The 230,686-nt window shown below is 31.1% G+C and carries 169 protein-coding genes and 4 tRNA genes (1 of these 173 only partly in view); 82 read left to right on the top strand and 91 right to left on the bottom strand.

Annotated elements, in window-relative coordinates; all coding sequences use genetic code 11:
• Nucleotides 1–43 precede the first annotated feature (43 nt).
• The 10 genes from V9L04_RS10270 to V9L04_RS10315 all read right to left on the bottom strand — a co-directional run bounded on the left by V9L04_RS10270 (nt 44) and on the right by V9L04_RS10315 (nt 10,011).
• The gene (locus V9L04_RS10270; protein ID WP_338794001.1) at nt 44–787 is read right to left on the bottom strand and encodes a hypothetical protein; all 744 of its coding nucleotides are present in this window, start codon (nt 785–787) and stop codon (nt 44–46) included.
• A gap of 149 nt (nt 788–936) precedes the next feature.
• Complete coding sequence (locus V9L04_RS10275; RefSeq protein ID WP_338794002.1) at nt 937–1,704, bottom strand: L,D-transpeptidase family protein; 768 nt, start codon at nt 1,702–1,704, stop codon at nt 937–939.
• A 96-nt stretch (nt 1,705–1,800) separates the two neighbouring features.
• A complete protein-coding gene (locus tag V9L04_RS10280; RefSeq protein ID WP_338794003.1) occupies nt 1,801–5,859 on the bottom strand; it encodes a response regulator in 4,059 nt (1,352 codons plus the stop codon).
• Between the two features lie 239 nt (nt 5,860–6,098).
• Entirely contained in the window at nt 6,099–6,557 is a 459-nt protein-coding gene (locus tag V9L04_RS10285; RefSeq protein WP_338794004.1) for a hypothetical protein, read from the bottom strand.
• A gap of 13 nt (nt 6,558–6,570) precedes the next feature.
• Nucleotides 6,571–6,960 (bottom strand): hypothetical protein, encoded by a 390-nt coding sequence (locus tag V9L04_RS10290; RefSeq protein ID WP_338794005.1) that lies wholly within the window; start codon nt 6,958–6,960, stop codon nt 6,571–6,573.
• A gap of 35 nt (nt 6,961–6,995) precedes the next feature.
• Nucleotides 6,996–7,676: a hypothetical protein gene (locus V9L04_RS10295; protein WP_338794006.1), complete on the bottom strand. Its 681-nt coding sequence runs from the start codon at nt 7,674–7,676 to the stop codon at nt 6,996–6,998.
• 125 nt (nt 7,677–7,801) lie between these two features.
• Nucleotides 7,802–8,260 carry a GNAT family N-acetyltransferase gene (locus V9L04_RS10300; protein WP_338794007.1) on the bottom strand — a complete coding sequence of 153 codons (459 nt, stop codon included), beginning with the start codon at nt 8,258–8,260 and terminating at the stop codon, nt 7,802–7,804.
• Nucleotides 8,261–8,454: 194 nt separating this feature from the next.
• Nucleotides 8,455–9,087 (bottom strand): nitroreductase family protein, encoded by a 633-nt coding sequence (locus V9L04_RS10305; protein ID WP_338794008.1) that lies wholly within the window; start codon nt 9,085–9,087, stop codon nt 8,455–8,457.
• 49 nt (nt 9,088–9,136) lie between these two features.
• The gene (locus tag V9L04_RS10310; RefSeq protein WP_338794009.1) at nt 9,137–9,586 is read right to left on the bottom strand and encodes a MarR family transcriptional regulator; all 450 of its coding nucleotides are present in this window, start codon (nt 9,584–9,586) and stop codon (nt 9,137–9,139) included.
• Nucleotides 9,586–10,011 carry a hypothetical protein gene (locus V9L04_RS10315; RefSeq protein WP_338794011.1) on the bottom strand — a complete coding sequence of 142 codons (426 nt, stop codon included), beginning with the start codon at nt 10,009–10,011 and terminating at the stop codon, nt 9,586–9,588. Before V9L04_RS10315 ends, V9L04_RS10310 begins: the two co-directional genes overlap by 1 nt.
• Nucleotides 10,012–10,634: 623 nt before the next feature.
• Here V9L04_RS10315 and V9L04_RS10320 point away from each other — a divergent pair.
• The 9 genes from V9L04_RS10320 to V9L04_RS10360 all read left to right on the top strand — a co-directional run bounded on the left by V9L04_RS10320 (nt 10,635) and on the right by V9L04_RS10360 (nt 20,009).
• Nucleotides 10,635–11,276 (top strand): Ezrin/radixin/moesin family protein, encoded by a 642-nt coding sequence (locus V9L04_RS10320; protein WP_338794012.1) that lies wholly within the window; start codon nt 10,635–10,637, stop codon nt 11,274–11,276.
• A gap of 101 nt (nt 11,277–11,377) precedes the next feature.
• Nucleotides 11,378–11,459 (top strand) — tRNA-Leu (locus V9L04_RS10325).
• Nucleotides 11,460–11,534: 75 nt separating this feature from the next.
• On the top strand, nt 11,535–12,164 hold the full coding sequence (locus V9L04_RS10330; RefSeq protein WP_338794014.1) for a hypothetical protein: 630 nt from the start codon (nt 11,535–11,537) through the stop codon (nt 12,162–12,164).
• 166 nt (nt 12,165–12,330) lie between these two features.
• Complete coding sequence (locus V9L04_RS10335) at nt 12,331–15,315, top strand: DEAD/DEAH box helicase (protein ID WP_338794016.1); 2,985 nt, start codon at nt 12,331–12,333, stop codon at nt 15,313–15,315.
• A 156-nt stretch (nt 15,316–15,471) separates the two neighbouring features.
• Nucleotides 15,472–15,780 carry a hypothetical protein gene (locus V9L04_RS10340; RefSeq protein ID WP_338794017.1) on the top strand — a complete coding sequence of 103 codons (309 nt, stop codon included), beginning with the start codon at nt 15,472–15,474 and terminating at the stop codon, nt 15,778–15,780.
• Nucleotides 15,781–15,993: 213 nt separating this feature from the next.
• A complete protein-coding gene (locus V9L04_RS10345; protein WP_338794018.1) occupies nt 15,994–17,001 on the top strand; it encodes a polyprenyl synthetase family protein in 1,008 nt (335 codons plus the stop codon).
• A 124-nt stretch (nt 17,002–17,125) separates the two neighbouring features.
• Entirely contained in the window at nt 17,126–17,347 is a 222-nt protein-coding gene (locus V9L04_RS10350) for a twin-arginine translocase TatA/TatE family subunit (RefSeq protein ID WP_338794019.1), read from the top strand.
• Between the two features lie 255 nt (nt 17,348–17,602).
• Complete coding sequence (gene gatA, locus V9L04_RS10355; RefSeq protein ID WP_338794020.1) at nt 17,603–19,039, top strand: Asp-tRNA(Asn)/Glu-tRNA(Gln) amidotransferase subunit GatA; 1,437 nt, start codon at nt 17,603–17,605, stop codon at nt 19,037–19,039.
• Nucleotides 19,040–19,178: 139 nt separating this feature from the next.
• Nucleotides 19,179–20,009, top strand: a complete 831-nt coding sequence (locus tag V9L04_RS10360; protein ID WP_338794022.1) for a hypothetical protein — start codon at nt 19,179–19,181, stop codon at nt 20,007–20,009.
• A 62-nt stretch (nt 20,010–20,071) separates the two neighbouring features.
• On the opposite strand, the gene V9L04_RS10365 is transcribed toward V9L04_RS10360, so the two are convergent.
• A complete protein-coding gene (locus V9L04_RS10365) occupies nt 20,072–21,160 on the bottom strand; it encodes a complex I subunit 1 family protein (RefSeq protein ID WP_338794023.1) in 1,089 nt (362 codons plus the stop codon).
• Nucleotides 21,161–21,391: 231 nt separating this feature from the next.
• Here V9L04_RS10365 and V9L04_RS10370 point away from each other — a divergent pair, with 231 nt between their 5' ends.
• Nucleotides 21,392–22,498: a DUF6268 family outer membrane beta-barrel protein gene (locus V9L04_RS10370; RefSeq protein ID WP_338794024.1), complete on the top strand. Its 1,107-nt coding sequence runs from the start codon at nt 21,392–21,394 to the stop codon at nt 22,496–22,498.
• A gap of 191 nt (nt 22,499–22,689) precedes the next feature.
• Nucleotides 22,690–23,211, top strand: coding sequence for a DUF2147 domain-containing protein (locus tag V9L04_RS10375; RefSeq protein WP_338794026.1), 522 nt, complete (start codon nt 22,690–22,692; stop codon nt 23,209–23,211).
• Nucleotides 23,212–23,605: 394 nt separating this feature from the next.
• Here the strand turns inward: V9L04_RS10375 and V9L04_RS10380 are convergent, their stop codons facing one another.
• The 5 genes from V9L04_RS10380 to V9L04_RS10400 all read right to left on the bottom strand — a co-directional run bounded on the left by V9L04_RS10380 (nt 23,606) and on the right by V9L04_RS10400 (nt 26,819).
• Entirely contained in the window at nt 23,606–24,061 is a 456-nt protein-coding gene (locus tag V9L04_RS10380) for a biopolymer transporter ExbD (RefSeq protein ID WP_338794028.1), read from the bottom strand.
• Nucleotides 24,062–24,119: 58 nt separating this feature from the next.
• Complete coding sequence (locus tag V9L04_RS10385; RefSeq protein ID WP_338794030.1) at nt 24,120–24,701, bottom strand: biopolymer transporter ExbD; 582 nt, start codon at nt 24,699–24,701, stop codon at nt 24,120–24,122.
• A gap of 12 nt (nt 24,702–24,713) precedes the next feature.
• A complete protein-coding gene (locus V9L04_RS10390; RefSeq protein ID WP_338794032.1) occupies nt 24,714–25,241 on the bottom strand; it encodes a hypothetical protein in 528 nt (175 codons plus the stop codon).
• Nucleotides 25,242–25,424: 183 nt separating this feature from the next.
• Nucleotides 25,425–26,270 (bottom strand): MotA/TolQ/ExbB proton channel family protein, encoded by an 846-nt coding sequence (locus V9L04_RS10395; RefSeq protein WP_338794034.1) that lies wholly within the window; start codon nt 26,268–26,270, stop codon nt 25,425–25,427.
• Nucleotides 26,271–26,731: 461 nt separating this feature from the next.
• Nucleotides 26,732–26,819: transfer RNA gene (locus V9L04_RS10400), tRNA-Ser, on the bottom strand.
• Nucleotides 26,820–27,155: 336 nt separating this feature from the next.
• Between V9L04_RS10400 and V9L04_RS10405 the strand changes: the two genes are divergently transcribed.
• Nucleotides 27,156–28,646 (top strand): MFS transporter, encoded by a 1,491-nt coding sequence (locus V9L04_RS10405; protein WP_338794036.1) that lies wholly within the window; start codon nt 27,156–27,158, stop codon nt 28,644–28,646.
• A 154-nt stretch (nt 28,647–28,800) separates the two neighbouring features.
• On the top strand, nt 28,801–30,342 hold the full coding sequence (locus tag V9L04_RS10410; RefSeq protein WP_338794038.1) for a long-chain fatty acid--CoA ligase: 1,542 nt from the start codon (nt 28,801–28,803) through the stop codon (nt 30,340–30,342).
• A gap of 248 nt (nt 30,343–30,590) precedes the next feature.
• Here V9L04_RS10410 and V9L04_RS10415 read toward each other — a convergent pair.
• The 3 genes from V9L04_RS10415 to V9L04_RS10425 form a co-directional block, all read right to left on the bottom strand.
• Nucleotides 30,591–30,661 (bottom strand) — tRNA-Cys (locus V9L04_RS10415).
• Between the two features lie 118 nt (nt 30,662–30,779).
• A complete protein-coding gene (rimO, locus tag V9L04_RS10420; RefSeq protein ID WP_338794040.1) occupies nt 30,780–32,105 on the bottom strand; it encodes a 30S ribosomal protein S12 methylthiotransferase RimO in 1,326 nt (441 codons plus the stop codon).
• A gap of 315 nt (nt 32,106–32,420) precedes the next feature.
• Nucleotides 32,421–33,116 carry a type 1 glutamine amidotransferase domain-containing protein gene (locus V9L04_RS10425; protein ID WP_338794042.1) on the bottom strand — a complete coding sequence of 232 codons (696 nt, stop codon included), beginning with the start codon at nt 33,114–33,116 and terminating at the stop codon, nt 32,421–32,423.
• A gap of 247 nt (nt 33,117–33,363) precedes the next feature.
• Between V9L04_RS10425 and V9L04_RS10430 the strand changes: the two genes are divergently transcribed.
• From V9L04_RS10430 to V9L04_RS10440, 3 genes are all read left to right on the top strand, one after another.
• Nucleotides 33,364–34,056 carry a hypothetical protein gene (locus V9L04_RS10430; RefSeq protein WP_338794045.1) on the top strand — a complete coding sequence of 231 codons (693 nt, stop codon included), beginning with the start codon at nt 33,364–33,366 and terminating at the stop codon, nt 34,054–34,056.
• An 8-nt stretch (nt 34,057–34,064) separates the two neighbouring features.
• Nucleotides 34,065–34,931 carry a lysophospholipid acyltransferase family protein gene (locus V9L04_RS10435; RefSeq protein WP_338794046.1) on the top strand — a complete coding sequence of 289 codons (867 nt, stop codon included), beginning with the start codon at nt 34,065–34,067 and terminating at the stop codon, nt 34,929–34,931.
• 182 nt (nt 34,932–35,113) lie between these two features.
• The gene (locus tag V9L04_RS10440; RefSeq protein WP_338794047.1) at nt 35,114–35,995 is read left to right on the top strand and encodes a cation diffusion facilitator family transporter; all 882 of its coding nucleotides are present in this window, start codon (nt 35,114–35,116) and stop codon (nt 35,993–35,995) included.
• A 100-nt stretch (nt 35,996–36,095) separates the two neighbouring features.
• Here the strand turns inward: V9L04_RS10440 and V9L04_RS10445 are convergent, their stop codons facing one another.
• From V9L04_RS10445 to V9L04_RS10465, 5 genes are all read right to left on the bottom strand, one after another.
• Complete coding sequence (locus V9L04_RS10445; protein WP_338794048.1) at nt 36,096–37,304, bottom strand: efflux RND transporter periplasmic adaptor subunit; 1,209 nt, start codon at nt 37,302–37,304, stop codon at nt 36,096–36,098.
• 92 nt (nt 37,305–37,396) lie between these two features.
• Nucleotides 37,397–38,674, bottom strand: coding sequence for a TolC family protein (locus tag V9L04_RS10450; protein WP_338794050.1), 1,278 nt, complete (start codon nt 38,672–38,674; stop codon nt 37,397–37,399).
• 67 nt (nt 38,675–38,741) lie between these two features.
• The gene (locus V9L04_RS10455) at nt 38,742–41,906 is read right to left on the bottom strand and encodes a CusA/CzcA family heavy metal efflux RND transporter (RefSeq protein ID WP_338794052.1); all 3,165 of its coding nucleotides are present in this window, start codon (nt 41,904–41,906) and stop codon (nt 38,742–38,744) included.
• Between the two features lie 122 nt (nt 41,907–42,028).
• Nucleotides 42,029–42,475 carry a hypothetical protein gene (locus V9L04_RS10460; RefSeq protein WP_338794055.1) on the bottom strand — a complete coding sequence of 149 codons (447 nt, stop codon included), beginning with the start codon at nt 42,473–42,475 and terminating at the stop codon, nt 42,029–42,031.
• A gap of 192 nt (nt 42,476–42,667) precedes the next feature.
• The gene (locus tag V9L04_RS10465; RefSeq protein WP_338794056.1) at nt 42,668–43,597 is read right to left on the bottom strand and encodes an arginine deiminase-related protein; all 930 of its coding nucleotides are present in this window, start codon (nt 43,595–43,597) and stop codon (nt 42,668–42,670) included.
• A 98-nt stretch (nt 43,598–43,695) separates the two neighbouring features.
• Here V9L04_RS10465 and V9L04_RS10470 point away from each other — a divergent pair, with 98 nt between their 5' ends.
• Together V9L04_RS10470 and V9L04_RS10475 are read left to right on the top strand one after the other, a co-directional pair.
• Nucleotides 43,696–44,313 carry a Crp/Fnr family transcriptional regulator gene (locus V9L04_RS10470; RefSeq protein WP_338794057.1) on the top strand — a complete coding sequence of 206 codons (618 nt, stop codon included), beginning with the start codon at nt 43,696–43,698 and terminating at the stop codon, nt 44,311–44,313.
• 329 nt (nt 44,314–44,642) lie between these two features.
• Entirely contained in the window at nt 44,643–45,467 is an 825-nt protein-coding gene (locus tag V9L04_RS10475) for a sulfite exporter TauE/SafE family protein (protein WP_338794194.1), read from the top strand.
• A gap of 40 nt (nt 45,468–45,507) precedes the next feature.
• Here the strand turns inward: V9L04_RS10475 and V9L04_RS10480 are convergent, their stop codons facing one another.
• The 6 genes from V9L04_RS10480 to V9L04_RS10505 all read right to left on the bottom strand — a co-directional run bounded on the left by V9L04_RS10480 (nt 45,508) and on the right by V9L04_RS10505 (nt 55,492).
• Complete coding sequence (locus V9L04_RS10480) at nt 45,508–45,909, bottom strand: calcium-binding protein (protein WP_338794058.1); 402 nt, start codon at nt 45,907–45,909, stop codon at nt 45,508–45,510.
• A gap of 123 nt (nt 45,910–46,032) precedes the next feature.
• Complete coding sequence (locus tag V9L04_RS10485; protein ID WP_338794060.1) at nt 46,033–47,334, bottom strand: amidohydrolase; 1,302 nt, start codon at nt 47,332–47,334, stop codon at nt 46,033–46,035.
• Nucleotides 47,335–47,412: 78 nt separating this feature from the next.
• Nucleotides 47,413–48,003: a Crp/Fnr family transcriptional regulator gene (locus tag V9L04_RS10490; RefSeq protein WP_338794062.1), complete on the bottom strand. Its 591-nt coding sequence runs from the start codon at nt 48,001–48,003 to the stop codon at nt 47,413–47,415.
• A gap of 111 nt (nt 48,004–48,114) precedes the next feature.
• A complete protein-coding gene (locus V9L04_RS10495; RefSeq protein ID WP_338794065.1) occupies nt 48,115–52,059 on the bottom strand; it encodes a two-component regulator propeller domain-containing protein in 3,945 nt (1,314 codons plus the stop codon).
• 241 nt (nt 52,060–52,300) lie between these two features.
• Nucleotides 52,301–54,517, bottom strand: a complete 2,217-nt coding sequence (locus tag V9L04_RS10500; RefSeq protein ID WP_338794067.1) for an ATP-binding cassette domain-containing protein — start codon at nt 54,515–54,517, stop codon at nt 52,301–52,303.
• A gap of 204 nt (nt 54,518–54,721) precedes the next feature.
• The gene (locus V9L04_RS10505; RefSeq protein ID WP_338794069.1) at nt 54,722–55,492 is read right to left on the bottom strand and encodes a DUF4290 domain-containing protein; all 771 of its coding nucleotides are present in this window, start codon (nt 55,490–55,492) and stop codon (nt 54,722–54,724) included.
• Nucleotides 55,493–55,775: 283 nt separating this feature from the next.
• On the opposite strand from V9L04_RS10505, the gene V9L04_RS10510 reads away from it, so the two are divergent.
• From V9L04_RS10510 to V9L04_RS10535, 6 genes are all read left to right on the top strand, one after another.
• Entirely contained in the window at nt 55,776–56,183 is a 408-nt protein-coding gene (locus V9L04_RS10510; RefSeq protein WP_338794070.1) for a DUF3276 family protein, read from the top strand.
• Nucleotides 56,184–56,404: 221 nt separating this feature from the next.
• Nucleotides 56,405–56,884 carry a hypothetical protein gene (locus V9L04_RS10515; protein WP_338794071.1) on the top strand — a complete coding sequence of 160 codons (480 nt, stop codon included), beginning with the start codon at nt 56,405–56,407 and terminating at the stop codon, nt 56,882–56,884.
• Nucleotides 56,844–59,276 carry a hypothetical protein gene (locus V9L04_RS10520; RefSeq protein WP_338794072.1) on the top strand — a complete coding sequence of 811 codons (2,433 nt, stop codon included), beginning with the start codon at nt 56,844–56,846 and terminating at the stop codon, nt 59,274–59,276. Before V9L04_RS10515 ends, V9L04_RS10520 begins: the two co-directional genes overlap by 41 nt.
• A gap of 300 nt (nt 59,277–59,576) precedes the next feature.
• Nucleotides 59,577–61,736: a dihydrofolate reductase gene (locus tag V9L04_RS10525; protein WP_338794074.1), complete on the top strand. Its 2,160-nt coding sequence runs from the start codon at nt 59,577–59,579 to the stop codon at nt 61,734–61,736.
• A 177-nt stretch (nt 61,737–61,913) separates the two neighbouring features.
• The gene (locus V9L04_RS10530; protein ID WP_338794076.1) at nt 61,914–62,657 is read left to right on the top strand and encodes a hypothetical protein; all 744 of its coding nucleotides are present in this window, start codon (nt 61,914–61,916) and stop codon (nt 62,655–62,657) included.
• The gene (locus V9L04_RS10535) at nt 62,658–63,074 is read left to right on the top strand and encodes a type II toxin-antitoxin system VapC family toxin (RefSeq protein ID WP_338794078.1); all 417 of its coding nucleotides are present in this window, start codon (nt 62,658–62,660) and stop codon (nt 63,072–63,074) included.
• Between the two features lie 127 nt (nt 63,075–63,201).
• Here V9L04_RS10535 and V9L04_RS10540 read toward each other — a convergent pair whose 3' ends face one another.
• On the bottom strand, nt 63,202–63,549 hold the full coding sequence (locus V9L04_RS10540; protein WP_338794080.1) for a zinc ribbon domain-containing protein YjdM: 348 nt from the start codon (nt 63,547–63,549) through the stop codon (nt 63,202–63,204).
• A gap of 174 nt (nt 63,550–63,723) precedes the next feature.
• Between V9L04_RS10540 and V9L04_RS10545 the strand changes: the two genes are divergently transcribed.
• From V9L04_RS10545 to V9L04_RS10555, 3 genes are all read left to right on the top strand, one after another.
• Complete coding sequence (locus tag V9L04_RS10545; protein ID WP_338794081.1) at nt 63,724–64,332, top strand: Maf family nucleotide pyrophosphatase; 609 nt, start codon at nt 63,724–63,726, stop codon at nt 64,330–64,332.
• A 343-nt stretch (nt 64,333–64,675) separates the two neighbouring features.
• Nucleotides 64,676–67,639, top strand: coding sequence for a tetratricopeptide repeat protein (locus V9L04_RS10550; RefSeq protein WP_338794082.1), 2,964 nt, complete (start codon nt 64,676–64,678; stop codon nt 67,637–67,639).
• Nucleotides 67,640–67,742: 103 nt separating this feature from the next.
• Nucleotides 67,743–69,476, top strand: a complete 1,734-nt coding sequence (locus V9L04_RS10555) for a TonB-dependent receptor (protein ID WP_338794083.1) — start codon at nt 67,743–67,745, stop codon at nt 69,474–69,476.
• A 46-nt stretch (nt 69,477–69,522) separates the two neighbouring features.
• Here V9L04_RS10555 and V9L04_RS10560 read toward each other — a convergent pair whose 3' ends face one another.
• Nucleotides 69,523–69,939 (bottom strand): hypothetical protein, encoded by a 417-nt coding sequence (locus V9L04_RS10560; RefSeq protein WP_338794085.1) that lies wholly within the window; start codon nt 69,937–69,939, stop codon nt 69,523–69,525.
• A 115-nt stretch (nt 69,940–70,054) separates the two neighbouring features.
• Complete coding sequence (locus V9L04_RS10565) at nt 70,055–70,618, bottom strand: DUF1697 domain-containing protein (RefSeq protein ID WP_338794087.1); 564 nt, start codon at nt 70,616–70,618, stop codon at nt 70,055–70,057.
• A 104-nt stretch (nt 70,619–70,722) separates the two neighbouring features.
• Between V9L04_RS10565 and V9L04_RS10570 the strand changes: the two genes are divergently transcribed.
• A complete protein-coding gene (locus tag V9L04_RS10570) occupies nt 70,723–71,322 on the top strand; it encodes a carboxymuconolactone decarboxylase family protein (protein WP_338794089.1) in 600 nt (199 codons plus the stop codon).
• 64 nt (nt 71,323–71,386) lie between these two features.
• Here the strand turns inward: V9L04_RS10570 and V9L04_RS10575 are convergent, their stop codons facing one another.
• Nucleotides 71,387–72,286, bottom strand: a complete 900-nt coding sequence (locus tag V9L04_RS10575; RefSeq protein ID WP_338794090.1) for a hypothetical protein — start codon at nt 72,284–72,286, stop codon at nt 71,387–71,389.
• 217 nt (nt 72,287–72,503) lie between these two features.
• A complete protein-coding gene (locus tag V9L04_RS10580; protein WP_338794195.1) occupies nt 72,504–73,448 on the bottom strand; it encodes an AraC family transcriptional regulator in 945 nt (314 codons plus the stop codon).
• 492 nt (nt 73,449–73,940) lie between these two features.
• Between V9L04_RS10580 and V9L04_RS10585 the strand changes: the two genes are divergently transcribed.
• From V9L04_RS10585 to V9L04_RS10605, 5 genes are all read left to right on the top strand, one after another.
• Nucleotides 73,941–74,267 (top strand): DUF3467 domain-containing protein, encoded by a 327-nt coding sequence (locus tag V9L04_RS10585; RefSeq protein WP_338794092.1) that lies wholly within the window; start codon nt 73,941–73,943, stop codon nt 74,265–74,267.
• Between the two features lie 93 nt (nt 74,268–74,360).
• Nucleotides 74,361–75,761 carry a hypothetical protein gene (locus tag V9L04_RS10590; RefSeq protein WP_338794094.1) on the top strand — a complete coding sequence of 467 codons (1,401 nt, stop codon included), beginning with the start codon at nt 74,361–74,363 and terminating at the stop codon, nt 75,759–75,761.
• A gap of 15 nt (nt 75,762–75,776) precedes the next feature.
• On the top strand, nt 75,777–76,190 hold the full coding sequence (locus tag V9L04_RS10595) for a VOC family protein (protein ID WP_338794096.1): 414 nt from the start codon (nt 75,777–75,779) through the stop codon (nt 76,188–76,190).
• A 125-nt stretch (nt 76,191–76,315) separates the two neighbouring features.
• A complete protein-coding gene (locus tag V9L04_RS10600) occupies nt 76,316–82,465 on the top strand; it encodes an alpha-2-macroglobulin family protein (protein WP_338794098.1) in 6,150 nt (2,049 codons plus the stop codon).
• A gap of 59 nt (nt 82,466–82,524) precedes the next feature.
• Complete coding sequence (locus V9L04_RS10605; RefSeq protein WP_338794100.1) at nt 82,525–82,977, top strand: hypothetical protein; 453 nt, start codon at nt 82,525–82,527, stop codon at nt 82,975–82,977.
• Between the two features lie 182 nt (nt 82,978–83,159).
• Here V9L04_RS10605 and trmB read toward each other — a convergent pair whose 3' ends face one another.
• Nucleotides 83,160–83,816 (bottom strand): tRNA (guanosine(46)-N7)-methyltransferase TrmB, encoded by a 657-nt coding sequence (gene trmB / locus V9L04_RS10610; RefSeq protein WP_338794103.1) that lies wholly within the window; start codon nt 83,814–83,816, stop codon nt 83,160–83,162.
• 171 nt (nt 83,817–83,987) lie between these two features.
• Between trmB and V9L04_RS10615 the strand changes: the two genes are divergently transcribed.
• Entirely contained in the window at nt 83,988–84,536 is a 549-nt protein-coding gene (locus V9L04_RS10615) for a PH domain-containing protein (protein WP_338794105.1), read from the top strand.
• A 77-nt stretch (nt 84,537–84,613) separates the two neighbouring features.
• Here the strand turns inward: V9L04_RS10615 and rimK are convergent, their stop codons facing one another.
• A complete protein-coding gene (gene rimK, locus V9L04_RS10620; RefSeq protein WP_338794107.1) occupies nt 84,614–85,513 on the bottom strand; it encodes a 30S ribosomal protein S6--L-glutamate ligase in 900 nt (299 codons plus the stop codon).
• A gap of 563 nt (nt 85,514–86,076) precedes the next feature.
• On the opposite strand from rimK, the gene recJ reads away from it, so the two are divergent.
• On the top strand, nt 86,077–87,804 hold the full coding sequence (gene recJ / locus V9L04_RS10625) for a single-stranded-DNA-specific exonuclease RecJ (protein ID WP_338794109.1): 1,728 nt from the start codon (nt 86,077–86,079) through the stop codon (nt 87,802–87,804).
• Between the two features lie 84 nt (nt 87,805–87,888).
• Here the strand turns inward: recJ and V9L04_RS10630 are convergent, their stop codons facing one another.
• Together V9L04_RS10630 and V9L04_RS10635 are read right to left on the bottom strand one after the other, a co-directional pair.
• Nucleotides 87,889–88,788 (bottom strand): flavin reductase family protein, encoded by a 900-nt coding sequence (locus V9L04_RS10630; protein ID WP_338794111.1) that lies wholly within the window; start codon nt 88,786–88,788, stop codon nt 87,889–87,891.
• Nucleotides 88,789–89,005: 217 nt separating this feature from the next.
• Nucleotides 89,006–89,078: transfer RNA gene (locus V9L04_RS10635), tRNA-Phe, on the bottom strand.
• A gap of 499 nt (nt 89,079–89,577) precedes the next feature.
• Between V9L04_RS10635 and V9L04_RS10640 the strand changes: the two genes are divergently transcribed.
• The 8 genes from V9L04_RS10640 (at nt 89,578) to odhB (ending at nt 104,244) form a co-directional block, all read left to right on the top strand.
• Nucleotides 89,578–94,875: a leucine-rich repeat domain-containing protein gene (locus tag V9L04_RS10640; RefSeq protein WP_338794113.1), complete on the top strand. Its 5,298-nt coding sequence runs from the start codon at nt 89,578–89,580 to the stop codon at nt 94,873–94,875.
• A 1,155-nt stretch (nt 94,876–96,030) separates the two neighbouring features.
• Nucleotides 96,031–97,032 carry a biotin synthase BioB gene (bioB, locus tag V9L04_RS10645; RefSeq protein ID WP_338794115.1) on the top strand — a complete coding sequence of 334 codons (1,002 nt, stop codon included), beginning with the start codon at nt 96,031–96,033 and terminating at the stop codon, nt 97,030–97,032.
• Nucleotides 97,033–97,036: 4 nt separating this feature from the next.
• Complete coding sequence (locus V9L04_RS10650) at nt 97,037–97,510, top strand: DUF6314 family protein (RefSeq protein ID WP_338794117.1); 474 nt, start codon at nt 97,037–97,039, stop codon at nt 97,508–97,510.
• A 310-nt stretch (nt 97,511–97,820) separates the two neighbouring features.
• Nucleotides 97,821–99,488, top strand: coding sequence for a SulP family inorganic anion transporter (locus tag V9L04_RS10655; protein WP_338794119.1), 1,668 nt, complete (start codon nt 97,821–97,823; stop codon nt 99,486–99,488).
• A 250-nt stretch (nt 99,489–99,738) separates the two neighbouring features.
• Nucleotides 99,739–100,782 carry an IS630 family transposase gene (locus tag V9L04_RS10660; RefSeq protein WP_338790132.1) on the top strand — a complete coding sequence of 348 codons (1,044 nt, stop codon included), beginning with the start codon at nt 99,739–99,741 and terminating at the stop codon, nt 100,780–100,782.
• Nucleotides 100,783–100,816: 34 nt separating this feature from the next.
• Entirely contained in the window at nt 100,817–101,890 is a 1,074-nt protein-coding gene (locus tag V9L04_RS10665; protein WP_338794121.1) for an AAA family ATPase, read from the top strand.
• A gap of 4 nt (nt 101,891–101,894) precedes the next feature.
• Nucleotides 101,895–102,509 carry a DUF3226 domain-containing protein gene (locus V9L04_RS10670; RefSeq protein ID WP_338794123.1) on the top strand — a complete coding sequence of 205 codons (615 nt, stop codon included), beginning with the start codon at nt 101,895–101,897 and terminating at the stop codon, nt 102,507–102,509.
• Nucleotides 102,510–102,681: 172 nt separating this feature from the next.
• On the top strand, nt 102,682–104,244 hold the full coding sequence (gene odhB / locus V9L04_RS10675; RefSeq protein WP_338794125.1) for a 2-oxoglutarate dehydrogenase complex dihydrolipoyllysine-residue succinyltransferase: 1,563 nt from the start codon (nt 102,682–102,684) through the stop codon (nt 104,242–104,244).
• Nucleotides 104,245–104,362: 118 nt separating this feature from the next.
• Here the strand turns inward: odhB and V9L04_RS10680 are convergent, their stop codons facing one another.
• The 4 genes from V9L04_RS10680 to rpsT form a co-directional block, all read right to left on the bottom strand.
• Nucleotides 104,363–110,476, bottom strand: a complete 6,114-nt coding sequence (locus V9L04_RS10680) for a PAS domain-containing protein (protein WP_338794127.1) — start codon at nt 110,474–110,476, stop codon at nt 104,363–104,365.
• Between the two features lie 133 nt (nt 110,477–110,609).
• The gene (locus tag V9L04_RS10685; RefSeq protein WP_338794128.1) at nt 110,610–115,214 is read right to left on the bottom strand and encodes a PAS domain-containing protein; all 4,605 of its coding nucleotides are present in this window, start codon (nt 115,212–115,214) and stop codon (nt 110,610–110,612) included.
• Between the two features lie 282 nt (nt 115,215–115,496).
• On the bottom strand, nt 115,497–117,416 hold the full coding sequence (locus V9L04_RS10690) for a 1-deoxy-D-xylulose-5-phosphate synthase (RefSeq protein ID WP_338794129.1): 1,920 nt from the start codon (nt 117,414–117,416) through the stop codon (nt 115,497–115,499).
• 187 nt (nt 117,417–117,603) lie between these two features.
• Nucleotides 117,604–117,861 carry a 30S ribosomal protein S20 gene (gene rpsT / locus V9L04_RS10695; RefSeq protein WP_338794130.1) on the bottom strand — a complete coding sequence of 86 codons (258 nt, stop codon included), beginning with the start codon at nt 117,859–117,861 and terminating at the stop codon, nt 117,604–117,606.
• A 748-nt stretch (nt 117,862–118,609) separates the two neighbouring features.
• On the opposite strand from rpsT, the gene V9L04_RS10700 reads away from it, so the two are divergent.
• Both V9L04_RS10700 and V9L04_RS10705 read left to right on the top strand, forming a co-directional pair.
• Complete coding sequence (locus V9L04_RS10700) at nt 118,610–118,996, top strand: STAS domain-containing protein (RefSeq protein WP_338794131.1); 387 nt, start codon at nt 118,610–118,612, stop codon at nt 118,994–118,996.
• Between the two features lie 499 nt (nt 118,997–119,495).
• A complete protein-coding gene (locus V9L04_RS10705; protein WP_338794133.1) occupies nt 119,496–121,388 on the top strand; it encodes a SpoIIE family protein phosphatase in 1,893 nt (630 codons plus the stop codon).
• A gap of 102 nt (nt 121,389–121,490) precedes the next feature.
• Here the strand turns inward: V9L04_RS10705 and V9L04_RS10710 are convergent, their stop codons facing one another.
• Nucleotides 121,491–123,032 (bottom strand): HAMP domain-containing sensor histidine kinase, encoded by a 1,542-nt coding sequence (locus V9L04_RS10710; RefSeq protein ID WP_338794134.1) that lies wholly within the window; start codon nt 123,030–123,032, stop codon nt 121,491–121,493.
• 395 nt (nt 123,033–123,427) lie between these two features.
• On the opposite strand from V9L04_RS10710, the gene V9L04_RS10715 reads away from it, so the two are divergent.
• On the top strand, nt 123,428–123,793 hold the full coding sequence (locus tag V9L04_RS10715; RefSeq protein WP_338794135.1) for a hypothetical protein: 366 nt from the start codon (nt 123,428–123,430) through the stop codon (nt 123,791–123,793).
• 27 nt (nt 123,794–123,820) lie between these two features.
• Here the strand turns inward: V9L04_RS10715 and murB are convergent, their stop codons facing one another.
• The 4 genes from murB to gyrA form a co-directional block, all read right to left on the bottom strand.
• A complete protein-coding gene (gene murB, locus V9L04_RS10720; RefSeq protein WP_338794136.1) occupies nt 123,821–124,855 on the bottom strand; it encodes a UDP-N-acetylmuramate dehydrogenase in 1,035 nt (344 codons plus the stop codon).
• Nucleotides 124,856–125,099: 244 nt separating this feature from the next.
• Nucleotides 125,100–125,768 (bottom strand): L-threonylcarbamoyladenylate synthase, encoded by a 669-nt coding sequence (locus V9L04_RS10725; RefSeq protein WP_338794137.1) that lies wholly within the window; start codon nt 125,766–125,768, stop codon nt 125,100–125,102.
• An 807-nt stretch (nt 125,769–126,575) separates the two neighbouring features.
• On the bottom strand, nt 126,576–127,805 hold the full coding sequence (locus V9L04_RS10730; RefSeq protein ID WP_338794138.1) for a tetratricopeptide repeat protein: 1,230 nt from the start codon (nt 127,803–127,805) through the stop codon (nt 126,576–126,578).
• A 152-nt stretch (nt 127,806–127,957) separates the two neighbouring features.
• Nucleotides 127,958–130,660, bottom strand: a complete 2,703-nt coding sequence (gyrA, locus tag V9L04_RS10735) for a DNA gyrase subunit A (protein WP_338794139.1) — start codon at nt 130,658–130,660, stop codon at nt 127,958–127,960.
• 428 nt (nt 130,661–131,088) lie between these two features.
• Here gyrA and V9L04_RS10740 point away from each other — a divergent pair, with 428 nt between their 5' ends.
• Nucleotides 131,089–131,526, top strand: a complete 438-nt coding sequence (locus tag V9L04_RS10740) for a hypothetical protein (RefSeq protein ID WP_338794140.1) — start codon at nt 131,089–131,091, stop codon at nt 131,524–131,526.
• Nucleotides 131,527–131,703: 177 nt separating this feature from the next.
• Nucleotides 131,704–132,114, top strand: a complete 411-nt coding sequence (locus tag V9L04_RS10745; protein WP_338794141.1) for a hypothetical protein — start codon at nt 131,704–131,706, stop codon at nt 132,112–132,114.
• Between the two features lie 252 nt (nt 132,115–132,366).
• On the opposite strand, the gene V9L04_RS10750 is transcribed toward V9L04_RS10745, so the two are convergent.
• Together V9L04_RS10750 and V9L04_RS10755 are read right to left on the bottom strand one after the other, a co-directional pair.
• Nucleotides 132,367–133,167 carry a uroporphyrinogen-III synthase gene (locus V9L04_RS10750; protein WP_338794142.1) on the bottom strand — a complete coding sequence of 267 codons (801 nt, stop codon included), beginning with the start codon at nt 133,165–133,167 and terminating at the stop codon, nt 132,367–132,369.
• Between the two features lie 285 nt (nt 133,168–133,452).
• The gene (locus V9L04_RS10755) at nt 133,453–134,676 is read right to left on the bottom strand and encodes a DUF4271 domain-containing protein (protein WP_338794143.1); all 1,224 of its coding nucleotides are present in this window, start codon (nt 134,674–134,676) and stop codon (nt 133,453–133,455) included.
• Between the two features lie 165 nt (nt 134,677–134,841).
• Between V9L04_RS10755 and V9L04_RS10760 the strand changes: the two genes are divergently transcribed.
• A complete protein-coding gene (locus V9L04_RS10760) occupies nt 134,842–136,719 on the top strand; it encodes a hypothetical protein (RefSeq protein WP_338794144.1) in 1,878 nt (625 codons plus the stop codon).
• A gap of 57 nt (nt 136,720–136,776) precedes the next feature.
• On the opposite strand, the gene V9L04_RS10765 is transcribed toward V9L04_RS10760, so the two are convergent.
• Entirely contained in the window at nt 136,777–138,093 is a 1,317-nt protein-coding gene (locus tag V9L04_RS10765; protein WP_338794145.1) for a hypothetical protein, read from the bottom strand.
• A 442-nt stretch (nt 138,094–138,535) separates the two neighbouring features.
• On the opposite strand from V9L04_RS10765, the gene V9L04_RS10770 reads away from it, so the two are divergent.
• A complete protein-coding gene (locus V9L04_RS10770; RefSeq protein ID WP_338794146.1) occupies nt 138,536–139,033 on the top strand; it encodes an Lrp/AsnC ligand binding domain-containing protein in 498 nt (165 codons plus the stop codon).
• Nucleotides 139,034–139,052: 19 nt separating this feature from the next.
• Nucleotides 139,053–139,601 (top strand): hypothetical protein, encoded by a 549-nt coding sequence (locus tag V9L04_RS10775; protein ID WP_338794147.1) that lies wholly within the window; start codon nt 139,053–139,055, stop codon nt 139,599–139,601.
• 167 nt (nt 139,602–139,768) lie between these two features.
• On the opposite strand, the gene V9L04_RS10780 is transcribed toward V9L04_RS10775, so the two are convergent.
• Complete coding sequence (locus tag V9L04_RS10780) at nt 139,769–140,806, bottom strand: oxygenase MpaB family protein (RefSeq protein WP_338794148.1); 1,038 nt, start codon at nt 140,804–140,806, stop codon at nt 139,769–139,771.
• A gap of 301 nt (nt 140,807–141,107) precedes the next feature.
• On the opposite strand from V9L04_RS10780, the gene katG reads away from it, so the two are divergent.
• Nucleotides 141,108–143,339, top strand: coding sequence for a catalase/peroxidase HPI (gene katG, locus V9L04_RS10785; protein ID WP_338794149.1), 2,232 nt, complete (start codon nt 141,108–141,110; stop codon nt 143,337–143,339).
• A gap of 74 nt (nt 143,340–143,413) precedes the next feature.
• On the top strand, nt 143,414–144,787 hold the full coding sequence (locus tag V9L04_RS10790) for a hypothetical protein (RefSeq protein WP_338790948.1): 1,374 nt from the start codon (nt 143,414–143,416) through the stop codon (nt 144,785–144,787).
• Nucleotides 144,788–145,067: 280 nt separating this feature from the next.
• On the opposite strand, the gene V9L04_RS10795 is transcribed toward V9L04_RS10790, so the two are convergent.
• Both V9L04_RS10795 and V9L04_RS10800 read right to left on the bottom strand, forming a co-directional pair.
• On the bottom strand, nt 145,068–145,355 hold the full coding sequence (locus V9L04_RS10795; RefSeq protein WP_338794150.1) for an RNA-binding protein: 288 nt from the start codon (nt 145,353–145,355) through the stop codon (nt 145,068–145,070).
• 224 nt (nt 145,356–145,579) lie between these two features.
• The gene (locus tag V9L04_RS10800; RefSeq protein WP_338794151.1) at nt 145,580–146,599 is read right to left on the bottom strand and encodes an ADP-ribosylglycohydrolase family protein; all 1,020 of its coding nucleotides are present in this window, start codon (nt 146,597–146,599) and stop codon (nt 145,580–145,582) included.
• 177 nt (nt 146,600–146,776) lie between these two features.
• On the opposite strand from V9L04_RS10800, the gene V9L04_RS10805 reads away from it, so the two are divergent.
• The 5 genes from V9L04_RS10805 to V9L04_RS10825 all read left to right on the top strand — a co-directional run bounded on the left by V9L04_RS10805 (nt 146,777) and on the right by V9L04_RS10825 (nt 152,414).
• Nucleotides 146,777–147,019 carry a hypothetical protein gene (locus tag V9L04_RS10805; RefSeq protein WP_338794152.1) on the top strand — a complete coding sequence of 81 codons (243 nt, stop codon included), beginning with the start codon at nt 146,777–146,779 and terminating at the stop codon, nt 147,017–147,019.
• Between the two features lie 3 nt (nt 147,020–147,022).
• On the top strand, nt 147,023–147,373 hold the full coding sequence (locus V9L04_RS10810; protein WP_338794153.1) for a type II toxin-antitoxin system PemK/MazF family toxin: 351 nt from the start codon (nt 147,023–147,025) through the stop codon (nt 147,371–147,373).
• A gap of 257 nt (nt 147,374–147,630) precedes the next feature.
• Nucleotides 147,631–149,904, top strand: a complete 2,274-nt coding sequence (locus V9L04_RS10815; RefSeq protein ID WP_338794154.1) for an aconitate hydratase — start codon at nt 147,631–147,633, stop codon at nt 149,902–149,904.
• 239 nt (nt 149,905–150,143) lie between these two features.
• The gene (locus V9L04_RS10820) at nt 150,144–151,622 is read left to right on the top strand and encodes a sodium:solute symporter (protein WP_338794155.1); all 1,479 of its coding nucleotides are present in this window, start codon (nt 150,144–150,146) and stop codon (nt 151,620–151,622) included.
• Between the two features lie 12 nt (nt 151,623–151,634).
• A complete protein-coding gene (locus V9L04_RS10825; RefSeq protein ID WP_338794156.1) occupies nt 151,635–152,414 on the top strand; it encodes a hypothetical protein in 780 nt (259 codons plus the stop codon).
• Between the two features lie 4 nt (nt 152,415–152,418).
• Here V9L04_RS10825 and V9L04_RS10830 read toward each other — a convergent pair whose 3' ends face one another.
• The 3 genes from V9L04_RS10830 to cdaA all read right to left on the bottom strand — a co-directional run bounded on the left by V9L04_RS10830 (nt 152,419) and on the right by cdaA (nt 158,132).
• On the bottom strand, nt 152,419–154,749 hold the full coding sequence (locus V9L04_RS10830) for a tetratricopeptide repeat protein (RefSeq protein WP_338794157.1): 2,331 nt from the start codon (nt 154,747–154,749) through the stop codon (nt 152,419–152,421).
• Nucleotides 154,750–154,794: 45 nt separating this feature from the next.
• Nucleotides 154,795–156,954 carry a TonB-dependent receptor gene (locus V9L04_RS10835; protein ID WP_338794158.1) on the bottom strand — a complete coding sequence of 720 codons (2,160 nt, stop codon included), beginning with the start codon at nt 156,952–156,954 and terminating at the stop codon, nt 154,795–154,797.
• A 380-nt stretch (nt 156,955–157,334) separates the two neighbouring features.
• Nucleotides 157,335–158,132, bottom strand: a complete 798-nt coding sequence (cdaA, locus tag V9L04_RS10840; protein ID WP_338794159.1) for a diadenylate cyclase CdaA — start codon at nt 158,130–158,132, stop codon at nt 157,335–157,337.
• Nucleotides 158,133–158,537: 405 nt separating this feature from the next.
• On the opposite strand from cdaA, the gene V9L04_RS10845 reads away from it, so the two are divergent.
• From V9L04_RS10845 to V9L04_RS10865, 5 genes are all read left to right on the top strand, one after another.
• Nucleotides 158,538–162,467: a response regulator gene (locus V9L04_RS10845; protein ID WP_338794160.1), complete on the top strand. Its 3,930-nt coding sequence runs from the start codon at nt 158,538–158,540 to the stop codon at nt 162,465–162,467.
• A gap of 250 nt (nt 162,468–162,717) precedes the next feature.
• Nucleotides 162,718–165,102 (top strand): 7TM diverse intracellular signaling domain-containing protein, encoded by a 2,385-nt coding sequence (locus V9L04_RS10850; RefSeq protein ID WP_338794161.1) that lies wholly within the window; start codon nt 162,718–162,720, stop codon nt 165,100–165,102.
• Nucleotides 165,103–165,313: 211 nt separating this feature from the next.
• Complete coding sequence (gene raiA, locus V9L04_RS10855) at nt 165,314–165,613, top strand: ribosome-associated translation inhibitor RaiA (protein WP_338794162.1); 300 nt, start codon at nt 165,314–165,316, stop codon at nt 165,611–165,613.
• A 128-nt stretch (nt 165,614–165,741) separates the two neighbouring features.
• Nucleotides 165,742–166,584, top strand: a complete 843-nt coding sequence (locus tag V9L04_RS10860) for a hypothetical protein (RefSeq protein WP_338794163.1) — start codon at nt 165,742–165,744, stop codon at nt 166,582–166,584.
• Nucleotides 166,585–166,687: 103 nt separating this feature from the next.
• Nucleotides 166,688–169,738, top strand: coding sequence for an SMC family ATPase (locus V9L04_RS10865; RefSeq protein ID WP_338794164.1), 3,051 nt, complete (start codon nt 166,688–166,690; stop codon nt 169,736–169,738).
• A gap of 154 nt (nt 169,739–169,892) precedes the next feature.
• Here V9L04_RS10865 and gltX read toward each other — a convergent pair whose 3' ends face one another.
• Nucleotides 169,893–171,443, bottom strand: coding sequence for a glutamate--tRNA ligase (gltX, locus tag V9L04_RS10870; protein WP_338794165.1), 1,551 nt, complete (start codon nt 171,441–171,443; stop codon nt 169,893–169,895).
• Between the two features lie 179 nt (nt 171,444–171,622).
• On the opposite strand from gltX, the gene V9L04_RS10875 reads away from it, so the two are divergent.
• Nucleotides 171,623–172,093: a hypothetical protein gene (locus tag V9L04_RS10875; RefSeq protein ID WP_338794166.1), complete on the top strand. Its 471-nt coding sequence runs from the start codon at nt 171,623–171,625 to the stop codon at nt 172,091–172,093.
• A gap of 115 nt (nt 172,094–172,208) precedes the next feature.
• Here the strand turns inward: V9L04_RS10875 and V9L04_RS10880 are convergent, their stop codons facing one another.
• The 11 genes from V9L04_RS10880 to V9L04_RS10930 form a co-directional block, all read right to left on the bottom strand.
• The gene (locus V9L04_RS10880; protein WP_338794167.1) at nt 172,209–173,693 is read right to left on the bottom strand and encodes a serine hydrolase; all 1,485 of its coding nucleotides are present in this window, start codon (nt 173,691–173,693) and stop codon (nt 172,209–172,211) included.
• Between the two features lie 148 nt (nt 173,694–173,841).
• A complete protein-coding gene (locus tag V9L04_RS10885) occupies nt 173,842–174,411 on the bottom strand; it encodes a Crp/Fnr family transcriptional regulator (RefSeq protein WP_338794168.1) in 570 nt (189 codons plus the stop codon).
• Between the two features lie 86 nt (nt 174,412–174,497).
• Nucleotides 174,498–174,719: a DUF2798 domain-containing protein gene (locus V9L04_RS10890; RefSeq protein ID WP_338794169.1), complete on the bottom strand. Its 222-nt coding sequence runs from the start codon at nt 174,717–174,719 to the stop codon at nt 174,498–174,500.
• Between the two features lie 269 nt (nt 174,720–174,988).
• The gene (locus V9L04_RS10895; RefSeq protein WP_338794170.1) at nt 174,989–176,839 is read right to left on the bottom strand and encodes a cystathionine beta-synthase; all 1,851 of its coding nucleotides are present in this window, start codon (nt 176,837–176,839) and stop codon (nt 174,989–174,991) included.
• 217 nt (nt 176,840–177,056) lie between these two features.
• Nucleotides 177,057–177,512, bottom strand: coding sequence for a hypothetical protein (locus V9L04_RS10900; RefSeq protein WP_338794171.1), 456 nt, complete (start codon nt 177,510–177,512; stop codon nt 177,057–177,059).
• A gap of 30 nt (nt 177,513–177,542) precedes the next feature.
• Nucleotides 177,543–178,028, bottom strand: a complete 486-nt coding sequence (locus V9L04_RS10905; protein ID WP_338794172.1) for a hypothetical protein — start codon at nt 178,026–178,028, stop codon at nt 177,543–177,545.
• 119 nt (nt 178,029–178,147) lie between these two features.
• A complete protein-coding gene (locus V9L04_RS10910) occupies nt 178,148–179,194 on the bottom strand; it encodes an EndoU domain-containing protein (RefSeq protein ID WP_338794173.1) in 1,047 nt (348 codons plus the stop codon).
• A 107-nt stretch (nt 179,195–179,301) separates the two neighbouring features.
• A complete protein-coding gene (locus V9L04_RS10915) occupies nt 179,302–180,756 on the bottom strand; it encodes an adenosine deaminase (protein WP_338794174.1) in 1,455 nt (484 codons plus the stop codon).
• A gap of 122 nt (nt 180,757–180,878) precedes the next feature.
• Nucleotides 180,879–181,967 (bottom strand): serine hydrolase, encoded by a 1,089-nt coding sequence (locus tag V9L04_RS10920; protein WP_338794175.1) that lies wholly within the window; start codon nt 181,965–181,967, stop codon nt 180,879–180,881.
• Nucleotides 181,968–182,350: 383 nt separating this feature from the next.
• The gene (locus tag V9L04_RS10925) at nt 182,351–183,424 is read right to left on the bottom strand and encodes a serine hydrolase (protein WP_338794176.1); all 1,074 of its coding nucleotides are present in this window, start codon (nt 183,422–183,424) and stop codon (nt 182,351–182,353) included.
• Nucleotides 183,425–183,524: 100 nt separating this feature from the next.
• Entirely contained in the window at nt 183,525–184,328 is an 804-nt protein-coding gene (locus tag V9L04_RS10930) for a helix-turn-helix transcriptional regulator (RefSeq protein ID WP_338794177.1), read from the bottom strand.
• A gap of 187 nt (nt 184,329–184,515) precedes the next feature.
• Here V9L04_RS10930 and V9L04_RS10935 point away from each other — a divergent pair, with 187 nt between their 5' ends.
• Nucleotides 184,516–185,718: an AIR synthase-related protein gene (locus tag V9L04_RS10935; RefSeq protein WP_338794178.1), complete on the top strand. Its 1,203-nt coding sequence runs from the start codon at nt 184,516–184,518 to the stop codon at nt 185,716–185,718.
• On the opposite strand, the gene V9L04_RS10940 is transcribed toward V9L04_RS10935, so the two are convergent.
• Both V9L04_RS10940 and lgt read right to left on the bottom strand, forming a co-directional pair.
• A complete protein-coding gene (locus V9L04_RS10940) occupies nt 185,715–186,080 on the bottom strand; it encodes a hypothetical protein (protein ID WP_338794179.1) in 366 nt (121 codons plus the stop codon). The two genes, V9L04_RS10935 and V9L04_RS10940, sit on opposite strands and share 4 nt — an antisense overlap.
• Before the next feature lie 79 nt (nt 186,081–186,159).
• Nucleotides 186,160–187,056 (bottom strand): prolipoprotein diacylglyceryl transferase, encoded by an 897-nt coding sequence (gene lgt / locus V9L04_RS10945; protein WP_338794180.1) that lies wholly within the window; start codon nt 187,054–187,056, stop codon nt 186,160–186,162.
• 340 nt (nt 187,057–187,396) lie between these two features.
• Here lgt and V9L04_RS10950 point away from each other — a divergent pair, with 340 nt between their 5' ends.
• The 3 genes from V9L04_RS10950 to V9L04_RS10960 all read left to right on the top strand — a co-directional run bounded on the left by V9L04_RS10950 (nt 187,397) and on the right by V9L04_RS10960 (nt 189,419).
• Nucleotides 187,397–187,876 carry a tetratricopeptide repeat protein gene (locus V9L04_RS10950; RefSeq protein ID WP_338789835.1) on the top strand — a complete coding sequence of 160 codons (480 nt, stop codon included), beginning with the start codon at nt 187,397–187,399 and terminating at the stop codon, nt 187,874–187,876.
• Between the two features lie 132 nt (nt 187,877–188,008).
• Nucleotides 188,009–188,524, top strand: a complete 516-nt coding sequence (locus V9L04_RS10955; protein WP_338789836.1) for an NAD(P)H-dependent oxidoreductase — start codon at nt 188,009–188,011, stop codon at nt 188,522–188,524.
• Between the two features lie 313 nt (nt 188,525–188,837).
• Nucleotides 188,838–189,419: an adenylate kinase gene (locus tag V9L04_RS10960; protein WP_338789837.1), complete on the top strand. Its 582-nt coding sequence runs from the start codon at nt 188,838–188,840 to the stop codon at nt 189,417–189,419.
• 352 nt (nt 189,420–189,771) lie between these two features.
• On the opposite strand, the gene V9L04_RS10965 is transcribed toward V9L04_RS10960, so the two are convergent.
• Nucleotides 189,772–190,554, bottom strand: coding sequence for an N-acetylmuramoyl-L-alanine amidase (locus tag V9L04_RS10965; RefSeq protein WP_338789838.1), 783 nt, complete (start codon nt 190,552–190,554; stop codon nt 189,772–189,774).
• Between the two features lie 199 nt (nt 190,555–190,753).
• Here V9L04_RS10965 and V9L04_RS10970 point away from each other — a divergent pair, with 199 nt between their 5' ends.
• From V9L04_RS10970 to V9L04_RS10980, 3 genes are all read left to right on the top strand, one after another.
• Nucleotides 190,754–191,563 carry a hypothetical protein gene (locus V9L04_RS10970; RefSeq protein WP_338789839.1) on the top strand — a complete coding sequence of 270 codons (810 nt, stop codon included), beginning with the start codon at nt 190,754–190,756 and terminating at the stop codon, nt 191,561–191,563.
• A gap of 42 nt (nt 191,564–191,605) precedes the next feature.
• Nucleotides 191,606–192,238 carry a redoxin domain-containing protein gene (locus V9L04_RS10975; RefSeq protein ID WP_338789840.1) on the top strand — a complete coding sequence of 211 codons (633 nt, stop codon included), beginning with the start codon at nt 191,606–191,608 and terminating at the stop codon, nt 192,236–192,238.
• A gap of 217 nt (nt 192,239–192,455) precedes the next feature.
• Entirely contained in the window at nt 192,456–193,688 is a 1,233-nt protein-coding gene (locus V9L04_RS10980; protein ID WP_338789841.1) for a response regulator, read from the top strand.
• A gap of 45 nt (nt 193,689–193,733) precedes the next feature.
• On the opposite strand, the gene V9L04_RS10985 is transcribed toward V9L04_RS10980, so the two are convergent.
• From V9L04_RS10985 to V9L04_RS10995, 3 genes are all read right to left on the bottom strand, one after another.
• Nucleotides 193,734–196,946, bottom strand: coding sequence for a two-component regulator propeller domain-containing protein (locus V9L04_RS10985; protein WP_338789842.1), 3,213 nt, complete (start codon nt 196,944–196,946; stop codon nt 193,734–193,736).
• 109 nt (nt 196,947–197,055) lie between these two features.
• Entirely contained in the window at nt 197,056–197,553 is a 498-nt protein-coding gene (locus V9L04_RS10990; protein WP_338789843.1) for an NUDIX hydrolase, read from the bottom strand.
• Nucleotides 197,554–197,655: 102 nt separating this feature from the next.
• A complete protein-coding gene (locus V9L04_RS10995) occupies nt 197,656–198,441 on the bottom strand; it encodes a methyltransferase domain-containing protein (protein ID WP_338789844.1) in 786 nt (261 codons plus the stop codon).
• A 315-nt stretch (nt 198,442–198,756) separates the two neighbouring features.
• Between V9L04_RS10995 and V9L04_RS11000 the strand changes: the two genes are divergently transcribed.
• The 3 genes from V9L04_RS11000 (at nt 198,757) to thpR (ending at nt 203,035) form a co-directional block, all read left to right on the top strand.
• Nucleotides 198,757–201,813: a hypothetical protein gene (locus tag V9L04_RS11000; protein ID WP_338789845.1), complete on the top strand. Its 3,057-nt coding sequence runs from the start codon at nt 198,757–198,759 to the stop codon at nt 201,811–201,813.
• 106 nt (nt 201,814–201,919) lie between these two features.
• Nucleotides 201,920–202,129: a PLD nuclease N-terminal domain-containing protein gene (locus V9L04_RS11005; protein ID WP_338789846.1), complete on the top strand. Its 210-nt coding sequence runs from the start codon at nt 201,920–201,922 to the stop codon at nt 202,127–202,129.
• 324 nt (nt 202,130–202,453) lie between these two features.
• The gene (gene thpR, locus V9L04_RS11010; protein ID WP_338789847.1) at nt 202,454–203,035 is read left to right on the top strand and encodes an RNA 2',3'-cyclic phosphodiesterase; all 582 of its coding nucleotides are present in this window, start codon (nt 202,454–202,456) and stop codon (nt 203,033–203,035) included.
• 98 nt (nt 203,036–203,133) lie between these two features.
• Here the strand turns inward: thpR and V9L04_RS11015 are convergent, their stop codons facing one another.
• From V9L04_RS11015 to V9L04_RS11025, 3 genes are all read right to left on the bottom strand, one after another.
• Complete coding sequence (locus V9L04_RS11015) at nt 203,134–204,447, bottom strand: GDSL-type esterase/lipase family protein (protein ID WP_338789848.1); 1,314 nt, start codon at nt 204,445–204,447, stop codon at nt 203,134–203,136.
• Between the two features lie 219 nt (nt 204,448–204,666).
• Nucleotides 204,667–205,392, bottom strand: coding sequence for a head GIN domain-containing protein (locus tag V9L04_RS11020; protein ID WP_338789849.1), 726 nt, complete (start codon nt 205,390–205,392; stop codon nt 204,667–204,669).
• A gap of 140 nt (nt 205,393–205,532) precedes the next feature.
• Entirely contained in the window at nt 205,533–207,071 is a 1,539-nt protein-coding gene (locus tag V9L04_RS11025) for a glycosyltransferase family 39 protein (protein ID WP_338789850.1), read from the bottom strand.
• Nucleotides 207,072–207,203: 132 nt separating this feature from the next.
• Here V9L04_RS11025 and V9L04_RS11030 point away from each other — a divergent pair, with 132 nt between their 5' ends.
• Nucleotides 207,204–208,250 carry a glycosyltransferase family 61 protein gene (locus tag V9L04_RS11030; protein ID WP_338789851.1) on the top strand — a complete coding sequence of 349 codons (1,047 nt, stop codon included), beginning with the start codon at nt 207,204–207,206 and terminating at the stop codon, nt 208,248–208,250.
• A 75-nt stretch (nt 208,251–208,325) separates the two neighbouring features.
• Nucleotides 208,326–209,477: a glycosyltransferase family 4 protein gene (locus V9L04_RS11035; protein WP_338789852.1), complete on the top strand. Its 1,152-nt coding sequence runs from the start codon at nt 208,326–208,328 to the stop codon at nt 209,475–209,477.
• A 459-nt stretch (nt 209,478–209,936) separates the two neighbouring features.
• Here V9L04_RS11035 and V9L04_RS11040 read toward each other — a convergent pair whose 3' ends face one another.
• From V9L04_RS11040 to V9L04_RS11060, 5 genes are all read right to left on the bottom strand, one after another.
• A complete protein-coding gene (locus V9L04_RS11040) occupies nt 209,937–210,395 on the bottom strand; it encodes a hypothetical protein (RefSeq protein ID WP_338789853.1) in 459 nt (152 codons plus the stop codon).
• Between the two features lie 23 nt (nt 210,396–210,418).
• Nucleotides 210,419–211,027, bottom strand: coding sequence for a hypothetical protein (locus V9L04_RS11045; RefSeq protein WP_338789854.1), 609 nt, complete (start codon nt 211,025–211,027; stop codon nt 210,419–210,421).
• Between the two features lie 171 nt (nt 211,028–211,198).
• Nucleotides 211,199–211,588 (bottom strand): RidA family protein, encoded by a 390-nt coding sequence (locus V9L04_RS11050; protein WP_338789855.1) that lies wholly within the window; start codon nt 211,586–211,588, stop codon nt 211,199–211,201.
• A 104-nt stretch (nt 211,589–211,692) separates the two neighbouring features.
• Nucleotides 211,693–212,886, bottom strand: coding sequence for an acetyl-CoA C-acyltransferase (locus V9L04_RS11055; RefSeq protein ID WP_338789856.1), 1,194 nt, complete (start codon nt 212,884–212,886; stop codon nt 211,693–211,695).
• Nucleotides 212,887–213,060: 174 nt separating this feature from the next.
• Nucleotides 213,061–213,510 (bottom strand): hypothetical protein, encoded by a 450-nt coding sequence (locus V9L04_RS11060; protein WP_338789857.1) that lies wholly within the window; start codon nt 213,508–213,510, stop codon nt 213,061–213,063.
• Nucleotides 213,511–213,788: 278 nt separating this feature from the next.
• Here V9L04_RS11060 and V9L04_RS11065 point away from each other — a divergent pair, with 278 nt between their 5' ends.
• Nucleotides 213,789–217,778, top strand: a complete 3,990-nt coding sequence (locus tag V9L04_RS11065) for a two-component regulator propeller domain-containing protein (RefSeq protein ID WP_338789858.1) — start codon at nt 213,789–213,791, stop codon at nt 217,776–217,778.
• 198 nt (nt 217,779–217,976) lie between these two features.
• Here V9L04_RS11065 and V9L04_RS11070 read toward each other — a convergent pair whose 3' ends face one another.
• From V9L04_RS11070 to V9L04_RS11085, 4 genes are all read right to left on the bottom strand, one after another.
• Complete coding sequence (locus V9L04_RS11070) at nt 217,977–218,906, bottom strand: GIY-YIG nuclease family protein (RefSeq protein ID WP_338789859.1); 930 nt, start codon at nt 218,904–218,906, stop codon at nt 217,977–217,979.
• A gap of 140 nt (nt 218,907–219,046) precedes the next feature.
• Nucleotides 219,047–219,583, bottom strand: a complete 537-nt coding sequence (locus tag V9L04_RS11075) for an STM3941 family protein (protein ID WP_338789860.1) — start codon at nt 219,581–219,583, stop codon at nt 219,047–219,049.
• Between the two features lie 195 nt (nt 219,584–219,778).
• The gene (locus V9L04_RS11080) at nt 219,779–220,054 is read right to left on the bottom strand and encodes a septum formation initiator family protein (RefSeq protein ID WP_338789861.1); all 276 of its coding nucleotides are present in this window, start codon (nt 220,052–220,054) and stop codon (nt 219,779–219,781) included.
• A gap of 41 nt (nt 220,055–220,095) precedes the next feature.
• Complete coding sequence (locus tag V9L04_RS11085) at nt 220,096–221,199, bottom strand: DUF3137 domain-containing protein (RefSeq protein WP_338789862.1); 1,104 nt, start codon at nt 221,197–221,199, stop codon at nt 220,096–220,098.
• 777 nt (nt 221,200–221,976) lie between these two features.
• Between V9L04_RS11085 and V9L04_RS11090 the strand changes: the two genes are divergently transcribed.
• Nucleotides 221,977–223,245 carry a response regulator gene (locus V9L04_RS11090; protein ID WP_338789863.1) on the top strand — a complete coding sequence of 423 codons (1,269 nt, stop codon included), beginning with the start codon at nt 221,977–221,979 and terminating at the stop codon, nt 223,243–223,245.
• A gap of 72 nt (nt 223,246–223,317) precedes the next feature.
• Here V9L04_RS11090 and V9L04_RS11095 read toward each other — a convergent pair whose 3' ends face one another.
• Complete coding sequence (locus V9L04_RS11095; protein WP_338789864.1) at nt 223,318–223,851, bottom strand: hypothetical protein; 534 nt, start codon at nt 223,849–223,851, stop codon at nt 223,318–223,320.
• 121 nt (nt 223,852–223,972) lie between these two features.
• Between V9L04_RS11095 and V9L04_RS11100 the strand changes: the two genes are divergently transcribed.
• The 4 genes from V9L04_RS11100 to V9L04_RS11115 all read left to right on the top strand — a co-directional run bounded on the left by V9L04_RS11100 (nt 223,973) and on the right by V9L04_RS11115 (nt 228,076).
• Entirely contained in the window at nt 223,973–224,878 is a 906-nt protein-coding gene (locus V9L04_RS11100; protein ID WP_338789865.1) for a hypothetical protein, read from the top strand.
• A gap of 231 nt (nt 224,879–225,109) precedes the next feature.
• Entirely contained in the window at nt 225,110–225,289 is a 180-nt protein-coding gene (locus V9L04_RS11105; protein WP_338789866.1) for a hypothetical protein, read from the top strand.
• Nucleotides 225,290–225,515: 226 nt separating this feature from the next.
• Nucleotides 225,516–227,054 carry a YifB family Mg chelatase-like AAA ATPase gene (locus V9L04_RS11110; RefSeq protein ID WP_338789867.1) on the top strand — a complete coding sequence of 513 codons (1,539 nt, stop codon included), beginning with the start codon at nt 225,516–225,518 and terminating at the stop codon, nt 227,052–227,054.
• Between the two features lie 380 nt (nt 227,055–227,434).
• Nucleotides 227,435–228,076: a lysozyme gene (locus V9L04_RS11115; RefSeq protein WP_338789868.1), complete on the top strand. Its 642-nt coding sequence runs from the start codon at nt 227,435–227,437 to the stop codon at nt 228,074–228,076.
• Between the two features lie 162 nt (nt 228,077–228,238).
• On the opposite strand, the gene V9L04_RS11120 is transcribed toward V9L04_RS11115, so the two are convergent.
• The 3 genes in view from V9L04_RS11120 to V9L04_RS11130 are tightly spaced (at most 10 nt apart) and all read right to left on the bottom strand, a layout consistent with a single transcriptional unit that may run on beyond the window.
• A complete protein-coding gene (locus V9L04_RS11120; RefSeq protein ID WP_338789869.1) occupies nt 228,239–228,934 on the bottom strand; it encodes a DUF2490 domain-containing protein in 696 nt (231 codons plus the stop codon).
• A gap of 4 nt (nt 228,935–228,938) precedes the next feature.
• Complete coding sequence (locus V9L04_RS11125; RefSeq protein ID WP_338789870.1) at nt 228,939–229,502, bottom strand: hypothetical protein; 564 nt, start codon at nt 229,500–229,502, stop codon at nt 228,939–228,941.
• Between the two features lie 10 nt (nt 229,503–229,512).
• Nucleotides 229,513–230,686 carry the 3' portion of a hypothetical protein gene (locus V9L04_RS11130; RefSeq protein WP_338789871.1) on the bottom strand. 275 nt of this gene lie beyond the right edge of the window, so the window shows 1,174 of its 1,449 coding nt (coding positions 276–1,449); its start codon lies off the right edge, out of view; its stop codon occupies nt 229,513–229,515.

Raw genomic sequence — 230,686 nt, forward strand, 5'->3', positions numbered from 1 at the left:
TTTCAAGCTCTATTTTACTATAAATTCTTAGCTGAAAAACAAGTTATTTATCATCTTCATTTTCCACTTCAGCTTCCAAATCTACAATCCCAACTTCTTTGATAGTTCCGTTTGGTTGTACTTGATGTATAACGCCTGACTTAACTGTCATTTCTTTTTCTTCTCCTTCGGCTGCATAAGTCATACAACTTACTGTTTTGTCTTCATTGAGTTTACAAGTTACTTTTTCTTCTTGTGTAAAACCATCTTGTGAACCTTTGATATAATATTGCATATTTTGTTCTGCAATTGGATGTCCTGTTTCATCAAAAGTAACTAATTTTGTAAACTGAAAAATAGATCCATCATAACCATAAAAAAGAAGTGCAGTAATTCCTTCAGGCATATCAGCTAATTTTCCAATTAAATACAAACGATTATTTCCTTTTGGTTCTACCATAACTCTTTCGCCCAAACCATTAATGATATTGAAATATTTTTCATAAGTAGTGGTCGAAACTGGAGAAAATGCTTTTGCATTTGATTTTTCACTCAAATCATAAGGCGTTTTTACTTCCTTTATTTTTCCTACAAATTCAGCAAAATCTTCAGCAGGAATTGTGTCTTTTAGGTGTAAAACTTTTCTGTCTTTGTCTTTGCTGGCATCATAGACATTTTTTTCATCTATAGCAATCGTTTTTGATTTGTCTTTGTATGGGTTTTTATTTCGCTGTGCAAAAGAAACAGTTGAAAAAAGACAAAAAGCAAAAGTAAAGACTAGCAATGAGTAAATATTAATGTTTTTCATTGTATTGAAATTAAGGTAATGAGATTAAAAAATAGCTAAAACAAGTTTTAGGAAGGATGGTGAAATTTAAATTATCCTTTATTACTAAACTGTTTCAAAGCTACTCTTGTTTTGATAAAATGAGTAATAGAATAAAAATTGAGATAAAATTAGTCAAAAATATAATTACCTTTTGCATCTATCTGAAAAGATAAATGTTGTTTGTTTTTCTCAAATTTTTCATATCCTATCTTTATGTTGTCCCAAAATCCTACCAGTTTTTGATATTTTGGATAAAATATTTCCTTATTTTCTTTTGTAAAACGAAACGGAAAAATATAAATTGGAATTTTGCTTTGCCCATTTGCTCGTGCCTGTACAGCCAAAACATAGACTTCTTTTATCAATTCATCTGTAATGGGAATACATCCAATGGTTACACAAGAACCATGTAGATAAATTGCTCCTCCTAAATCTTTTATTTTTCTTGTTGGATTTCGTTTTTTATCGGCTTGATTGGGATAACTAATTCCTAAAGATAGAAAATAGCTACTCATTGGATTGAAATGGTTGATATAATAAAAACCTTCAGGAACTTGATAATCTCCTTGTTGATTTTTTGCGCCTAAGCTGCCCGAACTTCTGCAAATGTCATAAGTCAGAAATTTTTGATAGGATGTTGCCGTTTTTGCTTTGACATATATTTCTAACTCTCCTTCATCTTTATAGGCAACCATCAAAATATTGAGATTTTGAAGAGATAGATTGTTGTCAGCTAATTTTTTAGTCAGATATTTTTCTTTTTCTTGATACGCTATACGCACTTTTTTGTATTTTTTCTGCTCCGAAATAAAATCCTCATATTTTTGATAGGCTACAAAAGAGAAGCAAAAAAGAGCTATAAAAATAAGTGTTGAGTGATATAATTTAGTTTTCATAAGTGATAGTGGTTTATTGAAAGAAAAAATCCTTTCCATTCTGAATTAAACTCAAATTGAAAAGGATTTTTTTATTTTATTCTTAGGTAAATAGTATTAAACTCGCTTACCAATCCATTTACAAACTGTATAGACTAGTTGGTCGTAATCTACAGGCTTAACAATATAATCGTTTGCTCCTGCATCAAAACACTCTTGTTTGTCTTCTTCTTGTGCTTTTCCTGTAATGGCAACAATTGGATAATGCTTCAAATCTTCATCTTGACGAATAATTCGCATAGCATCAAGTCCATTCATCTCAGGCATAACCGAGTCCATCAAAACCAAATCTATATCTTCTTCACGAAGCATATCAATAGCTTGCTGACCATTCATGGCTTCCAAAATCTGAGCTTCATAAGTCTCTAAAGCAGATGCGATTACAAAAATATTACGAATATCATCATCGACTACTAAGATAGTTTTGTTTTTGATGAGCTTAATTGCTTCTTCCTTGCTCACTTCTTTTATAGATTCATTAGCAGATTTGTACTCTTCTTCTTCCTCATCATCATTTCCATCCATTTCTTCATTGATAGAATTACGAGTGAGCGAACGAGGAGGAACATCACCTTCTAGTTTTTCAGCATTTTTATCTTTTTTGCCTTTGTTATTCTTATTAGAATTTCCTCTTTTTGGAAGCAATTCTTCTAATTCTTTATCTACTTGAAGTTCGGCTAATAGAGATTCAGCAAGTTCGGCTGTACGTGTTTTTTGTTCATTTTCTTCTTGTTTAGGGGTTTCTTTCTCAACCTCTTCTTCCATTCTATGTAAAAATAAAGCGACTTCTTCTCGCAATTTTTCACCTGTATCTCTAGTCTTTAAGATGATACTTTGAGCTGCTTTTCGCAGATTTGTTTCTTCTTCAGGTGATAGGGTTTTGCCAGTATAAATAATGACAGGAATATTTGGATGATTTTCATTGATGTATTTACACACCTCTTGTCCACTTCCATCTTTTAAACCCAAATCTACAATTGCACCATCAAAAGTTCCATTCTCAATGGCTTCAATAGCTTCTGTCTGATTTTTTACACCTTTTACTTTTACATCGTTGCCAATGATAAGCTCTTTGATAGCTTCCATTTGTGATTCGTCATCTTCCACAACTAATAAATCTTTGACTTTTTTATGAGAAAGACGAAGCATATCAGTCATTGCTTTTTTCAAGACATTTTCATCTATTGGTTTTTGAAGGAAACCAAATGCCCCTGTGGAAAGCAAATCATTATCTTTATCTCTAGCCGAAATAATTTCGATAGGAATATGACGCAACTCTTTATAGGATTTTAGTTTTTTCAAAACATCTGTTCCATCAATATCAGGCAAGCCCAAGTCTAAAATAATTCCACTAGGTTTGTATTGCATTGCCAAATCAATTCCTTCTTCTCCACTCTGAGCAATCAGGGCTTTTATATTTTGAGAATGCAGTACTTCTGCCATGCTTTCAGCAAACTGAACTTCATCTTCAATAATGAGAATAACATTATCGTTCTTGTTAATATCATTTCTATCATCTTCAACATCTTCTCTTATTAGTTTTCTAGGCAAATATCTCTGAGTAGAAGATTTGTTTCTTCCCGTTTCTAGATTTTTTACTACCACTGTTACACGGTCTTCTTTTTCAGCTAGTTCTTCATCTAATCGTTTTGGTAAAATAATTGAAAATGTACTTCCTTTTCCTGCTTCTGAATCTAGCTCAATTTGTCCTTGCAGTAGCTTTGTAAGCTCTCTAGCAATTGAAAGTCCTAAACCTGTTCCTCCATATTCTCTTGAAGTAGTTCCGTCGGCTTGTTTGAAGGCTTCAAAAATGATTTGTTGTTTGTCTTTCGGAATTCCAATTCCTGTATCTGTAATGCTGTATCTGTAATGGTCTTCATCGTGTTCAGCAATTGACAATTTGACTTCTCCTTTTTTTGTAAATTTAAAGGCATTCGATAAGAAGTTTCGTAAAATCTGAGCGAGTCTTTCCTTATCACTATATATATATGACTTGGTTTTGTCTTCTGTAAGAAATTGAATCCCTTTTTCTTGAGCAATTCCTTGAAACAAATCATTCATATCTGTAACAATTTCTTTATTGGCAAACTCTACAGGATTGATAACCATTTTTCCTGCTTCAATTTTAGAAAGGTCAAGAATATCATTTATTAATCTTAAAAGCTCTCCACCTGATTTATAGATAATCTTAGCTTTTTTGACATCTTTTTCTACTAATGTATCCTTTTCATTTTTAGAAAGCATTTTAGAAAGCATGATAATCGAATTGAGTGGTGTTCGAAGTTCATGCGACATATTTGCCAAAAATTCTGATTTGTATTTGTTTGATAATTCTAATTGTTCGGCTCTTCTGTCTAGCTCTTCTTTCGCTGAAATCAGACTTTCATTTCTACGACGCAATTCTTCTGATTTTTCTTGTAATTCTCCTTGTTGAACTTCTAATCTTTCATTGGCTTGCTCAATCTCTTGCGCTCTTGCTTGTGCGCTTCTTGTAGCTTCTTCTGAAGTAGCTAAAAGTCCTTTGATTCTGTCAGTTTGAAGAACAGAATAAATATAAGTTACGATGGTGTTGGCAGCCTGTTGTAAAAATTCTTGTTTTAATTGTGTGAAAGGCTCAAAAGAAGCTAGTTCGATAACTCCATACAGTTCATATTCAAAAACAAGAGGAAAAGCATAAACATGAGTTGGTGGCTCTTCAACTGTTCCTGTTGTGAGCGACATGTCTTGTCTTCTGATATTTTTTAGCAAAATCGGACTACGCTCTAAACCCACTTGTCCGACCAAACCTTCTCCAATTTTGTATTCATTTGAAAGACCAGAACGCTCTGTAAAGGCATACGAAGCATTTAGTTTTAATTTAGAAGAATAACTATCCACCAAATACATCACACCTTGAGCCGATTCGGTATAACGAGAAATAAAATTGATTGCTTTTCGACTAAGTTCCAATGAAAGAAGGTTTCCAGAAAGTTGTTGAGCAAGTTGATTGATACCATCTTTTATCCAGTTCTGTTCGAAAGTTTCAATTTTGTTAGTTCTCAAACTTTCAGTCATTCTTTGTAGAGCTGCACTAAGTTCGTCCTCTTCGCCTCTTTCTTTTACATTTACGGTATAATCTCCCTTTGCAATAACTTGTGCCTGATTGATAATATTTTTAAAATTCTCAATCATTTGATTAATCGAAATAGCTAAAAGGTCGCTTGAGCTTTTTACTTCAATTTGTCTTGATAAATCTCCTTTTGCAATATTGTTAGTAATGTTGGAAACTTCCCTTAAATTTTCTACTACTTTTTTTACAGAAGAATAAATACTGTCTTCTGACTCTGTATTGGTAAATTTCATTGTTAAATCTCCTGCCGAAACTCTACGAGCTACTTCTGCAATATCAGAAGGCTCTCCACCAATTTGTTTACGAGTGTTTCTGACAATAAATAAGGCTACCAAAATACTTACAATAATTGAAATTAGGGTAAATCCAATAATCAAACGACTAGAGTCTGTATAAATTTCTTCACTTCGTTTGGCTGCTTCTCTTGCATTTTCGAAGTTATCAAAGATGATTTGATTGAGTGTTTGATTACTTGATTCGAAAGCTAAAAATGAACGCTCACGTAGTTTTTCTTTTGCTTCTTCTTTGTTATTATATCTTGATAATTGTTTTATTTTTTCACTTTCTTCTAAATATTTTTTATAATCGTCTTGAAAGAGTTTGAAATTATTTGCATTCTGTCTTAAATCTTTCAAATCTGGATCATCTTCTTCTTTTTGGTCTGCAATTCTATTAGTTAGAATATCTTCTCTTTCTTGAAGTAATTTTTTGTAGTTTTTTTCACTACGAGTAATATTTTCTTTATCTAATCGCATCAAACCTTCATATTCTGACATTTCAATTTCTGAAAGGGCAAAAATATGTTGCTGCTGACGTATCATGTGGTCAGAAGTATTGGCACTAATGGTCGATATCTCATAGATACTCGGCATCCAATTTTCACTAATCTCAAGGGCTACATTTTGTACCTGTGAGAGTTTGATAATTGCAAACACATTGACTGCAATAGACAAGATAAGAATAAGGGAGAAACCTCCAATCAGTTTCGTGGTTAAACGCTCAAACATTCGGATTACTGTTTTTATGGAAAAGGCTATTATAACAATCTATTCGTTTCGCTATATAATTTCTAGCTATAATTTACTACTAATTTAATCAAAATAGCAAACATAAAGCCTTTTATAGTCAGAATAAGATTAAAATAGCTTGCCTTTCGACGAAATGGAATTTTTAATCGGTTGGTTTTTACCAAATTCTTTTATCAAAAACAGTAATTAGATTGTATCTTTTAATTATAGAACTATTTTTAGGTCATATCTAAACTAATTTCGTACTTTATTGAATCTGATTGTTTGGCTATTTGATAGGCTTGGGTATTTTTTATCTCTTGTTCCCACTCTTGAATATCTGTATAATCCATACTCCAAAAACCATCTTCATCAGTTTCTAAAAAAATAGTTTTGTCATAACTTAATTTGATTCTAAGTTGATAAAACTCCTCATCATTTTCTAGCAAAATTTGTCTAACAATATCAAATTCAAATCTTTCTTCTTCTTCTTCATTCCAACTATATATTCCATATTCTGCTAATAACTCATCAGCATCATCGTCAGGCTCAGCTGAACAGCTTATTATTTCGTAATTAGATTTAAACTCTACCATAGCATCAAGAGCAGATTCTATTAATGAATTTGCTTCAGAAGCCATTTTATTTTCAACTATCTGAGTTAAGATAGCTACTGAGTCTTCAATTTTAATTTTCATAGCTTAATTTTTTTCAAAAAACACAATACAAAACAAATCCCCCAAAAAGCACAGAAAAAGGAAACAACAAACGAATATAAAGAGGTTTCAAAATATTGGCTGCCTGAGTTGCATAATTGTGATGGTATTTTCGTGGTACAAAGTAAAGTACAACAGAAGTTCCGAGCATAAACCAACCTAATAGCTTAAAAAACTCTGGATAACGACAAAAATCTGCATACAAAATCATTGCTATTGCAGGAATCATGCGAATAGTAATTTCAGCATAATTTATAAAATTAGTGCTTCCTGCTTTTCGTAAAGTTGCTCTAGCTATTTTTGGAGCAAAAAGCATTAAAAACCCTACTGAAATCAAAAATATTCCGAAAGTTACCACTGTCCATTTTGCAATAATTGTAATCATTTGAAAGTAGTTTGGAGTTTTTTATATAAAGAGTTCTATTCTAGGCACTCCATATTTGCTGTTTGATTTTTATATTTCAAAACTAACTCATAATCTTTCATCAATTCTGTAAGGTCTGAACAATTTACTTCTTTATTGGCTACTGTTTCCGAAGTAGGATTGTTTTTAACAGATGAACGAATTGTAAATTCTTTTTCAAGACATTTTATTAATTGATTATCAATAATATAAAAGCGTTTTTCTGTTATTTTATCTTTAGTTTGACTTTCTCCATTCATTGTTGTTCCATCAAAACTCCATGCTAGGGTATTATCAAATATAAAAAAGGGTGTGTTATCTTTTAAAAAATATTCTTTTGTGACTCCACCATGTTCCCAACCTTCATCATGTTTTATCATTCGCAGTTGTCCGTTTTCTAAAAAATAAATGACTTTACCTGATGATTCTTCATAACAACTATATTCAAAAGAGGTAGAATCCATTTTTCCATTCGTTATTTTAGACATAATGCTTTGATATTCGGCTCTAATATCTTCAACTGTTTTCAATTCTGTTATTTCTTGATTTGTTTGAGTGGATGTATTTTCTGTAACAGTTTCATTTTTAGATGAAGTAGAATTTTGCTCTAAATCAGAAGATTCAGCTGTTTTGGTTTCTGAATTTCCATTACAAGAAATAAATGAAAAAATGAGAAGGAAATAAAATAGGTTTTTCATGATTTGGAAGTTAATTATTGAGTTTTTATGTAAAATTTATAGTTAGAGAAATATAACATTATTTTTTATAATAAGGATAAAATAATTCAGAATCTCTATCCTAATTATTTGCGCTAAACCTAATTTTAGAATTTTTTTTCCCAAACTTTTTCAAAACACTTGCTGTTTTCCACCCCAATATATTGTCCATAATTCGGAATTATATCATAACCATTTTTTTTATAAAGTGCTATGGCTTCAGGTTGTTTGAGTCCTGTTTCTAAGACACATCTTTTATAAGATAATTCTTTTGCCCATTTTTCTAGTTCTGAAAGAATTTTTGAAGCAATTCCTTTTCCACGATTTTGAGATAAAGTATACATTCTTTTTATTTCCATTGAATCAGTATCAAATTCTTTTATTGCTCCACAGGCTAATGGAATGTCATTTTCATAAAGAACAACAGCATGTTTTATGGTGTCAATTTTATTAAACTGTGCATAAAAAGAATGGTCTTCTCCATCTCTTTGAGCTAAATCAGCGTCAAGGAGTTTCACTAAATCAATAAAATCTTTATTTTCAGAATTGGTTCTTATTGTTTTCATTATTTGGATTGTTTTTTTAGGTTGTTTTGATGGTCGTCGGTGGGGACACCGACAACGGCTATAACCTGTCGTTTTTGGGGTGACAGATAGAGTTAGGCATAATAATAGCTAAAATACAAACCAAATATTTAAACACAAAAAAGGTCATAACAAAATGTTACAACCTTTTACAATACTATGAAACGATTAAAAAATTAGTCAACTAATGTAACTAGATCTTTTTTAGGTTTTCTTACTTTTTTCAAGTTTACCAACCAGTCATTTTCAGTTTTTCTGTAACCAACAGGAAGAAGTACACAACTTCTGAGACCTTTTTCTTTTAATCCTAAAATCTCATCTACTGCATTTGGATCAAAACCTTCCATTGGCGTACAGTCTACTTCTTCGAAAGCACAAGCTGTTAGAGCTTCTGTAAAAGCAATATAGGCTTGTCTAGCAGCATGTTGAAAGTTTTCTTCTGCATCTTTTTGTGGATAGCTACTCAATAACATTTGACGGTAGTTTTCCCAACCTTCATTTTTAAATCCACGAACTTCATTTACCAAATCAAACATTTTATTGATTCTGTCGGCTGTATATGTATCCCAAGCAGCAAAAACAAACAAATGCGAACAGTCTGAAACTACAGATTGATTCCAAGCAACAGGCTTGATTTTGTCTTTAATTTCTTGATTGGTAATAACAAATACCTCAAAAGGCTGTAATCCACTTGAAGTAGGTGCAAGCGAAATTGCTTCGATGATGTTATCGATTTTTGCTTGTGGTACTTTTTCGCCATTCATTGCTTTAGCAGCATATCGCCAGTTGAGTCTATCTAATAATTCCATTTTGGTAGTTTTAAATTGATTTTTGTATATAAATTTTTTCTAGCACAAATTATTCTTTGTCTACTGAAAGTATTTTTATCCATTCATTCAGAACCTCTTTTAGGTTTATAATATCTGAAACATGGACATTTTCATTTACTAATACTTGTGCAAGCTGTTCTGGAACACAGGTAGCTTGTTTTTTTAGTTCTTTTCCCTTTTCTGTCAATTTTATAATGACGCTTCGCTCATCTTCTTCTGAACGATTACGCTCAATAATTTCCATTTTCTCCATACGTTTTAGCATAGGCGAAAGTGTATTTGTATTGAGAAGTAACTTTTCAGTAATTTGATTTACTGTAATCTCATCTTTTTCCCAAAGTACCATCAATACTAAATATTGAGGGTAAGTAATTCCCATTTTATCCAAAAAAGGCTTATAAGCCTTTGTGATAAGACGAGAAACTGAGTAAAGAGGAAAACAAATTTGATTGCTCAGTTTTAATTTTGATTCTTCCATTAGTCATTCTTTTTTTGCTTTGCTCTCCAAGCCTGCCATGCTCCACTAGACCACAATGCCCAAGCAATCAGAACAGGTTGAAAAAATAATCTTATTAATCTAGCTCTATCCGAATTTAATGCTCCAAAGGCATCTCTTCCTTCAAGATACTGTGAAATATTACCAGGGAAAATCAATATATAAAATATTGCCAATGCCCAGCCAAATTCAGTTCGTTTAGATTTCCAAAAAGCCAGTCCCAAACCCAATATCATTTCTACAATTCCTGATAAAATGACTACCATATCTTTACTAAAAAACGGTATCCAGTCAGGCACTTGTGCTTGAAACTCAATTCTATTAAAAGTCAGATGGCTAAAACCTGCATATATCATAAAGAGAGCTAACAGGATTCTAAATACATTTTGTAACGTTGATGTTTTCATTTTATGAATTTTTAAGTCGTTTAAGATTTTATTTAACACGATTAAGTCGTGTGCGATACAAATGTACTTCTTTTTTTCGGAAAAACTAATTTTTTTTAGAAAAGTAAGTACTACAGGTTTGTCAGATACTTCAAATAAGGAACAATTAAGAATTAAAAAACACGACCTGTTAAAGCAGTGAAGCTAATTTAATTTATTGATTATCAATAGATTGAATGTTTGAAAATAGTAGTTTATTTAATTCTTATTCCTTATTTTGTTGTGCATTCAGTTCCTCAGAACTGAATGTTTCGCTTCCTCAGAAGCGTGATTTATTTACCTGAATCAGGCTTCTGAGGAAGCATTTCGTTCAACTCTGGGGAGTTGAATGCACAAAAAAAATAAAGCAAATTCAAAAAGAATATTAGTCTATAAAAACAGAATACTTAACTATACTTTAAGAGTGAGTTATCGAAGAAAAGCAATTGGTCAATAAAAATATAATTTTTAGGATTAGAATTTGCCTTATTTGTTGAAATAAACTTATCAAAATTCTTCCAATAACTATCAAATTTCACTTTTACTGTTTCTGACACTAGAAGTGAAAACATCAATATTTACCGTTTATAAAAAAATATAAAGTTATGTTTCGTTTTATTTTAGCAAGTCTTTGTTTTATTTTTCTGCTTTCTACACATTCTGTTTTTGCTCAAAAAATGAGTAAAGAACAAAAAAAAGTTTGGAAGAAAAAACAAAAATCGATGTCTGTAGAAGACTTTAAGAAAAAAGTAGAGGGCTACGAAACAGCTGTTGAAGAGGCTAGTAAATTGGAAAAACAGGTTGTTTCGACAAGCCAAACTCTGATGGAAAAAGAACGAATGGTTGATAGTTTGCAGCAAGCTTTAGCAGATGCACAACAAGCAGCAAAGTCAGAAACAGAAAATGCTGATGCTTCTTCTTCGGATGGAAAAGATGATTATTCTAAAGGAACAGTTTATAGAGTACAAGTAGGAGCATTTAGAAACAAAGACTTAATGAAATTTGTCGAACACAGACGTTTCCATGCTGAAGAAGATGAAGACGGAGTAAAAAAATATACCATTGCAGCTTTTAGAGACTATTGGGAAGCTGACTTATTCAAAAAATATTTGCGTGAAATGGGTGTAAATGATGCATGGATTGTTTCTTATAAAGATGGCGTTCGTGTTCAGATAGAAAGCGTTTTGTCAGCAGAAGACCAAAATATGGTAAAATCAGGAGATAGCAAGAATAATGACATCGATTAAGATAAAAAATATTTCATTTTTCTGAAAAAATGCTTGCACTATAAAAAATAAGTTGTACATTTGTACTCTCAAAACGAGTAACTACCAGCCTTTAAAATCTTGCCCAGATGGCGGAATCGGTAGACGCGCTGGTCTCAAACACCAGTGGAGCAATCCGTGCCGGTTCGACCCCGGCTCTGGGTACATTTATTGAAAACCTCTTTTCTAATTTTTGAAAAGAGGTTTTTTTTTGTTTCATAAATTCTATATTTCTTCTTTATGTCTTCTCCAATTATAAAATTAAGTAGTATTACAAATCTTCATGATGCTCGTTTCGGTGCAGGAATGGGAACAGTTTTAGATATGATGATTGGCTTTTCATTAAATCCAACTAGTAAAAACTATGTTTCTGAACAAGATTTTGTGCAGATTTCGGGTTGGATAACAGGTTGTAAAATTGTGGCAGAACTAGAAGGTGATACAATCAGTGAAGAAGCTCATAAAATTCTTTCAAATACAGACTATAAGATTGATTTTATACAGATTTCTCAAAAATCTATTTTTTCAGAATTAAAATCAAACAGCTATAATTTTCCTATTATATTTTCTGCCAATTTAAAAGAACTAGAAAGTTTAAACATGAAAGATTTTAAGGTAGATTACTTTTTAATAGAATCTAATGAAGAAAGTTTATCTGAAAGAGAAATTCAAGTTCTCCAAAAATTATCTAAAGAACATCCGATTATTTTAGGTTTTGGAATAACAAGTGAGAATGTAACAGACTTACTTTCTCAAACAGAATTAAAAGGAATTGCTTTCAAAGGACAAACTGAAATAGAAGTTGGAATGGGTGGCTATACCGATTTTGATGAAATTTCAGATATTTTGGAAAAGGTAGAAGAGTTATAAATAACTATGAGGGAGAAATCAGCTTAATTGAAACATTTTAGTTTAACTTTTCTTACTTAGAAGCAATTTCCAAACTCAAAAAAAATCCGTATTTTTGAAGTTGTCTTAAATCTAAAAGAGTAACTAATTTTTAGTTTGCTGTATATCGTTTTATTTCTTGTTACTTATGAATGTTTCGCCTAACGAATCTTTTAAAGTCGTTTATTCGCTGTATGAACATCAATTTTTGGGTTGTTTGTTTGAGTCTTTTGTAGTACAAGTTCGACAGGGAAAACTGACACTAAAATATCAAAATATTTCTTCTCGCAATGCTCATGAGTTTGATAATGGACTTTCAGAGTCAGATTATGAATTGATAAAACTAATGGATTCGATTCAGCAAGATGCCATTATCAAAAAATTTAGTAATATTTCTTCCAAAGTAGGAAAGAGTGGCAAAAAACTAACTATTTTCGATTTTGTAGATAAAATTTATGACGAGGAAAAAGGAGATAAAGTCACTCAAAAACTTATTGAAGACTATGTAGAAGGTAAAAAAATAAAAATTCTGAATCTTCTTTTAGAGAAAAACAAGCTCGTCTATACGATGCAAAGAGACGGAACACCAACAGGAGAATTTATCGAAATCCCAAAAATCCCTGCAACTATTCTCTTTCATGTTTATAAAAATCCAGAGAATACACAATATTATCCGACCATTCGACACAATGAAAAAACGATAGAATTTCGTCAGTCAGATGCCAAAATTGTCTGTAATTCTCCTGCTTGGCTACTGCATAAAAATATTTTATATCATTTTGATAGACCTTTAGAAGGCGCAAAACTAAAGCCTTTTTTACGCAAAAAATTTATTTTAGTCAATAAAAGCGTTGAAGAAACGTATTATAAAAAATTTGTCGCTTCTTTAATTTCATCCTATCATGTGATTCCAGTAGGTTTTGAAATAATTACAAAAAGAAACGACCCACAAGCAGAATTGCATTTCAAAATTTTGTCTTCTTCTACACAATCGCTTTTTGATACGCCTGTTTCTACAAAAGCAAATCAGAATGAGAGCGAAAACACAGTCGTTTTCGAACTCAATTTTAGGTATAATGATGAAGTTTACAAAGTTTCAGAATTGAATGAAAATCAAAATAGTCATGTAGTCTTTGAGAATAATGAAGATAAATTTATTTTTACAAAATTTATTAGGCAAGTTTTGTTAGAAAAAGCTGTCGTTTCAAAACTCAAAGAGTTAGGTTTGCCTATTCAAAAAGGAAAAATTACGCTTCCTCGTTCAAAGGCTTTTTCTTGGATAACCAAAAATGAAACTATTTTACAAGAATTAGGAGTAGAATTAAAGCAGCACCAAAGCGAAGAAGGAAAAAATTATTTCATTGGAAAATCTCAAATTAGTATTGCAATCAATGAAAATAAAGATTGGTTTGATATTAATGCAAAAGTATTTTTCGGAGAATATCAAATTCCGTTTATGCAAATTCGTCAGTATATTTTGAAAGGTCAACGTGAATTTACACTTCCTAATGGTGAAATTGCCGTTATTCCTGAAGAATGGTTTACAGAATATAGTGAGCTTTTTGAATTTATGCAGTCGAAAGATGAAAAATTTGCACTTAAAAAACATCATTTGGCATTAGTTCAAAACTTAGAACAAGGAAATCTTGCCAACGTAACAATGAACCGAAAACTTCAAAAATTATACGATGCTGATAATTTTGGAGAAATAGAAGACTTTGAACTTCCAAAAGGCTTTAAAGGACAACTTCGTCCCTATCAAAAGGCTGGTTATAATTGGCTTCGTTTTTTGCAAGAATTTAATTTTGGAGGTTGTTTGGCTGATGATATGGGACTTGGAAAAACGGTTCAAACACTCGCTTTGCTTCAAGCACAAAAGGAAAAAGAGGGAGAAGTTGCTCCTTCATTATTAATAATGCCGACTTCACTTTTGTACAACTGGGCAGTTGAAGCTAAAAAATTTGCGCCTGATTTGAAGGTTTGGCGTTATACAGGAACAGACCGAAATAAAGATATTACGACTTATTTTCCAAAGTATGATGTAATTCTGACTTCTTATGGAACAATGAGAATTGATGCTGATATTTTGAATGAATTTTATTTTAATTATGTAATCTTAGACGAGTCTCAAGCCATAAAAAATCCAAGTTCAGCAATTTCAAAGGCTGTCAAAACACTAAAATCTCGTTTCAAACTTATCTTGACAGGAACGCCAATTGAAAACTCTACGCTTGATTTGTGGTCGCAAATGTCCTTTGTAAATGGTGGACTTTTGGGCAATCAAAAATTCTTCAAAACGCATTATCAAATTCCGATAGAAAAGCAAAGTGATGTCGATAAAGCGAGAAAATTACAGACTATTATAAAACCGTTTATTCTTCGAAGAACCAAAAATCAAGTCGCAACAGAATTGCCACCAAAAGTAGAAAATATCATTTATGTAGAAATGAGTAAATCGCAAGAAAAAGTCTATGAAGAAGCAAAATCATATTACAGAAATGAAATTTTGAAGCATATCGAATTGCAAGGAATGGCAAAGTCTCAAATTATGCTTTTGCAAGGTTTGACTAGATTAAGGCAACTTGCCAATCATCCAAAAATGGTTGATCCAGATTATGAAGGTGATTCAGGTAAATTTTCTGATTTGTGGGAAAAACTAAAATCTGTTTTGAGTGAAGGACACAAAGTTCTCATTTTTAGTCAGTTTGTAAGGCATTTGACTTTAGTTAGAAAAGAGTTAGACAAAGAAAAAGTAAAGTATTCGTATCTTGATGGAGGAACAAAAGATCGAAAAGCAGAAGTTGAGAATTTTCAAAACAATGAGAATATCAAAGTGTTTTTGTTGTCTTTAAAAGCTGGAGGTGTTGGTTTAAACTTGACGGCTGCCGATTATGTTTTTATGTTAGACCCTTGGTGGAATCCTGCTATTGAAGCACAAGCTGTCGATAGAGCACACCGAATTGGACAAGAAAACAGAGTTTTTATTTATAAATTCATTACTCAGAATTCAGTTGAAGAAAAAATATTAGCTTTACAACAACAAAAAATTGCGCTTTCACAAGATTTGATTACAACAGAATCTAGCTTTGTCAAAACGCTTTCTAAAAATGATATCGCTGATATTTTGAAGTAATCTTATTGTAGGGAAAAGACACACCTTTTCATAGATTAGTATTTTGGGTTCATAAATAAATGCTAACTTAATTAGCAAAATTAAAACAATATTTGTAATTTTTGGTTTATTTGTTAAAGAAAGATTAAAAAACATCTACTAAAACAAATAAAAAATATGGATTCGATAAACCAACTCATAGAATATATGAATGATTTTGTTCTTTTGAGTAAAGAAGAAATGGAAAGTCTATCAGACGAACAGCGTTCTTTATACCAAGAAAAAGAGAAAATTTATAAAGACAATAAACATTTTGTTGATTTTGCACAAGAACAATCAAAAGAAAAAACGAAATTTGGAAATGATATTTCAAGAGAGATTGCTAAAAACTTTCTTTTAGATGACCTTTCAGTTGAAATGGTAGCCAAGAATACAAAACTTTCTAGCGAAGAAGTACAACAAATAGCAGATTCTTTAATAGAATAAATTTATGAAAAATTTTGTCATTTAACTTATTTCAAAAAGTTGAAAAAATAGTATAGAATTTTAATTATTTTGAAATTCTATATTATCCTTTTAGGTGTATAATTACAAAATTGGGAAACTCAAATTTACTTATCTATATTTGATTATTAAAAACTCTCCTCTGTTGTTGATGTTTTAGAGTAGCGACACTGACAACAAAATAAATTACCATTTATGCCACAAGAAACTACTATCAATCCTACATTCTCACTACAAGAAGCTCAAAAAGCTCTTGAAACTCATATCAAAAACCTAAATACAGAAGGCAAACCAGCCGATTTGTACGCACCTATCAAATATATTATGTCTTTGGGTGGAAAAAGAATGCGTCCTTTGCTTGTTCTTTTGGGGTATTCCTTATATGACTCGGAATGGAAAAATGCTGTTGCTCCTGCAATTGTAACAGAGGTTTTTCATAATTTCACTTTGTTGCATGATGATATTATGGACAATGCTCCAATTCGTAGAGGACAACCTACAGCACACGAAAAATGGAATGAAAACACAGCACTTTTGTCAGGTGATTTGATGCTTATCAAAACCTATCAATGGTTTGGAGAATCTATTCCTTCAGATAAATTTCATTCTGTTTTGCAGCTTTTCAATGCCTGTGCGATTGGAGTTTGTGAAGGACAACAGTTTGATATGGAATTTGAAAGTCGTAATGATGTAGAGATAGAAGAGTATTTGGAAATGATAAAACTAAAAACAGCCGTTTTGTTAGGATTTTCATTAGAATTAGGAGCAATTTTGGGAGGTGCAAAACCTTTTGAAGCACAGCAACTTAGAGAAGTAGGCATTTCGGCAGGAATTGGTTTTCAACTTCACGATGATATTTTGGATGTCTATGCAGACCCAAAAACATTTGGAAAACGAGTAGGAGGAGATATTATAGAAAATAAAAAAACTTATTTGATGCTGACAGCTTTACAAAAAGAAAAAGAAGCAGGAAATAAGGAATTACAGAATTGGATAAATAAGACAGAATTTGATGAAGCCGAAAAAGTAAAATTAGTTACTCAAATTTATAACAATCTGAATATAAGACAGTTTGCAGAAGATAAAATGAATGAATATTTTGAAAAATCCTATCAAACCTTAGAAAATCTTTCTGTCAGACACGAAAAACAAAAACAATTTTTAAAACAGTTTTTGATGCAAATACAGGAAAGGCAGAAGTAGAGAAAATAAATAAAACTTCTCTTAAATATTTGTATCAAAGTCATCAGAAATTCTTTTTTTATCAAAAAAACTGTATTTTTGCAGTATCAAATCTGTTTATCAGAACCTTTTAAATCAATCAACTATGTTAAATACACTTCTTTTCATCGGTGGACTTGGAGCTTGGGAAATTGCTCTTATTATGCTTATCGTCCTTGTCTTCTTTGGCGCAAAGCGCATTCCTGAACTTGCTCGTGGAGTAGGTCGTGGAATTCGTGAGTTTAAAGATGCAACCAGCGAAGTAAAAAATTCAATCGAAGCAGAAAGTAAAAAAGAAGATGTTTCTACAACTAAAAGAGAAGCATAATAAATAATTACGAATTACGAATTAAAAATTACGATTGTAAATTACTCATTATTAGTAATTTATGTTTTCAAATTGTTTGATTCAATCAAATTCGTTTTTATTGAAAAATCAGAATATAAATTAATACGAAGGAAAATACAGAGTTTACAAAATTCTTATAATTTTCTTTCGTATTTTTGTTTTTATAAAAGCTATTAATTCAAGAGTTAAATCTTGAACAATAACGTAATTCGTAATTTTTAATTCGTAATTAAATTGAAAACTTATATAGATTCCTTTGCTTCTGTCCAAAAAGCCATTCAAAACAAAACTCTTACTTGTGTAGAATTGGTAGAACATTATTTGAAAGTCATCCACGAAAAAAATCCTTCTTTGAATGCTTTTTTAGAAGTTTATGATGAAGAAGCTAAAGCACAGGCAAAACTTGTCGATGAAAAAATCCAAAACGGAACAGCAGGAAAACTAGCTGGAATGATTGTCGGATTGAAAGATGTTTTGTGTCATAAAGACCATAAATTAGGCGCATCTTCAAAAATGCTAGAAGGTTTTGAATCTCAATTTGATGGAACAGCCGTAGAACGTCTTTTGAAAGAAGATGCTATCGTTATTGGTCGCCAAAACTGTGATGAATTTGCGATGGGTTCTTCCAATGAAAATTCTGCTTTTGGAGCTGTAAAAAATGAAATTGGTACAAACCGAGTTCCGGGGGGAAGTTCTGGAGGGTCTGCTGTGGCAGTTCAGGCAGGAATGTGTATGGTTTCATTGGGTTCTGATACAGGTGGCTCTGTGCGTCAGCCTGCTGCTTTTTGTGGAATTGTTGGTTTGAAACCAACCTATTCACGTATTTCTCGTTATGGTTTGATTGCCTTTGCATCATCTTTTGATAGCATTGGAATTTTTGCAAATAATGCTGCTGATGTTGCTATTACGCTAGAAGTTATTGCTGGAAAAGATGATAATGACAGTACAGTTTCTCAAAGAGAAGTGCCAAAATATTCTGAATTATTAAAGCAAGATTCAGAAAGTAATACTAAGCCAAAAATTGCTTACATCAAAGAAACTTTGCATTCTGAAGGATTAAGCGAAGAAATAAAAGCTGCAACAATTTCAAAAATTGAGAAACTAAAAAATGAAGGCTATCAAGTAGAAGAAGTAGATTTTTCTCTTCTCAAATATGCTTTACCTACTTATTATATTTTGATTACGGCAGAAGCAAGTACAAACTTATCAAGATATGATGGTGTTCGTTATGGTTTCCGTAGTCCGAATGTTACCGATTTGGAATCGATGTACAAAAAAACACGTACAGAAGGTTTTGGTAAGGAAGTCAAGCGCAGAATTATGTTAGGAACGTTTGTTCTTAGCGCAAGTTATTACGATGCTTATTTTACGAAAGCACAAAAAGTAAGACGCAAAATACAGGAAGCAATGAAAGAATTATTCTCCAACTATGATTTCATTATCTCTCCAACAACGCCTACAACAGCCTTTGAAATTGGAAAATATGAAGGCGAAACGGTAGAACTTTATTTAGCTGATTTGTTTACTGTTCCTGCTTCTGTGGTCGGAATTCCTGCGATTTCTATTCCAAACGGAACAGACAAAGAAGGTTTGCCTATCGGACTACAAATAATGGGAGATTATTTTTCAGAAGATAAATTATTGGCTTTTGCTGATGAGATGATGAAGTAAATTTATAAATCCTCGTTGACGGTTCAGACCTCAACGACGGTTTACATATAATAGAATTTTTAAAAATCGTTTAAGAATTACTTGAACGATTTTTTTGTTTATATTGTATTTGATTTATAAACTACAAATAAATACAGAAATGAATAGACGTTTTTCGGAAAGAATGGGAATTGTAAAGCCTAGATTAGATTTACAAATAAATGATATTGATGAGAGATTGAAAAACAGGCTTTGGAATATTTTCCTAAAAAAGGTAACGTATGAGAGATTTCTATATGGTACAGATGATCCTAAAACGTTATACTATCACTTTATGGAAAATTTTTGGGGAGAGTTTTTATTACTTCCTCTTGATGAAATTCCTGTCCTAGGAAATAATGACTATAAGGCTAAGATACGTGCAAATTTAAAAGAGTTTTTTTTTCAGACTAGCTGGTATGAAATTTATGAGTTACTTGAATTCTATTTACCTTATAAAATTGATGGATTTGCATCACAAATTAATGAAGCATTAGAGAAAGAAATGTCAGGTTATAGAATAGTAAATAATCTAGTAACTCCAATTACTTCACAAGAAGAAATTAATGAAGTAGAAGAAGCTGCTCAATCTCCTTATAATTCAGTAAATGAACATCTCAAAACGGCTATTCAACTATTTTCAGATAGAGAAAATCCAGATTACCGTAACTCCATAAAAGAAGCTATCTCTGCTGTGGAATCTTTATGTTGTATTATTGCTGAGGATAATAAAGCCACTTTCGGAAAAGCATTAGCTAAAACAGAACGAAAATTGAATTTAGGTGTTGAATTTAAGACAGCTATTAATTCTTTATATGGCTATACAAATAATGAAGGAGGAATTAGACACAAATTATTTGAAGGCAGTCAAGAAATTAAGTTTGAAGATGCTAAGTTTATGCTAGTTTCTTGTTCTGCATTTATCAATTATTTGATAGCCAAAAATGTATAGTAAATGATTCTCTTGCCGTTTTCGATATCTCACCGACGACATATAGCAAGACACACAGAAATTTATGATAAGAAAACCTTCCAAAAAGCTGTCAAAACAAGCATACCTAAAGAAAAAGGAAGTAAATATTTCCAACACATTGTCATTAGTTGGTCGACACGAAGGCGAGGAAAACTCCAACGAATCCACATCTGAATAAGCATAAAAATAATAGTTTTGCTCATCAGCCAAAAGAAAGACCATAGATAAGACGAAAAATGTCCAATTTCTCCACTTGTATAATTAGCTAACTCAAAACTCCCAATATTAGGAAAAGGACTATTCCAACCTCCAAAAAATAAAATACTTGTCAGAAGTCCTATCAAAAGCATCATTCCATATTCTGCCAACATCAAAAATGCCCAACGCATTCCTGAATATTCTGTTTGAAAACCTGCTACAAGTTCTGATTCTGCTTCTGGAATGTCAAAAGGTGTTCGGTTGGCTTGTGCAAGTCCAGAAATAAAGAAAATCAGAAAGACAATAAAGAAAAATGGCATTGAAATGATATTCCAAGACAAAAGTCCTCCAATAGTTTGAGTTTCTATATTTAAAAATGAAATACCAAATAAATAGGTCGTTTTTTCTGCAAAAATTCCTTGTGCCTGACTAATTTCTTGTAAATCTAAAGAACCATTCCAAACTACCACACACAAAATAGAAAGTCCTAGAGGAAGTTCATACGAAACCATTTGAGCCAACGAACGAACAGATCCATACAATGAAAATTTATTGCTAGAAGCCCAACCAGCCATCAAAATTCCTATTACATCTAAGGCTACAATACCTAGCCAAATCAAAATACCTAAAGGCATTTCAGTTTCAGAATTTGCTGTAAAGGGAACAAGCGCAAAACCTGCAAAAACAGCTATAAAAACTAGAACAGGGGCAAATTTGAATAAGAATTTATTTGTAGAAGAGGGAATAATATCTTCTTTAAAAAGTAGTTTGACTACATCAGCAAACGTTTGTAAAAGACCGTATTTTCCTGTTTCAGTAGGACCAATACGGTCTTGTATGAAAGCAGAAACTTTACGCTCAACATATACACCCACCAGTGTATTAAATAAAATTAGAGAAAGTGTAAGAAATATTAGGAAAGTAATAGTCATACTATTATATTTGATAGTAATATAAAGAAAGTAAATTGATTTATCTATATTTAAGGAAAGATGTATATATTCAAAACTTTATTTCAAAAATGCTGTGTTTATCAGAATTTTATTCTTAGTAGTAGGTTTTTAAAGAAATGTTAATATATTAGTGATTCATTTATAAAATTATCAATTCTTATTTTACAGTAACTACAAAATTACACACAAACCTCCAAAAACTTTTATTTTATGAACAAAAGATACCGTTTATTTGCGATTGCCTTTTTATTTTGCTTTTGTCTTTTTGGTAATCTCTTCCTAGCCAAAGCACAAGTAGATACAGGTGATGTCATTGCACCTGATGAAGAAGAAGAATTTAGTATGGATGGCTTTGAAGAAGCTGATGATACAGTCATTAAAAAATATTGTAATAATAAAATCAATAACTTAAATCCTACTACACTTATCGGTTTGAGCTATGATTTTATGTTTGGCTCAGAACTAGAATCTATAAACCCAGATGATAGTGATAGCACTTTTAGTTACACATCTCCTATCAGTCTAAATCATGGTATTCGTTTGGATGCTAATATTCCTTTAGTATCTAAGAGTAATATTATTTTCAATGCTACTTTTTCATATTGGGAAAGTCGTTATAATTTTGATCAAGTAGATACTAGAGATGCTTTAGCTCTTTCATTAAATAACAATCCACTTCGTACAGCTACGTTAGGAATTTTAGCTTTCAAACCTCTTGATGAAAAACATTTTCTTATATTTCAAGCTGCTACTTCACTCAATGGAAATTATAGTATTGGAACGTATGATGCTGGAGAAGTAGAGCCAGATTTTGGAAAGATGAAATATACTGCTTCTCTACTTTATGGTTGGAAGAAAAGTGATAATCAAAACTTAGCTATTGGTGTTACTCGTACATATCGTGGTGGTAAACTTTTACATGTGCCTATCTTCATGTGGAATAAAACGTTTAATAATAAATGGGGAATGGAATTATTATTACCTGCTCGTGGCTCTCTACGTTATAATTTTTCTGCAAAATCGTCACTTAATTTTGGTTATGAGTTAGAGGGACAAAGCTATCTCTTACAAAATTCGCCTAACAATGATATATTTGCTACCAATAATTATGAACTAAGTAAATCTGAAATTCGTGGGCGTATCGAACTCAATAAAGCACTTTCTAGTTTTATTCGTCTGAATCTTCAAGCTGGTGTAGCTCCTGCATATCGTTTTGATTTGGCAAATGGAGCAAGTAATGATGCAAATGAAGTATCAATAGGAAGTCTTGGTTTACCTATGTATTTCCGTATTGGTCTTAACTTTGTAAGTCCTTAATTACTAAGTAATTAAAATTAAAAGAAACTATTGAAAAATAACATTTTATCCAAAAGGCATAGTTTTTGAATTTTCACTATATAAATAGTAAAACTATTGCTTTAACATAGCAAAACAATTTATTGTAGATACAAGGTTAATTGTAATTTTATTAAAACCTATTCAGACAACACTTTAATTTAAACTTCATTATGAAAACACTTCATATCTTATTTGTAGCTCTTTTTGCTTCTTTATTTGTTTTGACAAGCTGGACAGCAGCCGAATTTTACTCTCCTACACAAGATAGCCCAGGAGATATTTTGATAGGTGATTGGCAGCCAAGCGATAAACGTTCTGTTATTCGTATTTCTAAAGGAGAAGCTAGTAAAGGACAAGACGTAAATAAATACTATGGTCGTATTGTATGGCTAAAAGAAAAAGATAATCCAGACGGAACACCTCGTTTAGACATCAATAATCCAGATGAATCAAAGCATTCTGATAAAATATTAGGAATGACAAACATGAGAGATTTGGAATTTGTAGGTGATAAAGATGATTTAGTTTGGGAAAATGGAAATATCTATGATCCTAAAAATGGTTCTGATTACAGCTTTGAAATGACAATGAGTAAGAAAAATACAAATCTTGTCGATGGACGTGGTTATATTGGTGTTTCTATGTTTGGTCGTACTGATACATGGAAACGCTTGGTTAAAAAAGGAAAATAACCTTTTTCTTTTCTAAGACAAAATACTCTTTCTATATCACTTAGAAAGAGTATTTTTTTTGATTATATTAAAATAAAAATTATTTTCCCTTAAACTTATTGTTGAAGCATTTTGCTTGGAGATGCCTTTTTGCCAGCATATGCTGATAGATAGATATAATATACAATCTTATGCCAGTATAAGGAAAATTCAATATCTGTATTGGTAGTATCTAAACTATAATCGGGACATTTATTGTGAATAAGAGTATTGAATTTGTAGTGAAATTCTTATCTCAAAATATATTTATACATTTTCAGGCAAGATAGCATAACAGTACAATATATTTTATATAAAAAAAGCCATTCTCAATAAATTGAAAATGGCTTTTTCTTTTGTATAAATTTCTCTGATATTATTCTTCTCCTTTAGAGGCTGCATAATAGATTTTGAGAGCTTCTGTTTCACGAAGTTCTTCACGAATATCTATTACAACTCCCATATCCAAACCAACATCGCCTTTTATAGCTACACGAAAACGATTTTTATCTACTTCGGGTACGTTTGCCATAGATTCCACTGCAAACTGTTGAATTTGATCTAAATTGATGAATACATCATTTACTTGAATACGAGGTGCTGTACCAAATTGATCTGCTTCTTTTGGTTTACCAATATAAATATTAGCTACCAAATTGGCTTTTTCCATTTTCTGCACTTGGTTTGCTTGTGGCAAAAGTACGTTTACTTTAAGCGTATTTTCTCTCATTACAGTCGAAACCATAAAGAAGAAAAGTAACATAAAGATAATGTCTGGCAGAGCAGAAGTAGGTATCTCTGGATTCGGTTTTGGTTTCTTTTTAAAAGGCATGCTATTTCTAGTTTAGAAATGGTATTTCTGTGTATTCTTTGGTTATTTATTAAGCTAGTTATTGTGCTCCTCCACTACCTGTTGGCTCTGCATCAGATACATTGAGAGGATACTTGTCTTTAGCTAATTTATAACGGTCTTTATTTACTTGTGTATCCTGTCTTGAAATTTCTAAGAAATCATCAACAGTAATTTTTTCACCTAATTCTTTGGTCAAATATTCTGCTCTAAGTTCATTATAGCCTTGTAAAATTTCATCTAAAACAGTTAAGTAAGTTGTATAATCTGTACCTCTGTCTGTTTTGATTGAGATAATGGCATCTTTTGGACTTACAGAAAGTTCAGGATCAACACCATAATTATTTACATGTGCTTTTATTTCCTTTTTTATCTGACTCATTTTGCCTTCTTCTCCTTCAATAAGCAATTCATTGCTAGAGTTAATAATAACTTTATATACATTTCGCTTATTGAGTTCAACTGGAGGAACTTCTCCTTCAGGCTTAGGTGCTAAATCTCTATAAACTCCTTTTTCGGAAGCAATACGTGTAGTTACTAAGAAAAAGATAAGTAATAGAAAGGCTATATCTGCCATCGAACTGGCATTTACGCCTACATCGTCACGTTTTTTCTTTCCCATAATAAAATTTTCTTATTTAAATGAACGGCTTACTTCTCCAAAAATAGCTCCTATAAAAGCGACTGCAATCATAACATAGGTCATAATGAGTACGCCTCCAATATATTTTGCACCTTCTGCACTCATTTCTTCATCTGTTGTTTTTACGGCTGTTGCATCAGCAAAAGCATAACAAATAAAGAATACAACGACTAAAACTCCTAATGAAATAGCAATTTTAACAAGTGCTTTTGGGTCTTGAGTAACTGTATAAACTAAAGGAAGTACAATAGCTGCAATCATTGCAAAACCAACAAGTACATAAGAGAGAGGAATAAACCAATCTGCAACTGCATTACCTGTAATTTGTTCTTCTACCTTTGTAGGTAGTTGTACTTTGTCCATAAGGTCATCAGTAATGTCTGTATAACCTTTTTCTTCTACAGCTTGCTTCTTTGCTAATTCTTTTTGTGCAGGATAGCCCGAACAGCCATATACACCAAAAGCAACAAATAAAACGACAACGATACCGTAGATGATTAAAGAAAGATATTTTTGCATAATTCTTTTTATCTAATTTTTATCTGAGTATTCTAGTAAATTGTTAATAAATTGATTTCTAAGTGATTTGATAGTTTTAAAAACTATTTATACAAAACCTTAAAATAGAATAGGTGTATTAGTTGTACAGAATATATACTAATAGTAACACACCTATTTTTACTTTAATTCTTTCTTAACTAATTACTTAGAAAGGTCATGTTTGATAAGCAAATCTACAAGAGAAATAGAAGCATCTTCCATATCTGTAACAATTGAGTCAATTTTAGAAACACAATAATTATAAAAGATTTGAAGAATTACGGCTACAATAAGACCACCTACTGTTGTAAGAAGTGCTACCTTGATACCACCTGCTACTAGTGAAGGTTGAATATCACCTGCTGCTTGGATAGCATCAAATGCACCAATCATACCGATTACTGTACCCATAAACCCAAGCATTGGAGCAAGAGCAATAAAGAGTGAAATCCAGATAAGTCCTTTTTCTAACTTGCTCATTTCTACTGAACCAGAAGACATAACTGTTTTTTCTACGATTTCAATACCACGATTAGCACTCATAAGACCTTGTGCAAAAATGTCAGCAATAGGACCACGAGTAGCAGCACAAACTTCTTGCGCTCTAGAAACACCACCTTCACGGAGAGCATCTTCTACTTTAGCCAATAATTTGTCTTTATTTGTACTAGCAAGGTTAAGAACAATAATACGTTCAATAGCAACTGCAAGACCAATAATTAAACAGATAAGTACCAATGACATAAATTGCCATCCACCTTCAATAAACTTTTCTTTGATAGCTTCGTGAGTTGTTTGTTCTGGAACAAGGGCAGCAGCAGCAGCGTCAGCATCTGCTTTTACTTTTGCAGCAGCAGCTTCTTCTTCCATTTTTTGCACATTGGCAATAGAATCATTTACTCTATCTATAGAGTCTTGATTTACCATCATTTCGCTGTCATCTTGAGCGTGCGTTGTACCAATAGCGAAAAAGCAGATTAGGGCAAGCAGAGAAAATAATTTTTTCATATTAGTCTGAGTGATTTACGGAGTAAATAATCTTATAGGTTAAGATATTAGGTTTAGCAGTTTGGGCTAAGGGTGTAAAATTAAAATTGACAATAAATTAAACTAAAATTAAATAGACTTTATTATTCATTTAGAATAGTGAGTGATTCAATTTTAACTTATTAATAAAACAATATTTGACAAAGTAATAAAATTTCAATCAAAAAAAATAATGTTTTCAGTGTCAACAAAGATTTTTGCTGAAAAATTATTTTAGAATTAACACAAACCATAAAATTCTATTACTACAAATGTTTCAGTGTTTTGTAATTTCACAAAATACAATTGAAACTAGCAATAGTAGATTAAGAATACATTTTATGTCCTAAAAGTAACATTTTAGTTTGAGATAATCAAAAAAAAATAATTCAAGTATAAATTAGTGTTCCTAATACGTCTATTTTATAGATTTTTTGTTTTTGCAGAGAGGAAGGGATTCGAACCCCCGATGCCCTTTTGGGGCATACTCGCTTTCCAAGCGAGCTCCTTAAGCCACTCGGACACCTCTCTAAAGTTTATCTATTTTTGAGTAAAGTATCTTTTATTCTTTATTCTATCTACAAATAAATTAAGAAAAAACACGGTATGCAAATTTTATTTCATTTTTTTTGATAATATATCCAAACTTATTTTAATAATATGCGTATAAGCATTTTTTATCTTCAAAAAATGTTCAAAATCAAAACTTTATCAAAAAAAATATCAATACATCTATATTTGCTGTCCTTTGAAGAGATACAAGGTTTGAGAATCTATCAAAATCATGTATTTTGTGCTTAATTAGGCTTTTCTACAAATCTATCAACACTTAGGAAATGATTTTATTTTCCTTTATATCAACTGCACTTGGAGAACAACTTAGATATACAAACCAACAAAATAGAAGATTCGATTAAGATTGATTTGAACACTTCGAAAAGTGGACAAGGCTCAAAGAGAATCTACAAACGCCCTGAACTTCCTATTACGGCTGTTTTGGGAAGTGCTTTTCTTATATACGGTATTCTTTACCATGCTGCTGCATTTGCTGTTTTGGGAGCTGTCTTTTCGTATGATAGAAGTAGTAGTGAAACAACTATTTTGATGAATATTCGGGATATTAGTTACATTGTTTTTACAATTGTAGGAGCTATCATTGTTCCTCGTTGGTCTGCTCGTAATATAATTGTTGCTTGTTTGTCATTAATGGCAATTTGTGCTATTGCTGTATCTTTCCAAACTCACAACTTTGCATTAGCTGAATTTTTATTTTTCTTAACAGGAGGGTCTTTTGCGCTTGTTCGTTTGGCTGCATACTGGCTTCTTAGTTTAGAATCAAAGAAGAAAGGACAACATGCAAGGCGAATAATGCACTTAGAAGGAATGTACTTACTGGGAGTTGCTCTTAGTTATATTCTCTTTTTACCTTATATTCAAGATATTGATTCTTCTTGGACTCAAGCCTATTGGATTCTTTTGCCTTTTTTGGCTATTGCTATTGGTTTTCAGTTTTTACATTATCATTATCCTTTACGTTCTATTCCTGAGTCTTGGAAAAATGAGTTTCGTCATGCTCGTAAATCACTGAATGGTTTATTAATTAATTCTATTCTCTTACTTTCCATTTTTTGTGTATTTATTGCTTCTATTATTTATGTTCATTTTGAAGAATGGGCAAATGTTTTTGCAGTCACACTTATAGATTTAAAAAACAGACAATTTTATGATTTAGGTGCTTTAGCTATTATTTTCTTAGTGATGGCAATTAGTCGTTTACTTATTGGGACTCTTTTACAACGAGCAGGGCGTTTTATGATTTTTGTTTTTTGTGTTGTAGGGTTTATGTGTTTAGTGCTTTGGAATGGAGATATTTTTAGTAGTCAGACCATTTATCCTGCGTCTGTTTTCAATGACATTTCACCTTATTCATTGCTTCTCCCTGCAACAGCCTTTTTCTTAGCCCCTATTTTGCCTTTGATTTATGCTGTAGTGATTACACAAGCTTCAGAAAGACAGCAACCTCTTGTAATTGGGCTTTTATTAGGAGTAACAATGTTAGGCAAACTTTTATTTACTTCTCTTTCTGCTAAATCGTATAAATATTTTGTAGATTATACAGCTTTTTATTTGATACTAATTCCTCTTGCATTGCTTTTAGTTTTGTTTTTCTTGGCATATTCGGATTTAAGTAGAGACTCAAGACTATTCCATAGAAAAAAAAGAAAATCAAATAAATCTAAAAAGACTAGAAGAACAATAAAACGTAGATTTAAACAAGTTAGAAAAGAAGAGAAAAAAAATCAAGGCTTAGACAAAGATTTGGAATGGATAGAGGAAGAAGAGAATGAAGATATATGATGATGTTCTCATTTTATTATGATACTATTTTTATAAAATATGAGATTATTGTTAAAATTATTGTCTTGTATATTTGTTATCTTGAAAGATATTTTTATTAAATATTAATTCGACAACATCAACATTCTTTCTTAAAGACCTAAATATATAAACTATGATTAACCTTTCTGTTATTTTAGAAGATAGTGCTAGAAAGTTTCCCAACAAGGACGCTTTTATTTTTATGGACAAACATTTCAGTTATAACCAAATAAATGCTGCTGCTAATCAAGTGGCAAATGGTTTGGTGAGAAATGGAATAAAAAAAGGCGATAGAGTAGCCCTAAGTTGTTTGAATTTACCTTTTTTCCCTATTGCTTATTTTGGTATTCTTAAGGCTGGAGCTATTGTAGTTCCACTTTCGGTGTTATTAAAAAGAGATGAAATTGAGTATCATTTGAAAGATTCTGGAGCGAAAGCCTACTTCTGTTTTGAAGGCACTGCTGAGCTACCTATGGCTATTGAAGGTAAAGCAGGATTTGATGCTACCACTAGCTGTGAACAATTCTATGTAATTACTGGAAATCCAGCTGCTCCTTCTCCTATTGAAAATACAGAAACTCTAGGTTCATTAATAGCTAATCAGTCACCGATTTTTGAAAACATACAAACTTTAGCAGATGATACAGCCTTAATTATTTATACTTCTGGTACTACTGGAAAGCCCAAAGGTGCTGAATTATCGCACTCCAATCTGATACATAATGCTATGCTTTCTACAGATATTACAGACTTAAATCGTGATGACAAACAGCTTATTGTTTTGCCATTGTTCCACATTTTTGCTATGACAGTATTGATGAATGCTGGATTGTATAAAGGAGCTACTAGCGTACTCTTACCTAGATTTGATGCCGAAACTGTATTGGAATTAATGCAAAAACATACGGTAACCGTTTTTGCAGGAGTTCCGACTATGTATTGGGGATTACTCAATTATGAAAATACTAAATTTGACTTAAAGGCAATAGCTAAAAATCTCAAAACATGTGTTTCTGGTGGTGCTGCATTGCCAGTAAATGTATTAGAGGAATTTGAGGCAAAATTTGAAGTGCCAATATTAGAAGGGTATGGAATGTCAGAAGGTTCTCCAGTTGTTACCTTCAACCAAAAAACTGTTGGTAAAAAGGCTGGTTCTGTTGGTACTCCTGTTTGGGGTGTGGAAGTGAAAATAGTAGATGAAAATGATAACGAAATGCCAATCGGAGAAAAAGGAGAGCTTATTTACCGAGGACACAATGTAATGAAAGGTTATTTTAATAGACCTGAAGAAAATAAAGTAACACTGAAAAATGGTTGGCTATATTCTGGAGATGTTGCAATAAAAGATGAAGATGGCTTTTTCTTTATTGTCGATCGGACAAAAGAAATGATTATTCGAAAGGGACTAAACGTATATCCTAGAGAAGTTGAAGAGGTAATAATGAAACATCAGGCAGTATCAATGGTAGCAGTAATAGGTGTGCCAAATGATGAATCAGGCGAAGAGATAAAGGCGTGTGTAGTAGTGCATAAAGGAAAAGAAGTTTCAGAAGAAGAACTAATGGCTTATACTAAAGAGCATATTGCAGCGTACAAATATCCACGCATTATTGAGTTTATGGACGCACTACCTATGAGTGCCACAGGAAAAATATTAAAGAAAGAATTGAGTTAATATTCACTATTCTAGGACTAAGGAATATAAAATGAATAAATTTACATTTTGAAAAATTCACGCATTAATAAACAAGGTTAAAACCCTGTTCAATTAAAAAACTACCTTATGAATTATAAATTGTACAGGGTTTCAACCCTGTTTTATAGATAGCTAAAAATGTAAATTTATTTTTTTAGTCTTCCTAAGATACTTTTAATAAAAAAAGACTTGTCAAAATGACAAGTCTTTTTATTACAAGTGTTATGAGGTTGCGAGCGGATTCGAACCGCTGTACACGCTTTTGCAGAGCGTTGCCTAGCCGCTCGGCCACGCAACCTTTTTATTTTGCACTCTCTAAAGTTTGTGTTTTAGAGAGTGCAAACTTACGAATCTTAATTGATTTTGCAAAGTAAAAGTTCATTTTTATAGAAAAAACTAATAAAAATATTTTTTTCTTACTTGACTACTTCTCCAAACAAATCAAATTCTTCTACTTTATCTATCTTAACATTAGCAAAATCGCCTATTCGTAGATATACTTTTCTTGCATCTACCAAAACTTCATTATCTACTTCTGGCGAATCAAATTCAGTTCTGCCAATAAAATAATTTCCTTCTTTTCTATCAATAAGGGTCTTATAAATCTTACCTATTTTTTCTTGATTGAGTTCTAAAGAAATTCCTTGTTGGATTTCCATAATCTCAGCAACACGTTCTTGTTTTTCTTCTTCACTTAAAGTATCAGGCATTGAATGCGAATGTGTGTCTTCTTCATGAGAATAAGAAAATACGCCCAATCTATCAAAACGCATTTTTTCTACAAAATCTAATGTTTCTTCGTGGTCTTCTTGTTCTTCATGGGGGTGTCCTGCAATAAGTGTTGTACGAATAGCAATTTCAGGCAATTTCTGACGGATAGAATCAATTAATTCCTCTGTTTTTTCTCTTTTAATTCCTCTACGCATTGCTTTCAAAACTTTGTTCGAACCACTTTGCAAAGGAATATCTAAATAATTACAGATTTTTTCATGCGCTTTCATTGTATCAATGATTTCTATCGGAAAGCCTGTTGGATATGCATAATGCAAACGAATCCATTCAATTCCTTCAATATCAGCTAATTTTTCTAAAAGCTCAGATAAAGCCCTTTTTCTATAAATATCAATTCCGTAATAGGTTAATTCTTGTGCAATCAACATAATTTCTTTTGTACCTCTTGCAGCCAAGTTTTTAGCTTCTTGAACTAATTCTTCCATCGGACGAGAAACATGTTTTCCACGCATCAAAGGAATGGCACAAAACGAACATGCTCTATCACAACCTTCTGAAATTTTGAGATAAGCAAAATGCTGAGATGTTGTGGTAAGGCGTTGCCCCAAAAGTTCGTGCTTATAATCGACATTGAATCTATTGAGGATTAAAGGCATATCTAATGTACCAAACCAATCATCAACTTCTCCAATTTCGCTAGAAAGTTCGTCTTTATAACGATGCGACAAACAACCCATAACATATAATTTATCAATTTCGCCTCTTCCTTTTGCTGCTGCGTAATCTAAAATTGTATTGATAGATTCTTCTTTTGCTTTTTCTATAAAACCACACGTATTGATAATAATAACATTTGGTTCTTCAATTTTCTTTTTGGTTTCTAACTGATGATGAGCATCAATTTCATTTGCACGAAGTTGAGTGAGTATATTTTCAGAATCAACAAGGTTTTTTGAGCAGCCTAATGTGATTATATTTACTTTATCTTTTTTGATTGTACCCGTTTTCATTTACTGTTATATTTTGGAAGCTAGTTTTATTTTTCAAAAATAAAAAAGCTAATGGATTTGTCTTCTTTAGAAATAAGGATGCAAAATTACACAAAAAATAACAGAAAACATAAGTTATAAATTTTAAAATAAAATAATAAATACTTGATTTTCAGTAAGATAAATTATCTCTTTATGAAGAGACTTTCTTAAAAGCTTTTTAGTAGTTTATACAGTAAATGAACAAAATAATACTTCAGCAAATAATTTATTGAAAGAAAAAAGGCAGGACAAAATGCCCTGCCCTTTAGTTTTCTCTAAACGATTTTTTATAACTTAGACAACTTCAACTTCTTTAAGTTCTCTTTTTAGTGTTTGTCCAAGAGGAGTTGCTGAAGCTGGGTTTTGTCCTGTAATCAGTCTTCCATCAACTACTACTTTTGCTTCACCATTTGCAGCCTGATGAAACTTTGCGCCACGCTCACGAAGTTTTGATTCTACCAAAAATGGAACTACATCTTCTAATCCTTGTTCTTTTTCTTCTGAATCAGTAAATGAATTGACATCTTTTCCATCTACTAAATAAGAGCCATCACTTAATTTTAGATTTACAAGAGCTGCTGCACCATGACAAATTGAAGAAACAATTCCTCCACTTTCATAAATAGTAGCTGCAATTTTTTGAAGTTCTTTGTTTTCTGGAAAATCCCAAACTGTTCCATGTCCACCTGCAAAAAATATTGCTTTGTAATCAGATGGTTTTATTTCAGACGGTTTTTTTGTGTTTTCTACTCGGTTTCGGTATTTTTCATTGTGCCAAAACTCTTTATTTATTTCGTCATCTAAATCAAAAGCTGTCACAGGTGCATGTCCACCTTTCGGACTTACAAAATTGATTTCATAACCTGCATCATGCAATACCTTCCAAGGATGTGATACTTCGCTCAAATGATAACCTGTTTCTTTTCCTGTATCGCCAAGTTTGTTGTGGCTAGTAAGGACAAATAAAATTTTTTCTTTTTGCTCTGCCATAATCTAATAAGTTGTTTAAAAAATGAATATTAAAAAATAGTTTAGATAAAAATAAATATTTTATGAATCATAAAACAAGTTCTAAACTGCATTATAAAACACCTTTCTTATTGAATTGTTTGGATTTTTTAAATATTGAATATAATCTTATCATTTTTTAAAATTTATCATCTTTACCAAAAAACTGCTCTTATTTATGTAATTTTGAATATCCTTTTGATATAAACCTACAAACTAACTAGCCCCAATGAAAAAAAAACTACAAAAATTTACTTTAGTGCTACTTTCTGTTTTTACTCTAACTTCTTGTTTTGAGCTTCGTGAAGAAGTGTATATAAAGAAAGATGGTTCAGGAACTTACTCACTTACTGTCGATTTAAGTGGACGCAAACAAGAAATTGCTATCACTACTTCGCTTACAGATTCTACACAAGAAGAAAAAAACTTTGTTGCCAATATTGAAAATGTAATTCAGAAAAGTAGTGAGAGTTTTTCTGAGATTGGAGGAATTACACACGTTGAATATACAACTGATTATGAAAATTATTTGACAGGTTTTAGCTTTGATTTTGATAACGTAGAATCACTTACGGCAGCACTTAATCAACTCAATACCGAACCTGCCCCTTCAAAACCTGCTTTTGAATTCTCTAAGCGTACTTTTGAAAGAAATAATACACATTATCTCAAACCACTTTTAGAACGAGCAAAAGAAAGACAACAAACACCAGAAGACGAAGCAACAAAACGTTTTCAAGATTATGTTTTTGAGTCTGCTAACTATGTTTTTATTGTTCGTACAGAAGGCAAAATCAAAAAATATTCAAATAAAAAAGCGACTTATTCTTCTGATGATAAAAATGAAATTGTTTTGAATTATAGTTTTTCAGAACTTCTTTCTGGTAGAGCTAATTTGGATAATAAAATGAAATTGAGATAAAAACTACTATGATTCCATTCCTTATAAAATTTCTTGCCCGTTTTCCTTTTTGGTTTTTATATTTAATTTCTGACTTCCTTTTTGTGGTGGTATATTATGGAAAGCTATATAGAAAGCAAGTAGTTTTGGATAATCTTTATCGTGCCTTTCCTGAAAAAACGCAGAAAGAAAGAGAAAAAATTGCAAGAGCTTTTTATAGAAATTTTTGTGATTTTATTATCGAAACACTAAAATCTTTTCATATTTCAAAAGAGGAAGTTGTTAGGCGAACTCGTCCGACTCCTGAGTCTTTAGAAATAGCTAAAACAGTTGCTAAAGACAAACAATCTATTATCGTTTTGGCAACACATCATTTGAGTTGGGAGTGGGTCAGTTTGTCGTGTTCAGTAGAATTGGAAACGATTGTGAAACCTATCTATAAAAGACTAGCCAATAAAAAAATTGATGAATTGATTTATGAAATGCGTTCACAATTTGGAGCAGTTCCACTAGAGATGAGAATTTCAAATAGAGAGATTATTAAGCCAACAGATGTTTCGGTAGGTTATGTTTTGGTAGGAGATCAAACACCAGCAGGAAATAATAGACAGTATTGGACTAATTTTTTTGGAAAGGAAGTGCCTTTTTTTGTGGGTGTGGCTCGTCTTGCGCCTCAATCTAATTTACCCATTTATTTTTTGAGAATTACGAAGCCAAAAAGAGGGCATTATTTATATTCTTTAGAATTAATGCGACAACCTCCTTATAACCCAGATGAGAGTGGAACAGACTTTTCTATTCTTGATGAGTATTCACAAAGAATAGAAGAAGCTGTTCGCAATTCTCCTGAAAATTGGCTCTGGACGCATAAGCGTTGGAAGCGAGTTAAAGAATAATTATAGAATTTGATAAATCAAATTACTACGTTTTGTAGCCATTTGATTTATCAAATTTGGTTACATTTTTAATGTGAGTGTAAACTTTCTTAAATATAAACAATACCAGAAAATAAAAGTTATAAAGTAAATTTCTAAACATTTTTTAAACTTTAAACTATACATTTTTCAAATTTACATTTATGGCACATTCTCATGATCATTCCAATTCTAATAAAAATCTAAAACTTGCTTTTTTTCTAAATGTTGGGTTTACCATTCTTGAACTTATAGGAGGCTATTATGTAAACAGTATAGCTATTATTTCTGATGCAATTCACGATTTAGGCGATAGTCTTTCTTTGGGAACAGCATGGTATTTGGATAACAAATCAAAACAAGAAGCAAACAAAGAATTTTCTTTTGGCTATGCTCGTTTCTCATTATTAGGAGCTTTAGTAAATAGTTTAGTATTAATTGGTGGTTCTATATATGTTATTTATGAAGCTATCGGTAGGATTTTGAAACCTGAACATTCAGATGCTAATGGAATGATAGTTTTTGCAATTATTGGAGTAGCTGTTAATGGATATGCTGCTTGGAAAATGAGTGGAGGTAAATCGCTTAATGAAAAAGTAGTTTCTTGGCATTTATTAGAAGATGTTTTGGGTTGGGTGGCTGTTTTGATTGTATCTATTATTCTTAAATTTAAGGATATTCATTATTTAGACCCTGCTCTTTCTTTACTTATTACGGCTTATATATTGTGGGGAGTTACTCAAAGACTCAAAGAAACACTCTATGTATTTTTACAAGGAGTTCCTAAAGAAATTGATTTGCCAAAAATTGAACAAGAATTAAGAAAAATTGAAACTATTGATTCTTTGCATCATACTCATATTTGGTCTTTGGAGGGAGAACACCACGTTTTTACTACTCACGTAAAACTAAAAAATATAGATTCTTTTGCTCAAATTATAGATACAAAAAGCAAAATTAAAGAGTACATTAAAGATTATGACTTTCAACATTTTACTATTGAAATAGAACTAGATGAAGAAACCTGCGAACTAGCAAAAGAATGAAATAAATTTTGAGATTTTTAGATAAAATTATCATAAAAAAATCGTTTAAGTAACTACTTAAACGATTTTTTGATTTTGTATTTATTATACTTGATTCAAATTAATGTCCATGTTCAGCCGTTTCAGCCGAAGAAGCATTCAAATAATAGGCTCCTTTACTCACAAAAAGAAGTTCAGAAATTGATTTTTGGATTGAATTATCTTTAATTAAAAACTGAAATTCATTTTCATTTTGAGTATATATTTCTACTTCAATTTTTTCAAATTCTATTCCTTTCTCATTTTTTTCTTTTTGAACAAATACAAAAAACTGTCCCCCCTCCTGTATTAAGGCATCTTTCGGTAAAGTAGGACGATTTTGTCCTTTACTTTCAATCGTTACTTTTCCTAATGTTCCATCTCTAAGTACAAATGAAAGTTTTTGCTTTATTTCTGCGTGAAGACTTACCGTTTTTGTAATAGGTTCAATAGTATTTGAAATAGAATAAACAACTGCTTCAACAGGTTTTGAATTGGGAGAATTGTAAGGAATAAAATTTACTTTTTGTCCTTGTTTAATGGCATCAATATCTTTTTCATAGACCAAAATTTCGATATGCAAATGCTCTTCGTTCAAAATTTCTACCATTGATTTATTTGCATCTATAAACTCCCCAAGCTGTCCGACAATATTGTGGGTCATTCCTGAAATAGGCGCAAGAACAGAAAAGGTAGAATGAATAGAGTTAGCAGAAAGTGACTTAGTAGATAAATTAATGAGATTTAGTTGAGCTTGTAAACTTGCTTTTTGAGCCTTTGCCATGTCTAATTCTGCTTGAGCTTGTTGTACAATTTTTTGAGTAGTGGCATCTTGACTTTGTAGATTTTTTTGGCGTTCCAAATCAGCTTCCAACATTATCAGACGAGCTGAAACAGTTAAATATTCTTGTTGCATCTTTAATGCTTCTGGGTTTTCAAGAATAGCAATTGTTTGTCCTTTTTTGACATAATCGCCTTCATGAATCATAATTTGTTTTATTTTTCCTCCTAAAACGCTCCCTACTAAAGCCTTGTTTTGTGGTGGCAAATGTATTGTTCCTGTTGCTTCAATTATTGTTGGAATTGATTTGAGAGAAGATTTATTTATTTCAATTCCTAATTTTTTGATTTGTTCGTCAGTAAAAAAAGGATGATTTTCTTCTGTTGTGGTTTCTTGGTTTGTTGCTGCTTTTTCAGTATGGTCGTGTGCATGTGTTGCCTCTTTTTCACAACTCCAAAAAAGAAGAATAAAACAAGCAAGCAAGGCTGAATATATGATTTTAGTTTTCATTTTTTTTATATTTATATTTTGCACCACAGACTTCCCAGTCTGTGAAGAGTATTTTATTTTTTGCACAGACTGGGAAGTCTGTGATACATTTTTTAATTATTGAGAAATTCCCACATCGCTAATGTGCTATTGAAATTTTCTTGCGTTTCAAGATAAGAAAGTGAAGTTTGCAGTGTCTGTTGTTGAATTTGAACAAGTTGCAAAACTGAAATTTCACCTTCTTTATATCTAATTTGAGCTAAATTAGCTAGTTCTTCGGCTTGTGGAATTTGATTTTTTTGATAGCTTTCCAAAATGCTTTGAAGGTTTTGTAATTTCATCAAAACTGCCTTTTTTTCTTCTGAAATCGCATTTTTTTGATAGGCTAATTCATTTTGAGCCTGTATTTCTTTGATTTTGGCAACTTGAATTTTTGAATTGTATTCTCTCCAAACCAAAGGCACAGAAAATCCTGCTTGAAAAGCATTATAAACACCAACTTCGCCATCAAAAGTTGGAGAAGAGTAACCCAAATGTAATTCTGGCATTGCTTTACTGCGTTCGACTGCAATTTGTCTTTGAGCTAGATTTGTTTGTGCTTCAAAGTAAGTAAGCATTGAATTGGAAGAATCAGAATTAGCTAAATTCAACATTGATTTATCTAAAGATTCAGAATTTACATTCTGACTAACATTTTCTAAAAAAAACAGTTCATTTTGAGCTAATTTTTGTAAATCATGAAAAGTCATTTTTAACTCGTTTTCATTAATAGATTTTTGTTGTAGCAGTTGTAAACGCTGATTTTGTGCTGTCAGAAGTTCCATTTTATTAGTTTGTCCTGCCTGTGTTTGTGCTTTTGTGATTCTCTCAACCGTTTTCCACAAACTATCTTGTTTTTGTAAAAGAGCATTTTTTTGAGAAAAAAAGACAAATTTGTAATACAACTGACTAATCTGATTTTTGAGTGCATTTTTTTGATACTTCAGATTTGCTTCTGCACTCATTTCTTGTGCTTGAAAGGCTTTTTTAGTTGCCGAAATTGAACCAATAGGATTAAAATTTTGAGTAATAGTAATCATTACATCCCGATTATAACTACTCTGAACATTTCCGTATTGAAGGGAAATATTCGTTTTGGGAACAGAAAAAGCTCCTTTTTGCTGACTAATTGCACTTTCAATGTCTAGTTTATTATTTTGTAATAAGCCATTGTTTGAAAAGGCAATTTCAATGATTTTATCTAAAGTAGATGTTTCTGAAATATTTTCTAAGGAATCCGTTTGTGAAAAAACAGGAAATTGAATCAGTAGAAAAAATAGAACTAGAAAGAGTTGTTGGTATCGTTTCACTAAAACACCAATAACGGCATTTATTATTTTTGATGGTTTCATTTTTTTGAGAATTTATGTATGTATTTACCTCAACGACGGCAAAGCCTCGTTGACGGTTGTGATAGAATTATTTACGTTTTTCCAAAAATCCATACAAAATAGGAAGAACAATAAGTGTCAAAACAGTTGCTGTTATAAGTCCACCAATCACAACAGTTGCAAGAGGTTTCTGAACTTCTGCACCTGCTGCTGTGGAAATTGCCATTGGTAAAAAGCCCAATGCAGCCGTTAGGGCAGTCATCAAAACAGGTCTTAAACGGTCTTTTGTGCCTTGAATGATTCGTGTTTTTATGCGTTCTTTTAATGATAAATCGTTTGTTGTTTCCTCCTTTTTCAAGTCATTAAAACGAGCTATCAATACAATTCCATTCAAAACAGCTACACCAAAAAGAGCAATAAAACCTACTCCAGCCGAAATACTGAACGGCATATCACGCAAGTACAACGCCCAAACACCACCAATGGCAGAAAGTGGAATGGCAGTAAAAATCAAAGTGGCTTGCTGAAACGAACCAAACGTAATAAAAAGAAGAGCAAAAATAAGAAGCAACGCCACAGGGACAGCAATTTGCAGACGAGCTTTTGCAGCTTGTAGGTTTTCAAATTGTCCTCCATACGTAACCAAATAACCAGTCGGTAATTTGATTTGAGTATCAATTTTTTCAGAAAGTTCATTCACTAATGATTCTACATCTCGTCCTCTGACATTGATTCCTACAGTAAGTTTTCGCTGTGTATTTTCTCTTGAAATCTGTGCTGCGCCTTCAATTCGCTTGATTTTGGCAACTGTATTTAATGGAATTTGTTGATTTGTAAGGTTTATAGTAGAAGGAATTGCAATGAAAAGATTTTCCAACGTCGAAGGGTCATTTCTATCTTTTTCAGACAAACGCACCACCAAATCAAAACGCTTTTCTCCTTCGTAAATCGTACCTGCATATCCACCTGCAAAAGCCGTTTCGACTAGCTTATTTGCTTCATCAATCGTAATTCCGTACTGTGCTAATTTTTGTCTATCGTACTCAACAACAAATTGAGGAAGTCCGACAATTTGCTCTACTCTTACATCTCCAACACCTTCTATATTTTCGGAAAGTACGCCTATTTGTTGTCCATATTTGAAAAGTGTATCCAAATTTTCCCCAAAAATACGAATGGCAATATCTGATTTATCGCCTGTAATAAGTTCATTAAAACGAAGTTGAATAGGCTGTGAAAACTCAAATTGTGCATGAGGTAAAATCTCTAAAGCCGTTTTCATTTTTTCTACTAATTCTTCTTGGTCTTGCGTTGTTGTCCATTCTGATTTTGGGTGTAATAAAATCATAATATCGCCTGTTTCGATAGACATTGGGTCGGTCGGAATTTCGGCAGTACCAATTTTTGAAACTACATCACGCACTTCATTAGGGAAGTTTTTTATCAAAATTTGTTCGGCTGCTGTAGTGGTTTTTATGCTTTCTTCCAAAGAGCTTCCTGCTGGAAGAGTGAGTTGCATTGCAAAATCGCCTTCTTCTAAAGTAGGAATAAATTCGCCTCCCATTTGTAAAAACATATACAAACTTACTCCAAAAACAAGTACAAAAACGGATACAATACTTTTCCCAAATTGCAACGCTTTTTCAAGAATAGGAATGTAAAAATTTTCGGCAGCTTGCATAATTGAATTTGAAATTCGTTCGGCAAAACTGTGTTTTTCCTTTATATTTTTAGATAAAAGCCACGCTGACATCATCGGCACATACGTCAAAGACAAAATAAATGCTCCTAAAATAGCAAAAATAACGGTTTCTGCCATCGGTTTAAACATTTTTCCCTCAACGCCTGTAAGTGCCAAAATTGGTAAATAAACCATCAAAATAATGATTTCTCCAAAGGCTGCCGATTGTCGGATTTGGAGAGAAGAATCCAAAACGGCATTATCCATTTGCTGCGCTGTCAGTTTCTGACCTTTATACTTTTTGTATAATTGATGGACAACATTTTCAACAATAATAACCGAACCATCTACAATCAAACCAAAATCAATCGCTCCCAAACTCATCAGATTTGCCGAAACTCCAAAAAGATTCATCATTCCAAAAGCAAACATCAATGCCAACGGAATTACAGAAGCGACAATAAAACCTGCTCTAAAATTGCCTAAAAGCAAAACCAAAACAAAAATTACAATCAATGCACCTTCTGATAAGTTTTTTGTAACCGTTGCAATGGCTCTTCCAATCAAGTCGGAACGCTCTAAATAAGGAACAATACTGACTCCTTCGGGCAATGCTTTTTGAACTAATTTTACACGCTCTTCGATGTTTTCAATGACTTCTGAAGAATTTGCACCTTTTAACATCAAGACAATTCCACCGACTGATTCGCCTGTTCCTGCTTGTGTCATTGCACCTAATCGTGGTGCATAGCCTTCTTTTACTTCGGCAATTTCTCCAATCAAAACAGGTTTTGAATTTCTGACTTTGATAGGAATTTGACGAATTTGTTCTAATGAATTTTCAGCATTAATCAATCCTTCCGTTCTTACATAATATCTATAATGCGTTTTTTCGATATAACTTCCTCCTCCATTGGCATTATTTGAAGCTAAAGCATCATAAATATCATTCAAAGTAATTCCCAAACCTTGCAGCGTGGCAGGATTTACAGAAACTTCATATTGTTTGAGATTTCCTCCAAAAGAACTCACTTCGACAATTCCTTCCACGCCAGCCATTTGCCTTTTTACAATCCAATCTTGAATAGTTCGTAGGTCAGTAATGGAATATTTATTTTTGAATTTTTCTTCTACTTTGAGTGTATATTGATACACCTCGCCCAACCCTGTTGTAATGGGCATTAAAGAAGGCGTTCCCAAATGAGAAGGAATTTCGGCAGAAATAGCCGTTAATTGTTCGCTAACAAGCTGACGAGCATTCAAAAGTTCAGTTTCTTCTTTGAAAACAATCGTAACCACTGAAAGACCATATTTTGAAACCGAACGCACCTCAACAACATTTGGCAAATTTGCCATAGAGAGTTCGACAGGCGTAGTGATAAAACGCTCCACTTCTTGAGGAGCTAAAGTAGGCGATTGCGTAACAATCTGAACTTGATTATTTGTAATATCAGGGACGGCATCTAAAGGCAAATTGAGGAGAGAATATGTTCCCCAGCCAATAAGAGCCAAAACTCCCATAAAGACAATGAATTTATTACGGATAGAAAATCCGATTAGGTTGTCTAACATAAAATTTTTGATTTGACCTCCCCCAGCCCCTCCGAAGGAGGGTAGGAATACGGTATAATGTATTAACTGATTCAAGCATCGACGCTTGAACTAGTAATTTCAAGAAAAAATAAATCGAAAGATTATGCTAAAACTGGGGGCGCACGAAGAGGAATATTCTTAAAAAGAATATCTTGTATAGTATGAGCAAAAAAACAAATGTATGTATTTTTGCTAGAAACTACTGCTTGTTTTGTGTGATTTTGAGCAGTAGAAAAATCTGTCAAAATAGCCTTAAAATTAGATTTTATATCTTGTTTGACTATTTTTTGAAGCTGAGTAGAAACAGAGTTACCTTCTTCTGTAAAATTATGCAAATGTTCTTCTCCAACGTTAGGAGAATATAGTAAAGCAAAAAAGTTTGAAGGTGTTGCTTTGTGTGTATGAATTGTATTTGATTTACAAACTACATGCTGATGATGACAGTGAGGCGTAAATGAATGTCCGACAAGCAAAAACAAACTCATGGTTATCCAAAAAAATGGAAAACGAGTTTTTATGTTTTGTGATATATTTGGAAAATTATTCATTTTTATTTTAAACCTCGTTGACGGCTTCATTTGAGTCTCAACGACGGTTCATTGTTTTGAACTTAACCGTCAACGAGGCTAAAGCCGTCGTTGAGTTTTTTTATACTTACTACAAAAGTGAGAAATTTGTTGTCATTTTTCCAAATAAACTTTCTTAAAAGGCTAATTTGGAAAGATTTTAATTTAAAAGAATTAAAAAACTTCACAAAGCATACAACGAACACTTCCACCACCATATTTTTCAATGGTAGGAATAGGACTAGAAATAATCTTACTTTCTTTTTGTAAAATATCTATCTGATTTTGAGAAAGAATTTTGTGAGCAGCTTCTGACATAACCCAAAATTTTTCATCTTTTGTATTTTTGACTTGCAACATATTGCCTGCAAAGTGATGTTTTTGTTCAAGACTTATTTCTAAAATGTTTTTTCCTGCTTCTTCTAGTTTTTGAATTAAATAAGCCCTTTCTACTTTATCTCTAATGGAATCTAGACACACAACAGCTATATTTTCACCTATTGACATCATTACGTTGGTGTGATAAATTAGTTTCCAACCTTCACTAGTTTCTTGTTCAGAATAAAAAAAGACAGATTCATAATCCATTTTTTCACAAAATAAATAAATTAAATCTTTATCTGTTCGCTGTGAAAGACAGGCATAAACCATTCGATTTTTTCTATCTAAAACAAGACTTCCTGTGCCTTCTAAGAAATTATTTTGATTCTCAAAGTTAGTCAAGTCTATAATTTCATCAATCTGAAAACCTAATTTCTGGGCTTCTTCAATGGCATCGTTTCTGCGTTCTTGTCTTCTGTTTTCTCCACACATAGGATATAAAATAGCCTTTTTATGTGTATCAGAATGAAAAGAAATCCAGTTATTTGGAAAAAGGGCATCTGGTGTAATGGGTTCTTTTCCATCTTTTCTTTGAGCAGGAAGTACAATCGTTTTTATGTCGTTTTTTTGGAGTTCTTTTACTAACAAATCAAATTCTTGTTTGGCAAGTTTTTGAGGGTCAATATTATCTGTTATTTTTTCTTGATAAAAATTTGTAGCAATCGTATCAGGATTTGCTGTAAAATGATTGGGTTCTATTAAAAGGAGTGTATCTGTAAGCATAGGTTTTCAATTAAGTATTTTCATATTTCAAACAAAGATAATAGGATTTGACTTTACTACTTGCAAAATAATAGTTGTCATTTATCAATTAAAAAATAATGCTTCAAACCTTCACAGAATTCAAAACTTCGCCAGAGCTTACTCAAAAACTTTACGATAATAGTATCATCAAAAACTATAAAGCAGGTGATGTTATTTTGGAAGAAGAATCTTCTATTCGTTCTATTCCAATTATTGCAAAGGGAAGTATTAGAGTTCTTCGAACAGAAGAAGATGGCAGAGAAATTTTCCTTTATTACATCAAATCTGGTGAAAGTTGTATTATGTCTTTTTTGGGTGGAATGCACAATGAAGCCAGTAAAGTGCGTGCAGAAGTAGAAGAAGATGCAGAGATTTTATTTTTGCCAATTGATAAAGTAATGCTCTTCATAAAAGAATATCCCGAATGGTTAGATTATATTTTTAGGTTGTACCACAAGCGTTTTGAAGAGCTTTTAGATGTCGTCAATGCAATGGCTTTTAAGAAAGTAGATGAACGTCTTTTACATCTTTTACAGAAAAAAATAGAACTGACAGGCTCAAAAACTATTTCTATTACTCACGAACAACTCGCCAACGAACTTGCTACAGCTAGAGTTGTCGTTTCAAGACTTTTGAAACAGCTTGAAAATAATGGAGTAGTAGAATTGGGTAGAAATAAAATTACGATTCTGTAACAAAAGTAGCTGATAAGTTATTTTAAAATCCTCATTTTTGTAAGAAAAAATATATTGTTAGAACAAGAATTAAATAAGTTACTATTTTTGATTTAATAATTAATTGAAAAATCGGTGGTGTTGTAAAAAGTATGATAAGTTATTTGGTTGTTGGTGTCGCTTCGCTAAAACACCAACAACGGCATTGTGGGCAATTTTTAGTTACATAATTTTGCTATTCTAAAACACTTTTAAAAAATCATACTTTGTGTAACACCAGCGAAAAATCAATATAATTTGAAATCGTAATTCGTAATTTTTAATTCGTAATTGTTACTTATTTTACAATGATGATAGAATTTATAGGTTATTTTGCTGCCATTTTTATTGGAATTTCACTTGGACTTATTGGAGGAGGTGGAAGTATTCTGACTGTTCCTGTTTTGGTTTATTTGTTTAGTATTGAGCCTGTTGTGGCGACGGCTTACTCGCTTTTTGTAGTTGGTCTGACGAGTAGTGTAGGTGCGTTTACGTATTTCAAACAAGGTTTGGTCAGAATGAAAACGGCTTTAGTTTTTGGGATTCCATCTATTTTTTCGGTTTTTTTGACTAGACAATATTTAGTTCCAGCTATTCCTAATGAGATTTTGAATGTAGGAAGTTTTGTTCTTACAAAAGGAATTTTCTTAATGGCTTTATTTGCCATTTTGATGATTTTGGCTTCTTATAAGATGATAAAATCAGGTTCTACATCTGTCGTTGGTGAGGACACCGACAATGACTTAGATTTAGACTCAGAAAAAAAATCGTTCAACTATCCAATGGTAATTTTACAAGGTTTGGTAGTTGGTCTTATTACAGGTCTTGTGGGTGCTGGAGGTGGATTTATTATTATTCCTGCTTTGGTTTTTCTGTTGGGTTTGGAAATGAAAGAAGCCATTGGTACTTCGCTTACTATTATTACACTCAATTCTTTCTTTGGTTTTTTGGTTTCTCAAAATCAAATGCAAACCGATTGGAAACTCCTTTTGATTCTTTCTACTATGTCTATTTTAGGGATTTTTGTAGGAATGGCACTTTCAAAACGCATCGACGGAGCAAAACTAAAACCTCTTTTTGGATGGTTTGTGCTGATAATGGGAAGTTATATTTTGATGAAGGAATTATTTTTTTGAAATGAGTCGTCGGTGGGGACACCGACAACGGTCTAGAGATTTATCTATTAGTAAACCAAACTACATAATCATATAAGGCTTGATTTTTTGGTGTGATAGTTACAGGTTCTACTTCGCATAATGGAAAATTAATAGTTTGACGATTAAATTTCCCAGCTCCTATTACACCATAATGCTCCTCACTATCTACAAAATCATTTAAAATAATTTCTGTTCCTGATTTCAATTCATCTCTAGAATATCCATTATAAATTACTTTACAAGGTAACTCTACATTATTTTCTAAATATTCTAGCCATATTTCTATCAATTCAAAATTATCTTCACATTCAGAAATTACAGATTCAATTCTTTTTTCTTGTTCTTCCAAATTTGTCAAATTTGAGTCTGTAATCTCTTTTTCCACTTTATTGTTATCTTCAGTTTGAATTTTCTTTTTCATTATTTTTTTAAGTTGTTTAATATTTAAAACAAATTTCCAATTTATAGAAATCGGATAATTTTGTTTTTTTGTCTTCAAGAATAGAAACTCATTCTCTAACCTCTTTTTGGGGAATAATGGCTTTTATTCTTTCAATCTTTCTATAATCATGGATGAAAAATAGTTTACTCCAGTTTTTATGCTGTTTTCGTCTGCTGCAAAGTTGGGTGAGTGAGGCATAGAAATCACACCATTTTTATAATCTGAAGCACCTATTAAAAAATAAACACTAGGAGCGTATTCTTGATAATAGGCAAAATCATCACTACGTCCATCTGGTATTACACCTTGTAATGAGATTGCACTTTGCTTTCCATAAATATCGCTAATACTATTGGTAACTAAAGGGGTTAATTTCTCATCGTTTAGAACAAGGGCTATTTCATAAGAATAGGCAATATCAACTAAATTTTTTGAGTAGTTAGACAGTAAGAATTTTTGCTTTAGACTTGATAAAACTGAATCTAATTTGTATTCATTACTAGCACTTAGATAAGCTTTTATCACAATTTCATTCTCTTTTTCTTCAATACGAAAATTTGAATTTACTGTAACATAGTCTTTAAAGATAGTTTTTGGATTTGCTAAACCTATCTCAGCATCCATTAAATTTCTAACATCCCAAAATTTACTATCAGTGGCAACATTTTGAAAACTAGATATTAGTTCTTTTGTGTAGTTAATTATTTCATCTTTGTCTTCTGTCTTTTTAAGAACAACTTTTAAATCTTTATAATCTGCAAACAAATTTCTACTTCTGGCAGCAATAACTCCTTGAGGCATAGGGGAAACGTGTAAGGCATATATTTCATCTGGATTGATAATATCAAATAAACCATCATCAATCATTGCCTTTGCACCTTTCCAATTTTCTTCTGAAGGTTGAAATACAAAATAAATAGTACCTGTAAGACTGTCTTTCAAATTTGTCAATACATTAGCAATCCCAAGACCTATGGTTGTGTGTATATCGTGTCCACAAATATGTCTTACCCCTTTATTTTTTGATGAAAACTCTACTACATCAGGAAATTCTGATGAGAGAGCATCAATGTCTGCTCGCCAAGCAATTCGTTTTCCTTTTTTATTTGTTTTGAGAATTCCAACGACTCCATATCCACCAATATTTGTATGAACTTCTAACCCAAGCGATTTTAAGTAATGTGCTATTTTTTGGGAAGTTCTTTTTTCTTGCTCAGCTAATTCGGGATAAGTATGCAAATCTCGGCGTACTTTGATTAGACTATCAAAAATTTTATCAGTGTGTTGTTGTACAGCTTTATGAATTGTGTGGTCAGTCTTTGAGTTTTGTCCGAATAAGGAAAACGAAAGAAAGATAAATTGTACTGATAATGCTATTGTAATAAGTTTATTATTTGAAATCATTTTTACGATATTTAGTTGGTTATTTCTTACAAAGATGCAGAATAACAATACTATCTACCTGACACATTTGTGACAAAATCATTTTTTGCTCATTTTATTTCTTATTCTACTCAAAGATTGTCTTTTAATACCTAAAAAAGAAGATAAATCTGTCAAACTCACTCTCTGCATAAGATCAGGATTTTCAGCTATAAATTTTAGATACCTTTCTTCTGCTGTATTGAATAAAAAACTCTCAACTCTATCACTCAAAACTGTCAAAACCATTTCTGCAATAAATCGCCCCTGCATTTCACTATTTTTAAATTTCTTATAACTTTCCTGAATCGTATTGTAAGGTAGTTTGATAATAATGCAAGGCTCTAAACATTGTAAAAAATACTTGGTAGGTTTCTGTCTGATAAAAGCTGGGTAGTCAGTAATATATTGATTTTCCTTGGTAAAACCTGTTGTTATTTCATTACCCTGTTCATTTATAAAATATCTGCGTATGAGTCCCTGACAAATAAAACCCATTTCTTTTTGAATTTCTCCACTTTCTAAAAAGAATTCTCCTTTATCTAATTTTTGTATTGTCAAATGGTTTTTAATGAAATTTTTCTCTTCAGAAGTTGAATGGCTAAGTTGTTCTAAATATAATGCGTAATATTTTTTGTTTTCTATGGTCATCTTAGACTAAAAACTAGAGATATATTTATTTTGATATTTTACATATAAAAACTCATTTATTAAAAATAAACTAAAACCTCTCTTTGGTTGGTTTGCGTTTAGTATGAGGAGTTACATTTTAAGACCAATAAGTGTTATATCGTCACGCTGTTCTTCTTCTCCCATGTGATTTCTCATTTCTTCTAATAGCACTTCTTTTTGGTCGTGTAAAGACATTCCTGTAAAAGAAGCTAATACTTTTTTGAAACGAAGTGTACCATATTTTACACGGTCAAAGTCGTTTTGATCAACATAACCATCAGTGGTAAGATAAAGAATATCTCCAGGGTGTAATAAAAGCTGACGTTGTTCGTAATCTGCATCTGTTTTTTGTCTTCCTCCAATAGATTTTCTACTTCCTTTGACTTCTATAAGTTTATCATTCTTTAGGATAAATAGAGGTCTCTTTGCTCCTGCAAAATTTACTACACGCATATTAAGTTCGTCTGCATCTTGTATTACACACAAACAAATATCCATTCCGTCTAAGTTTTGATAATCTTCTTGATGGAGTGCTTCCCAAATGCCTTGATTTAAGTTTTCTAAGATTTGTGCTGGTTCTGTTACATTTTGTAATGTAACAATCTCATTCAAGATTGTATTTCCTATCATAGACATAAATGCACCAGGAACACCATGTCCTGTACAATCCACAACAGCTACAAAGGTTTTATTTCCTGTACGAATAGACCAATAAAAATCTCCTGAAACTACTGCTTGAGGCTTAAAAATAATAAAGTGATCTTCAAAATTTCTAATAAAATCTTGAGGGTCTGGAAGAATAGCATGTTGAATAGTTTCTCCATAACGGATACTATCCATAATAGCTTGATTTTTGGTCTTGATAAGATCATTTGCTCCTTCCAATTGTGTATAAGTACGAGCATTATCTAAAGCAATTGAAATATAAGAAGCTAAAGTACGAAGAATAGTAAGGTCATTTCTAGAATAAGCATTTGTAGAATGACTTTGTACAGTCAGCACACCTACAATTTTTCCTTCTAAAAGTAAAGGTAAATAAATGATAGATTGATATGTATCTCCTACTCTATCTAAGGAAACTTCGCTGATATATTGAGTATGTTCTTTTGCAAAATCATTAATGATAATATCTTCATTACGAGTAAGACAAACTACTGATAGTTTATTTTCATTTGTAATCTTATCAAAGCTATCTGGAATACGCTGACCATTTTCTATGAAACCTCTAAAATCTATACGCTCCTTTTCAGCATTGTAAATACCAATACCAAAAGCTGTTGCATCAGTAAGTTCATTTACATATTCATAAACAGCACTAATAACAGCATCTAAGTCAAGAATAGAAGTAATTTTTTGTCCAATTTCACTAAGCACACGAATATTACTATACGAACGCTCAATTTCTGTTTTTTGATTTTCTAGTAATACATTTTGCTGACCTATTTCAGCAGTTCTTTCTCCTACTAAACGTTCTAGCTTATCATTTTGGCGTTTTACTACATTCATTCTATTAGTATAAAAACCTATCGATGCTCCAACAACAAATATACTAGCAATAGTCAGAAACCACCAAGATTTCCACCAAGGAGGTAACACTTTTATTGTTATAGTTATGGCTTCATTATTTTCGATTCCATCACTATTAGAAGCCTTTACTTTGAATGTATAATTTCCTGCTGGAAGATTACTATAGGTAGCAAAACGACGATTTCCAACTTCATTCCATTCTTTATCAAAGCCTTCTAAAATATAAGAGTAATTAGTTTTTTCAGGTCTCCTATAATTAATTGCAGCAAACTCAAAAGTAATTACTTTATCTTCGTAAGTAAGAGTTATTTCTTTAGTTTGAGAAATATCAACAGTTAAAGGAGATTCTGGATTACCCAAGTTTTTGATACCTACAGAACGGTTAAGTATTTTGAAATCTGTCATAACAACAGGTGGAACATAAATACTAGGTCTGATGTCTTGAGGATAGAAAGCATTTAAGCCCTGAATACCTCCAAAAAACATTTCTCCATCTTCTGCTTTAAAAAATGCCCCTGAATTAAATTCACTACTTTGTAAACCATCTTTTGGATTATAGTTAGTCATTCGTTTAGAATCATCTATACTATCATCTCCTAAAAGACGCATGAGTCCAAAGTTTGTACTTATCCAAAGGTTATCTTTTTCATCTACCAAAATTCCATAAATAGCATAATTAGCCAGTTCGTTTCTTTCTCCCCAATGTTCAAACTCTCCTGTTTCACGATTCATTAAGTTCAGACCATTTGTCGTTCCTACCCAAAAATTACCTTTTGAATCTTCTGCAAGAGCTCGTATAGTATTATGACTAACTGATTTTAGATTTTCAGGGTCATTTTTATAGTATTTAAAATCAATAGGGGTATTGTTTTCATCTCGGGTTACTTTTATGAGTCCTTGATTTGATCCTAACCAAAGAATTCCATTTTTATCTTCGTAGCTAGTCCAGATTGCAACTTCCTTTAGGAAGCGTTCTCCTTCATATCCAAATTCTTTTTTAAAAGAAGGGTTCATTTTATAGATACCACTAAAAGTACCTATCCAAATACTTCCTTGTTTATCTTGTAATATATTTAAAGTAGGAGATTGAAGTGTAGTAGAGTCATTACTATCACGTTTTAAACTTACAAATTTAGCTCCTTTTTCTTTTGAAAAACTTGTCATACGAGAAAGTGTATAACCACCAGCTACCCATAATTCTCCTTCTCTTGTCTGAAAAACTTCTGTAACACTTTCTATTGGAAAATCATATTTACCCTCTCCTTTTTTGATATGATAATATTCAGAAATAGCTCCCGTTCTATCTATACGAGAAAGTCCTTCATCTGTACCTACCCATACAATACCTTGTGCATCTTTTATGGCAGTCCAGACATTTCTATGAGGAAGAGAGTTTTTGTTACCAACTTCAGTATAATAATATTTGAATTGACTTGTCAGAGGATCATACTTTAAAGCTCCTAAATTACGAGAAGATATCCAAATAACCCCTTCTTTAGTTCTGACAATAGAAGGCATAGAACCCAAGTCATCTAAAGAGGTTCTGTAACGAATAACATTTTTTGAGTCAACTTCTAATTTATATATATAGTCATTTCCTGCCCCCCACAAAATGCCATTAGAACCTTCTGTAAGAGACTCAATGTACATTGGTCTCTTATTATAAATAAAACGTTCAAAGTTATCTGTTTGTGGTTTGTAGAGATTGAATCCTCCTGCTGTACCTATCCATACATCTCCACTTTGTGTTACATGTATATCTGATATATTGTCTCCAAATAATTTGGTTGAATCAGTATAATAAGTATAGTAATAACGATATAATTGCTGTGGTTTTCGTTCACTGTTCCATTTATTTAATCCTTTAGTAGTACCTATCCATAAATTATTATTATTATCTACTTTTAAAGCTTTTATGTTATTAGTTCCCAATAAAAGACTATCATTTTCAGATGCTACATAGTTAGTAAATGAATTATTATTGTAATCATATTTACTCAATCCATTTTCAGTACCTAACCAAATAAAACCTTCTTTATCTTCTGTTATGGCTGTTACCTTATTATTTACTAATGTATTTTGTTTATTTTCTTTTTTATAAAAAGACTTGAACGTTTGAGTTTTACGGTCAAACACAGAAACTCCAGCTATTGTTCCTATCCAAATATTATGATTGGTATCCTCATAGATAGACTCTATTTGATTATCTATAATAGAAAGTGAATCCTCTCTTTTGTGCCTAAAAGTTGTAATGTCGTATGCATTGTATCTGTTTAAACCATCATCTGTTCCTATCCACAAATAGCCTTCACTATCTTGTAACATAGCTTTCACACTATTTTGAGATAATCCTTCTTCTATGCTAAGTTGTTCAACTATTAACTTAGGTAATTTTAGTTCATCATTTTCTTGAGCAAATACAAAAACAGTATTACTTACTATAAAAAGTAAGAATAGAGTAGATAAAAAGAAACCTCTAAACAAGGTGTTTATTATTTTGTATTGCATTTATGCGAGGCTGATTTAATAAATTACTGTTGGTTTGCTAATTTGTGTAATTATTTATCGTGAATTTTGCTTTCTAGCTATGATAATATTTTTCACTACGATTCAAAAATACAATAAAAAAACAAATTATTCTACTATTGGAAATGTTAATTATCACTTTTAGCAACATTTTTTACAAAAAAAAGAGTGGTATTGCTTTCTAAGCTACTCTATTTTCTTGTTTTCTGATTAATTAGAATATTTATTTTTCAAAAATACCTGCAATCAAATCATCAAAATACTCATCTTTCAAAAGGTCATTAAAAGTACCTTCTTTAATAATTGTTCCATCTTTCATTAAATAAATCTTGTCCATTTTTTCTAATAAAATAGGGTCATGACTAGCTGCAAAAATAGACCAAGGATATTTATCTTTTTGTAAGATTTTATCTAAAACTCTACGTTTATAGCTACCTTCTAGGTTGTAGAAAAAATCATCAAAAACAATTAAGTTGGGATGTGTTAGCATACTTCTTGCAAAAACTACTTTCTTTTGGAAGGTAGAAGAAAAACCTTGTCCAGAAGGTAACATCTGTGTTTGTAGACCATCTTTAAGAGATTGAATGTCATCAATTAGTTCTACTATATCCAAAACGTGATTGAGATATTCCATATTAAAACCTTCTCTTCCTACTGTGATATTTTCTAAAAGTGTTCCTTCAAAAACATCTTCATGAGAAAGATTGTCTCCAATGTAATCTTGTAAATTTTTGATATTTAAATCTCGCAGTGTAAAACCATTGAAAGTAATATGTCCTTTGTATTCGTCATAAAGTCCAGTAATGATTTTCATTAGAGTAGATTTTCCAGCCCCTTCGTTTCCAATAATTCCTACATATTCTTGAGGTTTTATTTCTAAATCTACATTTTTGAGAGTTGGAGTATCATTTCCTTGATAAGTATAAGAAACTCCATGTGCTTTGATATGAAAACCTTTTCTATTAAAATTATCAAACGTATTTGTTTTTTCTAATTTCAAATCAGTTACATTCCCAATTTTTTCTACTGCTGTAAGTGTGTCATAAATTACATCTAAATTCAAAATCATTTTTTCTACTGCTGTAATAACTGAAATGATTACAATTTCAGAAGCTACAAATTGACCTAAAGTAATATCTCTTTCGATAACCAAAAGGCTACCCAAAATCAAAACACCTCCAGTAATAATTGTTTTAAAGGCTACAAAAGCTGAATATTGAATTACTAAAATACGGAAATGTGATTTTCTTTTATATAAATACCCTGTAAGTAGCTTTTGCATTTTCTTTAAAGGAAGAAGTGTATTTCCTGCTATTTTAAAAACACTCTGATTTCTACCCAATTCTTCTAACCAATATGCTACTTTATACTTATATTTTGATTCATAAAGACTTGTATCTAAACCTCTTTTTCCTGTAAAGTAAAATATCAGACCCAAAACAGCCACTAAAAACAAACCAAAAAATACAAAAAATGGATGATAAAAAGCCAAAAGCATCAACCCAAAAAGAACTTGTAAAAGAGCTGTAATAACACTAGTAAGTAATTTAGCTAAACCTTTTTGAAGTGTTAGAATATCAAAAAAACGATTGGCAAGTTCTGGAGCATATTGCGTGAGAATCGATTCTAAACGAATACGAGGAATGCGATAAGCAAACTCAAAGGCTGCACGAGTAAAAAGTCGTTGTTGAAGTGTCTCTACAATACTCATCTGCATAATTTGCATGATTCCACTAATAAGTGTACCTGCTACCACAAAGGCAATCAAAACAACAATAGAATTGATAATAAGACCACCCGAAATAAGTCCAATAATAGCTTGAACACCTAAAGGTAAGGTAAGACTAAGCAAACCTACAATCATTGCATAAATATAGGTGTAAGAAATATCACGTTTTTCAGTCAGGAGTAAATGCCACAAACGCTGTGCAGGAGTGCGCTCTTTATCTTTTATCTCTTCTGGTGTAGCAATAGGATCAATAAGCATCGGAACAAGACAATAAATTGTGTTGGGCTGGCATAATTCACTATCTCCATATAAATCTGCTTTACAAGCAAGCGTACTGATGAGTTCATTATGATTGACAATATCATTTTCTTTCCAGTTCTCACCATCTTCTTGCATAGTATGGATGGTATCCTTTTTTCCATGCCATGCCAAAACAGGGTTCGCATTTCCTTCATTAGATTGAAAAAGAACTAAAGGAAGCGCAGTAACAGAAAGAACTTCATCTAACTCTTCTCTTGAAATTTCTTTTTCAATGAAATGTAAATGTGCTTCACGTCCAACATCTTGTAAATGTCCGACCCATTGACGCATTTCTCTTCTGCTAGAAATTCCTTCTGATGTAGCAACAGGAGAAAATTTATAGTGTGCTTCGTCTGGTTTCCAACGTTTTATGATTTGAAAGACAATGTTTCTAGCTATTTCGTACTGCATAAGTGATGATAATTTCTTTTTGGCTTTTTGTAGACTTAAAAACTACAAAACGTATTGGCTATTTTTTGACAAAGTTATGAACTAATAAAGTTGAAAAAGGTTTGCTAACTTTTTTAATAGCTTTACTTTTAATATTTTTTAAAATAAAATCACTATTTGAAATAAAGGTTGGATAGTGATTTTAATTTATAGTTGATAAGAAGGTTATTTTCTTCTTTTCTTGTTTCTTCTATTTTTCTTAGCTCCTTGCGTTCTTCTTCTATTGCTTGCATTATTTGAAGCAGTAGGACGTGAAGAGTTAGAGTTGCGATTAGAGCGAGAACGATTATCACTAGAACTTTGTCTTTGAGGACGTTGTCGTGGTGCGCTTCCGAGTTCAAAAAGATTATCTTCTTTAATGATTTCTATATCAATATCTATTTTTCCACCAGAAAGGCGTTTAATGTCTTTCAAAATTACTTCATCTTCTACACTATCTCTATTCCAAGTAAGGTAAAAAGATTTCATTAATTTTCCAATATCAGCGACAGCATCAATGATTTCTTGCTCATCTTCTAATTCAGCTGCTTTTGCAATTACTAATTCTACATTTCTACCATAATGACGATACTTAACAGGAGTTTCGGTGTAACCAATATGGTCAGGTTTTTTGGTGCGTTCTTCTTCTGTTTGTGGCAAAAACTCATTATTAAACTCAATTTCTCCATCAGCCATAATATATAAGTGATCCCAAATTCGATGGATATTATCACTATTTTCTCTTACACTTGGGTTGAGCTGCTTCATCAAATTGATAAGTGTTTCGGCTGCACGAGTACGTTCCTCTATATCTTCAATGGTTTTGAGATGACGCACCATATTTTGCATATTCCTTCCATACTCTTTCAAAACAAGAGCATCTCTTTGTGTATTGTAATCTAAGTTTTTGAGTTTGGCTGAACTTTGTTTGCCATCTGGATTTTCTATTTGTTCCAAGTCTATATTTAATTTATATGTTTTTTTAGGCTATTTTCTAGTTGAGAATATTTTACAAAGAACTTGAATGCTATCCCAACTTCTTTATTCTAATGTAAAATTTGGTTGTAAATATAGCAAATCTTTACTTGAAAATGGAACTCTGATTTGCTAAACCCTTATTTTTCAGGTCTTGATTTTTCAAAAAGAAATAGTTTTTAATATATTTGAAGTCTTAAAGCGTATTTCTATTCTAAAGATTTAATCAAAAAGAGTTTCATAACCATTTAAAAAATAAATAAAAATGAGCGAGTATTTTGACGATGAGCAGGAAAAAAACAACGATTATTCCAAGCCTAACTATCACAATGAAACCGTTTTTTCAAAAAAAGTCCGTGCTGGAAAACGTACTTATTTTATAGACGTAAAGCCTACTCGTTGGGAAGAAGATTATTATATTACACTAACAGAGAGCAAAAAAGTATTCCGTAATAATGGAAGTCATTTTTTTGAAAAACATAAAGTTTTCTTATATAAAGAAGATTTTAATAAAATAATAGCAGGACTTACAGAAGTTGTTGAACATGTAAAAAGCGATTTGATGCCAAATTATGACTTTACACAGTTTGATAGAGAAGAAGACGACGAAAACCTTATCAAAAAAACTAATTCAGAAGATGACGAAGTCAGAAGTCATTTGAAATGGGATTAAAAAAAACTGTTTTTCTATAAAAAATGCTTCGTTTGTTCAGAAACGAAGCATTTTTTGTTTGCAAGGTTATATTAAAATACTTTGTACAAAGGCAATCTAGCCTTATTTTTTTGTCTATAGTATTACAAAACAAATAAAATTTATGATAAAATATTTTTACTTATAAAACAAAACCCTACATTTGCACTCGCATTTTTTTAATAAACTAAAACTCAATTAAAATGAAAGAATTAAAATTAATAGCCTTTTGGATGGCTATTTTATCCTTTTGGGGGTGTAGCTCCTGTCCAGACCAGTATGGCGATGATGATGGAGAAAAAAGGCAAAATTTTTCTCTTCGCTATGAACGCTCTCCTAATAATTGGCAGCCAATAATAGGAGCATTTGGTTATATCCATGAAGACAGTGTAAAACTTTATGACGAGAATTATAATATCGTCGAAGATTTTATGGCTGATGTAGGAGGTAGATGCTCTCTTGTTTACATAGAAAGAGACACCCCTAAAGAAGAGGATATTACAAAAACCTATTATCTTTATTTATCCTTTCAAGATACTGATACCATCCGTCATGAGTATAGAGTAAATAAAAAAACTTGTAAATATTTACTTGACTACGGACGTTTCTTTTATAATAATAAACTTATTGAATCAACAACTAATGATACAGGAATTCCAGCAGCTACAATTCGTAAAAACTAGCTTTTTCATTTTTCTATTTCTATGTAGTTTTACTACTAAAGCACAAGATTGTGCTACGCCTGATGTGGATATACAAGAGGCTGCAAACCTACCATGGTTTGGAAATCCAGATTATTTACCTTCATTTATGGATAGTGTGAGAGGTGTCGACGGTATTCCCTCACAATATTCTCGTATTGTGCCTGATATCAAATGGCGCATTCCTATTCGATTTTGGATTTTTACTACTGGTAATAATTCTGACCCTGCAAACTTGTTAAAAGATGGAGAAGATGATGATTTACCTCAAGAATTAGAACTCCAACGCTTAGTAGATGATGCCAATGATGCTTTTCGTAGTACAGAAGTTCCTTCAGGTATTCAGTTTTATATGAAGGGTTCAAGGCAGGTAGTTTTTCAGAATACTTCTCCTTCTGCTGCACGTATTTTGCTGTTTTTAAGTGGTTCGGGCAATTCAGCTTACTATGATGACAAAGCGATAAATGTATATATTACTACTGGAGGTGATACCTATTTTAGTGGTTTAGCAAAAGAGTTTATTGTTTTGGAGCGTAATAGATATGCTAGTAGGAACTCAGCTACTTCTATGGCACATGAGCTAGGTCATTATTTGGGTTTATTTCATACCCATCAGTTTACAGCAGGAAATACATGGTGTTTACGTGAGCCTGTTACTCGTGGTGCGACAGGTGACCCTGCTTGTTTGGTTTTTCCTGTAAATCTGCTTTTTTTACCTATTGTAAAACGTTGTTCTTATACAGGAGATTTTTTGTGTGATACAGAAGCAGACCCAAAACTGACAGACAATATAAATACTGCAACTTGTACTTATACAGGTAACAAAAAAGATTATTGGGGAGAGCGTTTTCATCCTCTAGGTGATAATTATATGGCATACGGAAATAGAAGTTGTCGCAAAACATTTACAGAGACGCAAGTAGGTGTAATGTGGTCAACTTTATTACATACACCAAGAGGAAGGTCTGGAAGGTGGCGAATAGATTTGAATGGAAGACAAGTAGATATTTATGAGCCTAATAATACTGTTAGTGGAGCATTAAGTACAAATAGACGTGGACTAGAACAAGAACATTTATTACATTTGAATATTCCACAACTTCATACTTTCCATAAAAATATCTACAATGAAGTAATAGATAATACCGATTGGATTCCTATCGAAACACCTCCAAATGGAGTTATAGATGATTATATAATTACAGTGGAATCTACTATTGCTAACTTTATAGAGGATATAGAGGTTTTTAATGCAGGAGAAGATAGAGGGCTTTCTGTTGAAACACAACTACTAACTCGTATCGTTTCGTCTGCTGTTCCCAATCAAACAAGATGGCAGATTTCTATTCCTTGTGATATTGTTAATAATCCAAATCGTTTGTATTTGCGAGTGCGTAGAAATCAAGCATTGAATCAGTTTGGAACTTATACCGTTTTGGCTACTTCTCCAGTTCCTCGTTTTGGCGATGATTTTCCTAGAACTATCTGTCCAAATCAATCTAATGTAGTGAGTTTGTTTAATGTTCCTGCCAATACTTCTGTTTCTTGGAGTTATAGTATTCTTTTCGATAATGGCTCTAGCTTGCCTTTGTTTCCTTTGCCTTCAAGAGGAGCACCTACAGTTAGTTTTGTTACTCCTTTTTCTAGTGGGGTTTATACACTTCAGGCTGTAGTTACTAGTAACCGAACAGGCTGTAGTGTAACTGTGGAACGAGAAATGCGAATTGGAAAAGTGCCTTTAGCAGCCATAAATGTAGAAACCGCAGGTTTAAATGCACAAAATGAAACTTGTCCTAATTCTTCTTTCAAAATCAGAGCTAGGTTAGATAAAGCTAATTTTCCTTTAGTTGCTGCTGATAGACAAGAATGGATAAGTACAAATCCAGCATTTGTAATAGGTGCTCCTGATGCCTTTGGTTTTAGACAAGTGCGTGCGCCTAATCTCCCACATCAATCTACTACCTTAATTTATAGAGTTACAAATGCTTGTGGTACGACTGAAACAAGAACTATTGTACATACAGTAGTACAAATGAATGGTAGAATTATTGATTGTGATGGATTCAATGGTAAAGTAGAATTAAACGCATATCCAAATCCAGCAGAATCTGATATTACAGCAATATTCAAAGTGGATTGTCAAGAGTGTAAAAATGAAGAGCTAGAAAGTTTGTATCCTCAACTAGATGAGAATACAATTGTCACTCTAAGTGATGGTTTTGGAAATATTCGTTTGCATTATGAAGGAAAGCAAATCCCATTAGATATAAATGGAAACATATACTTACATCTTGCTAAATTGCCAGTTGGAAATTATGTTTTGAAAGTCATTACTAAAGAAGAAGTATTTTTTACTCACGTTATTAAAGAGTAGACTCATACTGATAATTTAAGAGCAATAAACACGCACAGAACATATATTCTGTGCGTTTTTTGTTGGCTTTATATTAAATTTTAAACCCTAATGTTCTTTAAGACTCTTAAGGTTTAAATACAAGGCTTTTTCAAAAACTATTTTCTACATCTAATTATATTATGGCACAGTAGTACACTCATTTTCAAAAAATACAGAAAAACACTAACTTACCTCAAATTTAAAGCTCATTTGATTTATTAAATAGCTATACAACAACGGCTTTAGCCCTCAGCGAAGCTAAACTAACCCTTATAAAAAATGAATTTAGTCCAATTAAAATCCAAAATTTCCTATTATGGACTTTTGGCAGCCTTTTGTACAGGCGTAGTGTTTTTGCCTGCTTGTGGTGATAAAAAACCAACTGACACAACAGAAGTAAAAGCAGATTCTGTTGTAACAACTACTGAAAAAGAAGAAATTCCTCCTTATGATGGGGAGCGTTTTGCTGATATAAAAATCTTGCGTTACGAGGTAAAAGGTTTTGATGAGCTTCCTCTTTCTCAAAAGAAACTTCTTTATTATCTTTCAGAAGCTGGGCGTAGTGGACGTGATATTACGTATGACCAAAATTACAAACACAATCTTTTGGTCAGAAAAACATTAGAGAATATCTATAAAACTTACAACGGAGATAAATCTGGCGAAGATTGGCAACAATTCGAAACCTATTTAAAAAGAGTTTGGTTTTCTAACGGAATTCACCATCATTATTCAGAAAAAAAAATAATGCCTGAATTTTCTTATGAGTTTTTTGAAAATTTAGTTGCTAACTCAGAAGAAGCTGGTTTTGAAATGCAAGAAGGACAAGATGCAACTGCATTTTTAGCCATGTTAAAGCCTGTTATTTTTGATGCAAACGTCGATGGAAAGAAAGTAAACAAAACGAAAGGACAAGATTTAGTTAAAACTTCGGCAGCTAATTTTTATGAAAATCTTTCTCAAAAAGAAGTAGAAAATTTCTATAAAAGTTTTGCCAATCCGAATGATGAAACACCTATTTCGTATGGTCTGAATTCTCAACTTATAAAAGGAACTACTCCTGATAATGCACTTGTAGGACTACAAAAAGACGGCGTTTACGAATACAAATATGGAATCGGAACAGCCGAAAAACGTGGACAATACGCAGCAGCATTAGAAAAAATGGTTTATTGGTTAGAAAAAGCCTCAACAGTTGCCGAATCTGCTAACCAAAAGAAAGTAATTGATTTGCTTGTTCAGTATTACAAAACAGGTGATTTGAAAACCTTTGATGAAATGTCGATGGCTTGGGTAGAAACAACTGATACTAACGTTGATTTTATTAATGGATTTATTGAAGTCTATGGAGACCCACTTGGTTATCGTGCAAACTACGAATCTGTAATTTTTATGGATGATAAAGAAGCCTCAAAACGTATGGCTGTTTTGTCAGAAAATGCACAATATTTTGAAGATAATTCTTCCATTATGGACGAACACAAAAAGAAAGAAGTAAAAGGTGTTACATATAGAATCATTACAGTTGTCAATGAAGCTGGAGATGCTGCCCCTTCTACGCCTATCGGAATCAATCTTCCAAATGCAAACTGGATTAGAAAACAGTATGGTTCGAAGTCGGTTTCTTTAGGAAATATTGAGGATGCCTATAATCACGCATCGGGAGGAAAAACGACTGCCGAATTTTATCCAACCGAAGAACTGCAAAATCGTCAGAAAGAATATGGAGATGTAGGTGGAAAAATGCACACAGCACTTCATGAAGTAATTGGACACGCTTCTGGACAAATCAACAAAGGAGTAGGAACACCAAAAGAAACACTCAAAAACTACTCTTCTACTTTGGAAGAAGCTCGTGCTGATTTGGTGGCTTTATACTATCTTTTAGACCCAAAATTAGTAGAATTAGGTCTTTTACCTTCTATTGAAGCTGGAAAAGCTGAGTACGATTCTTATATCATGAATGGAATGATGCTACAACTTCGTCGTCTTGATGAAGGTGCAGATATTGAAGAAGACCACATGCGTAACCGTCAATTAGTTGCAAAATGGGCATACGAAAAAGGAAAAGCTGAAAACGTAATTGAGAAAAAAGTAATCGATGACAAAACGTATTTCTTAGTCAATGATTATGATAAATTACGTGTTATTTTTGGAGAGCTTTTGAGAGAAATTCAGCGACTCAAATCAGAAGGTGATTATGCATCAGCCGAAAAATTAGTAGAAGGATATGGCGTAAAAGTAGATGCAGCAATGCTTAAAGAAGTAAAAGAGCGTTATGCACAGTTTGATCTAGCACCTTATTCTGGATTTTTACAACCTGTTCTTGAGCCTGTCATGGAAGGCGAAGAAATCAAAGATGTAAAGATTCGCTATTCCACTTCTTTTGCAGAACAAATGATAAACTTTAGCGAAAATTATAGCTTTTTGAAACCATAATAAATGTAGCTTATTTTTCATAATAAGAAGCAATTTATTTTTTATAAACCCAAAAAACCTATTTAGATTAATCTGAATAGGTTTCTTCTTTTTATAAATTATTGTGATTGATTTCTTACTTTGAATTAACTATTTTTCTAATTAGATTGTTATCTATTCACACTTAACTTTCTTACTATGAAAAATTTTAAGCTACTCTTTTTTATTGCATTTCTATTTTTGGGAGCTTGTCAATCTGTAAAAATAGCTGATGGTAAAATTACTTATGATAGAGAATTTGTGTTGTATCAAAAATCTATAGAAAGTTCTATGTCGCCTTCTGTGGAAAAAGTTTATACTAATTTAGTTGCTATTACTCCTCAAAATACTAATTTGATTCGAAAAACAATTAATGATGAAGAGTATATCTTAATGGTTACTTGGAAACAAAATGTTTCATACTATGAAAAATATTTAGATTCTGCTCATTATAATACTGGAAATTATCCAATATGGGTTACAACAGCACCAGAGTTGGTAGAGAGAATGAAAAAAGAAAAGACTAAAAGTGTAAATCTAAGACTCAAACAATTATTAGGGTTGCCACCAAATGCTACTTATAGTTATTTTGTCGAAATTTGGGTAAAGCCTCAAGATTTATTTCGCCCTTGCCCTGATAGTGAAATTACAGATAATAAATGTGATTTATGCTTCCCTGAAAATACAGATACTTCGTATATGAGTTGGGTAAACGAGAATAGAGTTAGTCGTTATTATCAGTGTCGAATAGATGAAAAATATCCTTGGACACAGCTCGGTTATACGTATGATTGGAATCCTAAAAACAAATCTCATGTCGGATTGAGTGAGTTTGTAATAGGCGAAAATAAAAATATTGTAATTAATGCAATTTATACAACAGAAGACTATTTAAAAAAATAGATGAAACCTTTCTTATTAGATACAGATACACTGTCCTTTTTTTTGAGAAATGAGAAAAAGAATGAAAAAAAAGTAACTCAAAAAGTAAATGAATACTTGAAGGAAAATCAAAAAATCAACATCAGTATTATTACCTATTATGAGCTTTTGAATGGACTTTATTTTGGAGATACAAAAGAACGAACAGCCGAAATTGAAGTGTTTTTGAATAATCATACTATTCTACCAATCAGCAAAAAAGTAGCACAGAAAGCAGCACAAATTTATACACAACTAAGAAGTGAAGGAAATAGTATTGCCCACAACGATATTTTGATTGCTGCAACAGCTATCGTTGAAAATTTTGTTCTGACAACCAATAACAACAAGCATTTTGGTAGAATAGATGAATTAAAGACAGAGAACTGGACGAAGTAGGAATTGGATATTATTGGGTTGTTGGTGTTGCTTCGCTAAAACATCAACAACGACATTGGAAAAAGAAATTTGAAGTTGTTATCTTCATCAATCATTTACCAATCCTAACCTACCGTAATTCAAAAACCTAAGCCTTTTTTACAAATTCAGATTTGAGAGCCATACTTCCAAATCCTGTAATTTTACAATCAATATTATGGTCGCCATCTGTAATTCTGATATTTTTGACTTTTGTACCCGCTTTTATAGGTTTGGGTGCGCCTTTTACGGGTAAATCTTTTACAATGACAACATCATCACCATCTTGTAGAGGATTTCCATTTGCATCGATAACTATATTTTCTTCACTACTTTCTTCATTTTTTGCTGTTTCTGTGTCATTCGGATTCCATTCAAACGAACATTCAGGACAGTTATATAAATCATCACTTACAGCATATCCATACGGACAAGCACAACTTGGACATTTTTGCATCTTTTGAGGCTTTAAAAAGTTAACTAATTTTTAATAAACCCAAATGTACGCCATTTTTAAGGTTAAAGATAACAAACCTATCAAAAATTCATAGACTCAAGTTTTTATTTTCACTAAAATTTATTTCCTTTGAGTTGATTAACTCCTTGAGTATAACATTCTATTCCAAAAAATATGCTTCTAAATCATCTTTTGCATCACTATAAAATCATTTTGGGTTCGCAGTCGCCACGTCGCAAACAACTTTTATCTTCTATGGATATAGAGTTTGAACAGCGTGTAAAAGACGTAAACGAGGATATTTTACCCAGTTGGAAGACAAAAGAGGTAGCCCAAAAACTAGCTGAACGAAAAGCAGTAGCACAACAAGAAGAATTAAAAGAAAATGATGTAGATTTTCTGAATGAAGTCTTAATTACTTCTGATACAATTGTAGTAATTGAAGATAAGATTTTAAATAAACCTCAAAATGTAGTTGAAGCTAGAGAAATGCTTAATCTTCTTTCAGGAAAAAAACATTTAGTAATTACAGGGGTTTGTATTTGTACAAAATCCAAATTACATAGCTTTTCAGATGAAACAGAAGTGTTTTTTAAAGAATTAAGCCAAAATGAAATAGACTATTATATCCAAAAATACAAACCTTTTGATAAAGCAGGATCGTATGGAGCGCAAGAATGGCTTGGAATGATAGGTATAGAAAAAATAAACGGAAGTTATTTTAATGTAATGGGTCTACCTGTGCAGAAACTATACAAAGAATGGATAGATTTCTTAACTTAAGTGATAAGTAACTTTATTTTTTTTTCTATTTTTCTTAATTATTTAGTATATTCATAAATTTTAACATCAAATTAATGGTTAAGATTATTCATTATTTCGTATAAAAAAACATTATTATTACTTAACTAGATTTGAATAAAAAAATATTTTATATATTTAAAATTATTTAAATAGCATTTTTGTTAAATAATAAATTTCTTATAATCAAAATTTTATCTACATCAAATAAATAAATAAGATTTGCAAAAATTAAGAAAATAGACGAATTTGCAGTATAAAGAACTGTCCCAAATACGACATTCTTAAAAATATCCTATTCCTGTTACTTTATAATAATTCAAATATGCCTTTCCAAAACCTACTAAAAAGTGTGGTAGGAATGTGTGTGTCCCTTTTTTTAGTATTCTTTTTGCCATGTTCGTATGTTTTTCCCCAACATCATACAGGTATCGGTTCAAACCCACTAGAAAACACCTTCCAAAATGCACTTGATCTCTTTGAACAGCAACATTATGAAGCTGCACAAAAAACTTTTTCGTCTTATCTCACCTCTGAGAATTCTTCTGTTGTCCCCCAGACCGAATCTACTAAAACAGTAGAAGCTATTTATTATCTACGATTGTGTGAACTCTACCTCAAAAAATCATATTCAGAGGCAAATAGTATTGAGTTTATCAATCAATATGAACAAACTCTGTATGCTGATAATCTTAAACTCGCTTTAGCAAACTCTTTTTATGAAGAAGGAAATTATCGACGAGCAGTTTATTATTTTGCCCCTTTAGAAAAATCTCGCCCTACTGAAAAAGAAGAACTAGAAATTAATTTCCGTTTGGCATATTCTTATTTCAAAATTAGAAGAAAAAGAGAAGCCTTACAGACATTTTCATCTCTACAATCTAAAAATAATGAGTATTATGCTCAAGCTAGTTATTATATAGGGTTTATAAATTATGAGCTAGGAAGTTTTGAACAAGCTATAAAATACCTAAATCAAGCAAAATTAGATGCAAAATATACAGAAAGTGCAAATAAGCTGATTGCTAAATCTTATTATAGCTTAGAAGAATGTCAAGGTTTGAGTGATTTTCTTTCCTCTATCGCCAACGAAAAACATGATGTAGAACTTTTTTATTATGCTGCTCAATGTGCATATCTCAATAAGGAATTTGATTTGGCTTATGAATGGTTTGGACGTTATAAACGCAATAGCAAACAGCTTTCAGATTCAGTGGCTTATCAATATCTCAATACACTTTATGAGACAGAAAAATATGACGAATTTTTAGATTATCAAACTTCTTCTCTTGCTGGTGGCACTTTTTATTCGCCCATTTTACTTATGAAAGCAAGCATTTATGAGAAACAAAATAATTATAAAAAAGCAGCTTCTACTTATGATGAGTTAGCTGCCTACAATCCGTCTGATGCTGAAAAAGCATATTACTCTAAACTAAAGAATCTGTATTTATCAGAAGAGTATGATTTCCTGATTACAGAGAGTGCAAAATTTGAAAAGAAATTTTCTCAAAGTATTTATTTGCCAGAAGTAGTTCTATTTACAGCTAATGCTTTAGCAGCTATGCAGAGTTCTACAACAGCTATGGCATACTTGAAAGACAAAAAAACTACTGTAAACCAAGAGCAAATTAAAGAAATGTATGTTCATTTGGCTTTACAATCTATCAAAGAACTTTTCAATCAGTCTTCTTATAATGAGATGAATGAAATGATGAATCAGTTCAAAAATGAGGTACAACTCAATGATTCTCTTCAAAACTTTATTGATTTTTATACAGCAGAAGCTTTTTTACATACTCAAAAAGTAAGTGAAGCTGAATCTTATTACAAAAAAATTCCTTCTTTAAGTCGTTTTTATGCTGATGCAAAATACGGAATGGGAGTTATCAATTTTAATAAAGCAAGTTATAGTAGTGCAGCCAAACAACAATCACTTGTTTTGTTGGAAGAATATTTGTCTACTCCGACAGGAATTGTAAAAGAAAAAGCTGTAGATGCACTTACTCGTGTAGCAACTATTTATGCTGCCAATAAACATTATAAAGAAGCAGAAATTAATTTTATGAAAGCTCTAAATTTGGGCGATTCTGAAACAGAGTATATTAATTTTTCTTTAGGTCAGATTTATTTTGTTCAAAACGATTATTCAAAAGCAATGCATCAGTTTGATAAAGTAATGCAAACACCTAACTCTTTATATGCCCAATATTCACAGATTATGAAGGCTAAAATGTATGAAAGCCAAGGAAAGCGTGAAGAAGTGATAGCTCTTCTAAACGATTTTATTAAACGTTATCCTCAAAGTGAAAAATTAAGTGAAGCTTTATTTAGTCGTGGAAATGCACAAGCAGAACTCAAAAGGTATAAAAATGCAATTAATGATTATACCACATTGATAACAAACTATCCCACTACTAAAGATGCAAATTCTGCTTTGAGTTCTTTAGGAAATTTTCCAGAATTTTATGGAGTTGAAGTTGCAAATTTGCAAGAACTTAGAAATATCTATGCAAGCCATAATCCCAATTATAATCCTAATACTACTACAAATAGTATTTCTAATCCTACTAACTCAAATGCTACTGCTGCCCTTGAGAAAGAGTTTGATACAGGGTTTAAACTTTATGAAAATAATCAGTTATCAGCTGCCATAGCTCAATTTAGAAGTATTGTTAGTAATAACGAAATTGCAGGAACGGTTTATTATGATCGTATTTATTATTATTTAGGTAAAAGTTACCAAAAATATGGCGATAATCCTCAAGCGATAAGTAATTTGCAACGAGTAGGAGGAAAGCTTCAAACAGGTGCGCTTTCTGATATAGGAGATATTGAGTTTGAAAGAGAAAACTACAATAGTGCTATCACAAATTATAAAAGTTTGGCAAAAATAGCTCCTACTGATGCGATGCGTGTAATGGCATGGGAAAAACTAACCAAAACGTATTGTATGCAAGAAGACTACGCAACAGCAAATGATTATTTGGCTATTATTCGTAATAAAAAAGCAAATGCAAATGGTGACTTTATTCGTTTGTATGAAAACAAAATTTTGGCAGGACAACAGCAAGTAGATGAGGCTATTGAAGGTTTTTCAAAATTAGGAAACGATAGGCAAGCAAGTCCAAAATATGCTTCTGAAGCTCTCTATGAACTAGCAAAACTGATGCACACGATTGGAGATAATCAAAGCGCAAAATCAATTTTGAAAGATTTGAGAAATCAATTTGCAGAACAGAAAGAAACACAACAGAAAGCAAATAAACTAGCTTTGTTATTGAACTAAAAATACCCTACAATAATAATTAAATAATTTGTTGTTGGTATTATAACTAACAACAAATTAATTTGAAAATTCTATCCCAACCAAAAAATAGCTTAATTCCAGCATGAAAAAAACAGCTACAAAAATATTTACCGTTTACTTTTTCATTCCTTTACTGACCGTTTTTTCATTGATTTTTGGTCAGGAAGTTTTGGCTCAAGGTCAAGCTGAACTAGAGGAAGAAAATGTTGAGGTGCGTAAAACCAATGAATTCGAATTGATTGCAAAACCTCCTATCAAAACAAATGCTGAAATTACTCCTCTTCCAACTTTAGAAGTTTCGAAGGATGCAGAGATTGATTTTAGCGAGACAATGACTTTTAATAGACTTACTTTTAGAGAAATTCCGAACGAACTTGCACCAACAATTCCGAAAGAGCTTTTGGGAAACTATGTAAAGGCTGGTTTGGGAAATTATATAACCCCTTATTTTGAAGGATTTTATAGTCGTGATTTTAATGAGAGGAATAAATTAGGCGTTTTTGCTCATCATCTTTCATCTATGAATGGCGTTGTTGATGGTCAAAATTCAGGTTATGGAAATACAAACCTATTGCTTTTTGCAGAACATAAAAAAGAGAAATTTGTCTTAGCTTCTTCTATCAATTATAATTTGGAAAGAGTGCATTATTATGGTTATGACCAAAATATAGAAGCTCCAGACAAAAGAGATATTAGGCAAACTTATCACAGGTTAGAAACCAAAATTGATATGTCATCGCTTCCTAAAAAAGATGAATTTGGAGATTCTAGTGCTGATAAATTAGCTTATAAAGTTTCTGTAGGATTTAATTATTTTGCTGCAAGAGATAATGTAAGCGAATGGCAAATACCTATTTTAGGTAAAGTTTTGTATTCTATTTCTGAAAAATCAAAATTAAAGATAGAAACACAATTGCATCAAACTGGGCAGAAAAGTAATTTTCTAAATATAGACAATCAGACTATCAAACTAACAAATGATAGAACACTAGTTAGTTTTGTGCCTTCTTATAATTTTTCTGTTGAAAATTTGACATTAAATGTAGGGGCTGGAATAGCATATAGTTCAGATTCTTTACTAGAAAACTCAACTGGAAATACTCTTTTTTTCTATCCAAACATTGATTTTTCTTATCAAATTACTAAAGATAAACTTTGGGTTTTAGGAGAGATAAGTGGAGGAGTGAAACCTCAATTTTTGCGAATGCTGACTGTTCAAAATCCTTTTTTAGCTTCTGTTCAACCACTTAGTCATACTTTTTCGCAAGTTGATGCAAACTTAGCCATTCAAGCAAAAATCAATAAAAATCTAAAAGCAAATGCAGAAATTGGTTTTGCCATGTATGATAATATGCCATTTTTTGCTCCTTCTGTATCAGATTCTTCACAATTTGGTTTGTTGTATGATAAAGTAAATGTTTTACGTTTAGGAGTTTCGTCTGAATATCAAAAAAATAGTTTGAACGCTCGTTTGTCAGCTAATTATTTTGGTTACTCACTTACTGATTTGGATGTTGCTCATCACCGTCCTAGTTTTCAAACAAGTTTGAGTGTGGGTTATACGTTTATAGAAAAACTCAAAACAGAGCTTACATTACAACAGCTTTTTGGAATCAAAACTCAAAACCCTGTTTCTGAAACAACTTATGATTTGAAACCAATAAATGATTTGAGTATTTCGGTTTCTTATAAATTTACTGACCAAATTTCTGCTTTTGCAAATGGATATAATTTGATTGGACAGAATTATCAACGCTTTGTTTATTATCCAAATAACGGAATTACAGTTGTTGTAGGGGGAAAATATATCTTCTAGAAATAAATTGAACGGTTTGTTCTAAACTAACCGTTCAATATTTTATTTAGTCTTTCTTAATTTTAGAATTAGCACGAACACGAAAGAATATATAAATAGGAACTAATAAAAGAATTGTATAGACTTGCCAACCCAAATCAGCTCCTCCACTTCCTAAATTAGCAAAAATATAAGTTGCTCCACCTAACAAGACAATCAAAACAGCTACTGACATGTTGCCAAAAAGTGTTTTGCGTTTTTCTTTTGCTCTCCCAAAAGAACCTCTCAATACAGAGTTCTCTTGATTGTAGTTGCTTAATTCTTCTACTTCTTGTTGTGCTTCCTCTTTTTCTAATTCTTTTAGTCTTTCTTCTGCTTCTGTCCAGCGTTTGCGTTTCTCAAAATCTTCTTTATCTGGATTATAAAAGCGAGGCTGAAACTCAAATTTTTTATGTTTGGGAAGACGTGCTGATTTTTTGAACATACTATTTCGGATTTTAATTAATCATTCTACTACAAAACACTTTTAAACCTAAAAAGTAACAGAATATTGTAAAATTACTAGATTTTTGATAAAATTGAAAGAATATGACATCCTCTCATTTATCACTTATCATTAATTCAGTTAGTTTCTCTATTGTCTTCCAGTTTCTTGTTGTGGCTTTTGTTTTTAATTTTTTCTCAAAGAAATTATTTGTCAGTTTTGAAGTATGGTATTTTCCTTCACAAAAAATAAAGATATTATTTTCTACAATCTCAAATTTATCATCTGTTTTTGCTTCAATTTCCTTTGTCTTTTCTATATTTTGGGTTGTCGGTACTTCTTCTAAAAAAGTCAGGTGAAGATTATTTATGATTTTCTCTTTATTTCTATTTTCCTTTGATTCAATAAATGGATTTGAAGACTGAATGTTTTGTAATTCTTCTTTTGTTCTGATAATTACAGGAACTTCAAAGCCATACTTTTCAAAGACAGCTTTTTCTATTTGTATAGAAATTTCGTTTTTATCTAAACTTGAATTAAAGATTACATTTCCACTCTGAATATATGTTTGAATATCTTCAAATCCCAAACTCTGATATAACTCTTTTAAATCACTCATCAGAATTTTTCGTTTTCCTCCTACATTTATTCCTCTCAAAATAGAAATATACTTCTGCATCTTTATTTGTGTTAAAAATAGACTAAAATTATGGTTTTGTAAAAGCGTTTTTGGTTATATTGGAATTCAATTTATCAAAATATAATTCTCAAAACAACTTAAAAATGAAACAACCCTTAGTTCATCCAAAATCATCAGAAGGTGATGCACAACTTCAAGAACTCATCGAATTTTATGAAGAAACACTAGGTTTTTGTCCCAACAGTGTTAAAACTATGCACATCAGACCACGCATTGCTTATGCTTTTATAGAAATGAATAAAGCTGTAATGGAAAATCAAGGCAGAGTTACGAGTGCTTTAAAACGACTTATTGGTTATATCAGTAGCCACGCAGCAGGTTGTCGTTATTGCCAAGCTCATACTATTCGTGCAGCTGAAAGATATGGTGCAGAACAAGCTCAACTAGAAAATATTTGGAGTTATAGAACACACAAAGCCTTTTCAGAAGCTGAAAGAGCAGCCTTAGACTTTGCTTTGGCAAGTTCACAGATTCCAAATGCAGTAACTGATGAAGTAGCTGATAATCTAAGAAAATATTGGAACGAGGGCGAAATTGTAGAAATGTTAGGTGTAGTTGCTCTCTTTGGTTATCTCAATCGTTGGAATGATTCTATGGGAACAGAAATGGAAAGTCCAGCAGTAGAATCAGGAGAACAGTATCTAAAAAGTGATGGCTGGAATGTAGGAAAACACAAGTATTGAATTGTGAATTATGAGTTATGAATTGTGAATTTTATTCTTTCACAATTCATAACTCATAATTTCATTAGAAGAAGCTCGTTTTAGAAAGAATAGCTAAATATTTACTTTCCCAAAACTTCTCAGAATTAGTAATTTCTAAATATACATTTCCACCTCTTTCTTCCACTCTAAAAGAACCAGAAGGGCGTAAAGGTAATAGTTTTACATTCTTTACTTTTACATCGTTTGTACTTCCAATTACAATAGAACTTGTAGTACGGATGTCGATAGCTGTAAATTTACTTTTTGTACGTCCATCTGGCTCAAAACCTTTTTTATCATTTATGATAATATCTTGTTTTTTGAGTTCTTTTTCAGTTCCAATTACATAGTATGCTGTATTTGCAGCTGTGCGAGTATCTTCCAAAACAACATTTGTAGAGTCAAGCTCATCAATTTTTCCAGAATAACGAGATTTCCATCCTTCTACTTCTGTTTCAAGTTGAGCAATTTGCCCTCTCATTTGTGTAATTTGAGCCTCTTTATCTTCTAAAGAACTCTTCAACATAGCAATAGTATTTGCAAGCGCAGAGTTTTGTTGCCCTGATTCTTTCAATTTACGTTCTAATTCTGCTACTTTAGCACGGTTGGCTTGCATCTGACGCTCAATCTGTTGCATTCCTTGGTCGATGCTCATTCCACCTGTTGATGGGTCAATGTCACCTCCACGCATATCTGAAGTCAAGCGACGAATTTTGTCTTCTACTTGACGCATAGAATCCAAACGAACATAAATAACATTCATTTCTTGCTGTAAATCAGCTTGATACAAACTATCTTTTTCTCTAGCACGGCGTAAGTCCTCTACTTCCATAGCTAATTTTTTCTCATTTTCACTAGGTCCTTTATCACATGAGGATATAAAAAGAACACTAAAAAAGAGTGTAGCACAAAGAACTACATTATTAAGATTCGATGTAAACATAATTTAAAGGTTTTTTAGGGTTGATAATTGTTCTATTTTAAATAAACAATAAAAAAATTCCAAACAAAATTAACATAAAATTGGACTAAAAGCATTTTTCAGAATTTATTTTTTTGATGGTTTGTAAAAATAGTTATAAAAGACAAAACCAAATGAAATTAATTGAACTTCATTTGGTTTTGATTAAGCACTAGTTCTTTACTAAAAAAGTTATGTTTTATAAGGCTTCTTGTTCTGCTTCTTGTTGCTGTACATTTAAGAGAGAATCACGTTTACGCATCTTTCCAGCAGGAATACCAAACATCATTTTGAAACGACGACAGAAATAAGCTGTATCTTTATAACCTACTTCAACACCAATACTACGAACACTCTTTTTAGAAGTACGAAGAAGTTCAACAGCTTTATCCATACGCTGATATTCGATATAATCTTGTGGATTGATTCCTGTCAAGAGTTTAAAATACTGACCTACATAATCTTCTGAAACATTAGCAATACTTGCCAAAACTTTGTTTGAAAGATCTGTATCTAAATTTTCTCTAATATAAGTAAACAAATGAATGAGACGAGGGTCTTTGAAATAGGTGCTATTTGTAGCTAATTTTTCTACAAACAAACGCTCTGTCAAAACAAAACGAATCATTTCTACTACTAATTTTTCTGTATTCAAGACAAGCATTCTTGAGCTACCTATATTTTCTTTTATTTCCTCCTCTACAATTTCTTGAATCAAATCATTGATTTTTGTTGCCTTTTTAAATACAAAAGGAGGTAAATCAAGCGAAGTAAAAAAACTTACAGAACCAAAAACACGAGCATCTAAAACAACTTGAGAAAAAATAGCTTCGCCTTCTTGATTGTGATAGGTTTGAAGGTGAACAGCATTTTTTTGTAAAAGATCGTCTGGAGAAATAATATCATACTTTTCAGCTTCTCCAAAGGTAATTGTTGTATAATTACCTGCTGGTAAGAAAAGTGTTTCTCCTTCTTTTACTAACTCATTTTTAGCTCCAAAACGCATAATTCCTTTATGAAGGAAAATTAATGAATTATCAATATCATAAAAATGCTTGATACGCATCGGAATTGTAGCGACCGTTTTTTTGGCACGTACATATCGAATACTAAGCGATTCGATAATTTTGTTATAATCTTCCATTAACATAAGTAAAGAGGTTTGTAAATGTTAGTCCGTTAAATAAGAAAACCTAAACTGGACATAAATGATTAAAATGTAATTATAATTAATTCTTTGATTAAATGTATAAAAAAGCTAAGATATAGTTGTCTAATTTAAAGTAACTTTAAACTAATTAATTAACTAAAAATAGTATTTTGCTTTTTAAAAATAGGAATAAATCAGTAACTTTCAAAATTTGATACTGCAATATACTATAATATTTCTGTAAATAATCAAATTTTAAGCCTAAAAATTGGATTTTTCTGTGAGTATGTACTTTGTTTAGTTGTTTTTTTTGTTTTTTTGCAAAACCTCTTGGCTTTTCTATTTGTGTCTAAGTTTCTTAGAGACTTTTGATTTAGGTAGATTTAGTAGTATTTTTATCAAAAAATTCATTTAGGCTAGATTTATATTTTGCAAATCAAAAATTTATATCAAAAAAAAACTATTATTTAAAACAACTCAAAAATTATGGATAATCCAACAAACAAAAATAATCAAGAACAACAGATAAACATAGAATTGACAGAAGAAATGGCAGAGGGAACTTATGCCAACTTGGTTATGATAGCACATTCTCAGAGTGAGTTTTTTTTAGATTTTGTAAGACTTGTTCCAGGTGCGCCAAAAGCAAAGGTTCAGTCAAGAATTATTCTTACTCCTGACCATGCCAAACGCTTGTTACACGTTTTGAAAGATAGTGTTGAGAAATTTGAGGCTAATGTAGGCAAAATTTCGGTTCAAGAAGAAGCCAATCACTTTCCCCTAAATTTTGGTGGAACAGTAGGAGAAGCGTAAAGTTAAACTTAGAATTAAGAACTCAGAATTACACAATAAACTACTGTCTGATTTCTATTTTCCATTTCCTAATCTCTATTTTCCCTATAAGTTGTGCTTCAATTTTTTCGTACTTACGACCCTTTTCGTCTTTTGACGGTACTTCTTTTTTTATTAGCACTTCGCTTGCCTTTACTTTTGAATGTCTTTTTTACAGATGTTCCACTATTAAATCCAATTTTGGATTTTATGTTGATAGGTGAGCGTGTCGCTGATGGAAATGCTATTTATAAAGAAGTTTTTGCAGGAATTGCACCTTTTTCAGCTTGGTTTTATGCAGGTTTGGATCTGCTTTTTGGTCGTTCTACTTTTGGATATGCGCTTGTCGGAACTGGACTTTTGTTTGTACAGGCAATTATCTTTAATACTTTACTTTTAAGAAGAGATTTTTTATTAGATAGAGGCTATGTTCCTGCAATGCTGTATGTTTTTTTTGGTTCGATTAGCTTTGATTATCTGAATATTTCGCCTGTACTTTTATCGCTTACTTTTTTACTTCTCGTATTACGTGAAATATTTACACTTACTGAAAATACACATGACCAAACTCTTTTTACGATTGGTTTTTATTTGGGGATAGCCACTCTTTTTCATTTGCCTTCTAGCATTTTTCTTTTTTGGGTAAGTGTTGGTTTGGGAGTTTTTCGTTCTACTTCATTTCGTCAGCATTTGCTTGTTTTGTTTGGTTTTGCATTTCCTATTTTACTGCTTTCTTTGTATTTCTTTTGGAATGAAAGTCTGATTGATTTTGTAGTACAATATATCAATTCGATTTCTTTTGCCCCCAAATTTTATCTTTCTATTCAGGATTTTATTATCATCTTGGCTTTTCCTATTCTGTTTTTGGTATTGTCTATTCTGAATATGTTTTCTGGTCGTAGTCTTACCAATTATCAATCTTACTGTCGTCAGATGATGATTTTTTGGCTTGTAGCTTCTAGTTTTAGTTTGTTATTATGTAAATATTGGCTTCCTTTTCAGTTTGCGTTTTTCTTGCCACCCCTTGCTTTTTTTGGAACTTATTATCTATTTTCTATTCAAAGAAAATGGATATCTGAACTTCTTTTTTTGTCTGTTTTGGGTGGAGTAGCTTTACAACTTTGGGCTACTCGCACAACCGTTTTTTATCCATTAGATTACACAAAAGCCATTGTAGAAAAACCTTCTGGTTTTGATTTGAAAAATGAAAAAATTTGGGTCTTTGGAGAAAATCATAGTTATTATATCGATAACAAACCTGTTACGCCTTACTTAGATTGGAAATTGACACAAAATAGAATTGAAGAATTAGATAACTACCAAGCACTTCTATTATTCTATAATCAAATCGAAAAGGATAAACCTCATTTTATTATTGATAATGAAAAACAACTTCCACCACTTTTTGAACGTATTCCGTTGTTATCTGAAAAGTATTCTACCAAAGACTCTTTAATTTACGAATTGAAAGAGTAGTTTAATTCTACAAACATGAGTAAACAAGAATTTGAAATTGATTTTTTAGACCATGTCGCAATTCGTGTAAAAGATATTGAAGCATCCATTAAATGGTATGAAAAAGTATTAGGATTAAAAAAATATCAACTAAAAGAATGGGGAGGTTTTCCTGTTTTTATGTTGGCTAATAAATCTGGTATAGCTCTATTTCCTGCCAATACAAAAGATAGTTTACTAGATTCTGAATCAAAAAATGTGAAAATTGACCATTTTGCATTTAATGTAAACACTGAAAATTTTGAAAAGGCAAAAGTTAGGTATCAAAACTTAGGTTTGGATTTTACTATTGAAGACCATCATTATTTTCACTCTATTTATACTCAAGATATTGATGGACATACTGTTGAACTAACTACCCTAGTTGTCAATCCTAGAGAGTTTTACTAACCACTCCCTAGTATTATCAAACAGTAGCAAAGTAATTTTTTATAGTTTAGAACTTTTTGCAACACTTTCTTACTTTTTTACGAATAGAGAGTAATTCAAATAAAAGTTAAAATTACTCAAAGACTATGAAAAAAATCTACTTCTTACTACTTTTCTTTTGCATTTCTGTTTCTTCTACTTTTTCTCAAAACAATCCAACTACAAAAAATACCTATCTCCCAACTAGCTCAACAGAAAGTCAGGTTGCACTCATTTACAAACTCAAAGACAGTAAAAAAATATTCCAAAATGAGGATATTATAGAGCTTTTAGACAAAAATAAAACTGACTTGAATAGTTTTATGACTCTTGTCGATTCTGTCGAAACGAATAAATTAAATGAATTTAATTTTTCTAACTCTATGGAATATGGCTATTATTTGACTATTTGGACAGAAAAAGAAATTTTGAAAGTAAAACTTACAACTATTGCTCCTCTCAATGTGGTTTTACAAAGCAATGCAAAACGGGCTTGGCTGATTGTCTATGATTCGTTAGGAAATGAACTTCCACATCTAAAAATAAGGCTAGACAACCAAATACTTTCCTACAATAAAAAATTAAAAAGCTACACACTTCCAAACCGAAAAAAAACAGCAAATATAGAAATTGAATATGCAGAACAAACGTGGCATTTACTTGCTCAAAGACAAACAAATCATTACTATTATAAACGTTCTTTTCTTAAAAAAGTAGTCTATGGTTTTCCAGTCAAATATTTTTGGATAGTTCCATATCGTCAAGTCAAAAAAATAATAAGAACCATCGATTATGGAGAACCTGAAGATTTAGGGCTTATTCGTTTTTTTATCAAAATTTTTACAAAAGATGACGAAGATGATAATTACTCAAATTATGCTCATTTTAACGGATACCCAAGTGAAAATGGTTATATCGTAACAGATAAATTAAAATATCGTCCATTAGATACACTTCGTTTCAAAACTTATTTAGTCAATAAAAAAGGAAAACCGATTTCAGATAATGAAATTGATATTTTTATTGCTACTGATAGAAATACATATAAAAAACTGCATGCTGTAAAAGCCTATAGAAAAGGAGGTTTTGAGAGTGAATTTATTTTGGCTGATTCTCTAAAACTCAAGCTAGGAAATTTTGCAGGAATAATTTTAAAAGATAAAAAAGGAAAAATTCTTGTTTCACAGCGCATCAATTATCAAGATTATATTTTACCAGAAATAAAGAGTTTTGAAGTAGAAAGTTCAGATGAAAGTCACTTTAGAAATACACCTTTTTCGCTACGAATTACAGCAAAAGATTTTAATAATCTCAATGTTTTAGATGGAAAAATTAAGATAGAATTAGAAACAAAACACCTCAAAACTACTTATGAACCTTCTATTACTCAAAATCAAATTACTTGGAAACACGAGCAGAACTTAGAGCCTTTTGGAGAAACAATTATTCATATTCCAGATTCTATTTTTCCTGCTGCTGACTTACTCTATGATGTAAAAGCCGTTTTACATAACTCTAATAACGAAAGATTAGAAGAAACGCTTTCTATTAATTATGAGTATTTTACCAAAAAACCAAATTTAGAAGCTCGTTTTGAAGATGGTTTTGTGTATGCCGTTTATAGAGAAGGAAAAGATACGGTTTCTAAAAAAGGTTTCGTTTATAGGTATTTTACAGATAATTTTGGTCATCAAACCATAAAAAAAGATAGCATAGAATTTCCATTTAAAGAAAAAGTGAATGCAATTTATAGTCGTTTTAATTTTTTGGTAAATATATCAGAATACAAATCTGATGGATATAATTTTCTGACACAAGATGTCAGTATTCCAAATAGTCTATCAATGAGTGGTTATTATTTACAAGATTCTTTGATTATGACCATTCAAAATCCCTTCAAAACGATGGTGCGTTATAGTCTTTTTTGTAAAAATAATTTGATAAACAAAAAGGCAGATTCTTCTTCAATTATTCGAATTGCCATCAAAGACAAACATAAAAAAATCTATACACTGCAAACTACTTATACATTTGCAGGTCAGACAAAATATGACAAACAAGTTTTTTTACGCAACAGAAAACAGCTTTTTGTTTCACTTGACGCACCTTTATTGACTTCGCCTTCTTTCAAAGAAAAAATAAATGTAACCGTTACAGATTACAAAAAACGTCCTGTCAAAAATGCTGACCTTACCGTTTTGGCTACCAATGGAAAGTTTGATGATTATACAAAAGTAAATATTTCAAATACTCTAACAAGTCGTTTTAGATTTAAGAAAAAGAAAAAATTAGCAGACATATATTTGAAAAATCAAGGTGTCAGAACTAAAAATTTGGGATATTATCCAAATTGGCAAAATCGTTTTGGTTTAGATTCTATTGCCTATTATAATTTTATTTTTCCCAAAAAAAAAGGTTTTAGATTTTCTGTTTCCTACCAAAAACTACAAGATTCTTTATTAACCAAACTAAAAAACGTAAATGCAGAAAAGTATAGAATTAATCTTTTGAAGGAATCTTTTGATATAAATCATAATCCAAATACAGGTGCATTATTTCCATTTTTCTTTACCCAAAAAGGATATGAAGATATTGCTTGGATAAAAATTGATGATAGTTTGGCGTATTTGTCAAATGCAAATGTGTATCAAGACCATCTAATCACGCTTTCAGAAGGTATTCATAAACTAGAAGTTCGTTTGAGATATAGCATCATTACGATTGATACTATTTCTGTTCCGATAGGAAGTGAAACTATTTTATCTTTTGATTTGGATAATTTGCCGAGTTATCTACACAAAAAAAATGCAGGTTTGGAAGTATCTAATGAAGAAAAATTAATGCTTGGTTCACACGCTTTTTTTGGAATTACGTATGGAGATAGTCGTTTGAATGAAGGAATGACAATCCAACAAGGAGCAAACCCACCACAAAGAATTTCTTCAAAATATAAATCTATACGAAATGATTCTGTAAATACATATCATTATGAATGGCACTTTCCTCTTCTTAATAAAGGCGAATTTAGAGTTTTGAGAGACAGACGAACAAAATGGGATACACTTTATTTTGAGCCTTTTGTAGGATATAATTTTGAAGAAGGTAAGTATATTGAGGTTGATTCGATTTTATTAAAAGAATATCAAAAAGTAAGAAGTACAACAGAGAAAATTACTTTTTATTATGAGGGAGGAGAAATTACTAAAATCGATACACTTTCTAAATCTTTTTTTTCTTCTCAAAAATATGTTTCTGCAAATACTGATAAGAGTTTATTTTACAATAATTATGTTTTTCCATTTTTCGATTATTCAGCTTATAAAATACAAAAGTCTGCACCTTATTTGTATGAATGGACAACCCCACAATTTCAAGTAATTTCTAGGCATTGGAACAAACTCACTTTCAAAAATATAGATTCTTTGAGTGAGAATTTTGAGAAAGAATATTTTTTTAAAAACCTAATTCCATTTAAAGGAAAACTACCTGCTGGAACATATCAAATTTTTGTCTTTTACAATAGCTATGGAGGAAATAAATGTCAGAAAATTAATAATTTCAAAATGGATGATAAAAATCTATCTGTTAAAATCATTGACTTCGAAAAAATGGGCATCAACTGTTATGAGCGAGAAAGAAATCAAGATTCTACTCAGTTGCAAGAAATTGAAGAAATAGAAACCTCATACCAATCACAAACAATAACCGATTACTATAATGATTATGATTTTGTAAGAAATGGAAAATTGTATAGAGGAAAAGTATTTGATGGTATAGGAGAAACCCTCCCTGGGGCGACTGTTCAAATAAAAGGAACAAATCGTGGAACAGTTACAGACATGGAAGGAAATTATTCAATTATTGCTCCCGTAGGTAGTATATTGCTTTTTCAATATGTTGGTTATGAATCCGTAGAAAAAACTACTACTCCTTATGATGTTTGGCTTGATGTAGGTATGAATGAATCAGTAGAACTGCTAGAATCTGTTGTAGTTGCGTCTTATTCTCCATCAAGAACGAGAAGTTCAGCATCTTATTCTGTTTCGGTTGCAGATGCTTTGAGTGGCAGTGCAAGTGGTGTACAGCTTTCAAATAACATACTCCAACTATCAAATTCATTAAATCTTGAAACTAAAAGCCTTGATTTAGAGGATTCTGTTACCCAACAGAAAAAGAAAAATATTCGTAATTATTTTACAGATAATGCAATTTGGCAACCAACTCTAAGAACCAATAAAAAAGGAAAAGCAAGTTTTGAAGCGACCTATCCAGATGATATTACAAGTTGGAAAACACTCGCCATTGCTTATGGAAAGAAGAATAAAAATGGTCAAGCACTCGTTCAGACCAATTCTTTTCTGACACTTTCGGCACAGCTTTCACTTCCTCGTTTTTTGATAGAAGGAGATTCTGTCAGAATTATTGGAAAAATAGCTTCGTATAGTAGTGATTCTGTAAAAGTGAATACTTTTTTTGACCTAAAAGAAAATAAAATACAAAAAGGAGAGCGAAATGTCTTGTTTTCAAGTGTAGATTCTTTGCGTTTTAGTGTGGCTGATAATTCTGAAAAAACTCAAAATTTTTCTATTGATTCTCTGAATAATTTACAAGATTCTCTGACGGTTCAGTATGTCATGAATGCTGATATTTCTGAAAAACAGATTTACACAGATGGCGAAGAGCGAAAGATTCCGATTTTTAAGAAAGGATTGGTACAATCAAGAGGTCTTTTTGCTGTCTTGGAAGGCGATACTACACTAGATTTGAGAGCTTTTAAAGATTCCATTTCTACTCAAAATCCTGTCAAATTGTATGTAAAAGATAATATTTTGGAGGCAATGGTTGATGAACTAAAACATATTCAAGGTTATGCCTACGCTTGTAATGAACAAAAAGCCTCAAAAATCCGTGCTTATATGCTTGAAAAAGACATCAAAACGGCTTTGGATTTACCTTTTGAAAAGAAGAAACAAAAAGAATTAGAAAGTTTGATTAAAAAACTTGTCGAAGCGCAATATGAAGACGGCTGGTGGGGTTGGTGGGCTACTTCTGCGCCAAATGCTCACATGACAGCCTACATTTATGGTGTTCTGTTTGATGCAAAAGAAAAAGGCTATGAAATTCCTAGCGAAACTTTATCAAAGGCTGAAAAGGTTTTGAGAGATGATTTGTCTATACGAATGGACAATGAGCAGGTGGAAATTTATACAGCTCTTTCAAAAAACAAAACCTATCAAAAAATATACAAAAGTAGTGTCGAAAGACTGGCAATTGCTCTGCAAATTCAAGAAGACACAGCTAAGTATCATTCATTTTATAATCAACTTTCTATTTTGCGTTTGAGGCAATTATATGACTTGCCTATTTCGCTTCGTATCTTGGAAGTAAAGCAGAAAAAAACACTTTTCGGAGGAGTCTTTTGGCAAGAATATGATTACAAAGGATATTATTCTTTGTTTCAAAATAATGTACAAACAAATCTTTTGGCGTATCAAATTTTGAGAGATTCCAAAGGAAAAAATACGCCTTCTATTGATTTAGCAAAGGTTAGGCAGTATTTTCTTGAAAGCCGTAATCAAAATGGATATTGGAGAAGTACGCACGAATCGGCAAGTATTTTATCAACTATTTTACCAGATTTTGAATCAAAAAGTAAAAATCCGTCTAATATAGAAATAACTGCAAATGACAAAACACTAAATACAGAAATTGATTATCTTTTTTCTAAAGAAGAATTACCTAATCAATTAGTTAAAAATGGACTTGCACCTGTTTTTGTGAGTTTGTCACAAGAATATTTTGTACCTCAAGTAACTCAAAATATAAGTGATAATTTTCATATCAAAACCTATTTTAAAAATGAAAAATCTAAAAAAATAACGGAGTTAAAATCAGATTCTATTTATATTACAGCAGGAAAGCCTATCATTCTGACCATAGAAGTAACAGCTCAAAAAGAATCTGAATATGTATCGATAGAAGTTCCAATTCCTGCAAGTTGCGTATATGGAAAAAATCCATATTCATTTAGGCAAAACTATTACTACTATTACAGAGGAATCGAAACCTATAGAGAAGAGTTTAAACACAAAACAGCTATTTTCTGCACAAAAATGCCTATCGGAACACATACTTTTGAGATTATCTTAGAACCTCGTTATTCGGGAGTTTTTACGCTCAATCCTGCAAGTGTAGAACTGATGTATTTTCCGAGTATTAAGGGAAATGAAGGAACAAAGAAGGTTTTTGTGGAGTAATATAAATAATAATATTTATTCTTTATATTTGACAAAATTATCATTAATCAAATTAAAAGATGAATATAAAAGAATCTATTGAAAGACTTTTTGATGAAGTAACAGAAAATAAAAATAATGAACTAAAGATAATTGACTTAGGAAAAATAGAAAAGGAGTTTCATCAAAAAATAATACAAGATACAAAAGAGGATTTGAATAATTTTTTAATTTCAATAGATTCGTATAGTATTCGTCATAGTCTAAACCGACATGGAAAGGATAATGAGTTGAACAACTCACAATTACCCATTGAAAAATCTGATTTTACAAAAATAATAGAAGTTGTTTTTGAAGCAGATTTAATTTCGGCAGATGAGAAAAAAGGAAAAAAATCTGTTTTGTTTCACAAAAAAACAGAAACTACTCTAATAGCTATTTTTGAAATTAGGCGTATTACAAGCAAGAAAAAAAGTAAAGTAAGTCGAATAATGTTACAAACTCTCTACAAAAAAAAGCCTTCTACTAAATAAAAAATATTTAAAGAAGGCTATAATAAAAACCTCACCGACGTAATCATGCAATAAAGCCCAACTACTCACGTCTAAAAACGACTTCGGTTACTGTCTTTACTACAAATATACGAAATAGGTATAGTAAAAGTTTAGAATTGCAAAATATTTTTCTCTGAACTTATTTCAAAATATTGGTATTATTATTCAAACTCAAAACGCAGATAATTAATTTTTAACCCTTGTTTTTGCGCTCGTTTTTCGTAGCGTGTAAGTATCCCGTGATGTTCTGGATAGAGCGGCGAATTATGTAAATCTCGTGTTACTAAAAGATTTTTAATTTTATACTTTGCTATTTCTTCTAATGTATAATCATAAAGAGGGTCATCATCAGTTTTGATATGAACAGTTCCTCCTTTTTTTAATATTTTTTTATACATATCCAAAAAACGAGAGTTTGTCAATCTGCGTTTTCTATCTCTTTTTCTTGGACGTGGGTCTGGATGAATTACCCAAATTTCACTTACTTCATTTTCTTCAAAAAACTCATCTAACTTTTGAATTTCGGCACGTAAAAAGGCTACATTAAAAGAATCATTTGCTAAAGCATCTGTGCTTCCTCTCCACAACCTATCTCCTTTTACATCTACACCAACAAAATTTTTGTTTGGATAAACTTTTCCTAGTCCTACACTATATTCACCATATCCACAAGCAAGTTCTAAAACGATAGGTTGTGATGAGGGAAAATGAGTTTTGTTCCAATTTCCTTTTAATTTTGTGTAGGCTTCATCTTCCATTTGTAATACATTATAACGTTCTAAGTTTTCTTCAAAACGCATCATTTTTTTTCTAGCCATCTTTTCTTGTGTTTTAAACGTATATCTAAAGACTGATTTTTGAAGAGATTAATCTTCTAAATATTCTTATTTTTGTAAGTGATGTATAATTTGAATACAAATATATTTCATTCTATCTTATATTGCTTCATTGCAAGCTATAATTCTAACTAATTTAAAGCCTTTTTTGAAATGAATACACCAAATCCATCAGATAATTTAAATAATTCTACTATCGAACAAACGCTTTGGAGTGGCTCACCTTCGTGGCTTTTGCATCTTGGAAATGTCATTTTTTGGGCAATTTTAGGAATTGTTCTTCCTACTATTATTATTTATTTATGGACAAAAGGAATTGAAAATCCCAAATTAGATACATTCTTTTGGGTAGTTTTGCTTGCTAGTATTATTATTCCTTTTTCGATTGTTTTTCTAAGAATATTTGATACTCGTTTTATCAATTATACACTTACAAGCGAACGACTTATCATAAAAAAAGGAATGCTGACACGTACGACTGATGAAATAGAATTATATAGAGTAAAAGATATTCGTTTGGTAGAACCTTTTTTACAACGATTGGTAGGACTTTCAGTCATTGAAATAACATCATCAGATAGAAGCAATCCTAATCTTTCTTTATCTGGAATACGAAAAGGTGATGAGCTTCGAAATAACTTAAGAAATCAAGTAGAACGACTCAGAACAAATAAAAATGTTAGAGAAGTCGACTTTGAGTAACTCAAATTATCGATGTATGACTTTGAATTTATATAGAAGCAGGGTTAAAATATTGTTCAATTGATAAAAATAAAATATCATTCTTCTTTTTGTTTTGCAGTGCTAATACGTTCTATATATTCTACTATTTTTGTAGCAATATCTACTTGTGTAGCTGTTTCTATTCCTTGCAAACCTGGAGAAGAATTGACTTCCAAAACTAAAGGCCCACGAGAAGAAACTAAAATATCTACACCTGCAACACATAAACCCATTGCTTGAGCAGCTTTTATAGCTGTTTGAGATTCTATTTCTGAAAGCTCAATAATTGTACTTGCTCCTCCTCTATGAAGATTTGAGCGAAATTCACCTTCTTTCCCCTGTCTTTTCATCGAACCAACCACTTTACCATCTACTACAAATGCACGAATATCAGCACCACCTGATTCTTCAATGAACTCTTGAATCAAAATATTTTGCTTTATGCCTGAAAAGGCTTCAATAGTAGATTTAGCTGCTTGGTCAGTCTCTGCCAAAACAACTCCTAACCCTTGCGTTCCTTCCAAGACTTTTATAATAACAGGTGTACCTCCTACCTCTTTGATAAGCATATCAACTTCGTTGTTTTTTGGAAAACTAGCAAAAACAGTCTTTGGAATTCCTACACCTATTTTTGATAATAATTGAAGACTACGAAGTTTGTCTCTAGATTGTGAAATACTTTCTGAACTATTAGCACAAAGAGTACCTTGCATTTCGAATTGGCGAACTACTGCTGTTCCAATATAGGTAACTGATGCACCAATTCTAGGAATAATAGCATCAAAATAAGGAAGTAATTTTCCTTTATGAAAAATGGTTGGATGTCCTTCTTCCATTTCAAAATGACATTTTGTATGATTAATGAGCATAGCTTCATGTCCTTTGTTTTCAATGGCTTCAATCAACCTTTTGGTAGAGTACAAATTTTTATTTGTAGATAGAACGGCAATTTTCATTTCTTTTTGTTAGATAGAGACAATAAATAATTTTGTGAGTAATCTACCAAAAAATATTTGTTTACTAATTTTTGACTAAAAATTAAGATTGAGTAATACATATTTTTTCCGATTTGTAATAAAAACTATACTATATATAAATCTGCTTTTTTATTAAGATTTAGATTTATTACTTCTTTGTAAAAATTCTCAATATTATAATCTATCAGTTACTGATTTGTTTAGCTTTAAACAAACTTAATCTTAAAGGAATTACTAAAAAGTAAAACAGAATTCGCTAAATAGAATAACATAGAATTAAAAAATAATTTGAAAGTAAAAGTTTAGTCTTTCAATATTTTTTTTAAAATATTAGACAAATTCTAATGAATCTACAAATGATTCTGTTCACTTAACTGATTCAGAAATAAATAGAAATATAGTCAAATTTAGAAAGGACAAAAAAAATATAAAACAATCTAAATATTGATTGTATGACTTTTATTTAGTAGGTTTAATCAAGTAAAAAATATCCTTGATTATAAACCTAATTTTTGTTTTCATTCTATCTACGTCTTTTTAATATGCAAACCAAACGTTGGCTTTTTGAACCTTTACCTTCTGATGAAAAAATTTCAAACCTATCCAAAGAAGTCAATGTCAGTAGCATTCCTGCAACTTTACTTTTGCAGCGTGGCGTAAGTGATTTTGAAAGCGCAAAGTCATTTTTTCGTCCCTCTCTATCTCATTTGCATTCTCCTTTTTTGATGAAAGGAATGGATACAGCCATAAATCGCTTAAAAGAAGCGATACAAAATCAAGAAAAAATACTTGTTTATGGAGATTACGATGTAGATGGAATTACTTCAGTAGCTATTGTTTATGGTTTTTTGAAAAAATTATATGCAGATGTTACTGATGAAAAAAATGTACAGTTTTATATTCCAAACCGAAATACAGAAGGTTACGGAATTACCAAGGAAGGATTAGCTTTTGCAAAAAAAGAAAATATAAACTTAATTATTTGTTTGGATTGTGGTGTAAAAGCAAATGAACAAATCCAACAAGCTAAAGATTGGGGAATTGATTTTGTAGTTTGTGACCATCACTTACCAGATGAAGAACTACCTGTTAGTTTTGCTATGCTCAATCCAAAACAAAAAGGGTGTAATTATCCATTTAAAGACCTTTCTGCTTGTGCTATTGGTTATAAGTTTCTACAAGGTTTTTGTATAAGAACAGGTACTTCTGAGCGAAATTTGCACTATTATTTGGATTTGGTAGCCTTGAGTATTGCTGCTGATTTAGTTCCAATGGTAGGGGAAAACAGAATTTTGAGTTATTTTGGATTAGAAAAGATAAATATTGACCCACTACCAGGCGTAAAAGCACTTTTGAATTTGATAAATAGTTATGGACGAAAAATAGGTGTTCGTGATATTGTTTTTTCGGTTGCTCCTCGTCTTAATGCAGCAGGAAGAATTACAGATGCTTATAATTCCTTAAATTTACTTTTGGCTTCTTCGGACAAAGAGGCAAATGAACTAGCCAGAACATTAAATCAAAAAAATGATTTGCGCCGAGACATGGAGCGTAAAATGATGATTGAAATTGATGAAATTCTGAAAAAATCTGTGCCTACACGCAAAACAAATGTTCTGTTTAGTAAAAATTGGCATAAAGGCTTGGTCGGAATTGCAGCAGCAAAATGTGTAGAAAAAACGTATCGACCTACTGTAATTTTGACACACTCAGAATCTGAAAAGGGAGATTTGGCTGTTGGTTCGGCTCGTTCTATTTCTGATTTTGATATTTATAAAGCTGTTGAGAGTTGTTCGGATTTACTGACACAATTTGGAGGGCATAAATTTGCTTCTGGAATGTCTATGCCTATCGAAAATGTAGAAAAATTTCAAGAGCGTTTTGAAAATACTGTGACTGATACTTTAGAAAAAGAACAACTTATTCCTCCTGTTCGGGTAGATATGGAAATTGATTTATCACAGGTTACTCAAAAAATGTTTGCTATCATAAAACAAATGTCACCTTTTGGACCTCAGAATATGCGTCCTGTTTTTGTGGCTCGTAGTGTACAGCTTTTTTCGCCTAAAATTATTAAAGAAACTCATCTCAAAATACAAGTGAGACAAGGAACATCTCTTTTTTCAGCTATCTCATTTGGAAAAGCTCATTTTTTAAATCAAATTAATACTACATCTAGGTATGATATTGCGTTTTTGATAAGTGAAAATCATTTTAGAGATAAAAGCTACTTGCAGCTTGAAGTTAGAGATATTTTGAAAGTAGATTGAAAAATGAATTTTAATTCTTTAAGAAAACTAATAAACCCACAAAGAAATTTGTGGGTTTATTTTATTAGTCCAATACTTAATAGTCTAAACAGACTGTAAAAGAACTGCCCATGCTTTCATAACTTCTCCTTTTTGAGCATATTCTTCTGCCGTTTTGTGTTGTGCTTCTTCATTTGGAAAAACACTTCTGACCATTTCTTTTTCTTCTTCGGTCAAATCTGCAAATTCTTTCTCTTCTATTTCTTCAATAGTTGGAAGCACTTCTACATTTCCTAGTTTTCCTAAAGTATTTCCAGATAAAAAATTACTGTTTTTTATGGCATCAGGAAGCGCATCAACACCAATTCCTTTTGTAGATAATGGTTTGGCTACCTCAAAAACAGCGTCTCCACTCGCTCTAGCATAATAATTTCCTCCCATACGAGCAACTAAATCTATAAGGTGTGGATCAATTTTTCCCTCTTTATCCAAAACAGCTTTATTGATGTGCATTTTCTTTACTTCACAAATAATCAAATTTCCTGCGCCTCCTTCTGTTCCTGTTTCGATAATCTCTTTTACTACGCACTCAAATTGTGCAGGAGATTCCAAAACACGAGGTGGAGCGATTGTATCAGATGCAATCGGTGTAAAGCCAGATTTAGTAAATTCGTTTACTCCTTTATCGTATTCTGTGCTTGAAAGCGACATCTGTTCTACCATCGCATACGAAACCATATTAATAACGACTTCTCCGACCTCTTTTACATTTTCTAAAGTATGTTTTATAGTATTATCTCTCACTCTCCTAGCAGGGGAAAAAATAAGCGTAGGAGGATTTGCACCAAAGACATTAAAGAAACTAAAAGGAGAAAGATTGACATTTCCGTCTTTGTCTATCGTACTGGCAAAGGCAATCGGACGAGGCGAAATTGCGCCCAAAAGTAAGCCGTGAAAAGCTGGAACAGGTAAATCAGAAGGAAGATAAGAATTGAAATCAGACATGAAAGAGTGATTAAGGGTAAATGATTAATGATAAATTTTCTGCTATTTTAAATCCTCGTTGACCACTTCATTTGAGTCTCAACGATGGTTATTTCTATTTCTTAACCGTCAACGAGACTTTGTCGTCGTTGAGGATAAAAAAATAAAGAACTTAATAATCTAAGACAACAAAAAAAACCCAAAAAAAGTTATTACTTAATTTGGGTTTTTACTACGGTGGTGATGAGTGGGCTCGAACCACCGACACACGGATTTTCAGTCCGACGCTCTACCAGCTGAGCTACATCACCATATTTATAAAATTGATTCTGATAAACCAATTACACTTTTGATAAACTTTTAGTTCAAAATTTCAAAACTTATTTAAAAATTTTTACTTTTTGATGTTTTTGTTTCCCTTAGTGCGATGCAAAGGTACGTTCTTTTTCTTAATATCCAAACACTATCCTAAAATTTTTTCAAAAAAAATAAACAAAAACTATCAACACACTACTAAGCGATTGATTTTCAGAAAGATAGTTTGGGATAAATTTTTGAAATAGTTTGAAGTTTTTAGAAAATATATTGGGAGATTTGTTTTTTTGGTAACTGTTTTTTATTTTTTTTTGAGGAATGATTATAGAAACTGTAATTCCTTTCAAATCATTCAATAAAAAATGCTTAGTATGGTAGTATACTAAGCGTTTTTTGATTAGGTTAATATTTTTTCTAAAAAACTTACTTTCATTGTTGAAAATAAAAGCTATCTTAAAAAGAAATATTTTTCCTAAAAAAACTTTGTTCTTTGTTATGAGTAAAATTGCAGAAAGACTGATTGCTGAAAATTTAGAAACTAAAAACCTTTATTTGGATTTAGGTAATTGTGGTTTAGATGGAACAGAAGATATTTATGCTCCTCTATCAGAAGCAACCCATTTACGAACTCTAGTTTTTTCTAATGAGTGGGAAGAGTGGGATAAAGAGGAAAAGGTTTACGTGACAAAAAAAAGTAATAATAAAGAAAGAGGAAATAGAATATTATATATTCCAACTTCTTTGCCTTCTTGTATAGAAAAACTGATTATAAGAGGTAATTGGAATAAAAAATATAGTTTCAAAAATATATCAGTTTTATCAGAGCTAAAAAACTTAACTACTTTAAGTCTTGATAGTAGTCAAATCAGTGATATATTTGTTTTATCAGAGTTAAAAAATCTTACTTCTTTAAGTATTAATAGTGATCAAATCAGTGATATATCTGTTTTGTTAGAGTTAAAAAACCTGACTAATTTAAGTATTAATAGTGATCAAATCAGTGATATATCTGTTTTGTCAGAGTTAAAAAAACTGACTTCTTTAAATCTTAATAGTGATGAAATCAGTGATATATCCGTTTTATCAGAGTTAAAAAAACTGACTTCTTTAAATCTTAACAGTAGCCAAATTAGTAACATATCTGTTTTATCAGAGTTAAAAAAACTGACTGATTTAAGTCTTCATAGTAATCAAATCAGTGATATATCTGTTTTGTCAGAGTTAAAAAACCTTATTGATTTAAGTCTTCATAGTAATCAAATCAGTGATATATCTGTTTTATCAGAACTAAATAATCTGACTGATTTAAGTTTTTCTAGTCATCAAATAACTGATATATCCTTTTTATCCAAGCTAAATAATCTGACTAATTTAAGTATTAATAGTAGTCAAATCAGTGATATATCTGTTTTGTTAGAGTTAAAAAACCTGACATCTTTAAAACTTAATAGTCATCAAATCAGTGATATATCTGTTTTGTCAGAATTAAAAAACCTGACTGATTTAAGTCTTGACAGTCATCAAATCAATGATATATCTGTTTTGTCAGAATTAAAAAACCTGACTGATTTAAGTCTTGATAGTCATCAAATCAATGATATATCTGTTTTGTCAGAGTTAAAAAACCTGACTGATTTAAGACTTGATAGTCATCAAATCAGTGATATATCTGTTTTGTCAGAATTAAAAAACCTGACTGATTTAAGACTTGATAGTCATCAAATCAGTGATATATCTGTTTTGTCAGAGTTAAAAAACCTGACTGATTTAAGACTTGATAGTCATCAAATCAATGATATATCTGTTTTGTCAGAGTTAAAAAACCTGACTGATTTAAGTCTTTATAGCCATCAAATCAATGATATATCTGTTTTGTCAGAGTTAAAAAACCTGACTGATTTAAGTCTTTATAGCCATCAAATCAATGATATATCTGTTTTGTCAAAGTTAAAAAACCTAACTGATTTAAGTCTTTATAGCCATCAAATCAGTGATATATCTGTTTTGTCAAAGTTAAAAAACCTGACTGATTTAAGTCTTTATAGCCATCAAATCAGTGATATATCTGTTTTGTCAGAGTTAAAAAACCTGACTGATTTAAGTATTAATAGTGATGAAATCAGTGATATATCCGTTTTATCAGAGTTAAAAAACCTAACTTCTTTAAGTATTAATAGTGAAAAAATCAGTGATATATCCGTTTTATCAGAGTTAAAAAACCTAACTTCTTTAAGTATTTATAGTGATGGACTCAGTGATATATCCGTTTTATCAGAGTTAAAAAACCTAACTTCTTTAAGTATTTATAGTGATGGACTCAGTGATATATCCGTATTATCAGAGCTGAAAAATCTGAATTTCTTAAGCCTTTTTAGTTATCAAATCAATGATATATCCATATTATCACAGCTAAGAAAACTAACATATTTAAGCATTATTTATGCTAATCAAATTAGTGATATATCTGTTTTATCAGAGTTAAAAAACCTGACTGATTTAAGTCTTGATAATAGTCAAATTAGTGATATATCCGTTTTGTCAGAACTAAAAAAACTGACTGATTTAAGTCTTGATGATAGTCAAATTAGTGATATATCCGTTTTGTCAGAACTAAAAAACTTAACATCTTTAAGTTTTGATAATAGTCAAATTAGTGATATATCCGTTTTATCAGAGCTAAAAAACCTGACTTCTTTAAGTATTTACAGCAATGAAATCAGTGATGTATCCGTTTTATCAGAGCTAAAAAACCTGACTTATTTAAGGATGTATAGTGATGAAATAAGTGATATTTCAGTTTTGTCAGAGCTAAAAAATCTGACTTCTTTAAGTATTGATAGTAATGAAATAAGTGATATTTCAGTTTTGTCAGAGCTAAAAAACTTAACTACTTTACGTCTTAATAGTAATGAAATCAGTAATATTTCAGTTTTGTCAGAGCTAAAAAACTTAACTACTTTACGTCTTAATAGTAATGAAATCAGTAATATTTCAGTTTTATCAAAGCTAAAAAACTTGACTGATTTAAGTCTTAATGATAGTCAAATCAGTGATATATCTGTCTTATCAGATCTAAAAAACCTGACTGATTTAAGTTTTAATGATAGTCAAATCAGTGATATATCTGTTTTACCAGAGCTAAAAAACCTGACTAGGGTAATGTGTGCAAATGGTAATTTAAAGGATGGAGAGCAAATAGAAAATTTATTGAAAAAAATAAATTTATATGAATTAAAACTCTATGGTAATCCTATAAACTATCTGCCTAAAAATTTACTAGGAGAGTCTGAGTTCTCTAACTGCTTAGAAGACTTGCGTAACTATTATAATAATCAAGATTTTGTACCTAATAATGAAATTAAGGTAGTTTTATTAGGTAATGGAATGGTAGGCAAAAGTACGTTACTCAAGCGTTTGTTAAAGCCTAATGAAGACTGGGAGGAGGTTAAAATTAAATTGAGTAAGCGTACAGAAGGAATTGAGATAGAAGAAATACTTTTTCAATTAAACGATGATACGAACCTAAGGTTAAACATTTGGGATTTCGGAGGACAAGAGGTATATCACGGAACACATCGTCTGTTTTTAGATAAAGATGCTGTATATATTATTGTATGGGCATTAGAAACTGATGAACGAAAATATGAGATACGACAACCTTTACAGTATTGGTTAGACTATGTACAAGATTTATCCATAGATAGTCCTATTATTTTGGTCAATAGTCAATCTGATAAGAATAACGAAAATCACGAAGAACAAATTAGAGAGCAACAACAGATTAGTTGGAATGAAAAATACAAACACAATGTAGTAAATCATTACCTACCTATTTCTGCTTATAAGAATACAGGTTTTGAAGAATTAAAAGGAGCAATAAAGAAAGCTATTGATGGCAAACTTAAAGATAATGTTCAAGCAAAAATTCCTAAAAATTGGGCTTCGATTCGTCAAATACTAAGAGAACGCAGACATGAAAATGAAATAACACACAAAGACTATCTTTTAGTATGTAAAGAATATGAAGTTTCAAATTCAGAAGCTAATACTATATTGACTTTTCTGTACCGTACTGGTTTTTTATATTATCAAAAACAACTATCTCAAAATATTATTCTTAATCAAAAGTGGGCAATAGAAGGAATTTATGAAGTCTTAAAACCTAAGAGTATTGCTTATTTTGCAAAGGGTAAAGTTTCACTCTTATCATTAACAGACTTTTGGACAGATAAAGGATATTCTCAAAAAGAAATAGATACTTTCATTGGTTTTATGATTAGTTCTGAAATTTGTTTTTGTCAAGAACAAGAAAATTATAAAGAACTGAGTAATCCCACATTTATAGTTCCTCATTATCTTTCTACACCTGAATACACCTACACTGATTGGAGTGATTCTTCTAGCCTTCACTTAATTTATAAACCACAATTTTTTCACAAAGGAATTGCAGAACGTTTTTTGTCTCGTTTAGGACGTTTGAGTACCAAACAAGTCGTATGGAAAGATGGTATGCGTATGGAAAGTAGTCAGTTCTTAGGCAAAGCACTTGTAAAGTTTGACAGAGATAAAAAAGAAGTGTACATTCGCACGACAAGTCATAAATTATTGGATGCCATCATTAAGGAATTGGATAATATTTTAGATGAAAAAGTTCATACTACACCATCAGGAGATGTAACATTATTCTATTCTATTGATGGAAATGATTTTGTAAATAAAGATGATATTTTAAAATTATCCCGTTTAGGAGCATCTTTAGTAGATTCAAGAGAAGGAAATGAAATTGAAATATCATTACTAAAAAATAAATATAACTTTGATGTCAAAATTATTTTAATGAGTAATACAGGAATGGGTAAAAGCACAATAGTCGAGCATTTATTAAAATCTGATGAGAAATCAAAAAGTATTGAGAAAAAAATAGACCTCAAACTTGAAGAGATAGATAAAAAGCAAGAAGAAAGCACACTAAAGAAAGAAGCTGAAAATAAAATTAATCCTTCTCCTCCTCAAGATGATTCAGAAATAGGAAAGCAAAAGCAACTTATTGATAATCAAAACAATATTATTAGTAACATTGAAATTTGTATACTTCATGAACAAGAAGTAATGAAAAATAGAGATTCAAGTGCAATAGATATGAAAAGAGCAGAAGAAGAAATCGAACTATATGAAGAGCTATTAGATAAAGCCAAAACAAAACTTCAAACCTTAGAAGAAAAACTACCTTTTTTACAAAATACAAATTCTACCGAAATGGAAATGCAAAATACACCTTTAAAAATTTTCATCTCTTATTGTAGTAGAGACCGTGATTTGCGAGAAACATTTGTAGATTATCTAAAAATACAATTACCTAGCTGTACCAATAAATATGAAGTATGGACAGATGAAGGAATAAATGTAGGAGAAGATTGGGATAAGCAAATTCAAAATGCTCTTAAAGAATCTAAAATTGCTATTTTATTAATTAGTACAGCTTTTTTAGGCTCTAAATATTGTATAGTAGATGAGTTTGAAAAAATGCTAATAAAAAGGAGAGAAGAAGGGTACATTATTGTACCTGTGTTAATTAGAGAGTGTCGGGCTTTTAAAAATGAAGAGTTGAAAAAGATGCAATTTTTCAAAACCTATAAAAGTGAGTATGATGTTACTAATGTAAATGAAAGAAATGATTTTATGCCTCTTGAAGAATTGGTAGATATTGCTAATCCTAGTGAAAGGCTATTGAATAAATACTTTATGAAACTTACTGATAAACTTGATGAAGTTGTAAATAAGGTTTATGAATAAACTTAAAAGGCTAGTAAAATTAATTACTAGCCTTTTAGAATAAGCCTTTAATGCTATATAAACGTCGTTTGCTGTAGGAGAAGGACTCGAACCTTCACGAAGTAGTTAGTCAAATAAATAGCAAAACTAATTATCTGATTTATCCCAAACCTTCACCCTTGAGACCGAAGGGCGTGGCTGCCAAAATTTCACCATCCTACATTTTCAGTTACCAGTAATCAGTTAATGAACAATTAAAAATTACGACCTGCTAAAGCAGCGAAGCTAATTACGAATTGAATTTCCTTATTGTTCAAATAGTTACCAGTTAAATACGTGAAAGTAATCTTTTTTACCTTCTTCAAAAGAGAATTAAAAATTAAATGAATTGATAATTAGCAAAGTTAAACTCATAATTTTTAATTCGTAATCCGTAATTAATCTTAGCTGTAGGAGAAGGACTCGAACCTTCACGAAGTAGTTAGTCAAATGATTATCAGAAATAGTCATTTAATTTATCCCAAACCTTCACCCCTGAGACCGAGGGGCATGGCTGCCAAAATTTCATCACCCTACATTTTCAGTTACCAGTTATCAGTAAAACAGTTATCAGTTAATTTCAGAATGCGATTATCTTTGATAATTATTTTTTATGAAATTTGTAACGTTTTTCCCTTTCTGATGATACAAAGTAAAGGAAAAGATTTTTTTGTTGCAAATTTATCAATGAAATTAATTAAAGTTTATGTATTTCGTAATTATATATTTCAATCTTTAGAGATTTCGTAATTTGACTTATAGATTTTGCTGTTTTTTTGTAAAATTTTTAATGAGGAATAAATAGCTTCTTTTCTTGCCTTATTTTATGCTGTTTTGTGAGCTTTTCTCATTGGTTTTGGAATAGAAAGAAAGATTAGAAAATTGTTTTTTCTATTTTTGTGTAAATTGAGAAACAATTACGAACTGAAAGACGACGAAGTCAATTATGAATTATGAAATAATCAGCGTAGCTAATTAAAAATTACGATTTATCAAAGCAGTTGAGACAACCAATAGCTTTGTGAAGTCAATTATGATTTATTATCGATAGTTTGTGATTTATAAAAAAATAATTTATTGGTTTTCATTTCTCATACTATAAAATTTAAAAAATCATTCATATAAAAATACACGCAAATGTCAGAAACACCATTAGACCACTTAATAAAAACAAATTGGACTCGTGCAGAAATAGCCGAAATTTATAATACACCTGTTTTAGAACTCATTTATAAAGGCGCAAGTGTTCATAGAAAATTCCACGAAACATCAGAAGTACAAGTTTGTACACTTTTATCTGTCAAAACAGGAGGCTGTCCAGAAGATTGTGCTTACTGTCCACAGGCTGCACGTTATCATACCGACGTAGAAGCAAGTAGAATGTTGAAAAATCAAGAAATTGTAGAAAAAGCAAAAGAAGCCAAAGAATCTGGCAGTACACGCTTTTGTATGGGCGCAGCTTGGAGAGAAGTTCGTAACGGAAGAGAATTTGACCGAGTAGTTGATGCTGTAAAAGAAATCAATGGAATGGGTTTAGAAGTCTGTTGTACATTAGGAATGCTTACAGAAGAACAAGCTCAAAAACTAAAAGAAGCTGGACTTTACGCTTATAATCACAACTTAGATACAAGCGAAGAATATTACGACAAAATCATCAGCACGAGAGATTATTCGAATCGTTTGGATACCTTGGAGAATGTTCGTAAGTCGGGTATTTCGGTTTGTTCGGGTGGAATTATCGGAATGGGAGAGGCAGAAGAAGACCGTATCGGAATGCTTCACACACTTGCCACACTTCCAGAACATCCAGAATCTGTTCCTGTAAATGCGCTTGTACCTGTGGAAGGAACGCCTTTGGAAGAACAAGAAAAAGTTTCGGTTTGGGAAATGGTCAGAATGATAGCGACAGCACGTATTATTATGCCTAAAGCAATGGTTCGTCTTTCTGCTGGTCGTGTCAGAATGAGCGTTGAAGAACAGGCTCTTTGTTTCTTGGCTGGTGCAAATTCTATTTTTGCAGGAGATAAACTCTTGACTACTCCAAATCCAGATGCTAAAACAGACAAAGAATTATTCCAAATCTTGCAAATAAAACCTCGTCAGGCATTTAAAAATGAGGAAAATACAGTAAAAGTATAGTCAAATGTCAATTAAATCTATAAAAGAAATCTTCAATAGCTTAGAAGGAAATTGGTTGTTTGATAGAAAATTAAAAAATCTTACAACAAGTACCCTAGATTTTGCTAACGGAAAAGCATCGTTTACTTTTTTAGATAGAACTGACTATAACTCTTTGTATTATGAAGAAACAGGAGTTCTTTCTTTATCCAATAGTTCTAAAAAGATAAATTTCACAAGGAAATATATTTATCAACTTGAAGATGATACCATTCATATTTTACTAAATGATGGCGTAACGAAAGGAGAATTATTTCAAAGTCTTGTTCCATTAGATGATGGAAATAGCTTTGTAGGAACTGAACATGTTTGTAGATTAGATTTACACAATGGGAAATATTTTTTTAAAAATGAATCCTCATTTGATACTGAGTATACTGTAAAAGGTTCAAATTCAAATCTAGAAATAAAATCTGTTTACACTAAAATAGAAAATTAACTTTGTAATTAGTTTTTTGTTAATCCAAAATACTCTGATAATAGTTTAACATTTCAACTATTGACAGTCTTCTGAAAGGACTGTCAAAGCCTTAAATCGTTTTAAAATCCATTATTTATTATAAAAATAGATAATGGATTTTTTCATTCTCCCTAAACTCTTCTTCCTCTGTGGTTCAAAAGAAATTTTTATTCCCTATTCTCTTACTCCAGATTTAAAATCGTACCTTTGCATCTTCATTAAAAAAAGACATTACACACAATCAAATAAAGACAATACAGATAAAAATTTTACAAAATAAATTCAAAAGATGACTCAAATTTTTCAAAACTTTACTCAAAATTTTTCTAAAACCTTTACACAAAATCCCAAAGATGATATCCTTTCAGGACTTACAGTTGCTCTAGCTCTTGTTCCTGAAGCGATTGCTTTTGCTTTTGTAGCAGGAATTGACCCAATAATTGGTTTGTATGGTGCTTTTATGATGGGCATTGTTACAGCGATTTTTGGAGGACGACCAGGGATGATTTCGGGTGCAACAGGTGCGATGGCTGCCGTTGTTGTTAGTACACATTTGATTATGAAAGGAAATGAAGTAGGAGCTACTTTAGGAATGGAAGCTGATTATTTGGGTGTGCAATGGCTCTTTATTACGCTTTTGTTAGTCGGTATATTTCAAGTTTTGGCTGGTGTTTTTCGTTTGGGAAAATTTGTCCGTCTGATTCCTCATCCTGTAATGATGGGTTTTGTTAATGGTCTTGCAATTGTGATTTTTATGGCACAAATAGATTTTTTTAAAGAAACTGTAACAGTTGGAGGTACTGCTGAAAAAGTATGGTTACAAGGAAATGATATGTATATTATGATTGCTCTAGTTGCTCTTACGATGGGAATTATGTTTGGTCTGCCAAAACTAACCAAGAAAGTTCCTTCTGCTTTGGTAGCAATTGTAGTTGTGGCTGCCATTACAATTTTTGGAGGAATAGAAGTAAGTACAGTAAAATCATTTGTAATCGAAGGAAGTGGAGGAAAATCAACAGGAATTGAAGGTTCTTTGCCTACTTTCCAAAACCAGATTTTTACGCTTTTCTATACAATGAAAGAACATTGGACACTTATTTTATCAACTGCTTTTCTTTTGGCTGCTGTTGGACTGATAGAATCATTAATGACATTGAATTTATTAGATGAAATGACTGAAACTAGAGGAAGTGGAAACCGTGAATGTGTTGCTCAAGGAACTGCAAATATTTTGAATGGTCTTTTTGGTGGAATGGGTGGTTGTGCTATGATTGGACAATCAATTATCAATGTTGAGTCTGGTGGTCGTGGTCGTTTATCGGGTGTTGTTGCTGCGATTGCACTTCTTTGTTTTGTGCTTTTTGGTGCGCCACTTATCGAACAAATTCCGATTGCTGCCCTTGTTGGTGTTATGTTTATGGTTGTCATTGGTACTTTTGCTTGGAGTAGTTTCCGTATTTTACACAAGATTCCTGTTTCTGATGCTATTGTTTTGATTACTGTTTCGGCTGTTACGGTGTGGCAAGATTTGGCGATTGCTGTTTTTGTAGGTGTGATTATGTCTGCTTTAGTTTTTGCTTGGGAAAATGCAACTCGTATTCGTGCTAGAAAACACATTAAAGAAAATGGAACAAAAGTATATGAAATTTGGGGCCCTTTATTTTTCGGTTCTACACAGGCTTTTAGTGCTAAATTTGACCCAAAAAATGATCCACAAAAAGTAGAAATAGATTTTATAGAATCAAAAGTAAGCGACCATTCAGGTATTGAAGCATTGAGAGGCGTTGCAAATCGTTATTTAGATTTAGGAAAAGAAGTAAAACTGACGCATTTGAGTGAAGAGTGTATTACACTTTTACTCAAAGCAAATCCAAAATTTGAAGAAGTAATTGAGCGTTCGATTGATGACCCTCGTTATTATGTAGTGAGTGATGTAATGGATGGAGTAGTTTCTTAGAGTCAATTACGAATGTAAATCGCTAAATATCAGAAAGTTAAAAGTATTAAAATAGCAATTTATTTAATTTCTATTCCTTAGGAAAAACCAAATCAGATAATCTTTATAGGTTGTCTGATTTTTTTGTTCAAAATCTGAAATATTTTTGTCAAACTGGAATAAGGATTTTTTGTATATTTGTTAAGAATGATTGATATACTCATCCGTAATTAGATTTCAAAAATATCTAAATTTTGATTATTTTTAGCTTATGAATTTTCAACTTAGTATTTCTGAACGAGATATTTTAAAAGATTATCGTAAAAGTTCTTCAGGAAAGAAGGACTATATTCGTTGTACTGTTCTTTTAGGTCTTGACCAAGGTAAGTCAGCAAAGGAGTTGTCAGAGCTTTTAGGTGTTGATTTAAGTAGTGTTTATAATTATGTAAAAAGTTATAATTCCTGTGGTCTTTCTAGTTTTATTTCTTCTAATTATTTAGGTTTTTGGGGTAAGTTGGATAGTTTTGATTTGGCAGATTTAGATAAAGAACTTCGTTCTCACTTGCATAAAAACTGCCAGTCTATTGCTTATTGGATAAAAGAAAATTTAGGTATTGATTACGCTACTAAAAGTCTTCCTAGTTTGATGAAACGTCTAGGTTTTTCTTATAAAAAGACAAAAACAGTTCCTGCTAAAGCTGATAAAGAACTTCAAACTCACTTTATAGAAGATATAGAGGCTTTGATAGAGCGTTTAGATTCAGAAAATGCTGTTCTACTCTACGCAGATGCTGTTCATCCTCAATGGAATACCCGAAGTAATTATGCTTGGATTCCAACAGGAGAGGAAAGAGAAATTAAAAGTAGTAGTGGTAGAAAGCGCATAAATTTGACAGGTACAGTAAACATTCAAAATCCAAGCGATATACTCATTAGTGAATCAGAAACAGTTGATTCAGAGAGTGTAAGAGAATTTTTAGATAAAGTAGAAGCAGCGTATTTAGATAAAAGCAAGGTGTATATGGTCTTAGACCAAGCCTCCTATTTCAAATCTTATTTGGTGCAAGACTGGGTATATGGCTCTAAAATAGAACTCATTTACTTGCCTGCCTACTCGCCTAATTTAAACTTAATTGAAAGACTTTGGAAGTTGATGAGAAAGAAAATAATTGATTATGAATACTACAATACATTTGAAAAATTTAGGACTAACGTCCTTGCATTTTTTGAATATATCGTTGATTATAAAGATGAGCTAGAAACACTTTTAGCCCCTAATTTTCACGTCCAATTTTCGAAAACCAATTTCTATTGAGTATAAAATAATTTAATTAAAAATACAATTACTTATGATAGAATCTATTTTTATCAAAAATTATAGGAATATAGAGGAGTTAGAATTGAAAAATCTAAAACCTATCAATTTAATTACAGGAAAAAATAATACAGGTAAAACTTCTTTATTAGAGGCTTTTGGAATTATGGTTAGTCAAGATTCTTATAAATTTTTTATTAAAACTGCAATGCAACATAGTGGGGTAAAATATGATATAGATAATTTTCATAGCTTTCCATCAGAAAATAATATTAAAATTCTTAGCTCCTTATTCAAGGATAGATATATTGATGAAAATAATAGAGTTTCTATACAAACAAGAGGAAATAACAGTTATAAAAGTATTGACTTTTATCTTTTCGAAAAAGCATATAATAGTACAGAAGAGCAAAGGACTTATGAAAAAGCATGGTTTCTAGCTAGAAATGTAAAAGATAGTAACAGTAATTTTAACAATGTATTGCCACTTGGTAATCGGAAATTACTAGATATTCTTCATAACACTTCTACCACAGTAAAGAACAACTTTTTATATTTTGTTGAAAGTAACATAAATTTTAATACACAAAATAGCTTATTATTTGACAAAATATCACTTACACACAAAGAAAAGTATGTAATTGAAGCATTACATATTATTGAGCCTACATTAGAACGTATTGCCTTTGTTGATGATGGTTTCAATCGTAGAAAAGCAATGGTACGACTTTCTGATACAGAAGAAATTGTTCCTTTAGAAAGTATGGGGGATGGAATAAATCGTATTCTGACTATTATTTTATCTTTACTTAATGCTGAAAATGGCTATTTATTAATTGATGAGGTCGAAAATGGATTACATTATAGTGTACAAGAGGATTTATGGAAAATTATTTTTTATCTATCTGAAAAACTAAATATTCAAGTTTTGGCGACTACACATAGCAACGATTGTATCAGTAGTTTTGAAAATGTATTGAATGATTCAGAAATAGAATACGAAGGAAAATTAATTCGTTTGGATAATAAAAAAGGCAAAATCGTACAAGTAGATTTTGATAAAGAGGAATTAAAAATAGCTACTGACCAAAATATTGAAATAAGATAATTGAATGAAAAATACAACACAACAATTACTTGTCGAAGGAAAAGATGACCAAAATGTTATTTGGGCATTGTGTGGAAAATTTGATTTGAAACAAAATTTCAAAGTCGAAGATAGCCAAGGAATTGAAAAGTTAATCTCTCAAATTTCAGTTCGCTTGAAACAAGCATCTATTCATACATTAGGCATTGTTGTCGATGCAGATACACAGCTACAAAGTCGTTGGCAAAGTATCAAAACAGAATTTGCTAAGGAAAATATTATACTTCCCAATTCTATTTCTGAAAGTGGTTTTATTCAAGATTTTGAAGAAATAAGAATTGGTATTTGGATAATGCCAAACAATAAAACTGATGGAATGGTAGAAGATTTTATACAATTTTTGATTCCCAAAGACGATAAACTTTTACCTTTCGTGGATAAGCATTTAGAAGAAATAGAAAAACAAGGATTGAACAGATATAGCGAAACACATAAATCAAAAACTAGAATCCATGCATGGCTTGCTCTTCAAGAAAAATATACTCCAATGGGACAAGCCATTACAGTGAATTATTTGACTACTGACGAAGAAAACTGCCAACTATTTGTTGATTGGTTAAAAGAATTATTTAGAGCCTAGTTTATTTTCATCTCTAAACTTCAAAATACAAGTGGTATCATTTATCACAATTTTTTAGTATTTTTGAAGTATATTTAAACTATTGTAGTCTATTTTGAATTTTATACATAAATTCTTGATAAACCTGAGAAAACAACCAAAAAAACTGTAACGACAAAACTCCTAATACGATATGGCAAAAGAAATGAAAATACCTACTGTTGGCGAATCTATCACAGAAGTAGTCATCGCAAACTGGCTTGTAGAAGACGGCGACCACGTAGAAATGGACGACCTTATCTGTGAATTAGAATCTGATAAAGCAACTTTTGAAGTTCCTGCTGAAGCTGATGGAATCATAAGGTTCAAAGCAGAAGCTGGCGATACTTTAGAAATAGGCGCACTTCTTTGTGTAATCGAAGAGGGAGAAAATGGCAGCGAAACTAAAGAAGAAACCAAATCAGAAACAAAAGAAACTCCAAAACAAGATACAGCAAAAGCAGAGACATTTATCATGAAAATTCCGACAGTAGGCGAATCTATTTCGGAAGTAGTATTGGCAAACTGGCTTGTAGAAGATGGCGAAGAAGTAGAATTGGATGACCCAATCTGTGAATTAGAATCTGATAAAGCAAACTTTGAAGTTCCTGCTGAGAAAGCTGGAAAAGTATTTCACATGGTAGAAGCAGGCTCTACACTTGCTATTGGAGACGATTTTGCCAAAATCGAAATGGGTGGAAGTGGTTCTTCTTCTAGTTCAAGTAAAGAAACTACAAGCGCATCAAATGCTCCAAATAGTGATATGTATTCTAGTGAGGATTCAGGGTATGCAAAAGGACATGCTTCTCCTGCTGCTTCAAAAATGTTAGCTGAAAAAGGAATTGATGCAAGAGATGTAAAAGGAACAGGAAGAGATGGCAGAATAACAAAAGAAGATGCTCAAAATGCCCAAAAATCATCTTCTACATCTGCTCCTTCTCAACCAAAAGCTCCTGCATCTTCTAAGAAAGATGATAAAGCACCATCAAGTGCTGAAACACAAGGCGACCGTAGTACGAATGTAGAACGTATGTCTTCGCTTCGCAAAACAATTGCCAAACGTTTGGTAGCTGCAAAAAATCAAACAGCAATGCTTACTACTTTTAATGAAGTAGATATGTCGGCTGTTATGGAAATGCGTAAAAAATACAAAGATAAATTTAAGGAAACGCATGAAGTAGGTTTAGGATTTATGTCTTTCTTTACAAAAGCTGTAACGATGGCACTTATGGAAATTCCTGGGGTAAATGCTCAAATTACAGGTGATAATAATGATGAGATATTATATCATAATTATGCTGACGTTTCGATTGCAGTTTCTTCTCCTCGTGGTTTGGTTGTTCCTGTTATTCGTAATGCAGAACAGCTTTCTTTTGCAGGTGTAGAAAAAGAAGTGGTTCGTTTGGCTGTAAAGGCTAGAGATGGAAAACTTACTATAGACGAAATGTCTGGTGGAACATTTACTATCACAAATGGTGGTATTTTTGGCTCAATGCTTTCTACTCCAATCATTAATGCTCCTCAATCAGCTATTTTAGGACTTCATAATATTGTTGAGCGTCCTGTTGCGATTGATGGAAAAGTAGAAATTCGTCCAATTATGTATATCGCTCTTTCTTATGACCACAGAATCGTAGATGGAAAAGAATCTGTAACTTTCCTTTACAGAATCAAAGAATTGATTGAAGATCCTTCAAGATTACTTTTGGGAGTTTAGATTTTGTAATGATGTCGTTGGTGAGACACCAACAACGGCAATAGAGTTATGAAAAAGCCTTTACAATCATTTTGTAAAGGCTTTTTTGTTGAAATTTACTGAGATTTATGATGAGAATTTATTTTATAGGTAGTTCTACAAAGAAAGTCGTACCTGTATTTTCACCTATATTTTCGGTTTCGAACCAAATTTTGCCGTCATGCTTTTCAATGATTTTTCTGACAATATTAAGTCCTAATCCACTTCCTTCTCCTACTGGTTTGGTAGTAAAGAAAGCATCAAATATTTTTTGTTTGACTTCATCTGGCACTCCTTTTCCTGTATCTCTTACTGAAACAAGAATTTTATTTTCCTGCTTTTTGGTAGTCATATATATTTTGCCTTTCTTATTCTTGCTAGTATCTATGGCTTGAATAGCATTATGAAGCAAGTTTGTCCAAACTTGTGCTAGTTCGTCTTCATAGGCATTTATTAAAGGCAAATCTTCCATTTCTCTAATTACCTCAATTCCATATTTGAGTTTATTTTGATATAAAATCAATGTATTTTCTAAGCTTTCATTAATACTAGTAGGTTTCTTTTCTCCTGTATGATCTTGACGAGAAAAATTTTTGAGAGTAATAATAATTTTTGAAGCTTTTTCAGTTGCAATTCTGACAGTTGTATTACTTTTCATAATTGTAGATATTTCATAGATGGAATGAAAAAATTCTACAGCCTTAGGTAATTCTAAAAAGGGTTCATAGAGTTCTGTGTATTCGTTCAATCCTGTATCAACTAAAATATCAGCAATTCTATCAGCTTGATAAATATTTCTATCTTCAAATTCAGCAATTAATTTGTATTTTATAGCTCTTTTTTCTCTAGAAGAATAAAGTTTGTTTGTCTCCATTGATTTTTCTACCAAAATATTAAAACCTTCTAATTGTTGCTCAGTAAGTGTTTTTATTATTTTAGGTAAGTTAGATAATGAATCTTTAAGTAATTTGAAAATAGTTCCTGCTGAGGAGTGAATTGCGCCTAAAGGTGTATTTATTTCATGAGCAATACTAGCAACAAGTTGCCCTAGTGTTGTCATTTTTTCATTATGAATAAGCTGTGATTGAGTTTCTCTTAGTTCGTTTAGTGTTTCTTGAAGTTCTTGGTTCTGCTTTTGTATTTTAAGTTCGGTTTGTTTTAGTTGATCAATATTTTGCATAATTCCAGTCCATAAAATACTTCCATCATCCATACGTGTTGGTTTGGAGGTAGCATGTATCCAAACTTCTTTTTCATTTTTGATTAGGCGAAGTTCGGATTCCCATTTTTGCATGGTATCAGCCGATTTTTTTCCTGAAGATTGAAAGCCTAACAAATCTTCAGGGTGTATAGATTCAAAAATATCATTAGATGAGTTATTTTGCATTTCTTGAGGTGTAACTCCCAAAACAAATTCTGAGCCTTTACTAACTAAGGGAAAAGAAATATACCCTTCTTTATCTCTCTTAAACTGATAAATCATGGCAGGAACAGCATCAAAAATCTGTTCTAACTGTTGTTTTTGTGTTTCTAAATCTTTCTGTAAGTGATACATTTCTCTGATTCCTTTTCTGAGTTCTTGCTCAGATTTAGCTAAATCTTGATTTTGTTCTTCAATAATGTTTTCATGTTCTTTTTGTCTAGTAATATCTTGAGTAACTCCCCATACTGATATAGGATTACCTTCTTTATCTTTGACTAGGGTAGCTTTTGCTTCGTGATAACGTATTTTTCCTTCAATAGGTACTGTTCTATATATAGCATGATATTGTGGAATTTTCTGTGTTATCAAATCTATAATCATTTGATTGACTCGTTCAAGGTCTCCTTTATGAATTCTTAGGGAAGTGATTTCAGTATCTATTTTTGTATCTACGTTAATACCAAATAGTTTTCTAGTTTGTTTGTCCCAGTAGGGTTGATTAGTAACTAAATCTATTTCCCACAATCCAATATCAGTTTTTTCTAAGGTTGTAGTAAGTTTGTTTTGTGCAATTTGAGTTTCTTTTTTTGCTATTTCTAATTCTTCTACTTTTTGTTGAATTTTAACTTCTGCTTGTTTTTCTTTAGTAATATCTTGAGTAACCCCAAAAACAGAGATAGATTTGCCCTCTTCATCTTTTAGTAATACAACCTTAGAGTCATAGTATTTTATAGTTTCAGAAGAAAGGTTTACTCTATACGCCATGTGATAGGTTGGAATTTTTTCCAAAATTAAATTTTCCAACATTTTGTTCATTATTACAAGGTCATCTTTATGGATTTTGGATGATGCTATTTCATTATTGATTTCTTCAAATTCATTAACACCAAACATTTTTCTGATTTGCTTATCCCAATAAGTTCTACCAGTTAGTAAATCAACTTCCCATATTCCGATACCTGTTTTTTCTAAGGTAGTAGAAAGTTTATTTTGAATTTTTTGAGTTTCTTGTTTTGCTTTTTCTAGTTCATTTAATTTTTCTTTGAGTTGAATTTTCGCCTCTTTTTGTTTGGTTATATCTTGTACAGTACCTACTAATTTTGCTTGATTATTTTCCTTTATAAGTACACCCTTAGAGTGGTAATAACAAGTAATATTTTCTTTGTGTAGCATTCTGTACTTAATATCAAAAATAGATGAATTATTTTTTGTTAAATCATCAATACTTTTTAGCACATTTATCAAATCTTCAGGATATATTTTTTCTTGCCATTTTTCAGGTGTAAAACTATCTTTTGTTTCGTGAAATAATTTATAGGATTGTTCATCCCAAAAAGTTTCTCCAGTTGTTAGATTCAGCTCCCACAATCCAACACCTGTTTTTTCTAGGATTAGGCTCAGTTTTGATTGAATCTGTTGAATTTCTTGTTTTGCTTTTTCTAGTTCATTTACTTTTTCTTTAAGCTGAGTTTCAGCATTTTTTTGAAGCGTTATATCTTGAAGCAGTCCATATAGTTCGATTGTTTTTCCTTGCTCTATTTTAGGAATTCCGATTACTCGTACCCATTTTTTATTTCCTTTATGTGTAGTTATTCTGAGTTGTTTGTCAAATGAAATTCCACTATTTATAGCATTATTAAACGAATCAGTAATCACTTTTCTATCTTCTTCATGATAAGATTCTAATCCATGATCTATTGAAGATTCATAATTATTATCTACTTCATGTATTTGTCGAATAATTTTGTCTACTTTATTAACTCTAGTTTCTAAATCAAATTCCCAAACACCAATTACTGCATTGGCATTACAAGTTTCTAAAAGTTTACTAGTATGTAAGAGTTGGTTTTGAGAAACTTCAAGTTCTTCTAATTTTTGTTGAAGAATAATTTCATTTCTTTTTTGCTTATCTATATTTTGAGTTGTACCATAGAGTTCAACACATTTTCCATTCTCAAATGTAGGTACACCAATTACCCTTACCCAAATTTTATTTCCTTTTGCTGTAATGATTTTAAGTTCTTTATCAAAAGGAATTCCTTCTTCTACAGCTTTTTTAAACAAATTAGTTATTGTCTCACGGCTATAACCCTCTGTATAAAATTCTATTCCATTTTCAATTGTAGTAATAAAATTAGTATCTACTTCATGGATTGATTTAGTTACTTTATCCCAAAGTACAGACTGATTATTTAGGTCAAGCTCCCAAGTTCCAATTTGTGCAGCTTCATTAGAAGCATCTAATAATTTTTGAGTATGAATAAGTTGATGCTGTGTAATTTCTAATTCATCTATTTTTTGCTTTATCTCTAGCTCAGCTTCTTTTTGAGCTGTTATATCTTGAAAAGTACCATAGAGTTCGACACATTTTCCATTTTCAAGTGTAGGTATTCCTATAGTTCTTATCCAAACTTCATTTCCTTTAGCAGTAACAATTTTAAGTTGTTCATCATACGGAATTCCTTCTTCAAAGGCTTTTTTAAATACCTCAGTAATTTTTTCTCGGCTATATCCTTCTTTATAAAAAAGAATCGCATTATCAACATTCCAAAGGAAATTATCATCTACTTGATGAATCTGTCTAGTAATTTTATCAACATTTGTACTAAAATCATCTATATTAAGTTCCCAAGTACCTATTTTTGCAGCTTCATTGGAAGCATCTAATAATTTTTGAGTATGAATAAGTCGATTTTGAGTAGTTTGTAACTCTTCTACTTTTTCTTTTATTTCTAGCTCAGCTTCTTTTTGAGTTGTTATATCTTGAAATGTACCATACATTTCTATACATTTTCTGTTTTCAAATGTAGGAATTCCAATAGTTCTTACCCATTTCTCATTTCCTTTTGCAGTAATAATTATGAGTTGTTCGTCAAAAGGCATTCCTTCTTCAAAAGCTTTTTTAAATACCTCAGTAATTTTTTCTCGGCTATATCCTTCTTTATAAAATTCTATTCCATTTTGAGCATTCGAAACAAAATCATTTTCTACTTGGTGTATTTCTTTAGTGACTTTATTCCAAGTAGTTGTAAAATCATCTAGGTTAAGTTGCCAAGTACCTATTTTTGCAGCCTCATTAGAAGCATCTAATAACTTTTGAGTATGAATAAGTTTATTCTGTGTAGCTTCTAGTTGTGATATTTTTTCTTTTAGTTGAATTTCTATTTCTTTTTTCTCTGTTATATCTTGAAAAGTACCGTATAGCTCTACACAAACTCCATTTTCCATAGTAGGTACGCCTGTAGAACGAACCCACCTTTTGTTTCCCTTATTAGTTACGAATTGGAACTCGTCATCATAACTTATTCCCTTTTCAAGAGCCAAGTCAAGATTTTTTTTAATTTTTTCTTGATCTTTGTCTTTATAGAAAGAAATGCCAATTTTATCATCAACTATAAAATTTTCATCTACTTCATGTATTTCTCTGATGATTTTATCCCATTTGACAAGCCGTGTTTTTAAGTCTAACACCCAAACTCCAACTCTTGTATTTTCATTGCAAGTTTTAAGAATTTGTTGAGTATGTATTAATTCTTTTTGTATAATTTCTAGTTCTTTTAACTTTTCTTTGATTTGTAATTCAGCTTGTTTTTGAGAAGTAATATCTTGTATAGTACCATAAAACTCTATACAACTACCATTTTCCATGACTGGAATTCCTATTACTCTTATCCATCTTTTATTTCCTTTGTAAGTAATAATTTCGAATTCTTCATCAGGTTTTTTTCCTTCTGTAAGAGCTAACATACCTACTTTTTCTATGCGTGCTTTGTCTTTTTCTTGATAGAATTCAATTCCATTATTGTGTATTACAAAATCTTTATCTACTTCATGTATATTTCTAGCTATTTTGTCCCATTGCACAATTCCTGTTTTTAAATCTAGATTCCATATACCAATCTTTGCATGCGAGTTACACGTATTGAGGAGTTTTTGTGTTTGAATTAATTCTTTGGTTTGTATATCTTTTTCTTTTTCAGACATTACTTTATCAGTCACCTCTATGCCTATACATTGTATTTCTTCTGCTATTCCATCTTTATTGAGAATGAGTTTACATTCCCAATCAGAATATATGTACTGAGAAGTTGTTTTTTGAGTTTTTCTATCAAAAATAGGTTTTCTGAGATGAACAAATACAGAATCATTAGGAGAAGCAAAACATTTATGAACAGCCTCTATATATTTTTCACGGTCTTCTACTAAAATTGCAGACACAGCAATTTGTCCAATAATCTCTCTTTTATCTAAGCCCAATCGGTCGCAAAAATGATTATTGACATAGGTATATTTTCCTTCTAAATCAGTTCGGATAATAAAAACACTATTATGGTTTAGCATAGATTCATATCTGTTTACGATACGAATCAATTCAACTTCTTGTTGATGGTTTGTTGTTGTATTGGTGTGTGTTACTACTACTCTATGATTATTTTCTTCAGGACTTCCAAAAATAAGAGCTTTCATTTTTACCCACAAAGTAGTTCCATTTTTATGGAAAAATCGTATTTCATTTTCATAGATAGTAGAACTGTTTGTCGTTTTATAACTCAAAAAAATAGTATTTATTTTTTTTACGTCTTCAGGATGAACAATTTTTTGAATTTGGTTACCTTGTAATTCTTCATATTCGTATCCTAAGAGATTGCAAAACTTAGGATTTATCCATTTATCATTAGGTTTTTCTAAATTCCAAAACCAAAGTCCATCAAAAGCATTTAGTTGAACGAAATCAAAAAAATCTTCATCAGACTTTAGAATCTGATAGAATTCTTGTTTTAAATAGTTCATATAGTAAGTAGCAAATTTTTAATTATTAGTAAGTGGTAGTTAATCCAGCTTCTTGACTTAATTCTTTAAGGTCAGAAAACAACTTCATTTTAGTTTTACTAAAACAGAGTTGTTTTTCTTTGTTTTTTATTTTTTACAAAGGAATTTCGACAAAAAATGTTGTTCCTTCTCCTTCTTTACTCTCAAACCAAATATTACCATTGTGTTTGTTAATTATTTTCTTGACAATATCTAATCCAAGTCCACTTCCTTCTCCTGCTTTTTTGGTTGTAAAGAAAGCATCAAAAATATGTTCTTGAGCTTCTTTTGGAATACCTGTACCCGTATCGCCAATACTTACTAGAATGTTTGTTCCCTTTCTCCTTGTTTTCAAAATAAGTGTACCTTGATTTTTCATAGCTTGTATAGCATTGTGAATAAGATTAGTCCATACTTGCACAAGTTCATCAGGAAATCCCATTATTTCAGGAATATCATTAAATTCTTTTTGCATATCAATACCGTGTTTTATCTGATTTTGATATAAAACAAGGGTGTTTTCGATGCTTTTATTTACATCTGTTTTTTGTTTTACACCGTTTTGGTCTTGACGTGAAAAATTTTTGAGCGCAAAAATAATTTTTGAAGCTCTTTCTGTTGCCATTTGAATAGTCTGATTACTTCTAATTATTGATGATATATGATATATCGTTTGAAGTAACTCATAAGGCTTTTTGGAGGCTAGTATATTATTTACCATTTTATCATCCTTATAAATACCACTATCGACAAGCAAGTCAGCAAAACGGTTATTATATTGGACATTTTTATAAGAGTCAAGTTTATCTATCAAATCATACTTCAATGTTCTTTGTTCTCTTGAAGAAAGTGAAATGTTATTTTCTGCAGAAAACTTAACTGCTTTATTAAATATTTTGAGGTCATTTGGTGGTAAGGCACTCAAAAATTCAGGTAAAACAGGTAGAGTTTCGGTAAGCGTTTGTTCAATTCCTCCAGCCGACGAACGAATAGCGCCCAAAGGTGTATTTATTTCGTGTGCAATATTTGCCACCAATTGTCCTAATGTAGCCATTTTTTCACTATGAATAAGCTGACTTTGCGTACTTTTTAGTTCTCTCAATGCTCGTTCTACTTCTATTTTTTGTCTTTGCAGTTCTTCTTGTGTAGTTTGCAGTTCTTCAAAGTTTTGACGTAGCTCTTCTTCTGAGGTTTGGAGCATTTTATTTTTTTCTAAAATAAGCTGTTCGGCTTCTTTTCGGACTGTTATATCTGTTTCAACTCCCACAAACTGAACTACTTCTCCTGTTTTTTCATCAAAGACAGGAGTAATACTGATTTCTAACCAATATTCTTTTCCATATTTAGAATAATTTAGAATTTCTTGTGTAAATGGTTTCTTAGATTTTAAACCTTCACGAATTGCTAAAACATGTTCTCTTTTGGTTTCTTTTCCTTGTAGAAGCGCACCTGGTTTTTTGCCGATTACTTCAGTGAGAGAGTATTCTGTGATTTTCAAAAACCCGTCATTTACCCAAATAATATAACCTTGAGCATCTGTAATAACCACAGCATTACTAGTTTCGCTTGCCACAACAGAAAGACGTTTCAAATCTTCTTCATCTTTTTTGCGTTTGGTAACATCAGTTTCAATACCAATAAACTGAGTTATTTCGCCTGTAAATTCATCTATGACAGGAGTAATATTGAGTTCTAACCAATATTTTTTGCCCATTTTGTCATAATTTAGAATTTCTTGTGTAAATGGTTTCTTAGATTTTAAACCTTCACGAATCGCTAAAACATGTTCAAAGTTAGTTTCTTTTCCTTGCAACAACTTTCCAGGTTTTTTGCCTATAATCTCAGGAAGTGTGTAACCTGTTGTTCTAGTAAAACCTTCATTTACCCAAGTTGTATAACCTTCTGCATCTGTAATAACAATGGCATTACTTGTTTCTCGTGCCACAACAGAGAGCTTTCGAAGTTCTTTATCTGCTTCTTTTCTGTCTGTAATATCTTGAGCCATAGCAAGATAGCCGATTGTCTCTCCTGTTTTGTCATTTTTGATGCTACTTATATGTAATTCTACTGGAAATATTTTTCCATTTTTAGAAATATATGTCCATTCTTTTGCTGTGGGCAGATTACGTTTTGCTTTTGCTGTCAGAACATCAAAACCTACTGGAATAATTTCATCTAATTCTTCTGAAAGTTCTTTTGCATAGGCTTTTATTTCATCCATATCATGGAAAATAATAGGAGAAACTTTTCCTACTACTTTTTCAGCTTCGTATTCTAATAATTTTTCTGCAAGCGAATTAAAACTAGTAATTGTACCTTTCAAATCAATTGCTATGAGCATCATTGGAGCATTTTCTAAAATTGCTTTTCTATAAATGCCTTCTTCTTCAATTTTTATTTTTTGTTCCTGAAGTTGCTCTTGAGTTGCATTCAATTCCTCTAAGTTTTGTCTCAGTTCCTCTTCTGTTGCTTGAAGTTCTTCTTGTTGCGCTTGAATTTCATTTTCATTTTGTTTTTGGGCATTGTAATTTGTAGCAATTTTGATTACTCTAATTACTTCTCCTTTGTCATTTGTTACAGGACAATATGCACCAAAAACCCACAAATCTTTATCAGATTTGGTTTTTCGTCTGAAAACTCCACTTACTGTTTTTCCTTTTTTTAGTTTGTCCCAAAGGTCTTTAAAATATATTTCTGTTTGCTCGTCTTGAGGCAAAAGTTTTTTATGAGAAAGTCCGATAAGCTCACCTTGATCAAATTCGGTCCATTCAGCAAAAATTGGATTTACTTTAATTATTTTCCTTTCTAAATTAAATTCTACATACCCAAAACTGGTACTGATAGCATCTAATTGAGATTTATTTAATAAGAAAGTTTCTTGTAATTGCTCTTGTGTAGCATTTAACTCTTCCAAATTTTGTCTTAATTCTTCTTCTGTTGCTTGTAGTTCTTCTCGTTGTGCTTGGATTTCAATTTCAGCTTCTTTTTGAGTATTATAATTAGAAGCAATTTTGATTACTCTAATTACTTTTCCTTTTTCATTTTTGACAGGACAATATGCTCCAAAAATCCATAAGTCTTTATCAGATTTGGTTTTTCGTCTGAAAACTCCACTTACTGTTTTTCCTTCTTCTAATTGTTTCCAAAGATTTTTGAAATAACTTTCAGTTTCATCATCTTGAGGTAGTAGTTCTTTGTGTGAAAGTCCGATAAGCTCACTATCAGAAAACTCTGTCCAATTAGCAAAAATTGGATTTACTTTAATTATTTTCCTTTCTAAATTAAATTCTACATACCCAAAACTGGTACTGATGGCATCTAATTGAGATTTATTTAATAAAAAAGTGTCTTGTAATTGTTCTTGTGTAGCATTTAACTCTTCTAAGTTTTGTCTTAGTTCTTCTTCTGTTGCTTGCAGTTCTTCTTGTTGCTGTTGAATTTCATTTTCAGCTTCTTTTTGAGCATTGTAATTAGAAGCAATTTTGATTACTCTAATAACTTCACCTCTGTCATTTTTGACTGGACAATATGCCCCAAAGACCCATAAATTTTTATCAGATTTAGTTTTTCGCTTAAATACTCCATTTACAGTTTTTCCTTCTTCTAATTGTTTCCAAAGGTTTTTGAAATAGGTTTCTGTTTCTTCATCTTGTGGTAGTAGCTCTTTGTGTGAAAGTCCGATAAGCTCACTATCAGAAAACTCTGTCCAATTAGCAAAAATTGGATTTACTTTTACGATTTTTCTATCCAAATTAAATTCTACATATCCAAAACTAGTACTGATAGCTTCTAATTGAGATTGATTAAGCAAAAAAGTTTCTTGTAATTGCTCTTGTGTAGCATTTAACTCTTCTAAGTTTTGTCTTAGTTCTTCTTCTGTTGCTTGTAGTTCTTCTTGTTGTTGTTGAATTTCATTTTCAGCTTCTTTTTGAGCATTGTAATTAGAAGCAATTTTTATTACTCTAATAACTTCTCCTCTATCATTTTTGACTGGACAATATGCACCAAAAATCCATAGATTTTTATCAGATTTAGTTTTTCGTTTAAATACTCCACTTACTGTTTTTCCTTCTTCTAATTGCTTCCAAAGGTTTTTGAAATAATTTTCAGTTTCTTCATCTTGAGGTAGAAGTTCTTTGTGTGAAAGTCCGATAAGCTCACTATCAGAAAGCTCTGTCCACTTAGCAAAAATTGGATTTACTTTCGTTATTTTTCTTTCTAAATTAAATTCTACATACCCAAAACTTGTACTAATGGCTTCTAGTTGAGAATTGATAATTAGATTTGATTCCTCTAATTGTTCTTTTTGAATTGCTATATCAGCTTCAGCTTTTTTTCTATCTGTAATAAGATAACGAATAGATAAATAACTCGTAATTTTTTTATTTTCATCAAACATTGGATTAATGACTGTATCTACCCAATAAAAAGAACCATCTTTGGCTTTATTTTTTACTTCAGCTCTCCATGTTTTCCCTCTAGAAATATCTCTCCACATTTCCTTCCAAAACTCTTTTGTATGATGTCCAGAGTTTACAATTCTGTGGTCTTTTCCTAAAAGTTCCTTTTCTGTGTATTGAGAAATACGACAAAACTCATCATTGATTTTGGTAATTTTTCCTTGTTTATCAGCTATTGAAACAATAGCACTTCTATCAAGGGCATCCACTAAAGACTGAAGCTGATTTTGGCAATTTTCTAATTCTTCGTAAGTGGTCATAGTTTTATCTTCTGTTTATTTAAAATACATATTGATATCACCATTAGAAAATAGTGAGTTAAATTGATCAAAATAAGGGGAAGTATTCTTTACTCTAAACAAAATCTAAATTGGGGAAGTATTTTTCAGCAAATAAAAATAGTGTGAAAAGCACTGATTCTATTCTTGTAAAAATTTAAGTTTTAGTTTGTTTAAATTACTTAAGTTAAGATACTGTTTTTTACTATTTAATGCAAGTATTTTTAGATAAAACAGAATATAATTTTGATTTATGTAGTTAAATCAAATATAAAGGCTGATTATATTTATTATACTTTCAGTGCTTATTCCACAGAAGTTATATTGTTCTTGCTGGGTTGCTTGGGAAATAATAGAATCTGGAACACCTAAAATTTCTACTTTATCAAGGCGTTGTAAATAGTTGTTTTTATTCAAAAACTCTAAGATAGCACCTCCAAAACCTCCTATTTTACTTCCATCTTCTATTGTTATTATGTTTTTTATATTCTCAAATCCCAAAATATGATGTAAAATATCTTCATCTAAAGGTTTACAAAAACGCATATCATAATGAGCTATTTTATTTTGAAAGTCTTGATTATTTTCTAAAACTTCAATAGCTTCTTTGGCAAAATTTCCTGTAATTCCGTAAGAAAGGATTACAATTTGAGTTTGATTATTGGCTTTTTTTATACTTTTGGCTTTTCCTATTTCTATTTTGTTTTCTGATTCTTCTAATTCATTAATTGACAATAATTTTTCTTTACTCGTATCATTATTTTCTACTAAAAAGCCTTCTCCACGAGGATAACGAATTGCAAAAGAAGTTTTGTTTTTTTCTAATTGGGCAGCAAAAAGCATTTTTTGAAACTCTATTTCGTCCATTGGTGCAGCCAAAACAAGATTTGGAATAGCACGCAAAAAAGCAATATCATAAACTCCTTGATGTGTTGCTCCATCTGCTCCCACTAAGCCTGCTCTATCAATACAAAAAATTACTTTGAGTTCTTGTACACAAACATCATGAATAATTTGGTCATAACTGCGCTGCAAAAAAGTAGAGTAAATGACACAAAAAGGAGTCATTTTTTGAGTAGCCAACCCTGCCGAAAAAGTAACAGCATGTTGTTCTGCAATTCCAACATCAAAAATACGATTAGGAAATTCTTTTTGCATCTCTAAAAGTGAACTACCTGATGCCATAGCAGGAGTAACAGCAATAATTTTAGAGTTTTGTTTGGCTAATTGTGTAATTGTTTTACCAAAAACATCTTGAAATTTGAGAAATGACTTTTTAGTTGAGGACTCTGATTTGATAAGCTGACCTGTTTTGGTTTCAAATTTGGCTGGAGCATGCCACGAATTATATTTCGATTCTAATTCTGAATTAGCATTTTCAATAATTCCTTTTCCTTTTATGGTCTTGATATGAAGAAAATGAACTTTATTTGTATATAAATTCTGATTTGTGTTTTGCTTTAATTCATCAAAAAAATCAAGTAATGTTTCTAAATTATGTCCATCTATAGAACCATGAAAATTTCCTCCAAAAAACTCAAATATAGAAGGAATAGCAAATGTATTTTCTGAATTTTCTTTTTTCCATTTCTGTTTTGAAAGCTCTTCAAAATGGCTTTTGAGTGTACCAACATTTTCATCAATAGACATTCCATTGTCATTAAGAATTATCAAAACATTGGGTTGAATGCCATTTTCTATGTTATTTTGTATATTATTCAAAGCCTCAAAAGGCAAACCAGCCGTAAAAGCACCATCACCAATAACTGCAATATGCCAACGGTTTTTTATGCTTTCATCTTGTGAAAATTGAGAAGTCACAGCCATTCCCAAAATAGCAGAAATAGAAGTAGAAGAATGTCCTGTTCCAAAATCATCAAATTTGCTTTCTTTGATAGAAGGAAAACCTGAAAGACCATTATGTTTTCTGATAGTATGAAACTTATTTTTTCTGTTTGTCAGAATTTTATGTGCGTAGGCTTGATGCCCAACATCCCAAACAAGTTTGTCAGATTGTTCCGTACCCAAAAAAGAAAAGGCTTTATGAAGGGCAATAGTAAGCTCAATTACCCCCAAAGTTGCACCCAAATGCCCTCCATTTTGTGCTACATGTTCGATGATAAAATGACGAAGTTCTTGGCACTTTTCTTTTAGTTCTGTAAGAGTGAGATTTTTGATAGACATTTTTACTACATTGAAACCTCGTTGACGGTTTCATTTGAGTCTCAACGACGGCTGATTTTATAAAACATATCAACCATCAACGAGCTTAAAAGCGTCGTTGAGGATTTTCAAATTAAAACAGAAAAAGGCAACTTTAAAATATTAAAGTTGCCTTTTTATAATGAAATACTAAAATTTCTACTACAAATTATGCAGACAAAGTGTTTACATATTTCATCAATTTAGATTTTTTGTTAGCAGCATTTCTATCGTGAATGATATTGCGTTTTGCTAATTTATCTACCATTGCGATTACTTTAGGAAGTAATTCTTTTGCTTCTGCTGCATCAGTAGTTGCACGCAAACGCTTCATGAATGTACGAGTAGTTTTTAATTGGTAACGGTTACGAAGACGTTTAGCTTCATTTCCACGAATACGCTTGAGGGCTGATTTATGATTTGCCATTTAATGTTAAACTATTTTTGATGAGATTTTCTTAAAACAGAAAAAATCATCTGATTAAAAAGAATTCTTTGTGATTAAATAAAAAACCTAATTTCAATCCTAAATTTAATAAAAATAGAGCAATCCGTTTATTAAATTACAGAGCTTTGATTTTATGAGAGGAATAAAATAAAAGCCTGATGAAAAGTTGGAAACAATTACGAATTACGAATTAAAAATTACGATAATAATCTAATGATTAGTAACGATTTACAAATTAATGTTTAATTTTTTTACTTGTAAAGTATTCGTTTTTTGTGCTTTTCTTGATTATTCGTTTTCATCTTATTGTATCAAAATACAATTTGATTTTACGATTTTTTGAACTGATTTCTTTTGATAAAACCTTTAATCTTACTAAAATAAAGATTTTTGTCTTCTACAGTTCCTAATTAAATAAGAACCGTATAAAGAGCGCAAAAATACGACTTATCTACAACTTTCACAAACTATGAGACAATAAAAATAAAGAAAAGTCAAAAAAAAAATTGAAAGGAATAAATGGAAAGCACTGTAAATGTTAATTTAGAAAAGACTAAAAAACAAGGTTTAAACAATAGAGAGGTTTTGAGGTTTTTTTGTAACTTGCTAGACAAACAAAACGATTTGATTTTTTGAGAGATGATTAAATTTTCAAAAAATTATTTCGTATATTATTCAAAACCATTTTTTGATTCCTACTCCCTATTCATTTTTATAAAAAAATAGTATGAAATTTACACTCAACAAACAAGAACAATATACTGTATTTAAGTTGCAAGAAGAAAAACTAGACTCTTCAATTGCACCCAAATTAAAAACCGAATTTTTTACGTTGTATCAGTCTGGAATGATTAATCTTATCTTTGATATGGGCGATATTAAGTATGTAGATTCATCTGGACTTAGCTCTATTTTGGTAGCAAAACGCCTTTCTGAGCAAATCAACGGGTATTTGGCTCTTGCTGCTGTTAGCGACCACGTTATGAAACTCATGACAATTTCAAAATTAGATAGCGTTTTGAATATCATTCCAACAGTAGCAGAATCTGTTGATGCTGTTTTTATGGCAGAACTAGAGCGTGATATTAAAGAAGATGAAAAAAATAATGGTTAATTATAAGTGATTAATTATTAAAGTTTATCATGAATATTTTTGTATAGCAGTCTTCCAAACTGTTGAATAGGATAAAATACTGATTTTATGTTCATACAAGATGTCTGAACTACCTTAATGCAAACTGTGATAAGGTTTATTAATGAAATTCTCTTTTTCTAAACCCCTAAAATCAATTTAATTTATAATTTGGATTGATTTTAGGGTTTTGTTATTTTTTCAGTTATTAGTTGTAACAATTTGGTTACAAAACTTTCAAGCAAAAATAATACAGTCATTTTTTAATATAAAAAGTATTATAAATTCTTTTATAAATCTAATTTTAATATTCAAAATTTAGGTAATTGAACTATTATTTCCTCAAATTTATAAAAGGGTAATTATTTCGTAATCTATTTTTTGAGTTTTTGAATCCTGTTCCTAGTAATTTTGTAGTCAAGAAATAAAACCTAATAAGGCAATAATTACCAGCTTATAGTACGATTATAATTTGAAGGAAATGACTCAAAAATTTACGACTTCTGTTCAATCAAATAAAAAATTTAGAGGTATCAAAAACAAGCTACAACTCTATTTTAGCGTTTATTTGCTTCTAACAGCACTTATTATTGGTGCTATTTTTATGTTTTATGAAAAGCAAGAACGGATAGAAAACATTACAGACTTACTTACTCAACTTCACATTGATATTCAGACACTTAGTGGTGTAGAAAAAGATTTTTTTACGTATGAAACTATCAATACAGCTTTTTTTGAAACGGGACAAAGTGAGTATTTGGATATTCGAACCAAAAAATTATATGACATTCAGAATGGTTTGATAGTTTTAAAAAACAGGAAAGAATTACGAAATGAAGATATTGATAAAAAATTATTCAAACTAAAGAAATCAGTAGGAGAATATGAAGTGATTTTTGAGCGATTAGTTCAGATTATTCAACGAAAAGGACATAAAGACTATGGAAAAGTAGGACAGATGCGTAAGTTTATTCATAAAATAGAAAATTCTGATTTGCCTTTTAAAAGAGAAAAATTACTAATGATTAGAAGGCACGAAAAAGATTTTATGATTCGTAAAGAAGAAGAATATATAAATAAACTTTCCCTTGCTGTTCAAGATTTACGAGCTGAAATTAGAGAAACTATACAAGACAAAGAAAGGCAGAAAGAAATGTTAGACTTACTAAGAAACTATCAATATGCTTTTTTGGATATGGTAGATTATGAAAAACAAATTGGACTCAATATTCATGAAGGAATGCGCTATCAAACGCAGCAAAAAGCCTATCAAATTGCTGATATTATTGCAGAAATAAATAAAGCAGGAGAAGTACAGGCACAAGAAATCACATACAGAATAAAATATACATTAGGAGCTGTCGTTCTGTTGTGTTTTGTTTTGGGAATGTTTGTCAGTTATTTAATTAGTAAAAAACTGAGTTTGCCTGTTCGTCAGTTGTCAAATTCTATTCATAAAGTAATAAAAAATGATTTTTCAGAACAGTATTCTATCAAACCCATAATTACAAGTGATGAAATAGGTTGGCTCTCAAAAGATTTTGGCTTAATGCTAAACAAAATACAAAACAGTTTGCAGGAAACAAAAGAAAAGAGTGAAGAAATTGAGCGTTCTCAGGTTCAGATAATGGATTCGATTCGATATGCCCGTCAGATTCAAGATGCTGTTTTGCCAACTGAAAGTGAATTAAATGAATATTTTCTAGATAGTTTTGCTATTTACAAACCTCAAAAAGTAGTTTCTGGAGATTTTTATTGGGTGTATCGTAAGAAACGAAAAACATTTGTAGCTGTGGTAGATTGTACAGGACATGGAGTACCAGGAGCATTTATGTCGATGATTGGACAAACACTTTTGAATAAAATCATTGGACAAAGTAAAATCTATGACCCAGCCATGATTTTGGAAGTTTTACATTTAGAAATTCAGCATGCCTTAAAACAAAATGAAGGAAAAAATGATGATGGAATGGAAGTGGCTATTTGTGCCATTGAAAATACAGATTTAGGAAAACAAGTAACTTTTGCAGGAGCGCATCGTCCTCTTTATTATGTACAAGGAGGTGAATTTTTGAAGATAAGAGGAAATAATCGGAGTATAGGAGGAAAACAAAAACAAGAAAATCAACAATTTGTAACACACACTATTCACTTACAAGCAGGTGATATTCTCTATCTCACAACAGATGGATTTGCAGACCAAAATAATCCAGATAGAGCAAAATATGGAACTCAAAAATTAACACAGTTCTTAGAACATATAAAAGAACATCCTTTTGCTACTCAAAAAATAGAACTTCTAAAAGAGTTTGAAACCTTTAAAAATGATGAACCTCAACGAGATGATATGACAATTTTAGGATTAAGAGTGTAAAGTGGCAAATAGGATATGTGAATTGGAACTAAAAATTACACTGAAAGCAAAAACGTATTATTTTCATTATTACCCATATCCTAATTCCCACCTCCCCATTTTCTAAACAGGTTGTTTAAAAGGCAGCTTGATTGTAAAGACAGAACCTTTTTCCATTTCACTTTCTACACTAATTGTTCCGTGATGTGCTTCTACCATAGATTTTACGTAGCTAAGTCCTAATCCAAACCCTTTTACATTGTGTACGTTGCCTGTTGGCACTCGGTAGAATTTATCAAAAATTTTGCTAACTACTTTCTTCGGAATTCCTTGTCCTTCATCAATAAATTTGATTTCAATTCCATTTGAAGTATTTTGAGTTTGTACTTCTATACGTGGAGTATTGGGCGAATATTTATTTGCATTGTCTATTAGATTCGATATAATACTTGTAATATGAACTTGGTCTCCTTCAACTAGCGTTTGAGTTGCTTTCAAATCTGTAAAAATTTTTCCTCCTCTGTTTTCTACCTGCACAGCACTATTACGGATTACTTTTTCTATAATTTGATGAATATCTAAAGATTTGAAATTTAGTTTTAAATCTTTTCTATCTAGTTTTGCAGCCTGTAATACATTTTCTACCTGAGAACTAAGTCGTTTGCTCTCATCTGCAATAACTCCCAAATAACGATTCGTTTTTTCTGAATTTTGTTGAACACTAGGGTCTTGTAAAATCTCACGAGCAAGAGAAATAGTTGCAATAGGAGTTTTGAACTCATGAGTCATATTATTGATAAAGTCGTTGGTAACTTCTGATACTTTTTTCTGACGAATAATCGTATAAATTGCAGCAGCAAAACAAAGAATAATTACGCCAATAAAAATAATAGAAGAAGATAATATCATTGCCATTTTTCCCATCAAATATTTAGATTCAGTAGGAAAATAAACACATAATAAATTATCTGGGTTATGCATATCATTCGGAAAAAGTTTGGTGCAATAATTTGTTTCTACCAAACACTCACTACTTGTAGAAGGAGAAGCAAAAAACCAACTTTTCTGAGAGTGATTAAAGACAGCAAAATCATACTCTAATGCAATTCCTTTATTGTGCATTTCTTCTCTCAAAATAGAATCAATAACAGGGCGACTAGTACGTTGTTGAATTGGTTTTTCTTGATTTTGAAAAAATAACTTTTCAGCAATTACAGACAAAATCTGAGACCTATTTACTTTTCTACGTTGTGTTTCTTCCCAAATCATTTTTGGGTCTCGTATATCATATCTTTTCATCGGCTCAAGAATAATTTCTGTACTTTGTTGTGTAGATGTTATTCCGTTTTTTACTTGAAACTGAAGTTCATAAGTAAGTGCCGAATTAGTATTTTGTGCTTTTGTAATTGAATCTAGCGTAGAAATAAGCTGTCCACTCATTTGGTCTGCATTACTTTTCATTACATAAATAGCTTCATGTTTTTCCAAACGAGTAGCTACTTTTTCAAGTGCTTGATGAACGTTTTGTTTGAAACGAGATTTATTAAGTGTTATGGTTGTAGTTATCCAATAAAACTGTAGTCCTATAAGTCCGACCATTGCCAAACTCATAAGAGCAATAATATAGCGTACTTGTTTTGCGCCTACTAATCCTTCTATTTTCATAATAGTTGTATCTTTTTATAAGTATTTCCTCTTCGCTCATTACTTTGCGCTTTTTTATGCTACTTTATTATGAGAGGTAAATGTATTTTCAAATAAATTATTTTTGAGGGTCAGATTTTTTATTTATTTACAAAGGATATTGATGTCTACACCTTTGTTTCTGATATTAATTTATACAAAATAAAGCAATCCTTATTCTTTAAAAATGCACTTAACAAACTTTAACCCACTTACATTGAGGACTTTAAGAGTATTTACGAAAACAGGAGTGAAAATTAGAGGTTTTTGGGTTGAGTTTCAAAAAATTACGCTAGTTTTGTTTTTGATAATGATATAAAAATGAGTGCCACAACTTCTCTAAATTCTAACCATAAAACACTAATCCTATTACTAAAATGGAACAACTTGAAGATAATTCACAAAATATCACTTCTGAGGAAAGAAAAATTTTGAAAGAAAAGCTCTTAAAAGACGCTTTAATTTTGAAAGGCTATAATCGTTCTTATACAGATATTATTTTGCATTTAAAAGCTGAAACTCAGGATAAAGAGTTGATGCGTGAAATAGTAGCAGAACTTGAAGAGTTAGATAAAAATAAGAAAAAAGGACACTTTTTGAGTGCAAACTTAGTGATAGGATTAGTATGTATTTCGGCAGGAATAGGGCTTTCTATTTTTCTTTGGGATAAAGGTTATGTTTCAACGATTAGTATTATATTGATAGGTGTCGGGCTTTTAGTTATTGGAGGGAAATTTGTCTGAGGAAATAACAAAAACACATGGATATATTCATTGATTTTCTACCCCAATAATATTAATTTCAGGTTCTATGTGCACTCCAAATTTATCAAAAACAGACTTTTGAATTTCTTTGGCCAAATTCCAAACTTCTTCTCCTTTTGCATTGCCATAATTTACCAAAACGAGAGCTTGATTTTTGTGTGCGCCTGTATTTCCAACTACTTTTCCTTTCCAACCACATTGTTCAATTAGCCAACCAGCAGGAACTTTTGTTATTTTATCAGAAATAGAATAACCAACAATAGAAGGAAACTCTTCTTTTAATTTTTCAAATTGATTACTCGGAATTTCAGGGTTTTTGAAAAAACTTCCCCCATTTCCAATCTCTTTTGGGTTGGGTAACTTCGATTCTCTGATAGAAATGATTGCTTTGCTTATCTCTTGAATTGTTGGACTATCATTTTCTAAAGCCTCTTGAATTGCTCCATAAGATGTATTTAGAGTATGGTTTTTTGTAGTCAATCTAAACTCTACACCAATAATAATGTATTTGTCTTTTGCTTGATGTTTAAAAATACTACTACGATAGCCAAATTGACATTCGTTATTTGAAATCCAAAAAGTCTTTTTTGTTTTTCTATCAATTACTTTTACTCTTTCGACAACATCACGAATTTCTACTCCGTATGCTCCAATATTCTGCATTGGTGCAGCTCCAACAGTCCCTGGAATGAGTGATAAATTTTCTATTCCTCCATAATTATGTTCCAAACAGAAAAGCACAAACTGATGCCAATTTTCGCCTGCTGATACATAAAGAGTTGTATTTTCTTCATTCTCTTCTATTACTTCTATTCCTGTAATAGAATTTTTGATTACCAATCCTTCAAAATCTTTCAAAAACAAAATATTACTTCCTCCTCCCAATACAAGAATAGAAGGATATTTTTTTTGCTCTGCAAATTCTAAAACCTCCAGTAATTCATCAACTGTTTTTACTTCTATAAAATTTTTGGCTGTGCAGTTTATTCCAAACGTATTGTAAGACTGTAAAGAGATGTTTTGCAGAATTTGAGGTTTCATAATTAGTATATTTTTTGTTGAAAAGGTTTGTTGTCCTAGAAGTTGTTTAAGAAAAAAGAACATAGCCTTTGTTGGTGTTTTAGCGTAGCGACACCAACAAACATACACTAAAAATCTAAAACAACTTCCTATTGAAAATACAAAAGTACGAAACAAAAAAACCACTACCTCAAAAAAGTAGTGGTTTTTCTATTCACTAAAACAAAATCAAAAATGAAAAATCTAATCTTACAATTTCTTTTTTTTATTCTTCTTCTACTAGGAGCGATTCTGCTTCTTCTTTTGAAAGAACATCAGCAAATTTTTCTATATCTCCAAGTCCTTGGCGAAGCAAAATAATGTTATCTTCTATACAACGAATAACAGTAGAAGGCTGAATTTCGCCCATTCCTGCATCAATAACAATATCTACTAAATGTTCATACTCTTCTTTCATAAGCGAAGGGTCTGTCATTGGTTTTCCATCCTTATCATAAACAGAAGTAGTTACGATAGGATTTCCCAATTCTTGAACAATCATCCTTGGAATTTTATGGTCAGGAACACGAATACCTACTTGATTTTTCTTTACTCCACCTACTTTTGGAACTTTATTACTTGAATCTAAAATAAAAGTAAATGCCCCTGGTAGAGCTTTTTTCATAACTTTAAAAACGTGATTGCTTACTCTATGAGCATACAAACTAATATCACTTAAATCATAACAAATAAAAGAAAGGTGCATTTTTTTCGGGTCAATGCCCTTAATTTTACATACTTTCTCAACTGCTTTTGCATTTGTAAAGTCACAACCTATGCCATAAACTGTATCAGTAGGATATATAATTACACCACCATTTTTTAGCGTTTCGACTATTTTTTGGATTTTACTTTCTTGTGGATTATCTGGGTGTATTTTGAGGAGTTCTGCCATACTATTTTAATAACTTTTAGTAAAAAATAAACTTCTTTTGTTTTTAATGAAATGATTTAAGAAGTTTTTAAATATAAGTATAATTTTATTGCATTCAAAATAAAAATTATTTAATTATCTTTTTTAGGCTTTATTTTTTTAAATGAGCAGGGTAAGTAGATAATTTTACATAAAAATAGATGCTTTATCGCTTACTCTAACCAATAATACATAATTTCTTTGTTTGTTGCAATATTTTAGTGTAAATACTTTTGAATTTTTCTAAAAAAGCCAAATACTATTCTGATTCTATTCGTTTATCAAACCCATTTAGAGAATCACCTATTTAGTTTTAACCTACTTTATTCTATGCTTTTATGTATTGTATCAAGTTATTTTGAGTTTTTTAAAAAAAATAAATAATCTATGCAACCTTATTGCCTACTTAGTGGGTCATAGAAATAGAAGCGCAAAACTACTATGTTTTGAAATCTTCTAACTTACAACCTAACAATTCCTAACAACTTCCTAAATGATAGATTTAGGAAGTTTGTTTTAAAGAAAAATAGAGTAGGTAAGTTAAAAAAGAAATTTCAAATTATTTTAATATAAATAATTTATAGATACAAAAATCTTTTGTTGGCTATGTAGTTTTCTAAATTACAGTAGCCATAGTTAGTGAGTAGTGGAAGATGATGCAGCCTTTGGAAGTATCATCTTTTTTTTGTGCGTATATTTATTTTCGTCTTATCGAATAAAAAAAATCCTACTTATTTTTACGCAAATAGGATTTTTGTTATGTAAGAAAATATTTGCAAGAAAAGTTACTTATTTCTTTTCTGCTAATTTTCTCATTTTATCTTCATTTACTTCATCTCCTTTATACATATAGAGATTCATTAGTGTACTATAAACAGCAGATTTTTCATCTGTCAAATCTTTATAAGCCATCAAATAAGGAATAGATTTATCTGCATAGGTAATCATTTTTTTATATCTAGCATCTTCTTTGTTTATTTTCTTGTCTTTTGACTTTTTTGCTTCATCTTCTAGTTCACGATACAAATCTCCAGCAATTTGATAGTACCCAACACCCAAAGCACGAATAGCTTCTTCATCTTGTGGATCTAATTTATAAATTTTTTCATAATATTCAAATGCTTTGTCTTTTTGTTCAAGTTGATCATAAAGACGAGCTAATATAGTTAATTGTCTTACATCATCAGGAGCTATTGCTTCTGCCTTTTGTAACATTTCGATGGCTTTATCATAGTTTTCTTGTTGAATATATACATCAGCAGCATTAGTTATGAAATAAGGTTCTTGAGGAAAACGTTCAGCTCCTTTTTCTAATACTCTAAGAAAGTTTGTACTATCTTCTAATTTATAATAGGAATAAGCAGCTGATTGATAAGCGTCTACTGCACCTGTATATTCTTCTATGTTGCCAAGTTTTTCATAAAAAAAAGCTGATTTATCTAGTTTTTCAGCTTTATTAGCAAAGTAAGCAGTATAAATCAAGTTTGTGGTATCAGTAGAAAGATAAGTAGCAAGAGGAAGCATTGTTTCGTAAGCTTTCACAAAGTCTTCTGCATCTTGGTATTTCTGTACGTTATTAAGAATAGCATTTTTCAAGCGAGCTTGTAAACCTGTTTCCATTCCTAAATCACTTTGAAAAGCTGGATCTTCTATTCGTTTAGTATATTTATCATCTCCTTCGGCTTTTTCTACTTCTAATGCCTTTGTCATGGAAGCAAAAGCACTATCTATTGGATTCTCTACGAGAGCTGCTACTTCTTTATCTTCTACTCCTGCTTCAACAATAGCAGTAAAAACTTTTGCTCTTGTATACCAAGTTCTAGCTTTTCCTTCTGTTTTCTTATGATAAGTTGCTTGACGAACTTTTTCTAGTGCTTTTTCGTAATTTCCTTCTTGAGGCGTTGCAAAAAATTCAGCACTGGTTAAAGCTCCATTTTGTGCAATAGTTTCATTTGTAAGAAATGAACCTGTTACAAATGCAGTTCCTACTATTATTGATTTTAAAATTGATTTTGTCATTGTATAAAATGAGTTTGAATTATTGGATTCATCACACGTTAAAATAGGTGTGATATTATTTTGAAATTGATTTTTTATAAAAAAATAGAAGTTCTATTTCCTTTACAAAAATAGAACTTCCAAAGTTAATGCAAGTATAATGCAAAAAAAAATTATTCTACACCTTCTGAATTTTCATCAGCTTCTGTATCATCATTTTCAGAATGACTTCCATTTTCAGAATTATTGGCTTCATTAGCAAGATTTGTAGCAATTTCTCCATTTACCTCTGTATTTGGATTTTCCATTCCTTCTTCCAATAAAATATCTTCTAACTCTTCTTCTATGTGTTCAATTTTAGCAACAGAAGCTATTTGGTCTCCTTCTGCTAAATTTATCAGACGAACGCCTTGTGTAGCACGTCCCATAGTACGAAGTTCGGAAACTGCAAAACGAATCATGACACCCGATTTTCTACTAATCATTAAATGGTCGGTATCGATTACTTCTTTTATGGCAATCAAAGTACCTGTTTTTTCTGTGATTTTGAGAGTAGTTACTCCTTTTCCACCACGTTTGATAACTCTATAATCTTCTACATCGGAGCGTTTTCCATATCCTTTTTCAGAAACGACTAATAGATTTGAATCTGGACGGTTCAGACAAACCATTCCAATTACTTCATCACCTTCTTTTACAGAAATTCCACGAACTCCTGATGCTGTTCTTCCCATCGGACGGACTTGTGTTTCGTTGAAACGAATTGCACGACCCGAACCAACAGCCATAATAATTTCGTTGTTTCCATCTGTCAAACGAACATCTAAAAGTGCATCGCCTTCATTAATCGTAATGGCATTAATTCCATTTTGACGAGGACGAGAGTAGGCTTCCAAAACTGTTTTCTTGATTTGTCCTTTTTTAGTACAGAAAATTAGATTATTGTTATTTATATAATCTTCGTCTTTCAGACTTTTTACATTAATAACAGTCTGTACTTTTTCGCCTGTTTCTATCGAAATAAGGTTTTGAAGTGGGCGACCTTTTGATGTTTTTGAGCCTTCTGGAATGGCATATACTTTTAACCAATATACTTTTCCATAGTCTGTAAAAATCAATAAATAATTGTGTGTAGAAGCTACAAACAAGTGTTCTGCAAAATCATCTGCTTTTGTAGTTGCTCCTTTTGAGCCTTTTCCACCACGGGCTTGTGATTTGTATTCTGATAAAGAAGTACGTTTGATATAACCTTCATTAGAAATAGTAATTACCATTTCTTGTTCAGCAATCAAATCTTCAATATCAATATCTTCTGCACTATGAACAATTTGAGTACGACGCTCATCACCATATTTTTCTCTAAGTTCAAGTAGTTCCTCCGTAATAATTTCCATACGACGTTCTACTCTAGCTAAAATATCTTCGTAATCTTCTACTGTCAAAACAAGTGCGTCGTGTTCGTTTTGGATTTTGTTGCGTTCTAGTCCTGTAAGACGTTGAAGACGCATTCCCAAAATTTCTTTAGCTTGAATTTCTGAAAAATCAAATACAAAACCACTTGGAACAGCAATGTCCTTGAAGAAACGACTTTCAGTATTCATTTGTCCTTCACCTGTCAAAACATTTCTTGCTTCTTCGGCATCTTTTGAGCTACGAATTGTCGCAATTACTAAATCAATTACATCAAGAGCTTTCAAAAGACCTTCTAAGATATGAAGACGTTTTTTAGCTTCTCTAAGGTCATATTCTGTTCTGCGAACAACAATTTCGTGTCTGTGTTCGACATAATAACTAATTAAATCTCTAAGATTACAAATTCTTGGACGACCTTTCACAAGTGCAACATTGTTTACACTAAAAGAAGTTTGAAGTCCTGTATATTTGAAAAGCTGATTCAAAACTACATTTGCCATCGAATCACGCTTAATATCATAAACGATACGCAAACCATTTCTATCTGACTCATCACGAATAGCAGAAATTCCTTCAATACGCTTTTCGTTAACCATAGCAGCCGTTTTTTCTATCAAACTTGCTTTATTGGTTTGATATGGAACTTCTGTTACAATAATCTGTTCACGATTATTTTTGTCCGTGTGTATAGTTGCAACGGCACGCATCACAATTCTTCCACGTCCAGTTTCTAATGCTTTTTTTACTCCTGTGTAGCCGTAAATAATTCCTCCAGTTGGAAAATCAGGTGCAATTACAAATTTTGTAAGTTCCTCAACTGTAATTTCTGGATTTTTGATATACTCAATAATTCCATCAATGACTTCTGTAAGGTTGTGAGGAGCCATATTGGTAGCCATACCAACAGCAATACCAGACGAACCATTTACCAAAAGGTTAGGTAATTTTCCTGGTAAAACAGAAGGCTCTGTTAAGGAATCATCAAAGTTTGGAATAAAATCTACCACTTCTTTGTTCAAATCTGCCAACATTTCTTCAGCCAAACGCTGCATACGTGCCTCTGTATAACGCATAGCTGCTGCATTATCACCATCAATAGAGCCAAAGTTTCCTTGTCCATCGACGAGCATATAACGAAGCGACCACTCCTGCGCCATACGAACCATCGTTTCATAAACAGACGAATCGCCATGAGGGTGGTACTTACCCAAAACCTCACCTACAATACGAGCCGATTTTTTGTAAGCTTTATTGTGATAAACTCCCAAATCTGACATTCCATACAACACTCTACGGTGGACAGGTTTTAAACCATCACGTACATCAGGTAAAGCACGAGAAACAATAACGGACATCGAATAATCAATGTATGCCGTTCGCATTTCGTCCTCAATACTTACAGGAATGATATTACTGTTTCCATCATCTAACAGGTCTTCTGAACCATTTTCTATATCTGCCATATATTATCTAGTAATAAAACTATATTAAATTGAAATTCTTGATTCTAATTTCTCATTCAAGCATTTGCTTGGATGTTCTCTTTTGTAAGTATATGCTTACTAACTAAATAGAAAACACAAGATAAAATTTTGCGTTAGAATAATAATTTTTCAGTTGTTTTTGTGATAAAATTTCCTTGAAAAACAACTCTGCAAGTTACGAAAAAATAGGTAATTTGACAACGTTTTTAATGCCTTAAATTGAGTATAGAATGGTTAAGTTTATAACAGTGTTTTATATTGTTTTTTATTTGGATTTTGCTTAATTTTTACGTTATCTATCTCATTTATAGACTGTAAATTCTTTTTTCTAACCATTTTTAATGAAAATACGTTTTACAATCACAATTATTTTTTTAACTACCTTACCAACCCCTAACACTATAATTTTGATAACATTAAAAAATTCTGATGAAAAAGTATTTTATGAAGTTTATGTAGAAGCTCACACAAATTGTCTTTATGCAGATTGGACTGGATTTGTGAATGTAAATAATGTAAAAGCAGGCTGTTTGGTTGCCTTGGATTTAATTAAAGAAAATAATTGTCCTTATATCATCAATGATAATACAAATTTAGTAGGTCCTTGGCAACAAGCCAATCAGTGGATACAAGAATTTTGGATGCCACAAGCTATTGAAGCAGGTTTACGCTACATGGCTCATATTACATCTCCTGATATTTTTGGAAAACTTTCTGCACAAGATTTAGAAAAAAAAGCAGCAGGTATTTTTATTATGCGCTTATTTAAAAATAAAGAACAGGCAGAAGAGTGGATAAAAGAATGTCAGAAAAAAGATGATGATACTTTTAAAACCAATATATAATAGTCTTGACAATACATAAAAGTAATTTTTTCATATCCTGAGAAATTGTTATTGATTTTTTTTGAATTCTAAAGATAATCAAAGTAGAGAGGGCGTTTTTTCTTTCCTATCTCTCTTCATTTTTTCTTAATTTTACGGATAATACTAAAAAAACAAAGAAAATTAAACTTACAAAAAATGACACCAAACGATATACACGTAGAATCTGCACGCATCCAGAAAGGAATAGAAGACCATTTGGGAATTGATGGAAGTCTTATTTTTGATTATTCTCAAGAAGGAACAACTATAAAACTCAATTTAATTACGGTTAATCCTCGCCACAATCAATCTTTTTTGTTTCATACTGAACACGGAACAGACAAACTAGATGCCCTCAAAAAAATGTTTGAATATGTTCGTAGTTATCGTGAGCGTGATAGTTCTTATACAATTCAGTGGGTTTCAAAAGAAGATAACGGACATAGAGAATTACAAACTTCTTATTTTCGTGCAAGAAATATGTATGAAGCACTAGACAAACTTTATTTTGGGAGAGAATTGAATTCTATAACGGTGTATAGTGTGGTTATGAATCCTTCGGCTTAGATTGGTTTGTCGTTGGTGAGGACACCAACAACGGCAGGAGAAAAAACAAATACAACAAAAAAAGGAAAATTAAGCCCTTTCTGCCAAGTCAAAATCTATTATTTGGAGAAAAAATTAAAACAACTTCCTAAATAGAAACAAAAAACTCTCTTCTCAAAAAGTCAAATAAATTGAATGTTGAGAAGAGAGTTTTTAATATAATAGAAGAATTGGGTTTTAATTAATTGAACAGGATTTTAATCCTGTTTTGTCTTATTCAATCCCTAATTCTTCTTTCATTTTACGAATATATTGTTCGATTGCTCCTGTCATAGACGGTGCATTTGGAAGAGGTGCTTCAATATCTAAGCGCAAGTTATGGTCACGAACAGCTTGTGCCGTCGTAGGACCAAAGGCTGCAATACGAGTAGTTTTTTGTTTGAAATCAGGGAAATTATCAAATAAAGATTTGATTCCTGATGGACTGAAAAATGCAATTACATCATAATTTACATTCTTCAAATCGGATAAATCACTAGAAACAGTTGCATAGATAACAGCTTCTGAATGCTCAATATTATTTTCTCTCAAAAAGCCAGGAATATCATCTCTACGAATATCTGAACAAGGGAATAAGAATTTTTCCTTCTTGTGCTTGGCAATGACTTTGTTTAAGTCTTCTGCTGTACGCTCACCAACAAAAAGTTTACGTTTGCGAAGATTGATATATTTAGGAAGATAAATAGCTGTTTGTTCTGAAACACAAAAATATTTCATGTCATCAGGAATAGTAATTTTTAGCCCTTTACAAAGCGTAAAAAAATGATCCACTGCATTTCTACTTGTGAAAATTACTGCTGTATGGTCTAAAATATTGATACGCTGCTTTCTAAATTCACGTAAAGAAACAGGCTGCACTTCAATAAATTGTCTGAAATCTACCTTTACATTATACCTTTGCGAAAGGTCGTGATAAGGAGATTTGTCAGTCAAAGGAGCAGGTTGAGAAATCAGTACACTACGAATTTGCTTAGGTGCAGGTGTTGGGTGTGAGGCATTCGCTTCGTTTGCCATATCGTTGCAAAAATTGGTTTGATAAAAACTACGACTAAAACAGTTTATATAAACTAAATATGTCTCTCTTTTCAATAAATCATTAATCAAATAATGATTTATTCAGAAAATAATTTATATTTACACAAACTATGAAATACAGATTTAGAGGTTATTCTAAAACTGTAAAGATTAATCTAACCTAATTAAAAGTCTTTTATCTAAGTCAGTAGTTTGATTAATTTAATGAAAAATTGTATTTAATCTAAAAAACTGTTAAAATAGGAGAATTTAATTAAGAATAAACTAAGAAACTGAGATAATCCATTTTGAAACTATCAAAAGGGGAATTATTTCGGTGGCGCAAAGGTACGAAAAAAGATACAACTTACCAGCATTTGTTCGTGTAAACAAATAATAACTAACTAACAAACTGTGAGTTAGAATAGAAAGTGCTACTGAAAGAACAAAATAATAGAGGAAAGAACTATTTGTAGTATTAATTATTGTGCTTGAAGAAGGACTATAAAAAGAGTCAATTAAGAAAGAGAATAATATTGTTACTATAAAAATCACACTCATTGCAAATGTATTTCCTAAGATAAGAGCCTGTGTATGTTGCTCGCTAATCTGACTACTTTTGAAGAAAAGTTTTCCCATCAATTGAATCCAAGACAACCTAAAAATAGCAATACACAAACACCAAAAAGCAGCATAAAGCCAATTTAAGACAAAAGAAAATAGACTGTTTTTTATAAGAAAAAAGTTAGTTGTAGTTGTTCCATAAAGTTCTACATAGTTATAAAAAATCCATACAAAACCCATTACCAAACTAAAATAAATTACATACCCAATTTGAGGTAATAGTTCGGTTCTTTTAAAAGCTTTGGCAGGTCTGAAAAAATAACTCCAAAATTCTCCAAATGCTTCTCTACCAACTAGAGGATAGATACTGACCGAAAAAACAACAATAATTCCAACCATCAGCCAGTTTATCATTAATATCCAATCTGGAAGAGGTAATTTAGGTTTTTGTAGGGTTATTGGATTTATTTCTTCTTTTTTAGTTGTTTTTCTTTCACTAAAACTATTTTTTTGAGTGAGAATATAAGCAGAGTAGGCTTCAAGGATTTGATTTTGAGGCTTTTCTTGGTAAACTGTCAGCATTAAAAATCCATTAAAATTTTTAAATTTTTCTTTATCAGAATATAAACTTATCAGGCTATCAAACGAAACTTCTATGTATTCTTTTTCTGTAACAATAGAAGAAAAACGAGTATTCCAAAATAGTTTTGCATCTTGTGGCAACGCAATGCCTAAATAATTATTCTTATAATCAGAGAGGTTTTTATTGAAATCAAAAATCAAATGTAAAGCTCTGTACTGACTATGAACTGTTGGTAAATAAGGAACATAACTCTCTAAATCTTCATCATAAACTACCCATTTTTCACTCAAAGTTTGATAAATTGAGCTAGATTCAACAGTAGGTAACACAGACGAAGCCATCGCAGAATTTTGAACACTCAAAAACCCTGTAAAAAATAAGATAACTAATAAGATAATTCTAGAAATAGAATTTATTATAGAATTGCTAAGACTTTTCACACTAATTTCAGAATAAAAATATTTTTTATTTCGCAGACTAAAGCCCACGTTACTACACTACAAAACTAGCTAATTTCTTTCTAAAATATGACTTTTCTTTTTTGGTTACTCTTTTTTAGTATTTCTTTTTTGAGTGTTTTTGCTTCATTTTTCTTTAAAAATGGACAAACTATTCAAATTATTATGATTCCAATATTATTTTTTTTAATATATTTTGTTTCTCAAAGTATTGAAAAAGTAATTTCAACCTCTTTTTTTAAAGAAAAGAAATATATTTTGGTTCTGCTTTTGGGAAGTATTTTAATCTGGTTTTTGAATGCTGCTTTTGTGTTCGATATTTCTGCAATTTTTGACGCAAAAAATGATTTTAATTTTCATATTCCATCAAAAGATTCTTTTTTCTATGGACGTTTATCTGAAAAATTACTGACCTCTTCTCATGAAACTGTTTTTGCTTTTCATCAAGATTCAAAAGCTGTTTTGGGAACTACTCCTTATCATTATTTTGAATTGTGGATTTCAGCATTTTTTAGTAAAATTTTTTCTGTTTCGGGTTATGTAGCTTATTCACTTTTTACGATTCCATTATTACAAATCTGTACTTGGGTAGGAATTGTGGCTGTTTTTGAACAAAAAAGAGATAAAAAAATATCTCTAGCTACTTTTATATGGGCATTTGGATTACTTTTTTTAGGTGGAATTTATCTTCCTTTTTATTCTGATGTAAAAGGTTTTCAATCTACTTATTGGCTTACAAATACTCTTTTTACAGGACTTTCAGAACATTATTTTTTTTGGATTGCTGTTTTTCTATCCTTTCAAAAGAAAAATTACAGAGCTTGCGTTTGGATAATTTTTATGATTCCAATTATTTCTCCTACACTTTGGGCTGCATGTTGGACAGGACTTTTTTTCATTGCAAGTTTTTTATTCTATCAACAAAAAATACTTTTTCTACAAAAATACAAGCTAGAACTGATAGCTTTTTTTGTGATTCCTTTTTTCTATTTTTTGTTTTATTATCTGACACAATCTTCTCAAAGTGTGACGAGTTCAGATGTTTCTATTTTAGCTTTATCGGAAAGTGAAATTAACTTAGCTACTATTTTTAAAGAAATAGCAATTTATTTATTTGGTTTTTTTGTGATTTATATTCCTTTTTTGATTCTATTTTATTCTGAAATTAAAATTTTTTTTATAAAAATTATCAATCTACCGTTGTTGGTGTCTCCACCAACGACATTCTTACTTTTTTTTATTGGAGGAGTTTTGGGAGGGATATTTTTTTATTTTCTTTTTCCATTTCATCAAGAACGATTTCAATTTTTGAGAAATTTTATTTTGCCATTTGTACAAATTAGTTTGATTTATATTTTTGTTATAAAACAGAGTTATTTGAATAGCAAAGTAAGTATTGTGTTTGTAATTTTACTTTGTTATGGGTTTGGTTTTACACTGCATTGGTTTTTAAAAGAAATAGAGCCTAATCAAATTTATTCACAGAACTATTTGAATAGTATTGAAAGAGAATTGCTACAAAAAGAAGAATTGAAACGAGGAGCTATTTTTCATTCTACTACTTATTATGATGATAAAATTTTATTTAATAGAAATGAAAACTTTGAAATAGAAGGTCGTTATTTAGCTTTTAAAAAAGGTTTAGAACACTTTTATAATTTAGATATGGCTTGTATAAATTACCAAGATAGAACAACTTCTTCGTTTTCTGAAACTGATATTTTTGCAGTTTGGCTAAAAGACAGAATGCAAAATAAAATTGAGCTAGAAAATAGAAATGAAAAGTTAATGTGTAATGATTCTTTGAAGTGGCTTTTTGTTAAAGAAAAGCAATTAGATTTTGTAGTTATTGGGAAAAATGTATCTATTCCTTTAGAGTTTCAATCAAAAATTCAGTTCCAAGTACAGGATAGCCAAAGTGGAGAAGTTTTTTTGAGATTAAAATAAAGCAAAGTCTAATCAATAAAAATTTGTATTGATTAGACTTTGCTTTCAATCAAAAAATCAAATCCAATTCAGAAAATCAATATTCATAATAAATTGACTTATCAAATCCACTTTCAAATAAATATTCTGAAATGTATTTTGAAATAAATGAGAATAAGAATCTGTATAAGCTAAGTTTCCAAAGTCAGTTCCATCAAACAAATCAGCTCTTCTTTTTCCACTTGTAAAAAAGAAAAGTAATGCAATAATCGCCAAAACAGCAATAACAGCCAATGCAATTTTGATAACACTATACGGACGCTCACCCTGTACTTCACCTGTGCGAGCATTGACCAAAAAACGATAGACTTTATCTTGATAACGATAAGCACTAATCCAAAGAGGAAGCAAAATATGCTTAAAAGTAATATCATTATAATCAATTTGAATATCTTCGATGCGCTGTTCATCTCCTCCAATATCTCTAGAAACTAGATTTCTAATTTGCTCTTGCATCTTTCCTTTTGCTACTTCAAAACCACTTTTAAGGTCAATCTGATAGGTTTCTGTTTGAAAACCAGATAAGTAACGCTCATCGTAACCTGCTAGTTTCTCTAAATCCCATGGTTCAAGTTTGTCTACATAATTTCGTGGTAAGGAATGACTAGCTAACACCAATGTATCATCAAAAAAATGGTCTATTCGTCCAGATACAGGAGACCAACGAGTATGACGAACTTGCCTAGTTTGATGATTTCCATCACTATCTGTATAACTTTCAGTTGTATAATAATAATCGCCTCTCATTCCGTGATAACGAGAATCTGTTTCACTATCAAATGTCCAATAAGGAATATACATTCCTTTTAGTTTTTCTGTAAGTTCTGCTCTTTTTTTCAAATCATTTGGAGCAAACCAAAGGCTAGAAACCCAATCCTTAAAAAGTTTGCCTGCTGCTTTTTGATCAATATCAAAAGGTAATAATGATTTGGGTTGAAATACTTCTACCGTTTCAGGTGAAGAAGTGACTAGAGGTGTTCCACAGAAAGCACATTCATCAGAAACTACATTTGGTTTGAGTGTAGTACGTGCGCCACAGTTATCACATTGCACAGTTTGTAACGTTTGCATTTCTGTTTTAGAAGATGCTTGTTGAAGAGCTGCATAAAAATCATGTTCTTCAATAATAGTTTCTACTTCTGCAACAATTTCGTTTTCTGCACCACAATAATTACACTTTAGAGCAGTCGTTCCTGGAGCATAGACTAAGTTTGCACCACAATCGTGACAGGTCATGTTACGACTTTTGGTAGTAATATCGGGTGTTTCTCCATCAGGACGGCGAGGAGAATCTTCTGGTAAATTATTGGGTAAATCAGGAGGTAAATTTGGCATAATTTGGTAATGATTAGTTTTTTTTATTTTACTTTTCTTAAAAATAGAAAAATACAATCAAAACTCAAACTAATTTTAGATTAGATTTGAACAATTAGTTTACTCACAATCTTAAAATAGAATTATAAGTTATTGAAGAATATTTTCATACAGTTAGTTTTCAAGCTAATGAGCATACAAAAAAAACAAAACACAAACAAAAAAGGCGATGCCAGCAGCAACGCCTTTTTGACCTTAACCAATAAACAACACATAAAACACACGCCCTACTATATAGGGTCTGAATTAAGTTTTTATAGATAAACTAAAATTCTTAATTCGTTATGCAAACATACTATTTTTTTTTGAATTCTAAAACTTTTGCAAAATATTTTATAGATATTTAGGCAATTCGCAATATTTCTTGTATTTTTTAGGAAAATTACAATAACCACATAATAAAATGACTAAAAATTCTCAAATCGATAGCTGTGATTTACGCATTTTATCTGAACTTACAGATGATGCAAAATTGCCTTACACGGAGGTTGCTGACAGAGTATTTGTTTCAGGTGGAACAGTACATGTTAGGATGAAAAAAATGCAGGATTTGGGCATCGTAAAGGGAGCTTCCCTAACGATTGATTATGCCAAATTAGGCTATGATGTTACTGCTTTTCTAGGAATTTATTTAGAGCGAAGTTCCATGTATGATGAGTCTGTTGAACAGTTATCCAAAATTCCAGAAATTTTGAGTTTACATTATACAACAGGTGCATACAGTATTTTTGCCAAAATTATTTGCCGAGATACAAAGCATTTAAGAGAAGTTTTACACGACAAAATCCAGAAAGTACCTGGGATTGTCAGAACTGAAACCTTTATTTCTTTAGAGGAACGTGTAGAACGTGCGCCTCTTTTAAAACAACTCGCAGAAGAAAGCAAAAATGAAGATGTATAATTAAATTTATCAGTTATTTATGGAAACCAAACAACTCATAAAAACAGGACGAGTAATAGCTATCCTTTCTTTTTTGATTGGAACAGCTATTTTCATCGTTTATTACCTCACTTCTGCTGATTTCCTTTTGTCTTTAGGAGGTGTTTTTATTCTTGTGGCAGCAATTATAAATAGTATATTTTTGATTTTAATTTTGAGACGATATTCAAAAGAGAAACACTACAAAACACATTTATTTATAACAGCAGGAATTATTTTACTTAATATTCCTGCATTTCTTTTTTATTCTTGGGTTACATTTCTTTTAATGGATACAATGAGAATCAGTTTCATAAATTCTACACAGGAAACTATCACAGAGTTAAAAATTACAGGCTGCCAAAACAAAACAATCAAAAAATTAGATGTTGGACAAAGTGAAATGATTTGGATAAATATAGAAGCAGATTGTACTATAAATATTGATTATCTGTTGAATGGAGAATCAAAAAAAGAAACTGTTTTAGGATATGCCACAACAAGTATGGGACAAAAAATGAAATATAAAATTGGAGAGAAAAAAGAATGATTCTATTAAACGTTATCACAGTTGTTTACAGGTCTAATAATTAGCAAGTTATAGAAAAACAAATCTGTCTTATTTTTCCATAGCGCAGGAGTTTGCAAACCTTGTGCTATGGAAAAATGAATATTACTAATTTAACCGTGATAACGTTTATTATGAAAAATCTAACTTTATTTCTGTTTAGAAATCAAATTACGAGCTTCCCAATAAGAACGAATCGCATGAGGACTTTTTCCAAAACTGGCTTTCATAGTCTCAATAATTGGTAAGGTCTGAACTATGTATTTTGTCCAATTTGCAGCAGGAATACCCAATAAATCACAAACTCTATCGCCCAAAAGAAAACGCATATAACTATGAATATAGCCTTTAGGAACAACAGGAGGTAAAATGTCGTCAAAATGAGAAAGTAGAGTTTGTGTCAGAATATTTCCTTCATGAGAAGATTTAAAATGACGCATTTCTGTATTTTGAGAAAGAAAAACGGCTTCTTTCATTGTTTGAGGAAGGATTTTTTTATCAATTCCTAAAAGTTGTCCCACTACAAACCAAAGATGTAAATAGTTTTCAGCATCTTGATTTGTGAATTTCTTTCCCAGCTTTCGAAGTCCACGCAAAACGATAGACGAAAAAGCAATATTTGTTCCCATCAAATCCTCTTGATTGATAGGCAGCCCCCATTTTTTATTCCAGTCCTTATGGTTTTTGACGTGAAAACGAATGGTAGCATGTAATAGTCTAACTTTCAAAATAGTAATAAAAGCAAGTCCACCTTCTTTCAAACTATCTCTTTGATTGACTTCAAAAACAAAACGAGCCGTTTCTAAAAGTCGTTTTTGTGCATCATTTCGCATACGTTCTGAAAAATATAAAACTTGTGCTCCATCAGCAGCAGCATAACAATAGGGCAAAGACATTGTACCCAACAGACTTAAACAGTCTTCTGCATTTTTTTGAAAAAGCTCCTGTCCTTTTGCTATTTTTTCCATATCAGAACCAATAGGCAAAACAGCATTTTGAGTAAAATAATTTTGTATAAAATCAGGTAAATTATCAGGCAAACTTTGATTATCGCCCCATTGAATTGTAATTACTTTTCTAAGGTGTTCCCACTGATTTTGTTCTTGTGTTTTTTGTATTATTTCATCAGCTACTCTATCACCTTGTAGCCTATAATTATCCCAGTCTATTTGTGTTAGGTTTTGCATTTTCTATTCTTTTAATCATTGACCTATAAATTAATCTTATATTTTTCCTGTGTTTTTTGAGCTAACAGACTGTTGTTTAAAATGGTTTTGATTGTCAAGAAAACAAGTCAATCAATTATATCTATATTGTTATAGAAAGTATCAGTTTGATTTATAATTTTAAAAATCTAATCTTTGTGATACGAAAAGAGAAAAACACTATTTTATTTTTTTAATTATGAAAATCTTTTTATAAATTATTGATTAATAAGTAATTACACTACTATCTTAATTTATCACAACCTTAAACTCTAAAAAGAAAATGGAACACAACACAAACGGAAAAGGTAAAGTTTGGGACACCAACGAATCTAGTAAATGTCCTTTTACAGGTGGAGGAGCAGCAAAATTTACAGCAGGACAAGGAACAACAAATCTTGACTGGTGGCCAAATATGCTCAAAACAACTATTCTTCGTCAAAATTCTTCTCTTGCTAATCCAATGGACAAAGACTTTAATTATGCTGAAGAATTTAAAAGTTTGGATTTAAAAGCTATCAAAAATGATCTTTTTGAATTAATGACAAATTCTCAAGATTGGTGGCCAGCTGATTATGGTCATTATGGTCCATTTTTTATTCGTATGGCTTGGCACAGTGCAGGTACATATCGTACGGCTGATGGTCGTGGTGGTAGTGGCTCAGGAACACAGCGTTTTGCACCACTTAATAGTTGGCCCGATAATGCAAATCTTGATAAAGCTCGTTTGTTGCTTTGGTCAATTAAGAAAAAGTATGGTAAAAAAATCTCTTGGGCAGATCTTATGATTTTGGCAGGAAATTGTGCTTTAGAGTCAATGGGACTACAAACTTTTGGTTTTGCAGGTGGACGTGAAGATGTATGGGAACCAGAACAAGATATTTATTGGGGTTCGGAAGGCGAATGGTTAGGAGACAAACGTTATTCAGGTGACAGAGAATTAGAAAATCCATTAGCAGCCGTTCAGATGGGACTTATTTATGTAAATCCTGAAGGACCAAATGGAAAACCTGACCCATTAGCATCAGCAAAAGATATTCGTGAAACGTTTGCAAGAATGGCAATGAACGACTACGAAACTGTTGCTCTTATTGCAGGAGGACATACATTCGGAAAAACACATGGCGCAGCAGATCCAGGAAAATATGTAGGAATGGAACCAGCAGGAGCAGCTATTGAAGAGCAAGGAACAGGATGGAAAAATACATACGAAAGTGGACATGGAGTACATACAATTACAAGTGGATTAGAAGGAGCTTGGACAACAACGCCAACAAAATGGAGTAATGATTATTTTGATCATCTATTTGGTTTTGAGTGGGAGCTTACCAAAAGTCCAGCAGGAGCGCATCAATGGAAACCAAAAAATGGAGGAGGAGAAGGAACAATTCCTGATGCTCATGATTCATCAAAAAAACACGCTCCCTTTATGCTTACAAGCGATTTGGCATTGCGTGTAGATCCAGATTATGAAAGAATTTCAAGACATTTTCATGAAAACCCAACTGAATTTGCTGATGCTTTTGCTCGTGCTTGGTACAAACTGACTCACCGTGATATGGGACCTGTTTCTCGTTATTTGGGAGAGGAAGTTCCGACTGAAGAACTTTTATGGCAAGACCCAATTCCTGCTCGTGATTATGATTTGATTGATGAAAATGATGTTAATTCTTTAAAATCTAAAATTCTTAATTCTGGACTATCTATTTCTGAATTAGTTTCTACGGCTTGGGCTTCGGCTTCTACTTTCCGTGGTTCGGACAAGCGTGGTGGTGCAAATGGTGGTCGTCTTCGTTTAGCTCCTCAAAAAGATTGGGAAGTAAACAATCCAACACAGTTAGCTAAAGTATTGAACGTTTTTGAAGAAATCAAAAAAGGATTTGATAATGGAAACAAAAAAGTTTCTATTGCTGATTTAATTGTTTTAGGAGGTTGTGCTGCTGTTGAGAAAGCTGCTAAAAATGCAGGTCATGACATAGAAGTTCCTTTTACGGCAGGTCGTACAGATTCTTCACAAGAACAAACTGATGTAGATTCTTTCAAATTCTTAGAGCCACAAGCAGATGGTTTCCGTAACTACTCCAAAGCTGAATATACATTGTCAGAAGAAGAATTATTGATTGATAAAGCTCAATTATTGACTTTGACTGCTCCTGAAATGACTGTTTTGGTAGGTGGAATGCGTGTCTTGAATACAAATTTTGATGGCTCTTCTTATGGTATTTTTACAGAGAATAAAGAAACTCTTACAAATGATTTCTTTACAAATCTGATTGATTTTACAATGACTTGGAAAGCTACTTCTGACACTCAGAAAACATTTGAAGGCAGTGACAGAAGAACAGGACAAGTAAAATGGACAGGTTCTCGTGTAGATTTAATTTTTGGTTCAAACTCAGAACTCCGTGCTTTAGCTGAACTTTATGCTTGTGATGATGCAAAAGAAAAATTTGTACACGATTTTGTTGCAGCATGGGATAAAGTAATGAATTTAGATAGATTTGATTTGGCTTAAATCTAGGCTGTACAAACTATAAAAAAAATTCCTCGTATTTTTGAGTTACTACACAACAAAAAATACCGAGGAATATGTCTAAACGACAGTATGAATATAGGATAAAAAACTGGAAATCCAAAGCTATGGCACGCAGAAAAGAAAACGACTATTTAAAAAGTCGTATTAAAGAACTCTTAGATAGCCGAGATTCTTGGAAAAAAAAATATCAAGCAGAAAAATTACAAGGCAAATTAAACTTGTCTACTAAAAAAGCAAAAAGACACCAGTATAGCTTACAGGTAGTCAATTTTGTACTAGAACTATATAAATATGGTGGTATGAGTTTACGCAGTTGTCGTCATACGTTAGTTTGCTTACATCTTTGTTTTGGTTTACAAGGCAAATTACCAAGTCATAGCAGTATCCGTAATTGGTTATGCAAATGTGGAGCTTATCGTCTTGAACACACAGAAAACCAAAGTAGCGAGTATGTGGTCTATGTGGATGAAAGTATTAGTTTTGGTAGTGAAAAAATACTTTTGCTACTAGGTGTTTCAGTAGATGCTATTCCTAAAAACCGAAGTTTATCTCATAGTGATATGGAAGTTTTGGCAGTAGAAATTGGTAACGAATGGAGAGGCGAACAAATAGCGAAAGAATTAAGTAAAATAGCCTCTGAAACAAAAATAAAATATATTGTTAGTGATGAAGGTACTAACTTAAAAAAGGCTTATAAATCATTGAATTATACCCATATAGAGGATTGTACTCATATTTTAGCTAATCATTTAAAGCGACTTTATCATCAAGATGCTGATTTCAAATTATTTAGTAACCTTGTCGGTCAATTACGACAAAAATGGAATTTAAGTAAAGATAATAGTCAGTATATGCCTCCTTCTATGAGGGTAAAAATGCGTTTTGCAAATATCTTTCCTTGTGTTAATTGGGCAAAAAAAATAGTACAAAATTGGGACAATTTACCCTCATGTGTTCAAGAACAAGTTCTTTTTTTGAAAGAAAAAGAGGAGTTTATAAAAGGACTAATACAGGTAGAAAAAGTATTTAAAATGGTTTGTCAAGAGCTTAAAACTACAGGATTTGGAGTTTTACAAAAGAAAAATATTCTTAATAAATTGCTACTTATTGAGTCTCAAGCAGGAGACAAATTAAACCCAAAAGCAAAAGTTTTTATGGAGAACGCTAAATTATATTTGAATAATTTAGAAAACAAAAGTAAGAGTTTGAAGGAGGAATTTATTCTTTGTAGTTCTGATATTATTGAGAGTTATTTTGGAAAATTTAAAACTAAAATAAATCCCAACAGCAGAAGTGGTTTAACTGAATTTATTTTTACAATAGCTACTTTTGGAAGAGCTTTTTCAATAGAAGAAACTCAAAATGCGTTAGAAAACATAAAATGCAAAGAGTTAAAGTTGAAAAAAATAATGAAAAATGTTGCTTAAATCAAGGTCAAAAAATTAGGGAACTTTTTGACCTTGATTGAACAGCCTAGCTTAAATCTAACTCATTTTTTAAACTTATATTTTTTACAAAAAGATAGTCTAATTTTTTAGGCTATCTTTTTTTTATAAAAAATGTACCAAAAAAAAAGCAACTTTTTTTCAAAAGTTGCTTTTTTGTCGCTCTTTGTAAAGTTTACATTGAGCTAAAATATATTGATTCAATTAAGAACAGGATTAGTGCGAAACTATAACTATTGATAACTAATTCAATTGTTTTTGTTTAGTAGTCACGACGACCACCACCAAAGTTTCCACCACCTCTGTTTTCTCTAGGAATGGCTTTTTTTACTTGGATTTCACGATCTTTAAGCTCAATACCGTTCAATTCTTCGATAGCTGCTTCGCCATCTTCTTCTGATTCCATTTCAACGAAACCAAAACCTCTTGAACGACGTGTTTCACGATCTGTGATAATTTTTGTTGATGTAACAACACCAAGTTCTGAAAATACAGCCTCTAATTCTTCTTCTGTGATAGAATAAGGCAAGTTTGATACGTAAAGATTCATAAAACTAATTAACGAGATAAAAACTAATAAATTGAAGGCTCTAAGTTGTTCCTTCGAATCAAAGATACGGAAAAATATTAGAAAACTACTATTTTTTTGTAGAACTTTCCATTTTTCATCACTTAAAAGGAAAAATTACTCAAAATCTTTTATAATAAGCAGAATAAAGTAATTAATTTGATAGATTTAACTTGATTTAGATTTGATTTTTTTACCAAATTAAATCACTCATTCAAAACAAACGAAATATAGTCATTCAATTCTTTTTGATATTCAATACGCTCTACCCAATTACTTGGAAATGATGATATTCCATTTCTAGCTCCTGCTAATGCTCCTGTGATACAAGCAATAGAATCTGAATCTCCTTTTGTATTTACTGCTCTAATTAGTGCTTTTACAGAATCATTTGGATATAATAAAAAACACAATAAGCCAGTAGCCAAAGATTCTTCAGCAATCCAACCTTCTCCTGTATATTCACATGGGTCTGTTTCTTTATCGTTTAGTTTTATAGCTTCCTTAACTCGTTGTAATATTTCTATAGACTGCTCCCAACCTCTGTTTATAAAATCTACTTCATTATAAATTCCTGCTCTTTCCCATATATTTTTGAGAAAATCTTCGTGGTAGACATTTTTTTGAGAATGACTATATTCTATCAATACATCAATTAATTTTGTTGGTTCTACATCTTCTATAATTTTAATAATGGCAATAGCTGTCAATTCAGAAGCTACTAAAGCAGTAGGATGAGCATGTGTTATGGCAGATTGAAATTGCGACCATTTACCAATTTGAGTATCTGTTATATTTTTATTTTTGAATTTCAATATCCCTAATGGTGTAACTCTCATATTTGCGCCACAACCTTTTGAATCTTTTGCTGTGGCTTTTTCCCATTTTAGTCCTTTTTCTAGGTTTTCGCAAGATTTTAGACAAGTCATTCCAGGCGCACGATTATTTTCATCATCATTCAGCCACAAAACAAATTTATTTATTAGTTCTTTTTCAAAATTATCTCTTACCAAATTTCCTTCTTCGTAGGAATTCATAATTGCTTTAGATACAGCTATTGCCATTTGTGTATCATCAGTTACTTTTATAATATCGCCTATTGGTTCTGTGAGTCCATTATTTCCCCATTTTAGTTTTATTTCTTCCACCTTCATAAACTCAGTTGGATAACCAAATCCGTCTCCAATGGCTGAACCAATTAAACAGCCTTTTATTTTGTCTTTCATAATGGTTTCAAAAATTTAAATCTTTTATACAAATCTATTATTTTTTCTTGAAAAACAATGAATAGAAAGAAATAATGCTTTTAACCTTTTTTTAATTCCAAAAAAAACAATACCTCATTTTCTTATACCTAATTTTCTAGCTATATTAGTTTCATAAACACTAAATTTATTTCAATTATGCAATTATCAGCTAATTTTATAGTCAGTAAAGAAGAAATTAATTTACTTCAAAATCATTCTCTTTTTGGTTTTGAAAGTGCTGATGAATTATTTTCATACGCCCTTAATCTCCTACGTACTGAAATAGAAGAACGAAAAAAACAGCAAATTATAGATTCTGCTGCACTTTATGCCGAATTATATCAAGAGGATGAGAAAGCAAATGAATGGATTGATTCTTCTAATCAAGACTGGAAATAAACTATGGAACTAACAAGAGGAACAGTTTTATTGATAAATCTAAATCCTACAAAGGGTTCGGAAACAGGGAAAATACGTCCTTGTGTAATTGTTACAAATGACTTTTACAACGAAAAAACACCTATTATTCAAGTTGTTCCTTTAACAGCGTGGAGTGAGAAAAAAGCTCTGATAATAACAAATATAGTAATAGAAACAAACGAAGAAAATGGACTTAGTAAAACGTCTATTGCAGACTGTCTTCAAACTCGTCCGATAGACCACAAAGAACGAGTTGTCCGAATTTTGGGTAAATTATCTAAAGAAAAAATGAGTAAGATAGATATTGCTTTGAAAATCATTTTTGATTTATAGAACAACAAACCCTCCTTTTTAGAATCATTCTAATTAATAGTTAAACAAGCAAAGAAATTGATAATTTGCTTAGTTGTGCGTAATTTTCTAGTTTAAATGGAAAGACATGTATTTTGTCTATTCATTTATAGAAAAACACACACAATCACACACCATCCTTTGTGTATTCTAACTATTTCCAACTATTTTTTAAGATATGAGTTAGACTACTATATATCTTTTTGAAAATCTTTTACTCTTAAATAAAAAACAAAAAAATGGCTCTTTACGATTTAGATATGATGAAAAAAGTCTATGCGAACCTCAAAGGTCGTGTAGATAAAGCAAGAGAAGTAGTAGGTAGACCACTAACTTTATCAGAGAAAATTTTATACAATCACCTTTGGGATGGCGAAGCAACAACAGCATTCAAACGAGGAGAAGATTACGTAGATTTTGCACCAGACAGAATTGCGTGTCAAGATGCAACAGCTCAAATGGCTTTGTTGCAATTTATGCAAGCAGGAAAAAATAAAGTGGCTGTACCAACAACGGTTCACTGTGACCACTTGATTCAAGCAAAAGAAGGAGCTGCAAAGGATTTGGCATTCGCAAACAAAACAAGTTCAGAAGTATTCGATTTTTTATCTTCTGTTTCTAATAAATATGGCATCGGATTTTGGAAACCAGGAGCAGGTATTATTCACCAAGTAGTTTTAGAAAACTATGCTTTCCCTGGTGGAATGATGATTGGTACAGATTCGCATACAGTAAATGCTGGTGGGTTAGGAATGGTTGCTATCGGTGTTGGTGGTGCTGATGCTGTTGATGTAATGGCAGGAATGCCTTGGGAATTGAAATTTCCAAAACTAATTGGTGTAAAATTGACTGGTAAATTATCAGGTTGGTCTGCACCAAAAGATGTTATTTTGAAAGTAGCTGGTATCCTTACTGTAAAAGGTGGAACAGGCGCAATCGTTGAGTATTTTGGAGAAGGCGCAAAATCTATGTCTTGTACAGGAAAAGGAACTATCTGTAACATGGGTGCAGAAATTGGAGCAACAACTTCTACTTTTGGTTATGATGAGTCAATGGAGCGTTACCTTCGTGCAACAGGTCGTGATGCCGTAGCAGATGCAGCCAACGAAGTAGCCGATTATTTGACAGGAGATGACGAAGTATATGCAAATCCAGAAAAATACTTTGATCAAGTAATCGAAATTAATTTAGACGAATTAAAACCACACATCAATGGTCCTTTCTCTCCAGACTTAGCTTCTGAAGCAGGAACTGACGTAAAATCAAAAGCTGAAGCAAACGGTTGGCCTTTAGATGTAGAATGGGGACTAATTGGTTCTTGTACTAACTCTTCATATGAAGATTTATCAAGAGCTGCCTCTATAGCAAAACAAGCTGTAGATAAAGGAATTGAAGTAAAAGCTGAATTCGGAATCAATCCAGGTTCTGAGCAAGTACGTTTTACGGCTGCTAGAGATGGTTTATTAGGAATTTTTGAAGAATTAGGAGCTACTATTTTTACAAATGCTTGTGGTCCTTGTATTGGACAATGGGCAAGATACTCTGACCCTAAAAATGCACCTAAAAACTCTATCGTTCACTCGTTCAACAGAAACTTTGCAAAACGTGCAGATGGAAATCCAAATACACATGCTTTTGTAACTTCTCCTGAGTTAGTTGCTGCGATTGCTATTTCGGGTCGTTTGGATTTTGACCCTACAAAAGATACATTGAAAAACAAACATGGTGAAGACGTAAGATTTGACGAACCAACAGGTCAAGAATTGCCACCAAAAGGATTTGATGTAGAAGATGCAGGTTTCCAAGCTCCAATGGAAGACGGTTCAGGTGTTCAAGTTGTTGTTGATCCAAATTCTGAAAGACTACAATTATTAGATCCTTTTACACCAATTGGTTCAGAAATTAAGGATGCTAAATTATTAATTAAAGCATTCGGAAAATGTACGACTGACCATATTTCTATGGCTGGACCTTGGTTGCGTTTCCGTGGACACTTAGATAATATTTCTAACAACTGTCTTATCGGTGCTGTAAATGCGTTCAACAAAGCAACTGACAGCGTTAAGAATCAACTTACTGGCGAATATGGTGCTGTTCCTGCTACGGCAAGAGCATACAAAGCTGCTGGTGTTTCTTCTATCGTTGTGGGTGACCATAATTACGGTGAAGGTTCTTCAAGAGAACACGCTGCTATGGAACCTCGTCATTTGGGAGTAGCTGCTGTAATCGTAAAATCATTTGCACGTATTCACGAAACTAACCTTAAAAAACAAGGTATGTTAGGTCTTACATTTGCCAATGAAGCAGATTATGATTTGATTCAAGAAGATGATACTTTTACTTTTACAGATTTGAAAGATTTTGCTCCAAATAAGCAACTTACTTTAGAAGTAACTCATAAAGATGGTTCAAAAGATACTATCAAATTGAATCATACTTATAATGCAAGTCAGATTGCTTGGTACAATGAAGGTTCTGCATTGAATTTAATTAAGAAAGAAAATGCAGCTTAATTTTAATTAAGTAACACATTTTATAAATTTAGAAAAGCAAGTTCAGAAATGGACTTGCTTTTTTTGAATTAATTAGCGAGTGATTTATATGATTCTTATGACTAAATGCAGGATAATACAATGAAACTCTTATTTTTGTATACAATTGTTATTATTACTCATTATTAGCCTTTATCCTGTAATTCATCATACAAATCACTTGCTAATCAGTCTCGGTATTTGTATTATCAAATAAAAAAATGTCCCCACAAACTACCCTTATCGTTCTTATTATTTATTTCGGAGTTTTATTTTTTATTTCTTGGCGCACTTCAAGAGGCGCAACTACCGAAACTTTTTTTACTGCCAATCGAAATGCACCTTGGTATTTGGTAGCTTTTGGAATGATTGGCGCATCGCTTTCAGGCGTTACTTTTATCTCTGTGCCAGGGCAAGTAGGAGCAAGTGCTTTTAGTTATATGCAAATTGTTTTTGGTTATCTTTTGGGATATTTAGTTATTGCCATAGTTTTGCTACCTCTCTATTACAAACACAATCTTACTTCCATTTATGAGTATTTGAATGCTCGTTTTGGTTTTTGGTCATATAAAACTGGAGCTAGTTTTTTTATATTGTCTAGGATTGTAGGTTCTGCTTTTCGTTTGTTTCTGGCTGCTGGTGTATTGCAAATTTTTCTTTTTGAGCCTTTAGGAATTCCGTTTGAAATAGCTGTTTTTGTTACAATTATATTGGTTTTACTTTATACTTTTCAAGGAGGAATCAAAACGATTGTTTGGACAGATACACTGCAAACACTTTTTATGCTTTTGGCTGTCGGAATTACGATTATAATGATAGGAAAAGAATTGGGTTTGAATTCTATTTCAGAAATTTATAGTTCTGTTTCGAATAATTCTATGAGTAAAATCTTCTTTTGGGACATTAATACGCCTAAAAACTTCTACAAACAGTTTTTAGGAGGTGCTTTTATTGCTATTACAATGACAGGTTTAGACCAAGATATGATGCAAAAAAACTTGTCTTGCAAAACGCTTGGAGAATCTCAAAAAAATATATTTTGGTTTAGTATTGTCTTAGTTTTTGTCAATTTATTGTTTTTAGCAATGGGTGCGCTTTTGTATATGTATGCAAACACAAAAGGCATAGCAATTCCAGAAAGAACAGATATGCTGTATCCAATCATTGCTAAAAATCATTTACCAGCACTGGCAGGAATTTTATTTTTAATCGGAATTATTGCAGCAGCGTATTCTAGTGCAGATTCGGCTCTGACAGCTCTTACAACGTCTTTTTGTGTAGATTTTTTAGGATTCAAAGAGTATAAAAATGCAATGACAGAAAAAGATTATACTACCCAAGAACAAACAAAAAAATCAACTCGTTTGAAGGTACAAGTAGGTTTTGCAGCCGTTTTATTTTTTGTGATTTTGGCTTTTCATTATTACAATGATAGGTCAGTTATTGATGGGATTTTTACGGCAGCAGGTTATACGTATGGTCCTTTATTGGGTTTGTATGCCTTCGGAATGTTTACCAAAATAGAAATAAAAGATAAGTTTACACCATTTATTTGTGTAGTTGCACCTATTGTTACTTTCTTTTTGGTTTCATTTATCAATAATTCGCCTAAACTTTTTGGAGGATATAAAATTGGCTATGAAGCTATTTTAATAAATGGAGGACTTACTTTTTTAGGACTTTTGTTAGCTAAGAAATAAAAACTATTTTCTATGAAAAATATCATTCTTCTTGTTTTCATTCTAGCATTTTTCTCTCAAATTTCATTTTCACAAGCTCAAAGTCAAGATAGTATTTTTGTTTCTTGTAAACGTTGGGGAGGGGATATTGAAATAGCAGAAAGTTGGAAATGGAAAATAAATAATGTAGAATTTAACCTTACTCCAGATACTCTCAAAATTCCTATTCATAAATCAAATTTTGATACAATTCTGTTTAGTGATGGAAATAAAGAGCGTATTATTCTGACAAAATTTAATAAAGGACACGTTTATAATATTCATTATAACGCTTGTTGTAGTGATTTTGATATTGTAGAAAAAAATGACTATTACGATAGTTTAGAACAAATTGAAGATATAATTATGTCTTACTATATTCACACAAGAGAACCAAGAGTTAGGTTTGAGTTATTGAATGGAGAACCGAATGATAACTTAGTTGGTGTTTTAGGTAACTTTTATTACGATGATACAATTCATGGAGAAGACTTACATAATAACAAAAAAACAAGTTATTTATCTCCTGCTACTGTCTCATTTGCTGCTTATAATTACAACTTGGGTATTGTTCGAAGAGTGAAGCAATTAACAACAAAAGCTGTAGATAATGATAAAGCTTTTTATGTTTACTTTTATAATTCTGAAAAAAAGGACTACTACAAAATAGAAAAGATATTTCAAATGATAGAATACCGTTTTTTTGGGAAAGAAAAACTGCTGGTTACTTATGATTATCAGACCAATAAAATGAAAATTGAAATAGAAAATTAATACTCTATACCTTCAACCCCACCACAGCAATATCATCTCGTTGTTCTGTTCCTTGTTGGTGTTGGTCTAAAGTTTCATTGAGTTTTTGTTCTTGTATTGCTAATGGTTGTGCTTTAATTTCATCCAATAAAGCAACAAATTTTTTAGAACCATATTTTTTTCTTTTGATATTATTTTGATCAGCATAGCCATCACTACTTAGATAAAATACAGTACCTTTTTGTACTGAAAAAGTATGCGATTCAAATCCTTTGTCATAGTTGGTTTTTCCTCCTACTGATTTTCTAGAACCTTTTATTGTTTTTAATTCTTGATTGGGTTCATAATAATAAAGAGGTTGCTTGGCTGCTGAAAAAGCAATTTCTGCTCCTTCCTCTTTTCTAGTTATACGGAGAACTGAAATATCCATTCCATCAGTATTTCCTGTTTCTTCTTGTTGTAAGGCTAATCGTAATCTAGCATGAAGTTGATTTAATATTTCAGTAGGTTGAGTAGCTTTATCTGATTTTACAATTTGGTCTAATAATGAACTTCCAATAAAAGTCATGAAAGCTCCCGAAACGCCATGCCCAGTACAGTCAGCCAATACAAATATAGTTGTATTTCCTTTAGAATAAGTCCAATAAAAATCTCCAGACACTACTTGTTGAGGACGATAGATGATAAAAATATCTTTAAAATAACGGCTAATTGTAGTTAGGGTCGGTAATGTCGCATTTTGTATAAGTTGTGCAGAAGCAATGCTTTGATCAATTTTCTTTTTATAATCTAATAATTCTCCATTGGTTAATTCTAAAGAGTTTTGGTGTAAAGCTACTTGTTGTCTTTCTTGCTCTAGTTTTTCGTTGAGTCTTTGTTGTTGGAAAAAAGCAAAAAGCATAGCTACTAAAATAATAGAAATAAGTCCAATTCCAATATATGTATAGTTGGCTTGGGTTTCTTCTTCTTTTAATTGTAGGTCTTTGAGTCTTTTTTCAGCATTTGATAGTTCTAATTCTTTTTCTTTTTCTCTTTTTTCTAAGCGTTCTTGAATGAGTTCCCGATTTTGTAATTCTTTTTCATTCTGTAGTTCCCTTAATGCCTGATTTTTTTGTTCTGCTTCTAATTTTTGTTGTGTTATGGCAAGAGCCTGTTGAGTACGTTCTTTAGCCAGTCGGAAAGATTTTATCTCAGCTACTCGTAACTGTTTTTCTTGTTCTAATAACTTGAGTTCTTGTTCTTTTCTTTCTGATTCTAACTTTAATTGCTGAACAGTAAGTTGTTGCTCTTTTTTTTCAGATAATTCTTTTTGAATGGCACTTTCTTCTTTTTCTGCTTCTATCTCTTTATCAATTAAGTTTTGTTTCTTTTCTTCTTCTATTTTCTGAGTTCTTTCTAAAAAAGATTGAGATTTTTTATACGCATATTGTGCAGCTTGAAAATTATTTTCCATATTATACAATTCAGAAAGCACTTTATAAGATTCTGCTTGTAATGCATTATTCTGTAATTCTTCTCCTATTCGTATCGCTTTTTGTAAATTTTCAGAGGCTTCTATAGTATTACCATTTATCAAATAAGTAGCAGCCAAAAAATTAAGCGAACTAGCTATGCCATTTTTGTTACCTGCCTTTTTTTGTATAAAGATATTTTCCTTCAATTTATTAATAGCTGACTCTACATCTTTTAAATAAATAAGATTAGTAGCCATATTTACATAAAGTGCATTTTTATCTTCTGCATTTAAGGATTGGTTTGAATCAATCAAACGCTGATTCATATCCAATGCTTTCTGAAAATACTCATTTGCTTCCTTATTTTGACTATTTTTCTTTTTTAAATATCCTAAATTATTGAGAAGTATAGCATACTTAGGAGAATCTTCTTGATAAAAAAAAATCAACTTTGTAGTATATTCTATGGCCTTTTGAATGTTGTCTTGTTTTTTATAAATCTCTGCTAACTGATTGTAAAGAGTTAGTTTTTCTTCTTCATTGGAAAGAGACAAAAGTAGGTGATAGGTTTTTTCTGCTTGTTGATAATTACTGGTAATAGTTTGTAGGTTGCCTATTTTTTCTAAAACATTTTTTTCCTCTTGACTAGATAACTGATTGCTATTATATATTCTCTGATAATAATCTATTGCCTTATTGTATATTCTATTCTTTTCATAATAGAGAGCAATATTTTTTCTACTATTGTTTTTTTGTTCTATAGTAGTTGCATTTTCTAACTCAACAATTAAATTATCCAAACTTTGTGCTTTTACAGAAGTACAGCAAAAAACACCTCCTATAAGTAGTAAAAGGAATAGAGAATAAATGTTTTTTAACTTTAAAAGGATATTTATTTTCATTAAATTTTTATATGCGACTATTTTTTATTGATTTAATTCATGAAACTAGATGCTAATACTAAAACCTGCCCAAAAAGAACGTCCTATATGTTCTCCTTTTGCATATTCTACCGAATTATCTCCTAAAATATTTTTTATAGATATAAACGAATTGATTTTATTTGTTAGTCTGTAACGTGCTGTAAGATTCAAAAGTAATTTTGAATTTATAGGATAAATACCCCTTACTCCATCCATTTGTTCTGTATTTTGACGATGATAATAAGTTTGGCTACTCAAAAAATAACCTAATGTATTGATATTTAGTTTTGAAGAAATCAAATAGTTGAAATAAACACCTCCAAATAAGGCAGGGGTAGATTCGTGTTGTTTGTCTTCTGTTGTATTTATATTAAAAATTAAAGGGTCATATCCCAAAATAAGCTCACTCGTTTGGGAGGTATTTAGATAAGGACTATAATTTTTTAATTCTGTTGTCTGTAAAGTCAGATAAGGTTTGAATTGCCATTTTTCTGTAACAATATCAGACGAAACAGTAATGCCATGTTGTAGAGCTTCTAAAGCTACATTTTGAATAATAATAGGATCAAAACCTATTATTTCTCCTTCAGGAGTAATGGAAGAAGTCGTTTCTTGTCTAACAACTTCGGTGTAATTAGAAAATTTACTTCTGAAAATTTCTACATTTAGATCTACTTTTTCCGAAATTTGATAACGTAATCCTGCTTCCCATAAATCTCCCTGTAGTAACTTGAGTTCTGTATTTCCCTGAATGGTCGTAACCAAAGAAAAAAGTGGATCTTCTGAAATTTGAGAAACTGTACGTTCATTGAAGTAAAGTTCGACAAACAAAGGGGCACGATAAGCTCTTGAGACACCTGCTCTTACTAATAATTTTGGACTTGGTTTATAGGTAACAGCACTTTGATAAGAAAAATAGTTGTCCGACGGATTATTAAAAGCATCTACATGAATCCCTAAAACAATTCTCCATCTTTGAGTAGGGGCATAATTAGCACTTAATCCTGCTGCATAATTTTTTAATACTTCTTTGCCTTGCAAAATAATCGAAGTTTTATCATCAAAAGTAGCTTCTCTATAATTTAGAAGTGGTTTGAGGCGTAATTTATTTCCTATTCTAAAATTATATTCTGCGACTATATCATACGTTTCAAATCTACTCTCATTAGCAATACTTCCACCTATATAACCAGTTTCAATTCCTAAATCTTTATAATTGGTATTTAATCGCAAATAACTAGATTGAGATTCTAAATAACTCAAAATAGTACTTCTATTATCTGCATACGCTGTAAGCCCATTAGATTTTTCAAAACCTGCATCTACATTGAAAGATAAATTATCTGAATAATCATACGAACTAAATACATTGAAACTATATGCCTCTAATGCAATGTCTGTATTTCTGTTGTTTTTCTTAAAAGAGAGAAGAGGGTCTCCTGTTGATATTGACTTTAAAGAATCAATAGGAACATAGCTATTGTCAAAATGGTGGTACAATAAATTATCATAACGTTCTCTTCGTTGTGTGTTTCCACTTACTCGTATAGATAATTTTTCAGATTTATAGCCTGCACCTACATAATTAAGTACTGAATTGTGGCTTCCATAAGTAGTTTGAGCTGTTCCAAAATAACCTTTTCGCTTTTCTTGAGTAGTAATAATATTAATCACTCCAGACACAGCATTAGTACCATACAAAACTGAAGTTGTTCCTCTAATTACTTCTATTTGTTCTATATCACTAACTACAATAGGCAGTGCATGCCAAACTGTACTTCCTGTCAAAAAATTATGTACAATTCGGTTATTTACCATAACTAGTGTACTTGTATTCAAAGAAAGAGAAGTAATGTTATTCGGGCTAATATTGTCCATCCCACGCAAATGAATGTCATAATTTCCGTTTGACATTTCTCTGACAATTACCCCTGGAATTAAGCGCATAGCTTCAGGAATAGATAAACAACCAGCAGCCTCTATTTCTTCTCGGCTAAGTACAGAAGCCGAAAGAGGAACATCAAAAAGATTTTCATACTGCCTAGAAGCAGAATAAATTTCGGTGGCAAATTTATCTTTTTTTGGGAGTTCTAATATATCATCAATACTACTTTGATAGGATAGAAGAGAGTCGTATTGGATTTGCCCACCTTTCTGTGCATACAGAAAAAAAGGAAATAGCAAAAAATAAAAAAATATTAATAGAAAAAAACTATTTTTCATAAGTAAAAAAATGACCTTCTAAAAAAACCTTCTAAAAAAATAATAGTTAGGATTAATGATTAATTCAAAGGTAGAAAACAAATGAGTAAGAAGAAATATAAAAACAATAAATTGTTCTTTCTAAGTTAGTTAGATAGATGGTCAATGACCCTACCATTACTAAATTTTGGATAGGTTTGTTTAACAAAGATAACAATTAATTATCTTTTGGTACAAGTAATTTCAACAATTCGATACTAGTATAAACTTCTGTTGAATAAACCAACACAATTTTTAACCAACAAAAACTATCATAACTAGCCTGCTATATTGATTGTTTACCTTCCAAACCCTTATAAAATTTAATTCGGCAAAGGTACAGCATCAATTTCTTTTTCTTCAGCAGATAAATATTCGTTTAGCATCTGACGAGTCTGTTGAGGAGAGAGGTTTTTAGTAATTTCTCCGTTTTTTACAATAGAAATTTGTCCAGTTTCTTCCGATACCACCAAAATAAGTGTACTTGTTCCTTCGCTCATGCCGATAGCAGCACGATGTCGCATCCCTAAAGAAGCAGGAATTTGTTCGTTTGTCGAAAGAGGAAGTCTACAACGACCAGCCATTATACGACCTTTATAAAAAATAGCAGCACCATCATGTAACGGACTATTTTTAAAGAAAATAGAAGAAATAATTCGTTTTGATATTTTGGCATCAATAATATCTCCTGTTGCAGCATATTTTTCCATATCATCAAAACGAGAAATTACGATAAGTGCGCCTGTGCTTGTACGAGCCATTTCTTTTGTAGAATCTACAATAGCATCAATATTCCAAATAATATGTGCTGTATCTTTTCCAAAAAGAGTATTCCAAAACTCAGAATTAAAGGCAGGAGCTTTTCCGATTAAAAGTAAAAAACGACGGAGTTCATCTTGAAACAAAACCACAGCAGCCACTACACCAACACCCATAAACTGACCTAAAATAGAAGACAAAAGTTCCATTTCAGTTGCCTGTACAATAAGATACAAGAAGTACAGCGACAAAAAACCAATAAACACACGAAGTGCAACCGTTCCTCTGACGAGTTTATAAAAATTATAAATCAAAAGTCCAACCAGTAGAATATCAAAAACATCTACCCACTTTACTTCCAAAAATCCAATGTTGAAACAGAAAAACAAGCCTTTTTAGTGATTAGTGATAAATGATTAGTGATAAATGAATTTAAAAACCTCCAAATTCATCTGTCTTAAACAAAAGTAAGATAAAATAACAAATAAATCACTTGTAAAAAAGTAATCCTTTCAATTTTGGTACTAATTTTTTGTAAAATTGCAACGAATCAAGTATATTATTCTGCTGCGAAAAATGTTAAAACAAATAAATAGTGATTGAGTTAGTATTCGTCGAAAAAAAGGTTTATTTTAGCTAAACAAGCAAGATATTTGATTCAAATTCTGTTAATTAAACATTATCTGATAAATCAATTAGATAAAACCTCAAAATATAATTAGTTTTATTTCTGTTCTCAAAAGTCCAATTAAAAGCCTACACACTTTATGAAATGGTTTAATAGTTTTAAATTATCTACTAAAATAACAATTAGCTTTCTTATTATTACTGTCGTAGTAGGAGTGATGTCCGTTTATACTTTGATATCTATTGAAGACTTGCGTGAACGTTCAAAAGAAGTTTCCGAAGTTCACTTTGAAGGTCTTCGTTTGCTTACTCATATTGCAGAAGCCTATCCAATGATGCTTGTCAAGACTCGTGATGTGATTTTGTCTGAAACTCTTACACAGCGTAAACAGTATGCACAACAGATTACTAAAGACGAACGAGATATTGATGAGTGGACAAGACAGCTTGCCTCAAAGTTACCTTCTGAAAAAGAACAAGAATTGTATGAAAAATATACAACTTCGTTACAAGAATTTCACTCATTACGAGTTACTGCCTTAGGATTAGCTATTGATGAACAAGATTTGCAACAAGCGAATCAACTTATTTATGGTGAGCTGAATAAAAAGGCTGAGGAACTAAAAACGACACTTGATAATCTAATTGAAACAAAAGAAAAGATTGCAGCACAAGTACAAGAAGATAATGATAAATTAGTACAGCAAGCATATAAAACTCTAGGTGGTTTTGGTGGTTTGGTATTTCTAATTACTATTTTTATTCCTTTTTGGATAAAAGGACAAATAAGTCGTCCTATCGAAATCATGGAAGAAAAAGCTGAGCAAGTAGCTTTAGGAAATTTAGAAAACGTAGAATTCAAACTTAGAGGGCGAAATGATGAAATAGGAAAGTTAGGACAAAGCTTTAATGAAATTGTGAAAAGTCTGGGGCAGATTGTAACAAAAGCAAATGCTATTTCACAAGGAAATTATGATGTCCAACTTAATGTACGAGGAGAAAAAGATGATTTGAGTATTGCACTTAATGAAATGACACATTCTTTGCGTAATCAAGATTATTTAAAAGAGGGAGCAAACAAATTAAATGCACTGCTTTCTGGTCATTTTACGTCAAAAGAAGTAGGGCAAAAAAGTATTAGTTTCTTAGGTGAGTTTTTACAAGTTGGTTGTGCAGTTCTTTATATTTATGATGAAGAAGACAGAAAATTAAAACTGTATAGTTCGTATGCCTTTACTGATAGAGATAGACTTTCTAGTGAGTATTATTTAGGAGAAGGTGTTGTAGGACAAGTAGCTTACGAGAAAAAACCTATTATGCTCAGAAACATTCCTGACAATACTCAAAATATTACTACAGGGACAATAAGTAAAAGTCCGTCTTCTACTTATACGTTTCCACTTTTGTATGAAAATGAGCTTTGTGGCGTAATCGAATTGGCTAGTTTTGAGCCTTTTACAGAACTTAAAAAACAACTTATTACAAGTTCTGCCGAACTTATTTCTTCACATTTATATTCTGCTTTGCAAAGCGAACGAATCAAAAATCTTTTTGAAGTAGCACAAAGTGCAAAACGAGAAGCACAGTCAAAAGCCAAAGAAATAGAAAAAGCAAATGCACTTTTGAAAGAAGAGCAAATGCACGTTCAACAACAATCAGAAGAATTGCAACAGCAAAACGAAGAAATGCAACAACAAGCTGAAGAGCTTCAACAAACTAATGAAGAACTTCAACAGCAACAAGAACAACTTGAGAGACATCGTACAGAATTACAGATTCGTAATGAACAATTAACTGTTATTCAGGCAGATTTAGAAGAGCAGGCTGATGAACTTGGCAGAGCAAGTAAATACAAATCAGAGTTTTTGGCAAATATGTCACACGAACTCAGAACGCCTCTTAATTCTATTATTTTGCTTTCAGATATGCTTCGTCGAAATTCTTCTAAGAATTTATCCGAAAAAGAAGTGCAGAAATGTAGTATTGTTTATCAATCAGGAAATGATTTATTAAATCTAATTAATGATATTCTTGATATTTCGAAGATAGAAGCTGGAAAAATGAGCGTCAATATTTATCATTTCCACACAGGCGAACTACTTTCTCATCTTAAACCTTTGTTTGATGAACTTGCAAGACAAAAGAAACTAGATTTTATTGTGGATGACCAATTAGGAATTGAGTTATTTAATGATAGAGACAAAATTAGTCAGGTTCTCAAAAACTTTTTATCCAATGCCTTTAAGTTTACCAAAAAAGGTAGCGTAACAATTCGTATTACGAAAAGTAATCACGATAAACTACCTGTCAAAATTTCTGTTATTGATTCTGGAATTGGTATTCCTCACAACAAACAAAAGGTTATCTTTGAAGCCTTCCAACAAGTTGATGGTTCGGTATCAAGAGAGTTTGGAGGAACTGGTTTAGGTCTTTCTATTGCTCGTGAGCTTACAAACATGTTGGGTGGAGAAGTTCATTTGAGTTCAGAACACGGAAAAGGAAGCGAGTTTTATATGTTACTTCCAATCGAAAATCATATCGAAGAAGAAGATGCTAAAAAACGTAAATTAGATGTCGTTTATGATAAAAAAAGAAAGCCACAACTTCGTTCTAATGCTGATGATGTAGCACAAGTAAAAGAGCAGGCTGCTGAAAGAAAATATAAACGAGTAGCACAACTTGCCGTCGAAGATGACAGAGAAAATGCCAATCAAGGTGATGATATCATTCTGATTGTAGAAGATAATGTTGATTATGCAAATAGTTTGGTAGAAATTAGTCGTGGATTAGGTTTTAAGAGTGTTATTGCTGTTTCTGGAAAAGAATTTTGGCAAGATGTCGAATATTTTAATCCTTTAGGAGTTCTTTTGGATTTAGGATTGCCAGATATTACAGGAGCAGAGCTTTTAGAACAAATCAAAACCAAACCAAAATATCGTCATATTCCAATTACAATTGTTTCGGCTAGAGATAGAAATATCGAATTACTTGAAAAAGGAGCAGTTGGCTATCTTCAAAAACCAATTGAAGCAAAAGCTGTTCGTGATGAAGTGTTACGCTTGACTGGAATTTCGCATAAGTCTACAAAGCAAATGCTTATTGTAGAAGATGATGAGTTTCAACAAAATTATTTGTTAGAGCTATTTGATAAAGAAGGAGTTGTTTGTAAAGGAGTTGCAACAGAAGCAGCAGCTAAGCAAGAACTAGAAACAGGTAATTATGATATCGTAATTGCTGATTTGAAGCTAGAACAAGGAACAGGAATGGGACTTTGTAGATTTATAAAAGAACACAGTCTAAATATTCCAGTTATTATTTATACTGGAAAAGATTTGACAGCTTCTGAAAAAGAAGAAATGCGTTTGTACTCAGTAAGTGTAATTATCAAACATCCACAAGCCTATACTCAACTTTTAGAGAAAGCAAAAATGTTTTTGCATCAAGTACACGAGAAAAATCCTACAAAAGGTTCAACCAAAAAAGAAAAAGAAGAAACAACAACTAATTTAGAAACTAATGCAGAAAGTAATACAGAGAATTCAGAATCTGAAAATGTGACTACTTTTGCAGAAAGAGATAACAGTAATGATCACTTTAATAAAGAAACATCAGAAGATTTTGATTCTATTGTCAATAAAAGTTTAGAGTCTTACTTAGCTGATGAAGCTGATGAAGCTAATAGTGATGATTTACGAGGCAAACGTATTCTGATTGTTGATGATGACATTCGTAATGTGTTTGTAATGACTTCAGCCTTAGAAAATCATGATGCTGATATTATAGAAGCATTTAATGGAAAAGAAGCATTAGAAGTATTAGAAGAGGAATCTGTAGATTTGATTTTGATGGATATCATGATGCCAATCATGAATGGTTTTGAAACTATTGAAAATATCCGAAAACAAGAAAAATGGAAGGATTTGCCTATTATTGCCGTAACAGCAAAAGCACTTGAAGAAGATCGAAAAAAATGTCTTGAAGTAGGCGCAAATGATTATATGACAAAGCCAGTTGACTATACTATCTTGATGAAAAAAATCAAACAACATCTTAATAAGCAGAAAGCATAATACTTTTTGCTAAGTTTGCATAATGCAGAGATTGAATAAAATTTCTGCATTTTTTATTTATTCGTATAAGTGGATAAAAAATTGATTGAAATAGAATAAATTTACACAAATTGCACCTGAAATTAATGGCTGTTTTGTCAATAGTTTATTAATTTTTTTATATTCACATGGCTTAATAAATTTTTATTGTGAGTATAGTTTCAATATATCTTTGTCAGGAAGCCAAAAGATTCATATTTATAGATAAAAAATGTATAAAATTATTCTGTTGTTGTATTTATCTTTACTTATTACGTCTTCCTTTGGGCAAGATAATGTAATAACTATAAATCATTCGACAGATTTATTGAAAATAGGAAAACAAATTTATGTTTTAGAAGACACAAAAGGTAAATTGTCATTCGAAGAAATTCAAAAGTTAGAACAACAAGGAAAGTTTGAACTTCATCAAAAAGATATTTTTATAGAAACTTCGTCAGAAAGTGTTTTTTGGTTCAAATTTCAAACTCAAAACAAATCATCTACTGATATTTGGCTCAATATAAATACTACCTATTTGTGGGAAATTGATTTTTATAGTCCAGATTCAGCAGGAAATTATAACAAACCTTTTCAAACAGGAATTTTAAGAGTAGAACAAGAAAAAAAATATCCCTCCAATACCTTTTGGCTGCCTCTTCAAAAAGAAGAAAATACTTCTGTTCAAACTTATTATTTAAAAGTAAAAAGCGCACGTTCTTTAGAAGTACCTCTACTAGTAGGTAGTCTTCAAGCCCTAGAACAAGAAAAAGATAAAGGGGATTTCATAACAGCAGGTTTTGTAGGTGTACTTCTAATTATGTTTTTATACAATAGCTTTTTATATTTTGCTACTCGTAAAAAACTCTATTTATTATATGTATTTTATCTTTTTGGAATTGGGTTTTCTGTGACATTTGCTAATAATTATACTTATTGGTCAGAGTTTTTTGGAAAAGGAGAGTTCTACATTTGGATTCATACCCATATTGCAGTTTGGGTTACACCTGTTCAAATAACAGTCAGTCTTATTACTATTTTTTACCTTGAGTTAAAGAAAAATAATAAAATGCTCTACTATCTATTGATAGTTCTCATTTCTATAATATCTCTGATAGGGTTCTCTAACTTATTTATTCCATTACAAAAAATTCAGCCTATACATCAGTCTTTTCTTGTTATTAATGCAATAGTCAATCTTACTATTGCTTATTGGATAACATTTCAAGGAAAGAAAAATGGACTTTTTTATGCTCTTGGTTGGACTTTTTTATTTGTATCTATATTAATTTTCTTAATTACCATAAATGGAGTTATTCCTTATTTTACTTATACTCGTAATGCCGTTTATTTTGGAGTCGTTTTAGAAATTTGGCTTTTTTCACTTGCTTTAAGTGATCATATTCGTAGCCTAAGAAAAGAAAATAAAAGAGTCGTTCAGAATTTATTATTAAAGGCTGAAAAAGAAATTGAGATGAGAAATCAAATTATTGATAATCAGAAACACCTAGAAGAAGCCACAACAAATGCTACTAAGCTCAAAACTGCTAATCAAGAACGAATGATTTTGAGAGCAATTATTGATAATCTACCTATTTTTGTAGCAATGATAGATACAAAAGGACACTATATAATTGCCAATAAGATGTATGAAGATAGTTTCTTTTTACCTATTTCAACAATAGAAGGAATGCATCACACCAAAGTATTGCCAAAAAATATATCAGATATTCATATACCTTATTTAGAACAAGTAATGCAAGGAAAAGTAGTAGAGTTTGCTGACCCACTTCGGCTTCCTAACGGGCAAATGTTGCATTCGTATGGAAAATACTTTCCTGTTCTTGATGAAGACAAAAAATTGAAGTATGTAACTGTTTTTGTAACTGATGTAAGTGATTTGAAAAATAAAGAGCTAGAACTACAGAGCTTGAATGATACAAAAGATAAACTCTTTTCTATTATCTCTCACGATTTACGTAGCCCATTTGCACAGTTAAAAGGAGTTTTAGATTTATTTGAAAAAGGAGGCATTTCAGAAGCTGAATTAAAATACTTCCTTCCTGAAATTATCAAAAATGTAAATTATACTTCTGATTTACTGAATAATTTGGTCTACTGGGCAAAAAGCCAAATGACTGGTTTACATGCTGACCCAGAAGATTTTGATATTTATAAGTTAGTTGCCAACAAAGAAAATTTATTCAATAAAGAAATAAAAGGGAAAGATTTGAGTTTTACAAACCAAGTCGAACAAAGTACATTTGTCTATGCTGATAAGAATATGATAGATTTAGTTATCAGAAATTTAGTAGCTAATGCAATTAAGTTTTGTAGAAAAACAGATACCATCTTAGTCAAGTCTGAAGAAACAGCAAATGATTTTTTAATTATGCGAATAGTAGATACAGGAATAGGAATTTCTCCAAAAAATAAAAAGAAAATTTTTAACGAAGAAAATTTCACAACCTTAGGAACACATAAAGAAAAAGGAACAGGAATCGGACTCAAACTCTGTAAAGAATTTATTGAAGGAAATGGAGGCAAAATATGGATTGATAGTGAGGAAGGAAAAGGGACAATCTTCTCATTTTCACTGCCTACCAAATCAAAATAAAAAAGAATGAAAAAGTAGAATAAAAATTATTAAACTTTATAGCCTTACACTTGTTTTTATTCTGTGATTTATGTAGATTGAAACTAAAATGTAACACGAATTTAATATTAAATTCAATACTCATTAAAGTATTTTTTAAAATCAGTCTACAGCAAAGAATTTATTACGAAAAGTATAATATTTCATTTTTTTTACCTTAACCTCAATTTTTATGAAGTTAGAAATGTATTATGTCGATAATGATAGAAGCGACACACTAAGCGATTTTATACAAACGAAAGTCAATAAATTAGAGACTTTCTATGACGGAATCATCAACGGAGAAGTTTATATTCGTACCGAAAAAGGAGACCCTAAAAAAGAAAAAGTAGTCGAAATTCGCTTAAATGTACCAGGTACAAGTCTTTTTGCAAAAGAATCGGGAGAAACTTTTGAATCTGCTGCTGATGAAACAGTAGAAGCTCTGCGTCGTCAGATTAAAAAATTTAAAGAAAAAATGAGTACACACTAAGGCATTTTTTTGCTTTATGTATGACTTTAACTTTTAAAAACCTTTCAGAATAAACTTTTTAATTATTCTGAAAGGTTTTTTTATCTTTACAATATTAAAAGCTAAGTTTCTTATAATTTTATTCTACTATGAAAAATATAATAAATAACTCCATCAGGTATTCTATTCTTGGTATTTGTCTTGTTTTTGGTTTTTTATTTATAAGTTGTTCAGATTCTGAAAATGAAAGAGCAATTAGATGGAAGTTTCAAAATTTTGATAAGCTAACTTATAATTTTACTCAAAAAACAGAAGTTAGTCCACTGGGAGGAATTTTTTCAGCTTTTGGGATTACAAACACAGCAAAAGGAAAACTGACAATTGTACCTACCCAAGACGCAAAAGCAAACCTCGCCTTAGAGGATATGTATATGGGAGAAATGGGTAATATGATTTTACAAAACATGAAAATAGAAAATGAGGAGCTTAACAATTTGTCTATCAAAGGATTGAAATCTGATGGAACAATAGAAGGAGAAATAAGTGAGGCTATGAAGTTATTTTCCACAGGAATATTACCAATTCCGACAAAGGATTTGAAAGTAGGAGAATCTGTCAAAATAGAAACAAATATGTCTATTCCATTAGCAGATGAAAAAGTAACCATGACAGGTTTTCAAACACTCACACTCAAGTCTATTAAAGGTAATCTCTACACATTAAAAAATGATATTCTGATTGATAAATACCAAAATCCAAAACTAGAAAGTAAAATAAAAGAAGAAGACAAACCAGAAATAAAAGGAGAAGGAGAGTATATTTTTGATATAGAAAAAGGATATTTCACAGAGGGAGAAGTTGTACTAAAAATTCAGATGAAATTAGATAAATTACAAAATCAAGAAAATAGTGGTATGCAGTTCAACCTTGGTAATATGAGAATAAATTTTATCTCTACCATAAATCTTGATTTGATGAAGGAAAACAAATAATTTTTATGATTTAATAAAGGAAAAGGCAAGCCTTTTCCCTACGCTGAATTTCAATTCATTGCCTTTACTTCTAAAATCTAACTTCATACTTCTAAATTTTTTTATGTTTCCACTTTCATTATCTATCAACGGTCTTTATTCTTATAAAAAAAAGCATACTATTAAGTTTGATACACTTTCAGAAGCTGGTATTTTCGGTATTTTTGGAAAAGTAGGAAGTGGAAAATCCAGTATTTTGGAAGCGATTACTTTTGCTATTTTTGGCAGAACGGATAAGTTAAATATTAGTGGCGACAATAGATATTACAACATGATGAATTTGGACTCTGATGTTGTAGAAATTAGTTTTGAGTTTTTGGCAGGAAAAGAAAAAGAACATTTTATTTGTGAATTTATAGCCAAACGAAATTCCAAAAAATTTGATACTGTTACTAATTATAATCGAAGAGCAGCCAAAAAAACAAATGGAAATGATTGGCAAACCATTGAATTCGAAGAAGTAGAAACAGCGATTGGTCTTTCGTATGATAATTTTAAAAGAACAGTTATTATTCCACAAGGACAGTTTGCCGAGTTTTTACAGCTCAAACCTGCTGCTAGAATAGACATGATAAAAGATATTTTTTCGCTGCATGAATATGATTTGGCTGATAATACACGCAACTTGTTGAAAGAAACGAAAAACCAAATTGAAGTAATTGAAAATATAATTTCGCATCAATTTGAATACTTAACAGAAGATTTTATTCAAAACAAACAAACAGAAGTAGAAAACCTTATAAAATTAATTTCAGAACAAGAAAATCAAATTAATCAAAAAAATGAACAAAAAAGTCAGTTAGAAATCATTAAAGGAATTTTTGAAGAAAAAAATAGAAAGCAACTTCAACTGCAAAAACTTCAATCTCAAGAAGAAACTATAAAAAAGAGAGAAGAAAATTTGAATCAATTTATTTTAGTAAAAAATGAATTTGAACAAGATTTAAAAGACCAAAAAAGAATAATCATAAACTTAAATTCTATTCAAGAAAAGCAAAAAGAAACGCAGCAGGATTATCAAAAAACTCAAAAAAAATATGATAAAACTGTTGAGTTACAAAAAGAAATTTCTATTCAAAAAGAAGAAAACTTAAAAAAACTAGAGCAAATTGAACCTATAAATCAGCTTATCAAACTCAAAGAAGCAAAAGAAGAATATACAAAGAAAGCAGAAAGAATAGAAAATGGAACAAATCTAATTCTTCAAAAACAAGAAGAACTTCAAGCTATAAAATCTCAAATTAGTAAAGAAAAGAATGCTATTTCAGAATTTAAAAGTAAAATAATTGATACCGAAAACCTGCAAAATGCTTTTATTTGGTTTGATAAAAATGAAAATTTAGATAAAAATCAGTCTGAAATAAATAAAGAAGTAGAAAATGCAAAATCAGAAATTGAGAAAATTGAAACTGAAAAAACGACTTTTGAAACTAATAGATTACAACTATCAGAAAAAGAAATCACTCAAAATATAGAAAAAACAAATCAAGAAATTGAAAAATTGACAATGCAAAAAGGACTTCATCAAGCCGTTCATGCATTGGAAGATGGTCAGCCCTGTCCTGTTTGTGGTTCGGAATCGCACCCAACTATTTTAGATGTGGAGAATCTTGATAGTAATTTGAAATCACTCAAAAAACAGAAAAAAGAAGACGAACAAAATCTCAAGACACTTCAAAAAGAAGAAACAGAACTAGCTCATTTTGTAGAAAAAATTACAGAAAAGAAGGAAAGTTTAGACAAACAACTTCAAAAGCAATCAAGCATAAACGTAGAATTTGAAACTCATCAGAAAGTATTTTTAGAAAATAAGAGTAAATGGAAAAATCTATCTAAAACTGAAATCTTAAAAATTCAGAAAGAACAAAAAACAATTCAAATTCAAATCAAAAAAACTGAAAATCAGCTTTCAGAATTAGAACAAAAATCAGAAAAAATAAATGCTGAGATAGAAAAGTACAAACTAGGTTTGGAAGACATAAAACAAAAACATGCTTTACAAACTGGGCAAATAAAAGAATTAGAGCGAAATTCTGAAAAAGTAACTCAGTTGTACCTAAATTCTTCCATTTCAGAATTAGAAAAAATGATTGTAGAAATAAAGAATAATGCAGAAACATCAGAAAAAGAATTTTTGAAAAATCAAGAACAAGAGAAACAGTTTTTCCATCAAAAAAGTGAGTTAGAAGGAACACTAAAATCTATTCTTTCTCAACTCTCAGTTTTAAATGAAGAATTAGAAGTAAATCAAAAACAGATTTTGCAAAAAATAGATATTTTTAATAGAAATTTGAAAGACAAAGTAAATCAAGTTGATATTGAAACTATTCTAAAGCAAAAAATAGATACAGATAATGAACGAAAAGAAATTACGACTTTCTTTACAAATCTAAAAAATACTTTAGAAGATTATCAAAAATTAGAGCAACAAACTGAAGGAAAAAGCTATGAAAATGATTCATTTGAGAAACTTATCAAAGAAATAAAAGACCTCACTGCAAAACAAAAACAAGATATTTCTCAGCAAACTATCCTCAGTCAAGAAATCAAAAAGGCTGAAAAAGATAAATTAGAAAAAGCAGATTTAGAGAAAAAACTATCTAAACTTTTACAAAGACAAGATAATTTGCAAACACTCACAAAACTTTTTAAAGGTGGAAGTGGTGGTTTTGTTGATTTTGCTTCAACAGAATATTTAAGAAATTTGTGTAATCTGGCAAATGTTCGTTTTAGAGAGCTGACGCATCATTCTTTAGAACTAATTCTCAATGAAAGTAATGAATTTGAAGTAAGAGATTTTTTGAGTGAAGGCAAAACAAGAGCTATCAAAACGCTTTCAGGTGGACAGCTTTTTCAGGCTTCGCTTTGTGTTGCGCTTGCACTTTCGGAGAGTATGCGAAAACAACAAGAATTCTTTTTTATCGATGAGGGTTTTGGTTCTTTGGATAATGATTCACTTCAAATTGTCCTTAATACACTTCAAAGTCTACAAAAAGAAAATAAAGTAGTTGGTATTATTTCCCACGTAGAAAGTCTGCAACAAGAAATTAGAACGCATCTTCATATTCAAAAAAATCAAACTGAAGGAAGTGTTATTAAATTGGTTGCTGGGTAAATACATATAACTTATTGGTAAATGATTTTTTATGATAAAAGACAAGATAACTACAACAAAAAATAGTATTTGTATTCATCCTGCCTTTTATCATATAAATCATAAAGATCACTTGTCAATCAGTTATGATATTTTGCATTACTAACTCAAGAAACTAAGCCTTCACTTCAAGTTCACTAATAGCCTTTTCAATTCTAGCAGAAACTTCTTCTTTTCCTAAAAGAGTAGCTACTTCCATCAAATCAGGTCCTGAACCTGCACCAGTCAGAGCCAAGCGCAAAGGAAGCATAACAACACCCATTTTGACTCCTGCATTTGTAGCAGCATCATGAACGAGTTGTTTAGTTTGTGCTTCATCAGTCAATGAATCTGTATTTTTCAAAACTTCTACCAAAGCAGTAAGCCCTTTTACAGCATCAGCATTCCATTTTTTGGCAACTAATTGTTCATCATATTCAGAAGGAGCTTGTAAAAATACTTGTGAACCTTCCCAAAAATCACTCATAAATACGGCTCTTTCTTTTAATATTCCAGCTAATTTTTCTAAATAAGAAGTATCAGCCAAAGAGTTAGAAACCATTTTTGAAGCTAAATAATCAGCGATTTCATTATTTGGTTTGTTGCGTAGATATTGTTGATTAAACCATTTTGCTTTATCAAAATCAAATCTTGCTCCTGCTTTATTTACTCTTGAAATATCAAAGGCTTCGATTAATTCTTCCATAGAAAAAATCTCTTCATTATTCCCAGGATTCCAACCCAAAAGAGCTAAAAAGTTTACGACAGCAGCAGGTTCGAATCCCCATTCTCTAAAACCTTCAAATTTTTCATCTTCTGCTCCTTTTCCATTCCATTCCAACGGAAAAACAGGCATTCCGAATTTTGCACCATCACGTTTTGAAAGTTTTCCGTTTCCGTCTGGTTTCAAAATCAAAGGCAAGTGAGCAAATTTTGGCATTGTATCTTCCCAACCCAAATAACGATACAAAAGAACGTGCAAAGGAGCAGACGGAAGCCACTCTTCACCACGAATAACGTGTGTAATTTTCATTAAATGGTCATCGACAACATTTGCCAAATGATAGGTAGGCATTCCGTCGGATTTCAACAAAACTTTATCATCAATGGCAGACGAATGAACAACTACCCAGTTACGAATCATGTCATTCAAACGAACTTCTTCTTTGCGTGGAACTTTCAAACGAACTACATATTTTTCGCCACTTTCTAAAAGACGTTTTGTTTCATCTTCTGGCAATGTCAAAGAGTTACGCATTTGTGTACGAGTGATACTGTTGTATTGAGGAGAAGCAACACCTGCATTTTTCAAACGTTCTTTCATTGCTTCTAAATCTTCTGAAGTATCAAAAGCATAATAAGCATATCCGTTTTCGATGAGTTGCATGGCATAATCTTTATACATATCTTTTCGCTCAGACTGGCGATAAGGCGCATATTGTCCTCCATGTTTTGGACTTTCAGTAGGAACAATTCCAATCCACTCTAAGGCTTCCAAAATATATTCTTCTGCTCCTTCTACAAAACGAGTTTGGTCGGTATCTTCTACACGAATGATAAACTCGCCACCATGTTTTTTGGCAAATAAATAATTGAAAAGGGCAGTACGGACTCCTCCGATATGCAATGCTCCTGTTGGAGAAGGTGCAAAACGAACTCGTACATTTGATGCTGTGTCGTTACTCATAAAGATAATTCTATATAGTTTTTTTGATATATTTCATTTTGAAGTTTTAAAACACAAATTTACAAAAAAATAATGATGCTTCTAATTATGCTTTGTATTTGGTTTTAAATTATAAACTTGATGTTTGGCTTTGTAGTTCATTTAATCCTAATTTATAATTTTGAAAATATTAATTGCCAATGTATAATCAGAAAAAACTAGATCATTATTCTCAAAAAGTAAATGATTTTTTGAAAAAAAACTATCCTTCTATATTAGAATCTCCTTATCGAATTAGTTTCCATCAAAATGAGGATATAGAAACCGTCTTTTTAGAAATAAAAATAAAATCCTTTAGTGAAGAAAGAAACACGAATTTGATTTTAAATAGCCAAGATGAAAAAATAACTATTGGTTTTTGTAGTCATCATTGTTATTTTGGAGGTTGGTATGAAAGTAAGTTTGAAGAAGATATAAAAGATGCAATTTCTACCTTCAAAAAAATAAGAGAAGGAGAATTAATTGTAGCAGAGTATTACAGAGATGAAAAATTTGTAGGTTCTGTATTTATAAAAAAACAAGAACAATTTGATGAAAAAAAATTATTGAAGGAGTGGAAATCTGGAAAGCCTAATCGAATTAATTTTGAAAGGTTTAGATTGAATGAATAATTTTAGATATTCTCTGTAGCTTTAGTAACTCTGTTTTATCTAAAAATTCACAAGAGTTACTTTATTATTACCAAATTAGATAAAATTGATAGATAGATTTTGAAAAAAACATTCTTTATTTTGTTTCAATTTCAAAAATTTTGTTTCCATTTTCTCCTAAATAATGTTTTAATAATTTCTCATATACTTTGTAGCCATCATCTACATTAGTAAAAATAATTATTCCTTCTTTTGTTTTTGGGAAAATAAATGCTATTGTTTGGCAGCCTTTGTCAGCACCACTATGGGCTAAAGCATATTGATTGTTTGCTAATTCATAAATTTCAAATCCAAGTCCAAAATATTTTCCTTCTTTTGTTTGAATTTGATGTTTAATCATATCATCAAATACTTTTTCGCTCAAACCTTCGCCTTTCATTACACTAGTTAAAAATTTTCCATAGTCTTCAAGTGTAGTCAATAAATTATCAGCAGCATTTGCAGTTGTATTTCTTTCTATTTCGTAAGCAAGTCCCTTTTTGTTATAACCTATTGCAAATCGTAAACTGTCTGTTTTTTCAGTCCAAAAATAATTGGTATCATTCATTTGTAAAGGAGTAAAAATCAATTCGGTTGCTAACTCATTAAGCGATTTTTGAAATTTTGCTTCTAAGGCTTCTCTCAAATATTCAAAACCTTCTCCTGAATATTGATATTTCGTTCCAACTGGAAATTCAAAATGTAGTTTTCCATCTTCATTATTTCCACGCCAATTTGTAAAACCTGTTTGATGACTCAAAATATGTCTTGTCGTAATTAATTTGGAATTTGGGTCTTTTGCCACATCTGGATCAGTCCAATAGTTATAAATAGGCTCATCTAAGTTCCATTTTCCCAAACTGACGAGCTTCAAAGTTACTATTGCTGTAATTGGTTTGGTAAGAGAGGCAACATTAAAAATAGTATTATAAGGTGCTACAACATCTTTTTTGAGTTCTCCAAATACTTTTATTTGTTGTAGTTTTCCATCTTTAATAATTCCCAGTCCTAACGTTGGAACTTTGTTTTCTTTTAACCAATTTTCTATTTCAGTATCGCTACCAAACATAGAAGATTGATAGCTTAAGGAATTTGTGTCTTGATGGTCATAACTCAAACTCTTGTTTAATTTCCAAACTCCATTTTCTAAAAGCCAAACGTGGGTAAATTTTGCTGTACCTACAAAGGTTTCTTTTTGGTTTGATATTGTTTCATGAAATTTATGATTGCCTGTTTGAATTGCTCCATACAACACATTTTTTTTATAAAGTGGATAAATTTCAGTGCTTTCTGTTACTAATGCTCTTCTTGATTTATAGGTTGTAGGTGATCTGCATAAACCATTTTTTAAATTATATAAAAATTCTTTTTTGTATGAAATGCTGTCTTTGTCGTGAAAGAATTCAAATTTTTCACTCAATAAACTCTCAAACTGGTCAATATCACATGTGTTAAAGCCTACATTAAAAAGCAGACTGTCCTTTAATATAATCGTTTTGTATAAGTCAGAGCTTTTTTCGACTTGTGCCCATACTGAAAAAGTTGTCAGAAAAAGAAAACTAATAATCAGATATTTTTTCATGTTATGATTGTTAATTGCACAATTTGAAGTTTGTAAATTATAAGAGTATGATTAATACTGTTACAGATTTACTACAAAGACAGTGTTTTTTTTAATAGATTGCATCAAGAATAAATTTTTGAATATTTTTCTGAAAAATAATATAGAGTTAGCATTTTGATTTGAGTCTGCTTAATGTTTCTTGTGAAATATTAAGATAAGTAGCTACAATTTTTTTGGGTAAGCGTTGAACGATATTTGGTTGAATCTCTAGTAACTGCTTATATCTTTCTGTTGCGTCAAGCGTCAAAAATGACATAAGTCTATTTGTATTATGTATATAGGCTTTTTCTAGATAATTTCGATAAAATTTTTCCCATAATGGAATAATTTCAAGTAAATGATAAAAATCTTCATGTGAGATATAAAGTAATGTGGTTGGTTCGGATGCTTGAATAAATTCTGATGAGGGTTCATTTGAAATAAAACTAGAAATAGCTGTAGCAAAATTATTTTCAAATGCTAAATAGCGTGTTGCTTCGTGTCCTTCTTCAGTAATAAAAAATATACGTAAACAGCCATTGCCAACAAAAAAAGTGCGTTGGCTAGTTTGTCCGTAAACAAGTAAAAGTTCGTTCTTCTCTACTTCCAAAGGTTTGAAATAAGAAAGAATGATACTTAATTCAGCCTCTGTAACATTAATAGTTTTTCTGATGTATTCGGTAAGTTGTGCTTTCATTATTAAATGAGTTAGGAAATTTAAAATGGCATTGTTGCAATGAAAAATCAGTGCAAAACAATGCCATTTATACCAATAATTTATTCCTAATTAGAAGTTACTTTTTCTGCCAATTTCTTTGCTATTGGAATGATGATTAAAACACTAATATATGCTACAGGTATCATTACAATCCAAGAATCTAGGAACATAAAAAACCAATCTTCTCCAAAGCCATAATTACGGATTAGTCCTACAAATCCCATAATCAATGTCATTGGAATAACAATAAATAATGTGCTAATGTACTTGAAATACTTTTTATTCATGTTTGTAAATTTTTGCTTTATATTTAATTTATATTGCAAAATTAGCCAAACAAAAAAAAGTAAACATTGATGTAGATCAAAAAAGGAATAAAATCAAAAATAAATTCATTTACTAAATATCTCTTTAAGACTCACACAATAGTTTGTAATAGCTCAATGTATGAGAACACTCTTTTATTTTTTAATAAATTTCAAATTGAGATTTAAAAATTTAAGCCAAACTGCATTTTAATACAGTTTGGCTTATTTTTCTTTAACTTTATATAGAATTAAATCTGCTCCACAAACTCCAAAAATACTTCTTTATGTTTTTCCAAATCCATATCAGCAGAAAGCGAAACACGAGCAATATAATCTTTGTCAGATTCTTTGGTTGTTCCTTGCGTAGAGGTGGCAGGAATTGTCCAATAACAGCCTTTTAGCTGTCCATAACTCACACAATATTTACTTTCGTTTGGAATCTGAGTAATCATCATAGTAATTAATTTATCATTCAATTTCCTTTTGTAAAGTTCCTTTTCTTCTGCTGTATTTCCTTTTGTAGGAAGGTCTAATGAAAAAACTGAAGGTGTAAACCCTTGCTGCGCCAGTTCTTCAGAAACAAAATTGATTTTTGCTGTTGGTAAAACCTCTTTGATAAAATCGACAAATTTGCGAGTATTTTTATAAGCATCTTCAATTCTTTGATTCATTGAAGGTAACTGTTCTGCCAAAATTTCCATTTGAAGATTTGTCGCTTCGTTATCACAAAGAATGATGTTTTTTTCTATTTTATCCATCAAATAATCAGCTTTTTGATTAGCTACACAATACCCAGCTGTTACTTTTCCACCACTCGGAAATTTTGAGCCACTGACATAAGAAATGGTTTTGACAGTAGATAATATTTCATTTTTGCCTAAAAAATTTACATTCGGACAAAAAGTTTGGTCTAAGATAAAAACAGGTTCGATAGCTGTTTTGCCAGTTGGAGTTTGACGTTTTTTGCTTAAAGCCTTTTCCAAATCTTCAAGATTTGGCACTTCCACTCTTGGATTGGTCGGAATCTCGGCAATGATATAAGGAACTGCATCTAATTCGGCTACTTTTGCTAAAACTCGTTCAGTGCTTTGTACCATATCATTATCGCCATCAACTGGCAAATCCATTATTTCAACATTATCCAAACATGCAGCTACTCTTCTAGCTTGGTCATTTGTGCCACCATAGCAATTTGGAGGAACGATAATTTTGATAGCTTTTCCCTTGTGGTTTTCTGTTGCATCATGAATCAATCCCATCATAATAGCATATTGAATAGAAAGTCCACTAGAACTAACAACGGCTTTCGAATCCGAATGCGTAATTTTTTTGATGGATGCTAAAACCGATTCTTTATTTTTTTGAGTATCAAATGTTTTAGGTTCAAAAGACGTATTTTCTGTAAGGATATGCAAAGCTGTCAAACAATCGGCTGGAGTCATTGCTATTGTTTCTCTTCTACGGACGTGCTGAATTTCTGAAATATAACTTTCGTTTTCTTTGCCATTTACAAACAAAATACTTCCTAAATCATCATGAATATTAATATAAAAATCAATTTTAGAATCAAGATTAGCCGTTCCAATTTCATTTTTTTGTGAAATATAAATCGTACTTCCTTCAAAGTTTTCTATATCTTCTATTTTCTCAACTTGCTTTAATTCAAACTCATAACCATAAACATTTCTAATAATTTCGGCATCAAAAAAAGCAGGTAAATTATCTGTATAAACGATTTGAGTAGCTTTATTAGTTAATAAATTTTTTCTCAAAACTGCCAAAATAGGAGTTGTTCTAGATGAAAAACTGATTACACTTTCTGATTTTAGATTATTCATTTTAGCGATTGCCCACTCCAAAACAGAAGACAATGGATGCCCCAAACGGATATAATCGTAAGCCGTAGGCAATTCACTTAATGCCGATTTTTCAGCGTTATTTGTTTCAAATAAAATTTCAAATTTTTCTAAAAACTCTGTTTTGGCTAATTCTTCGTTATAAATATCTAGTCTGTGCGTGGTTAGTCTTAGCCAGTCGTTTGGCATATTTTCTACCACTTCTTTTATATAGTTGAGTGTTTTGTCTTCTGCAATAATCATATTTCTGTGAGTTTTGAATGATTGGTTACGTTTTTCTGAATACTAACTCAAAGATACGATATTGGTTTGTTTTCTCTATTTTGAATCTATTTTCTAAATAAATCAAATTGTGTATCACAGACTTCCTAGTCTGTGTAAAATAAAGACAGACTATTTTAAGCGAAATACAATTATTATTATTCAGACTAGGAAGTCTGAAGTACGTATCTTCTAAAGATTAAATAATGCTATCAAACGATTCAAATTTTAAGGAATCAAGACGAATCTCAAATTCACTTGTTTGATTATTTAGTTTTTTCTGATAAATTATTCTACCATCTTCTGTTAATTCTAGTATTTCAAATTGTCCTCCTTGAAAGTTAGAAAATCTTGCAGTAGCATTTTTTTGAAAGTCAATCAGAAAAAGCCGTAACACAGCATCATTATCATGCTTGATGAATTCTGCATCAAAACTCTCATTGGCATATTCTTCAAATATAATTATATCCTCTTCCTTCAATTTCCAAAACTTCCCAGTAAACCATTTTCCAAACTTCAAAGAATCATCTAATAGACTAAGTTTGTAGGTAAAATACCAATGGTCTGCTCTGATATTCAAATTTGAAGGATGGAATGCATCTGCAAAAGTTAGTTTTAAAGTGTGGTTTTTACTAGAGATTAGAATGTCTTCCATTGGTTACATAAGTGAATTATCAAAGATAAATTAGAGGTTTATTTTAATTTCAACTGGTGTTTCAAGGTTTTTATAATTTTCTATTTCTTCATTCATACTTGGAAGTTGTAAAATAATGGGTTCTTTTTCTTTACTGTGGGTTTCTAAAATATTTATGCTATGATTGCTTTTTAATGAGGGATTCCATCCATCATTTAACCCTTTATTTATCATATCAGCAATGAATTTGGGTTTTATTTGGGTGATTTGTTCAGCTCCCATAAATCCATCTATTAAGATTGAATTTATCTTTATAAATAAATTTGAAACAGAATTGGCTTTTAATTGAATCATAATATTAATTGTAATGTCCATTACTTGACCTAGTCCATAATGACTTGCATATTTTACAAATGTATCATTCAATTCATCTGCTTGTTCTCGCCATTCAGATTTTGCTTTAATTTTAGATATTTTGTACAAGTATTCAATACCATTTACGTTTATTTTTCTTGAACCTTTTTTTGAAATTGCCATTTATTTTTTGATTGATTACTAGAATATCTCAAAGATATGATATTGATTACCATAAATGAGAAACTTTTTTAACTTAATGGAATTGATGTAGGACAGTTTTTTTAGTTTTAGAAATACTATTATGTAAAATAAATAGGATATATTGAAGTAGCTTCTAAATCCTTATTTGTCCAAATTTCTACTCTTACACCTGATTTAGTTATACTTTCCCACTTTGTTTTATTTCCATTACTATCTTCAATTGGATTATATTTTTTTTCCATTGCATAGACACATTCCTTATTTAATTGTATTAAACTCCAATGATTTTGAAAAAATGTTGAAGGCATATACTTCTTTTTCTGAGGCTTAATGATATTGTTGCCTTTGCTTATGCGTTTATCTAAAAATAATAATTCGCCTTTCCAAACACCAAATTTATCAGGATATTTAGTTACTTTCACGACTTTTGCAAAGTCTAAAATAACTGCAAAAATGTGGTGTATTCCACCTACATTTCTTTTGACAATATTTCCTATTAAAGTATGTTGAATAAGAGAAACTGATAGATTTTTTCCTTTTTCACTAAGAATTAAATGCTCTAATTGTAATTTTTGTTTACCAGATAATACTTGTCCTTTTTCCTTATTAGATAATTTGATGTATAATGGACTTTTTTCTTTTAGAGTATCTAAATTTTCATATTTTTTAAAATATCCAATATTTTTATTTTTTTTAAAATATCCAATAGTTAGATAATTGGGGATTTCCATAATTTCTATCAATTCTTTATGTGTTTTATCTCGCTGTCTCTCTATAAACTTTCCTATTATATAATGTGTGTCAAAATTCTTTTCTTCTATAGTTTCATATAAAGATATTGGAGTTTGATATATATGAGTTTGGGACTCTACTTGTTCTATTACAACAAATAAATCTTTAGAAATATAGCCAAAAACAAAATCACACTCAATCTGAGAATTTTCAAGGTATATTTTTGTATGTGTAGGAATAACAAATCGACGAGTACATAAAGAGGTTTTTATGTATAAGAGTTCTAAATTTGATAAATCATAAGTTGTAAAAGGTATTTTTTTATCTATAACTTTATTATTTTCATCACAAATAATAAGTTGGGTTGGTGTTTTTTGTCTTACTTTCATATGAATTTTTATATATGATTTCATTTTTAACAAACGTTATTATCATATAAAAAGTTCTTTTTTCTACTCTACTGTTATTGGCTTTCATTATAATTAAGAGATGTTACAAAAATTCCACTACTCCCCCTCCACTACTCCCCCAAAAACCCCAATTCAAACTCCAAAAATCTCTCTTCCAAATCCTTTTTTCTTTTTTCTTTTTCTGATTGAGTTAGAAACGAATACTCAATACTATTAAAAACCATTTTTTTGATGTCTTGATAGTTTATGGAAGGATAATCTCTTGTGAGTATCAAAAATTGCTGCGTTAAATCGGTTCGGAGTACGCCTGCATCGTCTGTCGAAATTACTATCGGTACATTATACGCCTTGTATAAAAGTATAGGATGTTTATTTCCACGCACACCCAAAATAAAATCATTACTAGAAAAATTAATTTCTACTGCGATTTCATATTGCGCCATATAAGAAAGCAACTCTTCTGATTTTTTCTCATAAGCAATATCGACACCGTGTCCGATTCGCTTTGCACCTGCAATAAATACAGCGTCATTGATATGATACGTCAAATCTTCTGGTTTTACTAATCCTAGGGTAAGTTCGCCTGCGTGCATGGCAGTTTTTACGTTGGGATAGACTGATTTAAAATACTTGAAAATCTGCATGTGTAACCAATAATCTCTCATCGATACAGCGTTATTTTCTGGTGCGACAATATTTACACCCACTATCAAATCCGATATACTGGCAGAATGAAAAGAAATCAAGAAAGATTTGAAGGTAGTAGCAGGGTCTAATACACGAATAAAATAGTTTTGATAACGCATCGTAAATTTTTCGTCATCTATTTTATTTTCTGTGTGAAGTTTTTGTATAAGCTGATTATGTGACTTTACTTTTGAGAGAAAAACAGCATTATCTATCTTTGTGTAGTAGTTGTAAAGCTCTGCTAGTTTTGTTTGTATAGCGTTGTCTTTTGTTTCTTGTAATGCTAATAATTGAGTAGTATATTCGTTATCCTTTTCAAATTTATCATAAAAACCTGTGCTTTTAAACATCGTTTCGATATAACTCACATTTTCAGAAATTGCTCTAGTTTTTATTTCTGCAAGTCCTTCATTATAGGTTTTTCTTTTGGGAATACTGAACTTGTCGAAGGTAGAAAAGAAGTGTTCATCAGTTGGATTTGATACATAATTGAAGTAGAGTTTAGACCAAGATTCTATGATTTTGATTCTAATATCAGACCAATAGCCATCTTCCTTCAAAGAATTAACTTTCGACCATTCACTTATCTCATTTTTAGGTGCTGGTCTATCAGCAATAGCATACGAATTTCTATTAACCCATAAATTATTCTTTTCAATATACTCCAAATACGTTTCAGCATACACCGAACCACTATAATGATGATGCAAATCTGCTCCCTTTGGAAGTTTAGCAAAAAATTGTCTCAAACGAGCTTCATCATTTCTAATGCTATCCAAATAGGTATCAATTCTTTGTACTGTTTCTTGATTGGTGTTTTGTGCAAAACTAAATTGAGCAACAAAAAATAGTAGAAATAGGATTAGCGAATGTTTCATTTTAGAGTAGTTTGTCGTGTTTTTTTTATAAAAACTCTAATATACGACATTCGTTTATTTAACAATATAGCAAAATTATTTTTAGTGCAAAATTGCCTTTTTGAGTAAAATTCTTTAATTACTTATTCTAATGCAGCAAGAACTTTGCTCATAATTATATAGGATCTTCTATGTTGATATCTTTGACCATAAGCACTAGAGGTTAGAGCAATAACAATTTTTTCTTTAGGTATTACAATTAGATGATTTCCTCCGTTTCCAGAGCCAAATAAATAATCTATCTTATTATTCCCAAAAGTTCTGGATGATTTATACCAAAACATGCCATAAGAATCTGCTAAGAAGAACCAATCTGAAATTGCAGGATTTTTACTGTTTATCAATAAATCAATGTAATCTGTATTAATGATCTGTTGATTGTCCCATTTACCTTCATTAGTAATAAGCATTCCTAGTTTTGCAAAGTCTAATGTAGTTAAATATAGATTACCTGCAGCTCCAGTTTGATTTGCAGCATTGGTAAACCAATAAACTTGTCTGATTCCTAAAGGCTCAAATAGTTTTTCTTTAGCATAATCTTTTAGACTCATACCTGATGCTTCTTCAATTGCTAGACCAATAAGCAAAGCATTAATATCTGCATATACAAAGCTTTCGCCAGGTTGATTTTTTAGAGGAACATTAAGAATATATTCTTTCCAGTCATCTTTTGCCAACCAATTGATGGCATTTCCCATTGTTTTTGTATCATCAGAATCAGCATCTAATCCAGAAGACATATCAAGAACTTGTCGAAGTTTAATTTTTTTATAGTCTTTATTGACAGAGTAATTTTTGTTGCTTGAAAACAGAGAATAAATACTTTGATCTACGTCTTTAATTAGACCTTCCTTTATTGCTATTCCCAAAAGTAAAGCAGTAACACTTTTTCCTGCTGATCGAATATCATGAATAGAGTTTCTCCAAAATGTATTATAGTATTCTTCTATGACAATATTGTTATCTTTAATTACGACAAGTCCCCTAAAGTCTTTATATTCTGTGTTATTTATGTCATTTAATAGACTTTCAATAGAGTCTCTATTAAAACCAGCTTCTTCTAAAGATATAGAAGGCAGTTTTATATCTTGTTGTATTTGTTTATTTATTGTCGTTTTTTGTCCAAGCGAACAAGAGTATAATAATAAACTTAATAGTAGAATAGCTCTCATATTTAATTAATCTTTTTACGATAAGAAAATAATTTTTGTAGTTCATAAAATAAAAGTAGACTCTAAATATAGAATATTTTTTTAGAATATCACTTTCATAGAAATTATCCCCCCTCTCAATTTTTTGCATAAATCCCACTATTTTTAGACTTTTGTAATAAGAATTAGAAATAAAGAACTTCTAATTCAGCCGAATCAAATTAGGAGTACTCTATGGAAATCATAAATTCAGTTAAATTATAAGTCGGTTGTTGATTAATGAAGTTGTTTAATGGACTTTGTTTATATGACTAAGTTAAAAACTAACAAATGGATTGAAGTTTCCTGTATTAGTAAATAGGATATAGTTTTTGTTTCTTAAACAACTTCAATTGAATAATATATCAATTCATCATCATTGGTACAATAAATTCGTTTACTATTTCATCAGTGTAGTTGTGAGCATTTCTTTTATTATAGTTTGTAGTTGTTATGACAATGCTAACGCCAAGTTCTGGTAATGCTAATATTTTTTGTCCTCCATTACCAGACATATAAAAACCTTTATTAGCTTTTTTTTGCCCAAAGTTTTTGAGCCAAAACAAATATCCATATTCAGTATCTTCCTCAACTTGTACTTTTGGAGTTGTAGCTTTTTCTATCCAAGACTTGTCTATTATTTGCTTATCATTCCACTTCCCATAATTCAAGCACAGTTGAATTAATTTTAGAAAATCTCTACTTCTATATTCGCTTCCTCCTGCTGTATTTAGAATATCCATAGGATTATAGTGTAACTTATAATTTTGAATATCAAGTGGTTGAAAGAGATTTACCTGAGCAAAAGAATCTAATTTTGTATCAATACTAGATTCTATAATTTCTGCCATAAGTGCAGCTCCAGCAGAACAATAACTAAATGCCCTTCCATAAGGCTGCTCATTAGGTTTTGGTTCAAATGGATAAGAGCGAATAGGTAAGTCTAAAAAGAAGCTTGCCCAATCTTCTATAATATACATTTTTTCTTCATTTCCTCTTGAATGACTATTAAAGTCGTTACATTCTAATACCGAACTCATCGTAAGCAAATCTTCGATAGTTATTGCTTCCTTTCTCTCATCTAAATTCTGAACTGGCAACTTGTGTTTTAAATACTTAAATATTTTGTCTTTTTCTGACTGAATATAATTATTCTTAATGGCAATGCCTGTCAGTAAACTCGCCATTGTTTTTGTTGCCGAACGAGTATTGTGCATTGAGTTTGAGTCTGTATCATTATAATATTTTTCAAAAATCAAATTGCCATTGTGAGCGACCAAAACACTCGTAATTTGTTCGTATTTTCCTGCTAGAATCGTACTGTCTAACTTTACAAAAAGAGGGTGTGTACTTATGTTTCCTTTAGAAAAATCTAATTGAGCAAATGCAATTTGATTTGCTAAAAAATAGCAGAAGAAAGTGAAGATAATTTTATACATTGAAATAATAATAGTTTGATGAAAATTTATTTAAAGACATAAAATTAAAGGTTCTTTTATGGATAAAATAGAACCAAATTAACATCAAGCTTTTTCTGACTTAAAACACCTGTTTAGAAAACTGACTAGGAGTTTTGTTGAGATATAGTTTGAAAGTGCGTGTAAAATGGCTTTGGTCTGAAAAACCACACAAATGAGCAATTTCTGTTAGAGAATAATTTTTTGAAAAAATATAACTCAATGCTTTTTTGATTTTTTGTTGGCGAATATAATCACCTAATGAACTTCCAAAATACTTAGGTACTGCTCTTGAAATATGTACAGGATGAACACCTAACTGATTAGAAAGCAACTTTAAATTCAAGTTTTCTGAATCTTCATTAAGTATTTGTCGAAGTGAATTAATCCAAAGAGGTTGTTTTTCCTTTTCATAAAATTCATTTTTTTCTATCGTTTCACATAGTTGAAGCATCAATAATTCAATAGAAATATTTGAGTACACATCTTGACACCGAAATTCAAAGTAAAGTTTTGCCAGTAGATAGTGTGATGTAGGATTGTTGATAAGTTGGCTGCCTTCCCAAAGGTTGCTATCTAATTTTTTTTGTTCAAACCAACTTCTAGGAAATTCTAAATGAAAACCTCTTGCTTGTGTAGTTGCTTTTTCATTGTAATGAGTTTCTTGCCAGTTATGGAAAATCAAACTACCAGAAGTACAATGTGTCATTACTTTCTTATTTGTATCATATACGTTACCTTGAAGCAAGTACATAAAGTATGGGTTTTCGTGATAATGCCAATCTGTACGAGCTGAACGATAATCATATTCAGACAAAATCAGTTGATTGACATTGATTTCAGATTCTTTTCTACCATAATATTTACCTGATGTTAGAATTTTCATAACTAAGATTTAATTTGTACTCTGTTTTATAAATATATTGAATTTGTTTGGTTAGAAGAAATAAAATTAAAAGCCTTTACATTTTGCACAAACCCTATTATTTTCAGACTTTTGTACTACTTTAAACTAGAAACAAAACTGGTTTAAGCGTCTTCGCTTGAATCTCATTTACTTTTCCAATAAAACTATGACTTCTCGTTATGCACAACGTGGTGTTTCTTCTCAAAAAGAAGACGTACACGCAGCCATCAAATCTGTTGATAAAGGAATTTTTCCGAAAGCATTTTGTAAGATAATCCCTGATATTTTGGGAGGAGATGAAGACTATTGCAATATCATGCACGCAGACGGTGCAGGTACAAAATCATCTTTAGCATATCTTTACTGGAAAGAAACAGGCGATTTGTCGGTTTGGAAAGGAATTGCACAAGATGCCGTCATTATGAATATTGATGATTTGATTTGTGTGGGAGCAACAGATAATATTTTGCTTTCTTCTACTATTGGACGAAATAAAAACCTAATTACAGGCGAAGTAATAGCCAAAATTATCAACGGAACAGAAGAATTATTAGAAAATCTTAGAGAACAAGGAATTACAATTTTCAGTACAGGAGGAGAAACTGCCGACGTAGGCGACCTTGTTCGTACAATTATCGTCGATAGCACCGTAACAGCACGAATGAAAAGAAGTGATATAATCAGCACAGATAAAATAAGTGAAGGCGATGTAATTGTAGGCTTAGAATCTTTTGGACAAGCAACTTACGAATCTGAATACAACGGAGGAATGGGAAGCAATGGTTTAACTTCTGCAAGACATGACGTTTTGACTAAAAAATATGCTGAGAAATATCCAGAAAGTTTTGATAATTCTGTTCCTAGTGAGCTTGTTTATAGTGGCTCTAGGAGTTTGACAGATATTTATGAAAAACTTCCAAAGGATACAAAAACAGATATTGGAAAGTTGATTTTATCCCCAACACGTACTTATGCGCCTGTTGTGAAAGAAATTTTGAATAAAATTAGAGAGCATGTACATGGAATGATTCATTGTTCAGGAGGAGCGCAAACCAAAATTTTGCATTTTGTTGATAATTCTCAAAATTTGCATATCATAAAAGATAATTTGTTTGACACACCACCACTTTTTGAGCTTATTCAGTCAGAAAGCAAAACGGATTGGAAAGAAATGTATCAAGTCTTTAATATGGGACATCGTTTGGAGATTTATCTTCCAAAAGAACATGCTCAAACAGTCATTGATATTTCAAAATCTTATGGAATTGATGCAAAAATAATTGGTAGAGTAGAAAAAAATGGAGATACTACTAATGAGAAAAGTAAAAAATTGACTATTTCTTCAGCGCATGGAGAATTTGTTTATTAAAACCCTTCTTCTCTAAAAACTTCCTCCTTAAAATAAGTAATTATATTCATTTTAAGGAGTTTTTCTTGCTCTTCAATCTTCAAGATAGGCAAGGGTTTGATGAGTTTCCAATGCACCCAGCCGTCTTCATCTGTTCCTTCAAGTTCATAATAGTCAGAATAACTCAATGCCTTACACGTTGCCATGTGCATCAAATCCTGTTTTTCATCTTTGCTAAATGTTCGAATTCCTTGCCCTAATTCTTGTATTCCCATTAAAAACAAAATTCCATTCAAGTCAGGTTTTTTATCAAAATGACTTTGTAATTTTCGGCATAGTCTAAACCATTCGGTTTCTATGTCTTTGTCTTCGTTCCATTTCATAATTATTCTACATCATAAACCCTAAGGGTCTTCAAAGACCCTTAGGGTTTGGTAATTACTTTTTAGACTTTAATTAATCTTATACTTTCTTGCCTTTAGTATCAACTTTACCGACAATATTCTTATTACCCTTTTCAGCAAACTCAATAGCTTCTTTCTTTGCATTTTCAGAGAATGAACGAACAAAGAAGTATGTTCCTACCACAACAAAAGGAATACTCAAAAGCTGACCCATATTGATTCCATAAGAAGCTACCATATCAATTTCCCACGCTTCTTGTACATTTTTCACAAACTCAATGAAAAAACGTGCGCCAAAAAGTAATATTAAAAACTGCCCAAAAATTCGTCCTCTTGGAGTATAACGTTTAGTTTGTAAGTAAGAAACCATCAGATAAATAAAGAGTAAAATATACGAACCTGCTTCATAAAGCTGTGTAGGATGTTTGGGTAATGTTTCACCATTTTGAAGGAAAATAAATCCCCAAGGCAAATCAGTAACACCTCCATAAATTTCCGAATTCATTAAGTTGCCTAGACGAATAAAAGCACCAGCAAGTGCAATCGGAATTACAATTCTATCCAAAAGCCATAAATAAGGCTGGTCTGGATGTTTTCTTGAATATAAAAACAGAGCTACCAAAAGTCCGATAGTTCCTCCATGAGAAGCCAATCCACCTTTCCAAATTTTCAAAATTTCTAATGGATTAGACAAATAATAAACAGGGTCATAGAATAAACAATGTCCCAAACGAGAACCCACAACAGTTGCAATAACCATATAAGTAAGGAGCGTTTCTAAGTCTTCTTGTGGCTTACCTTCTATTTTATAGATTTTGGAAAAAATAAAGTAACCAATAATAAAACCTGTGGCAAATAAAAGTCCGTACCAACGAAGATTAATAAATTTCCATTGCCAAATTTCAGGACTTACGTCCCAAGAAACGGCTGAAATTAAGTTAAGAAAGTCTAGCATATTTTTGAATAAATTTTAGTAAATACAGTTTCTTTAGATTTTTGAAGACAAATAATTTATTGTCTATTAATTCTGTAAAGATAACGTAAATCTTTTTTAGGCTACAAGTTATAGTAGTTCTTTATGTTTTTTTCAGAACATTTTACTAGAACAAAATCTAATAAATTAATCAAAAAAAAATGTTTTGATTGTATTTTTAATGTATAAACTTTGATTTTTCAAATAAAGACAACTTTTTGGATAAAAATTTGGTTTAAATATAAAAAATATCCATGTGATTCTGTAAAAATGATAATAATAAGAATAATCTATCAAAAACAACCACTAAATAAAACCAACTATGAAACAAGATAATAAAATACTAGACCGACTCTTTACTCAACTGCAAACAGCACGTTCGACAGCACGTATAGAAGCCATCCTAACACAAATTTGGAATATTTGGCTCAATACAGGAAATGTAGAAATGAATACCTTAATTCGCTTAGGAACTGAAAGCCTTTCAAAAGGAGATTATACGGATGCAATTAATGTTTTTACACAAGTGGTGGATAGAAATCCAAATTTTGCAGAGGGTTGGAACAAGCGAGCAACAGCCTTTTATTTGAGAGGAAATTATAAAGCAGCTATTGATGATATTCATCAGACCTTAAATATAGAAAATCGTCATTTTGGAGCTTTAGCAGGACTAGCAACCATTTATTCTGAGATTGGAGATGAACATGGTGTACTTGGTACTCTTGAAAAACTCTATCAAATTCATCCTTTTCAGCCCAAACTAAAAGACCAAATTGAAGAACTTCGTTCAAGATTGAACTAAAATAATTAGAAAGTCTTTTAAATCAAAAAATATGTTTACTTATTACTAACTATGCAGTTATAATTTTTATAACTGCTTTTTTTTATCGTATTTTTCAGAAAATTTGTTTCAATTTAATCGTTATAGCAAAAAATGGAAATTCTCATTATTCAAGGAAGTGCAAGAAAAAATGGTAATACAAATAAGATTGTAAATTATATTCAAGAACAGTTAGATTGTGATTTTATTGATTTAAAAAACTATACTATTTCACATTATGATTACGATTCACGTAATAGAAATGATGATTTTTTGCCTTTAATGAGAGAAATCGTAGAATATGATTTGATTATTTTTGCTACTCCTGTATATTGGTATGCTATGTCTGGAATTATGAAAACCTTTTTTGATAGAATTACAGATTGCTTGAAAATAGAAAAAGAAACGGGTAGAAAATTAAGAGGCAAAACAATGGCAATGGTTTGTTGTGGATCTGAGAAAGATGTTGTTTTGGAAATAAGCGCAGCATTTGAAATGCCATTTAGAGAAAGTGCTTCTTATTTAGGAATGAATTATGTAGGCAGCGTTTATACGTGGATGGATACAGATGATATTTCAGGAGAAGTAATTCAAAATTTAGATAAATTCATAGGCAAAATAACCAAATAGAACAAATAAAGCAGGTTTTATGCTAATTTCAGATACAATATTTGGATTTAACGCACTTGCTTCTTACATTTAGTTTCTCAAATCTAACTTAAAGTTGATTTACTCATTCAGTTACACTCAAGTTTGTGTTATCCTGTTTTTATAAAAGTTTTATATTAATTTTTATAACAAATTCAAATGGATAACATTTTATTTTTATGATAATAGTTCGATAGAGTTATTTAAGAGTTATTCCAATGCTATATTTGAGTTTTGTAAATGAATGTTTTTATAAAAAAATAAACTGTAAAATACCTTATAAAATAGTCAAACTATGCTAAATTTAGTTTTATTCGGCCCTCCTGGTGCAGGAAAAGGAACACAGAGCCAACATCTTGTAGAGCATTATAATTTGATACATATTTCTACTGGAGATTTGCTTCGTGCAGAGCGAAAAGCAGGAACACCACTCGGAAAAAAAGCCGAAGAATATATGACAAAAGGAAATTTAGTTCCTGATGAAGTAGTTATCGGAATGATAGAAAACAAACTTAAAGAAAATACAGGAGCAAAAGGAATTATTTTTGATGGTTTTCCTCGTACAACAAAACAAGCAGAAGCATTAGATAATCTTCTTAAAGCTCACCAAGTGGGTATTAACGCTGTTCTTTCTCTACACGTAGATGAAGAAGAACTTGTAAAACGTCTTTTAGAAAGAGGCAAAACTTCTGGTAGAGTAGATGACCAAAAAGAAGAACTTATCCGAAACCGTGTACAGGTATATCGTAACGAAACTGAAGTAGTAGCAGACTATTATAAAAAACAAGACAAACTCCATGTTATCGAAGGAGTAGGAGAAATTAGCGAAATAACAGCTGCCATTCGTGGTGCTGTTGAGCAAGTAAAAGCTAGTTAATGAGAATTGTGAATTATAAATGGTAAATGTAAATTCATTTAGCAAAACTCTCTTCTTACAAAATAAAAACTGTTTCAAACCTTCAAATTTGAAACAGTTTTTTGTTTTCTCATTTCAGTATCTAACTGATGTTACATAGTCAAAAAAAAATATGCTGTTTTCTACCCTTCTCTACTTGTTTACCACGATTAAAATCGTGGGTTTCGTTTATGCAAGTAATTTGCAGAAAATCTATTTTTGTGTAATATTAATATCTGATGTTACGCAGTTTGTTTTTTTTAACCCTGCTCTGTGGTACACAGAGCAGACTTTTGCGTAACATCAGTTAATATAACTCCCATTTTCCAAATCTCTATTTTGCTGAAACTTCATTTTTATATTCTTTAAAAGCACGATAAATTCCTGATGCAATATAAGTTTGTCCGTTATCAGTTTTCAAATAACCCTCTTCTTTTGTGTTGGTCAAAAAACCAATTTCTATCAGTGCTGCTGGCATAGCTGTTTTCCACAATACTAAAAAGCCACTTTGTTTTACACCTCTATTCTCTCTGTTTACACGCTCTTCGAACTGTTTTTGTACTTTGTTCGCAAAATCAATACTCTTAGTCTGATTAGCACTCTGAAAATTTGACATTTTGATATATGAAATAATGCTATACGGGTCAAATTGATATTTTTCTTTGTGATTTTCTTCTTTCAAAATAACAGCATTTTCACGCATGGCTACATCAAGATTTCCATCTGTTTTGTGCATTCCGATAGTATAAGTTTCTGCACCCAAAACTTCTTTGTTTTTAGCGGCATTACAATGGATAGAAATAAATAAATCAGCTTTGTTGCGATTTGCAATAGCAGTTCTTTCATCTAATTCTACAAAAACATCTGTACTTCTTGTATAAACCACCTTTACATCTTTGAGGTTTTCTTTGATATAATTTCCTACTTTCAAGGCAACGGCAAGAGCAACATCTTTTTCTTTTGTTTTACTGCCCGAACAACCAGGGTCTTTTCCTCCGTGTCCAGCATCAATGACAACTGTAAAGTTAGTAGCATCTTTATTAGTAAAACTAAAAAGAGTTAAGCCAAAAAGGGCTACAAAAAACAAATAAGGAAGAGATTTTAAATATTGATTCATAACAGATTGATATTTTTACTAGGTAATTTTCAGTATTCTAATTTTTTAATAGAAACTTATGTTCTATACTCAAAATTAACAAAAAACTTTCCAATTTGAATACAGCATGGTTTTATAGTTTTGATAATCAGATAATAGACTCCTCTAATTGTCGTTTATAAAGTGTCAATATAACTAATTTGAGTTTTATCAAAATTCTATGAAAAACATATTTATCCTTATTTGCATTCTATTTTTAGCTTTTTTCTATGATTCAAAAATTTTTGCACAAGATTCTACTTCTATCAAAATTACTTTGTCTAATTCTGAAAAATGGAGTACAGATAGTGTTAAGATTTATAATTTTCTATACGACAAATGGACCTTTTTTGATAAAATAGATACAGCAACTAATTCTTGCTTTCTTAAATTTCCTTGTGAAAGAGCGATAGAACAGAATGTTTATTTAGGTAATAATAAAGGTTTTTACTTGCTTACTCTGTCAAAGGATACTATTGAAATAGGTATTGATGAAGAAGGTAAACCTATTTTTTTGAAAGGGAAAACATATAGAGAAAATCAGATTACTTATAATAAGTTAGAGGGTTATGATTATTCCAGTATGAAGGTTTGGTTGTTAGTAGATGGAAGTGAGTTAAATATAGATGAAAGTTTTTACAAAACAGATAGTCTAAATAAAAAAATACTTACTGATTATGAAATAGCTATTAAAGATTTTAAAGTTGATTCAGGTTTTGATACTTATTTCCGAAATGAAATTGATGCTCAACAAGACTCTGATTATGGTGCTATTCTATATAATATAGAAAATAAAATGGGCGAGATTCCTTCATATTACGATAAATACAAACCTAATATTAAAAATCAAATAGATGATAATTATCCATATTCTGAAAATCATATAAACTTATTATACGAACAAATACTAGATGCAAATTGTGTAGAAACAAAGCGAGAAATAAGAACTGATAAATACACTAATAAATACTATGCTTGTGCCTATCAATAAGTAAAAGAGATAAAAGACGAGCCAATAAAAAATTATCTAACTTTGAAAATCCTTGGTGGAATGTTATACAAAACTAAATGGTGGAGTAAAGAGGAAAAGTTATTCAATGAACTAATGAATCAAGTCAAAAAATTATTTCCTAATAATAAACAAGTAACAATCATAGAAGAAAAAGCTGCTCTTTTCAAACGTTTGGCAGAACACTTACCCTCTCCTAATTTCACATTAAAAGATAAAAATAACAAGAAGGTGTCTTTATCTGACTTTAAAGGAAAATATGTTTTTTTTACCTTCATAGATTCTGCTGCTCAAAATCTTGAAGTTAATTCATGGTATTCAAATCTACTCTACAAAGAATACACGGATGAAAAAATAGCTTTTCTTTATATTTTTGTAAATGGAACAGAAGAAAGTTGGAAAAATTTAATTTCTACACAAGAAGTTGAGGGAATACACCTTTTTGCTAATAAAGAACAAAGCAAAGAATTGTATGAAAATTATGGTAAGCAGATTTATAAAATTAAATCAAGTAATTATCAAATGAGTAGATATGGTATAGATACTACAAATTATCAAGTAGTTTTCATAAATAAAGAAGGATACTCCATAAGTAATAGTTTATATCTAGGTCATAATATGGATTGGATAGCCAAGAAGATTTTGAATGGAGAGTAATTCAGTATTTAATCAAAATCAAAACATGGTTTCATTTTTGATTATTTCACTTTTGAATGCTTTATTTCTACTCAAAAATACAATAAATTATAGCTTTTTCTACTTTTGTTAGTATATTAGCCTATCTTTTAGAGGCTTGGTTGAATAAAGATTCCAAAATTCCTATCTACTTCTGTTTTATAGTTTATAAATTCTTTTTTTCTATTTCCCTTTTATTGTGGCAATACGTCCTAATTCTTACAAAATCTTAGTGGCTGATGATTATGATAGCAATTTAGCTGTCATTGAGAGTATTTTCGAAGAATCTGGTCAAGTATTCGAAATTATTTATGCAAGTGATGGGCTTTCAGCTTACGAACAAGGAATTTCAGAATCTCCTGATTTAATAATTATGGACTGGGAAATGCCTCAAATGACAGGCATTGAAGCTGTTAGAAAACTGAAATCAAGACCAGATACACAACACATTCCAATAATCATGACGACAGCATTTACTTCGTCTGAACATTTGGAAACTGCTCTTCAAGCAGGTGCAATAGATTATGTTCGCAAGCCGATTGATGAAGTAGAGCTTTTGGCTCGTGTTAATTCTGCGCTACAACTGGTTACTTCTTACAAACAAATATTAGCTCAAAAAGACGAGATTCAAGAGAAAACAAAGAAATTAGAAGCTGCTTTTGATGAAATAGAAAAGAAAAACGATAAAATTATGAGTAGTATCAAATATGCAAAACGCATACAAGATGCTCTTCTCCAACCTGCTGCCTCATTACAAAACTTAATCAAAGACTCATTTATTCTCTACAAACCTCGTGATGTAGTGAGTGGCGATTTTTATTGGTTTTGTGAAAAAGATGGAAAAATTGTTATTGCTGCCGTCGATTGTACAGGTCATGGTGTTCCAGGGGCATTTATGTCTATGCTTGGAGATACTTATCTCAATCAAGTTGTTGGTGTAATGGGAATTATTGAACCGAATGAAATTCTTAGTCAGCTTCATGAATCTATCCGAATGGCTCTCAAGCAAGATTCTACACAGAATCGTGATGGAATGGATATTACTATTTGTGTAGTAGATAAGAAAGAAAGAACGCTCAAGTTTGCAGGAGCAAAAAACCCATTGGTTTATATTCGTGATGGTGAAGTTATTAGAGTAAAGGGAGATACAGCTTCTATTGGTGGAAAAAATGCAGAACTTACCTTTACAACACATACCATCGAACTGACTGATGAACCAACTCCATTTTATATTTATTCAGATGGCTATCAAGACCAGTTTAGTAGTGGAATGCACAGTAAATTTATGGCAAAACGCTTCCGAAAACTACTTCATAAAGTTCATAAATATCCATTTGCAGAACAAAAAGACATCTTAAATCATATTCTAAAAGATTGGATGCGCCAAACTCGCCAAGTAGATGATATTTTGGTCATTGGTTTTGCTATTTGATATTCAAATAATTAAGGTCAAAATTATTTTCTAAACAAGGTTGATTCAATCTTTAATTATTGCTTCTCTTAGCGAAAAGGTAAAAGTTGTTCCTTCTTTTTCTATACTTTCTACCCAAATTTTGCCATTTTGTTTTTCTACAAATTCTTTACACACCATTAGTCCTAAGCCTGTTCCTTTTTCATTGGCTGTTCCTCGTGTAGTTACGTGTTGGTCTGTAATAAAAATTTTCTTTGCAATGTCTTCATTCATTCCTACTCCTGTATCTCTGACAAAAATATGAATCATTTTTTGAGCATTTTTTTCTAAAGTATTTGTATCAGCAATTGCTCCTACTGTAACTGTTCCTTCTGTATCTGTAAATTTTATAGCATTACTGATAAGGTTACGCAAAATGAAATTGAGTAAATTGTAGTCTGCTTCTACTAAAATACCCTCTTTAATTTGAGAAACCTGAAGGTTAATTTTTTTATTTTTGGCTGTTGGAAGTAATAATTCAATATTTTTTTGAATATGGTCTGTAATCAATAAAGGCTCTAATTTAGTTTCTAAATGCCCCATTTGCGCTCTAGACCATTGTAAAAGATTTTCTAAAAGCCCACCAACATTTCCTAGTGATTTATCAATATCTCTAGTTATTTTATTGATTTCTTCATCAGTAAACGCATTTCTGTATGAAATAAACATTTTCAAAAAGTTTTGAAGAGTTGCTAAAGGCGCACGCAAATCGTGAGAAATAATAGAAAACATGCGATCTTTAATGCTATTGGATTGAGAAAGCTCATTTTCAGATTCTTTCAGAAGTGAGTTTGTTACAGCTAATTCTTTGTTTTGTTGTTTTAGTTTTTCAGTTTGTTTTTCAACTTCTATTTCTAAGTCTTTACGTTTTTTCTCTAAAGAATGTGTTCTCATACGTACATAACCAACCAAAAGTATAAATCCTATCAGTATGCAAGCAACTAAAAACCATGTTTTTTTCCAAATCGGAGTAGCAATAGTAAACGAGTAACTTGCAGGAATATTTGCCCAAACACCATCATCATTGGTTGCCAAGACTTCAAATTCATAACTACCATCTTCTAAGTGAGAATAATAAGCAAAGTTTTGAGTCATTATTTCAGACCAATTTTCATCAAATCCCTTCAAACGATATTTGAATTTTACTTTTTCTGGATAACGAAACGTAATTGTCTTGAAATCTAAACGCAAACTATAATCATCATAAGGCAAAACTAAATCTTCTTCGAAACTTCTCTCTTCTCCAAAAATACGAAAACCACTCAAGACTACCTTTGGACGAACAAGATTGATGTGGTCATTTTGTCCGATATAATGAATGAGTCCTCTAGTAGTTCCAAACCACAAATCTCCATTATAATCTTTTTCGACGGCACTTCTATTTGCTTCTGTTCCTATAAGTCCATCAGATTGATGATAAATTTTGGCTAAATCATCTTTTGGACGCAGTCTTGTAATTCCTTTTCTTGAACCAATCCAAATATTATAATTTCTGTCAGCAGCAATAAAGTAAGAATAGTTTGAAGCTAATCCGTCTGCTGTTGTATATTTTTTGATTTCATTTTCAGAATATGCAAAAACACCTGAACCTTCCGAACCTATCCAAAGTGTGTTTTCAGCATCTTCTGTAAAACAAGTTGCTTTTACTTGACTAAACTCCGAAACAGCATCTAAAACCGTAAGTTTGTCGTCTTTCCAGTAGGATAATGTATAATCAGAAGAAGCAATCCAAATACGATTTTGCCTGTCTTTATAAATATTCTGAATTCGATTCAATTGTATGGTTTTGGTTGGCAAAATTTGGGTAAACCTATTTTCAGATTTTATATATTTAAAAAGTCCCCATGAGTTTGTTGCTATCCAAATATTTCCATCGTCATCAGATGTTATTTTGTTGATAGTTTTGTCAGGAACATCTCTAATTAATTTTAAAGAATTAGTAATTGGGTCAAATATAAAAAGTCCTTTTTTCTCAGTTCCTATCCATACTTTACCTAATGAGTCTTTAAAAAGAGCACGAACAACGGTCTGAGAAAGTGCAGGGAGGTAAGGTTTAAAGATAGTTGAATCTCCTTGTAAAGTAAGTGAAGTTATAGTTTGGTCTGTACCTAAAAGTAAGTTGTTTTCATCCATTCGTAGTACAGACAAAATATTTTCACTAGGCAAACCATGGGAATAAGTATAGATTTCAAACATTTCATTTAGCATCTGAACCAGTCCATTATTTTCTGTTCCTATCCAGATACTTCCTTCATAGTCTTGTAAAATACAGGAAATAGATGAGCTTGGCAGTCCATTTTTTGAAGTATAATGTTCTATATCGACTACTTTTTCTTCTTTTTTTATTGATTCTATTCTAAATAGACCATTATTTTTTGTGCCTACCCAAAGTTTTCCTCGTTTATCTTCCAAAATTGAGGTAATGTATTCTTTAGCTATTTCTGTTCGACTTGGAAATGCCTTTTTTACAGTGCTATTAGAGAAAAAATTATATATGCCATTGTCTTTTGTTCCTATCCAAAAACCTATTTGACCTTGTCTTTTTCTTGTGATAGAGTGTACTTCTATTCCCTGTAATTCTTTTATTTGATCTGTAAAAATAAATTTTTCGTCTTTTACAGAAGCTACAAAAAGACCACTATCTGTTCCCACTAAGAACTCATTACTAGATAATCGTTCAAAAACATTACACCTTTCTGTATGTGTGCTGACAAGTGGAAAGTAAGAGGTTTGATAATCAAAATCTTCTGTGGGCTGATTAATCTGATTTTTAGAGTTTATTTTATTAAAACTAACTTTGAAGACACCTTCTCTTTCTGTCAAAGCCCATATCTGTTCCTCTTCTACATAGATTTGTTGAATTCGACTAAGTAAATTTTGACTAAGTGAAGTAACTGTCCAAATAGAATCTGTTTGTCTATTTTGGTAAGAGAGCAAACCTTGTGGGTGTCCTAACCAAGTTCCATTACGAAGAGAGTCAGTAGCTAAAGCAGTAACAAAATTATCAGTCAAGCCATCATTTTGTGTAAAAGGCTGCATATCATGCCCATCAAAGCGAGCTAATCCATTTCCAGTTGCTATCCATAAGAACCCATTTTTATCTTGTGTTATTCCATAAATATCCCCTTGAGGTAAGCCTTCATCTACATCATAATGACGCAAACCAATAGACTGTGCAAAAGAATATTGTCCAGAAAATAAGAATAGCAATAAAAAGAAATATAATATGGAGTTCTTCATGTAGTGATATTTGGCATAGCTATCAAAAATATTCATTTTTTGTCAAAATGCAAATATTATTTTTATCTAAAAGGCACATAAACATATTTTTGATATAATAACCTCATAATCAATTGACTCTGATATAGCCTCTGAGTTTTTTAAGGTTTTCTAGTGAAGCAGCATATTTAAAAATCCCATGTCGCTCTTCCAAAGGAGCTTCCAAAATTTTAGAATACTCTAAATAATCTACTGAAGTAATGATTTGATTATCAGTAGTATGTTCTGGGTCAAAGCCTGTTTTCAGCTTTCCACCAACAGCACGAACAGCAAAAAATAATTCTATTGCATGAATAGGCAAATTGACATATTCATAAACACACATAAAATAATCAATTTCTATTTTTAATCCTGTTTCTTCCAAAAACTCTCGCTTTAGTGCGTCAGTTGCTGTTTCTCCAAGTTCTATTCCACCACCAATAGGAGCTAAAAAAGATTTATTTTGTTCTAAATTAGATGAAATCCCATTCATATTTACGACAAGTAAACTTCCATTTTCATTGATACAAATTCCACAAACTCGTGTTCGGATTTTATTGCCGTATATTTTTTCTAAAGATTTATCCATATCTAACTAAATTACGAATTATTTTTTGTTATAAAACAATTATTTCAGAAAGTAATTTCTCACTAATCACTAATCACTAATCACTAATCACTAATCACTAATTTACTTTTCTACTACAAAAATCATTCTTTCAGAAATTCCTTCTTCAAATTCAGATAAGTCATAATCTCCAAATATGCGTGCTACTGTTAATCCTGCATCTCTGAAATAACGCAAAAAATCAGTTGTTGGAATTGCTCTAACTCGTTCTTGAAAATGAAATTCTTTCCCTTTATCTTCAAAATGAATATCTTTTATAATAAAATTATCTTGTACAGATTTTGAAATTTTAAATGTAATTCCTTCAATAATTTTTTCTTCATAACAGACAAGAGATTGTATTACTTTTGTAGTATTAAAAAAATCTAATACAATTCGTCCTTCTACTTGAAGAGCTTTTGCCATTGCTGAAATAGCTTGTTGATTTTCTTGATCAGTTTGAAAATAACCAAAACTAGTAAAAAGATTCAAAATAAAATCAAAATAATCAGTTTTATAGACTTTTCTCATATCATGCTGACTAAAATGCAAACGTTCATTTTCAAACTGTTTGGCATATTGAATACTTTCTTCTGATAAATCTATCCCTTCTACATAGAGACCTTTTTGATTGAGATAAATAGAATGACGACCTTTTCCACATGCTAAATCTAGTATTTTATCATTAGGTAAAAAGTTGAGATATAAACTTATATTATCTATAAATAAACGAGCTTCTGTATCGTCTCTATCTTTATATAGAATGTGATAATAATGAGAATCAAACCATGTGGCAAACCATTCACTATCTTTATTAGAAGTGTTGGAATTATTTTTTTTGTTTTTATCGTCTGAATTGGAGTTTGACACGGCTAGTATAAAAGGTAAGATAAGGGCTTAATAAGTTTTAATATAAAAAAACAAATTTGAGATAAAATGGAAAATGAAATGAGAAAGTCTTTAGAATTAATTGATTTTATCTACAAATTAGTTAATAATTGATTGTGAATTGTGTATTTGTGTTTGTTTTTAGACAAAAAACAGTTAGTTTAGATTATCTTTTTCTATGGGTTTTTTAATGTAACAAGAATTACAAAAAAAAGATAGAGAGAATAAAAAAACAAAATCCTGTTCCTTCATTCTGCATCACTTTCTAATAAGTGCGTGCAAGTTGTGCAAATTTATATGAAACAAACCTATTCACCAATAATTTTTTTAACATCTGCTACAGAAACGTCTGCTTTTTTGGCTGTAGATGTTGCTCTTTCTACACCTCAACGTACAGGAATGTGCGAATTGATAATGACTTCAGAGAATATCTTTTCAGAAGTATTTCAACGTTTAGATGAAAAAGAATTTAGTGATAGGCTTTTTATTTTTCATTGGGTAGGAGATTCGAACGATTCCACCTTTATCGAACAGCTTATTCGTCGTCTTTCTATGATGCCAAATTTAGCTTGTCTGATTTTGGAAGATATACAAGTTCCTCCTTCTGCTACAATTGCACACCTTTTACCAATTACAATTGCTGTTTCCAAAAATCAAGATAGAGAAGATGACAATATCTTTAGTAGTCATTTTTATGAACAATTAGCTCAAAACAATTCTATCAAAGAAGCCTATAATTATGCTTCAAGAAAACTTCCAAATACACCTTCTACATTATTTGTAAAGCCAAGTGCCGAACACACACTTGATTTTACGTTACTAGCAACCAAAAAAGTAGAGGCAGCTCCCAAAACACCAGAGCAACAAAAAATAGAACGTTTTAAGAAAATTATAGCTCAAAAAGCTCGTTTTTCAGCATATTCCAAACCAGAACTTTTACTTTCTAAAGAAGAAACTAAACTTTTTGAAGAGTATAAATTTGAACTTGCACCACTTTCAGATATAGAAAATCAGCTTTATATTCGGAGTCTTAAAAAAATAAATCAGAAAAAAAGACAACAAAGATATTTATATAGAGCTATATTTTTCTTGACATTCTTTTTGGTTTTGGCAGGTCTGGGTTTTTGGGCGCAATATCAAGAATATGAAAGACAAGACGAGGCACATAAAACACAAACTCGTCAGCAACAAGCTAATTTTTTGACTTATTTGGGTGATAATATGCAAAAGGAAAATGCCACAAAGGCAATTCGTTTGATAGAAAAAGCGGTCAGAGAATATCCAACACATTTAGCACAGGGTTCTTTGTATTCTCACTTTTATAGTCCAAATTTATATTATTCGGCTCAAATTCCAATTAAAAATGAGAATCAAGATTTAAAAAGTAACGAAAATATAAATTATGCTGTTTCTTCTGATGCTCAATGGTTAGCTTATTTTGAAAATGATAATAAAAAAGGCAATCACAAAAGGAAAAATGCAATATTTATTAGTTCATTACAAGGCGATGTTATCAAAAAAATAGAAAAAGAAGTAGAAATAGAAAAAATTATTTTTTCAAATAATGTTCCCTATCGTTTGGCTGTTGGTTTTGCAAATGGAAAAGTAGAAATTTTAGATGTGTATGGAAAGAGCTTATTAGAAATGCAGGTACATAATGACACTATTTCAGGACTCTCATTTTCGAAAGATGATACAAAAATTATTTCGGCTGCTGATACAACAGCTCTTATTTGGACAACAGCAGGAGAAGTGTTAGATACAATTAGTGGAAATCGGAGTAAGATTTTGAGAATGCAGTTTTCTCCCAATCAAAGAACTCTTTTTACAGAAGCGAAAGATAGTGTCATAGCTGTTTGGGAAGGTTCAAATTTACTTTCTACTTTCGAAGGAACAAAAGCTAAATGGCTTTCAGATAAATATCTAGTTTTGAAACAATACTCTAAAGAGGAGAATCAAAAAAAGAAAAATAGAAGACAAACAGAATCTTTAGGTAATTCTGATTCTTTAAAATGGGTAGTTTGGGATGTTTCTACAAATGAAATTAAAAAAGAACTTCAAAATCCAAAGCAAGTGTTGTCTCAAGACTCTGCTTCTTTTTGGGTGATAGATGAAAAAAATATACTAAAAAGGTATTACTTTGAAAGTGATTCTATTACACTTTGGCAAAGAAGTGTAGCTTATTTTGCTATGTATAAAGGAAGTAATCTAATTAAAACAAACAAAAAATGGGTAATTATTTCAGAAGATGGTTTGTGTACAATACGTTTTGCTGATGGCAGCCAGTCTACTACAAAGCTAGAAAGTTTGCCTATTAAGACCCCTTATTTTACACAAGATGGAAGTTATTTAGTTATACAAACTTTAGAAGATATTACTTTTTGGCGAGCTGCTAGTCCTCAAATGCGTTTTAATGACAAATTACAAGGTGAAAAATGGCTTGCTCAGAATGCAGCAATAAATCAAAATAAAATACAAAGTAGAGATGTACAGCTCATTTATTATTCTGGAAATATTTATCGTCTGACCGACCAAAAAGAAAATGCAAAAGCAGAGTTTGCAGCCGATAAAGTGTTTTTACATCCTTCTCAAGATTATGTTCTGACAATCAAAAATGCTGTTATTTCTTTAGATAAATTTGATAAAACAAACCTAGCCGAAAAAGATAAGCCTTTCAGAATTACAAACGCATTTACTAAAAAACCAAACTATACGAATGCTGGTTTTTCTAAAAAAGGAAGTTTTGTTTGGGCAGTTACACAAAATAATGAGCTTCAATTAATAGATCTAAAAGGTAATGTTTTTCACACGCAAAAAGTAAAACCAAATACAGAAACAACTAGCTCTTTTGATGATAGATATTTAGCTTTGGCTCAAAAGGTAACAGGAGGATTAAAGCCATACAAGATTTTGCATTTAGATACAAAGCAAAGTTATGAATTAGATACACGTTTAGAACGTTCGAATATTTCTTCATTTTTCTTTTCTCCTTCTCAACAAGGGCAACCCTATTTAGTTTCTGCTTCGGGTTCTTGGACAGATTTTTGGGATTTGAAAGGACGCAGAATGAAAGCTCTAAAAGGTGGAAATCCAATTTATGGAAAAGAAATGATTCTGACTTCCTCTTATGGCAATTTTTATATTGCAACGTTAGATGTAAATAAAGTGTACCATCAAAAAATGGAGAATCTTCAGAAAGCTACTTTAAGTCCTGATAAAAATTATATTGTTTTACATTTTTCAGATTCTTTACAGATTTGGAAAACATCACCTTTTGGAATCATTCAATGGCTAGAGGAAAATAAAATTTATCAACTTTCTACCCAAGAACAAAAACAATTATTGCTTCGATAACGTATAGTATATTAAGAAGTCAAAATTTGATTCTATTATTTTATCAAATTATTTTTTAGACTTCAAAATTTTATTAATTCCTTTCATTTTTTAAACTTTGAAATTTATGTTTACGATTCTTGTAGCAAATGCCTTTGGTGTTTTGGGTAGTGGTATTGGTGGTATATTATCAATCCTTCATCTTATTCTTATTGTCTATTGTTTTTATAGTGTATGGACTTCTGCTAGTACAATGGGTACAAAAGTTCTTTGGTCTTTAGCTATTTTCTTTTTACCTATCATAGGACCAATTCTTTATCTTTTATTAGGTAGATAATAGTTCAAGAAATATTCAGTTAGGAAAACTAACTTATCAATAACAAAGCCCTAAATCTTCTTATGAGATTTAGGGTTTTGATGTGTATACAAAAAGTTCTGTGTTTAGTAAAACTTAAAAAAGCTATAGAGTTGAGTTTTTTTAAGTAAATAAAGTATAATATTGAAAAGCCTTTTTATAATTTTTCTTATAAAAAGCCTTTTTTGATACTCTAAACAAACATTTTTATTGTAATTGACAATTTATTTGTAGTTTTGTAGTTATAATTTACACAAACATTATTACCAAACACTTTTTTTACAGACAAAAATCGACTCCCCTAAATTGACTACTCCTCTTCAAAAAACATCTCGTTTATTTATTGCCATTCCTCTTCCTGAATTTTTAAAAGATGCTTTACAAGAATGTCAAGAGTGGCTTTCTTCTTATCCAGAAATGAAGGAAATTAAAGATTGGATAGAAATCTCTAAAATGCACATTACACTGCATTTTTTAGGAGATGTTTCACACCAAAAAATTTCACAAATACAGGAAATTGTAAGTCAAATTGCAAAACAAGCCCCTCTTACTTTAACAATGAAAGACATAGGAACATTTGAAAAAAATGAACTTCCTTATGTTCTTTGGGTAGGAATTTTGAAAAATGAAGCTTTATCAGATTTATATGAAAAATTGGCTCAAAAACTAGAAGAAATAGATATAGAGATTGAAAATACCAACGTTGAAAATTATAATCCTCATGTTACCTTAGCATACATTCGTACTGATGATGAAACTAAAAAAGCAATGAAAGAACGTCTTCAAAAAATAATTGTTGGTGAAATTGGTGTTTGGGAGAGCAACAAAATTGAACTGCTTAGTAGCACACCAACTAGAGAAGGTTCTGTTTATAAAGTTATTAGTTAATATATAATTTGAGAAAAATTAAATATGCCTAAAAAAATAGAAAGTAGAAATCTAAACTGTCAGGATACCTTTTGAGGTGTCAGACAGTTTAGAACATGTTATTTTGGTCTATTTTTGTTCAGCCACTTTTTATATTGTTCATTAATGGCTTCATAAAATAAATCTCCCTGCAAATTATACCCTGTTTGGGAAAGATGAATTTTATCATACTGTCCTAACCCTGCTTTGTGCCAATCAATAATCGATTTGAAACCTCCCATTATCTGATAAAAATTCCAAAGAGCTACATTTTTTTCTCTTGTTAGTTCTTGTAAACGCTCTTCTGCTTTTTGGGTGTTATAATTTGCATATTTTTTATAACGATAAGTATCATTTGGCGAAGTAAGTAAAATGGAAGTATTCGGATTGATATTTCTAATTTGAGTAATTATTTTTATTAAATTTCCTTTGAAAGCCACATCATCAAATCTAGTTGGATAGGCATCGTTTGTACCCAAAGAAATTACTACTAAATCTGGCTGAATGCTTCTGAGTTGTGTTTCAAAATCTTCACAACGCAAATAATGTCTTGTTTCTGCTCCATTTATTCCCACAGCGTGATATAGAACCCCTTTTTCATTACTTTCTAAAGAAATGCCTTGCAGAATAAAATGTGTTTGAATATCATCAGTTTTATCTAATCCAATGCTGATAGAAGTTTGAGGAACAGAAAAAATAACTTCCAAATAACCATCTGGGTGCATTTTTTGAGATTTTATTTCATTTGTTGGAGCAATAATGACAGCTTCAAAAAGTTCTTCATTCAGGATTGGATAATAGATTCTTACTTTTTCTATTTTTGAAGGGTTGCGCTCATTGTATTCTATGGGTTCAAGTGTAATTGTTGATTTGGGATTTATTGTCTCTACATTTATTCCCGAGATTCCCCATTGAGATTGGTCTTTATTACTGACCATTTTTTGGCTTGTCCAAGTTCCTGTATAACGAGTTTTGTAATCAAATGGATTGTTTGTTTTGGCAGCCGAATAAGGGAAAATAAATCCACGTCCTGCGTCTCCAAAACGTTTGTCTTCTTGGAACAATCGTCTTACTTTTCCTGTAAAAAAGTCAGCTTGAATATGAGAATCTCCCATGTGCAGAATTTTTACCTGATTTGGTTCTCCTTTTTTTTGAGTTTGAAGTTTATAAAGAGCTTCAAAAAAATAATCTAACGAAGTGCTATCTTTCATCTGAATTCGGTTTGCTCCATAATTGACGACTTCAAAATAAGGTCGCTCTCTATAAAGCATTAAGCGAATAGAATCTTCTAGGCTTTTTGTTTTTTCTTGTAAATCATCTTGGCAAAATGCTAGTGTAGGAATTGAAAGTAAAATTATCAAAAACCAAATTACTCGTTTTTTTATTTTCATCATAAAATTGACCAACTTCTTTTTTTAGGGGTATATTTTTTGTCTTATAAATCTTTCAAATACATTTCCAAAAAGGCATAACAAAAGACAAATTTAAAGAAATATTGAATAAAAGAAGCTATTTTATTAAAATGAAAAAACTCTTCAAAAATCTAAAGATAGAAATGTGAAGAGTTTTTTAGACTAATTGTCAATTGTTTATTCAACAATTGCAAACTATATTTATCCTTTGCGTACTTTTCCTGAGCCACTTACTTTAACGATTTGTCTTTCTAATTCATTCCCACCAGTAGTGTAACGAATATCTCCAGAACCTGAAATTTTTGCTTCCAAATTCTTTGTAACATATACTTCAGCATCTCCAGAACCTGAAATTTTGATTTCTGTATCTTGTGTTTTTAAATCTTCTGCTTCATAATCTCCAGAGCCTGCAATTCTTACTTCTTGTTGTGTAGCTGCTCCTTTAAGACAAATTTTTCCAGAACCTGCAATACTTGCTTCTAAGTCTGAAACAGCAACTCTTCCACATACTTTTCCTGAACCTGCAACACTAATTTCTAATGTAGAGCTATATAATTCGCCATCCCATTCCATAGAACCCGAACCTGCAAGAGATAATTTTTCTAGTTTTTCAGTATGATAAACTGTAATAGTTACTTTACTATATCCTCTAGAGCTCCAACTATTGCCTTTTTTGATTCCTATTCTAAGACGATTGCCATCTACTTGAGTTTCTAGTTTTTCTAAAAGGTCTGCATCTGCACCTTCAATTTTGACTTCATTTTTAGAAGATTTTACAATTTTAATATCAAAACTTCCTCCTGATGAAATTTCTTCAAAATTAGATACACTTCTAACTTCTTGAGCAAAAGCTGTAGAAATTGAAAATGCAAAAAGAAACAAAAGAGCAAATGAGAAAGTAGTTAGTTTGTGATTGAGCGTTTTCATAGAATTAAATGATTATTGATGTAAATAATGAAATGTAGTTAAATTAGTGAGTAGCTTTTTTTATGAGCTTATTTACTACAAAGACAGTATATTTTTAGATAGGTTGCATCAGGAAAAAAAAAACTGTTAAAAATATTTTCTTACTCTGTCAAAAATGCCTTTTCTTCCTTAATTGCATTTTCATACAACTCATAATAGTCCTTACTTAGATTTTCTAACAGCCAAACTTTATTCCCATTCTGACGGCTATATGTATCTTTAATTTCTCCAATAAGAGTTTGTTTGCCTACTGTTTTGCTAATATCTTGATGGATTCTATCATTAATAAAAATTACTTTTTTTGCAGTAAATTTTTGAGGAAGCCAAAGTAAATAGCTACTTGAAAAACTATATACTTGTGGTAAATTAAATTCTTTTGCATAGAAATCAATTGCTCCTGCTTGTCCATAATTTTCAGCCAAAATTATAGTATTCTTTCTCTCTTCAACAGGAATTTCATAATATGCCTTTGCTGCTAATTTAGCTATTTGTTTCCATCCCAACATATCAGCAAAATCTTGAGGAAGAGCATGTATTTTTCCGTCTTCCCAACGATTAAACGATTCTTCTCCTGTTTTTTCAGTAAAAGTAGCGGCATATTCTGTAAGTTTTTCAGGACTCAAAATAGGAATGCTAAAAGGAAGCAAAGGCAAGATAAGCATTATTGGAATTACAACAGCAGGAACACGTAAAAACGTACGGTTTTGTGTCAGACGTTCGATAGCGATTGAACCAGCAGCAAGCATTACAGGAAAAGCTCCCAATGTATAATAACTTTTGCCGTGCAAAAAGAAAAGCATCAAAATAACAACTACAAAAAATACAGCTATCGTTCTGAAAGGTTGAAGTGTTTTACTTTTTAATAAGCCTGTAAAACCCAACATCCAAATCCAAGTAATAGGAAGATGCATTAAAAATTGATCAATTATAAAATCTACAGGATTTATATTTTTAAGCTGTGTAACACTAAGCTCTTCCATGTGATGAAAGACGGGAAAATTATGAAAGGCTTGCCAAATAAGATTAGGTAGAACAATCAGAAGACCAATGCCTACACCAAGCCACAACTTTTTGTTCAAAAGCCATTGTCTTTCTTTTGAAAACAAAGTAGCTATTAGAATAGCAATCACACAAAAAACAATACTGTATTTATTTAAAAAGAAAATTCCTGCAATAGCTCCCATTCCGACCAAATAACGTCCTTGTTGAGTTTTTATATGACGAATCCAAAGATAGATAAGCCATGTCCAGCCCAAAACATCCCAACCTACAGGTTGAAAAAGTGTATGTATACGCAAAAAAGCAGGTGAAAAAATAACAATAAAACCAGCAAATAGGATTGCAAATGTTTTTCCCCCCATCTGACTAGCTATCATTCCTGTCAGAATAACCAAAGTCATTCCAGCCAAGCCAGAAACTAAATGAATAGCCCAAAGAGATTCTCCTATTGTATTTTGAATAAAGGAAGCAAAAAGAGCAATCATTGGAGGAACTTCCAAAAAACCAAAATCTAAATGTTTGCCCAACGCAAGATAAAGTAATTCATCTCTATGAAAACTATATGCTTTATTGAGTAGAAAAGGTGTCTGTAATTTAAGAAGAGCAAAAAAAGAAAGTAAAAACCAGTTTTTGATTGACATTAGAAAGACTATTTTTGTAGAATGGTGTGTTAGAATATGCTAGTTGCTTGAGTTATCATCTTTTTGGTTTCTCAATAATTTAACTCAATACTTATTTGTAAGCTGAAAATAATGAATTTGAACATCTAATTTATGAAAAAACAAGAAGTTATAGAAGCCAAAATAGCGAAAAGAAATCCTGCTCAAAATGTTACTCTAAAAGAGACCAGTTTGTTTGCTCACGAGTTAGAAAAAAATATTCCTAGTGTTCATGTATTAGAGCTTTCAACTGTCTATTTACTGAATGGATATTTATTAGATTTATCTGATTTTAAGACTTTCAATTCTTATACTCATACATATCCAATAAGTAAAAGTAGAACGCTTCTAAATTTTGCTAAGGTAGTTTTATCTAATTTTTTATCAAAAACAAAAACGATAGAAAATGCTATTTTTGCGACAGATAATTGGTCAGATGGTTATTTTCATTGGCTTACAGATGTTATTCCTCGTGTTTTGGTTGCTCAAAAGATAGAAAAACGAGAAAATACAGAGTTATTAGTTCCAAAAGAACTAGAAAAATATGATTTTACTCAAATTACAGGAGAAAAACTAAATCGGAAAATATATTTTTATGAGAGTAATCAGGTCTATAAAATAAATAAATTAATCTTGCCTTCTCATATTGGAAATAGTGGAAATTATGATAAAGAATTGATGCAGGAAGCTAGAAAACTATTTACTCAAAGTTCGAAAATAGAGTCTAATGAAGGTACAGAAAATGTAATTAAGCAAAAAATAAATAGGAAAATATATATCAGTCGTCAAAAATCTAGGTTCAGAAAAATAAATAATGAAGAGCAAGTTCAGAAATTACTCAAAAAATATAATTATGAAATTCATTATTTTGAAGAGTATAGTTTTGAAAAACAAATTGAACTTATGAAACAAACAGTTTCTTTGGTTGGATTACATGGAGCAGGACTTACCAACATGCTTTTCATCAATCCGAATACTAAAGTTTTGGAAATTAGAAATCAAGCAGACAAACATAATAATTGCTATTTTTCATTAGCTTCTGATTTAGAAGTTGATTATTATTATTTACTTTCAGAAGGTGATTCTGCTGAAACACATACTGTAAATGTAGACGTAGATATAGAAAAGTTAGAGCAAATTATTTTAGAGATGGAGAAGTAGTATTCATCTCATTTTAGATGAGATTTTGTTTGCTTTTATATCTATCATACTTTTTCATAATTAATTTAGAAATCAATGAATTTCCATATTGTCCATCTTTCTACTCCCAAAACTTGGCGAGGAGGCGAACAGCAGATTGCTTATTTAGCTACCGAAATAGAGAAAAATCAAGAAGATAAAATCTCAATTCAACAAACAATTCTGACACCTCAAAACTCTTCTTTGTCTGATTTTATAAGAAATTATAATAAAGAAAACGTAACTACCAATTTGGAGGTAGAAGAGTTAAAGGGAAATTCAAAGTTTGGACAAGCAAAATTTTTGGCTACTTTTTGTAAAAAAAATAAAGTAAGTATTGTTCATCTTCATGATGCACACGCACATACAATAGGCATTTTGTCAGCCGTTTTTTTTCAGAATAAAACTAAATTTATCTTGAGTAGAAAGGTGATTTTTCCTGTTAAAAATAATTTTTTTTCCAACTACAAATACAATCATTCAGCTATAAAAAAAATAATTTGTGTTTCAGAAAAAGTAAAAGAAGTGGTGGGTCTGAGTATTAAAGACAAGTCAAAATTAATTACAATATATGATGGAATTGATTTGGATAAGTTTAATAATGAAAATGACACATCTATTTTAAGGCAAGAATATAATTTGTCAAAAGATACAATTTTGATAGGAAATGTAGCAGCTCTTACACCTGAAAAAGATTATATTACCTTTTTAGAAACAGCAAAATTACTCATTCCTAAACTAGAGAAAAAAAATAAGCAGGTGTGTTTTTTCTTAATTGGAAAAGAAGGAGAATCAAAAAACGAAATTCATAAGTGGTTCAATCAAAATCCACAACTAAAAGAGCATTTTATTTTGACAGGTTTTAGAAATGACATTGCTTTTATTCTAAAAGAATTGGATGTTTTTCTTTTTACAAGCCAAACAGAAGGATTAGGAACAAGTGTATTAGATGCTTTTGCAAGTAAAGTTCCAGTTGTGGCAACAGCAGCAGGAGGAGTTCCAGAGTCTGTAATTAATAACAAAACAGGTTTGCTTTCAAATATAAAAGATTCTTTTTCTTTAGCTGAAAATGTAGAGAAGGTTCTGTTTAATGAAGAGTTAAGAAATAAATTAATACAAAATGCTACTATTCACCTCCAAAATTTTACAAAAGAAAATACAGCCAAGAAGACTTTAGAAATTTATAAAAATGTAGCTTACTCTTCATAGTGACAAACAAGCATAAAAAAATCCCTTTCATATATAAAAAATGGAAAGGGATTTCTCAGTTATATTTTAAAAAAGTGTAACTGAATAGCTAAAAAATAAGGAGTTGTAAAAAATAAGTTCTTTTTTAGAAGAAACTTCAACACGCTTACTATTCAATCTTGACTTTCTATTTGATAGAATTTCTGAAAAATAAAGCTCTGATAAAAATAATGAGTTAAAAATTTTGAGAAATTAATCTCAATCTCATTGCAAATGCTTTTAGAAATTACTATCAATTTGTTGCTTACTTGACTTATATAATTCAAAGTGTTTGCCAATACCAAAATAAATTAAATTATTTGTCAATTATTTGTAAAATGTGCGTATGAAGCTCGTATAAGGCTATTTTTGTTTTTTGACATAATTGTTCAATATATAATTATACCCATTTTGAAAGAGTGTATTTTTCATTATGAAAATTTATTTCTGCTTTTCTATCTCTATCTTTAATTCTTTGAAATTCTTATTTATAAATTTATCGAAAAATTCAAATCCTTTGTATTCTTGCTTACTGATTCCTATTTTTTTTGCTTTTTGAAGCTTTTTGTCTTTAACAAAACTAAGCTCTAAAATTTTATAAACGTCATTAAAAGTTTTGATTTCTACTGCGTTCCATTCTTTCAAATCTTCAAAAAGCCATTTCTTTTTTGGTAGAAATAAATAAGAAACAACTAATTCTTTTTTTGAAAAATGAAATGAAGTAGGCATTGTAGAAATTTTGAGAAGAAGTAGTAAAACGATAATTGCAGCAATACCGATAATCAAAAATTTCCAGTTTGATTCTAAAGAAAGTGACCAAGCAGCAATTCCGATAACTCCTAAACAGAAAATAGTAAGTGAAAAAAGTGTTTGAAATTTGAAAGAAAGTTTATTGTTCATGGCTAAATGAGATTTTTAATGATTTACTCTTCTTCGTCTGTTTCTTTTTCCTCTAATTCTTCTAAATTTTCAGTCAGATTAGAAACTGATTCTATTGATTTTACAGGTATATTGTGATGTTCGGCAGGTAAAAGTTTATCTACATACAAAAGTAAAATATCTAAATGTACAAACATTTCTTCTGCATGAGGAAGTAGCCTTTCGCCATGAGGAAGCAAAATTTTACAATGAGGGAGTAGCTTTTCGACTTCTGGCAAAAGTACGTCTTTGTACTTTAAAAGCAAATCTGTATAAGGTAACAACTCATCTAAATACGGCTCAAATAAATGAAAATAAGGCAATAATTCTTCTGCATGAGGTAAAAGCTGGTCAGAATAGGGAAGAAGTTTTTCTGCATGAGGAGCTATCTGATTGGCATAGGGCAAAAGTTCTTCTTTATAAGGTAACAATTTTTCTATATGAGGCGCAAGTAAAGACGATTGAGGTAACAAACTCTTGGCGTGGGGCATAAACTCGTCTGCATGAAGAAGCAAGCGAAGACTATGAGGAAATAAAGAAGGCGCATTCCAAAGAAGTTGAGGCGCATTTTTAGCAAATCCTTTTAATAAATTTCTATATTTTTTGTTTGCCAAACCTTTTAAATGATGAATTATAAATGGTAAGTTGTAAATTATCTGAAATTAGATGATTCTACAATCATATTAACTTAATTTGGAAAGGATTAGTTTTAATAAGATACTAATAAAATCCTAAGAGGTTTTAGAGTCTCTTAGGATTTTTAAATTAATGTAAAATTACAAAAATTATTCTTTTGCAGCCACACAAGAAATTTCTACACGTACATCTTTTGGCAAACGAGATACTTCAACAGTTTCTCTAGCAGGAGGGTTTTCTGTGAAATATTCACCATAAGCCTTATTAATAGCCTGAAAATCATTCATATCTTTTACAAAAATACTGCACTTTACAATGTTGTAATAAGAAAGCTCAGCAGCTTCCAAAATTTGTCCCATATTGTGCATTACTTTGTGTGTTTCGTCTTCTATGCTTTCTCCATCTTGACCTGTAATTTTGCCACTTTTTGCATCCATTGCAATTTGTCCAGACACAAAAAGTGTGTTTCCATTCCAAACAGCTTGACTATAAGGACCAATAGGAGCAGGAGCATTTTCTGTAAATACTATTCTTGACATTTTTTTTTAAATTAGGATTTGAGAATCAGAAATAGGTAAATAAATAAAACCGTATTCTGTAAAGTACAAAATACGGTAATTTGTTTATTTTGAAATAGTATCAATTATTTCTTCAAATTTTCAATAATGATTGCTGAAGCACCACCACCACCATTACAAATGGCAGCTAATCCATATTTACCATTGTTCTGACTAAGAACATTAGTAAGTGTTGTTACAATTCTTGAACCTGAACAGCCAAGTGGGTGTCCTAAAGAAACTGCTCCACCGTTTACGTTTACAATTTTAGGATCAATATCTAATTCTTTATTGAATGCCATCGTTACAGCTGAAAATGCTTCATTTACTTCGAAAAAGTCAATGTCATTTTTTGTAAGACCTGCACGTTTTAGAGCTTTTGGTGCTGCAATTGTTGGTGCAGTCGTAAACCATTGTGGTTCTTGTTCTGCATCTGCAAAGTCTACAATTCTAGCAATTGGAGTAAGTCCTAATTCTTTTACTTTCTCTCCACTCATCAAGATTGCAGCCGAAGCACCATCATTGATTGTAGAAGCATTTGCTGCTGTAACTGTTCCATTTGCAGAAAAAACAGCTCTAAGAGTAGGTATTTTATCAAATTTCACTTTTTTGTATTCCTCATCTTCACTTACTACTACTGGGTCACCTTTTCTTTGTGGAATTTCTACAGCTACAATTTCGTCTTTAAATCTGCCTGATTCTGTTGCATTTTTTGAACGAGTATAGGATTCTATAGCAAAAGCATCTTGTGCTTCACGAGTAAACTGATATTTTTCGGCTGTTTTATCAGCACTTACACCCATGGCAGAGTTGTCATACGCATCAGCCAAGCCATCACGCATAAGTCCATCGATAAGTGTTCCGTGTCCGTAGCCGTAACCACCAAAACGAGCTTTATCTAAGTAAAAAGGGATATTTGTCATACTCTCCATTCCTCCAGCAACTACTACATCCGAATGACCTAACATAATACTTTGAGCAGCAAACATAATCGCTTTCATACCCGAAGCACATACTTTATTAACTGTTGTACATTGAACAGAATAAGGAAGACCAGCCAAAACAGCAGCCTGACGAGCAGGAGCTTGTCCAAGATTTGCTGAAATTACATTACCCATATAAACTTCTTCTACTTCTTTTGGGTCAAGATTGATTTTTTGTAATGCTCCTTTTATTGCTGTTGCACCAAGTTGTGTAGCTGCAACGGCTGCCAAAGAACCATTAAAACTACCAATAGGAGTACGAACTGTTGAAACTAAATAAACTTCTTTGAGTGTCATATAAGTTATACTTTTTATGTAAATGTTGTATTGTAAAGATTACTGAAAAATTACTGCTATGCAGTAGTTGAGAGGTCTGCAAGTTACAAAAAAATGATATAAAAAACTCTTAACGAAGCTAAAGGGAAATGTAAATTTAATTTTTAGAATTCTCATAAATAGAGATAAAGTCTGTTAATTTAATAGCTCACTCTCTGCATAATTATCTCCTTTATCTAGTTCTCTAAAATAAAAAACAATTGAGCCATTAGAAGAAATTTTGAGTTCACAATAGCTTTCTATTTGCATAGTTTCTAATACTTTTTTAGATTCTTTAAGGCTCAGGTCAGTTTTCATGGCTAGTTCTGTGGGCGTTAGATGTCCTCCATTTTGAGAAGCAGTTTCTAATATTTGACGCTCATATTTGTTCATCAAAAATTTGTGTTGTCCTGTGCGTGAGAACTTCCATAAAAAAAAGCCTGCTAATGCTGGTATTCCTCCCAAGGCAATTCCTCCTAGCAACCCATCTACAAGCTCATTTCTGCCATTATTTATGTTAGCTAACATAATTATAAAAAAAATACTTCCTAGCACAACGAAAGTCATTCCGATTATCTTTCCAAGTTGATATTTGAGTGTTTGCATAAGAAATAATATATAATTTGGTGTTTTTTAATTTGTAATTACTTCAATATACATTTTTTCTAAAATTTGAACAAATCGTTATCCAACAATTTTATCTTAAACTACTTACATCTTAGTCAAATCTAAAAAGCTTTTCTACCTAATAAAAAAACATTTTTACCGAAAGTAGTTATATAAAAAATTGTTTTGCTTCAATTTTTGCGTATTTTTCCATATAATAACTGAATTTAGTTATTAGTCATAATAATTCTATCAAAATTTTAGCCCTAATAAAATACATGAGGTACGCTTGTACACTTTTCTGTATTCTAATTGTATATAGTTTTTCTATCTTCTCCAATTCTTCTTTTGCTCAATTTACTGATTTTGGAGATACACCCTTAGAAGCCGAACATCTGAGCATCGATCAAGGATTGTCTCAATCGACAGTGCTTTCTATTCTGCAAGATCAAAAAGGATTTATGTGGTTTGGAACACAAGACGGACTAAACAGGTATGATGCCTATAAATTCAAACTATTCAAATCCCAACGAGGAGACTCTACTTCCCTTCCTGACAACAATATACAAACGCTTTTTCAATCTAAAGACGGCACAATTTGGGTAGGGACAGAAGCAGGACTTTCAATATACAATCTTGACTTTGACAATTTTACTAGCTATAGATATCAAGGTGCACATAAAAAAAGTATTTCTAATGATGATGTGAGTGCAATTACAGAAGATACAACAGGAGTTATTTGGATAGGAACAAAAAAAGGATTAAATAAATTTGATAGAAAAACAAAGACTTTTGAAAGATATTTTGCTGATGGAAAGACTAATTCTATTCCTGATAATGAAATTACGGCACTTTACACAGATAAAAAAGGAAATGTTTGGATAGGAACACAAAATGGAGTTGCTCGTTATCAACCCAAAACAAATAATTTTAAAGTATTTTTAGCAGACTCTACTTTTTCATCTTTACCAAATGGACATATTACCTGTTTTTTTGAAGACCGTTTTAAGGCACTCTGGATAGGAACAAAAAATGGAATAGGAAGATATAATCGTTTGAGTGATAATATGTCGTCTTACAAAGCCTCTCCTTTAGCTATTGAAGGGATAGAACAAGATGAAGATGGTAATTTATGGATTATCTCTGCTCTAGAACTTGGTAAGTTCAATCAAAATAATCACACCTATAAGCGTCAAAATATCGGCAATACCTTTGAGAATTATGGCTCTTTTAACGTTATTACAAGAAGTAAATCAGGACTTTTATGGATAGGAACAAATAAAAATGGAATTTTTAAGATAAATACTCGTACCAAACAATTCAAAACATTCCGTCATAACCCTGAAAATCAAAATAGTCTTCCTCCAGCATGGGTGTGGAGTATAACAAACTCTGATAAAAATAACCTTTGGATAGGAACAGCAGATGGCTGGAGTTATCTGAACGTAACTAAAGACTCTGCTTTTAACTATAGTACATTTTTTTCTTCCTTCCAAAATCCAAATACTAGAGATGTAACAGCTTTATTAAATGAAGGAGACTCTGTTTTGTGGGGTTCTGTACTCAAAAATGGTCTTTTTAGAGCTACACTTGACAAACAAACTCATATTCCTTTAGATTTTCAAACTTTTGTAGCAAATGAAAATGATTTTTTACAACAATCGCCGAGTGGAAACAGAATTACAACTATATATAAAGACAGCTTTGGTAAAATATGGGTAGGAACTTTTCAAAAAGGATTGAATGAAATTTATGAAGACACAACAGGAAATCATTTGAATTTTGAAAAAATTAATCCAAAAAAATACCGTTTTAGATACTTTATTCATGATAAAAATAATGCAGCATCTTTAGCAGGAAGTAGTGTCCGTATTATTTTTGAGGATAGAAATAAAAATCTATGGATAGGAACAGAAGAAGGAGGACTTAGTCTTGCCAAACGAGATAGTAAAGGAAATATCCTTTCTTTTGAAAATTTTTCTTATAAAGATGATGATCCTACAAGTATTAGTAGCAATGCAATCAGAACAATTTGGGAAGATGCATCAGGGTATCTTTGGTTAGGAACTCCAAATGGACTAAATCGTTTTGACCCAAAAACCAAAAAAGCCCTTCATTTTGGCGAACTAGATATAAAACTTAGCAGAGTTATTCATGGAGTTTTGGGAGATAAAAAAGAAAATCTATGGCTAAGTACAAATAATGGTATTCTTAAGTTTGATGTTGGGGATAGTATCGTATGGGAATTTAATCTTGAGGATGGAATACAAAGCAATGAGTTTAACTCAGGTGCTTCTTACTTGAGAAAAAATGATGGAATGATGTTTTTTGGTGGAATTGGAGGACTAACTATGTTTCATCCAGATACTGTAAAATCAAATAATTATCTTCCTCCTGTTGTTTTGACTGATTTCAAAATTTTTAATAAATCTGTGGCTGTAAGAGATGCCAATAATGAAGATTCTCCTCTCACACATCATATTTCAGTGGTTGATGAAATTATTTTGGATTATGAAGACCAAGTAATTACATTCGAATTTACGGCTCTTAATTTTTTACATCCTGAAAATAATAGATACTCATATCGTTTGGAAGGATTTGAGGAAAATTGGAATGAAGTAAACGACCGTCGTTTTGCTTCTTATACAAATTTGCCTAAAGGAGAATATAAATTTGTGGTTCGTGCTGCAAATAATGATGGTCTATGGAATAACGAAGGTGCATCTGTCAAAATTAGAATGCGTCCTCCTTTTTGGGCTACATTAGGATTTAGAGTTGCTGTTATTTTGGTTATTGCAAGTGGACTTTGGACAATCTATTATTTCCGAACAAAATCTATTAGAGAACAAAATACAAAACTAGAAAACTCTGTAAAAGAAAGAACAGGTGAATTGCTAGAAACTACTGAAGAGTTGCGTGTTCAGCGTGACCAGCTTGAAAATGCGTATGCAAATATTCGTTTGCTTAGTGATATTGGAAGACAAATAACAGCTCGTTTGCACCACAAAGAAATTATTCAATCTGTTTATGATAATATTCAAAAAGTAATGCCTGCTGATGCGTTTGGAGTGGCTCTCTTTGATGAGGATGCAAACTGTCTTACTGTTTCTGGTTTTATTGAAAATGGAAATGTACTACCTTTTCATATTTTAGATTTGAATGATAAGAGTGAATTGGCTGTCAAATCGTTTAGTGAGCAGCGTGAGATTATAATTCATAACGTTCAACAAGAATATCTGAAATACATGGAAGAAAAGCCCCATCCAGATTTTGGGAAAACTACTTCTTCAGTTGTTTATTTGCCTTTAGTTTTGGCAGAGCGAAAAATTGGTGTCATAACAGCTCAGAGTTATAAAGAAAATGCCTTTGATTCAGAACACTTATCTATTCTTAGAAATCTAGCTACCTATATCGTAATTGCTTTAGATAACTCACAAGCCTATACAAAAATAGAAGCTCAAAAACATGAAATAGATGAAAATAGGATTTCTCTTGAATCAAAGAATAAAGATATTACAGATAGTATCAATTATGCAAAACGAATTCAGCACGCACTTTTGCCACCTTTATCTATACTAAAAGATGCTTTTGAAGCCTTTGTTTTATTTTTGCCTCGTGATATTGTAAGTGGCGATTTTTATTGGTTTACAGAAAAAGAAGGTAAAACTATCGTTGCTGCCATTGACTGTACAGGACATGGCGTTCCAGGGGCATTTATGTCTATTATTGCTGAAACACATTTAGACAGAATTATTAACGTGATGGGTATTATGAGTCCTGCTCTTATCTTGGAAGAGTTAGATAAAGCTGTCCGAAACACATTACGTCAGAATGAAACGCAAAGCCGTGATGGAATGGATATGTCAATCTGTGTAATTGATAAAAATAATAATGAAGTAGTTTTTGGAGGAGCAAAAAATCCATTGATTTATATTCAAAATGGAAATGTAGAACAAGTAAAAGGAGATATTAGAGGAATTGGAGGCTATTCAAGAAAATATCTAAAGAAAACCCCAACTTTTAAGGAACATGTTATTAAAGTAAATGAGCCAACTTCTTTTTATATATTTTCTGATGGTTATCAAGACCAGTTTGGAGGAAAACACGATGAGAAGTTTATGAAAAAACGTTTCCGTCAAGTCTTGAGAGATATTCATGCAGAAGATATGGACGCTCAAAGACAACTTCTAGAGCGTGGTTTTATACGATGGAAAGGACAAAGACAACAAATCGACGATGTTCTTGTGATTGGTTTTAAGATGGGATAAATGGAAAGTTAGAAGTCAGATTTTAGAAGTCAGAAGTGTCACACGTGTGTTTTACGGAATACAAAGCGTGGTGCTCAAATACCTTTGTAGGTTCGTAGTGTGAAACTATGAACAGGTAGAGACTAATGTATTTGTATGATTAAGAACTAATTATCAAATCCACTAGAATTTTCGTAAAGTCTAAGTAGAACTAAGCAATTAATTATACAAAGTGTTAGTAGCAGTTGTTATTTCCGATTTCTCAATTTGACTTAAAGTTTGTCCTTTAGAATCTTTCCAAATTCTTCTTCCATTAATCGAATATCCAACAATTACAGCAGCAGCAGAAGAAGGACTTGTAAATAAATGTTTCTTAGTGAAAACAAAAGATCCAGTTTGAGTTTCTTGGATAGTTCCATCTTGAATTAATTCATTTCTTAAAGTCTTATATCCAAAATTTTCCGAAGGATTTTCAGAAACTTGTGAACCTGCTAAAACAACAATTCCTTCATCTGTTTGAATTGCCTTTGCTGTAATGTTTTTTACTTTCAAATTCAGTTCAGTTTCATCCTCTGCACTAATTGAAGCTAATTCTTCAATATTGTCTTTTGGAGTTATCTGTTTCTCAGTTTTATAACTTATTTGATTTTCAAGAAATTTATGACCTAAAACTCCATTTAATAATTTGATATTATTTATAAACTCTTCCATTGCATCTCTATCAGGTAATGGTAGAGAATTTAAACTTGGAGAATTGCTATTCTCTAATAAATAACGTTCAGTCTCTTTCGTAATCTCAATTAATCTACTTTCAAGGTATTTTATATGTGATTTAGTTATATTATCATCTTTACTTGTAAATAATACTACTTCACTCCAAAAGTCCTTTTTTACTGCGTGACTTTTCAATCTGTCCCAAACATTTTCTCCTTCTCCAATATAAACCTTTGATTTTCCTGTTTCATCATCAGTTCCAATCAAAAAGTAAACACCTTGTGTATTTATTTGATTCTGGAAAAATTCATTTAATTCTGATAATTTTTTTCGAGGATTCGATAAAGCTTGAATTGTTAAGTTTACAACTTCAGCAAGTTTAATTCCAGTAACTGAATCCTCTTTTAAATATATTCTAATACTTTTTCCTAACATTAGTTCGTTTTAATTTACTAGCAACGGTGTGGCTTGGCGAAAGTGGGATTTCTTAACTCGTCTCTCGCTAAACCTTTAAATTTATTTTTATGTTCAAATGTCTGTGTCAAAACGTTAAGCCCATTTTCGCTAAGCCAATGTTATGCGATTGGCTTTCTTTGTTGTTGTTCGACGAGTCTATCAACTATTATCTTCTCCAAATCGTTAAAGTTATATTTTATAGTGTTAGAAGTAATAGATAGTGGTGTTCCGTACATCTTATTATTTCCCTCCATTAACTTTCTTTTAAAACCTTTAACCTTGTTAAGATAGAAGTCTGGATTTGCAGTATAAATTAATAGAAATTTTGTTGAAGCAACTTGTTCTGTTCTTATATCGGTAATGTCTGTCCACTTAATAAGTCCGACGCTTGAAGCATTTGTATTGTCAAATATTCCATCATCGTCGATTGTTAAGCCTACTTTATTATCAAATGTCTTTTTTATGCTGTATATTCCAGTTGCACCAAAAAACATCACACTAGCAATTCCAATACCTTTCACTACTAATGGGCTAAATCTTGTTTGTTGGTCTGCTATTACCGTGATAAAGTAAAGTCCCAATACTACAAACACAAGTGACCCACCTATTCCAAGAAATAGTTTAGTTTTGCTTAATTCAATTTCAATTTTATTCATATCAACTATACTAGTTTAACTTTTACGTGATAGTTTCTTAGGCTATCGCATAACTCATTTATAAACGAACTGTGTTCAATTATTAAAAAAAACTAATGTTATCTATTTCAAAGCAAAAATATAGAAAGTAGAATTGAGTTAATTAGTTACGCTGACTTTCAGTTCTAATTTCTAAAATCTGACTTCTAACTTTATTTATTCTACCACATAGACATCTTCACCTTCTTTTGTCATAAGATATTTTTCTCTTGCAATTTCTTCTAGGCTTTTAGAATCGTTTATCTGAGCTTTTTTTGTTTCTAAAAGGTCAATTTGTTTGCTGTAATATTCTTTTTCGGCTTGTAGCTCTTCTAATGTTTGGCGCATACGGATTTGATTTAAGACATCATTTCCATCTAAGAAAAACATCCATAATACAAAGGCTACAAAAAACCAAAAGTAAAAATTATTGATACGTTGAAAAAAAGTCATAATCTAAATAGTAATTTATATTTTTTAATTGAAATAATTTCTTACTCTCCTCTCATCATAGCTGCAATTTCTTCATCTGTTAGTTCTAAATCTTGTGAAGACATAGAACCTAAGCTACCCATTCCTCCCATACTTTCCATTCCACCCCCAAAACTTTCTCTTCCCATACTACCTAATGTTTCTCGTCTTTTCATGTTATTTAGGGAAGCACCAATGTTTACTAAAAAATCCATTTCTTTGAATATTTCATAAGGCTTTTCTGGATTGGTAATGTTTGCAAGATACGTATTAAACTCAAACATTGGTTTGTCGTAACGAATGGCAACGTACATTTTTCTACCTTTAAATGAAAAATAAATAGGTTCTTCGATAGTTTGAGCAATTTCGACAGCTTTATCCATAAAATCTTCACTAATCATTTTTTTAGCTTTTTTTCCATCTTTTGCATAGGCTGTAAAATAATCATTAAATTCTGGATGTTCTACATCTACAAATTCTCCGTGTTGTTCGTTTGCTTTTTTCGTTTCATATCCTAATCTTCCAAAACTTCCCTGTGAAGCATCAGGAATAATAATCATCTCTGGAAAGCTTTTACTGAGTGTCGAAACCATAAAAATACCATCAAAAATTATGTGCCATTGACTAGAATCATTACCTTTTATATCTTCACTTTGCTCTTCCCAAGCAGCTTTTACTTCTGAAAATTGTACTTGTACACCATCTTGACTTGTTGTTACCAAATCATCTCCACCATAAAAATCAGGTTCACGCTTAAATAGCTCACTATCTACAAAATCGCTATAGGAAACAAAGCCATCAGAGTTATAATCTCCTCTAGGAGCTACAAATTCTATTAACTTAGAATTGACTGTTTTTTTGTAACGTAACTGAATATCTCTTCTATCTGCTAGTTTTCGTACTTGCCAAATTGCTCCTGCAATCAGAAAAACAGATAAAAGAATGACAACCCAAATAGCTAACAACTCCATAACAATCAAAACAAAGAGAACTATCAAAATAGCTGCAAGAGCTATCACAATCCCGAATTGAAGAATATTACGCCAAGAAAGTTCTTTTTTGAGGTCTTCTAAATGAGGAAGTAAATCTTCATCAAAAAGAGCTTTAAATTCTGCAAAACTACGCATGAAGTTAATTACGAATTAAAAATTACGAATTACGATTTTTCTACCAAAAAAAAATAATTCAGATAATAAAGGTTATCACGGGTATTTTTGTATAATAGGCTTTCAGATTGTTGAATTTGATAAAATACTGTTTTTGATGCTTGGTACGCTGTTTCAAAAGTTTCACAATGTTTTTTGTATGTTCAACTATCTAGAGTTGAACGAAATGCTTCCTCAGAAGTGTGATTCAAGCAAATAAATCACGCTTCTGAGGAAGCGAAACATTCAGTTATGAGCAACTGAATGCACAACAAAATATAACAAAAATTTTAAAACAGTATACTTAAACTGAAAGTCTGAACTACATTAATACAAACCGTGATAAGGTTTAATAAAAATCAAGTAAATAAAGAGATGCGACTTTAAATTTTAAATTGTTTTTTACAAATAGATAATCATATTATCTGTACTGTTTTTCAGTTCGTAATTTTTAATTCGTAATTCGTAATCGTTCTCTTGTTTCTAAATTTACTAAATAATAATTGAATTTAAGTGATTATTGTTCCCTTTTGCTCTATTTTATTTTTGGTTTTATGAAGTTTACCGAGCAATTTAATTGCTTTATCGAGAGTTTTGTTTTGTTTGTGTCCTAAGTTTTGAGTATGTTTAGGGTAAACTAATTTTTTGCATTAAATTTGCCTAAGTCTTACTATACTATTCATTAAAAAGATAAGATAAAAGACCATTTTTATAAATCTGTCTGAAGAAAATATACATCCTTATAAAATAAACTACCCTATGCCGACAATATTAATGGTTGTAGATGACGAACCAGATGTGCAGCTTTTGATGAAACAAAAATTCAGAAAGCAACTTCGCAATCATGAATATGAGTTTATTTTTGCTGCCAATGGTACTGAAGCCCTTGACAAACTAAAAGATAATCCGAATATTGATGTTATTTTATGCGATGTAAATATGCCTGAAATGGACGGAATTACGCTGCTTTCAAAAACAAAAGTAGTGAATCCAACTGTTCAGACAGTTATCGTTTCGGCGTATGGAGATATGAGAAATATCAGAAGAGCAATGAATAATGGTGCATTTGATTTTGTAACAAAGCCAATTAATTTTAATGATTTGGGTGCAACAATTGCAAAGACAATAAAACATGTACAACGCCTAAAAGAATCTATCACAGAAAAAGAACAATTACACCAAAAATTAGAACGATATAGTAGAGATTTGGAGCAGACAATAGAGGAAAGAACAAATGAAATTACAGTTCAGAAAGAAATTATTGAAGCCAAAAATCAAAGTATCACAGAGAGTATCAATTATGCCAAGCGAATTCAAGATGCTGCTTTGCCTCGTGTAGAAGAAATTAAAGAATCAATTCCAGACTCATTTATTTATTTCAAACCTCGTGATATTGTAAGTGGAGATTTTTATTGGTTTTTAAAGGAAGGAAACAAAATTGTCGTAACGGCTGCCGATTGTACAGGACATGGAGTGCCAGGTGCATTTATGTCATTAATTGGAAATGATTTATTGAATGAGATTGTAAGTGCTAGAGGAGTCATAGAATCAGATAAAATATTAAACGAACTGCACGATAGCGTTAGAAAAGCATTACGACAAGAAGAAAATAAAAGTCGTGATGGAATGGATTTGGCTCTTTGTGTGATTGATTTAGAAAACAAAAAACTACAATTTTCAGGAGCAAAAAATCCTTTAGTCTATTTCAAAAATGGAGAAATGACCTTAATAAAAGGAGATAAATATCCAATTGGAGGCGTTCAATTTCAATTAGATAGAAATTATACTCGTCATGAAGTAGATTTGAGTGAACCTATCATGTTGTATCTTTTTTCTGATGGTTATCAAGACCAGTTTGGAGGAGAAAAGTCAGAAAAATTTATGAGCAAAAACTTTAGAGCTCTCTTGAAAGAAATTCATGAAAAACCAGTCGAAGAGCAAAAACAAATCTTAGATGAGGAGTTTAAGACATGGAAAGGTGATCGTTCTCAAATTGACGATATTTTGGTAATGGGAATGCGTTTTTAGAAAAAATAATACAAACAAAAAAGCTATCAAAATAGAATTGATAGCTTTTTTCATGAAGTAAATTTATCAAATTTAACACCCACATTCTCCTATAAAACTTTCTTTTACACTTTTACCTTCTTGATTGGTTACTTTTAAAGTTCCTGTGTAAAGAAAAGTTTCATCTCCATTTTGGCTTTCTCTTTCTGTCTCTGTTTCTAGCGTATAGTTGTGTGTTGCATTTTCACTTTTATAGGTATTTTTATAATGTGTTTCTGTAACCATTTCAGAATTTGTTTGTACAAATTTTACCAACACGCCATCAATTTTCACAAAAGCTATTTTTTCATAGTTGTCCATATAGCTATATTTTTTTCCTCCTTTAAAATCAGCTTCATTTTTTGAAAAATAACAAGAACAACCATCTATTTCTGGTGGGAAATCGGAAAAAGTATCAATACTGAAAGCAGGTTCTTCTACTATTTCTTCTTCAATAATTTCCTCTCTTAATATAGAGGTTTCGGTAGTGGAGTCTACATCAGAGGTGGTTGTCTCTTTTTTTGAGTTACAAGCTGTAAATAATAGTATAGAAAAACAGAATAAGATTTTTTTTAATAAAGTATTCATAGGTATAAATAGTAAAAGCAAAAATAATTTTCAATGATATAATAACAAGATAAGAATTTATCAAAACTAAAAGCAAAATAATTTGTTTTTATGTTTTCACAAAGGAATCAAATTATCAACTATGAACTCAATTAGTATTTTAGGCTGTGGATGGCTTGGATTAGAAACAGCTAAATTTTGTATAGAAAAAAAACAAAAAGTAAATGGATCCACTACCTCTACAGAAAAAATAGAAATTTTAGAAAAAGAAGGAATAAAGCCATTTCATTTGGAATTGAATGAAGAAAAAATAAAATCAGCTAATTCTAATGACTTTTTTCAAGATTTTTTCGAAACAGATATTTGTTTAATAAACATACCACCACCAAGAGAAAATAAAGAATTCTATAAAACTCAAATGGAATTTATCAAAAATCATTTGTTAGAAAATAAAAAAGCAACTAAAAAAGTGATTTTTATTAGTTCTACGTCTATTTATAAAGACTCAACTTTTCCATTGTCTGCATCGACGATAAAAGAATCTTTTGAAAATGATGTGCAAAATGTAGAGGAGGCAAATCGGAAAGATATTTTTGAAGCTGAAAATGTGTTTATAGAAGCCAGTAAAAAAACAGATTTAGAAGTCGTTATTTTACGAGCAGGTGGACTTATGGGAGGTAAAAGAGTGGCAGGAAAGTATTTTGCAGGTAAAAAGGACTTAAATACAGGTCATATTCCTGTAAATTTCATACATAGAAAGGATTTGATAAACATTATTTCTCTAGTTGCTGAAAAAATAAGTGAAGATAGGCTTTTTAACGACACAAACACTAACAGTTTTGAGGTATTCAATGCAGTCTGTCCGATTCATCCAATTCGTAAAAAAGTCTATGAAAAGAATGCAATAGAGTATAATTTTGAATCTCCTACATTTTCAAATGATGAACAAATGATTGATTATAAGATAATTAACTCAAAAAAAATACAAGAAAAGTTAGGATATGAATTTATCTATCCCAATCCGTTATATTTTCCAGTAGAAAGTTAAATTAAAGTTTTTTTGATAAATAAACTATTTAAAAGGTACTTCAAAATGATAAAATCTATTGTTATATAAAAGTCCTGTTTTTCGATAAAAGTCATTTAAAAACTTAACTTTGTGTTAATCTATATTTATTCATTCCCTTAAAGTGAATAAATAAAAACTCATAAAATTGTGAAATGATTTATATTCATTATAAAGCCATCTTCCAAAACTACTCACTAGACTAATTTTTTTATGAAACTCAAAAAACTAATTCTTTTACAGCTAACTCTTTTCTTAGGTCTGGCAATCATGGTTGCTTGTGAACGTAACGAAGAATGTGCTTTAAGTGCTGCACCGAAAGTTAAAAAAGATTCAAAAAAAATAGAAGTTTCTCATTATTCAGTTACTTCCACTACTCCAACTATTAAATAACATTCAAACGCTACTAATCAGTTATTTAATTCTATATCCCCTTTTTAGTTATTAAAGAAATTTGATTTTGTAGCGTTTTGATTTTACTACAGCCTTATTCCGATTCTGTATTTTTAGATACAAGTCAGAATAAGGTTTTTTTATGCAACTTCATGTGTAGTATTTATTTTATTGTAATATTTTTTTGCCTAATTTGAGGGTCAATTATAAATAAACCTAGAATAAAATGATAGCTAAAACTTTTGGAGCATCCGTAGTTGGTGTAGAAGCAAATATTATAACAATAGAAGTAAATGTAATCAAAGGAACAAAAATAGTAATTGTTGGTCTTGCTGATAGTGCTGTCAAGGAAAGCGAACAGCGTGTAGAATCTGCTGTTAAGCAATTAGGTTTTCGTATTCCTCGTCAGAAAGTAGTTGTTAATCTTGCGCCTGCTGATGTTAGAAAAGAAGGTTCGGCTTATGATTTGCCAATTGCGTTAGGTCTTTTAGTTGCTTCTGACCAAATTACTGCTCCTAACTTTGATAAATATATTGTGTTGGGAGAACTTGCTCTTGATGGAAAATTGCGTCCTATTCGTGGCGTTCTCTCTATTGCAATTGAAGCTAGAAAGCAGGGTTTCAAAGGATTTGTTTTGCCTAAAGAAAATGCAAAAGAGGCAGCTATCGTAAATAACCTAGATATTATTCCTGTCGAAACATTAGAAGAAGCCGTCGGTTTTTTTGAAGACGAACTAAATATAGAACCATTAAAAATAGATACAAGAGAAATTTTTGCTCAACAAAAAAATGAGTACGAAGCTGATTTTGCAGACGTACAAGGGCAAGAGAATATAAAACGTGCTTTAGAAATTGCAGCAGCAGGAGGACATAACGTAATTATGATTGGACCACCAGGTGCAGGAAAAACAATGCTTGCCAAACGCTTATCTTCTATTTTACCTCCTCTTACTTTATATGAAGCCTTAGAAACAACCAAAATTCATTCTGTTTCTGGACATTTAGGAGAAAATGCTGCCTTAGTAGCTACTCGTCCCTACCGTTCGCCTCATCATACAATTAGTGATGTTGCTTTGGTGGGTGGTGGAGGAAATCCTCAACCAGGAGAAATTTCACTTGCTCATAATGGCGTTTTGTTTTTAGATGAATTGCCTGAATACAAACGTTCTGTTTTGGAAGTATTGCGTCAGCCTTTAGAAGATAGAAAAGTTATTATCTCAAGAGCCAAAGTCTCTGTAGAATTTCCTTGTAATTTCATGCTTATTGCCAGTATGAATCCGTGTCCATGTGGATATTATAACCATCCAGAAAAAGAATGTGTCTGTGGAACAGGCATTGTGCATCGATATTTGAACAAAATTAGTGGTCCTTTATTAGATAGAATTGATTTACATGTAGAGGTAACACCTGTTTCTTTTGATGAAATGACAGCGAATAGAAAGGCTGAAAGTAGTGAAGAAATACGAAATCGTGTTATCAAGGCAAGAAAAGTACAAGAAGAACGCTTTAAAGTGATAGATTCTGTACATTCAAATGCTATGATGCCTTCTCAAATGGTGAAAAAGATTTGTAAGATAGATGAAACTAGCAAAATTCTTTTAAAAAATGCAATGGAAAGATTAGGACTTTCAGCAAGAGCTTATGATAGGATTTTGAAAGTAGCTAGAACAATTGCAGACCTTCAAGATAGTCAAAATATACAGACTGCACACATTGCAGAGGCAATTCAGTTCAGAAGTTTAGATAGAAGTGACTGGGTTTCCTAATTTATAAAGTAAGTTTATAGGTGTTTTATGATTGTATTAAGTAAAGATTAAATCTAAAAAAACAACTGACCGTTGGTCATTGTTTAAACAGTACGTGTAAAATTCAAAAAAGTTTGCATAAAAAGGACTTTTTTTTGAGTAATTTTTTAGTGTGTATGTAAGAATAAAGTGAAGATTGCAGTTTCAGAATAAAGTATAAATTACATTGGTTATATAGAGACCAGATTCTGCAAAAAGGTTTAAATACAGAATTTATTTTGGTAAAAAGGCTATTTTACTTTAGTGTCAAAAAGACAATACCCTGAAAAACAATTAGTTAGAATTTGGATAAGTGAATGATAAGGTCTTACCTTTGCACTCTTTCACCATCAAATCTAAATATGAGATATGTCAAAATAGTTACTTTATCAATTTTTGTTTTATTCATTACATCGTTTAATTCGTCTTATAACTCACCAGTCCTTCAACCGACTACTAGTTTTGAAGAAGATGAAAATGAAGAAATCACAGAGGATGAGATAAGCACCCATTACACATGGGATAGTCTTGTTACTCGCATCAAAAGTAGAGAAGGACTAATGTTAGAGCCTTATAATTGTGCAGCAGGTTATCTTACCATCGGCTATGGTCATTTGATCACCGAAAAAGATAGCGTACTTTTAGGAGGCATTACCGAGCAGCAAGCAGATTCTTTATTACGTAAAGATTTGAATTACTCTAAAAAATGGGTAAAGAGAAATCTAAAACTTAAAGGAACAAAATTAATAGCAATTACTAATTTTTGCTTTGCTTTCGGAACTTCCAAACTTTATCGTAGTACGTTGTATAAAAAAATACAAAATAAGGAAAAGATAAACGAGGAAATTTTGCGTTGGGTCAATATTAATGGTTCGCCAAACTCCAACTTGCAAGAAGAGCGTGAATTTGAATTATGGCTATATACAGCTAATGATAAGAAAACAAATTCAAATCAAAGTTTGAGTCAGAATAATATTTTGAAATCTGAAAGTCAGATGAATTAAATAATTCAAACTCAAAAATGCTCCACTAAAAACACACATTACTTCCAAAACCTATTCACTTTTTCACTATCCCATTTGATAGTTTAAAATAGGTTCTAATAATTTTAAAAGCCATTTATCACAAAGTTAGATACTTTAGTATAGATGGCTTTTTTGTGCTTTTCAGTAACTCAAATAATAATTTACAACCCACCAAAAATTATTATTGAGTAATTTGTTGCCCAATGAACTAATGCGATAATCTATTCCTATTTCTAATTTGTTTTTGGTTTTAAGCACATATCCAAGAAAAGGAATTAATCTGATTTCATTACTCCACTTTTTATTTTGTAGAGAAATGAGATACTCATTATTTAGCTTAAAATAAAACTCTTTTGAGTTAAGTTTATTTCCTTTTAAAGGCTTATCAAAGCCAAATCTGTAACGCCACCTAAACTCTACTTTTTGATTGGGTCTAAAAGTTTGATCAGTAGAAAAACGGTGTGCTAGGCTTAATGAATTATATTTTTTTGATATAATAAATTGTTGAAATAAACGATTGTGCTGTTCATTATTTCTAAATCTACTCAAATAACCTAGCGAAAAAGAAGTATTCAAGCCAAGTTTTCTATTGACTAGAATAGAAATATCAGTTAAAGTATATTTAAATTCTTTTTGAAAAGAGTTTGAATCAGAAAAGTATCCATTATAAGCAGAAAAACGAGATTGTGTATTTAAACTAACTTTGTATTTTGGATTTATTTTTTTTGTTAGAGTAAAAGAAGGAAGAATTCCGATTTTATAAGTAGATTGAGCTAAGGTGAAATTAACAAAACTAAAAAACAGCATTAAGATTAAAAACTTATTTATTATTGTCATTTTTTTAGTATTCTAAATGATCAGTATTTCTAAAATCAAATTGTTGTTCTTTTTCAATCTCTCCCTTTTCTGAAAATAGGTATTCATAGAATAAACTTTGAGCATTTTTTTTGCCTTTTAATACAATCTCATATTTGATAATTAGATTTTCTGTATTTTTTTTTAGCTTAAGTAACTCGGTTGAGTTTCCACTATATTGAATCTGAATTTTTTTGATTTTAAATTTTTCAAAATCAGTAGTCATTTTTTTGCAAATAGCATTTTGGATAGATAAAGGTATTTGTTGCCATTTTATTACTACTTCTATATCTTCTATATTTCCCAAAGTATCAAACTCTATACTGTACTTTTTTCCTTTTGATTTTGTCTTAGCTTCATATGTTTTTTTGTTAAAATCTTGTTCGACAAACCAGTTTATTTTTGAAGAAAAATATAAAGAATCTACAAATTTTTGAGCAGGCAAAGGAGCATTCTCTTTTTTTATTCGTTTCTCTATTTCTATTTTAGATTGTGAATAGGAACAGAAAGGGAATAGAAGTAAAATAATCAGAACTGCTTTTTGTATCATATTAATATTTTTAAATTACACTTACTGGCTTTTCTATTTTTTCAATAATAGGTTTCTGATTTTGAATACCTTGATGCTGATTAATAATTCTTTGCATACGTTTCTGACGATACCATGTATCAAATTGCTTATAAACATAAGCTGTTAATGACATTGCACCAAAGAAAATAGCGACTGTAGTATTAAAAAATAATAAACTAGTGATGATAATAAAAAGGAAGAACAAAACGCCCATATTTCTAAGAAAACTCATATACGAAATCACAGGTTTTACTTCTTTTATAAGGTCAGCAGCTTGTAAGACGAGTTGAGAAATTTTACGATTCAAGACTAATAAACGCTTATCTAACAGTGTATTATGAGGTGATTGTAGTTTGAGTATATAAACTTCTTCTTCTTTATCATTGTAAGAACGAGCAAGACGTACAGTGTTATCAATCTGTTCGGCCGTTTTACTGAACTTTAATCGTGCTGCAATTACCATCAAGAAAAACAAAGCACATAAAACAGTTTGAAACATTATCAGAACTAGTAAATGTTCTGGGTCAGTGCTAAAGATATGATATTCTTCAAGTCTTTTAAATTCAAAGACAATCAAATCAAGCATAAATTCAACAATATTATACCCAAAACGACGCATACTAACATAGTTAAGTCTATCAGTATCAGAGGCAATAATCGTTAGAAAACCTGAAAAAGTAAGCGCACCAAACATAACACTTTCCAAAATATAGGCTTCTACTCGGTTCATGAGATTTCTAACTTCCCCTTCTATTTCCAAAATTTCTGTATCATTTGTATCTATGGGATTGTTGTCTACTTCATTTATTCTACTAGCATGTAAATCAGCTTCTAAAAGTTCTGACAAATTTTCCTTTCTACGACTAGCAGCACTAATGAGAGCCTGTACAGGACGAAATTCTGAATCAGGTACACTAAAATGAGAAATAAAGTATATCCAAATACCATATATAAATAATGAAATTGCACCTACAAAACCAATTAAATTAGCTCTATATCCATCAAAAACTATTTCATCGAAGGAAGCTGAAATAACCATATAGGTAAACGTAACTACAAAAAAGAAACGCAAGAGCATAGAGAAAGAAGAGCCTACAATCTCATAATTCCGTCTTTTATAAAGCAGTTCCCAAAATTGTTTCCAAATAAGTTCAATAGAGTCT

Origin of the sequence: Bernardetia sp. MNP-M8 (assembly GCF_037126285.1) — a bacterium.
In the GTDB taxonomy this organism is placed as follows: domain Bacteria; phylum Bacteroidota; class Bacteroidia; order Cytophagales; family Bernardetiaceae; genus Bernardetia.

What these genes read in the sequence shown, in the direction of transcription:
- gyrA (WP_338794139.1), bottom strand. Translation starts at nt 130,660, where the DNA reads ATGGCAGATATAGAAAATGGTTCAGAAGACCTGTTAGATGATGGAAAC.
- V9L04_RS10655 (WP_338794119.1), top strand. Translation starts at nt 97,821, where the DNA reads ATGACTCAAATTTTTCAAAACTTTACTCAAAATTTTTCTAAAACCTTT.
- V9L04_RS10545 (WP_338794081.1), top strand. Translation starts at nt 63,724, where the DNA reads ATGCTTCTAAATCATCTTTTGCATCACTATAAAATCATTTTGGGTTCG.
- V9L04_RS10880 (WP_338794167.1), bottom strand. Translation starts at nt 173,693, where the DNA reads ATGAAAAAATATCTGATTATTAGTTTTCTTTTTCTGACAACTTTTTCA.
- V9L04_RS10270 (WP_338794001.1), bottom strand. Translation starts at nt 787, where the DNA reads ATGAAAAACATTAATATTTACTCATTGCTAGTCTTTACTTTTGCTTTT.
- V9L04_RS10640 (WP_338794113.1), top strand. Translation starts at nt 89,578, where the DNA reads ATGAGTAAAATTGCAGAAAGACTGATTGCTGAAAATTTAGAAACTAAA.
- V9L04_RS10350 (WP_338794019.1), top strand. Translation starts at nt 17,126, where the DNA reads ATGTTAAATACACTTCTTTTCATCGGTGGACTTGGAGCTTGGGAAATT.
- V9L04_RS10605 (WP_338794100.1), top strand. Translation starts at nt 82,525, where the DNA reads ATGAATATAAAAGAATCTATTGAAAGACTTTTTGATGAAGTAACAGAA.
- V9L04_RS10690 (WP_338794129.1), bottom strand. Translation starts at nt 117,416, where the DNA reads ATGTCTATCAAAAATCTCACTCTTACAGAACTAAAAGAAAAGTGCCAA.
- V9L04_RS10790 (WP_338790948.1), top strand. Translation starts at nt 143,414, where the DNA reads ATGTCTAAACGACAGTATGAATATAGGATAAAAAACTGGAAATCCAAA.
- V9L04_RS10335 (WP_338794016.1), top strand. Translation starts at nt 12,331, where the DNA reads ATGAATGTTTCGCCTAACGAATCTTTTAAAGTCGTTTATTCGCTGTAT.
- V9L04_RS10310 (WP_338794009.1), bottom strand. Translation starts at nt 9,586, where the DNA reads ATGGAAGAATCAAAATTAAAACTGAGCAATCAAATTTGTTTTCCTCTT.
- V9L04_RS10815 (WP_338794154.1), top strand. Translation starts at nt 147,631, where the DNA reads ATGGCTCTTTACGATTTAGATATGATGAAAAAAGTCTATGCGAACCTC.
- V9L04_RS10670 (WP_338794123.1), top strand. Translation starts at nt 101,895, where the DNA reads ATGAAAAATACAACACAACAATTACTTGTCGAAGGAAAAGATGACCAA.
- V9L04_RS11070 (WP_338789859.1), bottom strand. Translation starts at nt 218,906, where the DNA reads ATGTTAGGAAAAAGTATTAGAATATATTTAAAAGAGGATTCAGTTACT.
- V9L04_RS10830 (WP_338794157.1), bottom strand. Translation starts at nt 154,749, where the DNA reads ATGAAAATAAATATCCTTTTAAAGTTAAAAAACATTTATTCTCTATTC.
- V9L04_RS10630 (WP_338794111.1), bottom strand. Translation starts at nt 88,788, where the DNA reads ATGTCTGATTTCAATTCTTATCTTCCTTCTGATTTACCTGTTCCAGCT.
- V9L04_RS11005 (WP_338789846.1), top strand. Translation starts at nt 201,920, where the DNA reads ATGTTTACGATTCTTGTAGCAAATGCCTTTGGTGTTTTGGGTAGTGGT.
- V9L04_RS10705 (WP_338794133.1), top strand. Translation starts at nt 119,496, where the DNA reads ATGACTCAAAAATTTACGACTTCTGTTCAATCAAATAAAAAATTTAGA.
- V9L04_RS11120 (WP_338789869.1), bottom strand. Translation starts at nt 228,934, where the DNA reads ATGACAATAATAAATAAGTTTTTAATCTTAATGCTGTTTTTTAGTTTT.
- V9L04_RS10305 (WP_338794008.1), bottom strand. Translation starts at nt 9,087, where the DNA reads ATGGAATTATTAGATAGACTCAACTGGCGATATGCTGCTAAAGCAATG.
- bioB (WP_338794115.1), top strand. Translation starts at nt 96,031, where the DNA reads ATGTCAGAAACACCATTAGACCACTTAATAAAAACAAATTGGACTCGT.
- V9L04_RS10800 (WP_338794151.1), bottom strand. Translation starts at nt 146,599, where the DNA reads ATGAAAGACAAAATAAAAGGCTGTTTAATTGGTTCAGCCATTGGAGAC.
- V9L04_RS10475 (WP_338794194.1), top strand. Translation starts at nt 44,643, where the DNA reads ATGATAGAATTTATAGGTTATTTTGCTGCCATTTTTATTGGAATTTCA.
- V9L04_RS10730 (WP_338794138.1), bottom strand. Translation starts at nt 127,805, where the DNA reads ATGACAAAATCAATTTTAAAATCAATAATAGTAGGAACTGCATTTGTA.
- V9L04_RS10760 (WP_338794144.1), top strand. Translation starts at nt 134,842, where the DNA reads ATGACTTTTCTTTTTTGGTTACTCTTTTTTAGTATTTCTTTTTTGAGT.
- V9L04_RS11080 (WP_338789861.1), bottom strand. Translation starts at nt 220,054, where the DNA reads ATGACTTTTTTTCAACGTATCAATAATTTTTACTTTTGGTTTTTTGTA.
- V9L04_RS11040 (WP_338789853.1), bottom strand. Translation starts at nt 210,395, where the DNA reads ATGAACAATAAACTTTCTTTCAAATTTCAAACACTTTTTTCACTTACT.
- V9L04_RS10390 (WP_338794032.1), bottom strand. Translation starts at nt 25,241, where the DNA reads ATGCAAAAATATCTTTCTTTAATCATCTACGGTATCGTTGTCGTTTTA.
- V9L04_RS10725 (WP_338794137.1), bottom strand. Translation starts at nt 125,768, where the DNA reads ATGGCAGAACTCCTCAAAATACACCCAGATAATCCACAAGAAAGTAAA.
- V9L04_RS10575 (WP_338794090.1), bottom strand. Translation starts at nt 72,286, where the DNA reads ATGTTTACATCGAATCTTAATAATGTAGTTCTTTGTGCTACACTCTTT.
- V9L04_RS10520 (WP_338794072.1), top strand. Translation starts at nt 56,844, where the DNA reads ATGATACAGGAATTCCAGCAGCTACAATTCGTAAAAACTAGCTTTTTC.
- V9L04_RS11015 (WP_338789848.1), bottom strand. Translation starts at nt 204,447, where the DNA reads ATGATGAAAATAAAAAAACGAGTAATTTGGTTTTTGATAATTTTACTT.
- V9L04_RS10770 (WP_338794146.1), top strand. Translation starts at nt 138,536, where the DNA reads ATGACTAAAAATTCTCAAATCGATAGCTGTGATTTACGCATTTTATCT.
- V9L04_RS10970 (WP_338789839.1), top strand. Translation starts at nt 190,754, where the DNA reads ATGAAAAACATATTTATCCTTATTTGCATTCTATTTTTAGCTTTTTTC.
- V9L04_RS10365 (WP_338794023.1), bottom strand. Translation starts at nt 21,160, where the DNA reads ATGACTATTACTTTCCTAATATTTCTTACACTTTCTCTAATTTTATTT.
- V9L04_RS10580 (WP_338794195.1), bottom strand. Translation starts at nt 73,448, where the DNA reads ATGGAAGATTATAACAAAATTATCGAATCGCTTAGTATTCGATATGTA.
- V9L04_RS10925 (WP_338794176.1), bottom strand. Translation starts at nt 183,424, where the DNA reads ATGTATAAAATTATCTTCACTTTCTTCTGCTATTTTTTAGCAAATCAA.
- V9L04_RS10440 (WP_338794047.1), top strand. Translation starts at nt 35,114, where the DNA reads ATGGCACATTCTCATGATCATTCCAATTCTAATAAAAATCTAAAACTT.
- rimK (WP_338794107.1), bottom strand. Translation starts at nt 85,513, where the DNA reads ATGAAAATTGCCGTTCTATCTACAAATAAAAATTTGTACTCTACCAAA.
- V9L04_RS10320 (WP_338794012.1), top strand. Translation starts at nt 10,635, where the DNA reads ATGTTTCGTTTTATTTTAGCAAGTCTTTGTTTTATTTTTCTGCTTTCT.
- V9L04_RS10935 (WP_338794178.1), top strand. Translation starts at nt 184,516, where the DNA reads ATGACTTCTCGTTATGCACAACGTGGTGTTTCTTCTCAAAAAGAAGAC.
- V9L04_RS10820 (WP_338794155.1), top strand. Translation starts at nt 150,144, where the DNA reads ATGTCCCCACAAACTACCCTTATCGTTCTTATTATTTATTTCGGAGTT.
- V9L04_RS11030 (WP_338789851.1), top strand. Translation starts at nt 207,204, where the DNA reads ATGAAAAAACAAGAAGTTATAGAAGCCAAAATAGCGAAAAGAAATCCT.
- V9L04_RS10950 (WP_338789835.1), top strand. Translation starts at nt 187,397, where the DNA reads ATGAAACAAGATAATAAAATACTAGACCGACTCTTTACTCAACTGCAA.
- V9L04_RS10895 (WP_338794170.1), bottom strand. Translation starts at nt 176,839, where the DNA reads ATGATTATTGCAGAAGACAAAACACTCAACTATATAAAAGAAGTGGTA.
- V9L04_RS10410 (WP_338794038.1), top strand. Translation starts at nt 28,801, where the DNA reads ATGATTAACCTTTCTGTTATTTTAGAAGATAGTGCTAGAAAGTTTCCC.
- V9L04_RS10535 (WP_338794078.1), top strand. Translation starts at nt 62,658, where the DNA reads ATGAAACCTTTCTTATTAGATACAGATACACTGTCCTTTTTTTTGAGA.
- V9L04_RS10930 (WP_338794177.1), bottom strand. Translation starts at nt 184,328, where the DNA reads ATGAAAATTCTAACATCAGGTAAATATTATGGTAGAAAAGAATCTGAA.
- V9L04_RS10295 (WP_338794006.1), bottom strand. Translation starts at nt 7,676, where the DNA reads ATGAAAAACCTATTTTATTTCCTTCTCATTTTTTCATTTATTTCTTGT.
- V9L04_RS10965 (WP_338789838.1), bottom strand. Translation starts at nt 190,554, where the DNA reads ATGAATCAATATTTAAAATCTCTTCCTTATTTGTTTTTTGTAGCCCTT.
- V9L04_RS10985 (WP_338789842.1), bottom strand. Translation starts at nt 196,946, where the DNA reads ATGAAGAACTCCATATTATATTTCTTTTTATTGCTATTCTTATTTTCT.
- V9L04_RS10375 (WP_338794026.1), top strand. Translation starts at nt 22,690, where the DNA reads ATGAAAACACTTCATATCTTATTTGTAGCTCTTTTTGCTTCTTTATTT.
- V9L04_RS10885 (WP_338794168.1), bottom strand. Translation starts at nt 174,411, where the DNA reads ATGAAAGCACAACTTACCGAATACATCAGAAAAACTATTAATGTTACA.
- V9L04_RS10455 (WP_338794052.1), bottom strand. Translation starts at nt 41,906, where the DNA reads ATGTTAGACAACCTAATCGGATTTTCTATCCGTAATAAATTCATTGTC.
- V9L04_RS11065 (WP_338789858.1), top strand. Translation starts at nt 213,789, where the DNA reads ATGAGGTACGCTTGTACACTTTTCTGTATTCTAATTGTATATAGTTTT.
- V9L04_RS10330 (WP_338794014.1), top strand. Translation starts at nt 11,535, where the DNA reads ATGTCTTCTCCAATTATAAAATTAAGTAGTATTACAAATCTTCATGAT.
- V9L04_RS11095 (WP_338789864.1), bottom strand. Translation starts at nt 223,851, where the DNA reads ATGAATACTTTATTAAAAAAAATCTTATTCTGTTTTTCTATACTATTA.
- V9L04_RS10560 (WP_338794085.1), bottom strand. Translation starts at nt 69,939, where the DNA reads ATGTTCAAAAAATCAGCACGTCTTCCCAAACATAAAAAATTTGAGTTT.
- V9L04_RS11105 (WP_338789866.1), top strand. Translation starts at nt 225,110, where the DNA reads ATGAAACTCAAAAAACTAATTCTTTTACAGCTAACTCTTTTCTTAGGT.
- odhB (WP_338794125.1), top strand. Translation starts at nt 102,682, where the DNA reads ATGGCAAAAGAAATGAAAATACCTACTGTTGGCGAATCTATCACAGAA.
- gltX (WP_338794165.1), bottom strand. Translation starts at nt 171,443, where the DNA reads ATGAGTAACGACACAGCATCAAATGTACGAGTTCGTTTTGCACCTTCT.
- V9L04_RS10990 (WP_338789843.1), bottom strand. Translation starts at nt 197,553, where the DNA reads ATGGATAAATCTTTAGAAAAAATATACGGCAATAAAATCCGAACACGA.
- V9L04_RS10285 (WP_338794004.1), bottom strand. Translation starts at nt 6,557, where the DNA reads ATGAAAATTAAAATTGAAGACTCAGTAGCTATCTTAACTCAGATAGTT.
- V9L04_RS11075 (WP_338789860.1), bottom strand. Translation starts at nt 219,583, where the DNA reads ATGAATAAAATTGAAATTGAATTAAGCAAAACTAAACTATTTCTTGGA.
- V9L04_RS10550 (WP_338794082.1), top strand. Translation starts at nt 64,676, where the DNA reads ATGCCTTTCCAAAACCTACTAAAAAGTGTGGTAGGAATGTGTGTGTCC.
- V9L04_RS10360 (WP_338794022.1), top strand. Translation starts at nt 19,179, where the DNA reads ATGAATAGACGTTTTTCGGAAAGAATGGGAATTGTAAAGCCTAGATTA.
- V9L04_RS10900 (WP_338794171.1), bottom strand. Translation starts at nt 177,512, where the DNA reads ATGGAAGACATTCTAATCTCTAGTAAAAACCACACTTTAAAACTAACT.
- V9L04_RS10340 (WP_338794017.1), top strand. Translation starts at nt 15,472, where the DNA reads ATGGATTCGATAAACCAACTCATAGAATATATGAATGATTTTGTTCTT.
- V9L04_RS10380 (WP_338794028.1), bottom strand. Translation starts at nt 24,061, where the DNA reads ATGCCTTTTAAAAAGAAACCAAAACCGAATCCAGAGATACCTACTTCT.
- V9L04_RS10780 (WP_338794148.1), bottom strand. Translation starts at nt 140,806, where the DNA reads ATGCAAAACCTAACACAAATAGACTGGGATAATTATAGGCTACAAGGT.
- V9L04_RS10565 (WP_338794087.1), bottom strand. Translation starts at nt 70,618, where the DNA reads ATGCAGAAGTATATTTCTATTTTGAGAGGAATAAATGTAGGAGGAAAA.
- V9L04_RS10430 (WP_338794045.1), top strand. Translation starts at nt 33,364, where the DNA reads ATGAAAAAAAAACTACAAAAATTTACTTTAGTGCTACTTTCTGTTTTT.
- lgt (WP_338794180.1), bottom strand. Translation starts at nt 187,056, where the DNA reads ATGCTAGACTTTCTTAACTTAATTTCAGCCGTTTCTTGGGACGTAAGT.
- V9L04_RS10960 (WP_338789837.1), top strand. Translation starts at nt 188,838, where the DNA reads ATGCTAAATTTAGTTTTATTCGGCCCTCCTGGTGCAGGAAAAGGAACA.
- V9L04_RS10810 (WP_338794153.1), top strand. Translation starts at nt 147,023, where the DNA reads ATGGAACTAACAAGAGGAACAGTTTTATTGATAAATCTAAATCCTACA.
- V9L04_RS10915 (WP_338794174.1), bottom strand. Translation starts at nt 180,756, where the DNA reads ATGAAACATTCGCTAATCCTATTTCTACTATTTTTTGTTGCTCAATTT.
- V9L04_RS10530 (WP_338794076.1), top strand. Translation starts at nt 61,914, where the DNA reads ATGAAAAATTTTAAGCTACTCTTTTTTATTGCATTTCTATTTTTGGGA.
- V9L04_RS11100 (WP_338789865.1), top strand. Translation starts at nt 223,973, where the DNA reads ATGAACTCAATTAGTATTTTAGGCTGTGGATGGCTTGGATTAGAAACA.
- rpsT (WP_338794130.1), bottom strand. Translation starts at nt 117,861, where the DNA reads ATGGCAAATCATAAATCAGCCCTCAAGCGTATTCGTGGAAATGAAGCT.
- V9L04_RS10795 (WP_338794150.1), bottom strand. Translation starts at nt 145,355, where the DNA reads ATGAATCTTTACGTATCAAACTTGCCTTATTCTATCACAGAAGAAGAA.
- V9L04_RS11085 (WP_338789862.1), bottom strand. Translation starts at nt 221,199, where the DNA reads ATGCGTAGTTTTGCAGAATTTAAAGCTCTTTTTGATGAAGATTTACTT.
- V9L04_RS10615 (WP_338794105.1), top strand. Translation starts at nt 83,988, where the DNA reads ATGAATACACCAAATCCATCAGATAATTTAAATAATTCTACTATCGAA.
- V9L04_RS10465 (WP_338794056.1), bottom strand. Translation starts at nt 43,597, where the DNA reads ATGCTTACAGATACACTCCTTTTAATAGAACCCAATCATTTTACAGCA.
- V9L04_RS10775 (WP_338794147.1), top strand. Translation starts at nt 139,053, where the DNA reads ATGGAAACCAAACAACTCATAAAAACAGGACGAGTAATAGCTATCCTT.
- V9L04_RS11020 (WP_338789849.1), bottom strand. Translation starts at nt 205,392, where the DNA reads ATGAAAACGCTCAATCACAAACTAACTACTTTCTCATTTGCTCTTTTG.
- V9L04_RS10860 (WP_338794163.1), top strand. Translation starts at nt 165,742, where the DNA reads ATGAAAAATATAATAAATAACTCCATCAGGTATTCTATTCTTGGTATT.
- V9L04_RS10290 (WP_338794005.1), bottom strand. Translation starts at nt 6,960, where the DNA reads ATGATTACAATTATTGCAAAATGGACAGTGGTAACTTTCGGAATATTT.
- V9L04_RS11025 (WP_338789850.1), bottom strand. Translation starts at nt 207,071, where the DNA reads ATGTCAATCAAAAACTGGTTTTTACTTTCTTTTTTTGCTCTTCTTAAA.
- V9L04_RS10750 (WP_338794142.1), bottom strand. Translation starts at nt 133,167, where the DNA reads ATGGCAAACGAAGCGAATGCCTCACACCCAACACCTGCACCTAAGCAA.
- V9L04_RS10490 (WP_338794062.1), bottom strand. Translation starts at nt 48,003, where the DNA reads ATGACCATAGAAAACAAAAAATATTACGCATTATATTTAGAACAACTT.
- V9L04_RS10940 (WP_338794179.1), bottom strand. Translation starts at nt 186,080, where the DNA reads ATGAAATGGAACGAAGACAAAGACATAGAAACCGAATGGTTTAGACTA.
- V9L04_RS10315 (WP_338794011.1), bottom strand. Translation starts at nt 10,011, where the DNA reads ATGAAAACATCAACGTTACAAAATGTATTTAGAATCCTGTTAGCTCTC.
- V9L04_RS10745 (WP_338794141.1), top strand. Translation starts at nt 131,704, where the DNA reads ATGACACCAAACGATATACACGTAGAATCTGCACGCATCCAGAAAGGA.
- V9L04_RS10715 (WP_338794135.1), top strand. Translation starts at nt 123,428, where the DNA reads ATGGAACAACTTGAAGATAATTCACAAAATATCACTTCTGAGGAAAGA.
- V9L04_RS10370 (WP_338794024.1), top strand. Translation starts at nt 21,392, where the DNA reads ATGAACAAAAGATACCGTTTATTTGCGATTGCCTTTTTATTTTGCTTT.
- recJ (WP_338794109.1), top strand. Translation starts at nt 86,077, where the DNA reads ATGCAAACCAAACGTTGGCTTTTTGAACCTTTACCTTCTGATGAAAAA.
- V9L04_RS10910 (WP_338794173.1), bottom strand. Translation starts at nt 179,194, where the DNA reads ATGAAATCATATATAAAAATTCATATGAAAGTAAGACAAAAAACACCA.
- V9L04_RS10920 (WP_338794175.1), bottom strand. Translation starts at nt 181,967, where the DNA reads ATGAGAGCTATTCTACTATTAAGTTTATTATTATACTCTTGTTCGCTT.
- murB (WP_338794136.1), bottom strand. Translation starts at nt 124,855, where the DNA reads ATGAAACCTCAAATTCTGCAAAACATCTCTTTACAGTCTTACAATACG.
- raiA (WP_338794162.1), top strand. Translation starts at nt 165,314, where the DNA reads ATGAAGTTAGAAATGTATTATGTCGATAATGATAGAAGCGACACACTA.
- V9L04_RS10555 (WP_338794083.1), top strand. Translation starts at nt 67,743, where the DNA reads ATGAAAAAAACAGCTACAAAAATATTTACCGTTTACTTTTTCATTCCT.
- V9L04_RS10460 (WP_338794055.1), bottom strand. Translation starts at nt 42,475, where the DNA reads ATGAATAATTTTCCAAATATATCACAAAACATAAAAACTCGTTTTCCA.
- V9L04_RS10600 (WP_338794098.1), top strand. Translation starts at nt 76,316, where the DNA reads ATGAAAAAAATCTACTTCTTACTACTTTTCTTTTGCATTTCTGTTTCT.
- V9L04_RS10660 (WP_338790132.1), top strand. Translation starts at nt 99,739, where the DNA reads ATGAATTTTCAACTTAGTATTTCTGAACGAGATATTTTAAAAGATTAT.
- V9L04_RS10765 (WP_338794145.1), bottom strand. Translation starts at nt 138,093, where the DNA reads ATGCCAAATTTACCTCCTGATTTACCCAATAATTTACCAGAAGATTCT.
- V9L04_RS10435 (WP_338794046.1), top strand. Translation starts at nt 34,065, where the DNA reads ATGATTCCATTCCTTATAAAATTTCTTGCCCGTTTTCCTTTTTGGTTT.
- V9L04_RS11060 (WP_338789857.1), bottom strand. Translation starts at nt 213,510, where the DNA reads ATGCAAACACTCAAATATCAACTTGGAAAGATAATCGGAATGACTTTC.
- V9L04_RS10825 (WP_338794156.1), top strand. Translation starts at nt 151,635, where the DNA reads ATGAAAAATATCATTCTTCTTGTTTTCATTCTAGCATTTTTCTCTCAA.
- V9L04_RS11125 (WP_338789870.1), bottom strand. Translation starts at nt 229,502, where the DNA reads ATGATACAAAAAGCAGTTCTGATTATTTTACTTCTATTCCCTTTCTGT.
- V9L04_RS10300 (WP_338794007.1), bottom strand. Translation starts at nt 8,260, where the DNA reads ATGAAAACAATAAGAACCAATTCTGAAAATAAAGATTTTATTGATTTA.
- V9L04_RS11090 (WP_338789863.1), top strand. Translation starts at nt 221,977, where the DNA reads ATGCCGACAATATTAATGGTTGTAGATGACGAACCAGATGTGCAGCTT.
- V9L04_RS10595 (WP_338794096.1), top strand. Translation starts at nt 75,777, where the DNA reads ATGAGTAAACAAGAATTTGAAATTGATTTTTTAGACCATGTCGCAATT.
- V9L04_RS11050 (WP_338789855.1), bottom strand. Translation starts at nt 211,588, where the DNA reads ATGTCAAGAATAGTATTTACAGAAAATGCTCCTGCTCCTATTGGTCCT.
- V9L04_RS10515 (WP_338794071.1), top strand. Translation starts at nt 56,405, where the DNA reads ATGAAAGAATTAAAATTAATAGCCTTTTGGATGGCTATTTTATCCTTT.
- V9L04_RS10495 (WP_338794065.1), bottom strand. Translation starts at nt 52,059, where the DNA reads ATGCAATACAAAATAATAAACACCTTGTTTAGAGGTTTCTTTTTATCT.
- V9L04_RS10525 (WP_338794074.1), top strand. Translation starts at nt 59,577, where the DNA reads ATGAATTTAGTCCAATTAAAATCCAAAATTTCCTATTATGGACTTTTG.
- V9L04_RS10500 (WP_338794067.1), bottom strand. Translation starts at nt 54,517, where the DNA reads ATGCAGTACGAAATAGCTAGAAACATTGTCTTTCAAATCATAAAACGT.
- V9L04_RS11110 (WP_338789867.1), top strand. Translation starts at nt 225,516, where the DNA reads ATGATAGCTAAAACTTTTGGAGCATCCGTAGTTGGTGTAGAAGCAAAT.
- V9L04_RS10425 (WP_338794042.1), bottom strand. Translation starts at nt 33,116, where the DNA reads ATGGCAGAGCAAAAAGAAAAAATTTTATTTGTCCTTACTAGCCACAAC.
- V9L04_RS10700 (WP_338794131.1), top strand. Translation starts at nt 118,610, where the DNA reads ATGAAATTTACACTCAACAAACAAGAACAATATACTGTATTTAAGTTG.
- V9L04_RS10710 (WP_338794134.1), bottom strand. Translation starts at nt 123,032, where the DNA reads ATGAAAATAGAAGGATTAGTAGGCGCAAAACAAGTACGCTATATTATT.
- V9L04_RS10570 (WP_338794089.1), top strand. Translation starts at nt 70,723, where the DNA reads ATGAAACAACCCTTAGTTCATCCAAAATCATCAGAAGGTGATGCACAA.
- V9L04_RS10585 (WP_338794092.1), top strand. Translation starts at nt 73,941, where the DNA reads ATGGATAATCCAACAAACAAAAATAATCAAGAACAACAGATAAACATA.
- V9L04_RS10845 (WP_338794160.1), top strand. Translation starts at nt 158,538, where the DNA reads ATGAAATGGTTTAATAGTTTTAAATTATCTACTAAAATAACAATTAGC.
- V9L04_RS11000 (WP_338789845.1), top strand. Translation starts at nt 198,757, where the DNA reads ATGAAACAAACCTATTCACCAATAATTTTTTTAACATCTGCTACAGAA.
- V9L04_RS11035 (WP_338789852.1), top strand. Translation starts at nt 208,326, where the DNA reads ATGAATTTCCATATTGTCCATCTTTCTACTCCCAAAACTTGGCGAGGA.
- V9L04_RS10395 (WP_338794034.1), bottom strand. Translation starts at nt 26,270, where the DNA reads ATGAAAAAATTATTTTCTCTGCTTGCCCTAATCTGCTTTTTCGCTATT.
- V9L04_RS10470 (WP_338794057.1), top strand. Translation starts at nt 43,696, where the DNA reads ATGCTTCAAACCTTCACAGAATTCAAAACTTCGCCAGAGCTTACTCAA.
- trmB (WP_338794103.1), bottom strand. Translation starts at nt 83,816, where the DNA reads ATGGCTAGAAAAAAAATGATGCGTTTTGAAGAAAACTTAGAACGTTAT.
- V9L04_RS10445 (WP_338794048.1), bottom strand. Translation starts at nt 37,304, where the DNA reads ATGAAAACTAAAATCATATATTCAGCCTTGCTTGCTTGTTTTATTCTT.
- V9L04_RS10685 (WP_338794128.1), bottom strand. Translation starts at nt 115,214, where the DNA reads ATGACCACTTACGAAGAATTAGAAAATTGCCAAAATCAGCTTCAGTCT.
- V9L04_RS10650 (WP_338794117.1), top strand. Translation starts at nt 97,037, where the DNA reads ATGTCAATTAAATCTATAAAAGAAATCTTCAATAGCTTAGAAGGAAAT.
- V9L04_RS10275 (WP_338794002.1), bottom strand. Translation starts at nt 1,704, where the DNA reads ATGAAAACTAAATTATATCACTCAACACTTATTTTTATAGCTCTTTTT.
- rimO (WP_338794040.1), bottom strand. Translation starts at nt 32,105, where the DNA reads ATGAAAACGGGTACAATCAAAAAAGATAAAGTAAATATAATCACATTA.
- V9L04_RS10890 (WP_338794169.1), bottom strand. Translation starts at nt 174,719, where the DNA reads ATGAATAAAAAGTATTTCAAGTACATTAGCACATTATTTATTGTTATT.
- V9L04_RS10450 (WP_338794050.1), bottom strand. Translation starts at nt 38,674, where the DNA reads ATGAAACCATCAAAAATAATAAATGCCGTTATTGGTGTTTTAGTGAAA.
- V9L04_RS10875 (WP_338794166.1), top strand. Translation starts at nt 171,623, where the DNA reads ATGTATAATCAGAAAAAACTAGATCATTATTCTCAAAAAGTAAATGAT.
- V9L04_RS10280 (WP_338794003.1), bottom strand. Translation starts at nt 5,859, where the DNA reads ATGTTTGAGCGTTTAACCACGAAACTGATTGGAGGTTTCTCCCTTATT.
- V9L04_RS10680 (WP_338794127.1), bottom strand. Translation starts at nt 110,476, where the DNA reads ATGAACTATTTAAAACAAGAATTCTATCAGATTCTAAAGTCTGATGAA.
- V9L04_RS10865 (WP_338794164.1), top strand. Translation starts at nt 166,688, where the DNA reads ATGTTTCCACTTTCATTATCTATCAACGGTCTTTATTCTTATAAAAAA.
- V9L04_RS10480 (WP_338794058.1), bottom strand. Translation starts at nt 45,909, where the DNA reads ATGAAAAAGAAAATTCAAACTGAAGATAACAATAAAGTGGAAAAAGAG.
- V9L04_RS10345 (WP_338794018.1), top strand. Translation starts at nt 15,994, where the DNA reads ATGCCACAAGAAACTACTATCAATCCTACATTCTCACTACAAGAAGCT.
- V9L04_RS10540 (WP_338794080.1), bottom strand. Translation starts at nt 63,549, where the DNA reads ATGCAAAAATGTCCAAGTTGTGCTTGTCCGTATGGATATGCTGTAAGT.
- V9L04_RS11055 (WP_338789856.1), bottom strand. Translation starts at nt 212,886, where the DNA reads ATGACACTCAAAGAAGTTTATTTAGTTTCAACAGTTCGTACTCCTATT.
- V9L04_RS10385 (WP_338794030.1), bottom strand. Translation starts at nt 24,701, where the DNA reads ATGGGAAAGAAAAAACGTGACGATGTAGGCGTAAATGCCAGTTCGATG.
- V9L04_RS10955 (WP_338789836.1), top strand. Translation starts at nt 188,009, where the DNA reads ATGGAAATTCTCATTATTCAAGGAAGTGCAAGAAAAAATGGTAATACA.
- V9L04_RS10905 (WP_338794172.1), bottom strand. Translation starts at nt 178,028, where the DNA reads ATGGCAATTTCAAAAAAAGGTTCAAGAAAAATAAACGTAAATGGTATT.
- V9L04_RS10665 (WP_338794121.1), top strand. Translation starts at nt 100,817, where the DNA reads ATGATAGAATCTATTTTTATCAAAAATTATAGGAATATAGAGGAGTTA.
- V9L04_RS10510 (WP_338794070.1), top strand. Translation starts at nt 55,776, where the DNA reads ATGAGCGAGTATTTTGACGATGAGCAGGAAAAAAACAACGATTATTCC.
- V9L04_RS11115 (WP_338789868.1), top strand. Translation starts at nt 227,435, where the DNA reads ATGAGATATGTCAAAATAGTTACTTTATCAATTTTTGTTTTATTCATT.
- V9L04_RS10805 (WP_338794152.1), top strand. Translation starts at nt 146,777, where the DNA reads ATGCAATTATCAGCTAATTTTATAGTCAGTAAAGAAGAAATTAATTTA.
- V9L04_RS10850 (WP_338794161.1), top strand. Translation starts at nt 162,718, where the DNA reads ATGTATAAAATTATTCTGTTGTTGTATTTATCTTTACTTATTACGTCT.
- V9L04_RS10485 (WP_338794060.1), bottom strand. Translation starts at nt 47,334, where the DNA reads ATGATTTCAAATAATAAACTTATTACAATAGCATTATCAGTACAATTT.
- katG (WP_338794149.1), top strand. Translation starts at nt 141,108, where the DNA reads ATGGAACACAACACAAACGGAAAAGGTAAAGTTTGGGACACCAACGAA.